Source organism: Knoellia pratensis (assembly GCF_042666395.1).
Classification (GTDB): Bacteria; Actinomycetota; Actinomycetes; order Actinomycetales; family Dermatophilaceae; genus Knoellia; species Knoellia pratensis.
Genome location: NZ_JBHTDJ010000003.1, coordinates 783,195 through 1,013,880, shown reverse-complemented (window position 1 = coordinate 1,013,880; position 230,686 = coordinate 783,195). Strand labels below are relative to the sequence as shown.

The 230,686-nt window shown below is 68.4% G+C and carries 199 protein-coding genes, 6 tRNA genes, 1 other RNA gene and 3 pseudogenes (1 of these 209 running past the window's edge); 85 read left to right on the top strand and 124 right to left on the bottom strand.

The genetic code is table 11. The features are described 5' to 3' along the window. Positions 1-44: 44 nt before the first annotated feature. The 5 genes from ACFQRE_RS14715 to ACFQRE_RS14695 form a co-directional block, all read right to left on the bottom strand. Positions 45-704, bottom strand: coding sequence for a hypothetical protein (locus tag ACFQRE_RS14715; RefSeq protein WP_380123620.1), 660 nt, complete (start codon positions 702-704; stop codon positions 45-47). A gap of 130 nt (positions 705-834) precedes the next feature. Further along, entirely contained in the window at positions 835-1,794 is a 960-nt protein-coding gene (locus tag ACFQRE_RS14710; RefSeq protein WP_380123617.1) for a hypothetical protein, read from the bottom strand. A 323-nt stretch (positions 1,795-2,117) separates the two neighbouring features. Then, complete coding sequence (locus ACFQRE_RS14705) at positions 2,118-2,777, bottom strand: ATP-dependent Clp protease proteolytic subunit (RefSeq protein WP_380123615.1); 660 nt, start codon at positions 2,775-2,777, stop codon at positions 2,118-2,120. A gap of 26 nt (positions 2,778-2,803) precedes the next feature. Further along, the gene (locus ACFQRE_RS14700) at positions 2,804-3,427 is read right to left on the bottom strand and encodes an ATP-dependent Clp protease proteolytic subunit (RefSeq protein ID WP_380123613.1); all 624 of its coding nucleotides are present in this window, start codon (positions 3,425-3,427) and stop codon (positions 2,804-2,806) included. Between the two features lie 127 nt (positions 3,428-3,554). Next, positions 3,555-4,835: an MFS transporter gene (locus tag ACFQRE_RS14695; RefSeq protein ID WP_380123611.1), complete on the bottom strand. Its 1,281-nt coding sequence runs from the start codon at positions 4,833-4,835 to the stop codon at positions 3,555-3,557. A 133-nt stretch (positions 4,836-4,968) separates the two neighbouring features. Here ACFQRE_RS14695 and ACFQRE_RS14690 point away from each other — a divergent pair, with 133 nt between their 5' ends. Further along, positions 4,969-6,030: a LacI family DNA-binding transcriptional regulator gene (locus ACFQRE_RS14690; protein ID WP_380123608.1), complete on the top strand. Its 1,062-nt coding sequence runs from the start codon at positions 4,969-4,971 to the stop codon at positions 6,028-6,030. Here the strand turns inward: ACFQRE_RS14690 and ACFQRE_RS14685 are convergent. Both ACFQRE_RS14685 and tig read right to left on the bottom strand, forming a co-directional pair. Further along, positions 6,016-6,483 carry an SRPBCC family protein gene (locus ACFQRE_RS14685; protein ID WP_380123606.1) on the bottom strand — a complete coding sequence of 156 codons (468 nt, stop codon included), beginning with the start codon at positions 6,481-6,483 and terminating at the stop codon, positions 6,016-6,018. The two genes, ACFQRE_RS14690 and ACFQRE_RS14685, sit on opposite strands and share 15 nt — an antisense overlap. Before the next feature lie 118 nt (positions 6,484-6,601). Continuing rightward, positions 6,602-7,960, bottom strand: coding sequence for a trigger factor (gene tig / locus ACFQRE_RS14680; protein WP_380124288.1), 1,359 nt, complete (start codon positions 7,958-7,960; stop codon positions 6,602-6,604). A gap of 276 nt (positions 7,961-8,236) precedes the next feature. Between tig and ACFQRE_RS14675 the strand changes: the two genes are divergently transcribed. After that, positions 8,237-9,181: a zinc metalloprotease gene (locus ACFQRE_RS14675; RefSeq protein WP_380123604.1), complete on the top strand. Its 945-nt coding sequence runs from the start codon at positions 8,237-8,239 to the stop codon at positions 9,179-9,181. Between the two features lie 105 nt (positions 9,182-9,286). On the opposite strand, the gene ACFQRE_RS14670 is transcribed toward ACFQRE_RS14675, so the two are convergent. After that, positions 9,287-9,357: transfer RNA gene (locus tag ACFQRE_RS14670), tRNA-Gly, on the bottom strand. 137 nt (positions 9,358-9,494) lie between these two features. On the opposite strand from ACFQRE_RS14670, the gene ACFQRE_RS14665 reads away from it, so the two are divergent. Beyond that, positions 9,495-9,568 (top strand) — tRNA-Pro (locus ACFQRE_RS14665). Positions 9,569-9,645: 77 nt separating this feature from the next. Here ACFQRE_RS14665 and trmB read toward each other — a convergent pair. After that, a complete protein-coding gene (trmB, locus tag ACFQRE_RS14660) occupies positions 9,646-10,329 on the bottom strand; it encodes a tRNA (guanosine(46)-N7)-methyltransferase TrmB (RefSeq protein WP_380123600.1) in 684 nt (227 codons plus the stop codon). A 221-nt stretch (positions 10,330-10,550) separates the two neighbouring features. On the opposite strand from trmB, the gene ACFQRE_RS14655 reads away from it, so the two are divergent. From ACFQRE_RS14655 to ACFQRE_RS14640, 4 genes are read left to right on the top strand one after another with little or no spacing between them, the layout of a single operon-like run. Then, the gene (locus ACFQRE_RS14655; RefSeq protein ID WP_380123598.1) at positions 10,551-13,418 is read left to right on the top strand and encodes a sensor histidine kinase; all 2,868 of its coding nucleotides are present in this window, start codon (positions 10,551-10,553) and stop codon (positions 13,416-13,418) included. Continuing rightward, a complete protein-coding gene (locus tag ACFQRE_RS14650; protein ID WP_380123595.1) occupies positions 13,415-13,831 on the top strand; it encodes a roadblock/LC7 domain-containing protein in 417 nt (138 codons plus the stop codon). The genes ACFQRE_RS14655 and ACFQRE_RS14650 overlap by 4 nt, the downstream gene beginning before the upstream one ends. Positions 13,832-13,866: 35 nt before the next feature. Further along, on the top strand, positions 13,867-14,250 hold the full coding sequence (locus ACFQRE_RS14645; protein ID WP_380123593.1) for a DUF742 domain-containing protein: 384 nt from the start codon (positions 13,867-13,869) through the stop codon (positions 14,248-14,250). Further along, a complete protein-coding gene (locus ACFQRE_RS14640; protein WP_380123591.1) occupies positions 14,231-14,836 on the top strand; it encodes a GTP-binding protein in 606 nt (201 codons plus the stop codon). The genes ACFQRE_RS14645 and ACFQRE_RS14640 overlap by 20 nt, the downstream gene beginning before the upstream one ends. A gap of 184 nt (positions 14,837-15,020) precedes the next feature. On the opposite strand, the gene ACFQRE_RS14635 is transcribed toward ACFQRE_RS14640, so the two are convergent. The 3 genes from ACFQRE_RS14635 to ACFQRE_RS14625 all read right to left on the bottom strand — a co-directional run bounded on the left by ACFQRE_RS14635 (position 15,021) and on the right by ACFQRE_RS14625 (position 17,358). Further along, positions 15,021-16,130 (bottom strand): PP2C family protein-serine/threonine phosphatase, encoded by a 1,110-nt coding sequence (locus tag ACFQRE_RS14635; protein WP_380123589.1) that lies wholly within the window; start codon positions 16,128-16,130, stop codon positions 15,021-15,023. 82 nt (positions 16,131-16,212) lie between these two features. Beyond that, positions 16,213-16,680, bottom strand: a complete 468-nt coding sequence (locus tag ACFQRE_RS14630; RefSeq protein WP_380123586.1) for a ribose-5-phosphate isomerase — start codon at positions 16,678-16,680, stop codon at positions 16,213-16,215. Positions 16,681-16,743: 63 nt separating this feature from the next. Continuing rightward, positions 16,744-17,358 carry a mycothiol-dependent nitroreductase Rv2466c family protein gene (locus tag ACFQRE_RS14625; RefSeq protein WP_380123584.1) on the bottom strand — a complete coding sequence of 205 codons (615 nt, stop codon included), beginning with the start codon at positions 17,356-17,358 and terminating at the stop codon, positions 16,744-16,746. Positions 17,359-17,473: 115 nt separating this feature from the next. Between ACFQRE_RS14625 and pepN the strand changes: the two genes are divergently transcribed. The 7 genes from pepN (at position 17,474) to ACFQRE_RS14590 (ending at position 26,213) form a co-directional block, all read left to right on the top strand. Further along, positions 17,474-20,032, top strand: a complete 2,559-nt coding sequence (gene pepN, locus ACFQRE_RS14620) for an aminopeptidase N (RefSeq protein ID WP_380123581.1) — start codon at positions 17,474-17,476, stop codon at positions 20,030-20,032. After that, the gene (locus ACFQRE_RS14615) at positions 20,029-20,955 is read left to right on the top strand and encodes a mechanosensitive ion channel family protein (protein WP_380123579.1); all 927 of its coding nucleotides are present in this window, start codon (positions 20,029-20,031) and stop codon (positions 20,953-20,955) included. Before pepN ends, ACFQRE_RS14615 begins: the two co-directional genes overlap by 4 nt. Continuing rightward, the gene (locus ACFQRE_RS14610; protein WP_380123577.1) at positions 20,952-21,389 is read left to right on the top strand and encodes a globin; all 438 of its coding nucleotides are present in this window, start codon (positions 20,952-20,954) and stop codon (positions 21,387-21,389) included. The genes ACFQRE_RS14615 and ACFQRE_RS14610 overlap by 4 nt, the downstream gene beginning before the upstream one ends. A gap of 184 nt (positions 21,390-21,573) precedes the next feature. Beyond that, the gene (locus ACFQRE_RS14605) at positions 21,574-22,077 is read left to right on the top strand and encodes a pyridoxamine 5'-phosphate oxidase family protein (RefSeq protein ID WP_380123575.1); all 504 of its coding nucleotides are present in this window, start codon (positions 21,574-21,576) and stop codon (positions 22,075-22,077) included. 100 nt (positions 22,078-22,177) lie between these two features. Further along, positions 22,178-23,953 (top strand): glycoside hydrolase family 13 protein, encoded by a 1,776-nt coding sequence (locus tag ACFQRE_RS14600; RefSeq protein ID WP_380123573.1) that lies wholly within the window; start codon positions 22,178-22,180, stop codon positions 23,951-23,953. Positions 23,954-23,957: 4 nt separating this feature from the next. Beyond that, positions 23,958-24,773 (top strand): glycerophosphodiester phosphodiesterase family protein, encoded by an 816-nt coding sequence (locus ACFQRE_RS14595; protein WP_380123571.1) that lies wholly within the window; start codon positions 23,958-23,960, stop codon positions 24,771-24,773. Between the two features lie 30 nt (positions 24,774-24,803). Beyond that, positions 24,804-26,213, top strand: a complete 1,410-nt coding sequence (locus ACFQRE_RS14590) for an MFS transporter (RefSeq protein ID WP_380123568.1) — start codon at positions 24,804-24,806, stop codon at positions 26,211-26,213. An 82-nt stretch (positions 26,214-26,295) separates the two neighbouring features. Here the strand turns inward: ACFQRE_RS14590 and ACFQRE_RS14585 are convergent, their stop codons facing one another. Further along, positions 26,296-26,952: a hypothetical protein gene (locus ACFQRE_RS14585; protein WP_380123566.1), complete on the bottom strand. Its 657-nt coding sequence runs from the start codon at positions 26,950-26,952 to the stop codon at positions 26,296-26,298. After that, complete coding sequence (locus ACFQRE_RS14580; RefSeq protein WP_380123564.1) at positions 26,949-27,419, bottom strand: acyl-CoA thioesterase; 471 nt, start codon at positions 27,417-27,419, stop codon at positions 26,949-26,951. Before ACFQRE_RS14580 ends, ACFQRE_RS14585 begins: the two co-directional genes overlap by 4 nt. A 68-nt stretch (positions 27,420-27,487) precedes the next feature. On the opposite strand from ACFQRE_RS14580, the gene ACFQRE_RS14575 reads away from it, so the two are divergent. Together ACFQRE_RS14575 and ACFQRE_RS14570 are read left to right on the top strand one after the other, a co-directional pair. Then, positions 27,488-28,879, top strand: coding sequence for a serine hydrolase domain-containing protein (locus ACFQRE_RS14575; RefSeq protein WP_380123561.1), 1,392 nt, complete (start codon positions 27,488-27,490; stop codon positions 28,877-28,879). A gap of 60 nt (positions 28,880-28,939) precedes the next feature. Beyond that, a complete protein-coding gene (locus tag ACFQRE_RS14570; protein WP_380123559.1) occupies positions 28,940-31,057 on the top strand; it encodes a RecQ family ATP-dependent DNA helicase in 2,118 nt (705 codons plus the stop codon). Positions 31,058-31,255: 198 nt separating this feature from the next. Here ACFQRE_RS14570 and ACFQRE_RS14565 read toward each other — a convergent pair whose 3' ends face one another. After that, positions 31,256-32,263, bottom strand: coding sequence for an N-acetylglucosamine kinase (locus tag ACFQRE_RS14565; protein WP_380123557.1), 1,008 nt, complete (start codon positions 32,261-32,263; stop codon positions 31,256-31,258). A 73-nt stretch (positions 32,264-32,336) separates the two neighbouring features. On the opposite strand from ACFQRE_RS14565, the gene ACFQRE_RS14560 reads away from it, so the two are divergent. Then, positions 32,337-33,104: a sugar isomerase domain-containing protein gene (locus ACFQRE_RS14560; protein WP_380123555.1), complete on the top strand. Its 768-nt coding sequence runs from the start codon at positions 32,337-32,339 to the stop codon at positions 33,102-33,104. Here the strand turns inward: ACFQRE_RS14560 and yczE are convergent. Then, complete coding sequence (gene yczE, locus ACFQRE_RS14555) at positions 33,077-33,808, bottom strand: membrane protein YczE (protein ID WP_380123552.1); 732 nt, start codon at positions 33,806-33,808, stop codon at positions 33,077-33,079. The genes ACFQRE_RS14560 and yczE overlap by 28 nt on opposite strands. Positions 33,809-33,869: 61 nt before the next feature. Here yczE and yczR point away from each other — a divergent pair, with 61 nt between their 5' ends. Together yczR and ACFQRE_RS14545 are read left to right on the top strand one after the other, a co-directional pair. Beyond that, the gene (yczR, locus tag ACFQRE_RS14550) at positions 33,870-35,327 is read left to right on the top strand and encodes a MocR-like transcription factor YczR (protein WP_380123550.1); all 1,458 of its coding nucleotides are present in this window, start codon (positions 33,870-33,872) and stop codon (positions 35,325-35,327) included. A gap of 38 nt (positions 35,328-35,365) precedes the next feature. After that, the gene (locus ACFQRE_RS14545) at positions 35,366-36,343 is read left to right on the top strand and encodes an acyl-CoA thioesterase (RefSeq protein ID WP_380123548.1); all 978 of its coding nucleotides are present in this window, start codon (positions 35,366-35,368) and stop codon (positions 36,341-36,343) included. Here the strand turns inward: ACFQRE_RS14545 and ACFQRE_RS14540 are convergent. The 7 genes from ACFQRE_RS14540 to glgX form a co-directional block, all read right to left on the bottom strand. Beyond that, positions 36,340-37,038 (bottom strand): ABC transporter ATP-binding protein, encoded by a 699-nt coding sequence (locus ACFQRE_RS14540; RefSeq protein ID WP_380123546.1) that lies wholly within the window; start codon positions 37,036-37,038, stop codon positions 36,340-36,342. The two genes, ACFQRE_RS14545 and ACFQRE_RS14540, sit on opposite strands and share 4 nt — an antisense overlap. Then, on the bottom strand, positions 37,035-37,973 hold the full coding sequence (locus ACFQRE_RS14535; protein ID WP_380123544.1) for an ABC transporter ATP-binding protein: 939 nt from the start codon (positions 37,971-37,973) through the stop codon (positions 37,035-37,037). The genes ACFQRE_RS14540 and ACFQRE_RS14535 overlap by 4 nt, the downstream gene beginning before the upstream one ends. Further along, positions 37,970-40,801 (bottom strand): FtsX-like permease family protein, encoded by a 2,832-nt coding sequence (locus ACFQRE_RS14530; protein ID WP_380123542.1) that lies wholly within the window; start codon positions 40,799-40,801, stop codon positions 37,970-37,972. The genes ACFQRE_RS14535 and ACFQRE_RS14530 overlap by 4 nt, the downstream gene beginning before the upstream one ends. After that, a complete protein-coding gene (locus ACFQRE_RS14525) occupies positions 40,798-43,980 on the bottom strand; it encodes an FtsX-like permease family protein (protein WP_380123540.1) in 3,183 nt (1,060 codons plus the stop codon). Before ACFQRE_RS14525 ends, ACFQRE_RS14530 begins: the two co-directional genes overlap by 4 nt. A 130-nt stretch (positions 43,981-44,110) precedes the next feature. Beyond that, the gene (gene treZ / locus ACFQRE_RS14520; RefSeq protein WP_380123537.1) at positions 44,111-45,829 is read right to left on the bottom strand and encodes a malto-oligosyltrehalose trehalohydrolase; all 1,719 of its coding nucleotides are present in this window, start codon (positions 45,827-45,829) and stop codon (positions 44,111-44,113) included. Next, complete coding sequence (gene treY / locus ACFQRE_RS14515; RefSeq protein WP_380123535.1) at positions 45,826-48,285, bottom strand: malto-oligosyltrehalose synthase; 2,460 nt, start codon at positions 48,283-48,285, stop codon at positions 45,826-45,828. Before treY ends, treZ begins: the two co-directional genes overlap by 4 nt. 5 nt (positions 48,286-48,290) lie before the next feature. After that, a complete protein-coding gene (gene glgX, locus ACFQRE_RS14510) occupies positions 48,291-50,441 on the bottom strand; it encodes a glycogen debranching protein GlgX (protein ID WP_380123532.1) in 2,151 nt (716 codons plus the stop codon). A 159-nt stretch (positions 50,442-50,600) separates the two neighbouring features. Between glgX and fabG the strand changes: the two are divergent. The 3 genes and pseudogenes from fabG to ACFQRE_RS14495 all read left to right on the top strand — a co-directional run bounded on the left by fabG (position 50,601) and on the right by ACFQRE_RS14495 (position 52,337). Continuing rightward, a pseudogene (fabG, locus tag ACFQRE_RS14505) lies at positions 50,601-51,355 on the top strand (3-oxoacyl-ACP reductase FabG). A gap of 89 nt (positions 51,356-51,444) precedes the next feature. Continuing rightward, positions 51,445-51,801 carry an ArsR/SmtB family transcription factor gene (locus tag ACFQRE_RS14500; protein WP_380123530.1) on the top strand — a complete coding sequence of 119 codons (357 nt, stop codon included), beginning with the start codon at positions 51,445-51,447 and terminating at the stop codon, positions 51,799-51,801. Continuing rightward, on the top strand, positions 51,798-52,337 hold the full coding sequence (locus tag ACFQRE_RS14495; protein WP_380123527.1) for an SRPBCC domain-containing protein: 540 nt from the start codon (positions 51,798-51,800) through the stop codon (positions 52,335-52,337). The genes ACFQRE_RS14500 and ACFQRE_RS14495 overlap by 4 nt, the downstream gene beginning before the upstream one ends. 131 nt (positions 52,338-52,468) lie before the next feature. Here the strand turns inward: ACFQRE_RS14495 and ACFQRE_RS14490 are convergent, their stop codons facing one another. After that, positions 52,469-53,623, bottom strand: a complete 1,155-nt coding sequence (locus tag ACFQRE_RS14490; protein ID WP_380123525.1) for an acyl-CoA dehydrogenase family protein — start codon at positions 53,621-53,623, stop codon at positions 52,469-52,471. A gap of 71 nt (positions 53,624-53,694) precedes the next feature. On the opposite strand from ACFQRE_RS14490, the gene ACFQRE_RS14485 reads away from it, so the two are divergent. Further along, positions 53,695-54,336, top strand: a complete 642-nt coding sequence (locus tag ACFQRE_RS14485) for a TetR/AcrR family transcriptional regulator (protein ID WP_380123523.1) — start codon at positions 53,695-53,697, stop codon at positions 54,334-54,336. A gap of 11 nt (positions 54,337-54,347) precedes the next feature. Further along, positions 54,348-55,085 (top strand): class I SAM-dependent methyltransferase, encoded by a 738-nt coding sequence (locus ACFQRE_RS14480; protein WP_380123520.1) that lies wholly within the window; start codon positions 54,348-54,350, stop codon positions 55,083-55,085. Between the two features lie 15 nt (positions 55,086-55,100). On the opposite strand, the gene ACFQRE_RS14475 is transcribed toward ACFQRE_RS14480, so the two are convergent. Further along, positions 55,101-56,012: an LLM class F420-dependent oxidoreductase gene (locus ACFQRE_RS14475; protein WP_380123518.1), complete on the bottom strand. Its 912-nt coding sequence runs from the start codon at positions 56,010-56,012 to the stop codon at positions 55,101-55,103. A 61-nt stretch (positions 56,013-56,073) separates the two neighbouring features. On the opposite strand from ACFQRE_RS14475, the gene thpR reads away from it, so the two are divergent. Together thpR and ACFQRE_RS14465 are read left to right on the top strand one after the other, a co-directional pair. Next, positions 56,074-56,625, top strand: a complete 552-nt coding sequence (gene thpR, locus ACFQRE_RS14470; protein WP_380124286.1) for an RNA 2',3'-cyclic phosphodiesterase — start codon at positions 56,074-56,076, stop codon at positions 56,623-56,625. Positions 56,626-57,318: 693 nt separating this feature from the next. Beyond that, positions 57,319-57,993, top strand: coding sequence for a hypothetical protein (locus ACFQRE_RS14465; protein ID WP_380123516.1), 675 nt, complete (start codon positions 57,319-57,321; stop codon positions 57,991-57,993). A 346-nt stretch (positions 57,994-58,339) separates the two neighbouring features. Here the strand turns inward: ACFQRE_RS14465 and ettA are convergent, their stop codons facing one another. The 4 genes from ettA to ACFQRE_RS14445 form a co-directional block, all read right to left on the bottom strand. Further along, complete coding sequence (gene ettA, locus ACFQRE_RS14460) at positions 58,340-60,022, bottom strand: energy-dependent translational throttle protein EttA (RefSeq protein ID WP_380123514.1); 1,683 nt, start codon at positions 60,020-60,022, stop codon at positions 58,340-58,342. A 46-nt stretch (positions 60,023-60,068) separates the two neighbouring features. Beyond that, a complete protein-coding gene (locus tag ACFQRE_RS14455) occupies positions 60,069-60,587 on the bottom strand; it encodes a single-stranded DNA-binding protein (RefSeq protein ID WP_380123511.1) in 519 nt (172 codons plus the stop codon). Positions 60,588-60,746: 159 nt separating this feature from the next. Further along, the gene (locus ACFQRE_RS14450) at positions 60,747-62,414 is read right to left on the bottom strand and encodes a YfjP family GTPase (RefSeq protein ID WP_380123509.1); all 1,668 of its coding nucleotides are present in this window, start codon (positions 62,412-62,414) and stop codon (positions 60,747-60,749) included. After that, on the bottom strand, positions 62,411-64,126 hold the full coding sequence (locus ACFQRE_RS14445; protein ID WP_380123507.1) for a dynamin family protein: 1,716 nt from the start codon (positions 64,124-64,126) through the stop codon (positions 62,411-62,413). Before ACFQRE_RS14445 ends, ACFQRE_RS14450 begins: the two co-directional genes overlap by 4 nt. A gap of 126 nt (positions 64,127-64,252) precedes the next feature. Here ACFQRE_RS14445 and ACFQRE_RS14440 point away from each other — a divergent pair. Continuing rightward, positions 64,253-64,328 (top strand) — tRNA-Arg (locus ACFQRE_RS14440). Between the two features lie 337 nt (positions 64,329-64,665). On the opposite strand, the gene ACFQRE_RS14435 is transcribed toward ACFQRE_RS14440, so the two are convergent. The 6 genes from ACFQRE_RS14435 to ACFQRE_RS14410 all read right to left on the bottom strand — a co-directional run bounded on the left by ACFQRE_RS14435 (position 64,666) and on the right by ACFQRE_RS14410 (position 69,852). Further along, the gene (locus ACFQRE_RS14435; RefSeq protein ID WP_380123505.1) at positions 64,666-65,250 is read right to left on the bottom strand and encodes a DUF3618 domain-containing protein; all 585 of its coding nucleotides are present in this window, start codon (positions 65,248-65,250) and stop codon (positions 64,666-64,668) included. After that, positions 65,247-65,666: a phage holin family protein gene (locus tag ACFQRE_RS14430; RefSeq protein WP_380123502.1), complete on the bottom strand. Its 420-nt coding sequence runs from the start codon at positions 65,664-65,666 to the stop codon at positions 65,247-65,249. The genes ACFQRE_RS14435 and ACFQRE_RS14430 overlap by 4 nt, the downstream gene beginning before the upstream one ends. Next, positions 65,663-66,535, bottom strand: a complete 873-nt coding sequence (locus tag ACFQRE_RS14425; protein WP_380123500.1) for a hypothetical protein — start codon at positions 66,533-66,535, stop codon at positions 65,663-65,665. The genes ACFQRE_RS14430 and ACFQRE_RS14425 overlap by 4 nt, the downstream gene beginning before the upstream one ends. Positions 66,536-66,820: 285 nt before the next feature. After that, on the bottom strand, positions 66,821-67,888 hold the full coding sequence (locus ACFQRE_RS14420) for a glycosyltransferase (protein ID WP_380123498.1): 1,068 nt from the start codon (positions 67,886-67,888) through the stop codon (positions 66,821-66,823). Next, positions 67,876-68,964 carry a glycosyltransferase gene (locus tag ACFQRE_RS14415; RefSeq protein WP_380123496.1) on the bottom strand — a complete coding sequence of 363 codons (1,089 nt, stop codon included), beginning with the start codon at positions 68,962-68,964 and terminating at the stop codon, positions 67,876-67,878. Before ACFQRE_RS14415 ends, ACFQRE_RS14420 begins: the two co-directional genes overlap by 13 nt. A gap of 180 nt (positions 68,965-69,144) precedes the next feature. After that, positions 69,145-69,852 carry a GAF and ANTAR domain-containing protein gene (locus tag ACFQRE_RS14410; RefSeq protein WP_380123494.1) on the bottom strand — a complete coding sequence of 236 codons (708 nt, stop codon included), beginning with the start codon at positions 69,850-69,852 and terminating at the stop codon, positions 69,145-69,147. Positions 69,853-69,968: 116 nt separating this feature from the next. Between ACFQRE_RS14410 and ACFQRE_RS14405 the strand changes: the two are divergent. From ACFQRE_RS14405 to ACFQRE_RS14395, 3 genes and pseudogenes are all read left to right on the top strand, one after another. Beyond that, a pseudogene (locus tag ACFQRE_RS14405) lies at positions 69,969-70,328 on the top strand (sigma factor); the annotation flags it as partial. Positions 70,329-70,380: 52 nt separating this feature from the next. Next, entirely contained in the window at positions 70,381-70,797 is a 417-nt protein-coding gene (locus ACFQRE_RS14400; RefSeq protein WP_380123492.1) for a sigma-70 family RNA polymerase sigma factor, read from the top strand. Between the two features lie 57 nt (positions 70,798-70,854). Next, the gene (locus ACFQRE_RS14395; protein ID WP_380123490.1) at positions 70,855-71,532 is read left to right on the top strand and encodes a 4'-phosphopantetheinyl transferase family protein; all 678 of its coding nucleotides are present in this window, start codon (positions 70,855-70,857) and stop codon (positions 71,530-71,532) included. Here the strand turns inward: ACFQRE_RS14395 and ACFQRE_RS14390 are convergent. Both ACFQRE_RS14390 and ACFQRE_RS14385 read right to left on the bottom strand, forming a co-directional pair. Next, positions 71,520-72,752 carry a M20 metallopeptidase family protein gene (locus ACFQRE_RS14390; protein WP_380123488.1) on the bottom strand — a complete coding sequence of 411 codons (1,233 nt, stop codon included), beginning with the start codon at positions 72,750-72,752 and terminating at the stop codon, positions 71,520-71,522. The two genes, ACFQRE_RS14395 and ACFQRE_RS14390, sit on opposite strands and share 13 nt — an antisense overlap. Beyond that, positions 72,752-73,933, bottom strand: a complete 1,182-nt coding sequence (locus ACFQRE_RS14385) for a PrsW family intramembrane metalloprotease (RefSeq protein WP_380123486.1) — start codon at positions 73,931-73,933, stop codon at positions 72,752-72,754. Before ACFQRE_RS14385 ends, ACFQRE_RS14390 begins: the two co-directional genes overlap by 1 nt. A gap of 37 nt (positions 73,934-73,970) precedes the next feature. Between ACFQRE_RS14385 and orn the strand changes: the two genes are divergently transcribed. From orn to ACFQRE_RS14365, 4 genes are all read left to right on the top strand, one after another. Further along, positions 73,971-74,657: an oligoribonuclease gene (gene orn / locus ACFQRE_RS14380; protein ID WP_380123484.1), complete on the top strand. Its 687-nt coding sequence runs from the start codon at positions 73,971-73,973 to the stop codon at positions 74,655-74,657. 47 nt (positions 74,658-74,704) lie between these two features. Continuing rightward, a tRNA-His gene (locus tag ACFQRE_RS14375) sits at positions 74,705-74,777 on the top strand. Positions 74,778-74,844: 67 nt separating this feature from the next. Next, a complete protein-coding gene (locus tag ACFQRE_RS14370) occupies positions 74,845-75,462 on the top strand; it encodes a copper resistance CopC family protein (RefSeq protein WP_380123482.1) in 618 nt (205 codons plus the stop codon). A 96-nt stretch (positions 75,463-75,558) separates the two neighbouring features. Beyond that, positions 75,559-75,634: transfer RNA gene (locus tag ACFQRE_RS14365), tRNA-Lys, on the top strand. A 471-nt stretch (positions 75,635-76,105) separates the two neighbouring features. On the opposite strand, the gene ACFQRE_RS14360 is transcribed toward ACFQRE_RS14365, so the two are convergent. Beyond that, positions 76,106-76,573: an Lrp/AsnC family transcriptional regulator gene (locus ACFQRE_RS14360; RefSeq protein ID WP_380123479.1), complete on the bottom strand. Its 468-nt coding sequence runs from the start codon at positions 76,571-76,573 to the stop codon at positions 76,106-76,108. Positions 76,574-76,693: 120 nt separating this feature from the next. Between ACFQRE_RS14360 and ACFQRE_RS14355 the strand changes: the two genes are divergently transcribed. The 4 genes from ACFQRE_RS14355 to ACFQRE_RS14340 all read left to right on the top strand — a co-directional run bounded on the left by ACFQRE_RS14355 (position 76,694) and on the right by ACFQRE_RS14340 (position 81,823). Further along, positions 76,694-77,860 (top strand): M20 family metallopeptidase, encoded by a 1,167-nt coding sequence (locus ACFQRE_RS14355; RefSeq protein ID WP_380123477.1) that lies wholly within the window; start codon positions 76,694-76,696, stop codon positions 77,858-77,860. After that, a complete protein-coding gene (locus ACFQRE_RS14350) occupies positions 77,857-79,041 on the top strand; it encodes a trans-sulfuration enzyme family protein (RefSeq protein ID WP_380123475.1) in 1,185 nt (394 codons plus the stop codon). Before ACFQRE_RS14355 ends, ACFQRE_RS14350 begins: the two co-directional genes overlap by 4 nt. 1,059 nt (positions 79,042-80,100) lie before the next feature. Then, on the top strand, positions 80,101-81,540 hold the full coding sequence (locus ACFQRE_RS14345) for an MFS transporter (protein ID WP_380123473.1): 1,440 nt from the start codon (positions 80,101-80,103) through the stop codon (positions 81,538-81,540). A 79-nt stretch (positions 81,541-81,619) separates the two neighbouring features. Further along, the gene (locus ACFQRE_RS14340; RefSeq protein WP_380123470.1) at positions 81,620-81,823 is read left to right on the top strand and encodes a heavy-metal-associated domain-containing protein; all 204 of its coding nucleotides are present in this window, start codon (positions 81,620-81,622) and stop codon (positions 81,821-81,823) included. A gap of 254 nt (positions 81,824-82,077) precedes the next feature. On the opposite strand, the gene ACFQRE_RS14335 is transcribed toward ACFQRE_RS14340, so the two are convergent. From ACFQRE_RS14335 to clpS, 10 genes are all read right to left on the bottom strand, one after another. After that, a complete protein-coding gene (locus tag ACFQRE_RS14335; protein WP_380123468.1) occupies positions 82,078-83,832 on the bottom strand; it encodes an aldehyde dehydrogenase family protein in 1,755 nt (584 codons plus the stop codon). Positions 83,833-83,913: 81 nt separating this feature from the next. Continuing rightward, complete coding sequence (locus ACFQRE_RS14330; protein ID WP_380123466.1) at positions 83,914-84,165, bottom strand: DUF3618 domain-containing protein; 252 nt, start codon at positions 84,163-84,165, stop codon at positions 83,914-83,916. Positions 84,166-84,169: 4 nt separating this feature from the next. Beyond that, positions 84,170-84,646 carry a thioredoxin-dependent thiol peroxidase gene (bcp, locus tag ACFQRE_RS14325; RefSeq protein WP_380123464.1) on the bottom strand — a complete coding sequence of 159 codons (477 nt, stop codon included), beginning with the start codon at positions 84,644-84,646 and terminating at the stop codon, positions 84,170-84,172. Positions 84,647-84,703: 57 nt separating this feature from the next. Further along, positions 84,704-84,785, bottom strand: a tRNA-Leu gene (locus tag ACFQRE_RS14320). A 186-nt stretch (positions 84,786-84,971) separates the two neighbouring features. After that, positions 84,972-85,604, bottom strand: a complete 633-nt coding sequence (gene rdgB, locus ACFQRE_RS14315; RefSeq protein ID WP_380123462.1) for an RdgB/HAM1 family non-canonical purine NTP pyrophosphatase — start codon at positions 85,602-85,604, stop codon at positions 84,972-84,974. After that, the gene (gene rph / locus ACFQRE_RS14310; protein WP_380123460.1) at positions 85,601-86,365 is read right to left on the bottom strand and encodes a ribonuclease PH; all 765 of its coding nucleotides are present in this window, start codon (positions 86,363-86,365) and stop codon (positions 85,601-85,603) included. Before rph ends, rdgB begins: the two co-directional genes overlap by 4 nt. 52 nt (positions 86,366-86,417) lie before the next feature. Further along, positions 86,418-87,191 carry an MBL fold metallo-hydrolase gene (locus ACFQRE_RS14305; RefSeq protein WP_380123457.1) on the bottom strand — a complete coding sequence of 258 codons (774 nt, stop codon included), beginning with the start codon at positions 87,189-87,191 and terminating at the stop codon, positions 86,418-86,420. Further along, positions 87,188-88,012: a glutamate racemase gene (gene murI / locus ACFQRE_RS14300; protein WP_380123455.1), complete on the bottom strand. Its 825-nt coding sequence runs from the start codon at positions 88,010-88,012 to the stop codon at positions 87,188-87,190. The genes ACFQRE_RS14305 and murI overlap by 4 nt, the downstream gene beginning before the upstream one ends. A gap of 9 nt (positions 88,013-88,021) precedes the next feature. Then, positions 88,022-88,711 carry a DUF2017 domain-containing protein gene (locus tag ACFQRE_RS14295; protein WP_380123453.1) on the bottom strand — a complete coding sequence of 230 codons (690 nt, stop codon included), beginning with the start codon at positions 88,709-88,711 and terminating at the stop codon, positions 88,022-88,024. Between the two features lies 1 nt (position 88,712). Then, on the bottom strand, positions 88,713-89,003 hold the full coding sequence (gene clpS, locus ACFQRE_RS14290) for an ATP-dependent Clp protease adapter ClpS (protein ID WP_380123451.1): 291 nt from the start codon (positions 89,001-89,003) through the stop codon (positions 88,713-88,715). Positions 89,004-89,104: 101 nt separating this feature from the next. Here clpS and ACFQRE_RS14285 point away from each other — a divergent pair, with 101 nt between their 5' ends. The 6 genes and pseudogenes from ACFQRE_RS14285 (at position 89,105) to ACFQRE_RS19995 (ending at position 98,589) form a co-directional block, all read left to right on the top strand. Beyond that, entirely contained in the window at positions 89,105-90,355 is a 1,251-nt protein-coding gene (locus ACFQRE_RS14285; RefSeq protein ID WP_380124284.1) for a nicotinate phosphoribosyltransferase, read from the top strand. 174 nt (positions 90,356-90,529) lie between these two features. Continuing rightward, positions 90,530-91,870, top strand: coding sequence for an MFS transporter (locus ACFQRE_RS14280; protein WP_380123448.1), 1,341 nt, complete (start codon positions 90,530-90,532; stop codon positions 91,868-91,870). A gap of 7 nt (positions 91,871-91,877) precedes the next feature. Further along, entirely contained in the window at positions 91,878-94,037 is a 2,160-nt protein-coding gene (locus ACFQRE_RS14275) for a molybdopterin oxidoreductase family protein (RefSeq protein ID WP_380123446.1), read from the top strand. Beyond that, a complete protein-coding gene (locus ACFQRE_RS14270; RefSeq protein WP_380123444.1) occupies positions 94,034-95,494 on the top strand; it encodes an FAD-dependent oxidoreductase in 1,461 nt (486 codons plus the stop codon). The genes ACFQRE_RS14275 and ACFQRE_RS14270 overlap by 4 nt, the downstream gene beginning before the upstream one ends. A gap of 127 nt (positions 95,495-95,621) precedes the next feature. Further along, on the top strand, positions 95,622-96,674 hold the full coding sequence (locus ACFQRE_RS14265) for a Fic family protein (protein WP_380123442.1): 1,053 nt from the start codon (positions 95,622-95,624) through the stop codon (positions 96,672-96,674). A gap of 708 nt (positions 96,675-97,382) precedes the next feature. Beyond that, positions 97,383-98,589 (top strand): annotated as a pseudogene (locus ACFQRE_RS19995) (IS110 family transposase). 87 nt (positions 98,590-98,676) lie between these two features. Here the strand turns inward: ACFQRE_RS19995 and ACFQRE_RS14250 are convergent. Together ACFQRE_RS14250 and ACFQRE_RS14245 are read right to left on the bottom strand one after the other, a co-directional pair. Then, the gene (locus ACFQRE_RS14250) at positions 98,677-99,348 is read right to left on the bottom strand and encodes a DUF4304 domain-containing protein (RefSeq protein ID WP_380123435.1); all 672 of its coding nucleotides are present in this window, start codon (positions 99,346-99,348) and stop codon (positions 98,677-98,679) included. Between the two features lie 133 nt (positions 99,349-99,481). Beyond that, positions 99,482-100,183: a suppressor of fused domain protein gene (locus ACFQRE_RS14245; protein WP_380123433.1), complete on the bottom strand. Its 702-nt coding sequence runs from the start codon at positions 100,181-100,183 to the stop codon at positions 99,482-99,484. Positions 100,184-100,300: 117 nt separating this feature from the next. On the opposite strand from ACFQRE_RS14245, the gene nirB reads away from it, so the two are divergent. The 5 genes from nirB to ACFQRE_RS14220 are packed head-to-tail and all read left to right on the top strand — an operon-like array spanning position 100,301 to position 105,983. Continuing rightward, positions 100,301-102,877, top strand: a complete 2,577-nt coding sequence (nirB, locus tag ACFQRE_RS14240; protein ID WP_380123430.1) for a nitrite reductase large subunit NirB — start codon at positions 100,301-100,303, stop codon at positions 102,875-102,877. After that, a complete protein-coding gene (gene nirD, locus ACFQRE_RS14235; RefSeq protein ID WP_380123428.1) occupies positions 102,874-103,269 on the top strand; it encodes a nitrite reductase small subunit NirD in 396 nt (131 codons plus the stop codon). The genes nirB and nirD overlap by 4 nt, the downstream gene beginning before the upstream one ends. After that, positions 103,266-104,489, top strand: a complete 1,224-nt coding sequence (gene cobA, locus ACFQRE_RS14230) for a uroporphyrinogen-III C-methyltransferase (RefSeq protein ID WP_380123426.1) — start codon at positions 103,266-103,268, stop codon at positions 104,487-104,489. Before nirD ends, cobA begins: the two co-directional genes overlap by 4 nt. 43 nt (positions 104,490-104,532) lie before the next feature. Beyond that, positions 104,533-105,630, top strand: coding sequence for a uroporphyrinogen-III synthase (locus ACFQRE_RS14225; RefSeq protein WP_380124282.1), 1,098 nt, complete (start codon positions 104,533-104,535; stop codon positions 105,628-105,630). A gap of 2 nt (positions 105,631-105,632) precedes the next feature. Continuing rightward, positions 105,633-105,983, top strand: a complete 351-nt coding sequence (locus ACFQRE_RS14220; RefSeq protein WP_380123424.1) for a precorrin-2 dehydrogenase/sirohydrochlorin ferrochelatase family protein — start codon at positions 105,633-105,635, stop codon at positions 105,981-105,983. On the opposite strand, the gene ACFQRE_RS14215 is transcribed toward ACFQRE_RS14220, so the two are convergent. After that, the gene (locus ACFQRE_RS14215; protein ID WP_380123422.1) at positions 105,958-107,208 is read right to left on the bottom strand and encodes a homogentisate 1,2-dioxygenase; all 1,251 of its coding nucleotides are present in this window, start codon (positions 107,206-107,208) and stop codon (positions 105,958-105,960) included. The genes ACFQRE_RS14220 and ACFQRE_RS14215 overlap by 26 nt on opposite strands. Before the next feature lie 58 nt (positions 107,209-107,266). On the opposite strand from ACFQRE_RS14215, the gene ACFQRE_RS14210 reads away from it, so the two are divergent. Then, the gene (locus ACFQRE_RS14210) at positions 107,267-108,127 is read left to right on the top strand and encodes a hypothetical protein (protein WP_380123420.1); all 861 of its coding nucleotides are present in this window, start codon (positions 107,267-107,269) and stop codon (positions 108,125-108,127) included. Further along, the gene (fahA, locus tag ACFQRE_RS14205; RefSeq protein ID WP_380123417.1) at positions 108,124-109,368 is read left to right on the top strand and encodes a fumarylacetoacetase; all 1,245 of its coding nucleotides are present in this window, start codon (positions 108,124-108,126) and stop codon (positions 109,366-109,368) included. The genes ACFQRE_RS14210 and fahA overlap by 4 nt, the downstream gene beginning before the upstream one ends. 66 nt (positions 109,369-109,434) lie before the next feature. Here the strand turns inward: fahA and ACFQRE_RS14200 are convergent, their stop codons facing one another. The 7 genes from ACFQRE_RS14200 to ACFQRE_RS14170 form a co-directional block, all read right to left on the bottom strand. Next, complete coding sequence (locus ACFQRE_RS14200; RefSeq protein ID WP_380123415.1) at positions 109,435-111,192, bottom strand: HNH endonuclease signature motif containing protein; 1,758 nt, start codon at positions 111,190-111,192, stop codon at positions 109,435-109,437. A 155-nt stretch (positions 111,193-111,347) separates the two neighbouring features. After that, on the bottom strand, positions 111,348-112,127 hold the full coding sequence (locus ACFQRE_RS14195; RefSeq protein WP_380123413.1) for an RDD family protein: 780 nt from the start codon (positions 112,125-112,127) through the stop codon (positions 111,348-111,350). Positions 112,128-112,202: 75 nt separating this feature from the next. After that, a complete protein-coding gene (locus ACFQRE_RS14190; RefSeq protein ID WP_380123411.1) occupies positions 112,203-112,406 on the bottom strand; it encodes a DUF4177 domain-containing protein in 204 nt (67 codons plus the stop codon). A gap of 63 nt (positions 112,407-112,469) precedes the next feature. Further along, positions 112,470-113,291: an ABC transporter permease gene (locus ACFQRE_RS14185; RefSeq protein WP_380123409.1), complete on the bottom strand. Its 822-nt coding sequence runs from the start codon at positions 113,289-113,291 to the stop codon at positions 112,470-112,472. 10 nt (positions 113,292-113,301) lie between these two features. Next, a complete protein-coding gene (locus ACFQRE_RS14180; RefSeq protein ID WP_380123407.1) occupies positions 113,302-114,081 on the bottom strand; it encodes an ABC transporter ATP-binding protein in 780 nt (259 codons plus the stop codon). Further along, entirely contained in the window at positions 114,078-114,911 is an 834-nt protein-coding gene (locus ACFQRE_RS14175) for a DUF4097 family beta strand repeat-containing protein (protein ID WP_380123405.1), read from the bottom strand. The genes ACFQRE_RS14180 and ACFQRE_RS14175 overlap by 4 nt, the downstream gene beginning before the upstream one ends. Before the next feature lie 7 nt (positions 114,912-114,918). Further along, positions 114,919-115,452: a histidine kinase gene (locus ACFQRE_RS14170; RefSeq protein ID WP_380123403.1), complete on the bottom strand. Its 534-nt coding sequence runs from the start codon at positions 115,450-115,452 to the stop codon at positions 114,919-114,921. Positions 115,453-115,574: 122 nt separating this feature from the next. On the opposite strand from ACFQRE_RS14170, the gene ACFQRE_RS14165 reads away from it, so the two are divergent. Next, entirely contained in the window at positions 115,575-115,967 is a 393-nt protein-coding gene (locus ACFQRE_RS14165; protein ID WP_380123401.1) for a hypothetical protein, read from the top strand. Positions 115,968-116,006: 39 nt separating this feature from the next. On the opposite strand, the gene ACFQRE_RS14160 is transcribed toward ACFQRE_RS14165, so the two are convergent. Continuing rightward, positions 116,007-116,888, bottom strand: a complete 882-nt coding sequence (locus ACFQRE_RS14160) for an arginase family protein (protein ID WP_380123399.1) — start codon at positions 116,886-116,888, stop codon at positions 116,007-116,009. A 124-nt stretch (positions 116,889-117,012) separates the two neighbouring features. On the opposite strand from ACFQRE_RS14160, the gene ACFQRE_RS14155 reads away from it, so the two are divergent. Beyond that, the gene (locus tag ACFQRE_RS14155) at positions 117,013-117,444 is read left to right on the top strand and encodes an Lrp/AsnC family transcriptional regulator (protein ID WP_380123397.1); all 432 of its coding nucleotides are present in this window, start codon (positions 117,013-117,015) and stop codon (positions 117,442-117,444) included. Between the two features lie 92 nt (positions 117,445-117,536). On the opposite strand, the gene hppD is transcribed toward ACFQRE_RS14155, so the two are convergent. Next, positions 117,537-118,799: a 4-hydroxyphenylpyruvate dioxygenase gene (gene hppD / locus ACFQRE_RS14150; protein ID WP_380123395.1), complete on the bottom strand. Its 1,263-nt coding sequence runs from the start codon at positions 118,797-118,799 to the stop codon at positions 117,537-117,539. A gap of 107 nt (positions 118,800-118,906) precedes the next feature. On the opposite strand from hppD, the gene ACFQRE_RS14145 reads away from it, so the two are divergent. Next, complete coding sequence (locus ACFQRE_RS14145) at positions 118,907-119,398, top strand: Lrp/AsnC family transcriptional regulator (protein WP_380123392.1); 492 nt, start codon at positions 118,907-118,909, stop codon at positions 119,396-119,398. A gap of 125 nt (positions 119,399-119,523) precedes the next feature. Here ACFQRE_RS14145 and ACFQRE_RS14140 read toward each other — a convergent pair whose 3' ends face one another. From ACFQRE_RS14140 to ACFQRE_RS14085, 12 genes are all read right to left on the bottom strand, one after another. Next, positions 119,524-119,841, bottom strand: a complete 318-nt coding sequence (locus tag ACFQRE_RS14140; protein WP_380123390.1) for a hypothetical protein — start codon at positions 119,839-119,841, stop codon at positions 119,524-119,526. Positions 119,842-119,892: 51 nt separating this feature from the next. Further along, positions 119,893-120,177, bottom strand: a complete 285-nt coding sequence (locus tag ACFQRE_RS14135) for a hypothetical protein (RefSeq protein WP_380123388.1) — start codon at positions 120,175-120,177, stop codon at positions 119,893-119,895. Between the two features lie 5 nt (positions 120,178-120,182). Next, positions 120,183-120,728 (bottom strand): hypothetical protein, encoded by a 546-nt coding sequence (locus ACFQRE_RS14130; protein ID WP_380123386.1) that lies wholly within the window; start codon positions 120,726-120,728, stop codon positions 120,183-120,185. Then, positions 120,725-121,453 (bottom strand): hypothetical protein, encoded by a 729-nt coding sequence (locus ACFQRE_RS14125; RefSeq protein ID WP_380123384.1) that lies wholly within the window; start codon positions 121,451-121,453, stop codon positions 120,725-120,727. The genes ACFQRE_RS14130 and ACFQRE_RS14125 overlap by 4 nt, the downstream gene beginning before the upstream one ends. Next, entirely contained in the window at positions 121,450-122,070 is a 621-nt protein-coding gene (locus tag ACFQRE_RS14120; protein WP_380123382.1) for a hypothetical protein, read from the bottom strand. Before ACFQRE_RS14120 ends, ACFQRE_RS14125 begins: the two co-directional genes overlap by 4 nt. 83 nt (positions 122,071-122,153) lie before the next feature. After that, the gene (locus ACFQRE_RS14115) at positions 122,154-123,914 is read right to left on the bottom strand and encodes a DEAD/DEAH box helicase (protein ID WP_380123380.1); all 1,761 of its coding nucleotides are present in this window, start codon (positions 123,912-123,914) and stop codon (positions 122,154-122,156) included. A 110-nt stretch (positions 123,915-124,024) separates the two neighbouring features. Beyond that, positions 124,025-124,993 carry a zinc metalloprotease gene (locus ACFQRE_RS14110; protein WP_380123378.1) on the bottom strand — a complete coding sequence of 323 codons (969 nt, stop codon included), beginning with the start codon at positions 124,991-124,993 and terminating at the stop codon, positions 124,025-124,027. A gap of 128 nt (positions 124,994-125,121) precedes the next feature. After that, the gene (locus ACFQRE_RS14105) at positions 125,122-125,412 is read right to left on the bottom strand and encodes a DUF3039 domain-containing protein (protein WP_380124280.1); all 291 of its coding nucleotides are present in this window, start codon (positions 125,410-125,412) and stop codon (positions 125,122-125,124) included. Positions 125,413-125,462: 50 nt separating this feature from the next. Beyond that, positions 125,463-126,020, bottom strand: coding sequence for a YqgE/AlgH family protein (locus ACFQRE_RS14100; protein WP_380123376.1), 558 nt, complete (start codon positions 126,018-126,020; stop codon positions 125,463-125,465). Continuing rightward, complete coding sequence (locus tag ACFQRE_RS14095) at positions 126,010-128,292, bottom strand: DEAD/DEAH box helicase (RefSeq protein ID WP_380123374.1); 2,283 nt, start codon at positions 128,290-128,292, stop codon at positions 126,010-126,012. The genes ACFQRE_RS14100 and ACFQRE_RS14095 overlap by 11 nt, the downstream gene beginning before the upstream one ends. Positions 128,293-128,410: 118 nt before the next feature. After that, complete coding sequence (locus tag ACFQRE_RS14090) at positions 128,411-128,773, bottom strand: VanZ family protein (RefSeq protein WP_380123372.1); 363 nt, start codon at positions 128,771-128,773, stop codon at positions 128,411-128,413. After that, positions 128,770-130,236 carry an NAD-dependent malic enzyme gene (locus tag ACFQRE_RS14085; protein ID WP_380123370.1) on the bottom strand — a complete coding sequence of 489 codons (1,467 nt, stop codon included), beginning with the start codon at positions 130,234-130,236 and terminating at the stop codon, positions 128,770-128,772. Before ACFQRE_RS14085 ends, ACFQRE_RS14090 begins: the two co-directional genes overlap by 4 nt. A gap of 108 nt (positions 130,237-130,344) precedes the next feature. Between ACFQRE_RS14085 and ACFQRE_RS14080 the strand changes: the two genes are divergently transcribed. Next, complete coding sequence (locus tag ACFQRE_RS14080; protein ID WP_380123368.1) at positions 130,345-130,962, top strand: SIMPL domain-containing protein; 618 nt, start codon at positions 130,345-130,347, stop codon at positions 130,960-130,962. Beyond that, positions 130,959-131,621, top strand: coding sequence for a hypothetical protein (locus ACFQRE_RS14075; RefSeq protein WP_380123365.1), 663 nt, complete (start codon positions 130,959-130,961; stop codon positions 131,619-131,621). The genes ACFQRE_RS14080 and ACFQRE_RS14075 overlap by 4 nt, the downstream gene beginning before the upstream one ends. Here the strand turns inward: ACFQRE_RS14075 and ACFQRE_RS14070 are convergent. From ACFQRE_RS14070 to ACFQRE_RS14060, 3 genes are all read right to left on the bottom strand, one after another. Further along, on the bottom strand, positions 131,578-132,414 hold the full coding sequence (locus ACFQRE_RS14070) for a phosphatase PAP2 family protein (RefSeq protein ID WP_380123363.1): 837 nt from the start codon (positions 132,412-132,414) through the stop codon (positions 131,578-131,580). The genes ACFQRE_RS14075 and ACFQRE_RS14070 overlap by 44 nt on opposite strands. Positions 132,415-132,526: 112 nt before the next feature. Beyond that, positions 132,527-132,893, bottom strand: a transfer-messenger RNA (tmRNA) gene (gene ssrA, locus ACFQRE_RS14065). 121 nt (positions 132,894-133,014) lie between these two features. Further along, complete coding sequence (locus ACFQRE_RS14060) at positions 133,015-133,875, bottom strand: SDR family oxidoreductase (RefSeq protein WP_380123361.1); 861 nt, start codon at positions 133,873-133,875, stop codon at positions 133,015-133,017. 108 nt (positions 133,876-133,983) lie between these two features. Here ACFQRE_RS14060 and ACFQRE_RS14055 point away from each other — a divergent pair, with 108 nt between their 5' ends. Next, on the top strand, positions 133,984-134,361 hold the full coding sequence (locus ACFQRE_RS14055) for a winged helix-turn-helix transcriptional regulator (protein WP_380123359.1): 378 nt from the start codon (positions 133,984-133,986) through the stop codon (positions 134,359-134,361). A 17-nt stretch (positions 134,362-134,378) separates the two neighbouring features. Here ACFQRE_RS14055 and ACFQRE_RS14050 read toward each other — a convergent pair whose 3' ends face one another. Further along, the gene (locus ACFQRE_RS14050) at positions 134,379-135,299 is read right to left on the bottom strand and encodes a phosphatidylinositol-specific phospholipase C/glycerophosphodiester phosphodiesterase family protein (RefSeq protein ID WP_380123357.1); all 921 of its coding nucleotides are present in this window, start codon (positions 135,297-135,299) and stop codon (positions 134,379-134,381) included. Between the two features lie 140 nt (positions 135,300-135,439). Between ACFQRE_RS14050 and ACFQRE_RS14045 the strand changes: the two genes are divergently transcribed. Together ACFQRE_RS14045 and ACFQRE_RS14040 are read left to right on the top strand one after the other, a co-directional pair. Next, positions 135,440-138,838 (top strand): pyruvate carboxylase, encoded by a 3,399-nt coding sequence (locus tag ACFQRE_RS14045; protein WP_380123355.1) that lies wholly within the window; start codon positions 135,440-135,442, stop codon positions 138,836-138,838. A gap of 78 nt (positions 138,839-138,916) precedes the next feature. Beyond that, positions 138,917-139,090, top strand: coding sequence for a CsbD family protein (locus ACFQRE_RS14040; RefSeq protein ID WP_380123353.1), 174 nt, complete (start codon positions 138,917-138,919; stop codon positions 139,088-139,090). Positions 139,091-139,151: 61 nt separating this feature from the next. Here ACFQRE_RS14040 and ACFQRE_RS14035 read toward each other — a convergent pair whose 3' ends face one another. The 6 genes from ACFQRE_RS14035 to ftsE form a co-directional block, all read right to left on the bottom strand. Next, positions 139,152-139,676 carry a type 1 glutamine amidotransferase domain-containing protein gene (locus ACFQRE_RS14035; RefSeq protein WP_380123351.1) on the bottom strand — a complete coding sequence of 175 codons (525 nt, stop codon included), beginning with the start codon at positions 139,674-139,676 and terminating at the stop codon, positions 139,152-139,154. Between the two features lie 191 nt (positions 139,677-139,867). Next, positions 139,868-141,844, bottom strand: coding sequence for a DUF2207 domain-containing protein (locus ACFQRE_RS14030; RefSeq protein WP_380123349.1), 1,977 nt, complete (start codon positions 141,842-141,844; stop codon positions 139,868-139,870). 3 nt (positions 141,845-141,847) lie between these two features. Beyond that, positions 141,848-142,342: an SsrA-binding protein SmpB gene (gene smpB / locus ACFQRE_RS14025; RefSeq protein ID WP_380123347.1), complete on the bottom strand. Its 495-nt coding sequence runs from the start codon at positions 142,340-142,342 to the stop codon at positions 141,848-141,850. A 140-nt stretch (positions 142,343-142,482) separates the two neighbouring features. Continuing rightward, entirely contained in the window at positions 142,483-143,757 is a 1,275-nt protein-coding gene (locus tag ACFQRE_RS14020; RefSeq protein ID WP_380123345.1) for a peptidoglycan DD-metalloendopeptidase family protein, read from the bottom strand. A gap of 242 nt (positions 143,758-143,999) precedes the next feature. Beyond that, complete coding sequence (ftsX, locus tag ACFQRE_RS14015) at positions 144,000-144,905, bottom strand: permease-like cell division protein FtsX (protein ID WP_380123343.1); 906 nt, start codon at positions 144,903-144,905, stop codon at positions 144,000-144,002. Further along, positions 144,902-145,600, bottom strand: coding sequence for a cell division ATP-binding protein FtsE (gene ftsE / locus ACFQRE_RS14010; protein ID WP_380123341.1), 699 nt, complete (start codon positions 145,598-145,600; stop codon positions 144,902-144,904). The genes ftsX and ftsE overlap by 4 nt, the downstream gene beginning before the upstream one ends. Before the next feature lie 158 nt (positions 145,601-145,758). Here ftsE and ACFQRE_RS14005 point away from each other — a divergent pair, with 158 nt between their 5' ends. Beyond that, positions 145,759-146,256 carry a MarR family winged helix-turn-helix transcriptional regulator gene (locus ACFQRE_RS14005; RefSeq protein WP_380123339.1) on the top strand — a complete coding sequence of 166 codons (498 nt, stop codon included), beginning with the start codon at positions 145,759-145,761 and terminating at the stop codon, positions 146,254-146,256. Then, complete coding sequence (locus ACFQRE_RS14000) at positions 146,249-147,820, top strand: MFS transporter (RefSeq protein ID WP_380123337.1); 1,572 nt, start codon at positions 146,249-146,251, stop codon at positions 147,818-147,820. The genes ACFQRE_RS14005 and ACFQRE_RS14000 overlap by 8 nt, the downstream gene beginning before the upstream one ends. 68 nt (positions 147,821-147,888) lie before the next feature. Here ACFQRE_RS14000 and ACFQRE_RS13995 read toward each other — a convergent pair whose 3' ends face one another. The 11 genes from ACFQRE_RS13995 to ACFQRE_RS13945 all read right to left on the bottom strand — a co-directional run bounded on the left by ACFQRE_RS13995 (position 147,889) and on the right by ACFQRE_RS13945 (position 160,237). Continuing rightward, a complete protein-coding gene (locus ACFQRE_RS13995; protein WP_380123335.1) occupies positions 147,889-149,280 on the bottom strand; it encodes a 3-hydroxybutyrate oligomer hydrolase family protein in 1,392 nt (463 codons plus the stop codon). A 102-nt stretch (positions 149,281-149,382) separates the two neighbouring features. Beyond that, positions 149,383-149,856: a TY-Chap domain-containing protein gene (locus ACFQRE_RS13990; protein ID WP_380123333.1), complete on the bottom strand. Its 474-nt coding sequence runs from the start codon at positions 149,854-149,856 to the stop codon at positions 149,383-149,385. Between the two features lie 35 nt (positions 149,857-149,891). Beyond that, the gene (prfB, locus tag ACFQRE_RS13985) at positions 149,892-151,004 is read right to left on the bottom strand and encodes a peptide chain release factor 2 (protein ID WP_380123331.1); all 1,113 of its coding nucleotides are present in this window, start codon (positions 151,002-151,004) and stop codon (positions 149,892-149,894) included. Positions 151,005-151,038: 34 nt separating this feature from the next. Further along, complete coding sequence (locus ACFQRE_RS13980) at positions 151,039-151,863, bottom strand: Pr6Pr family membrane protein (protein WP_380123329.1); 825 nt, start codon at positions 151,861-151,863, stop codon at positions 151,039-151,041. A gap of 58 nt (positions 151,864-151,921) precedes the next feature. After that, a complete protein-coding gene (locus tag ACFQRE_RS13975; protein ID WP_380123327.1) occupies positions 151,922-152,617 on the bottom strand; it encodes a hypothetical protein in 696 nt (231 codons plus the stop codon). Between the two features lie 90 nt (positions 152,618-152,707). Further along, on the bottom strand, positions 152,708-152,869 hold the full coding sequence (locus ACFQRE_RS13970) for a hypothetical protein (protein WP_380123325.1): 162 nt from the start codon (positions 152,867-152,869) through the stop codon (positions 152,708-152,710). A gap of 80 nt (positions 152,870-152,949) precedes the next feature. Then, on the bottom strand, positions 152,950-153,213 hold the full coding sequence (locus ACFQRE_RS13965; protein ID WP_380123323.1) for a hypothetical protein: 264 nt from the start codon (positions 153,211-153,213) through the stop codon (positions 152,950-152,952). Positions 153,214-153,381: 168 nt separating this feature from the next. Then, entirely contained in the window at positions 153,382-154,578 is a 1,197-nt protein-coding gene (locus ACFQRE_RS13960) for a restriction endonuclease subunit S (RefSeq protein ID WP_380123321.1), read from the bottom strand. Then, a complete protein-coding gene (locus tag ACFQRE_RS13955) occupies positions 154,571-156,433 on the bottom strand; it encodes an HsdM family class I SAM-dependent methyltransferase (protein ID WP_380123319.1) in 1,863 nt (620 codons plus the stop codon). Before ACFQRE_RS13955 ends, ACFQRE_RS13960 begins: the two co-directional genes overlap by 8 nt. Before the next feature lie 1,665 nt (positions 156,434-158,098). Continuing rightward, a complete protein-coding gene (locus ACFQRE_RS13950; RefSeq protein WP_380123317.1) occupies positions 158,099-159,607 on the bottom strand; it encodes a toll/interleukin-1 receptor domain-containing protein in 1,509 nt (502 codons plus the stop codon). 108 nt (positions 159,608-159,715) lie between these two features. Continuing rightward, on the bottom strand, positions 159,716-160,237 hold the full coding sequence (locus tag ACFQRE_RS13945; protein ID WP_380123315.1) for a MerR family transcriptional regulator: 522 nt from the start codon (positions 160,235-160,237) through the stop codon (positions 159,716-159,718). A 492-nt stretch (positions 160,238-160,729) separates the two neighbouring features. Between ACFQRE_RS13945 and ACFQRE_RS13940 the strand changes: the two genes are divergently transcribed. Then, a complete protein-coding gene (locus ACFQRE_RS13940; protein ID WP_380124278.1) occupies positions 160,730-161,554 on the top strand; it encodes a hypothetical protein in 825 nt (274 codons plus the stop codon). A 44-nt stretch (positions 161,555-161,598) separates the two neighbouring features. Here the strand turns inward: ACFQRE_RS13940 and ACFQRE_RS13935 are convergent, their stop codons facing one another. The 3 genes from ACFQRE_RS13935 to ACFQRE_RS13925 all read right to left on the bottom strand — a co-directional run bounded on the left by ACFQRE_RS13935 (position 161,599) and on the right by ACFQRE_RS13925 (position 163,718). After that, complete coding sequence (locus ACFQRE_RS13935) at positions 161,599-162,051, bottom strand: hypothetical protein (protein WP_380123313.1); 453 nt, start codon at positions 162,049-162,051, stop codon at positions 161,599-161,601. Continuing rightward, positions 162,048-163,322, bottom strand: a complete 1,275-nt coding sequence (locus ACFQRE_RS13930; RefSeq protein WP_380123311.1) for an endonuclease toxin domain-containing protein — start codon at positions 163,320-163,322, stop codon at positions 162,048-162,050. Before ACFQRE_RS13930 ends, ACFQRE_RS13935 begins: the two co-directional genes overlap by 4 nt. A gap of 99 nt (positions 163,323-163,421) precedes the next feature. Then, positions 163,422-163,718, bottom strand: a complete 297-nt coding sequence (locus tag ACFQRE_RS13925; protein WP_380123309.1) for a type VII secretion target — start codon at positions 163,716-163,718, stop codon at positions 163,422-163,424. 370 nt (positions 163,719-164,088) lie between these two features. Here ACFQRE_RS13925 and ACFQRE_RS13920 point away from each other — a divergent pair, with 370 nt between their 5' ends. The 9 genes from ACFQRE_RS13920 (at position 164,089) to ACFQRE_RS13880 (ending at position 178,002) form a co-directional block, all read left to right on the top strand. Next, on the top strand, positions 164,089-164,367 hold the full coding sequence (locus ACFQRE_RS13920; RefSeq protein WP_380123307.1) for a hypothetical protein: 279 nt from the start codon (positions 164,089-164,091) through the stop codon (positions 164,365-164,367). Then, positions 164,367-165,854, top strand: a complete 1,488-nt coding sequence (locus ACFQRE_RS13915; RefSeq protein ID WP_380123304.1) for a hypothetical protein — start codon at positions 164,367-164,369, stop codon at positions 165,852-165,854. The genes ACFQRE_RS13920 and ACFQRE_RS13915 overlap by 1 nt, the downstream gene beginning before the upstream one ends. Then, positions 165,851-166,315: a hypothetical protein gene (locus ACFQRE_RS13910; RefSeq protein ID WP_380123302.1), complete on the top strand. Its 465-nt coding sequence runs from the start codon at positions 165,851-165,853 to the stop codon at positions 166,313-166,315. The genes ACFQRE_RS13915 and ACFQRE_RS13910 overlap by 4 nt, the downstream gene beginning before the upstream one ends. Positions 166,316-166,401: 86 nt before the next feature. Beyond that, a complete protein-coding gene (locus tag ACFQRE_RS13905) occupies positions 166,402-166,671 on the top strand; it encodes a hypothetical protein (protein ID WP_380123300.1) in 270 nt (89 codons plus the stop codon). Between the two features lie 75 nt (positions 166,672-166,746). Beyond that, the gene (locus tag ACFQRE_RS13900; protein WP_380123297.1) at positions 166,747-171,180 is read left to right on the top strand and encodes an FtsK/SpoIIIE domain-containing protein; all 4,434 of its coding nucleotides are present in this window, start codon (positions 166,747-166,749) and stop codon (positions 171,178-171,180) included. Position 171,181: 1 nt separating this feature from the next. Next, positions 171,182-173,701: a hypothetical protein gene (locus ACFQRE_RS13895; protein ID WP_380123295.1), complete on the top strand. Its 2,520-nt coding sequence runs from the start codon at positions 171,182-171,184 to the stop codon at positions 173,699-173,701. After that, positions 173,698-174,687, top strand: a complete 990-nt coding sequence (locus tag ACFQRE_RS13890; protein ID WP_380123293.1) for an AAA family ATPase — start codon at positions 173,698-173,700, stop codon at positions 174,685-174,687. The genes ACFQRE_RS13895 and ACFQRE_RS13890 overlap by 4 nt, the downstream gene beginning before the upstream one ends. Before the next feature lie 37 nt (positions 174,688-174,724). Continuing rightward, entirely contained in the window at positions 174,725-175,885 is a 1,161-nt protein-coding gene (locus ACFQRE_RS13885; protein WP_380123290.1) for a DUF58 domain-containing protein, read from the top strand. Continuing rightward, positions 175,882-178,002 (top strand): transglutaminaseTgpA domain-containing protein, encoded by a 2,121-nt coding sequence (locus tag ACFQRE_RS13880; protein WP_380123288.1) that lies wholly within the window; start codon positions 175,882-175,884, stop codon positions 178,000-178,002. The genes ACFQRE_RS13885 and ACFQRE_RS13880 overlap by 4 nt, the downstream gene beginning before the upstream one ends. A gap of 14 nt (positions 178,003-178,016) precedes the next feature. Here ACFQRE_RS13880 and ACFQRE_RS13875 read toward each other — a convergent pair whose 3' ends face one another. Further along, on the bottom strand, positions 178,017-179,741 hold the full coding sequence (locus ACFQRE_RS13875; protein ID WP_380123286.1) for a serine/threonine-protein kinase: 1,725 nt from the start codon (positions 179,739-179,741) through the stop codon (positions 178,017-178,019). 64 nt (positions 179,742-179,805) lie between these two features. Further along, positions 179,806-182,406 (bottom strand): alpha-glucan family phosphorylase, encoded by a 2,601-nt coding sequence (gene glgP, locus ACFQRE_RS13870; RefSeq protein WP_380123284.1) that lies wholly within the window; start codon positions 182,404-182,406, stop codon positions 179,806-179,808. Positions 182,407-182,529: 123 nt separating this feature from the next. Here glgP and ACFQRE_RS13865 point away from each other — a divergent pair, with 123 nt between their 5' ends. From ACFQRE_RS13865 to ACFQRE_RS13835, 7 genes are read left to right on the top strand one after another with little or no spacing between them, the layout of a single operon-like run. Beyond that, on the top strand, positions 182,530-184,575 hold the full coding sequence (locus tag ACFQRE_RS13865; protein WP_380123281.1) for an alpha-1,4-glucan--maltose-1-phosphate maltosyltransferase: 2,046 nt from the start codon (positions 182,530-182,532) through the stop codon (positions 184,573-184,575). 3 nt (positions 184,576-184,578) lie between these two features. After that, on the top strand, positions 184,579-186,309 hold the full coding sequence (gene treS, locus ACFQRE_RS13860; RefSeq protein WP_380123279.1) for a maltose alpha-D-glucosyltransferase: 1,731 nt from the start codon (positions 184,579-184,581) through the stop codon (positions 186,307-186,309). Further along, positions 186,302-187,807, top strand: coding sequence for a maltokinase N-terminal cap-like domain-containing protein (locus ACFQRE_RS13855; RefSeq protein WP_380123277.1), 1,506 nt, complete (start codon positions 186,302-186,304; stop codon positions 187,805-187,807). Before treS ends, ACFQRE_RS13855 begins: the two co-directional genes overlap by 8 nt. Beyond that, positions 187,804-190,053 (top strand): 1,4-alpha-glucan branching protein GlgB, encoded by a 2,250-nt coding sequence (gene glgB, locus ACFQRE_RS13850; protein ID WP_380123275.1) that lies wholly within the window; start codon positions 187,804-187,806, stop codon positions 190,051-190,053. The genes ACFQRE_RS13855 and glgB overlap by 4 nt, the downstream gene beginning before the upstream one ends. Then, positions 190,050-191,714, top strand: coding sequence for a phosphoglucomutase (alpha-D-glucose-1,6-bisphosphate-dependent) (gene pgm / locus ACFQRE_RS13845; protein ID WP_380123273.1), 1,665 nt, complete (start codon positions 190,050-190,052; stop codon positions 191,712-191,714). The genes glgB and pgm overlap by 4 nt, the downstream gene beginning before the upstream one ends. 39 nt (positions 191,715-191,753) lie before the next feature. Further along, on the top strand, positions 191,754-191,984 hold the full coding sequence (locus ACFQRE_RS13840; RefSeq protein WP_380123271.1) for a type II toxin-antitoxin system Phd/YefM family antitoxin: 231 nt from the start codon (positions 191,754-191,756) through the stop codon (positions 191,982-191,984). After that, positions 191,981-192,352 (top strand): type II toxin-antitoxin system VapC family toxin, encoded by a 372-nt coding sequence (locus tag ACFQRE_RS13835; protein WP_380123269.1) that lies wholly within the window; start codon positions 191,981-191,983, stop codon positions 192,350-192,352. The genes ACFQRE_RS13840 and ACFQRE_RS13835 overlap by 4 nt, the downstream gene beginning before the upstream one ends. A gap of 3 nt (positions 192,353-192,355) precedes the next feature. On the opposite strand, the gene ACFQRE_RS13830 is transcribed toward ACFQRE_RS13835, so the two are convergent. The 12 genes from ACFQRE_RS13830 to ACFQRE_RS13775 all read right to left on the bottom strand — a co-directional run bounded on the left by ACFQRE_RS13830 (position 192,356) and on the right by ACFQRE_RS13775 (position 206,072). Next, a complete protein-coding gene (locus tag ACFQRE_RS13830; protein WP_380123267.1) occupies positions 192,356-193,609 on the bottom strand; it encodes an ATP-grasp domain-containing protein in 1,254 nt (417 codons plus the stop codon). Positions 193,610-193,650: 41 nt separating this feature from the next. After that, positions 193,651-194,397 carry an esterase family protein gene (locus tag ACFQRE_RS13825; RefSeq protein WP_380123265.1) on the bottom strand — a complete coding sequence of 249 codons (747 nt, stop codon included), beginning with the start codon at positions 194,395-194,397 and terminating at the stop codon, positions 193,651-193,653. 5 nt (positions 194,398-194,402) lie between these two features. Beyond that, positions 194,403-195,458, bottom strand: a complete 1,056-nt coding sequence (locus ACFQRE_RS13820; protein ID WP_380123263.1) for an alpha/beta hydrolase — start codon at positions 195,456-195,458, stop codon at positions 194,403-194,405. A 1-nt stretch (position 195,459) separates the two neighbouring features. After that, positions 195,460-196,476: a tetratricopeptide repeat protein gene (locus ACFQRE_RS13815; protein WP_380123261.1), complete on the bottom strand. Its 1,017-nt coding sequence runs from the start codon at positions 196,474-196,476 to the stop codon at positions 195,460-195,462. A gap of 74 nt (positions 196,477-196,550) precedes the next feature. Further along, complete coding sequence (locus ACFQRE_RS13810; RefSeq protein WP_380123259.1) at positions 196,551-197,546, bottom strand: hypothetical protein; 996 nt, start codon at positions 197,544-197,546, stop codon at positions 196,551-196,553. Next, positions 197,543-198,217, bottom strand: coding sequence for a hypothetical protein (locus tag ACFQRE_RS13805; RefSeq protein WP_380123257.1), 675 nt, complete (start codon positions 198,215-198,217; stop codon positions 197,543-197,545). The genes ACFQRE_RS13810 and ACFQRE_RS13805 overlap by 4 nt, the downstream gene beginning before the upstream one ends. 165 nt (positions 198,218-198,382) lie before the next feature. Then, positions 198,383-198,916, bottom strand: a complete 534-nt coding sequence (locus ACFQRE_RS13800) for a MarR family winged helix-turn-helix transcriptional regulator (protein ID WP_380123255.1) — start codon at positions 198,914-198,916, stop codon at positions 198,383-198,385. Between the two features lie 41 nt (positions 198,917-198,957). Beyond that, positions 198,958-201,687, bottom strand: coding sequence for a sugar-binding protein (locus tag ACFQRE_RS13795; protein ID WP_380123253.1), 2,730 nt, complete (start codon positions 201,685-201,687; stop codon positions 198,958-198,960). 116 nt (positions 201,688-201,803) lie between these two features. Further along, complete coding sequence (locus tag ACFQRE_RS13790; RefSeq protein WP_380123250.1) at positions 201,804-202,607, bottom strand: carbohydrate ABC transporter permease; 804 nt, start codon at positions 202,605-202,607, stop codon at positions 201,804-201,806. Next, complete coding sequence (locus ACFQRE_RS13785; RefSeq protein WP_380123248.1) at positions 202,607-203,503, bottom strand: carbohydrate ABC transporter permease; 897 nt, start codon at positions 203,501-203,503, stop codon at positions 202,607-202,609. The genes ACFQRE_RS13790 and ACFQRE_RS13785 overlap by 1 nt, the downstream gene beginning before the upstream one ends. Then, positions 203,503-204,861, bottom strand: coding sequence for an extracellular solute-binding protein (locus ACFQRE_RS13780; protein ID WP_380123245.1), 1,359 nt, complete (start codon positions 204,859-204,861; stop codon positions 203,503-203,505). Before ACFQRE_RS13780 ends, ACFQRE_RS13785 begins: the two co-directional genes overlap by 1 nt. After that, on the bottom strand, positions 204,858-206,072 hold the full coding sequence (locus ACFQRE_RS13775) for a carbohydrate kinase family protein (protein ID WP_380123243.1): 1,215 nt from the start codon (positions 206,070-206,072) through the stop codon (positions 204,858-204,860). Before ACFQRE_RS13775 ends, ACFQRE_RS13780 begins: the two co-directional genes overlap by 4 nt. A 121-nt stretch (positions 206,073-206,193) precedes the next feature. Between ACFQRE_RS13775 and ACFQRE_RS13770 the strand changes: the two genes are divergently transcribed. Further along, complete coding sequence (locus ACFQRE_RS13770; RefSeq protein WP_380123240.1) at positions 206,194-206,952, top strand: DeoR/GlpR family DNA-binding transcription regulator; 759 nt, start codon at positions 206,194-206,196, stop codon at positions 206,950-206,952. Further along, the gene (locus tag ACFQRE_RS13765) at positions 206,949-208,292 is read left to right on the top strand and encodes a 6-phospho-beta-glucosidase (RefSeq protein WP_380123238.1); all 1,344 of its coding nucleotides are present in this window, start codon (positions 206,949-206,951) and stop codon (positions 208,290-208,292) included. Before ACFQRE_RS13770 ends, ACFQRE_RS13765 begins: the two co-directional genes overlap by 4 nt. 370 nt (positions 208,293-208,662) lie before the next feature. Here the strand turns inward: ACFQRE_RS13765 and ACFQRE_RS13760 are convergent, their stop codons facing one another. From ACFQRE_RS13760 to ACFQRE_RS13730, 7 genes are all read right to left on the bottom strand, one after another. Then, positions 208,663-209,370 (bottom strand): ABC transporter ATP-binding protein, encoded by a 708-nt coding sequence (locus ACFQRE_RS13760; RefSeq protein WP_380123236.1) that lies wholly within the window; start codon positions 209,368-209,370, stop codon positions 208,663-208,665. Beyond that, positions 209,354-210,208: an ABC transporter ATP-binding protein gene (locus tag ACFQRE_RS13755; protein ID WP_380123234.1), complete on the bottom strand. Its 855-nt coding sequence runs from the start codon at positions 210,206-210,208 to the stop codon at positions 209,354-209,356. Before ACFQRE_RS13755 ends, ACFQRE_RS13760 begins: the two co-directional genes overlap by 17 nt. Beyond that, a complete protein-coding gene (locus ACFQRE_RS13750) occupies positions 210,205-213,360 on the bottom strand; it encodes an FtsX-like permease family protein (RefSeq protein ID WP_380123231.1) in 3,156 nt (1,051 codons plus the stop codon). The genes ACFQRE_RS13755 and ACFQRE_RS13750 overlap by 4 nt, the downstream gene beginning before the upstream one ends. A 150-nt stretch (positions 213,361-213,510) precedes the next feature. Further along, positions 213,511-213,810, bottom strand: coding sequence for a thiamine-binding protein (locus ACFQRE_RS13745; RefSeq protein ID WP_380123229.1), 300 nt, complete (start codon positions 213,808-213,810; stop codon positions 213,511-213,513). A gap of 23 nt (positions 213,811-213,833) precedes the next feature. Beyond that, positions 213,834-215,522 carry an FAD-dependent oxidoreductase gene (locus ACFQRE_RS13740; protein ID WP_380123227.1) on the bottom strand — a complete coding sequence of 563 codons (1,689 nt, stop codon included), beginning with the start codon at positions 215,520-215,522 and terminating at the stop codon, positions 213,834-213,836. A gap of 10 nt (positions 215,523-215,532) precedes the next feature. Beyond that, positions 215,533-216,444, bottom strand: coding sequence for a methylmalonyl Co-A mutase-associated GTPase MeaB (meaB, locus tag ACFQRE_RS13735; RefSeq protein WP_380123224.1), 912 nt, complete (start codon positions 216,442-216,444; stop codon positions 215,533-215,535). A gap of 121 nt (positions 216,445-216,565) precedes the next feature. After that, complete coding sequence (locus ACFQRE_RS13730; protein ID WP_380123222.1) at positions 216,566-217,783, bottom strand: acetyl-CoA C-acetyltransferase; 1,218 nt, start codon at positions 217,781-217,783, stop codon at positions 216,566-216,568. Positions 217,784-217,950: 167 nt separating this feature from the next. On the opposite strand from ACFQRE_RS13730, the gene mce reads away from it, so the two are divergent. Beyond that, positions 217,951-218,409: a methylmalonyl-CoA epimerase gene (gene mce, locus ACFQRE_RS13725; protein ID WP_380123220.1), complete on the top strand. Its 459-nt coding sequence runs from the start codon at positions 217,951-217,953 to the stop codon at positions 218,407-218,409. A 108-nt stretch (positions 218,410-218,517) separates the two neighbouring features. After that, positions 218,518-219,858: a crotonyl-CoA carboxylase/reductase gene (gene ccrA / locus ACFQRE_RS13720; protein WP_380123218.1), complete on the top strand. Its 1,341-nt coding sequence runs from the start codon at positions 218,518-218,520 to the stop codon at positions 219,856-219,858. A 65-nt stretch (positions 219,859-219,923) separates the two neighbouring features. Here the strand turns inward: ccrA and ACFQRE_RS13715 are convergent, their stop codons facing one another. Together ACFQRE_RS13715 and ACFQRE_RS13710 are read right to left on the bottom strand one after the other, a co-directional pair. After that, positions 219,924-221,240: an AI-2E family transporter gene (locus ACFQRE_RS13715; RefSeq protein ID WP_380123216.1), complete on the bottom strand. Its 1,317-nt coding sequence runs from the start codon at positions 221,238-221,240 to the stop codon at positions 219,924-219,926. 41 nt (positions 221,241-221,281) lie between these two features. Then, complete coding sequence (locus tag ACFQRE_RS13710; protein ID WP_380123214.1) at positions 221,282-221,581, bottom strand: hypothetical protein; 300 nt, start codon at positions 221,579-221,581, stop codon at positions 221,282-221,284. A 50-nt stretch (positions 221,582-221,631) separates the two neighbouring features. Here ACFQRE_RS13710 and ACFQRE_RS13705 point away from each other — a divergent pair, with 50 nt between their 5' ends. Continuing rightward, positions 221,632-222,246: a maleylpyruvate isomerase family mycothiol-dependent enzyme gene (locus tag ACFQRE_RS13705; protein ID WP_380123212.1), complete on the top strand. Its 615-nt coding sequence runs from the start codon at positions 221,632-221,634 to the stop codon at positions 222,244-222,246. A 3-nt stretch (positions 222,247-222,249) separates the two neighbouring features. On the opposite strand, the gene ACFQRE_RS13700 is transcribed toward ACFQRE_RS13705, so the two are convergent. From ACFQRE_RS13700 to ACFQRE_RS13690, 3 genes are all read right to left on the bottom strand, one after another. Further along, positions 222,250-224,709, bottom strand: coding sequence for a GcvT family protein (locus ACFQRE_RS13700; protein ID WP_380123210.1), 2,460 nt, complete (start codon positions 224,707-224,709; stop codon positions 222,250-222,252). A 123-nt stretch (positions 224,710-224,832) separates the two neighbouring features. After that, positions 224,833-226,611, bottom strand: a complete 1,779-nt coding sequence (locus ACFQRE_RS13695) for a 3-hydroxyacyl-CoA dehydrogenase family protein (RefSeq protein ID WP_380123208.1) — start codon at positions 226,609-226,611, stop codon at positions 224,833-224,835. 83 nt (positions 226,612-226,694) lie between these two features. Further along, positions 226,695-228,041: a multidrug effflux MFS transporter gene (locus ACFQRE_RS13690; RefSeq protein WP_380123206.1), complete on the bottom strand. Its 1,347-nt coding sequence runs from the start codon at positions 228,039-228,041 to the stop codon at positions 226,695-226,697. 168 nt (positions 228,042-228,209) lie between these two features. On the opposite strand from ACFQRE_RS13690, the gene nucS reads away from it, so the two are divergent. Further along, positions 228,210-228,905, top strand: coding sequence for an endonuclease NucS (nucS, locus tag ACFQRE_RS13685; RefSeq protein WP_380123204.1), 696 nt, complete (start codon positions 228,210-228,212; stop codon positions 228,903-228,905). A gap of 18 nt (positions 228,906-228,923) precedes the next feature. Here nucS and ACFQRE_RS13680 read toward each other — a convergent pair whose 3' ends face one another. Then, entirely contained in the window at positions 228,924-229,493 is a 570-nt protein-coding gene (locus tag ACFQRE_RS13680; protein ID WP_380123202.1) for an AAA family ATPase, read from the bottom strand. Positions 229,494-229,498: 5 nt separating this feature from the next. Beyond that, entirely contained in the window at positions 229,499-230,122 is a 624-nt protein-coding gene (locus ACFQRE_RS13675; protein WP_380123200.1) for a histidine phosphatase family protein, read from the bottom strand. Between the two features lie 97 nt (positions 230,123-230,219). On the opposite strand from ACFQRE_RS13675, the gene ACFQRE_RS13670 reads away from it, so the two are divergent. Beyond that, positions 230,220-230,686, top strand: the 5' portion of a protein-coding gene (locus ACFQRE_RS13670) for a GNAT family N-acetyltransferase (protein WP_380123198.1). It continues 802 nt past the right edge of the window; 467 of the gene's 1,269 nt are visible here — the first part of the coding sequence; its start codon is at positions 230,220-230,222; the stop codon falls past the right edge of the window.

The following is a 230,686-nucleotide window of genomic DNA, read 5'->3' as shown; positions in this document are numbered from 1 at the left end:
GGGCAGAACGGCGCCCGCTCGATGTGGCCCGGGCCGTTGAACGTTCACGCAGACGCTGAGTCCTGGGCTCGTCCGGGTCGTGACACGAGGGATCGGGCGATGGCGAACCCCACGCCTCCGACGACCACTCCGAGCCCCAGACCCAGGGCCAGGAACTGCCACTCCGGGCGACCGTCCTCAGCGTGGGGTGCGTCCTGCGCAGCCACGGTGGGCTCGGCCGTGGGACTGACGTTGCCGCCACGACCCACGGGGATCACCTCGCGACCCGGTCCCGTGACTGCCTCGACTTCGGTCACGTAGTCCGCCATGGCCTCTCGCGTCCCACTGCACAGACTGATGACCGGCAGGTCGGGTTCGGCCGGCATGAACACCGGACCGACGTCTTCCCGGACGAAGAAGACGTAGGGCAGGTCTTGCTGGGCCGTGAAACCACACGAGGCTTCACTGCTGGGCGTGCGCACTCTCTCCGTTCGGGCCGAGTCGCCCACGAGCCGCGAGTGGACGTCCACCGTGTAGATGGTCTGACCCCGGGCAACGCCCTCGCCCACCTCGACGTCCGTCACCGTTCCCCTGAAGATTCGGTCGGCGTTGCCGACGGCGCCGGTCATGTCGAGCTGCGCGCACGAACAGGCCCACGCGGGCGTGAGCGGCAGGCACACCAGACCGGTGAGCATCAGCAACGCGGCAGCCAGAAAGCGTCTCATTCCTCTCCGACGCCTCCCATGCTCACTCGGTTCCCTCACGCGGATCTGCAGGTCCCGCCTGCGCACGTCGCTCTCGCTGGCGCCTGGCGCTGGGGCGACGTGCCGCGTCGAGAACGACGTGCGCCACGGGTCACCCAGCGACGCTGCCTGACCCCAGGTCGAACCACCGCAGACGGGCCACGGGTCTGATGCCCACGGCCCCCAGACGGTGAAGCATCCGCTCGGGTCGCAGCGCGTCGACCCAGATCCACCGGGCCACGCGCGCGCGACTCCGCAGGCGGTCCTCACGCTTCTTCTCCTTCCAGACGATCTCGGCCGCCTCCTGCGGGCTGGCACCCTCGGGAACGCGGTACTTCATCTTGCCGTCGAACTCCCCCACGACGCCCTCCCACCAGAAGTCCGCCACCCCGGCCAGGCCGTCGTCATCGTGCACCTCGTGCTGCAGCTCCGGCCTTGGCAGGTTGAGCCGGAACATCTGGACGCGCGACAGGCTCTCGCCCGGCGACATGCTCAGGGGGTCGGCCAGGTCGCGCACCAGTGCCGCCCGAACTCGACCAGCGGCCCGCGGCGGAAGGGAGCTCACCTCGGCGGCCAACTCCTCGGCATCGCACAGCGCATGCCGCAAGGCGTGGTCCGCCGACGCAACGGCGGTGAACATGGACCCAGACCGAGCCAGGTCCACCACGGTGCGTGCCACTGGAGTCACCAGCAGACCCTGGCGTTCAACGGGTTCCACCTCAGCACCGAGAAAGGGACGCAAGAGGGTGGAGCCGCGCACCCGACGCTCCGTCACGTGATGCCTGACGAATCCGGGCCAGTCCTCGATGCGCGGCAGGCCCCACACAGCTGCAGCCGCCTCGACAGCGCACACCACTGGCTCCTGGAGTCGGCGCAGCAGTGCCGTGGCGTGGACGAAGGCGGCGTGCCTCTGCGTGGGATCGAGGGTCGCCCACAGTGCACCGTCAATCCAGACACCGCAGCGCACATGGTGCCAAGGACCTCGCGACGGCTCGATGCCGCTGCGACGCAGGTCTGACGCCAGACGCAGGGCACCCGGGTCGAACGGGAGGGGAGCAGCGGCACCGAGCATGCGGCCGATCCTGACAGGATTGTCCGCCCCGACCGCAGAGATTTCCACAGGCCTCGTGGCCATCCCAGACCTGCGAGGCCCGCCTTTCTCGTTCGGGCACGTCATTGTCGTCGGGACATGGCGTTGGGGCGGCATGCGCCAACGCGAGCGGCATGCCTGAGCGAGAACGACGTGCGGCGCCTCGTGGCGCCCCAGATCTGGCGCCCCAGATCTGGGCCCCCAGATCTGGCGCCTCACTGTGGGCCCCGACTCACCCCAGACGCAGGTATGCCGCCCGCTCAGTGAGCGGACGGCATACCTTGCGTTGTTGGTGACGCGGAGGATCAGACCTCGTTGGTGGCCTTGCGCGAAGCGAGGACCTCGTCGATCAGGCCGTACTCCTTGGCCTGGGCGGCGGAGAGGATCTTGTCGCGCTCGATGTCCTTGCGGACGAGTTCGACGTCGCGACCCGAGTGGGAGGCGATGGTGTCCTCGAGCCAGCCACGCATGCGCAGCACCTCGTTGGCCTGGATCTCGAGGTCGGAGGCCATACCGCCCGTCCCCTCGATCGCCGGCTGGTGGATGAGCACGCGGGCGTTGGGCAGGGCGTAGCGCTTGCCCGGAGCACCGGCGCCGAGCAGCACCGCCGCAGCCGAGGCCGCCTGACCGATGACGAACGTCTGCACGTCTGGGCGGATGTACTGCATCGTGTCGTAGATCGCGGTCATCGCCGTGAACGAGCCACCGGGGCTGTTGATGTACATGAGGATGTCGCGGTCCGGATCCTGGGACTCGAGCACGATGAGCTGGGCGATGACGTCGTCGGCGGACGCGTCGTCGACCTGCACGCCGAGGAAGATGATGCGGTCCTCGAAGAGCTTGGTGTAGGGGTCGGTCCGCTTCATGCCGTAGGAGGTGCGCTCCTCGAACTGCGGAAGGATGTAGCGGCTCGACGGGGCCGGGACGTTCAGGGCGCCGGGGCGGGTCGGGTAGTTCGCGTTCATATCTCTTGGGTCTCCTGGTCGCCGGGTCAGTCGGTGACCGGGTTGTCGGATGAGCTGCCGGCCTGGTCCGCACGCGAGAACACGTGGTCGACGAAGCCGTACTCCTTCGCCTCCTGCGCCGTGAACCAGCGGTCACGGTCGGAGTCCTCCTCGATCTGCTCCGGCGTCTGACCGGTGTGCTCGGCGATGAGCTCGGCCATCTGCTTCTTGATGTGCAGGAGCTGCTCGGCCTGGATCTTGATGTCGGACGCCGTGCCGCCGATGCCGCCCGAGGGCTGGTGCATCATGACCCGCGCGTGCGGCGTCGCGTGGCGCTTGCCCGGCGTGCCGGCCGACAGGAGGAACTGACCCATCGAGGCAGCCATACCCATGGCCACCGTGGCGACGTCGTTGGGCACCCACTGCATGGTGTCGAAGATCGCCATGCCGGCGGTCACCGAGCCACCGGGGCTGTTGATGTAGAGCCAGATGTCCTTGTCGGAGTCCTCCGCGGCGAGCAGGAGCATCTGCGCGCAGATCGCATTGGCGTTGTCATCGCGCACCTCGGAGCCGAGGAAGATGATCCGCTCCTTGAGGAGGCGGTTGTAGATGCTGTCGTCGAGCCCGAGCTTCTCGCCCGGTCCGGCTGCGACGATCTCGTTGCTGCTCACGCTGATCTGCTCCTGCCGTGATGTGGGGGGTCTTGCCTTTCGCAGACCTTAACGCGCAGGTCCTCCCCCACACTCCCGGTGCCGGCCCATGTTCGCCCTGAGCACAAAACCATGCGGCGTATGCCGCTCAGCTCGCTTCGCGTGCGGGCGCCGGTGCCGCTGTGGTCGCGTCTCGGGTGGGCTCGCGCACGCTCTCGAGGATGACCTGGACGAGCAGGGCCATGGTGCCGACGGCGAGCAGGCTGCGAAGGACGCCGACGTGGTCGCCGAGGAAGCCAAGGGCCGGCGGTCCGGCGATGAAGGCGAGGTAGCCGATGGTGGCGACGACCGACATCCGGGCTCCGGCACGGGCGGGGTCGTCGGCGCTGGCGCTCATGCCCACGGGGAAGCCGAGCGAGACGCCGACACCCCAGATGGCAGCACCGAGGAACGCCATCCACGCGTTCCCGAAGATGACGAGCACCGAACCGACGACGGCCAGGGCGAAGGTGGCCCGCAGGACCGGGACGCGCCCGTAGGTGTCGAGCCACCGGGTGCCGAGCAACCGGCCCAGGGTCATGAACGACAAGAACGTGGCGAAGGCCAGGACTCCGGCCCACGCGGGCAGTTCGTGACCCTCGACGAAGGCGACGGCGAGCCAGTCGTTCGCGGTGCCCTCGGTGAAGGCGGCGACGAGGGTGACGAGACCGATGAGCAGGGTGCGCGGCTCGAGCCAGGCCGACCGCGCCTTCGGGGCAACACCACCGCCGGCGCCACCCGAGACCTGCGCGGCTGCCGTGGAGGCCGAGTCAGACGCCGCAGCCTCCTGCTCCTCGAGGTCCCGAGGCAGGAACGAGCGCATCGCCCAGAATCCGACGACGGTCACGATCAGCGCCGAACCGAGCAGGTGCGGCAGCAGCGGGACGGACGCCCACGACATCGCGGATCCGACGAGCGCCGACGCGACCGTCCCACCGCTGAAGGCGGCGTGGAACTTGGGCATGATCGTCTGGCCCAGCAGGCGCTCGACGGACGCGCCCTCGAGGTTCATCGCGACGTCCCACACGCCGATTCCCGATCCGATGAGGAAGAGGCCGATGCCGACGACCAGCCGGGACTCGGCGAGGTCCACGCCAGCACCGACGACCGCGAAGCCGGCCACGCCGATGATCATGCCCACCCGGATCGCGGGCGCGATGCCGAAACGGTTCACGATGCGCCCTGTCGAGGGCATCGCGAGCATCGAGCCTGCGGACATCGCGAAGAGGGTCGCGCCCAGCTGACCGGCCGACAGGTCCAGCCCGGCCTTGGCGTCGGCGATGCGCGACGCCCAGCTCGCGAAGGCCACGCCCGCCAGGGCGAAGACGATGAAGACGGCGCTGCGGGCGCTGACGACGCGTTCGCGCGGCAGGGCGGCGGGGCTGGTCACGGGGCTCAAACTCTCTCTGTGTGCGGATGGCCGCTCCACTTCGTGCCCCGCACGGACACGGCGAGCGCTGTGGGGCATGTCCGTGCGGGGCACGAAGTGGAATGGATCGAATCGATTCGATAGTCTCGTCCCCATGAGCCCCTCGCGTCAAACCCGCAAGGTGACACTGCGCGATGTCGCCGAGCTGGCCGGAGTGTCGATCAGCACCGCCTCGCTCGTCTTCAGCGGCAAGGGCCCGGTGGCCGCGACCACCGCCGAGCGCGTGCAGGCTGCTGCCGTCGAACTCGCCTACGCCGGACCCGACCCCCTGGCGAGTTCGCTGCGCCAGGGTCGCGCCGGGACCGTGGCCGTCATCGTCGAGGACCGGCTGCTCCACGCTTTCCGCGACCCCTTCGCCCTGGCCGTGCTCGACGGCCTGGCGCAGGAGCTCGACGCCATGGGCACGAGCATGCTGTTGATCGCCGACCACGGTGACGCGCAGCCCCATCCCCTGGCCGCCCACGCCATCGACGCCGCGATCTTCCCCCTGTGCGGCCGGACCGACAGCCCCCTCGTCAGCCACCTGCTCGCACGTCACATCCCGATGATCGGAGCCGGGGCGCCTCTGCACGACGGCGTCACTCACGTCCTCGTCGACGAACGCGGAGCCTCTGCCGCGGCGACCCGGCACCTCGTCGACCTCGGCCACACGCGCTTGGCCCATGTCCTCATGCCGATCGGTGCCAGCCGTCCCACTCACCGCATCGCGATCGCGGAACTGGTGCAGGCGGCATACCCGGATGCACGGGAACGGGCACGAGGCTTCCTCGACGTCGCCGACCCGGTCAGCCCCCTCGTCGAGGCGGAGCAGCCCGATGTCGCCGCAGGCGAAGTGGCCGGACGACTCCTGCTCGACGTCCCCTCCGACAAACGCCCCACTGGGATCGTTGCGCAGTCAGATCTGTTGGCAGCAGGCGTGATTCGCGCGGCCGAGAGCCTGGGACTGCGCGTCCCGCAGGACGTCTCGGTCACGGGCTTCGACGGCGTCGACCTCCCTTGGCTGGACCGTCAGCTCACGACTGTGGTGCAACCGGGCGAGGCCAAGGGCCGCGTTCTCGGCGACCTCACCCGCCGCGCGCTCGCGGGTGAGTCACCGCGGAGCGAGGCCTTTGCGGTCTCGCTCCGCGTCGGTGACACGACCTCAGGACCCGGCTGAGACCTCAGCCAGCTTGGCGAGCGTGTTGTCGAGCTGGCCCTCGGAGACGAGCGGGAAGGTCACCTTCTGCAGGATCTCCTTGTCGGTGACCTTGGACCAGTCGTAGGTGTGGGTCACGAGCGTCTGGCCGGGCCCCTGCTGCTCCAGGCGCCAGACCCACTCCCAGCCGAACGGTTCCGTGCCGGCCGGAGTGGTCTGCCACGCCAGCAGGGAGTTCTCGTCGTAGCCCGTGACGTGGTTGTCGGTCTGGTAGTCGCCGCCCATGTGGTCGCCAGCCATGTTCATGGTGAACACGTCGCCGACCTTCTGGATGCGGTCGGCCTGTTCGACGGACCGGACGAAGCCCGAGCCATCGAGGGCCGGGTGTCGCTGCGGGTTGCTGAGCACGTCGAAGATCGCCTGGGCAGAGGCGTCGATCGTGCGGGAAACGGTGATGTGCGTGTCGTTGCTCATGCCTCCACCCTCATCACGAATCGCGGCGAGAAGCAACCTCTGACCTGCGAGAACGGCGTATGCCGGGTTCTCACCCTGCGGTGAGCACCCGGCATACGTGGTGGTTCTGGGTGAGGCGTCAGGCCTTGGCGGGCTCTTCGGTCTCGGTCGGGGCGGCCTCGTCGGCAAGCTCCTCGAGGTCCGCCTCGAGCTCGGGCTCGACGACGTCGGCCTGGGGCACGAGCTCGTTGAGGTCGATCGTCTTGCCGGCCGTGTCGGTGACGACAGCCTTCTCGAGGACGGCGGCCAACGCCTTGCGGCGGGAGACCTCCTGGACCATGGCGGGGACCTGGCCCTGCTGGTCGATGGCCTGGGCGAACTGGTTCGGGTCCATGCCGTACTGCTGCGCGCTCATGATGAGGTACTCGATGAGCTCGGGCTGCTCGACCTCGATCTCGAGCTTCTCGGCGAGGGCGTCGAGGAGGAACTGACCCTTGAGTGCCTTGCGGGTGCTCTCGTTGACCTCGGCGCGGTGGGTGTCGTCCTCGAGACGACCCTCGCCCTCGAGGTGGCTGGTGACCTCGGCCTCGACGATGCCGTCGGGCACGGCGACCTCGGTGACCTCGAGGAGGTGCTCGAGGACCTTGTCACGGGCCTGGACGCCCTGCTCGAACTTCTTGGCCTGCTCGGCCTGAGTCACGATGTCGGCGCGCAGCTCCTCGAGTGTGTCGAACTGCGACGCGAGCTGGGCGAAGTCGTCGTCGAGCTCGGGGAGCTCGCGGACCTTGACGGACTGGACGGTGACGGTGCAGTCGGCGTCCTGGCCCTCGTTGTCGCCACCGGCGAGCGGAGCGGTGAAGGTCTTGGTGTCGCCGGCGTTGGCACCGAGGACGGCGTCGTCGAGGCCCACGAGCATGTTGCCCGAGCCGACCTCGTAGGTGACGCCCTCGACGCTGTCGATGTCCTCACCGTCGATGACGGCCTTGAGGTCGATCGAGAGGACGTCGCCGGTCTCGACGGCGCGCTCGACGGCCGTGAGGGTGCCGAAGCGCTGACGGAGCGAGGTGAGCCGCTCCTCGATGTCCTCGTCGGTGGCCTTGACCTCGTCGACCTCAACGGCGATGCCATCGAGCTCGGGGAGCTCGATCTCGGGGCGCACGTCGGTCTCGACGGTGAACTCGAGGTCCTGGCCGTCCTCGAGGGGAACGGCGGTGACGTCGACGTCGGGAGCGCCGATGGCCTTGATGCCCTCGGCGTCGACGGCCTCGGCGAAGAAGCGTGGGAGGGCCTCGTTGACGGCCTCCTGCACGACGGCGCCACGGCCGACGCGCTGGTCGATGATGCGAGCGGGAACCTTGCCCTTGCGGAAACCGGGGATCTGGATCTGGGATCCGATCGTCTGGTACGCCGCGTCGAGGTCAGGCTTCAGCTCGTCGAACGGCACCTCGACGATGAGCTTCACCCGGGTCGGGCTGAGGGTCTCGACGGCACTCTTCACTTCAGGCACTCCACAAGGTGTTGGGATCACTGGATGATTGCGAGGCGCACCTCGCGGGTGAGATCAGGATCGGCAGTGCCGGCGGCAAGCATCTGCCCGCGGACAGCGGAGCCTTGAGCACACGGCATACCGAAAAGAAATCAAACTCGCGAACATGCTAACGGCACGCGCCACGTGGACCGAATCGTCTCCTCGTTTGCCCCCGCAATGTCGGATCGCGCAGGTAGCGTCCCGGAAGCGGTCCGAACGGGCCAGCATCCCTTGAGGAGATCATCCATGTCACGACGTCTCATCCGTCCCGCGCTCGGCGTCATCGCGCTCGCAGCGTCCACCTTCGCCGTCTCTGCTCCCGCCACCGTGAGCGCAGCCTCGGCCCCCTCTCCCGCCGTTGCCGAGTGCGACCCGGCCGCCGCCACCTCGGCCGCCCGGGTGCGCGACGATGCCCCCGCCGGCGTCAAGGAGCCCGAGCTCTACAGCAAGAACGAGGCCAACGCCTACGGCGTGATCAAGGACAGCCCCACGATGGCGGCCGGCTCCGTGACCGTCCCGACGATCTTCCACGTCGTCTCCAAGGCGAAGCTCGACGCGGCTGGCGAGGCCCGGATGACGAAGATGATCACCGACCAGGTCAAGGTCCTCAACGACGCATATTCCGGCGCCACCGCCCCGGACGCGGCCAACACCCCGTTCCGCTTCGACCTCACCAGGACGACGTGGACCGTGAACGCCGCCTGGAACGTCGTCACCCCGGGCAAGGTCGAGCGCGACATGAAGAAGGCGCTCTACGAGGGCGACTCCAGGACCCTCAACGTCTACGTCGCCGACATCGGCGACGGCCTGCTCGGCTGGGCCTACTTCCCCAAGGGCTACAACACCGGGCGCGACTTCATCGACGGCGTCGTCATGCTCGACGAGTCCATGCCCGGCGGGACCGCCGGCAAGTACTCCCTCGGCGACACCCTCACCCACGAGGTCGGTCACTGGATGATGCTCGACCACACCTTCAACAAGGGTTGCTCGGCTGCCGGCGACGGCGTGGCGGACACCCCCCGCGAGGCGCAGCCGCAGTTCAACTGCCCGATCGGTGCCGACACCTGCACGGCTCCGGGCCTCGACCCGATCCACAACTTCATGGACTACTCGCAGGACTCGTGCATGAACATGTTCACGCCCGGTCAGTCGGCGCGCATGAGCGACGCCTGGCTCGCCTTCCGCGCCTGACGTCCCGGAACAACCCAGCAGGACCAGACACAAGAAAAGGTATGCCGCCTGCTCGGCCCACGCGGAGCGTGGGACCCGGTGAGCGGGCGGCATACCTTTCGTGGGAGCGGGCGACGGGAATCGAACCCGCGTAGTCAGTTTGGAAGACTGGGGCTCTACCATTGAGCTACGCCCGCGCGCTCGTCACCGTCGACGTAGATCGACCGGTTCGGAGCAGGGGCCAGCCTAATGGGCTCCTTCGCGGGATCCGAAATCGGCCCGCATGTTCACGTGTCGCGGGCGTTCCTGGCGGGTCCGATACAGTGCGGACGAACGGGCTGTAGCGCAGCTTGGTAGCGCGCTTCGTTTGGGACGAAGATGTCGCAGGTTCAAATCCTGTCAGCCCGACATCGAGATGTCTCACGACATCGGCAAACCCCGAACCCTCACGGGTTCGGGGTTTCTTGCTGTCACGTCGGCTCGGTTCAGGCCTTGGTGAGGGTGAACTCGTGGATGCTGCGGCCGGCCCGCAGCCCCTTGGCCTCGAAGCCGTGCTGCGGTCGCCATGGTGGCCGTTCTCCCTCGGTGACCTGCCACCCACCGTGGTGCGCGACCTGCTGACGGACGTGGGCGGCATACACCTCGTGGTCCGTGGCGACGCGGAGCACGCCACCCGGCGCGAGCCGATCGGCGACGAGGGTGAGCGTGTGCTGCTGAACGAAGCGACGCTTGGCGTGCTTGCCCTTGGGCCACGGGTCAGGGAAGAAGAGGTGCACGGCAGCCAGGGAGCCGCTCGGGATGCGGTTCTTGAGGAGCTCCATGGCATCGTCGACCTCGACCCAGAGGTTCGTGAGTTCGCACGACTCGGCCTCGGAGAGCATGCGAGCGACTCCGGGCACGTGGACCTCGGCAACGATGAGGTCGTGCTCCGGGTGGGCGGAAGCGTAGGCGACCGCTGCGGCGCCGTAGCCCGAGCCGACCTCCAGCACGACCGGTGCGCTCCGGCCGAACCAGACCTGTGGGTCCAGCGGCCCCTCCTCCGGGATGTCGTGCGAGGGCAGGAGTCGCCCCATCCGCTCCTCGGTGAGCGGCGTCTTGCGCCACCGAGGGGTGTACGAGCGGACGCCCTCGCGGGGCGCGTGATCCAGGGTCGAGCGAGTGGGAGACACCCCATGAGGCTAGCTCGGGCCGATCGTGGCCTCCGCCACGAACCTGTCATTTGGCTGATTTCGTCGGCGTGGTGCTGCTACCGTCCGCGGATGGGTGTGCTATCCACCATGGCCTTTGTCACGCCCTCGTGCGCCAGGCGTGACGTGTTGCGTCGGGGTCGCCCCACGCCACGGTCGTCCGCACCGGGCGCGGAGTCCGTCAGCCTCAGAAGGGAAGCCCCGTGACCGAGCCGGTGACGGCGCAGGAGAGTCCGCCACACGACATCCCCTGGTACGCCATCGACGAGTGGTCGCTGCGGCGCAAGCTCGCGTTGGCCCTCGCGATCCCGGTCCTCCTGGCAGCGACCTTCGGCGGCCTGCGCGTGGTCAACGCCACGAGCGATGCGCAGACCTTCTCGCGACTCGAGTCGCGGGTCACCGTGCTCCAGCCCGCAGTCCGCATGGTCGACAGCGCATCGGCGGTTGCCGTCGCCGGACGAAGCACGGACGAGGAAGCCATCAACCGCGCCCGGGCCACCCTGGACACGGCGGTGAAGGAACTGCGCAACGTCATGCGCACGTCGGGACTCACCGACGAACAGGTGACCGCACTCGACCAGGCAGTGGCGTCCGCGCAGACCGTGCGCAACTCGGCGGCCACCGTGCCCGCCACCACCGTCGCCGACCAGTTCGCCCAGGCCGTGGCGCCCGTGACGGTCGTCCTCGGCGAGCTCACCTCCGAGACGTCCGACACTCGCCTGACCATGGTGCGTGACGTGCTCGCCGGCCAGGTGGCCCTGACGAAGCAGCGCCTCCTCACGTCGGCGGCCACCGCCGGGACGCCCGTCGATCCCATCTCCCTCGGCAACGCCATCGGTGAGGAAGCGACCGCCATCGAGGCGCTCAAGAGTGCCCTCGGCGCCAATGACACGTTCGTCGACGCACTGGCTGCAGGCAACGAACTGCGCCTCGACGCCGCTCCCACCGTCGCGCAGGGCACCGCCGCCCTCCCCCGCGCCCAGGACGCGGTGAGCGTCTACACGACTCTCGCCGAGCAGATCAACGGCCAGGTCGTCGACACGATGCGCGCCCGGGCCAGCGAGGGCCGTCGGGACGCGATCCGCGACGCCATCGCCACGATCGGCCTGCTCGTTGCCGCCATCGCCCTCGCGCTCGCGGTCGCACGACTGCTGCTCGACCCGATCACCCGGGTGCGTCTCGGCGCTCTCGACGTGGCGCACGAGCGCCTGCCGACGGCCCTGCGTCGGATCCGGGCCGGCGAGGAGCCGGCCGCGATCGAACCCCTGCCGGTCCACACCGGCGAGGAAGTCGGCCAGCTCGCCCGCGCAGTGGACGTCCTCCATGCCGAAGCGATCCACCTCGCCACGGAGCAGGCTCGGCTGCGTGAGCAGGTGAGCGCGATGTTCGAGACGCTCTCCCGACGCAGCACCTCGCTCATCAACCAGCAGCTCGGCCTCATCGAGAACCTCGAGCGCGACGAGGACGACCCGCGTCGCCTCGAGAACCTCTTCCGACTCGACCACCTCGCTGCCCGGATCCGACGCAACGGCGAGAGCCTGCTCGTCCTGGCCGGAGCGGCCCCCCGCAGTGGTGCGGGACAGGACCTCCCACTCGGTGACGTCGTGCGCGCAGCCGTGTCCGAGGTGCAGGACTACCAGCGGGTGCGCCTGACCGTGAGCGACCTCGTCATCCAGGCCGGTGCGGCGCCCAACCTCATCCACCTCTTCGCCGAACTCATCGACAACGCCCTGTCCTACTCACCTCCCGACAGCACCGTCACCGTCGCCAGCGTGCGCGGCGTGGACGGCGGCACGGTCGTCGAGGTCGGCGACGACGGTCTCGGCATGACGCCCGAGGCGGTCGCGAGCGCCAACGAGTCACTCGTCACGGGTGGCGAGGTCACGACCGAGACCGCCCGCCGCATGGGGCTCTACGTCGTCGGCCAGCTGGCCATCCGCCACGAGGTCACCGTCCGGATCCGCCCCAACCCGGAATCCACCGGCACCATCGTGTCCGTCTTCCTGCCGGCCGGGGTGCTGGCCTCTGGCCGAGGAGCACCCGCGGGTGTGCCGGGGTCGCTGGCGAGCGAGGCCGGTGTGCCGGGGTCGCTGGCGAGCGAGGCCGGCACGGCGGGGACGGCGGGGACGGTCGGCACCGTCGCATCGAGCGACACGGCAACCGACACGGCATACGCAGGGTCCACGACGCCGATCGGTACTGCGCGTCCACGACTCGGCAACCTGACCGCCGTTCCCAACCTGGCCGCGGCGATCGAGGAACACTCCCCGCAAGGAGGTCTGGGTAACGGAGGTCTGGGTGGCGGCGGTCTGGGTGGCGCAGCCTCCACCGCGACGCCAACGACGCTCCCGCACATGAGTGTGGTGCCTCCGGTGGCCTCGCAGGAGCTGCGCACCGGGTCCGGGTTGCCCCGACGCCAGCCCGGTTCGGCCGGCGCGCCCGGGTCCACGCCTCCGCGACCCGCCTGGGCCAACGGCGCCAGCGCCCCTGCGTCCAGCACGCCCATCGCACCCAGCACGACCAGCACGCACGCACCGAGCGCCACGTCCTTCGAACCGACGCGGGAGCCGGAAGCGGCGCCCCATGCGGTGCCCGAGAACGCAGGGGAGCAGCACGAGCCGATCGACCAACCGGTCGCGGCACGAGAGCCCCTGTACATCCGCGACCTCGCGCCGTCGCCTGTCGCGCAGACGCCGATCTTCCGACAGCTCCAGACGAGCTGGCTCTCGGACAGCGACAACGCCGACCTGCCGTGGGCCTCCGAAGAGATCGACCAGGGGTGGCAGGCAGCAGAGCGAGCCGTCGCAGGTGAGTCGGCTGGGCTGTCGAGGTCCGGTCTGCCGATGCGGCGCCCCGGCTCGACCCTGGTCCCGGGTCAGGCCGGGCAGGGCGGCAATGGCGCTGTCGCCCGTGACCCCGAGGCGATCCGAGCGCACCTCAACCGCCACCTCGCCGGCGTGCGGCGTGGGCGGGCGGGCATCGGGGCTGAGGGCGACCATGGCACGAACGAGTCCCGGTCCGCGAGCAACTCCGGATCCACACTGCTTGATGAGGAGCTGGACCGATCATGAGCGACTCCACCCCCGGAGCCCCGCGACGCAACCTCGACTGGGTCGTGTCCAGGTTCGTCGACGACGTCGCTGGCGCAACCCACGCGATCCTCGTCTCCGCGGACGGCCTGCTCGTTGCCGGCAGTGCCCGGCTCCCCGCCGATCGAGCCGAGCAGATGGCGGCTGTCTCGTCGGGACTCGCGAGCCTCGCGACGGGCGCCGCTCAGCTCTTCGACGGCGGAACGGTCCTCCAGACGGTCATCGAGATGGAGCAGGGCTACCTCCTGCTCATGAGTGTCGGCGACGGGTCGAACCTCGCTGTCCTCACCTCTGGGACCGCCGACATCGGCCAGATCGGCTATGAGATGGCCCTCTTGGTGCAACGGGTCGGGCCGATGATCCAGGCCGAGGCCCGAGGCACCCGCACCTACTGAGTGAACTTCACTGATGGAACTGATGAGGATCTGAGATGGCCCCCCACCACCGCGACGAGGAAGAGCACGTGCCGACTGCCGGCATCGTGCGTCCCTATGCGCTGACCTCGGGACGGACCCAGTCATCGGTCCACCTGCCCGTCGAGGCGATGGTCCAGCAGCTTCCCCGTGCCCGCCAGCGCGAGTGGGCCGGACACGACCAGCTCGACCGGATCGTCATGGCCTGTGACGAGCGCACATCGGTCGCCGAGATCGCTGCGAAGGTCGGCCTGCCGCTGGGTGTCGTCCGGGTCCTGCTCGGTGACCTCATCGATGACGGCTACCTCGAGACTGCCGCCGTCACCCTCACGGACTCCTCGACTCTCAGCGAGCGCAAGGACCTCATCGAAAGGACCCTCCGTGGACTTCGGGCCATCTAGTTCTTCCGCGGGTGCTGCGTCGACCAAGATCGTCGTGGCCGGTGGATTCGGGGTCGGCAAGACCACTCTCGTCGGCGCCGTGTCCGAGATCGTGCCGCTGCGCACCGAGGCGCTGGTGACCAACGCGTCGAGCGGGGTGGACGACCTCGCCTCGACGCCGCTGAAGTCGACGACCACCGTGGCCATGGACTTCGGTCGCATCACCCTGGGCGACGACCTGGTCCTCTATCTCTTCGGAACGCCCGGACAGCGTCGGTTCTGGTTCATGTGGGACGACCTGGTGCGCGGCGCGATCGGCGCCGTCGTCCTCGTCGACACCCAGAGACTCGACGAGGCGTTCGCGGCCGTGGACTACTTCGAGGCCAAGCAACTGCCCTTCATCGTCGCCGTCAACGAGTTCGACGGGGCGCAGCGCTTCCCCGTCGAGGAGGTGCGTGAGGCGTTGGCGCTGCCGCCCAGCATCCCGATCCTCGCGATCGACGCGCGCGATCGCGAGTCGGCCAAGGCGGCGTTGGTCCGCGTGACCGAGTACGCCCTCGACCAGATCCTCGGCGGGCGTGAGTCCGCAGCGGCCTCGCACTACTGACTGGATCGATGGCGCCGACCCACTTCGTGCCCCGCACGGACACCGCCAGATCCACTTCGTGCCCCGCACGGACACACCGCCTCGATGTCCGTGCGGGGCACAAAGACGCCTGACCTGAACGGGCGCCATCCATACCCAGGCCGATGTCCGTGCGGGGCACGAAAACGGTTGAGATCCGCAGGCGTCAGGCGCGAACGATGACGAAGACGGCGCGGTCGTCGGACTCGCCGGAGCGCGCGGATGAGACCACGGCGTCCGCGACGGAGTCACCGCGGCGGATCATCGCCTCGGAGGCGGCCCCGAGCATGCGGTCGGTGCCTTCGGACAGGTCGTGTCCGCGGGACTCGATGATGCCGTCGGAGTAGATCATCAGCGCATCGCCCATGGACAGCGTGCCGTGGATGCGGGGGAAGGTGACTCCCTGCATGATGCCCAACACCGGACCTCGGCCACCCTCGAGGATGTCCCAGTTCCCGGTGCCGAAGGAGTAGCGCACGGGCGCTGGGTGCCCGGCGTTGCCGACCGAGAACTCGCCGGTGTCGAGGTTGATGTCGACGTGGACGGCGGTCGCGAAGCCTTCTTCCCACCCCTGACGCACGAGGTAGCGGTTGGCCTCGCAGAGGAAGTTGACCGGAGACAAGGAGCCGAGGAGCGCGCCGAGGGCGCCGGAGAGCAGCAGCGAACGCGTCCCCGCCTCGCGACCCTTGCCGCTGACATCGACCAGGGCGACCTCGAGGTGACGGCCGCCGTGGGTGCGCTCGGCGACCATGAAGTCGCCCGAGAATCCCTCGCCGTTGGCCGACCGCACGGCCGACTCCGCGGTCCACCCGTCGGGCAGGCCGGGGAGCCGGGCGGATCGGGCGATGCGGTCGCGCAGCTCGACGAAGAGGTTCTCGCCATGGAAGCCCGTCGACCCGACCCGAACCCGGGACGACGCGACGATGACCATCATGGCCATGAGAGCGAACATCGACGAGACGATGAGGGTCTTGGCCATCGCGGTGCCGGACGACCGCGGGATGGTCGTCGCGATGCCGAGGCCGATGAGGACGTAGAGACCGACGAGGTGGCGCTGCGGCAGGTAGAGGCCACTGAGCAGGATCAGGGGCGCCAACGTCGGGATCGGAACTCTCGTGGGTTCGCCCATGATGAGCAGCACGAAGGTCAGGGCGATGAGGGCAAGAACCGCAAAGACGATGCGGTCGCGACGTGGTCCTGCCGCGACGGTGCCGCCAAGGAGACGGGTGAGCGTCGTCGGGGCCCTGCGTGCGAGAGCGCTGACGTCCGTAGCCACCAGCTTTGCTCCTGTCGTGGACTGCGTGCGGATCACATTAACCCACGAGTAGCCTCCGGCGAAAGGAGTCAGAGAAAGCGCGTCAGGGCAGATCAGGCAGGGTTTTGGTGTCCTCGTAGGCGCTCACCATGTCGATCCGACGCTGGTGGCGTTCCTCCCCGGAGAACGGCGTGGCAAGGAAGGTGCGCACCATGGAGCGCGCCTCCTCCACAGTGTTCATGCGACCACCGATGGAGATGACCTGGGCGTTGTTGTGCTCGCGCGAGAGCTGGGCCAGTTCGTCGTTGTAGCAGAGAGCTGCCCGCACGCCGGCGACCTTGTTGGCCGCCATCTGCTCGCCGTTGCCCGAGCCACCAAGGACGACACCGAGCGACCCCGGATCGGCCGCAACGGCCTGCGCCGCGCGCAGCACGAAGACGGGATAGTCATCGAGCGGGTCGAGGTCGAAGGGACCGTGGTCGGTCACGTCGTGCCCTTCACCCTCGAGGAACGCGATGAGGTCCTGCTGCAGCTCGTATGCCGCGTGGTCGCCGCCGATGTGTACGCGCATGTCTGGTCGTGCTCCTGTGTCGAACGTCAGTGGTCGAGGTGAAGGGTCAGTCGGGGGGAGCGGTCAGTCGAACTGCGGGTCGGCGGTGCGGCTGCGCTTGATCTCGAAGAAGCCGGGCGTGCCCGCGACGAGCACGGTGCCGTCCCAGAGCTTGCCTGCAGCCTCGCCCTTGGGGGCCGGGGTGACGACGGGGCCGAAGAAGGAGACGCCGTCGACGGAGATGACGGGGGTGCCGACGTCATCACCGACGAGGTCGAGGGCGCGCTGGGTGGAGGCCCGCATCTGCGGGTCGTACTCGTCCGTGGCAGCGAACTTCGCGAGGTCGGCGGGGAGGCCTGCCTTCTCGAGCCCGATGGCGATGGCCTCGTCGAAGTCCTCGACCCCACCGGGGTGGATCGCGGTGCCGATGGCGTCGTACAGCGGCTTGACGACCTCTTGGCCGTGCAGCTCACGCGCCGCGGTGACGACCCGGGCGGGACCCCACCCTCGGTCCATGAGCTCGCGGTACGACGGCGGCAGGTCGCGGCCCTCGTTGAGCACCGCGAGGCTGAAGGGGTGCCACGTCACGTCGACCGGACGGACCTGCTCGACCTCACCCATCCACCGGGACGTCATCCATGCCCACGGGCATAGGGGGTCGAACCAGAACCCGGCGGTGTGACGCTGCTCGTCGCTCATGCGCTCATCGTGCCACTCCCCCGGGGGCCTTCGAACGCCGAGTCCGCGTGCGAGGATGAGAATCCTTCGGGACCACACCCCGTCCCTTTTTCCTTGGCAGACCAGGAGATCCCCCGTGCCCGGCAAGAACCTCACCCGCGTCGAGGCCGAGGAGCGCGCCGCGCTCGTGTCGGTGCAGGCGTATGCCGTCGAGCTCGACCTCACGACGTCCGAAACGACGTTCGCGACGACGAGCACCATCACCTTCACCGCCACCGAAGGAGCCGCGACCTTCGTCGACTTCCTCGGTGAGTCGATCGACAGGGTGACGCTCAACGGGGAGGCGGTCGAGCCGGCATACGACGGGTCTCGTCTGTCCATCGACGGACTGGCCGCCGACAACGAGCTGCGCATCGAGGCCACGGGCAAGTACATGAACACGGGTGAGGGCCTGCACCGCTTCGTCGACCCGGTCGATGACGAGGTCTACCTCTACAGCCAGTTCGAGGTGCCGGACAGCCGGCGCATGTATCCCGTGTTCGAGCAGCCCGACCTCAAGGCGCGGTTCACGTTCACGGTCACGGCGCCGAGTCACTGGCAGGTGCTCTCCAACTCCCCCACGCCGGAGCCGACGGCAACTGACCGCGACGGTGTCGCGACGTGGGCGTTCACTCCGACCGGTCCGATCTCGAGCTACATCACGGCGCTCGTCGCGGGCCCCTACGACGTCGTGCGCGACAGCCTGACGAGCCGCAACGGCGAGATCCCGCTCGGCATCTTCTGCCGCAAGTCGCTCACGCAGTTCCTCGACGCCGACAACCTCTTCGATCTGACCAAGAAGGGCTTCGAGTTCTTCGAGGCCGAGTTCGACCAGGCGTACCCGTTCGAGAAGTACGACCAGATCTTCACGCCCGAATACAACATGGGCGCGATGGAGAACGCCGCGTGCGTCACCTTCAACGAGATGTACGTCTTCCGCTCCAAGGTCACCGAGGCCATCGTCGAGCGCCGCGCCCTCACCCTGCTGCACGAACTCGCGCACATGTGGTTCGGCAACCTCGTGACGATGAAGTGGTGGAACGACCTCTGGCTCAATGAGTCCTTCGCCGAGTGGGCGTCGACGACCGCGCAGGCCGAGGCCACCGAGTGGACCGAGGCGTGGACGACCTTCGGCACGCACGAGAAGGACTGGGCCTACCGCCAGGACCAGCTGTCCTCGACCCACCCGATCGTGGCGCCCATCCGCGACCTCGAGGACGTCGAGGTCAACTTCGACGGCATCACCTACGCCAAGGGCGCCTCCGTCCTCAAGCAGCTCGTCGCCTACGTGGGCCGCGAGCCGTTCCGCGATGGACTGCGCGCCTACTTCGCCAAGCACAAGTGGAGCAACACCACCTTGGACGACCTCCTCGACGAGCTCGAGGCGACGTCGGGTCGCGACCTGCGCACCTGGAGCAAGGCCTGGCTCGAGACCGCCGGCGTCAACACGCTGCGCCCGGTCATCGAGGTCGACGACCGTGGCCTCATCTCGGGTGCCGTCATCGAGCAGACCTTTGCCAAGGGCTTCGAGACGATCCGACCGCACCGCCTGGGCATCGGCCTGTATGCCGTGGAGCTGGGTGGCAAGGGCGGTGCTCGCCTCGTGCGCACCGACCGGATCGAGCTCGACCTCGTCGGCGAGCGCACCGAGGTCCCCGGGCTCATCGGTCGCAAGCAGCCCGACATGGTCCTCGTCAACGACGACGACCTCACCTACGCCAAGATCCGTCTCGACGAGCGCTCCCTCTCGACGGCCATCGAGCACGTGCGCGGTTTCGAGAGCTCGCTCCCGAAGTCGCTCGTCCTCGCGTCGGCCTGGGACATGACGCGCGACGCCGAGATGAGTGCGCGTACGTTCGCGGAACTCGTTCTCGCGGTCCTGCCCGGCGAGTCCGACTCGACCCTCATCCGCACCCTGGTCGCGCAGCTCTCGACCGCAGTCAACCTCTACGTGGCACCCGAGAACCGTGACGAGACCCGTCGCTCGACGCTCGCCCAGCTCTGGGAAGCCGCGAAGACGGCCGCACCCGGCAGCGATGCGCAGCTCCAGCTCGTCACCACGGCAGCCGGGTTCACCACGACCGGTGACGACACGGCATACCTGCGTGGGCTTCTCTCGGGTACCGAGGCCCTCGAGGGGCTCACACTCGACACGGACATGCGGTGGACCCTGCTCACCGGTCTCGCGGGCGCGAACGCTCTCGAGGATGGCGAGATCGACGCCGAACTGACGCGCGACGCCACGGCCACCGGGCGCGAGCGGGCAGCCCGCGCACGCGCTTCGGTGCCGACGCCCGAAGCCAAGGAGGCGGCGTGGAAGGCCGCCATCGAGGATGACGGCCTGTCGAACTCGATGGTTGATGCCTACGGTCTCGGCTTCGGTCGAACGGGTGATGTGAGCGCTCTGCAACCGTTCGTCAGTCGCTACCACGATGTGCTGAAGTCGTTGCAGGACAAGGGTTCCATGGCACTCGTGGAGTCGATCGTCGTGGGCTTCTATCCGCGCGGACTGGCCTCGGTCGAGTTGCGCGATGCCACGCAGTCCTGGCTTGACGCCAACACCGACTCCCCGGATGCCCTGCGACGGATCGTCGCCGAGAACCGCGACCCCATCACGCGCGCTCTCGCGGCGCAGGAGCGTGACGCCCAGGCATGACGCAAGTCGACCTCACCCAGACCCTGGTGACCGCTGACCGGATCCAGGAGTGGTTGCTCACCGACGGTCTGCGGATCCTGCTCACCCTGGTCCTCGCCGTCGTCGTTCGGTGGTTGCTGCACCGGCTCATCGCGCGCGTCGTGAAGACGATGACGTCCAAGACGACCGCACGTGACGATGAGTGGCGCGATCGCTTTCTGCCCGGTCGGCTCTTCGCCGAGGCATCGGCGACGGCACGGGCGCGACACCAGCAGCGGACCGCGACCCTCGGGTCCTTGCTTCGGAGCAGCGTGACGTTTGTCGTCGGGCTCGTCGCGATGCTGACGGTGATGGCACTCGTCGGCATCCCGCTCGGGCCGCTGCTCGCGTCGGCCGGAGTGGGTGGTGTGGCGCTCGGGTTCGGCGCGCAGAGCCTCGTCAAGGACTTCCTGTCCGGCGTGTTCATGATTCTCGAGGACCAGTACGGCGTCGGTGACGTCATCGACACCGGTGAGGCGATCGGCACCGTCGAGGAGGTCTCGCTGCGGGTGACCCGTCTGCGCGACGCCAACGGGGTGACCTGGTACATCCGCAACGGCGAGATCGTCCGGATCGGCAACCTCAGCCAGCACCGGGCGACGGCGATCATCGACGTGCCGGTCTCCTACGACGAGGACGTCGCCCACGTCACTGCGGTGATCCGTGAGGCGGTTGCGGCGATGGCTGGCGACGAGGCCTGGGACGGGCGGCTGCTCGACACCCCCACGGTCGCCGGTATCGAGTCGATCGTCGGCCAGACGATGACCCTGCGCGTGCTTGCGGAAACCTCGCCCGGCGACAAGGTCGACATCCAGCGCGAGCTGCGTCAGCGCATCAAGTCGGCGCTCGACGTGGCTGGCGTCAAGGCCCCACCGATGAACCCCTTCGGAGCACCCCGACCATGAGCTTCTACGAAGAAGTCGGCGGCGCTGCGACGTTCGAGCGGCTCGTCCACGCGTTCTACGTCGGCGTCGCGGCCGACCCCGAGCTGCGGGCGCTCTATCCCGAGCAGGACCTCGCTCCGGCCGAGCGGCGGCTGCGGATGTTCCTCGAGCAGTACTTCGGTGGACCCAACGCCTACAGCCAGGAGCGCGGCCACCCGCGGCTGCGGATGCGGCACGCGCCCTACCCGGTGACCCTCGACATGCGCGACCGGTGGATGCGACACATGATCGCCGCGATGGAGACGCTCGACCTGCCCGAGGCTCACGCCGAGGCGATGCGCGACTACTTCATGCGCGCGGCGCACATGCTCGTCAACACCGATGACCCAACGCCGTCATCAGCTGGTGGCCCACCCTCCTCGCCCGTCGGCCCCGAGGGACGCCCGACCCTCTGAATGCGGCTCGACTTCGTGCCCCAAACGGACGGCGAGCGCCAGCGAGTTGTCCGTTTGGGGCACGAAGTCGAAAGGCGGGTGCGGACGGCGGGCGCCAGCGAGTTGTCCGTTTGGGGCACGAAGTCGAGGGACGGCAGACTCCGCTCCCCGCGACAGGTCGCCGCCATGGGGTAGGACTGGTGGCATGACGGATGAGTCGCTCCATGCACCCCTCCCGGACCACGCGAGGGCCCTGCTCGAGCGCAACGCCTACCTGACCCTCGGCACGATCGGCGCCGACGGGCAGCCGTGGACCTCCCCGGTCTACATGGCAGCCAAAGGCCTCACCGACTTCTACTGGGTGTCCAACCGCGCTTCGCTCCATTCGGTCAACGTCGAGGCTCACCCCGAGGTGAGTCTCGTCGTCTTCGACTCGACCGTTCCGGCGTACCACGGACGAGCCCTGTATGCCGTCGGCTCGGCTTCCGTCGTCGACGGCCGAGAGCTTGAGGCCGGGTTGCGCGTCTACCCGGGTGCGCCGTCGCGAGGTGGCAGCACAATGACGCTCGAGGACGTCACCGGCGAGTCCCCGTATCGGCTCTATCGCGCTCGGGCCAGCCAGGTCTGGGTGCTGTGCCCACGCGAGCCCCGGCAGCCCTGCCCGCTCCACGGCCGCGCCGAGGACCACCGCGAACTCGTCCACCCCTGAACCGGCTTCGTGCCCCGCACGGACAGCGAGTTGTCCGTGCGGGGCACGAAGCCGGTCGGTGAGGGGGTGGGATTTTGGGGGGCGGGCGGCATACGGAAGCATGGGGTGGGTGACCCAGACCACAACGGACGCCGCCCTCCTGCACCCCGCCGACCCGGCCGACGCGCCGTGGTGGCGCGACGCCGTGATCTACCAGATCTATCCGCGGTCGTGGGCCGACTCCGACGGCGACGGCATCGGCGACCTGCCGGGCATCACGGCCCGTCTGCCCTACCTGCGCGACCTCGGTGTCGACGCGATCTGGCTCTCGCCGTTCTACGTCTCGCCGATGCACGACGCGGGCTACGACGTCGCCGACTACCGCAACATCGACCCGATCTTCGGCTCGCTCGACGACGCCGACGCGCTCATTGCCGGCGCACACGACCTCGGGCTCAAGGTCATCGTGGACCTCGTGCCCAACCACTCGTCCAGCGAGCACGAGTGGTTCCGGGCAGCGCTGACCGCCGAGCCGGGAAGCGCCGAGCGGGGTCGCTACATCTTCCGCGAGGGCAAGGGCGAGAACGGTGACGAGCCACCCAACAACTGGCCGTCGGTCTTCGGTGGCAACGGGTGGACCCGCGTTGTCGAGGCCGATGGCACGCCCGGCGAGTGGTACCTCCACATCTTCGACACGACGCAGCCCGACTACGACTGGACCAACCCCGAGGTCGGCGACGAGTTCGCGTCAATCCTGGAGTTCTGGTGCCAGCGCGGCGTGGATGGTTTCCGTGTCGACGTCGCCCACGGCCTCGTCAAGGAAGAGGGACTGCCCGACTGGGACGGCCCGCTCCAGATGCTCGACGCCACGGACACGAGCGCAGAGGCGGCGCTCCCGCTGACCGAGGACGAGTCAGCCCGCATCCACGAGACCGGGCACGGCCCCCGGCCCCCGATGTGGGATCAGGAGGGCGTCCACGAGATCTACCGTCGATGGAGGTCTCTTCTGAACGAGCAGCCCTCTCCCGAGCGGATTCTGTGCGCCGAGGCGTGGGTGAAGCCGGAGAGCCAACTGGCCCGCTACGTCCGCAGCGATGAGATGCACCAGGCTTTCAACTTCGACTTCCTCGACACCCACTGGGGCGCCAACAGCTTCCGCGAGGTCATCACGACGTCCTTCCGCGAGAACGACGCGGTCGGTGCCCCGACGACGTGGGTGCTGTCCAACCACGACGTGGTTCGTCACGTCTCCAGGCTCGGCCTCGACCAGTCGCTGCCTCGCCCCAACGGGATCGCGGCCGATCAGGCTCAACCCGACGCCGAGCTCGGTCTGCGCAGGGCGCGTGCCGCCACGATGTTGATGCTCGGGCTTCCCGGCAGCGCCTACCTCTATCAGGGCGAGGAACTCGGGCTCCCCGAGTCGACTGACATGCCGCACGAGTTCCGTCAGGACCCGACGTTCCACCGCACCGAGGGCAAGGCGATCGGGCGCGACGGGTGCCGGGTGCCGATTCCGTGGGTGCGCGATGCGCCCAGCCTGGGTTTCGGGCCGAGCGACAGGACCTGGCTGCCGCAGCCCGAGTCCTACGGCGCGTATGCCGTGGACCAGCAAGCAGGGGTCGCCGGGTCGACGTTGGAGCTCTATCGCTCGATGCTGGCTGCTCGCCGGGAAGCACGTCTCGGGCTGGGTTCGGCATCGTGGCACGAGTTCTCGGATGGTGACGTCATCGCGTTCGTCAACGCGTCCGCAGACGACTCGCGTCGGACACTCGTCCTCGTCAACCTCGGCGCGGAGCCGGTGACCCTGCCGGCCGGCGCCGTGGTGACGCACTACTCCGAGGACCTCACCCATGAGGGGCGCGTTCCGACCGACGTCGCCGTCTGGGCAAGGATCTGACGCCATGGCGCGGGCTTCGGAGTTCGCCTACTTCGACCACGACGGACCGATCGGGATGGCACATCGCGGCGGCGCGGCATACGGTCCGAATGTCGGTCTCGAGAACACGATGGGTGCGTTCCGACGGGCCGTGGCCATGGGTTATCGCTATCTCGAGACGGATGTGCACGCGACGTCGGACGGTGAGCTGGTCGCCTTCCACGACACGCACCTCGACCGGGTCACCGATGTGGAGGGCGCCATCATCGACCTCCCGTATGCCGCGGTGCGCGAGGCGCGGATCAACGGCACCGATGCAGTCCCCTTGCTGACGGAGCTGCTCGAGGAGCTCCCGACGACACGGCTCAACGTCGACATCAAGTCGGACTCGGCTCTCGACCCGATGATCAGCACGATCCGGCGGCACAACGCCATCGACCGTGTGTGCATCGCGTCGTTCAGCGAGCTGCGGGTGCGGGCGGCTCGGCGGGCGCTCGGGCACTCGTTGGCGACGGCCGCGGGTCAGATCGGGACGGGTGCTCTGCGGTATGCGCCCGGTCCCCTGTCCCGGTGGCTCCACACCCCCGCGCCGGTGCTGCAGATTCCTGTCGCTCACCGCATTCGCGGACGTGAGATCACGCTCGTGACACCGCAGTTGGTCTCAGTTGCGCACCGGTTGGGCAAGCAGGTGCACGTGTGGTTCCACCCGTGGAGCGACGAGTCCGCCACCGAGATGCACCGACTCCTCGACCTCGGCGTCGACGGCATCGTCACCGACCACATCGGCACGTTGCGCGACGTGTTGGCCGAGCGCGGCCACCCACTCACTTCGGCCGCCTGAGCCTGTATGGGTCTCGCGTAGCGTGACGGAGTGAGTTCACGGGGAATCGACATTGTGGCGGGCAAGCCATCGAGCCGCGGCGGGGTCTTCGGACCGGAGTATGCCGCCCTGACCCTGGCGCTCGTCTCGCTCATCCTCGTCATCGCGTTCGAGTCGATGGCTGTCTCCACGGCCATGCCCGAGGTAGCTCTCGAGCTCGATGCGGTTCGGTCGTACGGGTTGGCGTTCTCGGTCATGCTCACGACCCAGCTGCTCGGCATCGTGTTGGCGGGTGTGTGGTGCGATCGATCGGGATCGCTGCCGTCACTGCTGACGGGCCAGGGGCTCTTTGCGTTGGGCTGCGGGATCTGCGGGGCATCGACGGACTTCACGCCGTTCCTGTTGGGGCGCGCTGTCGCGGGCCTCGGTGCTGGATTGACGTTCGTCGCCGGCTTCGTCCTCATCGGTCGCACGTATCCCGAGTCGTTGCGACCCAAGGTGTTCAGTGTCATCAGTGCTGCGTGGGTCCTTCCCTCGCTGGTTGGTCCGGTGATCGCCGGGTGGGTGACGAGCACCTGGTCGTGGCGCTGGGTCTTCTGGATGGTCATCGCACCGGTTGCGGCGGCGCTCGTCGTGTTGCTGGTGCGGCGCGGCCAGATCCGCGCCTCCGACTCGAGCGTGGATGCCTCAAGCCGCGACCACGGCTCGCACGTGCGGGCAGCCTGGCTCGGGCTCGGCATTGCCGTGTCTGCCGGCGTCATGCAGTGGGGCACGCACGAACTCGAGCTGACGTGGTCGGTCCAGACGGTTGCGGCGCTCCTCGGGCTTGTGGGTGTGTTCGTCTGCGCGCCGTTGTTGCTGCCCGCGGGAACGTTCACGATGCGTCGCGGGCTGTCGTCGGTGATGATCAGCCGCTTCTTCCTGCCGTGCGCGTTCTTCGGCACGATCACCTACATCCCGCTCATGCTCACCGGGGAGCGCGGGTTGACTCTCGCGCAGGCCGGTTCGGTGTTGGCAATCGGGTCCATCGGCTGGTCGTTGGGCTCCTGGATCCAGGGGCGCGACCGCTTCTCAGGGGCGCGCGATCGGCTCGTGAGCCTCGGCGGGGCGGCGCTTGCTGCTGGGCTGCTCGGCGTCGTCGTGGTGACGTGGGCGGGGTGGTGGCCGTGGCTCATCGCGGCGCCACTGGCCGTCGCAGGCATGGGGATGGGAATGGGCACGGCGAGCCTGTCGGTCCTCGCCCTGTCGCTCACCGCTCCGTCGGACCACGGGTCGGCATCGTCGAACCTGCAGCTGTCGGACGTGCTCGGCTCGGTGATCGGCATCGCGGCCACGGGTGCAGTGTTCGCTGCTTTGCACACACGCGCCGGCAAGGACGTGCCAGCCTTCGTCGCGATGTGGCTCGGCACAGCCGCCGTCGCCACGCTCGTCATCGTCGCCGGCCGCCGCATCCGCGCCTGACGCGCAGCGATTCATAGGTGATGGGGCCAAACGCGCGGTATGTCGCGCGTTTGGCCCCATCAATCCAGAGCAACTTCCTCCGTCAGGAGCGGGTGAGGGCGTGTCCGGCGGGTGTGGTGAGACGGGTCCAGGGACCACTCGTCGCGATGCTCGCCTCGGCGCCCGGCGTGAGGAAGCCGAGAGCGTATGCCGCGAACGCCAGCGCCGCCGGAACCGGCGCCTCGTCCGTCGTGCCGGCCATCGAGCGGCGCCACACCTGCTCACGCAAGGCAGCAAGAGCAGGAGCCCCAGCGCCCTGCGGGGTGCCATCGGCGACCTCGGCAATCCCCTCAGATGCGCTGCGCTGCAACGTTTCTGAGTCGATCACACCGAGCGGCCGCCACCCCGAACGAGGCGGAGACACCGCAGCCCACGCAGCCGACACTGTCATCGGCGGGACGGGCAGCACCGCCCGTTCCCCCGGTCGCGCCACCCGGTCACTCACCGACGCGAGCGGGACCAACACGTCGAGCTGAGCTGGCTCTGCGAGCTCCGACGTGCGCAAGCCGACCGTCACTCCGGTGCTGAGCAAGCCTGACCCGGGCAACACTCCCACCCACGACGCGAGGACGAGCCCGACCGCTTGGAGTCGCACGGCACCGTCGGTGTCGAGCGCACGGGCGCGGGCGGCATACCGGCCAAGGTCCTGGAGGGACTCAGCGTCGGCGAGCACGAGCTCGGTGGCGACCACAGCGCTCACCGGCGCGACCAACGGAAGGCAACGGCGTCGCCGGCGTGCGTCGCGAGGATCGCCCGGTCGTCCTTGGTGAGACGGCGCGGACTCGCGGTCGTGAAGTCGTAGAGGACGAGCCCGGTCTCGGCGAGCGCATACACGGTCTCGCCGAGCGCCTCGGGATCGCGAACGGCATACCCGAGGTTGAACCCTGCGCCGTGGACGCTCGTGACCCACATGTCGACCTCGATCGGCTGCGGTCGGTAGGTCAGCGGCGCCAGGTATTCGATCTCGTGACGCGACACGACGACCCCGCCGTCGAGGAGCGAGCGGTCGGCGCCGAACCACTCGCGGAAGCCGATGATGCGGGCATCCTCGAGGAGGCGGAGGTACTGCACGTTGTTGACGTGGCCATAGGCGTCCATGTCGGACCACCGGAGCGGAACCTCTGTGCGATAGGGACGCTCACTGGCTTCGGGAACGGGATCGACCATGGCACCAGTCTCGCAGCACCGAGCCGCCCCGGCAGCGGCTCCCCCGCCGCCCGACCTAGGGTGGTCGGATGCCGATCTCAACGTCGACTTCTGCACGCCTCGACCACATCCTTGCCGCCGGTCAACGCAAGCACCGGATGCCCTCTGTCGCAGCGGGACTCGTGCGCGGCGGCGAGCTCGTCTGGTCCGGCGCGGTCGGCACGGTCGACGGGCGCGCGGACGGTGTCGCCGTCGACGCGGACACGCAGTTCCGGATGGGGTCGATCACGAAGACCTTCGTGGCGGTGGCGGTGATGCGGCTGCGTGACGCGGGGCGACTCGAGCTGTCGGACCGCTTCGGGGCACACGTCCCCGGCAGTGCGCTCGACGACGTCACCATCGAGCAGCTCCTCACCCACGCCGGCGGTGTGCAGGCCGAGTCGTCGAGCGACTGGTGGGAGCGCACCCCCGGCGACGACTGGGACGCACTTGTCGCGTCCGGCGTCGGAGCACGCTTCCGTTCCGGCCGCCGCTTTCACTACTCCAACACGGGGTATGCCGCCCTCGGTCGCCTTGTCGAGGTGGTCCGGGAACGCCCGTGGTTCGAGGTCGTGCGTGACGAACTGCTCGAACCGTTGGGCATGACGCGGACCACGCTGCGGCCCTCGGGCGCTGCGGCACAGGGGTTGGCGGTGCATCCCTTCGCCGACGTGCTGTTGGCCGAACCCGAGCACGACGCCGGAGCCATGGCACCCGCCGGTCAGCTCTGGACGACCGTGAACGACCTCGCCAAGTGGACGGCCCTGCTGGGTGGACGGACTGACGGCGTGCTGTCGGCAGAGACTCTGGCCGAGATGGTCGAGCCGCACCACGTCGTCGACGAGCCCGGACAGCCATGGCTCGGCGCGCACGGACTCGGCTGGCAGGTGTGGAACGAGGCGGGCGCCCGCTCGGCCGGGCACGGCGGCTCGATGCCCGGCTTCCTCGCGATCCTGCGGGTGCACCTCGACGCCGAGACCGGCGACGGGCCAGCGGGTGAGGTCGGTGATGGTGTCGTGCTCTTCAGCAACACGACGGCGAGCGCGGGGCTCAGGCCACTGCACACGGAGCTGCTGCGGACGATGCGTGAGCTCGAGGCGCCTGAGGTCACACCGTGGGTCGCCTCCGGGTCCTCGGACGGGCTCGAACTTGCGGGGTTGTGGCACTGGGGTCCGGCCGCGGAGACGGCGCGGTTCGTCGGCGAGCACCTGGTCTTCGGGACTCCCGGGACGGGCCGCGGGTCGCGCTTCCGACGCGTGGGCGAGAGCTGGGACGAGTGGGTGGGTCTCGACGGCTACTACACGGGCGAGCCGCTGCGTGTGTTGCGCCGCGAGGACGGGTCGGTGTCGCACCTCGACCTCGCCACGTTCCGGTTCACCCGCACGCCCTATGACCCCGAGGCGAATGTGCCCGGTGGGGTCGATGACGACGGATGGCACTGAGGGCAGTTGTCCACAGGGCGCTGAGTCCTTGTCGGGAGACCCGCCTACGGTGGGGTGACCATGACGAACGCATCTGAGACCACCACGCTTGCCAGCGACGCGACGACGGCCCTGCGCCGACTCGTCGGACGCGACGACGTCGACTTCCGCGACGGCCAGCTCGAGGCCATCACCGCCCTGGTGGCCGACCGGTCGCGCGTCCTCGTCGTCCAGCGGACAGGGTGGGGCAAGTCGGCGGTCTATTTCGTCGCGACGGCGCTGCGTCGGGCCCAGGGCGCCGGACCGACGGTGATCATCTCCCCCCTGCTGGCGCTCATGCGCGATCAGATCGCCGCGGCCCAGCGGGCCGGCATACGCGCCGTGACGATGAACTCGGCGAACGCCCAGGACTGGGACGACGTGCGTCAGGCACTGGCCTCCGACTCGGTCGACGTCCTGCTCGTGAGTCCCGAACGGCTCAACAACCCGCGCTTTCGCGACGAGCAGCTCCCCGACCTCGCGCGCCGTTGCGGCCTCCTCGTCGTCGACGAGGCCCACTGCGTCTCCGACTGGGGACACGACTTCCGGCCCGACTACCGGCGCATCCGCGACCTGCTCACCGAACTCCCCGCAGACGTGCCGGTGCTCGCGACGACGGCGACCGCCAACGCCCGCGTCGTGACCGATGTCGTCGAGCAGCTGGGAGTCGGTGGGCGCGAGGTTCTGACCGTGCGCGGCGGACTCGCGCGTGACTCCTTGCGGCTCGGTGTGCTGAGTTCGATGTCGCCCGAGCAGCGGCTCGGCTGGCTCCTCGCGCACCTCGACGAGTTGCCGGGCAGCGGGATCGTCTACGCGTTGACGGTGGCTGCCGCCGAGGAGGTCGCGGCCGCCCTGACGGAGGCCGGCCACCGCGTCTCGTCCTACACCGGCCGCACGGACCCCGCCGACCGTGAGCGCCTCGAAGGTCAGCTGCGCGACAACCAGGTCAAGGCTCTCGTGGCGACCTCGGCTCTCGGCATGGGCTTCGACAAGCCTGACCTCGGGTTCGTCGTGCACCTGGGGGCGCCGTCGTCACCCGTCGCCTACTACCAACAGGTCGGTCGTGCCGGACGCGCCACCGACCGGGCCGACGTCCTGCTCCTCCCAGGCCCAGAGGACAAGGACATCTGGCTCTACTTCGCGTCGGTGTCGATGCCTCGCCAGGAGCAGGCCGACGCCGTGCTCACCGCCCTCGCCGAAGCGGGACGACCCCTTTCGACGGCCGCGATCGAGACGATCGTCGACGTCCGCCGCACGCGCCTCGAGCTGCTCCTCAAGGTGCTCGACGTCGATGGTGCCGTGACCCGGGTCCAGGGTGGGTGGACCGGAACCGGCCAGCCGTGGACCTACGACGCCGAGCGCTATGCCCGGGTCGCGCAGAGTCGGAGCGACGAGCAGCAGCTCATGCTCGACTACGAGTCGACGACCGAGTGCCGCATGGCGTTCCTCCAACGAACCCTCGACGATGAAACGGCCGTGCCCTGCGGCAAGTGCGACAGCTGCGCCGGCCCGTGGTACGCCACCGACGTGCCCGACAACGTCATCGGGGCCGCCCGCAAACGCCTGGCTCGCGTGGGCGTGGACCTCGACGCGCGTGCGCAGTGGCCGACCGGCATGGACCGGCTCGGTGTGCCCGTCAAGGGCAAGATCTCGCCGGACGAGGCGATGTCAGGTGGCCGCGCGCTGGCCCGGCTGAGCGACCTCGGCTGGGGCAATCGCCTGCGGCAGGTGCTGCGTGAAGACGCCCCCGCCACACCGGAGCTGCTTCGCGCGTGCGTCGGCGTCCTCGCCGAGTGGGGCTGGTCGCAGCGTCCCGCCGGCATCGTCGCCATGCCGTCCCGCAGTCATCCTCAGCTCGTGCAGTCACTCGCCGCGGGCCTGGCCGAGATCGGGCGCCTGCCCCTGCTCGGCACCCTCGACCTCGACCACGGTGGCCCCACGGGTGAGGCGGGCGGCAACAGCGCGTTCCGCCTCGCCGGGGTCTGGGAGCGCCTCGTCGTCGGACCGGAGCTGGCGCAGACGCTCGCAGGGGTCCGTGGTCCGGTGCTCCTCGTCGACGACCTCGTCAGCTCACGTTGGACGCTCACCGTGGCAAGTCGGGCGCTGCGGCGTGCCGGTGCCGACGCGGTCCTGCCGTTCGCCTTGGCCGTGGACGGCTGACCGGTTCCCCCGGTCACCCGTCAACGGTCAACGGTCAACGGTCAACGGTCAACGGTCAACGGCGATCCAGTCCGGGTGTGGTGCGCGACGTGTCGGATTTGCCTGACGAGTCGGGGGTTGCGTGACGCGTCGGGCCCTGCGGATATGCCGACCCGTCACGGACCTCCCGACTGGTGAAGCGCGGCCGGGTGTCGGTGCTCATGCCCCGTCCGCCTGGTGCGCTGTCGCCCGAGCCAGTTGCACCTCCGTCGTCGACCTCACGGTCTCGAAGACTGCGGCATCAACTGTGACGCCAGCGTCGCGCAGGCCGAGGACTGACGCACCAACCAGACCATCTGCCGCATCGATCACCTGCAACGTCAGCCCCGCCTCCCCGAGTGCGGCCACGGTGCGCTCTCGCAGGCGCGGTTGCCCTGCCATCACGCCACCACCGAGGACGAGCGGCCCGATGACGTCATCGGCGTGGACGTCGATGACGGCCTGAGCCAGGCCGTGTGCCGCGCCCTCGACGATATTGGCGCTCACCTCGTCGCTCTCGTCGAGGAAGGCGACCGGCGCCAACGCGGCCAGGACAAACGGCGACTGTGTGTAGACCACTCTGATCAGCTCATGGTTCGCGACGGGACGTCCTGCTCGCAGGGCGAGGTCGGGCTCGATCCCGAGCACCCCAAGGGCGGGCCCGACCATCGAGGTCGCAGTCCTGCCATCGAGCGCAGTCGCCACGGCTCGCGCGACCTGGTGCCCGATCCAGAAGCCGGATCCGGTGTCTCCCAACAACCAGCCGAGTCCGTCAACGGTCTGCACCTCGGCGTTGTCCACGATCCGCACCGCCGTGGCACCGGTCCCGGCGACGAGACTGTAGCCGGAGGTCTCGTGGGTGCCGGACGAGAACAGCGCGGCCAGATCACCCTTCCTGGCCCACGGCGCCCTGATCCCGATCCCGGCGAACGCGTCCGCGAGAAAGCCGTCCTCGAAAGCCGCCCCACCCGCACTGGCCAGGGTGACTGCGTCGATCTCCCCGAGCGCGACGCCTGCCGCAGCGGCCGCTCGGCCGATGGCGGTGGCGATCTCCGCGAACGCAGCATCGGGGCCCGCCGAGACCGGGTTCCCCCGGCCTGCGAGACCTACACCTGCGCACTCGAGAGAGTTCTGCACGATGGAGGCCCGGGTGCGGGTACCTCCGGCGTCGACGGCAACAAGGATCACGGCCTCATCCTGCCGCCTCGCGCGCCCATGGCAGCATCAGTGTGCAGAGTCCCCCCGACGAGAGAGCGCATCCATGTCAGCCAGCACTCCGCACACCGCCCAGGCCGATCTCGCGACGGAGGTCAACAGTCGGCTCACCCGGCTCCAGTCGCTCGTCGCGGCTGGCGGGCTGGACGAGGCCATCGACCTGCTCACCGAGTGCGTGCGCTCCAACGGAGTGATCCAGGCGTTCGGGACCGGCCACTCCGAGGGGTTCTCGATGGAGATCGCCGGGCGAGCCGGTGGGCTCATCCCCACGCGACGGATCACCTTGCGCGAAGTGGTGCTCGTCGGCGGCCGTGATCGCGAAGACCTGTTCAAGCCCGAGCTCGAACGTGACCCCACCGTCGTCGAGGAGCTCCTCGCCCACACCGAGATCCATCCCCAGGATGTCTTCATCATCGCGAGCAACTCCGGGGTGAACTCCTCGATCGTCGGCATGGCCCTGGCCCTCAAGGAGCGCGGGCACCAGGTCATCGCCGTGACGAGCCTCGAACACACCCGGGCCGTCGAGCCGAAGCACGCGAGCGGCAAGCGCCTGTCCGAGATCGCGGATGTCGTGATCGACAACCTCGCGCCCTTCGGCGACGCCACCCTCGAACTGGCTGACGGCAGCAAGGTCGGCGCCGTCTCGTCCCTCACCGCGGCGTTCATCGGCCAGGCCCTGACCGTCGGCGTGGTGAGCAGAATGGTCGAGGCAGGCGAGGTGCCTCCGGTCTTCCTCTCGGCCAACATCCCCGGCGGTGACGAGCACAACCGCGTCCTGCAGGACCTCTACGGCTCGCGGATCAGGTCCTTCTGAGCCGGTGTCGGTGCCGGGGCCGATGCCCGTGACGGCGCCGGCAGTCGCACGGTCACCAGCGGGAGAAACGCCTGGACGGCAGGCCCGATGAGCAACGCATAGAGCACGGTCCCGAGCCCGACGACACCACCGAGCAACCATCCGACGGCCAGCACTGAGACCTCAAGAGCGGTACGCACCAACCGAATCGACAGACCGGTGCGACGGGACAACCCGGTCATGAGGCCATCCCGGGGGCCCGGGCCGTATTGGCTGCCGATGTACATCGCTCCTCCAATGCCGTTGACGACGATCCCGCCGAGCAGGAACACCCAGCGCAGCCAGAGCTCGGACGGCGCGTCCAGCACCGCGAGCATGACGTCGGTGGCGATGCCGATGACGAAGACGTTGGCCACCGTGCCCAGACCCGGCCACTGCTTGAGCGGGATCCACAGCAGGAGGACGAGCGCACCGACGATGACGACGATCGTCCCGAAGCTCAGACCGATGTGCTGCTGCACGCCGTAGTGGAAGACGTCCCACGGGTCCAGCCCCAGCTCCGCCCGGATGAACATCGCCATGGCCGTGCCATAGAGCCACAGCCCGACGAGGAGCTGGCTGACGCGGCGAAGGGTCCGACCCGCGCGCAGCTGCTCCATCGGGGTCATGGGGATCAGCTCAACGCGTCGTGAGGCGCCTGCGCGCAGGGTCTGGATTGGGCTCATGCAGCAAGCGTGCTGCACAAGTGGCCTCTTCTTCTATAGCCACTTGTGGGACAGTGGCCTCATGGTTGCTCCCGTGCTCTCCGCCGTCCGCACCGCGGAACTCATCGGTCCCACGTCAGGTGACGGTCCGGCATACCAACTGGTTGCCGACTCCCTGAGGCTCCTCATCGCCGACGGCCGCATCGCGGTCGGAACGCGGCTTCCGAGCGAGCGCGACCTCACGAGCGCGCTGGCCCTGAGTCGCACGACCGTGAGCAGCGCGTATGCCGTGTTGCGCGATCGCGGCTATCTCACCTCTCGTCGTGGCTCCGGCAGCGTGGCGAGCCTTCCGGCGGGCGCGATGCGACGCGACACGGGTCTGCACATGTCGGCCCAGGTCCCCGCGGGCACGATCGACCTCACCTGCGCGGCACAGCGCGCGCCGGCCGGGATGACCCAGGCGGCGGAAGCGGCGATCGCGGCGTCGCCCGGCTACCTCAGCGGCAGCGGCTATCTGCTCAACGGCGTGCCCGAGCTGAGGGAAGCGATCGCGGCGCGCTACACCGAACGCGGCCTGCCCACGAGCGCCGACGAGGTCATCGTGACGACCGGCGCCGTCGTGGGCACGGCGATCGCGGCTCGGGCCCTCCTCTCCCCCGGCGACGCCGTCGTCATGGAGACGCCGACCTATCCCAACATCTTCCCCACGCTGACCCAGCTGCGCTCGAGGATCGCCGCCGTCCCGGTCGAACCGACCGGGTGGGACGTCGCGACGATGGCCTCGACGATCCGGGCCTCAGGTGCGCGGGCAGCAATCCTCCTCCCCGACTTCCACAACCCGACCGGCAACCTCATGTCCGACGAGCAGCGCGCTGTCGTGGCAAAAGCGTTGGCACGAGAGCGAATCACGGCCATCGTCGACGAGACCGTCGTCGAGATCTCCCTCGATCACCAGGGCCCGATGCCCCAGCCGTTCGGCGCGCACCATGCCGACACCATCTCGATCGGCAGTGCCTCGAAGTCGCACTGGGGTGGGCTGCGCATCGGGTGGATCCGCGCGTCGGGGTCGATGCTCGAACGCCTGACGGCCGCTCGGGTGCCGTTCGACATCGGTGCTCCCGTCATCGACCAGCTCGTCCTCCTGCAACTCATGCAGGTGACGGCCGGCATCACCGCAGACCGTCGCCAGGATCTCGTGTCCAGTCGCGATGCTCTGGCTGGCGCGCTGCGGGAGCGACTGCCGCACCTCAGGTTCGTGCTGCCGAGCGGCGGGTTGTCGCTCTGGATCGAGCTGCCCGACCCGATCGCGGCCGAGGTCACCCTCGCCGCCGAGGACGAGGGCCTGCTCATCGCCAGCGGTCCGCGCTTCGCCGCAGCCGGTGGCCTCGACCGGTGGATCCGGATGCCCTACGTGCTCTCCCCCCAGGAACTTGTCGAGGCCGTGGCCCGGCTCGAACGGGCGCTGGGTCGCGTTGCCGCGGGCACGACGATGGGCCGCCGCGGGCGGGCCGAACATCCCCATGGCCCGTTGGTGGCCTGAGCGCGGACGGAGCACCCCACGTCGTTAGGGTGACGCCTGTGAGTGATGCCGTGGAAGACCAGACCCCGCCCGCGCTGGCCGAGTTGCTGAAGGTCCTCGACCTCGAGGAGATCGGGACCGCCGCCGTCACGGTCACGAGCAGCCAGACGAGTGGCGGGGGGACCGTCCCCGTGCCCACGGTGTTCGCCGAGGAGACCACGCTCTTCCTGGGTCAGAGCCAGAAGATGCCCCACGGACGGGTCTTCGGTGGCCAGGTCCTCGCGCAGGGGCTGGTGGCCTGTGGTCGCACGGTCACGCCCGCCGAGGGTGATCCGCCTCGTCCCATCCACTCCCTGCACGCCTACTTCATGCGGCCCGGTGACGACACCCAGCCGATCCACTTCTCCGTCGAGAAGATGCGCGACGGCAGATCGTTCTCGACGCGCCGCGCGCACGCCATCCAGAACAGCAAGCCGATCCTGTCCATGAGCTGCTCGTTCCAGGAGCCGTCCGGTGGGCTCGACCATCAGGACGTGATGCCCGACGTGCCGGGACCCGACGGCATCGCGTCCCTCGCCGACACCTTCGGCGGCATCGACCACCCCGGCGCGAAGCACATGGTCGATGGTCGGCCGATCGAACAGCGCCACGTCGAGGGCAACCTCTTCCTGGCCCCGGGCGAGGAGCAGGTCGCGCACCAGAACGTGTGGATCAAGGCGATCGGACAGCTGCCTGATGGCCCGCTGCTGCACGCGGCCGTCCTCGCCTACGCGTCGGACTACGCCCTGCTCGAGCCAGTCCTGCGACGACACGGCCGCCAGTGGGTCGGCGGGGGGCTCAACGTCGCCAGCCTCGACCACGCGATGTGGTTCCACCGCCCGGTGCGCGCCGACGAGTGGGTGCTCTATTCGCAGCAGTCACCCTCGGCGCAGGGTGGGCGAGGTATGGGCATGGGCCGGATGTTCGCCTCTGACGGGACGCTCGTCGCCTCGGTTGCCCAAGAGGGCATGCTCCGAGTCCGCGACGACCTCGGCTAGGCCTTCGGCGCGACCCTCGCCTCGGCGAGAGCTCCGTCGGCGATCTCCAGGACCCGATCAGCCAAGGAGAGCAGGACGGGGTCGTGCGTCGTCACGATCGTCGTCATCTGCGCCTCCTTGGCGAGCCGGACGACGAGCTCCATGATCTCGCGTGAGGTCTCGGAGTCGAGCTGCCCGGTGGGCTCGTCGGCCAGCAACAGACCCGGCCGCGACGCCAGGGCCCGCGCCAACGCCACGCGCTGCTGCTGACCGCCGGACAGCTGCCCCGGTCGCTGCCGAGCGTGCTTGGTCAACCCGACATGCTCGAGCGCCTCCGCCACGCGTGCTTCCCGCTCCACCGCGTCAACTGCCCTGAGCCGCAACGGAATCTCGACATTCTCGTGAGCAGTCAGAATGGGCACGAGTCCGAACGACTGGAAGACGTAGGCCACTGACGTCCGCCGCAGCGCCAGGACCTGCTCGTCGTCCAGGGCAGTCACCTCGGTGCCATCGATGTGCACCGTGCCGGAGTCCGGCCGGTCGAGCCCGCCGATGATGTTGAGCAGGCTGGTCTTGCCCGAGCCGGAGCGACCGCGAACGGCCACGACCTCCCCCGGCTCCGCCGTGAGCGACACCCCACGCAGGGCGTGCACGGTCGTCGCTCCCGACCCGAACGTCCGCTTGACGTCGGCAACTTCCAGGTATGCCGTCGTCATGACTTCTCCCCCGACGTCCCCTTGCTCGAGGTCTCGGGCCAGATGCTGATGTGGTCACCTTCGAGCTCGAGCCTGACCCTTTCGCGCATCCCCAGCGCAGCAACGAACGCCTTCGGCAGCTGAAGTCGCCCGGCCCGGTCGAGCACGGCGTACTCCTGACTCACGACGAGCTCGCCACCGTCGGCGCCGCGCGTCACGTGGCGACGCACCTCGGAAGCCGTGCGCCCGTCCCGGATGGCGACGGTGCGCGTGACCTGGTCACTGACCTGGGTGTCGTGGGTGACGACGATGACGGTGGTAGCGAGCTCTTCATTGGCACTGCGGATCGCCGCAAAGACCTCGTCGCTGCTGCGCGAATCCAGTTCTCCCGTGGGCTCATCCGCCAGCAGCACTGTCGGTCGGTTGGCCAACGCCACCCCGAGTGCCACCCGCTGCTGCTGGCCGCCCGAGAGCTCTCCGAGCTGGCGATCGGCGCACTCCCCGATGCCGAGGACGTCGAGGATCTCCTGAGCGCGGGTGACCCGCTCACCCTTGTCGCTCGACGCGAACACCATCGGCAGCTGGATGTTCTCGATGGCCGACAAGTAGGGCAAGAGATTTGCCGTGGCCTGCTGATAGAGGAAGCCCACGGTCGCGCGTCGATAGCGCAGTCGTTCGGCCCGGCCCATGGTGAGCAGGTCGTGCCCGGCCACCGAGGCCGAACCGGCGCTGGGCACGTCGAGCCCACTGAGGATGTTGAGGAGGGTCGACTTGCCCGACCCAGACGCCCCGACCACGGCGATGAGTTCCCCGCGACGCACCTCGAGGTCGAGGCCCTGAAGCGCGACGACCTCGACTCCTTCTGACGCGAAGATGCGCACGAGCCCATCGCAGACGACGTCGAGCTCCACCGGATCTCCTGCGTCGGCATCTGGTGTGGGTCGGGTCAGGATCATGCGTTCTCTCCTTCACGGAGGTGCTCGGCGAGCGAGGCACGGCGGGTTCGGATCTCTTCGATGACGAGGGCCAGGACGGCGAGCAGGAACGCACCCAGCGCGGCCAGTCCACCCACAGTCCAGTTCGGCGTGAGGTCGGGACGAGGACCGGTCGTGTAGCCACCGAGGTCGATCGCCCGGGACACGAGCAGCGGCGCCGCGATGCCCACCCCGGCACCGACGAGCACGGCAGTGAGCAGGAGAGGCAGGACCTCGACGGCGAGCAGGCGCGCTTCGGCTCGACGCGGCATACCCATCGTCCGCAACCGCAGGAGTAGCTGGCGACGTTCCGGGCGGCCCGCGACGAGAAGCAGCACAACGGCCAGGAAGGTGAGCAGCGCCGTCAGCGCAGCAGCGACGGCGTAGCTGCGGGCGACGAAGGATGGCAGCGAACGACTCGCTGAGGAGACGGTGAGGGCCCGCGCTGACGTCACTCCGGTGACGAGTTCGCCGATCGCGGCGCGGTCGTTCGTGCCGTCGGCCACGAGCGCGGCCGCCGCCTTCGCGGACGCCTTGGCGTATGCCGTGTTCTTCTGTGCCAGGGGCACTGCGGCTTCCAGCGCGTCCAGAGGCACGAGAGCCGTGGCCGTGAGCTGACCAGAGCTGACTCGAGCCAGCGTCGGATCGACGACAGTGACAGTCGCAGGCACACGAGTTCCTCGAACCACCAGCTGGATCTCATCCCCCACGGACGCACCTGCACTGAGCCACACCGGAATTCGCCCATCGGCACCTCGGACGCCACTCCCTGCCATGGCGAGAGGAGTCCGGGCAAGGACGGACGAATACTGCGCGGGGTCGACGCCGATGATCCTCACGTCCTGGGCCCCACCGGTGGAGTCGTCGCTGGGCGCGATCAGCGAGCCGCGGTCGACATAGGCACCGGCGACGGCGGCCACCCCCGGGCGCTGTCGCAGCTCGGCAAGGTCCGCATCGTCGATGCGACCCCCATCAATGCGTACGTCGGCACCCACCGTGCGATAGGCGGCTACCGCGCGCTCCTCGCCGATGGTCGCCGAGATCGTGGCGACGACCGTGAGGACACTCGCTCCGACCACGAGCGCCAACAGCGGAAGCCCCGCCGTGCCGCTCGCCCTGGACGAGCGCGCCAGACCCAGGAAGTTCACGTAGCCCCGACCGCGCCCCGCCAACCGCGAGAGCGCCCGAATCGGCCCCGGGAGGACCCGGAACACGACCACGGCGGCACTGGCAGCGAGGAGCACCGGCGACAGGGCGGCATACCAGTCGGTCTGTCCACCGGAGATGACGTCGCCGCGAGCACGCACCGTCGAGATCGCCAGGACTGAGAGGACGACGAGTCCGAGTTCGGCGACGATGCGCCGTGACGAGCGGATCAGGCTCGTCGTCGCCGCCACCCGTGTGTTCACGGCGGCCCGAACGCAGGCCAACACCAACGTCGCGATGGCCGCTGCTGGCGCCGCGATGACCACCGCCACCTGCAGCCACGACACCCATGGCGGGACTCCGTCGACGAGGAGCATGGTGAGGGCGGCTGCGGTACCGGCCGCGAGAACGCCCCACGCCATCGGGCCGGCCAGCGCCATCGCCAGGACATGGAGTGTCGACGCGCCGCGTGCGGCCAGAAGAGTGAACTCGCGCAGCCGGCTCGCGGTCGCGACGAGCGCCGTGAGCATGAGCACGATGGCCGAGAGGGCCGTGATGCCCGCCGTGGCGAACGACGTCACGACACTCGTGCTCGCGAGGGCGCGTTCATAGCGCTCGACCAAAGAGGGGATGTCCGTGGTGAGGCGGGGACGTTCCGGCAGCAGCGTCATGTCCCGCGCCGTGTCCAGCCGCGACGCCATCCGCGAAAGGCGCACCGCATCGGACTGCCGCAGGTCCTCACGGACCTTGTATCGCCACGAGTGGGTGAGGAACGAGCTGCCCATCACCGACATGTCAGGAATCTCACCGCCGCGCAGGCTGTCCGTCAGCGCCGAATAGCTCTCCACCGGCAGGACCAGCGCCCCCTGACGCACCGCACCGCCCTGGGGAGACGGGATCGACGCCACCGCGAGCATCCGCCCCTCCGGCTCCCAGAACGCATCCTGGCGATCGCGTGGGCTGAACGTGCCCGCGACGACGACGAAGATCGGTTCGCGGCCGACCACCTTCTTCGGCTCGCCGGCGGGGAAGAGCTCGTAGGTCGCCCCGACCGTGATTCCGAGCCCGGCGGCGACGTCCTGCGACACCCCAACGGGCAGGAGGTGCACGACCCGAGTCAGCTTCCCCACGGTGAGCGCGCGCGTCTGGGTCGGCTTGCCGGGAGCCCTGCCCGACGTCCACGTCACGTGTTCCTCCAGCCCGCCCTGCACACGCACAACGGTCTGCGGCGGGTCCTGGAGCTTCGTGCCGGTCTCGGGCGAGATCGAGAAGGGCTCGGTCTGGGCCGAGACCACCGGTGTGCCGACCAGGGTCGAGTCCGCAGCCATCGCCCCCTGGGCCGCGGACTCGACCGCGGAGAACGGGGCAGTCAACCCGTCGCCGGGACCTTCGGGCGTTCCCTCGCCGAGGAAGTTCCCGCGGTCGAAGGGGACGAGGGTCAACGTGATGTCGCGCTGGAGCTGGCTCGCGGAGCGCAGCTCGTCACCCAGTGCTTCGTCGTATGCCGTGTCCTGCAGTCGCGGTGCCGCCACCAGGTAGGCCGTGGCGATCGCGGTGAGCAGTGCGAAGAGCACGGTGGCGAGTGCCGTCGTCCTCGCGCCACGCCACAGGAGGGAGAAGGCCTGGAGGGTCCGCCGTCGAACTGCCTCGTGCCGCCCGGTCATCGCGACTCTCCCATCCGGAGCTCGGTGGCCAGGTCTGACCCGGTGCGACGGAGCACGAGCACGCCGATCGCCGAGAGGACGGCAGTGATCGCGCCGGCCAGCAGGGCCAACCTCCCCCACGGGATGACGACGAGGACTTCGGGGACCTGGGCGTGACCGTCGCCGCCCACGAGATAGGGCACGACGACGTATGCAGCCGCCGCACCCATGGCGACCCCGACGAGAACGGTGAGCACGACGACGCTGATGCGCTCAAGGGTGAGGACCCGACGAATCCGTGCGGGCGGCATACCCAACGCCAGGAGGATCGCATTCTCGTGGTGACGGGCCCGTGCGAGCGAGGCTGTCGTCGCGGCGAATCCGACCGCGGCGAGCACGAGGGCGGCACCGGTCACGAGGAGCATCGCGCCCTGCATGCCGGCGTTCACCGGGTTGGTGCGTCGGGCAGCCTCGACCTCGGCACGGACCACCACCGCGTCGGAACGGACCCCGTCGCCACGGAGCACCTTGGCCGCCGCCACAGGGTCCGAGGGCGCGAGCCACCATTCCCTCGGACGAGGCACGATCGTCGGCCAGCCCTCGTCGATCCCGGGGCGGTCGGTCGTGGCATAGAGCGTGGGCAGGTCGAAGAGGACAGCACTCGTGGGATCCGCCGCCGTCGGGACCGAGTCCATGAGGGCCGTGACCCGCGCAGGCACGGACCGGCCGCGGATCGGCAGGGTCAGCGTCCCGCCGACACGGACATCAAGGGCCGCAGCCAGCCCCTTGGTCATGACGACCGGCAGGTGCGTGGCGCTCGACGCAGCGGTGGTGAGCCGCAGCTCGGAGGTCTGCGACTGGTCCGTGAGCTGGCTGGCCCCCGCCACGGGTCGCCCATCGGCACGCAGGTCGGTGACTTCGAGTCCCAGGACGATGTTGGTGGGCCCCAGGTCCCCGAGGAGGTAGGGCGCGGTGGAGAACCCGAGGATCGAGACGGGTTCGGCCAGCGCGAGGTCGCCCTGGGGCAGGGCGACCTCGGCCGACGTCGCCGTCGCCGTCGCCGTGACAACCCCTGTCGGCAGGGCCGTGACGATGCCTCGACCGTCGCGCAGGAGAACCTGACCCGTGCCAGTGAGGCCCTCGAGGTAGTCCAGGGAGCCGGACCTGGCGACGATCCTGGTGCTGAACGTCAGTTTCGTCGTCCCCGCGGGGACGGCCACGGCTGCTGGCGTGGGGCGCTCACGAGCCAGGCCCGCCATGATGTCGCGCCACGTGCCCCCGCCCAACGTGTCGGGCCGGGGGTCGGCGATCCGACCCGCTCTGGAGGCATCCAGCCCGAGAACCGTGAATCCCTTGACCGTCCGCAGGTCCTCGCTCTCGCGCAGCACGGCCATCGCTCGCGCGTCGCCGCCGGCAGCCTGCTCGGCCACGACGCGCCCCACCAACAGGTCGATCCGGATCGGTGCGCCGGTCTCGAAGGCCGACTGGTCGGCGAGCGCTCGGTTGGCCGTGGCGACGTGCGAGAGCGCCAGCCCACCCATCGCCACACACAACAGGATGAGCAGGATCGTGCCGCCCTGCGCAGCGAGCCGTCGGGACAGCTGCCACGCCCCCCAGGCACGGTCGAGTCCGACATGGCTCACCGAGACCCGCTCGACCTGACGAGTGGCGCCGGGCAGCAGCCGCAGACACAGGACGGACAGCCCGGCGATGACGCACGCGGGTGCCGCAATCGTCAGGGGGTCCACGGTCGCCGAGCCGGCGACGTCGTAGCGACGAAGCTGCAGGACGGCGAGGACACCGATGCCGATGAGTGCGAGGTCGAGGCCGGATCCGGAGGCGAACTGCAACGCGGCGGGAGCGCGGGCACCCCCGCCGGAGGGTCCACGACCGGGGTCGTCACTGTTGCCCGACCGCGCGTTGGTCACGACCACGACCAAGGTGGCCAGGAGCGCCATCGTCACGAGGGCGACCCAGAGCTGACTGCTGTGCAGTGCGTCGCCGTACGTCCCGGCGTTGAGATCGACCCCCGCCGCCCGGCCGATGGCGCGCGTCAACAGCGGCGCAAGGCCGAGCGCGCCGAACGCCCCGACGCCGACGATGAGCCCGGAGTCCGCGAATGCCAGCAGCGCGACCTGACTGGTCGACATGCCGCGCGTGCGCATGAGCCGGGTCTCGTCCGCCCGCAACGACGCGAGCAGCCGAGCCGCCATCACGAGCGACGCAGCGCCCAGAAGGATGAGCAGCACCGTAGGGGTGAGGAGGGAGGCCCGGATGCGGGCCGCGACGAGTGATGCTGAGTCGAGGCGCTCGGTCAGACCCGTCTCGACCCGGCCCCCGCTGATGAGGGGTGACGACGGAGCACTCGTGCCCGGCGCCGCGTCGCGGTTGTCCCCGACCTCCACCCGAAGCCGATCAAGGGTCTGCGTGACGTTGGCTCGCACGTCGGCGATCGTGGCGGCCGTCGCCTCCCGGAAGCGGGTCGCACCACGCCACGTGATCTGGGTCCTCCCCACGAGCCCGGTCTCGAACACCCCCGGCGCGAGCACGAGTGGGCCGTAGGTCGTGTACTCGGTCGTGCGCACACCGACAGGGCTGAGCGGGTCGTCGAGCCAGATCGCCGCCGCGTTGTCGCGCACGCGATAGACCCCGACGATCGTGACCGTGAGGTCGGGGTCGGTCTCGTTGGTGAGACTGGTGAGCACGAGGGTCTTGCCCGGCGAGAGCTCGAGAGCCGTGGCCGCCTGCTCGGGCAGCGCCACCTCGATGACGGAGTCCGACGCCGTGCGCTTCGCCCATCGACCCGCGACGAGGTCGACCTGCTCCTGCAAACCGGTGATGTCGGCGAGCTGGACGCGAGCCCGAGCGTCGCCGCCGCGGATGCCTCGCGCCGTCGGATAGGCCACACGACTCACCGCCACGTCCTCGGCGAGTCCCTCGAGCCGGGGACGGACCATGGCATCGGCGGCAGGCAGGGACGCGGGCGCGACGGACGCGTCGACACTGACCGTGCTGTCGGCGAGGAAGGTGCCCGACGGATCCGCACCGAGACTCGACCGCGCACCGGCATCCGAGATCGCTCCGGACAGCAGTTGCAGCGTGGAAACGACGACCATGGACATCAGGGCCGCAACGACGACCGCGATCAGGGCGAGCGGGTGGGTCCGCAGGCGGCGGCGCAACAGCGTCAGCACGCCCATCCCCCGACCTCCATCGCCGCCTTGGCCGCCCTACCGGCCCTCGTCCCGTCAACCTACTGATCCGGAACGGCCATGGACGCCGGCGGCAGCGATCGACTCCCGTTCGTGACTTTGTGCCGCTGGAGGTGCGTCAGGGGAAGACGAGATCGGGTATGCCGGGTGCAGACACGGTGACCGCGTCCCGTTCCAGGTCGGCCGAGACCGTGATCGCCCGGTGTCGCATCGCGAAGGTGGCGCCGCCGTCGGCGATCGCGCACGAGACGTCGGCGAAGCGGGTCTCGCCCGTGCCGAGGACCTCGCGGCGCACGCGGATGAGTTGGCGGTACCACGCGAGCAACGACGCGTGGGGCTGCGATGCGAGCTCGTCCCAGCGCAGCACGCTCGCGTCCCGCGTGGCGCGTGACTGCGGGTCAGGCACGTCGACGGCGGCCCAGCCGTGGCCGCCGAACTCGGCCCGCCTCCCGGCGCGCACCGCCTCGGCCATGCCTTCGTCGGTGAAGTCGGTGAAGAACTGCCACGGCGACGAGGCCGCGAACTCCTCACCCATGAAGATCATCGGCGTGCCCGGGCCGAGCAGATAGAGCGCGGCACCGATGGCGGCCCGACCGGGTGTGATGCTGGCTCCGATCCGGTCACCGGTGGCGCGGTTGCCCACTTGGTCATGGGTTTGCAGGTAGGTCACGAGCCGTCGCCCGTCGAGTTCGTCGACGTCGACCGGCTTGCCCCAGGCGCGGTCACGGAAGGTCGACCAGCTGCCATCGTGCAGGAAGCCGCGCGTGAGGACGTGTGCGAGCACGTCGAGCGGGCCGCCGTCGGGGAGCGTGCGGGTGCCGCCGCCGAAGTCCTCGTAGTAGCCCTGCGTCTCGCCGGTGAGCGCGACATGCAGCCCGTGGTGGACGTCATCGGCCCACTGTGCCGTCATCCCGAGTCCACCGTCCGCGGTGGAGGTGACCATCGTCGTGTCGTTGAGGTCGCTCTCGGCGATGAGGTCGAGCGGTCGGTTGAGTTCGCGACCCAGGTCAGCTACAGCGTCGGAAAGCTCTCGTAGCAGGTGCCGCTCGCTGTCGTCGACGAGGGCGTGGACAGCGTCGAGCCGTAGTGCGTCGACGTGGAAGTCGCGCAGCCAGCGCAGGGCGTTCTCGATGATGAAGGCGCGAACCTCCTGCGACCCGGGGGCGTCGAGGTTGACCGCAGGTCCCCACGGGGTCAGGTGTGTCTGGGTGAAGTAGGGGCCGAACCGCCCGAGATAGTTGCCACTCGGACCGAGGTGGTTGTAGACGACGTCGAGGCAGACACCCAGGCCGCGCCCGTGGCACGCATCGACGAACCGCTGGAAGGCGACCGGACCACCGAGAGCGTCGTGGACGGCATACAGGTCCACTCCGTCGTAGCCCCAACCCCATCGCCCCGGGATCGCCGCGACGGGCAGCACCTCGACGACGTCGACCCCGAGGTCGACGAGGTGGTCGAGTCGTTCGATGGCCGCATCGAACGTGCCCTCGCTGGTGAACGTGCCGATGTGCAGCTCGTAGATGACGCCGCCGAGGGTGCCTGCGCCATTGCGCGGCCCGCGCCACGTGGTGTCGGCCCAATCGTGGACGGCGACGTCGAAGAGGCGGCTCGGTCCATCGACACCGTATGGCTGCCAAGAGCTGCGCGGGTCCGGGAGAGCCGGCTCCTCGCCATCGAGGACGAACGCATAGTCAAACGCGGCGTATGCCGTGTGGTCGCCTTCCCAGCGCCACCAGCCTCCGTCGCGGCGCACCATGGGGGCCCGTGTGAGGGCTTCGCCGGGTGCGCTGAAGTCGATGTCGACGCTGGTGGCATCGGGTGCCCAGACCTCGATCATGACGCCCTCACCAACAGGGCGACGGGCAGGTCGACGAGGACCTCCGCCAGACGAGCATCGCCGGAGAAGGTCACAGTTCCACTGTCGGACAACAGGTTTCGCCATTCACCATCTGGCAGAGCGACGGTGGCACGGCTCCAGCCACCTGACGCTGCGAGCCGGTCGGCCTCACGGGTGACGACCGCGACGACGTGCGCACCGGTGGAGTCGCCGCGAGCGAGGGCCAGGGCGTGGTCCGTGGAGACGGCGGGTCCCGAGTAGGTCGCACCTGAGCCGATGAACGAGTCGAAGTGCTCACGTCGGAGCCGAAGCGCCGTCGACGTCACAAGAAGCTTCTCGTCGTCGAGATCACGGGGCCCCTCCCCTGCGTCGAGTCGCGCCAACCGAGCCACTCTCTCGGAGTAGTCGACAAGCCCACGGTTGTCCGGGTCCACCAACGTGAGTGCCTGCAGCTCGGCCCCCTGATAGACGTCCGGCACACCGACGGTGACCAATTGGAGGAGTTTCTGGGCCAGGACATTGGCGCGCACGGACGCTGCATGAAGCGACAACCACGTCTCGACGTGGGCCGCGACAGCTGCGTCCGAGACCACGGAGCGAGCGAAGCCGACGATGGCGGCCTCGTAGTCGGCGTCGCCGTCGACCCAGGCCGTGTGGTCCTTGGCCTCGCGGATCGCCTTGAGCACGTAGCCCTCGATGCGGTCCGGTGTGATCGGCCAGGTGCCGAGGACGGTCTGCCAGATGAGGTACTCCGTCGCCGGATCGACGCGCGAATCACGCTGTGTGGCAGCGAGCTTCGATGCCTCGTGCACCCACGTCGACCAGTCATCGGCGCTCTCGGCGATGGTCATGAGTCGGGCGCGGACATCCTCGGAGCGCTTGGTGTCGTGCGTCGTGAGAGTGGTCATCGTCGTCGGCCACGTGGCCAGTTGGCGGGCGCCGAAGTCGTGGAACTCGTCCGCACTGATGGACAGGTGCGAGGGGTGGCCGCCGACCTCGTTGGCCCCCGTCATCCGCGACCAGCGATAGAACGCCGTGTCCTCGATGCCCTTGGCCATGACCGGCCCACAGGTCTGCTGGAAGCGCACCATGAAGTCCGCCACGACCGCGGGATCTGCTCCGGGGGGCACTTCCCCGCGTGCCAGGGCCAGGATCTGGTCCAGGTTGCCGCGCACACCTTCTTCGAGCAGGCCACGCCCTCGCTCCCCCGCCGCCGTCAACACCGCGAGCTGGTCCGGGTCGTGCGACTCACCCGGGACGAGGTAGGCGCGGTAGCGGTCCATCGACACGAGCAGCGCCTCGAGGGCTCGACGCAGAGCCGCTGAATCGCCCTCTGGGACTACCAGGTCCACCGACCTCATGAGCCGGTTGACCTCGGCGGCCTGGACGGTCTGCACGACCAGCTGCTTGGAATCGAGCACGACGTCGTCGAGCGACGCACGGCCCGCCGGCGCATGCGACGACCACAAACCGTCGAGTGCCATCTCCCCCGCCCCAGAGGTCAGGACCTGTTGCACGCGCAGCATCGTGTCGTAGCCCGTCGTCCCGGCGCACCGCCACGACTGCGGCAGCTGCTCCTCACCCTCGAGGATCTTCTCGGCGACGACCCACGCACTTTCGGTGGCTTCGGCCAGACGCGCGAGATAGCCCCCTGGGTCAGCCAGACCATCGGGGTGGTCGATCCGGAAACCGTCGATCGACCCATCACTGAACAGCTCGAGGAGCAGCTCGTGAGTCGCATCGAACACGGCGGGATCCTCGACTCGCACCGCCTTGAGCGAGGTGACGTCGAAGAACCGGCGATAGTTCAGCTCTTTCGCACCAGCACGCCAGTCCGCCAGCTGATAGTGCTGTGCTGCAACCAGATCGGCGAGATCCAAGCCTTCGGTGCCGGGTGCAACGGGGTACTCGTGGTCGTAGTAGCGCAGCACCGGTTCGTCGTGCTTCGCACCGCCGTCCAGCGCCAGCGACAGCTCCCCTGCCGCCAGAACGCGGTCCAGCGGCGCACCGAGCACCGGCATGAGGATCCGACCGTCGTGCACGTCCCAGTCGACGTCGAACCAGCTCGCCGCCGCCGACTCCCGGCCCTCCCTCAGGAAACCCCACAGGGCGGCGTTGAGGTACGTCGCATCCGGAACCGTCATGTGGTTGGGGACGACGTCGACGATGATGCCGAGCCCGGCGGCGTGGGCGGCCGTCACGAGCCGGTCGAACGCCTCACGACCACCCGCCTCGGAGTTCAAGGCTGTGTGGTCGACGACGTCGTAGCCGTGCGTCGAGCCCGGCGCTGGCTGCAGGATCGGCGACAGATAGAGGTGCGAGACGCCCAACGACGCGATGTATGCCGTCTGCTCGGCTGCCGCGTCGAACCCGAACCCACCGTGGATCTGGAGTCGGTACGTGGAGGTCGGCACAGCGCGACGGAAGTCGCGCACGACAACCGGAGCGGATGGCATACGCATCAGACCTGGCGCTCGGAGGAGGCAGCCCCGACCGTGTGGACGGCCTTCTCGCGCGGGGCGCGGAGCACGACGACGGCGCGGCCTCCCACGATGACCTGCGAGCCCGCCTCGTGCCAGCCCGGGTCGACCACATCAGCACACGTGTCGATCTCGGTGACCCAGCGCTCCCCCCACTCGGTCGCGGGGATGGTGAACGACGTCTGCTCGTCGTCGGCGTTGAAGAAGACGAGGAAGTCGTCGTCGGTGATCATCTGGCCGCGCGAGTCGGGCTCGTGGATGGCACCACCGTTGAGCCACATCGCGACCTGCAGAGTGTCGCCGTCCCAACCGAACTCGTCCATGGGGCTGCCCGAGGGCTGCAACCAGTAGATGTCACCCATCGTCGACTGCCCGCCGTGGTCCGCCGATCCGGCGAAGAAGCGGCGGCGGCGGAAGACCGGGTGGGTGCGCCGCAGCTTGACGACGGCCTTGGTGAACTCCAGCAGCTGGAGCTGGTCCTCGTCGAGCTCCCAGTCGACCCACGCCAGCTCGTTGTCCTGGCAGTAGACGTTGTTGTTGCCGTCCTGGGTGCGGCCGATCTCGTCACCGTGGCTGATCATCGGCACGCCCTGGGACAGCAGCAGCGTGGTGGTGAAGTTGCGTAGCTGACGCAGTCGGACCGCCCGGATCTCTGGATCGTCCGTGGGGCCCTCGACGCCGTGGTTCCACGAGCGGTTGTGGCCCTCGCCGTCGTTGCCGTCCTCCCCGTTGGCCTCATTGTGCTTCTCGTTGTAGGACACGACGTCGCGCAGCGTGAACCCGTCGTGGGCGGTGATGAAGTTGATCGACGCGATCGGCTTGCGGCCGCTGTGCTCGTAGAGGTCGCTCGACCCCGTGATGCGAGAGGCGAACTCTCCCAACGTTGCTGGCACGCCGCGCCAGAAGTCGCGGACCGTGTCGCGGTACTTGCCGTTCCACTCGGTCCACAGCGGCGGGAAGTTGCCGACCTGGTAGCCGCCGTCGCCGACGTCCCACGGCTCGGCGATGAGCTTGACCTGGGAGATCACCGGGTCCTGCTGGATGATGTCGAAGAAGGCCGAGAGCTTGTCGACCTCGTGGAACTGGCGGGCCAGGGTCGCTGCAAGGTCGAAGCGGAAGCCGTCGACGTGCATCTCGGTGACCCAGTAGCGCAGCGAGTCCATGATGAGCTGCAGGACGTGCGGGCTGCGCATGAGCAGGCTGTTGCCGGTGCCGGTGGTGTCGTAGTAGTGCTGCTTGTCGGAGTCGACGAGCCGGTAGTAGCTCGCGTTGTCGATCCCGCGGAAACAGATCGTCGGGCCGAACTCGTTGCCCTCGGCGGTGTGGTTGTAGACGACGTCGAGGATGACCTCGATGTCGACCTCGTGCAGGGCCTTGACCATTGCCTTGAACTCGGTGACCTGCTGGCCCTGCTGACCCTGCGCATAGGAGTTGTGCGGCGCGAGGAACCCGATCGTGTTGTAGCCCCAGTAGTTCGTCAGACCCTTGGCCTGGAGCGAGGTGTCCTGGACGAACTGGTGCACGGGCATGAGCTCGATGGCGTTGATGCCGAGCTCCTTGAGGTGGTCGGTGATGACCGGGTGACCGATCGCGGCATACGTCCCGCGGATCTCCTCGGGCAGGTCCGGGTGCGTCATCGTGAGGCCCTTCACGTGCGCCTCGTAGATGACGGTGTCGTGGTACTCGTGGCGCGGCGGCCGGTCGTGGCCCCAGTCGAAGTAGGGGTTGATGACGACGCTGAGCATCGTCTTGCCGAGGGAGTCCTCGGTGTTGCGCTGCGCGGGCTCCATGAAGTCGTACGAGAAGATCGCCTGGTCGTCCGAGACCTGCCCCTCGATCGCCTTGGCATAGGGGTCGAGCAGCAGCTTGGTCGGGTCGCACCGGTGCCCGGCCTCGGGCTCGTAGGGCCCGTGCACCCGGTAGCCGTAGCGCTGCCCCGGCTGAAGGCTCGGGAGGTAGCAGTGCCAGACGAAGTGGTCGACCTCCGGCACCTCGATGCGCGTCTCCACCCCCTCGTCGTCGATCAAGCACAGTTCGACGCGCTCGGCGATCTCGCTGAAGAGGGCGAAGTTCACCCCACTGCCGTCGTACGTTGCACCCAAGGGGTATGCCGTTCCGGGCCAGATCTCCATGGCCACCTTCCGCGTCGTGTCGTGTAGCAAGCTGGGTTTTCGTCCTCACCCGGGACGACGACGGCCCACGTGGCGCGGGCAGCCGTCAGGAAGCCGGCTGGGTATGGTTCGCGCAGTAGGCCAACCTACCCACTGACCCCTGAACCAGAGGAATCCGTCGTGACACCTGCCCGCACCGCCGTCGTCACCGGAGCCGCCCGCGGGATCGGCGCCGCGACCGCGCGCCGCCTCTCCAAGGACGGGTATGCCGTCGCGGTCGTCGACCTCGACGAGTCGGCGTGCGAGGTGGTTGCCGCGTCCATCCGCGAGGCCGGGGGTTCGGCGCTCGGAGTGGGCATCGACGTCACCGACGGCGAACAGGTGGCAGCGGGAGTGGCCCGGTCGCGGACGAATTGGGTGCACCGGTCGTGCTCGTCAACAACGCCGGCATCATTCGCGACAACCTGCTCTTCAAGATGAGCGAGTCCGACTGGGACTCGGTCATCAACGTCCACCTGCGTGGCGCGTTCCTCATGGCGAAGGCCTGCCAGGCCCACATGACGGCCGAGAAGTTCGGACGCATCGTCAACCTCTCGTCGTCCTCGGCGCAGGGCAACAGGGGCCAGGCGAACTACTCCGCCGCCAAGGCCGGACTGCAGGGCTTCACCAAGACCCTCGCCATCGAGCTGGGCAAGTTCGGCGTCACCGCCAACGCCGTCGCGCCCGGCTTCATCCAGACGGACATGACCGCAGCCACGGCCGAGCGCATGGGCGTCTCGTTCGAGGACTTCCTGGCCCACGCAGCGTCTCAGACGCCGGTTCAGCGGGTCGGGCAGCCCGAGGACATCGCTGCGACGATCTCGTTCCTGTGCTCCGAGGAGGCCGGGTTCGTGTCAGGTCAGGTCATCTACGTGGCCGGCGGACCCCTCGACTGAACCTGCAGCCGCCCCCTCGGCTGACCTGTGCCACAACAACTTCGCCGAGACACTTGCCTAAGTGGTTAATTATCCGTTAGGTTAACAATGTGACCGACGCACTCAGCACCACGTTCGCCGCCCTGGCCGACCCGACGAGACGGGCCATCCTGGCTCGCCTCTCCTCGGGTGACGCCACGGTCGGTGAGCTCGCTGAACCGTTTGCCATGTCCTTGCCGGCGATCTCGAAGCACCTCACGGTCCTCGAGCGAGCCGGTCTCATCACGAAGAGCCGAGATGGGCAGCGGCGCCACTGCCGCATCTCGGTCGCCCCCCTCAAGGACGCGACATCGTGGCTCGAGCTCTACCGCCAGCACTGGGAGCAGCAGTTCGACAACCTCGGCGACTACCTCGCGTCCATCCACCAGCCCTCCGACGAGGGCGACACCGACAGGAGAAGGCCATGAGCACAGAGTCCCTTCCGCAACCAACCGCAGCACAGCTCACGGGCGCCCACGAGCGCGCCACCATCACCACCGAGGGATCGGAGATGGTCATCACCCGGACCTTCCCCGGCACCGCAGAACTCGTCTTCGAGGCGATGACCAACCCCGAGCACATCCGCAAGTGGTGGGGCGCCGGCCACGGCACCGTGACCACCTGTGAGGTCGACCTCCGCGTCGGCGGCGCCTGGCACTTCGCCATGGGCGCTGCCTCCTCGGGCGACGAGGTGTCCTTCTCGGGCCACTACAAGGAGATCGACCGACCGGGTCGCCTGGTGCACACCGAGCGCTTCGACAACATCGACAGCCCCTACTCGGTCATCGACACGACCTACGTCGAAAACACGGGGACGATGACGACAACTTTGACGGCCACCATCACCTACGACTCCCCCGAGACCGTCCAGGCCGTCATCGACTCCGGCATGGAGCACGGCCTCCAGAGCTCCTACGACGCCATCGACGACATCCTGGCGGAACTCACCGCCGCCCAAGCCTGACCCGACGCCACCCGCCCACCCCTTGCGTCTGCGGATCTGGCGGTTCTAACCGCCAACGACGCAGACGCAAGAAGAGCCGGCATGCCGCACACACGGCATACCGGCTCTTCTCGGCTTTTCGACCCGTGGGTCTACAACCCCAGGTCGCGGCCGATGAGTTCCTTCATGATCTCGTTCGTGCCGGCCCAGATCTTGTTGATCCGAGCGTCCCGCCAGGCGCGGGCGACGCGGTACTCGTTCATGTAGCCGTAGCCACCGTGCAGCTGGACGCACTCGTCGAGAACCTTGCTCTGGGTCTCGGCGGCCCACCACTTGGCCTTGGCCGCGTCCACGGCGGTGAGCTTGCCCTCGGCGTGCGCTGCCACGCAGTCGTCGATGTAGGCCTGGGCGACCTCGATCATCGTCACGAGCTCGGCGATCTTGAACTTGTTGTGCTGGAAGGAGCCGATCGGCTGACCGAAGGCCTTGCGCTCCTTGGTGTACTCGATCGTCTCCTCGAGGATCTGGCCCGCGTGCGCCACACAACCGATGGCGTTGCCGAGCCGCTCCTGAGGGAGCTTCTGCATCATCGTGATGAAGCCCATGCCCTCCGGGCCCAGGAGGCGGTCGGCGGGCAGGCGGACGTTCTCGAAGAACAGCTCGGACGTGTCCGACTCAGGCTGGCCCACCTTGTCGAGCGGCTTGCCCTTGGAGAAGCCCTCGTCGGTGGCCTCGAGGACGAAGAGCGAGATGCCCTTGGCGCCCTTGGTGGGGTCGGTGCGGGCCGCGACGACGGCGAGGTCGCACTGGTAGCCGTTCGTGATGAAGGTCTTGGAGCCGTTGAGGATCCAGTCGCCGCTGCCGTCGTCAGCCTTGACGGCCGTGGACTTCAGGGCGGCGAGGTCCGAGCCACCCGAGGGCTCGGTCATGCCGATGGACATGATCGTCTCGCCGGTGGCGACCTGCGGAAGCCAGCGAGCCTTCTGCTCCTGCGTGCCCATCGCGACGAGGTAGGGCGCGGTGATGTCCGCGTGGATGCCGAAGCAGGACGAGACGGCGACGTTGAACTTCGCCAGCTCCTCGGCCAGGACGGCGTTGAAGCGGTAGTCGTCGATTCCGGCTCCGCCGAACTCCTCGGGGATGGTCAGGCCGAAGAAGCCCTGCTTTCCGGCTTCGATCCAGATGTCACGCGCGATGGTGTGGTCGCGAATCATCTCCTCGGCTCGGGGCTTGAGGGTCCGCTCGACGAACTCACGAGCGGAGCTCCGGAAGGCCTCGTGGTCGTCGTCGTAGATGTTGCGGGGCATGACACTCCTCGAAAGAAATACAGTTGACTAAGCGCTTGCTTAGTCAACCGGGCCTCAGGCATGCTGTCAACATGTCGGCCACCACAGGAGCTCCGCTGTCGGAACAGAGCATCCTCGCAACCCTCGAGGACTCGGGCGACACGGCAGGTGCCACGGTCCTGCGCTTGATGATGGCCGCCGCTGACGCGTTCTCGCAGAAGGGTTTCCACGCGACGACGACCCGAGACATCGCCTCTCGGGCTGGCCTCTCCCCCGCAGGCGTCTACGTCCACTTCTCGTCCAAGGAGGACCTGCTCTTCCAGCTGAGCCGCCGGGGCCACCAGACGGCTCGCGACCAGCTCGTGGCCGCAGCCGAGGTTGCCGCATCCCCCAGCGACGCCCTGCGTTCGATCATCGCGGGCTTCTCGACGTGGCACGCGGAGCACCACCAGCTGGGGCGGATCGTGCAGTACGAGTTCCGCCACCTCACCCCCGAGCACCGCGACACGGTCCTCACCCTGCGCAAGGAGATCGACGAGGTCGTCCGCGGAGTGCTCCGCGACGGCGTGGCCCAGGGCAACTTCGAGGTTGAGGACGTCTCGGCGACCGCACTGGCCCTGCTCTCCCTGGCCGTGGACGTCGCGCGCTGGTACTCCCCAGAGATCCGTCGCACCCCCGAAGACATCGGCCGCACCAACGGGGACCTTGCTGTCCGGCTCGTCACCCGCCGATAGGCTCTCCCACCATGACCGACGCCGGAGGACACGGGGGCTCCCCGTCGATCGAACAACCCGACTACTGGTGGTACCTCGCGCGCACGGAGTTGCTCCATGCCGCGCTGAGTGAATTCGCCGACGGTCGCACGACGGTGCTCGACATCGGCAGCGCCGACGGCCCCAGCGCCAGCTGGCTCCACGACGGCACCCGACACCTCGCCTCGCTCGACATCGACCCGCGCGGGCTGGGCTCCAACGGCGTGTGTGGCTCGGCCCTGGCGCTCCCCTTCGCGGATGCGAGCTTCGACATGGTGTCGGCGTTCGACGTCATCGAGCACTGCGACCCCGAGGCCGAGGCCCTGGCCGAGGTCAACCGGGTGCTCCAGCCGGGCGGCGCCTTCCTCATGGCCGTTCCGGCCTACCAGTGGGCCTGGACCGACTTCGACGTGGCGAACGGGCACTTCCGCCGCTACACCAAACGTCGCGCCGTCTGCGCCGTCGAGGCCGCAGGGTTCCGGGTCGAACGCGCGACCTACGCCTTCACGTCCGTCTTCCCCGGGTTCCTCGCGGAGCGTGTGGCCCGCAAACTGCGCGATCGCAAGCACACCCGGCCAGCCGACGTCGTCGACGTCCCTCAAGTCCCACGAGCGCTCCACCACGCCCTCATGGGACTCACGAAGATCGACCACGCCGTGCTCCAGCGGGCCAACCTGCCCTTCGGCAGCTCGGTCTTCCTCGCCGGGACGAAGGTCAGCGACCCGCGCTGACCGTCAGTCGGTTCGTCACCACTTCCCTGCCGTCACCGGCTCGAGCTGTCGCACGAGCTCACCGACGAGTTCGTATGCCGTGTCGTCCGTGTCGTTCGACATCGACACGATGACGTGGTCTAGTCCGACCTCGGCGAGGGTGCCGTAGTAGTCCACTGCCTCGTCGACGGACTTGACCTGCTCACCACGCGGTGAGGTGCCACCAGCAGACCCCAGAGTCAGTCGCGACAGGGCAGTCACCTCGATCTCTCGCGGGTCGCGTCCCACGTCGTCACAGTGGCCGCGCAGGATCGCGAGCCGGGCCGCCATCGCCTCGGGACCGGCGTCGAAGAGGTTGCAGGCATCGGCGTACTTCGCGACGAGGCGCAGCGTCTTCTTCGGCCCACTGCCACCGATGAGGATCGGGGTGCGACGCAACGGTGCGGGCACGTTGAGGGGACGTTCGAGGGAATAGTGCTGGCCGGCATACGCCGTCTCGTCACCGTCAAACATCTGCCGCGCGATCTGCAACGTCTCCTCGAGCCGCTCAAACCGCTCTGAGACACCGGGATACGGCACTCCGAGGCCACGGTGCTCCTCCTCGTTCCACGCCGCGCCGATGCCGAGCCAGGCGCGACCACCGGAGAGGACGTCGAGCGTCGTGACGGTCTTGGCGAGCAGTCCGGGATGGCGGTAGGTCACCCCGGTCACGAGCGTGCCGAGCTCGATCCGCTCGGTGGCGGCAGCGGCATACGCAAGGGCCGTGTAGCCCTCGAGCATCTCGAGCTCAGGCGGTCCGATCATGTCGATCTGGAAGAAGTGGTCCATGACCCAGAGAGAGGCCATGCCGGCGCCCTCTGCGTTCTGGGCGATTCGCCTGAAGGTGGGGCCGATGGACGCCGGGGCGTTCGGCCAGGAGAAGTAGGAGACCTGCAGTCCACACCGCATGAGGTGATCCTGCGCCGAATGTCGTTGCCGTCGCAACACGTCGCACAATGGCTCGGTGCGAATGTTTGCCGCCGTCGTCCCGCCACCGAGCGCCCACGCCGATCTCGAGTCCTTTGTCGAGGCGCGGCGCGAGGTGCAGTCCGAGCTGCGCTGGACGCCTCCCCACCTGTGGCACGTGACGCTCGCGTTCATGGCCGAGGTGCCCGAGCACTTGGTCGACGCCACCATCGAGGCGATCGCCGATGTCTCCGGGGGACGGTCACCCATCCCGTTGCAGCTCCACGGCGCTGGCGTCTTCCCCTCGCCGGACCAGGCACGGGTCGTGTGGATGGACGTCCTCTCAGGCGCGGACGAGGGCCTCGCCGAGCTCGAGGCACTGGCCCTGGGCGTGCGCCGAGCCGTCGGGCGCGTGGGTGCCTCACCGGCGGCTGGCGACTATCGGCCTCACCTCACGCTGGCGCGGTCACGCCGCCCGTTCGAGGCGACGCACTGGCTACGCGTGATGGACGCGTATGCCGGCCCGTCATGGATTGCGGACCAGGTGACGGTCTTCGTGTCCCACAGGGGTGAAGGAAGGGGCAGACCGCACTACGAACCGATAGCGTTCCGATGACCCCGAACTCGTCAACGCACGCCGCGACATGCGGGCCGAACGTCTCGCAGACCACATCAAGGACAGCCCGAGCGTGACCGCGTGGCCGACCGAACTTCAGTGCAACGACGGGCCGACAAGTTCGGGGCACCGCGGTTCGGCGGCCGCGAGTGAGGCGGGCGATGGCGGTCTATGAGTTCCCTCCCGAGGGCGTGCATGTTCTCGTGCGCGGCAACGTCCCGTGTGGGGTGCGGCATGAGCGCGCGCGTGTGGCGCTAGTCCTCACGACCGGGGGTCGTCCCCCACCCCCGAGGCTGGCGACCCCCACAGGGTTAGGTGGAACTCCTCCCCTTGCTTATTCCACGCGACGCCGCACCCCGGGCTCTGTGCGCCAGCCGATTACAGGACTATGATGCAAAGTCCCCCCGCGAGAGGAGCCCCTCCATGTCGCGTGCCACCTGTCGCAGTATCCGGTTGGCCTTCGCTGGGTGCGTAAGCGTGATGATGGCGGCCGTCGCGGTCCCGTCCGCGGCCTACGCGGCGTCACCCGGCACGAACGGTCGGATAGCGTTCGAGATGCGCGGTGTCATCTACTCGATTCAGCCGAGCGGAGCGGGTCTTCAGACGTTGACCGCCGGTCCGGACGACCATGCACCTCGCTGGTCCCCGGATGGACAGACGATTGTGTTCGAACGCGCTGGGGACCTTTGGCTGATGCAGGCCACCGGATCCCGAGCCCGGCGGTTCACCAACGGCCCGGGGGACGACATCTCGCCCGGCTGGTCGGCGGACGGCACCAAGATCGTCTTCGTTCGTTCCGACGACGGGAGCGTCGCCCGCCGGTCGATGTTCGTCAAACCGGTCGCCGGAGGCATGCCAACCCGCCTCACCAGCGCCGACGACGGATGCGCCGACGCCCCGACGTGGGCCGCAGACAACCGCTACGTCGTCTTCGCCGACGACTGCCAGCTGGGATCGCGGTCCGTCCGCAAGGTGAATCTCCAGAGCGGCGCGATCTCCGATGTCGTGGGCGCCGGCGGCCTGGCCGGACCCGGAGGGCAGTGGCACTTCGACGGCAGCGCGCCGGACGTCACGCCGGACGGCAAGAACGTCGTGTTCACCGTGGCCAGCCCCACTGACATCTGCGGCGTCGGCATCACCGATCTGTCCGGCGGCGGCTTCCGTCAGATCGCTCAGGGCGGCGACTGCGGCGTCTTCCTCGCAGACGATCCAGCGGTGTCACCTGACGGGAGAAAGCTCGCCTACACCGCGGGCAACGAGAACCCACAGCTCGACGTCGCGCTGATGAGCAAGAACGACCAGTGCTGCAACGTCATCTTCGCCGGTGCCGACTTCCCATTCAACCCCGATTGGCAACCCAAGACCTGACGTCTCGATGGTGAGGGTTTGGCGGACCTGGCACCCCTCCAGGTTGATCACGCAGTGCCCACGCGACAAGAGATCCAGGAGATGACTGACGATCTTGGCTGAATGCCCGTGGAGCGGCTGTCCGAGACGCCGCCTACCCCCTGCATAGCGCGCCGGGGCGGCCCTACTGAGTAGGTCTACACGGCCACACGGAGTCGCCGGCCGCCTTCGGGGCCACCGCCAGTAGGAGGTCTTCACGGCCAGATGCCCATCCTGCTAGGAACGCGCCCGTGGTGTCGGCATCCGGTGTGAATCCGGCGAGGCCGTCGAACTTGAACCCGTAGCGGTCTGCCCCTCCGAGCGACGATCAGTCGCGGGTGAGCTTGCGGTAGGTGACGCGGTGCGGTCGGGCCGCGTCCTCGCCCAGGCGCTCGATCTTGTTGGCCTCATAGGCCTCGAAGTTGCCCTCGAACCAGTACCAGTTGCCCGGGTTCTCCTCCGTGCCCTCGTAGGCGAGGATGTGCGACGCCACGCGGTCGAGGAACCACCGGTCGTGGCTGATGACCACGGCGCAGCCCGGGAACTCGAGCAGGGCGTTCTCGAGTGAACCGAGGGTCTCGACGTCGAGGTCGTTGGTCGGCTCGTCGAGGAGCAGCAGGTTGCCACCCTCCTTGAGGGTCAGCGCGAGGTTGAGGCGGTTGCGCTCCCCACCGGAGAGGACCCCGGCCTTCTTCTGCTGATCGGGACCCTTGAAGCCGAACTGCGAGACATAGGCGCGCGAGGGGATCTCGACGTGGCCGACCTGGATGTAGTCGTGTCCACCGGACACGGTCTCCCAGAGGTTCTTGTTGGGGTCGAGGCCGCCGCGGCTCTGGTCGACGTAGGAGATCTTGACCGTCTCACCGACGTCGACGAGCCCGCCATCGGCCGACTCGAGGCCGACGATCGTCTTGAAGAGCGTGGTCTTGCCGACACCGTTGGCGCCGATGACACCGACGATTCCGTTGCGCGGCAACGAGAATGTCAGTCCGTCGATGAGGACGCGGTCGCCGAAGCCCTTCTTGAGGTCCTTGACCTCGATGACCTTGCTGCCCAGGCGCGGGCCCGGCGGGATCTGGATCTCATCGAAGTCCAGCTTGCGGGTGCGGTCTGCCTCGGCCGCCATCTCCTCGTAGCGGGCGAGACGGGCCTTGGACTTCGTCTGGCGTGCCTTGGCGTTGGAGCGCACCCACTCGAGCTCGTCGGCGAGCCGCTTGGAGAGCTTCTGGTCCTTCTTGCCCTGGACCTGCAGACGAGCCTGCTTCTTCTCGAGGTAGGTCGAGTAGTTGCCCTCGTAGGGGTAGGCGCGACCACGGTCGAGCTCAAGGATCCACTCCGCGACGTTGTCCATGAAGTAGCGATCGTGGGTCACGGCGACGACGGCGCCGTGGTAGGCGGCGAGGTGCTGCTCGAGCCAGAGGACCGACTCGGCGTCGAGGTGGTTGGTGGGCTCGTCGAGGAGCAGGAGGTCCGGCTTCTGCAGGAGCAACTTGCACAGGGCGACACGGCGGCGCTCACCACCGGAGAGGACGGTGACGTCGGCGTCCGGGGGCGGGCAGCGCAGGGCATCCATCGCCTGCTCCAGCTGGGAGTCGAGGTCCCACGCGTCGGCGGCGTCGATGTCTTCCTGGAGCTTGCCCATCTCGACCATGAGGGCGTCGAAGTCGGCGTCGGGCTCGCCCATCTCCTCGGAGATGGCGTTGTAGCGGTCGAGCTTGGCCTTGATCTCGCCTGCGCCCTCCTCCACGTTGCCGAGGACGGTCTTCTCCTCGTTGAGCTCGGGCTCCTGCATGAGGATCCCGACGCTGTAGCCCGGGGTCAGTCGCGCCTCACCGTTGGAGGGCTGGTCGAGGCCGGCCATGATCTTGAGGACGGACGACTTGCCGGCACCGTTGGGACCGACGACACCGATCTTGGCGCCGGGCAGGAACGACAGCGTGACGTCATCGAGGATGACCTTCTCGGCGTGCGCCTTGCGGGCGCGCGACATGACATAAATGAACTCGGGCATGGGGCAAGGCTATCGACTGCCTGCCCCATCCCCGAATCCGTTGCACTCAGGCCGCCGGCTGCTCGACCAATGGGCCGCTCGAGGCCACGTCCGGACGCTCGGCCAGCAGGTAGTCGTCGTGCTCCGGGTCCCCGTAGCTCCCCGACTCCTCCTGCGCCCCGAACGCGTCATCCATGCGGTCGCCTGACCCGTAGGACGGTTTGGCGACCTTCTCGTAGACCGCCTGACCCCAGCTCAGGTCGTGCCCGGCGACGTTGGCGTCGATGTTGACCGACGTGCCATAGGACTTGTCCTCACGCTGGAACTCGCGCACCCGCAGGCGCCCGTGCACGACGACCGGCTCACCCTTGCCGAAGGACTTCACGACGTTGGCACCGAGGTTGCGGAAGGCATAGACGGTGTAGAAAGCCGTGTCGCCATCCTCGAAGGCACCCGGCTGACCGGAGACCGGTCGACGTGGGGTCGAGGCGACCCGGAACTTCGCGTACGGCTGACCGCTACGCCCCACGCAGACCTCGGGGTCGGCGACGAGGCGTCCGTGGACGGTCACGATGGTGTCCTGCATGGCTGCTCCTCTGCTGATCAGGCACCGCTCGTGCGATGCGCTGCGACCAGCCTCAGGAGGTTCGGACACGGGGACAACGGCGATCCAGCAATCTGTGGACAGCACGACGCCGACCGCTCCCCTGTGGACAGCGGCTCGTGCTCAGATCGTCAGATCCGCTCAGACCTTGGCTGCGGCTTCGAGGTGCTGCCGCGTCTCGCGGTGCCGCTCGAGGATGGCCGTCACGGGCGCGAGGATGCGCTCGTCGGCCACGACCGAGATGGAGTCGCGCAGCCGGCCGTTGATGACCGCTCCCCGACGTCGGGCTCCGATGCCGGCGAGGAACCGTGACACCAGCGCCAGGAGCAGACCCGCCACAACTCCGCCGAAGAGCAAGACGAAGGGCCACGGCAGCGGCCCCCACATCGGCGTCTCGATGCTCGGGAACTGGAGCCAGCCGAGCACCCAGAGGACGACGAACCACAGCGCCCCGGACAGCACCGCGAGGGCGAGCAGGATCTGGATGACGCCGACGACGCGCCACCACACCGGGGTGCGCGAGCGCAGCGAGGTGTGGATCACGGCCTGGTCGAGGGCGTCCGCCATCGAGTGGCCCGAGGGTGAAGCCGCATCGTCGACCGCATCGCCCCACGGTGTCGGCAGCGCCGAGCCGGCCTTGTCGGCGAGGCGTCGGGTGGCGAGGTCGACTGCTGCCCGTGCTGCAGGAGTTGGCGGCGGCAGGGACGAGCGACCGAGCACGGAGCGGACATCGGCCTGGGTCACGCTGATGTCGCCGCGACCGGCGTCGAGACGCAGGCGGCGCAACGGCTTGGGCCGGAGCTTCTGCACCCAACGTGTCATCGGCCACCCGGTGTGCGTGACGGCTTGCATCGAGTAGTCACGCTCGACGGCGCGCACGACCGTGGGGACACCCGCGGCGCGAGCGAGCGCGTCGACGAGCTCATTCTCACCCTTGGCCTTGATGGTGGGCTCGGTGTCGGCGACGGCCGGTCGCAGGGCGGCAGCTGACTGACGCACGTCTGCGGCGAGGCGGGCTCGGGCGGCGTTGGAGCCGGACACCGCGTTGCTGAGTCGCTGGCCGAGGACGTCCATGCCGCGACCGGTGCGAGCGGAGGTCGGGATGACCGTGGCCTTGGGGATGCCGTCGCGGGCCATGAGCCGGGTGAGGTCGGCGACGCACTCCTTGATCTCTGAGTCACTGAGGCGGTCGACCTGGTTGAGGACGACGATGGTGACGGCGTCGTGCGTTGCGAGCGCCGAGACATAGTCATCGTGGAGTCGGGCGTCGGCATACTTCTGCGGGTCCGTGACCCAGACGAAGACGTCGACGAGCTCGAGGACGCGCTCGGCCTCGACCCGGTTCGACGTCTCACGGCTGTCGAAGTCGGGCAGGTCGAGCAGCACGAGACCATCGAGCGAGCCGACCGCGCCGGCGCCGCCCTTGTCGCTCTCGACGTGGTGGCGAGTCGCGACTCCGAGCCAGTCGAGCAGGGGCCCGGCAGGCTCATCGCCCCACACACCCGCGGTGGGCTTGGAGGTCGTGGGCCGGCGCGCACCCACGGTGGCAACGTCCGTGCCGACGAGCTGGTTGAAGAGTGAGGACTTGCCGCTACCGGTGGCACCAGCAAGCGCGACGACGGTGTGGCCACCAACGAGGGCGGTCCGCTCCCCCACCTTGGTCACGACGGCAGTCGCCTTGGAGACAGGTGCCGGCGGGAGCTCGGAACCGCCGGTGTCGATGGCGGCCTCGAGGGAGGACGAGGCAGCGGTGAGGGACTCGGCAGACACACCCTTGATCGTGGCGCTGCCCATACGCAGTGGGCTCATGCGGAGACCTCGCGCACGCGCTTCGCAGCGGCGTGGAGTGCGGCCGACTGCTGCGCCGTGTCACCCACGGAGGCGACGACAGCGGCATACCTCTCGCGCTCCGTGTCATAGAGCTCGGTGACGTGCGTCAGCAGCCCGGCACGCGCCTTGGCCGCCATCTCACGCACGGCCTGATCTCCGAAGATGGCTTCGAGGACGCGCTGGGCCAAGACGGACGTGCCACCGGCAATGCCGAACTCGGCCCCGGTGAGGCCACCGGTTGCCGCGAACGACACGAGCATGAGGAAGAGTCCAATGCCATTGACCCCGTATGCCGCGATGCGGGCGTTCGTGCGTCGGTTGCCGCCTTCGCTGCGGACGATGTCGAAGACCTCGCCCTGCCACTGGCGCACCATGGCCTCGACGCGCGGGTTGAAGTCTGCCGAGGGCTTCGCCAGCTGGGGGTGATCGGCGAGCAGTGCGCCACCACCGGGCAGGCGGCGCCACTCGCGGGCGGTGTCGGCGGAGGCGGCGGAGGCGTGGGCGACGAGGAGGTTGGCGACACCCGACTGGAGCGCCTCGCCGAGGTCCTCGGTGGGAGCGGGCTGACCCTTGAGGGCCGCCGTGACCTTGTCGCGCCATTTGGACAGGGTCGACTCGATCTGACGGAAGAACTCGCCGGTGCCGACGAACTCCTGCCAACGGGCCAGGACCTCGCCGCGCAACAGCGTTCCGTCGGTCATGCCGTCCTTGACGCCATCGGTTGCGTGCTCGTAGTTGCTGTTCGCCGCAGCGATGAGCCCGTCTGCTGCAGCTGACTGCTCATCGGAGGCCTCGGCCAGTGAGGCGGTGCGGCCATCCAGCGAACCCATGGCGCCCTTGAGGGTCTGGCTGACGACGACGGAGCGGGCGCGGGCGTCTCCGGCGAGGGCGTCGAGCCAGGCCTTGAGGCGACCCATCGCCTCGGCGGGCAGGAACCCCTCGGTGGTGAGCGCCGACTCGGGAACGGTGAAGATCGGAGCCGTCGGAAGCCCCTGCTCGCGCAGCATCCCGGCGAGGTGGGGGCGGATCTCATCGACTGCTTCGGGTGCAATGCGGTCAAGGACGATGGCGACGGCGGTACCGCGCTCGGCGGCGGTGCGCAGCAGGTCCCACGGCACGGCGTCGGCGTAGCGGGCCGCCGTAGTGACGAACAGCCACAGGTCAGCTGCGGACAACAGCTGGCCCGCGAGCTCACGGTTGGCAGCGACGACGGAGTCGATGTCAGGTGCGTCGAGCAGGGCCATGCCGGATGGCAGCGTCGCTGACGGGACGAGGCGCACGGTCCCTGGCGTGGACTCCTCACCGGGACCACCAGTGACCCGGGCCAGGCTGGGGAGGATGCGCTGGTCCGAGAACCACTTGCGGTCCTCGGGGTGGTGCACGAGCACGGGGCTCGTCGTCGTGGGGCGGAGCACGCCGGAGCGGCTGACCTGGGCTCCGACGATCGAGTTCACGAGCGTGGACTTGCCTGCGCCGGTCGATCCGCCGACGACCGCGAGCAGCGGAGCGTCGATGGAGCGGAGTCGCGGCAGGACGTAGTCGTCGAGCTGTTGGATGAGCTCGCGGCGCACGGCGATGCCCTGTGTCTGGCCCGGTGTGCTCAGCGGAAGCACGGAGGACTCGACGGCGTCGCGCAGTCCGGTCACGGCCTCGACAAGGACACTCGCCTCGGTCGTTTCGGATGTGGTCACGTGCTCAGCCTAACGAAATGGCGAGATGCCGCGCGCCGACGTGCCGACGCCCCCACCTGCGTTGTTGTCCTTTGTTGGTCCTCGACGGTCATGCGCAGCCGGGACATTAGACTTCCTTCTCGATCAGCCCTCGTGGCGCAACGGATAGCGCAGCGGCCTTCTAATCCGCAGGTTGCAGGTTCGAGTCCTGCCGGGGGCACCAACTGTGCCGAGCTTGCGAGGCACAGCTGAGCCCACGGCAGAAGCAACAGGCGCTCGAACGGAGTGAGAGCGCCGACGGGGGCACCAACTGTGCCGAGCTTGCGAGGCACAGCTGAGCCCACGGCAGAAGCAACAGGCGCTCGAACGGAGTGAGAGCGCCGACGGGGGCACCAACTGTGCCGAGCTTGCGAGGCACAGCTGAGCCCCCGGCAGAAGCAACAGGCGCCTCGAAAGAAGTGAGAGCCGCCGACGGGGCACAAACCGTCGACGTGCAAGCAACAACCCTCGGACGCGGCGAGTGGCGAGAGCACCAGCTCCCGCCACTCGCCGCCCTGTCCTCAGTGCTCCTGCGAGGAGCGCACGTTGTCAGCCGAGCTCTGCGCCTGCGAGGCGACATCCCCGGCCGTGCTACGACCTTCCTGGGTGACGTTGTCCTTGGCGTCGACCGCCGTCTCCTTGACGCTCTGGGCTGCCTGCGTAGCCGGTTCCTTGAGCTCCTGGGCGGTGTCCTGGGCGACGCTCTTGACCTCGTCCACCAGCGGCTGCGCCTTGTCCTTGAGGGTGACAGCCGCCTGCTTCTCCTTCTCGGAGGCGGGCAGCATCGAGCCGACCAGCCAGCCCGCGCCCAGCGCGACCAAGCCGGCAGCGAGCGGGTTGCCCTGGGTCTTGCGCCGGGTCTTCTCCGCTGCGGCGCCGGGCACCTGCCCCACGCTGGAGGCCGCGTCGGATCCGCTGCTGCGGAAGTCGTCGGCCGTGCCCATCACGCGGTCCTTGGCGGACGTGGCGACGCCAGCCACCTTGTCGACCTGACGACGCGCGACGTTCGACGGCCTCACCGTCTCGGAAAGGGCGTTCACGTCACTGCTGAGCCGACCGCGGGTGTCCTCGATCTCGCGACGGATCTCGTCCGGGTTGTTCGTCATCGCTTGTCCTCATTCCCTTTGAGCGCGTCCGGAATCTTCTGCGCCGTGTGTGTCGTCTGTGGAATTCCCTTGACCTGTTTGAGCGCGCGTCGCCCAATCGATGCCAGCACCGCTGCGACGACCGCCCAGACGACCGCCACCACGAGAGCCGACCAGCCGCGTCCGATCTCGTTTCCGAGTCCCCACCAGCAGGCGGTCGAGAGGAAGAGCAACGCGAGGTGGGCCGCAACGCCAGCTCCACCGAGCATTCCGGCGCCCTTGCCCGCCTTGGTCGCCGAATCACGCATCTCGGCCTTGGCCAACTCGGTCTCCTGACGGATCAGGGTCGACAGGTCGCGGCTGATGTCGGCGAACAGCTCGCCCACGTTGCTCAGTGACCGTGCCTGCGGGTCCTCGAACCGGGGGTCCTGGCTCATCGGGGGTACTCGCCTGCGCCGGTCCCGGTCGCCGTCCCTGCCCCGCCAGCGGGCATGGTGCCGCCCTGGGCGCCTCCCACCTCGGTGTCGGTCACGGAGTAGGGACCAGCGGATGTGGAGGTGCCGACTGCAGAAGCGGTGGAGGCGGGTGGGGAGGAGGCAGGCGTGCCGGTGTGCACCGGGACGGGCGCGCCGGTCGCGCCACCCGTCTGGTCCGGTGAGTCAGCCTGTTCCTGGTGGTCCGCGACGAGGCCGCGACTGATGCGTCCGCCGACGAGACCGATGACGGCCGCTGCGGCAAGGAACGTGCCGGGACGTTGCCGCGCGAACTGCTTCACCTCGGAGACGAGGGACCCGGGGTCCCGCTGGTCGAGCCAGCCGGCCACGTCACCCATCCGCTGCGAGGCCTGCTGAGCCAGGTCACTGGCCACGCCCTGCTCGCTCGAGCCCTGCGCCATGCTCGACAGCTCCTGGCTCAGGGAGCGCAGACCGTCGGCGACCCGCGTCTGCTGCTGAGCGCTCTGGTCCATGAGCTGGCTACGAGTCTGCTGCCAGAGCTCCTTGGCCTGCTTGGTGCCCTCCTGACCGACGTTCTTCGCCTCTTCCATGCCGACCTCGGCGACGTGGCGCGCACCTTCCTTGGCCTGAGCGCCGGTGGCACGTGCCTCCTCCTTGGCGACGTCCTTGCTGTCGCCGGTGCCCGAGGTCGCGGGACCACTCGACGAGGCGGTCGGGTCGCTGGCGCTGCGGCCCGCGCCGCCCTGCGCGCTGCCTGCGGCACTGTCTCCGCTGTCGCCGGTGAAGTCGACCGCACCCAGTTCACGGGTCGTGTCGTGCTGCGTTCCAGTGGATCCGGATGTTTCGCTCATGTCCATTCCTGTTCCGTCGACGAGTGCTGGACGGACGGTCTCGAGGACCGCCTTGTCTGTGTTCTACCCACCTCGGTCCGGGTCAAACGTGGTGAGCGAGAACCTCAAGCGCTGCGCGGGCCGGGCTCTTCGTGGCCCCCGGGGTGGCTACGCGACCGTCTGGTGCCCGCCGCCCGTCCCGCGCTGTTGGAGACGGACGACGTGCCCTTTGTGCCTACCCCCGCTGGCGGCGGCAAAACACGACGGCCACCATCCGAGGAGGGTGAGGGAAGGTCGCACTTCCTGTCAGGCGGCCCGACCCAGCCGTGTCGCCAGCTCTGTGTAGCGCGCGAGGTAGCCGTCGGTCATGACATCGAGTGAGCAGCTCGCCACCGCGTGCTCCCGGCATCGCCGGCGATCCATGGCGCACACCCGCTCGACCTCGGCCACGGCGGCAGCGACGTCACCAGCGGCGACGAGCGCACCGCAGTCGTCGGCCACGAACTCCGGCAGCCCTCCCCTGCGGAACCCAAGGACCGGGGTGCCACAGGCCAGGGACTCCGCAGCCACCAGACCGTAGGGCTCGTCCCACTCGGGGGTGACGACCAGGGCTGCGCTCGATCCGACCAGGTCCCGCAGTGCCGGAGCGTCCAGGTGTCCGAGGTACTCCGCCCGTGGCCCGAGCAGAGGTTGCACGCACGAAGCGAAATACTTGGTGTCCCCCACCGGCCCGGCCAGTCGGATCCGGCGCCCGCTCTTGGCGGCGATACGGATCGCCAGATGTGGCGCCTTCTCCGGAACCACCCGACCGACCCAGACCAGGTCGTCCCCGCCAGGTCCTGCCGTCCAGGTGGAGGAGTCGACACCGTTGTGCACGACGTCCGCGCTCGTCACGTGTCGCCACTGCCGAGCCGTGTGTCCGCTGACCGCGACGAACGTGCTCCGGGTCTGGTCCATCAATGCGATGGTCGGCTCCAGCCAGGGCGTGGGCGGTGTGTGCAGGGTCGTGAGCATCGGCGCAGCACAGGCCTGTCCGAGGGCCAGCGGCAGGAAGTGGAGGCTGTTGTTGTGGATGACGTCGACGTCCCGTCGGTCCTTCAGCTCGAGCATCACCTGAAGGTAGGCGTGGTGCTCACGCAGCCATGGCTCGGGCGGCATGGAGACATCGCTCCGAGCCAGGTCGCTGAGCTCCAGCGGCGCCACGTCCAGCTCGCGGGCGTCCAGCTCCGGGTCGCTTCCGGGCCCGGCGAACAAGGTGACGTCGACCCCGCGACGCCGTAGTCCCTTGACGAGGGCCCAGCTGAGCGACTCGAGGCCGCCGGCGAACGGCTGGGCCAGCGGGTGACGGGCCGCAGCGAGGATCACGACGTGCATCGCAGCCTCCGTGTCCGGAGCTCGGAGTAGAGCACCTCATGGGATCGGGCGAGACCCTCGCGCTCGGCTTGCCTCTCGGGGCCGGTCGCGCGTGGCGCACTCTCACCGGACAGCCACCGATCGTGAGCGGTGCGGACGGCTTCGACGAGGGACGTGAGCCGGTCCGGTCCGGTGGCGGAGTACGACAGGCAGGGACGCTGTTCCGCGTAGAACCCGCAGTCCGGTGCGACGACCCACGTCCCGAGGTCGTGGCAGGCCTCGAGCCAACCGGAGTGGGTCCCGAACTGATACGGCAGGACCGACACGTCGAGGCCGTGCAGGTACTGCCAGAGCTCGTCGTCGGAGAAGTAGTCGTGCACCCGCAGCTCGATCAAACCCTGCTGGTCAAGAGAGATGACGCTGTCCGAGAACAGGGCGTCGTGACGGAGAAAGCCCGGGGTCATGACCTCGGTGTGCGCGTCCACGCGCAGCCGGGCGCCCGGCATACCGGGAAGTGCTGCCACGAGCGAGTCGATGAGCGGAGAGGGGTCCATGTTGGCGCGCAGGCTCTTGGCGTGGACTCCCACCACGAACTCATCGCGCTCGGGACGGACCTGGTCCAGCCACTCGTCGGGCACGACCTGGGGGTGGGGCAGCACGGTGGCCTCGCGTCCCCATCGTGCCCGGACCTCCGCAGCGGCTCCCGGAGTGAGGGTGATGAGCGCGTCGGCGGCGTGGACGAGGACACCGAGTTGCGCATCGTGCAACCGCGGCGCCTCGTGGTGTGGGTTGCGCAGGTCGTGGACGGTGACGACCAGCGGCCTGTCGTGCTCCCGCAGGGCGGCCACCACGTCCTGCAGGTCCTCGGGTGAGAGGGCGTCGAACCCGAAATGGACGTGCATGACGTCGAACTCGGCAGCGTGCTCGGAGATCCAGGCCCGGCTGAGCATGCGTGGGGGCCACCACGTGGAACCTGCGGACCGACCGGACGGCGGGTCGACCAAGCGAACCACCGGGTCCGCGCCGGGGGACGAGGGAGACGCCAGATGTCTGACGTAGACGTGGCCAGAGGGGATGGACGCGACGAGGATGCTCAAGGCTGACCTCCGTGACGAGGCGCACTGTGGTGGTGGCGCCACGGTTGGACGAGACGGCGCCTTGTTTGACCGCCTCGGACTCTGGCGCCAACGTAGCGCACTGCCGCGCACCTGACGATCCCCCAGACGAGCCAGGAGCAGTGGGGAACGTCCCGGTCAGGGCGGCTGAGTCACGTCGAGTCAGGCCAAGTTGTCGCGGTGGCTGGAGGTGATCCTGTCTGCGAGAACGGCGAGCTTGACGTTGGTGCGGCTCGAGGCGCTGCGAAGGATCTGGAAGGCCTCGTCGTCGCTGACCTTGTGAGCGGCCATGAGCAGTCCCATCGCCTTGCCGATCTCACGGTTGCTCTCCAGACCCCGGCGGAGATTCTCGGCATCGAGCTGGCGCTCCGCCGCCGCCAGAGCGACAGAGGTGAACGCGGCAAGAACCACCCCGACGTCGACCGACTCGTTCGTCAGCGCGCCGGGGGTGTCGGAGAAGACGTTCAACGCCGCCCGGCCGCTCAGGCCGTCGAGCAGCTGATAGCCCACCATCCCTCTCACCGCGGTGCGGCTCAGCGTCAGCTCGGCCAGGCGGGGCCATTTGCTGTTGCCGCGGATGTCCGGGTCGTGCTGGACCGAGTCCTCGACGATGCTGTCCAGGCACGGTCCCTCGTGCGCGGCGGACTCGAGCTGGTCCATCTGCCTGGCGACGTCGTCCGTGGCGGCTCGGGTCACCAGCTGTTGGTTCCCATGGAGTGTGGAGATGCACGCGTGATCGGCGCCGGGCATGATCTCGACCGCAGCACGACAGATCGCACCGAGCACGTCGTCCGGACCATTGCCGGCGTAGACCAGCTGCGCCAAGGACGCGAACGCTGCTGTGGTCTCGCGGGAGCTCGGTGTCGCCATGGGGCCAGTATCACGCCTCTCGGCCCCGCCCGGGGCCGAGTGGGGGTTGCGGCCGATGCAGAACGGTGGCTGGTTGGACGCGCAAAGCCACACGTGGTCCAACAGCGGTGCCACCGATGTCCACGAGAGACGGGAGCACCATGGGTGCGCCACAGGTGTTGACGGTTCCGCCGGTCACTCCGCCAGCGCGACACGGAGAGCAGCACGCTCGCGCCGAGCTGCTGTTGACCAAAGCGCTTGGGTGCAGTGATCCGGCCATGAGCGAGTCCCTGCGCCACGAGGCCGTCCTCCTCACGCTCGACCTCCCGGAGCTCGTGGCACGTCGCTACTCCGGGCGGGGAGTCGACCACGACGACCTGGTCCAGGTGGGACGCATGGCCCTTGTCAAGGCAGCGCAGCGCTACCGCACGGCACTCGGCACGGGGTTCGTCGCCCACGCCATGCCCACCATCTCGGGAGAGGTGAAGCGGCACTTCCGCGACTGCGCCTGGGCAGTTCGCCCGCCGACGCCTGCAGGAAATCCAGGCGATGCTCGCCGAGACCGAGGAAAGGCTGACACAGAGCCTGCACCGTGCGCCGTCGACCGACGAGATGGCAGACGCGCTCGACCTGGATCGCGCCGAGGTCGAGCTTGCGCGCCAGTGCGGGTCTGCCTACCGGGCCCTGTCGCTGGACCACTCGGACGAGGGCGGCGTCTCACCGGCCGTCCTGGCCACCGGGAGCCTTGACCTCGAGCGGCTACTTCGGCTCAGGTCGGTGACCAAAGTCCTCGAGGAGCTGAGTGAGCGCGAGCTGCTCATCGTCCACCTCCGCTTCGTCGACGACCTGCCCCAGACGCAGATCGGTGCCGTGCTCGGCGTGAGCCAGATGCAGGTGTCTCGCCTCCTCTCCGGCATCCTGACGCAGCTCCGGGAGCGCCTCAAGGACACGTCGTTCGCGGCCTGAGACTGGAAGGCGCAGCGATCCCACCGGGCCCCCGTGGCGAGGTGCGATGATCGGGCCATGTCCGTCGTGATCCGCGCCACGCAGGTGATCGACGACCCGCGACTCCTCGACCTGCTCGACGCGGGTGAGCGCGAGCGCGCCGACCGCCGCTCCGACCCACACCCCTTCATCACCGCCCACGCGTTGCTGCGTCGTCTCGTCGCTGACGAGACGGGCGTGGATCCTCGGGCCATCGTCTTCGAGAAGCGCTGCGCGACGTGCGGGACCGACCGGCACGGCAAGCCCCATGTCGTCGGCATGCGCGACGTCCACGTGTCGGTGTCCTACGGCGAACGCATGGCTGTGGCAGCCGTGACCACCATGGGCGAGGTCGGTGTCGACGTCGAAGACCTCGCGTCCGCAGACTTCGACGGCTTCGGCTCGGTGACCCTCCACCCCACCGAATGCGCCCAGCTCGCTGACCTGGGGGGCAGAGAACTTCTCGGCGCCCGCGCCCAGCTCTGGTCCCGCAAGGAAGCCATCCTCAAGGCCACCGGTCACGGCCTCGTCGTCGACCCCAGCCAGGTCGTGGTGTCCGCACATGACGCCCCGGCCGAGCTCGTCGAGTGGAAGGCCGCACAGCACCTGCCCGGGCCGATGCGGGTGAGCGACCTCGACGTCGGTCACAGCGATCACCGGGCAGCCGTGGCGGTCCTCACCAGCAGCCCTCTGGCAGTCCGGACTCAGCGCGGCTGAGTGCCAGCGGCGGTGCGTCGCAGGGCCAGCTCGGCGAGCAGCGCCGCCATGTCGGGAATGACCGAGTCGTCGTATGCCGCCCGCGGAGAATGGTTGTCGTCGGCCGTCGTGTGGTCGTCGCTCACGCAGGCTCCGATGTTGAGGTAGGCACCGGGCACCTCCTCGAGGACGAAGGACATGTCCTCTGCACCTGCCTCGGGCGTGATCATGTCGGCCCAACGGTCCGGGCCGAAGAGGTCCACGACCGTGGCCTGCGCGAAGCGGAACTCCTCCGGGTCGTTGACCGTGACCGGATACCCACCACCGATGTCGACGGTCACGGAGAGGCGGTGCGCGGCAGCCACGTGTTCGGCAACGTTGCGGATCTCCTCGTGCGCCTTCGCGCGATGCTCGGGCGAGAACGTCCGCAGGGTTGCCTCAATCACGGCGGTGTCGGGGATGACGTTGTTGACGGTCCCCGAGCTGATCCGTCCGACCGTCACGACCACCGGGTCAAAGACGTCGAAGCGTCGCGTCACCATCGTCTGCAACGCCAGCACGATCTCGCAGGCGACAGGCACGGGGTCAAGCGCGTGCTGCGGTTGAGAACCGTGACCACCCTTGCCCTGCACCGTGATCACGACTTCGTCGGCCGCCGCCATCTGCGGCCCGGGCCGACCGAACCACACGCCGCGCGGATGCTCCGCGGCATACACATGAATGGCGTATGCCGCGTCGACTCGTCGGCCGGCTGCGTCCAGAAGACCTTCGCGCAGCATCGGTTCGGCCCCTCCGGGGCCTTCTTCTCCCGGCTGGAACATGAAGACGACGTCCCCGGCGAGCTCGTCGCGGAGCTCATGGAGGATGCGGGCCGCGCCGACGAGTCCGGCGACGTGCAGGTCGTGCCCGCAGGCGTGCATCAGCCCGTCACGCTCGGACTCGAACTCGACGCCCGTGGCCTCGGTGACGGGCAGGCCGTCCATGTCGCCACGGAGCAACACCACGGGGCGCTCCGCCCCGTCGCCCGCTCCACCACGACCACGCAACACGGCCACGACGCTGCTCAGGCTCTGACCCAGCGTGATTTCGAGGTCAAGCCCGTCGAGTGCGTCGACAACCGCCTGCTGGGTGCGGGGGAGGTCGTTGCCCAGCTCCGGGTTCCGGTGCAGGTCGTGGCGCAGCGCAATGAGGTCCGGCGCGAGAGTCTGCGAGAGCTCGAGGACTGCGGGGCGCTGCCCCATCACATGACCTGCCCGGCGAACTCGCGCCGACGGCTGACCAGGTCGGCGAGGAGATCGCGCTCGTCCTGCAGGGCTTGGGCGTCCGCAGCCGAGTGGTACATGCGTCGACGCAGGAGCGCCAGCTCACTCGCCGTGTCCTGGAAGTCCTCCATCGATCGCAGGGCGGGGCGGCCACCGTTGGCGCGGGCCCACTGCCGGGCCTCGCGACGGCGCGGCATCGACGCGAGCATCGAGACCTCCGCGGGCGAGAGCCACCCGGCGTCGGAGTAGGTGTGGAGGAACTGACCGATGAGGCGCCCCTCGCGGCGACGGACCCAGACGACGAAGCCGAGGAAGGCCAGGAAGAGCGGGAGCTCGACGACGAGGTAGACGGCAATGAGGCCCTCACCACCGCTGACGGCAGCAAGGTTCCAGATGGCGTGGGCGATGACGGCGATGGCGAAACCAGCGAGCGGCGCGAGCCAGCGCACCCAGCCCTTGCGTGACGTCGCCGCGACCCCGATGCCGATTCCGGTGCAGATCGTGAACATGGGATGCGCGAACGGCGAGAGCAGGCAGCGTCCGATGAACGTGGCCGTGAGCCCGTCCTGGCCGTGCTCGGCCCAGGCGAGCGCGAGGTACTGAATGTTCTCGGTGAAGGCGAAACCGGCAGCCGTGACACCGGCATACACCATGCCGTCCGTGACCCCGTCGAACTCTCGCCGCGCAAAGCGCCAGACCAGGAGGATGAGCAGGCCCTTCGCGGCCTCCTCGACGAAGGGAGCGACGAAAACTGCTGTGAGAGCGAGGGACTCGTCATCGGGGATCGATCCCCACAGGACGAGCTGGCCGGCGGTGTTGAGGGTCATCGCGATGAGGACGGCGATGAGGGCTCCCCAGAGGAACGCCATGACGAGGTAGCGCGTGGGCTCGGCCTCGAAGCGGTCGAGCCACATGAAGGTCGGGACGACGATGCCGAGCGGGATCGTCGCGGCGACGAGACCGAGCAGCGTGGCGCTCACTCCGGCGGCGGCGCCGATGGCGACCGCGACAGCCAGGGCGGCGAGTCCGAAGCCGAGGATCGCGATCCCGAGGAGAACCCACCGACGCAGCAGCGACCGGCCGCGGTGCGCGCCCGCGCGCTGGCCTCCCGGCTGTGGTGGCTCGGGTGATTGGACGGCGACGGCCTGCTCCCCACTCATGCAGGCGACCCTAGTGCAGCGCAATAGGGTGGAGGCCATGTCCACTTCGCCCGACCGAGCCCTCACCGACCGCATCGTCTGGATCGACTGCGAGATGACAGGGCTCTCACTCGAGAGCGACGCCCTTGTCGAGGTGGCCGCTCTCGTGACCGACTTCGAGCTCAACATCCTTGGCGACGGGGTCGACGTCGTCATCAAGCCCACCGACGAGGCGCTCGAGCAGATGGGTGACTTCGTTCGTGAGATGCACACGTCGTCGGGGCTCATCAACGAGTTCGCCGACGGAGTGACGATCGAGGAGGCCCAGCAGCGGGTCCTCGACTACGTGCGCGAGTGGGTCCCCGAGCCCCGCAAGGCTCCTCTGGGGGGCAACACGGTGGCGACCGACCGCGGCTTCCTGGCACGCGACATGCCCGACCTCGAGGAGCACCTGCACTACCGCATCATCGACGTCTCCTCGATCAAGGAACTCTCCCGCCGCTGGTACCCCCGCGCCTATTTCGCAGCGCCCGACAAGAACGGTGGGCACCGCGCGCTCGCCGACATCCGTGAGTCCATCGCGGAGCTGCGCTACTACCGCGCAGCCGTCTTCGTGGACCCTCCCGGCCGACCGACCGACGAGCTGCGGACCATCGCCGCGACGCACGTCGTCGACCACTCGGCACCGGTGTCAGGCGCCCCTTCGGGTCTGGTCAAAACCACTCCTGAGGAACAGGTACGATAGTTCGCGCTGCCACGGCACCACTTGTTTTGTATGCCGTGCAGTCCTTGGTGGGTATAGCTCAGCTGGTAGAGCGCCGCCTTGTGGTGGCGGATGTCGCGGGTTCAAGTCCCGTTACTCACCCCGTTCGAAAGCCCCTGCAATGCAGGGGCTTTCGTCATGTTCAGGGTCGGTGTGCAAGATGGGTGTCATGCGAACGACGACGCGTGGACTGACCCTGCTGCTCCTCACCGGCTTCCTGGCCATGTGCGCAGGGGCGCTGCCGGCGAGCGCGCATTCACGGTTGCTCTCGATCTCGCCGGCCGATGGGGCGGCGCTCCCCGCCTCCCCCACGGAGGTCGTCCTCACGTTCAACGAGCCCATCGACCCGCAGTTCGTCACCGTACGCATCACGGACAGCGAGGGTGGCAACGTCGTCGGGCAGGACGCCACGGCCGAGGGCGCCAAGGTCACCCTTCCGATCAGCGATCCCATAGCGGCAGGGAACTACAGCGTGCTCTATCGCGTCGTGAGTGCGGACTCCCACCCCATCTCGGGCTCGACGAAGTTCACGATCGCAGGCAACCCCCAGGCCCCGCCTGCCACAACGGGAACGGCCTCTGGTGCGGCGACTCCCACCCCTTCCGCCAGCTCGTCGGTCGCCAGCCCTCCTGTGGCTTCGGCTGCCACCGGTGACACCACCGCAGCGCCCGAGGGCGAGGACCCCGGCAGCACGCCCATGTGGGTCTGGTTCATCGTCTTCGCTGCACTGGTCGCAGCCATCGGAGCCACCTTCTACGCCGTCAGGCGCGACGAGTCCCAGCACTGAGCACCGGTGGAACGAGGCGCTGCCCACCTCGTTGCTCACCTTTGCGCCACCTCGATTTCGCGACTGGGCCAGCGTCCTGCTAATGTCTTCCCTCGCGCGCCATTAGCTCAATTGGCAGAGCAGCTGACTCTTAATCAGCGGGTTCGGGGTTCAAGTCCCTGATGGCGCACCAGCATGACGGAGAGCGGCAGGCCGACAGGTCTGCCGCTCTTTCTCGTCTCCTGCCGGCACCGACTGCGCGCGGGCGAACGCGGCATGGACCGCGTTCTCATGCACGCCCCAACTACTGGCTCACAGCCCCTCGTCTCCGGCGTACCACTCCCCATCGACGACAATCCCCCCTTCGCGGCGGATGCTCGTCACACCCCCGCATCCGCGCTCATGGGACCACGCACGGTGGCGTGCCGCCACCTCGCTTCGAAATACCCGGTCAGGCCACAGGTTGGGCAGGTCACTGCCCAGGCCAGTGACGTTCTCATGTCGTCCACGCCCAACACAGAGTCCCTGGTGGCCGGTCAGGCGCGGAACGCGGAAACGAAGCTGGGCACCCGGCCGGCCGGACGGCATACGCCCTCATTGAGCGGACGACGCGCTCCGGGGACAGAGAGTGGTCTTTGGACGGATCCGACTTGTATGGGCTCGGTCACGCAAACGGAACGTCGAGGGTGACCTTGGCGCGGTCCATCGCGACCAGGGTCTTGAAGCGCTTGACGTTGGGCTCGCCGTAGAAGAGCTGCCGGGTCAGGTCGAGGTACTGGTGCATGTCACGAACGACGAACACGAGGATGAAGTCGTAGTCGCCCGTGACGTTGTAGCACTGCTGCACCTGGGGGCACGCAATGAACGCTGACCGGACGTGGTCCAGTGGTACGGCCTGTTCGCTCTCCACTTCGACCTGGGCGATCACGGTGAGGGGATGGCCGAGCAGGTCAGGCGCCAGAACCGCGGTGGTTCGGGTGATGTAGCCGTCGTCCGTCAGGCGGCGGAGTCGGCGGTTGACGGTCGCCGCCGACAACCCGACGCGCGCACCCAGCGCCGACTGTGGCAGCCGGGCGTCGGACTGGAGAGCCGCGAGGAGCCGGTGGTCGGTGTCATCCAAGGGTGTCGGCACGTGGACATCATCGATGGAGACGCCACCGCTTTGCAACGACGTTGCACGTAGGGACCCTCTGCGTACGGTCTTCGTGCACCCTGCTGGTGCAATCGTGCAAGGCGCCGGATGATCGGGCGCATGGCGTACGACCACGAGGTGACGGCGTTGCTGGCCGATTTGGTGTCGATCGACAGCGTGAACCCGGGACTGGTGCCCGGCGCCGCCGGGGAGTCGCGCATCGTGGACGCGCTCTCAGCGCGGTTGTCGGCTTCGGGCTTCGCGCTCACGATCGTGCGCCCACCAGGAGGCGAGGGCCGCCCGAGTCTGATCGCGGCCCCGCCCCTGGTCGACGGCGCCCCGACGATCATCCTCAACGGACACCTGGACACGGTCGGCGTGGCCGGGATGTCGAAGCCCTTCGTCCCGCACGTCGAGGGAGACCGGCTCCACGGACGGGGCGCCGCGGACATGAAGGGGGGCGTCGCGGCTCTCGTGGTCGCTGCGGAGCGAGCTGTCGCGTCAGGCGCTCCGGTTCGTCCGGTGCTGGCCCTCGTCGCGGACGAAGAGGATGCCAACCTCGGCAGCGAGGCGGTCATCGCGGCGCTGCCGGGACTCGGCATCCACCCCGACGTCTGCCTTGTCGCGGAACCGACCGACCTCGCGCTGACTCGCTCCCTTCGCGGTTTCGGGGTGATCCGGGTGCGGTTCTCCGGGCGGGCCGCGCACAGCTCTCAGGCCGAGCTCGGCGTCAACGCGCTCACCCATCTCGGGCGCCTGCTGCACGCCGTCGACGAGCACGCGCCGTCCGTACGACGTGGCGGCGGGGACCTCATGGTGACCTTGGCCTCGGGGGGCGCCTCGGCCTTCGTCGTACCAGACCAGGCCGAATGTCTCGTCGAGATGCGCACCGCGCCAGACCAGGACATCGCCGACGTGCTCGCAAAGGTGGAGTCCCTGTTGGACCCGAGCTGGGAGACCGAGGTGGCACTCCTTGCCGGGCGCGCCGGCTGGCGCATGGACGGCGACGGCCCGGCGCCAGAGCTGGCTGCCGTACTGTCCGCGCGACTCGGCACCGGCCCCACCTTCGACGCGCCGTACTGGATGGAGGCGCCCCTCTGGCAGGCGGTGTGTCCGACGGTGGTCTGCGGACCATCCGGTGGCGGCCTCCATGCCGTGGACGAATGGGTGTCACTCAGCCAGGTCGCGAACTTCACCGACGCACTGACGCATGCGCTCCACATCTGGACGCTCGGCGACCGACAACCACGAATGACCGCACTGAATGACCAGAGGAGCAACCGATGACATCAGGGAACCCGTATCGGCCCGGCCGGAACCACACCTCCCGGACCTACCCCGTCATTCCGCCGATCTACCAGACAACGACCTTCGAGCTCGATGACACGTCATACGCCGACATCCAAGGGACCGGGGGCCTGCGCGAGACGTGGTACTCGCGGTTCAGCAACCCCACTGTCGATGCGGCTGCGTCCGAGGTCGCGCGGCTGCACGGTGCTTCACGCTCGCTGATGACGGCCAGCGGCATGGCAGCCATCGCGACGACGCTCGTGACCCTGCTGCGCAGCGGCGACACGGTCGTCGCGTCGAAGCAGGTGTACGGCGACACCGATGACCTGTTCCAACGAGACCTGCCGCGGCTCGGGATCACGGTCGTTCGCGTCGACGCCTTCGACCTGGCGGCGTGGGAGCGCGCAGTGGCCGAGCACCACCCGACCGTCGTCTACGGCGAGACATTGTCGAACCCGCAGCTGCGAGTGATGGACGTCCCGGCCGTCGCCGCCATCGCTCACGATGCGGGTGCGCGTCTGGTCGTCGACAACACCTTCGCGACGCCGTTCTGCACCACACCCCTCGCGCTCGGCGCCGACGTCGTCGTCGAGTCGGCGACGAAGTTCCTGTCGGGCCACTCCGACGTGGTGGCGGGTGCGGTCACCACGAACGACGCGAACCTCGCAGTGGAGGTGCAGCGACGGCTCATCACCTTTGGTGGGTGCCTGGACCCGCACGCGGCCTTTCTCGTCTGGCGTGGCATGCGGACCTTCGGCGTCCGACTGGCCGAGGCGTGCCGGGCGGCCGACGTGATCGCGACGAAGCTGGCCGACGAGCCCGGCGTCGAGCACGTCCGCTATCCAGGTCGACTGGACCACCCGGACGCCGGTCCAGTCATCGACACCGTCATGCCGAACTCCAAGGGAGCGATGGTGTGCCTCGTTGTCGAAGGTGGCGATGAGCGAGTCCTCCAGGTGCTGCGTCGGCTGGAGGTGGGGACCGAGGCGACGAGTCTCGGTGGTGTCGAGACGCTGGCCAGCGTCCCGTTCAACTCATCCCACTTCAACATGACTCCGCAAGAGCGACTCGACGCTGGGATCCCACCAGGGCTGCTGCGACTCTCGGTGGGTCTCGAGGGCGCCGACATTCTCGTCGACGACCTCAGGCAGGCCATCGCCGCAACCGCGACGCGCTGACCCATATCAAGAGCCCTCGTGAGACATGCGGCAGCGGTTTGCCGAACACCACTCCAGGGCTTCGGACAGCCAGACGGTCACCAGCACGAGGAGACGAGGAATTCGCGGCGCGCTGCATCCGGTCGCCCTGAGGTGGAGGTGATCGAGAGACAGTCCCGGGGAGTTGGCCAGACTCGTTTGGTGGCAGCACAACCTGCAGCCCCATCTTCAGATCAACGTCGCGAGCACCGAGCACTGCAGGTCAGAGCCCGGCGCCATCGCGCCGCGCTCTACGTGTATCCGGGATTCCGTCCGACTTTGGTCAGGAGTACCCCCACTTGCCCGTCGTGGTCATGGAGAACGGCGCCGCATTCGACACTGAGCCCCACTGGTTCGCGGAACTCCGCGCCACCCACGTGGTACCGGCCGTGCACGTTCCCCGCGGCCAGTCCACTGGCCTGACCGCGAGTTCGACAGCGTCACCACCCATCGGATCGTGACGGCGGGTCAGATGCCCTGAGCGCCCCGTACTGGTGGTGTCCTCCTCAGCGCGCGACAACGAGTCGTGCGGAAGGCCGGATCGATGGGCAGCAGCAGGAAACGGAGGGCACCGCCGAAGACGCGGCGAGGCACACGCGCTGGACCGCATCGGGTATCGGCCCACTGACCTGCGGTGCACCCGGTCTATCGCCCGACTTCGGACAAGAAACGGCACGCGACGAAGCGTCACAACAAGACGCAAGCGGACGGCATACATGCTGATCACCGCGCCTGTTGGGGCAGCGACGGGCGACACCGCCCAACGCGCGTTGAGACTCAGCAGGTTCGTGGTTCAAGTCGCTGATGGCGCACTCGATTCTTTCCTGGCCACAGCGTTGTCGTGGTCCGACTGCCCATCACAGCCAGGCCCAGCACGAAGTCGGACCCTCGCGTGCTCCGTCAAAAACTTGCCGCTTCCGGGGTACCCCCCGTGGGTATCTTGTGATACGTTCTCATCCGTTGGAATACGATACCCCCCTAGGGTATTGGATCCATGAGGCGTCGGACCCGCCGGCCCCGAACAACCGAAGGATGAGAACGATGTCTGAGCACCTAGCGCCAGCGGCCAATCGCCGCTGGCTCGGCCTGGCGGTCATCGCCGCCGCACAGTTCATGGTCATCATGGACACCTCGATCATCGGCGTCGCCCTGCCGAAGATGCAGGCCGACCTCGGCTTCTCCCCGGAGAACCTCTCGTGGGTCTTCAACGCCTACGTCGTCGCCCTCGCAGGCCTGCTCCTGCTCGGCGGCAAGCTCTCCGACGTCCTCGGCGCCCGACGGGTGTTCAGCTTCGGCTGGGTCATCCTCGCCGCAGGCTCCCTGCTCGCCGGCCTCGCCGGCACCCCCGCCGTGGAACTTGCCGGACGCGCCATCCAAGGCGCCGGCTCTGCACTCATCGCACCCTCCGCACTCACCCTGCTCTTCATGCTCTTCGGGTCCACCCCCAAGGACCTCACCAAGGCCCTGGCGTTCTACGGCGCCGCGGCACCCGCCGGTGGAACCGCCGGCGTCTTCCTCGGAGGCGTGATCACCGAGTACATCAGCTGGCCATGGGTGTTCTACATCAACGTCCCGGTCGCCCTTGCCGTCTTGGCGCTCACTCGCTCCGTCCTGCCCGCCGGCGGCCCCTTGACCAAGTCACGCGTTGACCTGCTCGGTGCAGCGACCGTCACGGCCGGGCTGGCTGCCGCGGTCTACGCCGTGGTCAAGGCCCCCGAGGTCGGATGGGGCACGGGCAGCACGTGGCTGCTTCTCGGCATCGCCGCGGTCCTGCTGTCTGCGTTCGTCGGCATCCAGGCCAAGGGCCGCGACCCACTGGTGCGCCTCGGCATCTTCAGGGCGCCGAACCTGGCCGGAGCGAACCTCGCCCAGGTCCTGCTCGGGGCCGCGTGGATCCCGATGTGGTTCTTCCTCAACCTCTACCTGCAGCAGGTCCTCGGCTTCTCCGCGTTCCCCTCCGGTGCGGCTCTCCTGCCGATGACGGGCCTCATCATGCTCAGCATGATCGTGCTCGCGCCGCGGGTGATCGGCGCCTTTGGACCCAAGAGGACGGCAGTGCTGGGACTGTTGCTCCTGGCGGTCGGGATGTTGTGGCTGTCGCTGATCGACCCTGCCGGCTCGTTCGCGGTCGACGTCCTGCCCGCCTCCCTGGTTGCGGCCCTCGGCATGTCACTCGCCTTCATCCCCACCTTGGGCACCGCCATCTCCTCGGCGCGTCCCGAGGAGGGCGGGCTGGCCTCCGGCATCGTCAACACGAGCTACCAGATCGGCTCCGCCCTTGGCCTCGCTGTCATGACCGCCGTGGCAGCCGCCAACGGCGCGGACCAGCTGGGCACCGCGGAGGCCCTCACCGAGGGCTACTCCGCAGCCTTCATCGGCGCCGCTGCCATCGCCCTGCTCGGTGCAGCAGCAGCCTCTGCCCTTCTCCGATCGCCGGCCCCCACCACCGCCGAGGTGGCGCCCGAAAACCAGCACGTCTGACTCGACCAGCCGCCCCAGAGGGGACGGACACCAGTGCGGGCGTCAACCGGGCACCGCGACCACCGAAGGAATCATCACCATGAGCAACACGAGCAGCTACACCGTCCAGGGCATGACCTGCAACAGCTGTGCCACCAAGGTCACCAACGCCGTCAACCACGTCGTCGGTGTCACCGACACCGACGTCGACCTGACCACCGGCACCCTGACCGTGGCCGGCCCTGACGTCAGCGACGCTGCCGTCCGCGACGCCATCACCGGCGCCGGCTACCGCGTCAGCTGACCATCTGGGGTGTCGCTGTCGACCGAGCACCTCCGGTCGACGGCGACGCCCCACCCCGCAACGCCCAGGCCGTCCCGAACCTCGACTGCTCCTGACGGTTGATGGCACCCTGACCACGGTTCCTTGACGGGAAGCCCCGAGAGGACCCCCCATGAACTCACGCAACGGCACTTCCGTCGTCCTCCCTACTGGCCTGGGCCCTCCACAGAACAGCGAAGATCCCGGGGGGCACTCCGGGTCTTCGCCGTCCCCGGTCAGGCCCGGAACGCGGAGACGAAGATGCCCGGGAGCCTGCCCCAGGACGGCTTGGCAGCGAAGCGCGTCATCAGCTGCCCCGTCCGGCGCGCGCTCCGGGCCGAGACGAACCACGGCGGCTTCGGCGAGAGCGAGAACTCTCCACCGACGAACGACCTCGGGAACGGCCGGAACGGGCCGCGCACGATGGTGCGTTCGGTGTCCTGCAGGAGGAACGCGTTGTGCACGATCCCGATCCCGCTCTGGACGTCGTCGATGGTGTGGCCCGGGAAGGCACCCCAAGGCGCGCCGGCCGTGAGGAACCCGACGGCGGTCCAGGCGTTGACGGCGATCGTGCCGTACTCGAGCCGGGCCAGCGCCTCGTCGAAGCCGGAGCCGAGCTCCTTGAGCGACGCCGGGGAGGCGAGGACGTTGGCGCCGAGAGTGCCGACGAGGGCGGAGTTCGCGTGGTCGACGGCGGCGTCGACGAAGGCCTGGCCCGTGCCGGGTACGTCGACGATCCCGAGGACCGGCGAGAAATACTCCGTGGTCTCGATCGCGGCCGCGTCCACCCCGTTTCGGGCGTCGATGAGGAGGCGACCGCCATCCTTGCCGAGGTGGTCGGCCCTCGCGTATGCCGTCCCGGCTGCGGCGACGCGGTCGGCGCTGCCCGGGTACCAGGGGACGCGCTCGGGGGCTGCCTCGATGGCCTTGCGCAGCTCCTCGACGAACGCCTCGCGTTGCGGCCACTCGCTGCTGAGGATGACGACCTGCCCGGCGACACAGTTGTAGCCACCGTTGTGAAGGCGCTGCGTCGCAACGTGTTGGGCCTGGAAGCGCAGGTCGGCCGCGGACCAAACGCCTGGCACGACGATGATCGGCGAGATGCCGCCGAGCTCGCTCGTGATCGGCTTGTCGAGTACGGGCGTGCCGGCCGCACGTCGGGCAGCAACGTCCGGCCCCGCACCCCACACGATGGCGTCGTGGGTCACGGCGCTGCCGGTGATGTGGACGTGGGCGATGCCGCGGTGGTGAGCGAGGTAGCTGCCCACGTCACCGGCTCCTGTGACGATGGCCAGGGCGCCGAGCTCGATGAGCGGCGCGAAGGCGGCGGTGTAGACGGGCAGGAGCTCGTTCATCGTCGGGTTGAGCTTGAGGATGACGACGCGGTTGTGGGCGACGAGCTCGTAGAGCACGTCGAGAGGTGCGATGGAGCTGATGTTTCCCGCTCCCAGGACGAGACCCACCCCGGTCGTCTCGGCCGGTGTGAGGGCACCGAGACCGGCGCGGGCACGCACCTCGGTCGCGGTGACGCCGGGCTTCATCCACACGTCGGCCGAGAAGCCGTGAAGGAGGAGGTACTCGTAGGGACTTGTCGGCAGGACGGGCACGACAACGCGACCGCCGGGACCAGTGCCGAACTTCGTGCCACCGACGGGGCTCTTGCCTGCCGCGACCGCGGTCAGCGAGTGCTGGAGCGCCAGCAGCCCCGACAAGGTGGCGTAGGGCCCGGAGAGCCACTCCTCGCCCACGAGGGGCGAGTCGGGGTCGAGGTGCTTGGCGCGAACCGCCGCCGCCACCCACTGCTCCGCCTGCGAGCCGACGGCTGCGTGCACCCGACCCAAGAGCGCGACTCGCTCGGCGACCCCCAGCCCGGCCCAACGCTGCTCGCCCGCCCGGACCGTGGCGATGGCCGCGTCCAGTGCCGCGCGCACGTCCGGCTCGGGCAGGGATGGTGCGCTGCCTGCGGGCGTGGCCTGCTCAGTCGTCGTCATTGACACTCCAAGGGGGATCTCACCAGTCGACGGCTCGTGCCTCGACGAGGTGCGGCAACGTTGCCGTGCCCCCAGTATCGATCAGTGTCGGCGGCGGCGCAGGATCTTGATCGCGACGATCACGGCGACGACGGCCACTGCTGCTGCAACGCGCTCGACGCGCAGGTCACCCTGGGGCGTCGTCGTGGCGTCGGCGAAGCGGGCCTTGGCCTTGTCGACCTCGCGCTTGGCGATGGCGGACGGCGTCGCCTTGGCGGTGAGCTCGTTCAGGGTGCGTGCGAGGCGCGTGCGGCGCGCGGCGATGTCGGCCTCGAGGGCGGAGATGTTGCTCATCGAATCAGTCCTCACTGAGTCCGAGGTCGCGCCGGAGCTTGGCGACGTGACCTGTGGCTTTGACGTTGTAGAAGGCGTGCTCGACCTTGCCTGCCTCGTCGATGACGAGGGTGGAGCGGATCACGCCTTGGACGATCTTGCCGTAGAGCTTCTTCTCACCGAACGCGCCCCACGACGTCATGACCGCCTTGTCGGGGTCCGAGAGCAGCGTGAGCGAGAGGTGCTCCTTGTCGCGGAACTTCGCGAGCTTCTCGGGCTTGTCCGGCGAGAGGCCGAGCACGGTGTAGCCGTCGGTCTTGAGCGTCTCGAGCGACTCGCTGAAGTCGCAGGCCTGCTTGGTGCACCCGGGCGTCATGGCCGCCGGGTAGAAGTAGACGATGACCTTGCCCCCACGCAGGTCTGAGAGCGTGACGCTCTCACCGGTGTCAGTGGTCAGGGTGAAGTCCGGTGCAACATCGCCCGGACTGAGTCGCTCAGTCACGCAGATCTCCTCGATGGTCGGCTCTCGCCAAACTATCAGCGAGGCACCGACAGCCAGTGCGCGAGGCGGGACTCGAACCCGCACACCCGAAGGCACTGGTACCTAAAACCAGCGCGTCTACCTGTTCCGCCACTCGCGCGCGAAGACAGAGTATGCCGTCCGCTCCCCTACCGCTGCCCCCCTTGCGGCCTGCATACTCGCAGCGTCTGCGCAGGTGGTCGTTCTAGCCGCCACATCCGCAGACGCAACGAGAGGGCTCTGCGTTGCGTCTGCGCAGGTGGTGGTTCTAGCTGCCACATCCGCAGACGCAACGGGAGGGGCAGCGTCAGGAGAGCCGTTCGCGGAGGACGGGGATCATGGCGCGGAAGGCGCGACCCCGGTGGGAGATCTCGTTCTTCTCGACGTCGGTGTACTCCGCCATCGCCCGGGTGTCGCCCTCAGGGACGAAGATCGGGTCGTAGCCGAAACCGTTCTCCCCCACTGGTTCTCGTGAGATCGAACCCAGGACACGGCCCTCGACCGACTCGATGGAACCGTCGGGCATCGCGAGCACGGCGGCGCACACGAACGACGCGCTGCGGTGCTCGTCGGGTACGTCACCGATCTGCTCGAGCAGGAGCGAGACGTTGGCGCCGTCGCGAGCGGCACGCGGGGCGTCAGGACCCGCGTGTGTGCCGGACCAGCGCGCCGAGAAGACCCCTGGCGAGCCGCCAAGAACGTCAACGGCCAATCCGGAGTCGTCGGCGACGCTCGGCAGACCCGTGGCCTGCGCGACGGCGACCGCCTTGAGTCGAGCGTTGCCGACGAAGGTCACCTCGCTCTCGACGACATCGGGTGCGTCCGGGAAGTCCGAGGCCCCGACGATCTCGAGGCCGAGCTCGTCGACGAGCTCGGCGAGGATCTGGCGCAGCTCGTGGACCTTGTGCTCGTTCTGGGTCGCGAGGACCAGCTTGGTCATCGCGAGCGCTCCCGCGGGGCCTCGTCCAGGGCCTGCTTCTGAGCGATGGTGAGGGTGGCGCAGCCAGCGGCAGCGAGGTCGAGCAGCTCGTTGAGGCGGTCACGGTCGAAGGCCGCGTCGGCACCCTCTGCCGTGCCCTGCACTTCGACGTAGCGGCCCGAGCCGGTCATGACGACGTTCATGTCGGTGTCGGCCGTCGAGTCCTCGGGGTAGTCGAGGTCGAGGACCGGCAGCCCGCCAACGACGCCGACGCTCACTGCGGCGATCGAGTCGGAGAGGGGCTGGGCATTCTTGGCGATGAGGCCCTTGGCACGAGCGTCCTCGATGGCGTCGACCAGCGCCACGTAGGCGCCGGTGATCGACGCCGTCCGCGTGCCACCGTCGGCCTGGAGGACGTCGCAGTCGACGACGATCGTGTTCTCGCCCAACGCCTTCGTGTCGATGACGGCCCGCAGCGCCCGACCGATGAGGCGGGAGATCTCGTGGGTGCGGCCGCCGACCTTGCCCTTGCGGGACTCACGGTCCGAGCGGGTGTTGGTCGAGCGCGGGAGCATCTCGTACTCGGAGGTGACCCATCCGGTGCCCTTGCCCTTGAGCCAGCGCGGCACACCCTCGGTGAAGGACGCGGCGCAGAGCACGCGGGTGCGGCCGAACTCGATGAGGACGCTGCCCTCGGCGTGGTCGAGCCAGTTGCGGGTGATCCGAATCTCTCGGAGGTCCTCGGGTGCGCGGCCGTCATGTCTGGTCTGCTGTGAAGTCACACGAGCAGGCTAGACGGCATCAACGACTCGCAGAACACCGACTCAGCTGCGGTCAGGGTGAGTGCAGCTCGTAGACGTCGTCGGGCCGAGCCACCTCGACACCGGGCCAGAACGGCTCGGCCTGCGCACGGCATACCTCTGCGTCGTTCCAGGCCGGCAGGTGCGTCAGCACCAGCCGCTTCACTCCCCCGGCCGCCGCGGCGGCCTGCGCTGCCCGGCTGCCGGTGAGGTGGACGCCACGGACGTCGTCGCGTCCGTCGACGAACGCCGAGTCGGCGAGCACGAGGTCGGCGTCGGCCATGAGCGGCGTGAGGTTGTCGCAGGAGTCGGTGTCCCCCGTGTAGCTGAGCACCGCACCATCGGCCTGGACCCGGAAGCCGAACGCCTCGACCGGGTGGTTCACGGCATACGGAGTGATCGTCACGGGGCCGACAGGGACCGCGACCCGGTCCGACAGCCGGCCGAAGTCGAAGACCTTGTCCATGCCTCCGTCCTCGAGGCCGTGATACATGAGCGCGACCCGCGACGCAGTCTCGTTCGGCCCCCACACGGGGAGTCGATCCACAGGGGCACCCTCCGGTGCGTAGTGGTGCGCCACGTAGAGCCCGCAGATGTCCGCACAGTGGTCCGGGTGCAGGTGGCTGACGAAGACGGCGTCGAGGTCGCGCAGGTCGACGTGTCGCTGCAACGGGCCCAGTGAGCCGGATCCGAGGTCGAACAGGACGTTCCACGTGCGGTCCCCGGCGTCCACGGACACGAGGTAGCTCGACGCGGCCGAGTTGGGGCCGGCAAACGACCCGCTGCACCCGATGACGGTGACTCTCATGCGATCACCGCCGGGACGCCGACGGTCGACGTGAAGATGTGGCCGAAGTTCGGTCCGAGGCCGAGGAACCGCAGCGCCAGCCGGCGGAACTCCTCGGGGTCGCCCGTGGTCGTGAAGCCGTGCTCCGGGGCGGGCAGGTGATCGGGCCGAAGGAGATCGGCGTCGGCGAGCACGCGATAGAGCTCCTTGGCCGTCTCCTCCGCCGAGGACACGAGCGTGACGTCGGGCCCCATGACGTAGGAGATCACGCCCGCGAGCAACGGGTAGTGGGTGCAGCCAAGGATGAGCGTGTCGACGTCCTGATCCTGCAGTGGCGCGAGGTATTCGCGGGCCACGGTCCGAAGCTCCTCGCCACCGGTCACCCCCGACTCGACGAAGTCGACGAACCGAGGGCACGCCTCGCTCGTCACTGTGAGGTGCGGTGCGGCGGCGAACGCGTCGAGATAGGCGCGGGACTGGTGGGTGCCGAGCGTGGAGATGACGCCGATCCGACCGGTGCGCGTGGCCCCGACGGCGCGACGGACTGCCGGCCGGATGACCTCGACCACCGGCACGTCGTAGCGTTCCCGGGCGTCATGGAGGACCGCAGCACTGGCGGTGTTGCACGCGATGACGAGGGCCTTGACGCCGTGGTTGACGAGGCGGTCGAGGCACTCCAGCGCGAAGGCACGGGTCTGCGCGATGGGCCGCGGACCGTAGGGCGTGCGGGCCGTGTCACCGAGATAGGCCACCGACTCGTGGGGAAGCTGGTCGAGGACGGCTCGCGCCACCGTCAGGCCGCCATAGCCGGAATCGAAGATTCCGATCGGAGAGTCAGGCACCGCCCAAGGTTAAGCGCTCGGGTGGGCGTCAGGCAGCATCGCCGTGGCGAGCGTCTCCTGCAGCCACGTGAGGAAGTCATAGACCGACATGGCGTGCCCCCGGGGGTCGTCGTCGCCAACGTCGGCGAGCTCCTCCTCGAGACGGTCGACGTCGGCATCCTCACGCAGTCCGAGGCGCTCGCCGAGGACGAGGCGCACGTCGGTGAGGGCGATGACCATGTCGATGGCGGCGCGCTCGTCGAGCTCGACTCCAGAACCGGGCGCCCGCAGAGAGCGGATGGCGGACTCGAGGTGGCCGGCCTTGCGCTGACGCAGGCCGTGCTCGGTGAGGCGACGGAACTCGGCGGAGGCCTGGTCGTCGGCGCGGTTGCCTGCAGGCAGCAGTCTTTCGAGGGCGGGGTCGCGGTCGCCGAAGGAGCGGGCGTCCGCCGGAACGGGCCGGTCGTCGGGCGTCTGGTCCTCGGCCGAGATCGACACACCCATGCCGAGCCCACCCAGGCCTGACACGATTGCGGCGAAATCGTCGTCGTGGTACGACTCTCCCTTGGGGCCGGTCTGGACGGCCTCCATCGGCTCGGGCGCCACGAGGTCGTGCACCTGCTCCATGAGCCCAGCGACGACCGCACGTTCGACGGCATCGAGCTTCGCGGCATACCTCAGGTTCTTTCCCTTGCCCTTGCGGGAGAACGCGCGCGCCATCTCAGTCGTCCTTCTGGAAGGTCGCCCAGAGCCCGTAACCCTGCAGGGCCTCGGTGTCGATCTCCATCTTCTCGCGCGGCCCGTGGGAGACGACGGCACGACCCTTGGTGTGCACGTCCATCATCAGCTTCTCGGCCTTGGCCCGGTCGTAGCCGAAGTAGCTCTGGAAGACATAGGTCACGTAGGACATGAGGTTGACCGGGTCGTTCCAGACCAGCGTGATCCACGGGAGGTCGGGCGCGACATCGGTCGAGGAGGAGGTGATCTCCTCCTGCACGGGCGCGATGGACACGGCACCACCATAGGGTGCTTCGGGTGAGCCTCCCCTCCCCCGCTCCTGCGCCGTCACCCGCACCCTCGACGGCCTTACTGACCGATCACTACGAGCTGACGATGGTGCAGGCGGCCCTGCGTTCGGGTGCGGCGTCGAGGCGCTGCGTCTTCGAGACGTTCGCCCGTCGGCTGCCCGAGGGTCGGCGTTACGGAGTGGTGGCGGGGACGGGCCGACTCCTCGACGCGATCGAACGCTTCCGCTTCGGCGACGCCGAGATCGCCGCCCTGAGGGCCGGCAAGGTCGTCGATGACGAGACTCTCGACTTCCTGGCGGGCTACCGCTTCGAAGGGGACATCTGGGGGTATGCCGAGGGCGACGCCTACTTCCCCGGCTCACCTGTCCTGGTGGTCGAGTCCGACTTCGCTCACGGAGTCGTTCTCGAGACCCTTGTGCTGTCAATCCTCAACCACGACAGCGCAATTGCGTCGGCCGCGTCGCGCATGACGGGCGCCGCCGGTGCGCGCCCCTGCATCGAGATGGGGTCTCGCCGCACCCACGAGGAAGCCGCCGTGGCCGCTGCGCGGGCGGCATACATCGCCGGTTTTGCCACGACCTCGAACCTCGAGGCGGGACGCCGCTGGGGGGTGCCCACAGCGGGAACGGCTGCGCACTCCTTCACCCTCCTGCACGACGACGAGCGCGAGGCCTTCACGGCACAGGTCGAGGTTCTCGGTGTCGGGACGACCCTGCTGGTCGACACCTATGACGTGGAGAAGGCGGTCGAGATCGCCATCGAGGTCGCCGGGCCCGAGCTGGGCGCCGTGCGGCTCGACAGCGGCGACCTCCTCGTCCAGGCGCGGGAGGTCCGCGAGCAGCTGGACTCCCTTGGCGCCACGAAGACCCGCATCGTCGTCACGTCCGACCTCGATGAGTTCGCCATCGCCGGACTGGCGGCCGGACCGGTCGACGCCTACGGGGTGGGCACGCAGCTCGTCACCGGATCCGGCGCACCGACCGCTGGCATGGTCTACAAGCTCGTGGCCCGCTCCGACGACTCGGGCGAGATGGTCGGCGTGGCCAAGGCAAGCAAGGACAAGACGTCGGTGGGTGGACGCAAGTACGCACTGCGACGGCGCAACGCCCAGGGCATTGCCGAGGCCGAGATCATCGGGATCGGCGAGCCGCCCGTCGACGACGGGGACGACCGGGCGCTGCTCGTGGAGTACGTCCGGCGTGGGGCCGTGGTGGGCGGAGAGCACGTGGAGTTGGCAGCAGCGCGCGACTGGCACGAGTCGTCGGTGGCAGAGCTCCCCCGGTCAGCGCACCAGCTGAGCCGCGGCGAACCCGCGATCCCCACGACCTACCTCTGAGCCCCTTCCCCCGGCTTCGTGCCCCGCACGGACGCGCGAGCCCCGGCGAGCGTGTCCGTGCGGGGCACGAAGTCGGTTCTCACAGTGATCGGCAGAGGGCTGTGCGGTGGGTGTTACGGATGATTTACGTGGGCCGCAGGGTTCGGAAACACGGCTTGGGCAGTGTCTGGCCCCATGGAGACCACCCTCACCGCGGCCCCTGCCGCCACAACCACTGAGACGCGTCCCGGTCGCTGGATCGAGCACTGGGACCCCGAGGACGCCAGCTTCTGGCAGTCCACCGGCCGCAGCGTCGCGCGCCGCAACCTGGCCTTCTCCGTCTTCGCCGAGTTCCTCGGCTTCTGCGTCTGGGCCCTCTGGTCCGTCGTCGTGCCAATGCTCCCGGCAGCCGGATTCCCACTGACGCTCAACCAGCAGTTCTGGCTCATTGCCGTCCCCAGCCTTGTCGGCGCGACCATCCGCATCCCCTACACGTTCGCCGTACCAGCCTTCGGCGGACGCAACTGGACGATCATCTCGTCGCTGTTGTTGTTGCTCCCGGCGTCGGCTCTCGCGTTCATCGTGACGCGACCAGAGACGCCGTTCGGCGTCCTGTTGGCCTGTGCCGCGCTCGCCGGATTCGGTGGCGGCAACTTCGCCTCCTCGATGACCAACATCTCGTTCTTCTTCCCTGAAGCCGAGAAGGGGAAAGCGTTGGGGCTCAACGCTGCTGGCGGAAACCTCGGCACCGGCATCGTCCAGATGGTCGTCCCGGCAGTCATCGCCATCGGGGCCGGCGTCCACCTCGAACGCGCCGGACTGATCTTCATCCCGCTGGCGCTCCTCTCGGCCGTCGCCGCCTGGCGCTGGATGGACAACCTCACGGGGATCAAGGCCGACTACAAGTCCTTCGCCCTCGCGACGAAGAACCCGCACACCTGGGTCATCTCGTTCCTCTACATCGGAACCTTCGGTTCCTTCATCGGGTATGCCGGTGCGTTCCCGACCCTGCTGAAGACCCAGTTCCCCACGGCTCCCCTCGGGCTCGCGTTCATCGGAGCACTCATCGGAGCCCTGACCCGGCCTCTCGGTGGCATGGTCGCGGACCGCTTCGGTGGGGCTCGAGTGACGATCGCGTCGTTCGTCGTCCTCACCGTGGGGGCACTGGCCGCGATCGAAGGACTGCACGCCAAGAGCTTCCCGCTCTTCTTCGGCGCGTTCCTCGTCCTCTTCTGCGGTGCGGGCATCGGCAACGGCGCGACCTATCGCATGATCCCGGCGGTCTTTCGGGCCGGGGTGTCGGCGGAAGGACTGCCCGCAGCACGCAAGGCGGCGGCAGGGTGCATCGGCATAGCGGGGGCGGTCGGCGCCTACGGCGGCTTCTTCATCCCGCGTGGTTTCGCGATGGCGAAGGAAAGCTACGGCTCGCTCGTCCCAGCGTTGTACGTCTTCGTCGCGGCCTACGTCCTCATGGCACTGACCGTGTATGCCGTGTACCAGCGCCGCGGTTCCGCGCTCGCCTCGGAGACGATCTGACCCTCTGATGACCACCCCTGTCGCCACGCACTGCCCGTACTGCGCCCTGCAGTGCGCCCAGACGCTCACGCCGGACACCACCGGCGTGAGCGTCGCCGGGCGTGACTTCCCGACCAACCGCGGAGGTCTGTGCCAGAAGGGATGGACCAGCGCATCGGTGCTGCGCGCGCCGGATCGGCTCACCACTCCCCTCGTACGTGGCAAGTCAGGCGAGCTGGAGTCGACGACGTGGGAGGAAGCTCTCGACCTGATTGCCCTGCAGTTCAAGGCAATTCGCGCTGAGCACAGCGCCGATGCGGTGGCTGTGTTCGGCGGCGGAGGGCTGACGAACGAGAAGGCCTATCAGCTGGGCAAGTTCGCCCGGATCGCGCTGGGCACTGCGAACATCGACTACAACGGCCGGTTCTGCATGAGCAGTGCCGCGGCAGCTGCCAATCGTTCACTGGGGATCGATCGCGGCCTCCCGTTCCCGCTCACCGATCTCGGCGGCGCCCAGGTCGTCCTGCTCCTCGGGAGCAACCTCGCCGAGACGATGCCGCCGGCCGTGGCCCACCTCGCAGGTGCCCGCGCCCAGGGCGGGCTCGTGGTCGTCGACCCGCGAACCAGCGCGACGGCGACCCTGGCCGAGAACGGACAGGGGCTCCACCTCCAGCCGGTGCCGGGCACGGACCTCGTCGTGCTCCTCGGGCTGCTCCACGTGACGTTCGCCGAAGGACTGGCCGACACGGCATACATCGCTTCTCGGACGACGGGCGTCGAGGACGTCCGTAGGCTCGCCGCCGCGTGGTGGCCCGAGCGCGTCGAGCAGGTGGCAGGTGTACCAGCGACCCTGCTGCGGGAGACGGCACGCCTCCTCGCTGCGGCCAGCCCGTCGCGCGGTGGGTCCGGGGCCTACATCCTCACCGGGCGTGGCGTCGAGCAGTCATCCCAGGGAACCGCGACCGTCAATGCCGCGATCAACCTCGCGCTGGCGCTGGGTCTGCCCGGACGGGTCGGGTCGGGCTATGGCGCCATCACCGGCCAGGGCAACGGTCAGGGCGGGCGCGAGCACGGGCAGAAGTCCGACCAGCTCCCGGGCTACCGGATGATCGACGACCCAGTGGCTCGTGCACACGTTGCCTCTGTGTGGGGTGTCGATCCCGCGATCATCCCCGGCAAGGGGAAGCCTGCCGTCGAGCTGCTCGACTCACTCGGGCGTGAGGACGGCCCACGCGCACTGCTCGTCCATGGAGCCAACGTCCGTGTGTCTGCGCCCAACGCGAACCACGTCGGCGACCGACTCGACGCGCTCGAACTTCTCGTCGTCTGCGACGTCGTCCCGTCAGAGACGGCGCAGCGCGCCGATGTCGTCCTCCCCGTCCTCCAGTGGGCCGAGGAGGAGGGCACGATGACGTCGCTCGAGGGACGAGTCCTGCGTCGCCGCAAGGCCCTTGCCGCTCCCGGTGGCGCACGCTCCGAGCTGTGGCTGTGGCGTGAACTGGCCGCCCGCCTCGACGCCCCCGGCACCTGGGACACGGAGCCGTCGCTCGTCTTCGACGAGCTCGCCCGAGCCAGTGCCGGTGGTCGGGCCGACTACAGCGGTCTGAGCCACGAGCGCCTCGATGCCGAGCCCGACCTCTACTGGCCCTGCCCTGCCACCGACGGCGACCCTCACCCGGGCACGCCCCGACTGTTCCTCGACGACTTCCCGACTGCGGACGGGCGCGCGCGCTTCATCGCCGTCGATGACCACGGTCCCGCGGAGGACGTGCGCTCCGATGCGCCGATCCACCTGGTGACGGGTCGTGTCCTCCAGCACTACCAGTCGGGGGCGCAGACCCGACGCGTCGATGCTCTGGTCAGCGCCTCGCCCACGGCCTTCGTCGAGATCCACCCGATCCTCGCCGACCTGCACGGCATCGCCGCCGACGACCTCGTCAGCCTGACGAGCTCGCGTGGCGTCGTCACGGCACCGGCCCGCATCACCGACTCGGTACGCCCTGACACGGTGTTCATGCCGTTCCACTGGGCGGGCGTCGAGAGCGTCAACCGCGTCACCAACGACGCCACCGATCCCATCTCCGGGATGCCCGAGTTCAAGGTCTGCGCGGTCACCGTGGCTCGCGCCGACATCGCCACCACCCCGGAGCCCACCCGGCTTCGCACCCCCACGGAGGTCCTGACGTGAGACTCGTCGTCATTGGCAACGGCATGGTCGGCTCGCGGTTCGTCGAGGACCTGCTGAGACGCGACACCAACGGGAAGTACGACGTCACCGTCCTCGGCGCCGAAGGCTGCGAGCCCTACAACCGCGTCCTCCTCAGTGAGGTCGTGGCTGGGCGCTACGACCTCACGTCCCTCACGTTGCCGACCCCCGACCACCCCCGACTCACGGTGCTTCGCGGCACGGCGGCTGCCGCCATCGACCGCCAGGACCGCGTCGTCACGACAACCGATGGCAGCCGGCACCGCTACGACCAGCTCGTCCTCGCCACCGGCGCCGCCGCGCGCATCCCCCCACTCGCCGGCCTCGACAACGGCACGAGCATTCTCCCGCTCGGCGTGCACGCGTTGCGCAGCATCGACGATGCCCGGGAAATCATTGCGGCGACCCTCAACTCGCGCCGGGCCGTCGTGCTGGGCGCTGGAGTCCTTGGCATCGAGACCGCCAGTGGGCTCGCGCAGCGCGGCTGCGCTGTGACGATCGTCCACCCGGCCGACGCCCTCATGGAGCGCCAGCTCGACACCTCCGCGAGCAGCGTGCTTGCGAGCGCGATGCCCGAACTGGGGATCCACCCGCGTATCGGTGTGGGAGCGGAAGCCGCAGTGGTCGCGAACGGGCGACTCACCGGCATACGCCTCACTGACGGTGACGTCGTCGAGTCGGACCTCCTCCTTGTCGCCACCGGAACGATCGCCAACACGGCGATCGCCGCCGAAGCCGGGATCCCCTGTGAACGGGGCGTGCTCGTCGACGACTCCTCGACCACGGCGGACGCCCGGATCTTCGCCATCGGTGACTGTGCCCAGCCTCCGAGCGGGGCCATGGGACTGGTGGCCCAGGGATGGGACCAGGCCCGCGCCCTCGCCGACCGACTCACCGGCACGACGGTTCGCGGACGCGGTGCGGACACGACGAGCAGCGACGTCGTGCGGGTCAAGGCCCACGGGCTCGACGTCGTCACCATGGGTGTCTGCGGCGGCTCGCGGGTCGACGACCCGGCCCAACGGACGCTCAGCCTGTCCGACCCGGACGCCGGTCGGCACGTCGAGGTGGTCGTCTCGGGCGACCGGCTCGTCGGCGCCACGTGCATCGGCGCCGGCCAGGTGGCGGCCGACCTCGTCGCGGCCTACACGCGTCGCACCCCAGTCCCCAGCGACCCGGCGCGCCTGCTCCTCACCGCTTTGTCTGCCGCGCCGGTTGCGGCGACGACGCCCGACGCCCTGCCCGACGACGCCGCAGTATGCCGCTGCAACAGCGTCACGAAGGCAGACATTGCCGAGGCCCATGCCTGCGGCGCGCGGTCGGTCGACGAGATCGCCAAGGAAACTCGGGCAACCACGGGCTGCGGCGGCTGCAAGGACGAGGTCTGTGGGCTCCTCGGGTGGCTCAACGAGCACGCCCCCGCCGCTGCCGTCCGGTGAGACTTCAAGGCGGACTCCGTCCGGGCCGAAGGACGTGGCCATGTCGGCCATTTACCCTCATGCATGGTCTAAACTACACAATCAACTGCCGAATTATTTAGTTTAGACCGTCCGTGAGGGGCTTCTGATGCACTCCTTTGTCGACTTGGATCGAGCCCTCGGCGCTGTGCCAGCACCCATCGTGATGACCTTGCGCGACATCGACCGTGGTCAAGGCAGCGAGGGCCTGTACCTCAACCAGGTACCTGACCTGATCACCGAGCTAGCCAACCGCGCCCGGGTCGCAAGCATTACCGCTTCGTCTGCCCTCGAGGGCGTCGTCGTCAAGAACCGCAGCCGTGCGGACGCCATCATCGCCAACAAGCCCATCGAGCTGCGCACCCGAAGCGAACAAGAGTTCGCCGGCTACCGCGCTGCCCTCGACTACCTGTTCGCCGGAGACTGGCGCCCCTTGAACGTCGGCCTGCTTCTGCACCTGCACCGGCTGCTCTTTGCAGAGACAAAGTCCACCGGTGGGAGTTTCAAGGCGAGCGACAACCTTGTCGTCGACCGGTCCCCCGACGGAGTCCAGACCGTCCGTTTCAAGCCCGTCCCTGCCGCTCGCACCGAGTACTACGCCGCCGACCTCATCGACCGCTATGCCGATGCCGCCAGGGCAAACCAACACCACCCAGTGCTCCTCGTCGGCCTTTTCGTCCTGGATCTGCTCATCATCCACCCGTTCGAAGACGGCAACGGTCGCGTGGCACGCGCACTGACGAACGCCCTCCTCGCCGACGCCGGCTATGGGGTCGGCCGTTATGTGTCGCTCGAACAGCTCATCGCCGAATCTGCGGACGACTACTACCAGGCGTTGCTCGACTCAACCCATGACTGGAACGATCACGCCAACGACCCGTGGCCCTGGCTGATGTACTTCAGTCAGCTCCTCGCCAGGGGCTACGCCCGTTTCGCGGAGGGTGTTGCCGCCGATAGGTCTGGGGGCACGAAAGCGGAACGCGTCCGCGAGCAAGTCATGAGCCACGGCGCGCCCGTCTTTGCAATCTCCGATGTCAGAGCCGCCCTACCCGGAATCAGCGATCCGACCATCCGACTCGTGCTCAATGAACTGAAGGACGAAGGGCTCATCAAGTCGCAGGGCACTGGACGCTCCGCCGTCTGGTTGCGCGTGATCACTTGATCCAGTCCGTGCACGCTTTGCGGCACGACCACACGTCTACTGCGAGTCGCGCGCTGGCCGGATTCCCCACCTCTCCGTCGTGAAGCGCCAGAAGAGGGGCAGCAGGTCCGACACGGGTCGCTCGATCAAGTCGGCCGGGCCAGTGTCTGTCTCGAGAGCGATGCGGGCTCGGCCGTCAGACAAGAGCGAGACACGAAGCCAGTTGGGGGCCATCCGAGACCGGGGCGGTCGTTACCACCAGGTCGTGCATGGAGGTGTGCGCCGCGAATTTCTGGGCCGCCCCCTCCGCGATCACGCTCCGCGTTAGCCCCAGCATCGGGTCCACCAACGCCATCCCATGGTTGGAGATCAGGTCCTCGTAGAAGGCCTCAATCTCCTTCCACGAAGTCACCCTGAAGCCCGCCACGCAGTCAGCAGGCCGCACCAAGACCTACCTCGGCGTAAAAGGCCGCTCACAGGTACCACGTTCCGGATCGCGGCTACTACGAGACTTCCCACAGGATCGGTGTCTGGCCAGACTCGGTCCAGGTGTTCGGCGGGACGCTCTCAATTGCGGCTGCCCACCCCGATGCGGGTGTGGCTCTCATCTGGACTGCGACCCGCCGGTCACCGTGACGAGGCGTGGCTCCAGAGGGGTCTGCCCAGCTCGTAGTAGCAATGCCCACCTCGTCGACCTATTGGTTCCCAGGCGAAGACGAGGTGAGCAAGATGAACAACACGAAGGGCGTGATCATCGGGGTCGATCCCCACAAGATGTCGGTCACGATCGAGGTCGTCGACACCCACGAGCGGTTGCTCGGCAGCGGACGGTTCGACACCAACAACGCCGGCTATGCCGCGATGCAGCGCTATGTGAGGCAGTGGCCCGATCGCACGTGGGCCGTTGAGGGAGCCAACGGCACCGGTCGCCCGCTGGCTCAGCGACTCGTCGCAGCAGGTGAGCAAGTTGTCGATGTGCCGGCCAAACTCGCGGCCCGAGTGCGTCTCTTCGACACGGGCCATAACCGTAAGACCGATGCCCTGGATGCTCACTCCATCGCCGCCGTTGCCGTCCGTACATCGGGGTTGCGGGTGGTCGCGCAGGACGCTGAACTCGAGGCGCTGCGGATGCTCACCGATCGCCGCGACGAGCTCGCGCACCAGCGGGTACAGACGGTCAATAGGTTGCAGCGACTGCTGAGCGAACTGCTGCCTGGCCAGCGCAAACGCGACCTGTCGGCCGCGCAGGCCAAGACGATGCTAGCGACCGTGCGCCCCCGCGACATCGCCGGCAAGACCCGCCGGCGGGATGGCGGCCCAGGAGATCGCTGACCTCGTCGCTGTCGACGCCAAGCTGAAGAAGATCAAGGCCGAGCTGAAGGCCGCGGTCCTCGAGCGCAGCTCGTCGCTGATGGACATTTTCGGCGTCGGACCAGCGGGTGCGGCCCGGACCCTGGCCGATGTCGGCGACGTGGCACGGTTCGCTGACCGCAACCGATTCGCGTCCTGGACCGGGACTGCGCCCCTCGACGCCTCATCGGGGGAGCAGAACCGCCACCGGCTGTCGCGGGCCTGCAACCGGCGGATGAACCACGTCCTGCACGTCGTCGCGATCGTGCAGATCCGTCACGACACCGAGGGCCGCGCCTACTACCGGCGCAAGCTCGCCGCAGGCAAGACTCCGATGGAGGCGCTGCGCTGTCTGAAGCGACGCCTGTCCGACGTCGTCTACCGTCAACTCGTCGCCGACGCCGCACGCACTCAGCAGCAGGGTGACGCGGGTCCGGGAGGGCACTGCGGGGCGACTCAAGAATCCAGCGCGGCCGACTCACACCCGCTTATCGACACTTCGGATCAGCCACTTCCCGGACCCGCACAGCCAACGCTACGCCCCAAGATGCCGGCTGCGAAGACCCTCGCGAAAAGCACTGCTTGACACAGAGGGGTGCCAGATGCGGACGTTCTCCAGCGCGGAAGTTGGCACCCTGACAGTCCTTGACAGGGCTGGGCCCCGATCAGGCATTCATGTCTTGATCGATGCGGCCCGACGGCGCGCCCAAGACGCCGTGGCCAAGGGCAGTTCTGAGTAGTCGCGACCGGCCCGTTGATCCAAGCGTTGGCAGACTTCGTCCAGTTCGGGGCCACCTACGTCCGTGAGCAGCACCGCCAGCACTATGTCCCTCATGCCGGGCCGGTCGAGGACCGGGCTCGTCGCATCAATCGCGCCGGACCGCAGCGCACTGAGCATCCGACCCGGGCCCATGAGCTCCAGCATCTCTGCCATGCCCACGTCATTCAGGGCGGCGGCCATCTCAGCCGAGGCGGCCCTCGCCTGCTCGGGTGAATTCACCGTCCATTCGGACGAATCGTCGTTGTGTTGACCCGGTCGCATCAACCGACCTCGGTACAGGCCGTCCCAATCGTGGGCCCGGCCGGGTTGGCTCGAACTTCCCCAAGGTGAGTCCGGTGCGCACTCGTGCGTCCACGCCCACCAAGAAGGTGGAACGACGGACAGGTTGACGTAGAAGGTCCCGTGCGTGCCCTCGTTGTATTGACCGGACTGGATGTTGACCACGGCAGTGTCGCCGTCACGCTCAAGCCGCCACGTGGGGTACGTCCCCTTGAAGCCGGCCGCCCGGAGCGTCGGCACGACGTTTCCCTTGACGGCTGACTTCAGTGCATCCTTGGCCAACACCAGAGGATTGTGACACTTCCTCGCCGACACATCGTGTGATCGATCGAGGTGAGGAGCAGCCTTCCCAGGTCAGCTGACATGCCGCTCCTCAGGCGATCGGATCGCGGCATGAGCGTGCTCTGTCAGGGACGAGTTAGACCGCTGGGGGACGAGCAACGTCGTAGGGGTCCCAGTCGAGATTCCAGAAGGCTCCCAGACCGTTCTCCGAGATGAACTCCCGCTCGATCGCGTAGGTCGGGTACATGCCCACGATCACGATCGGGAGGTCGTCGCCCACGTCCACTGTTGCGTCGTTGGTGTCAAATGCAAGAGGACCAAACACGACGAAGCCGTCAAGTGACGAGCCTGAAGCCACGGGCTCCCCAAAGTTGATCGTGTCGCCGTGGTTGAACGGACAGTTGTGCCGCAGTTGCTCGGCGAGGTAGGCGATTGCGAGCACCCAGGCTGGATCGTCCGACCTCACGCTGATTGACAGCTCCGGACGGCCCAAACGCCACGACTCCTGACGGGTCAGAGACAGCCCGTAAGTGACCCCGATGAGCAGCCCATCCTCGACCATGTCCCGGTAGCCGATTGCCGTCAGGCCCTCGTGCCCGGGTGCCGTCGACTCGATCGGCCAGAACTGCGGCTCAACACCCCCGCTCAGTCCGTCAAGGTGTGCGAGGAACCTCTCTACCCGCGTACTCACCCCTTCATCCTGCCGTCCCAAAAGGGGCATCACGCTCAAAGGGTGAAAAGCACTCACATCGGCAGATCCGGTAAAGCCCGAAAAAGCCCAGCCGCAAATCGCCATGAGACTCGTTTTCGGCGCGGTGTTGCTGCCGGCCCCAGTCACGGACCCTGCTCGGTTCGGCCACCTCACCGCAGCGATGTCCTACGTGTGAGGACCGTTTTACGCAGGGGAAACAGTTGAACCACCGTCCCGAAACGGCGAGTCCCTAGCGTCAGCGGCATGCTTGAGGAACCGGACATCAAACAGCTCGTCATCGTCGGCGGCGGCATGGTCGCGCGTCGACTCATCGACGCCCTTCGCTCCCGTGACGAGACCGGGCAGTGGGCGGTGACCCTGCTCTGTGAGGAGCCGCGTGCCCCTTACGACCGCGTCGCCCTGACGTCGTACTTCACCGGACGCCACCCTGAGGAGCTCGCCCTCGGCGGGCAGGAGATCTGGGACGACCCGCTCGTCACGCTCAAGCGGGGCGTCAAGGCCGACAGCATCGACCGCGAGTCCCGGACAGTCACCACCAACGGTGGTGCGGTCCTCCCCTACGACGCGCTCGTCCTGGCCACGGGTTCGTATGCCGCGGTGCCGCCCGTGCCGGGCAAGGACCTTCGCGGTGCGTTCGTCTACCGCACCATCGACGACGTCGCCGACCTGCGTGCCTATGTCGAGAAGCGCCGCGAGGAGCTCGACCGACCAGTACGTGGCGCTGTCGTCGGTGGCGGCCTCCTCGGACTCGAGGCGGCTGGCGCGCTCCAGGCACTCCAAGTCGAGTCAACGGTCGTCGAGTTCGCGCCGCGCCTCATGCCGTTGCAGGTGGACGAGGGTGGCGGCGAAGGCCTCAAGCGACTCATCCAGGGTCTCGGCGTCAGCGTGCGCACCTCGACCGCAACCTCCAAGATCGTCGGCGACCGCGGGACGGTCTCGCGGATGGAGTTCGCCGAGGGTCCTGCACTCGACGTCGACGTCGTCATCTTTGCAGTGGGTGTCCGTCCCCGTGACGAGCTCGCCCGCGAGTCCGGTCTCGAGGTCGGTGAGCGCGGCGGTGTCATCGTCGACGACGCCTGTGCCACAGCCGATCCCGCGATCTGGGCGATCGGCGAGGTCGCCAACATCGGCGGTCGTTGCCTTGGGCTCGTCGCCCCCGGCTACACGATGGCCGAGATCGTCGCCGACCGCCTTCTCGGTGGCGAGGGCACCTTCCCGGGCGCCGACCTCTCGACCAAGCTCAAGCTGCTCGGCGTCGACGTGGCGAGCTTCGGTGATGCCTTCGCGCAGGAGCCGGGCAGCCTCGAGGTCGTCATCTCCGACCCTGTCGGCGGTGTCTACAAGAAGCTCGTCATGTCCGACGACGCCCGCACCCTGCGCGGCGGCATCCTCGTCGGCGACGCCAGTGCGTATGCCGCTCTGCGCCCGATGGTGGGCCGTGAGCTGGGAGGGGACCCCGCGGCATACCTGCTCCCCGAGGGCAGCTCAGCGGCGCCAATGGGAGAACTGCCCGAGGACGCGACCGTCTGTTCGTGCAACAACGTCACCGCGGGCGCGATCCGGTGCTCGGTGACCGAGGGCGGCTACACCGACCTCGCCGGCGTCAAGGCCTGCACCCTCGCGGGAACGAGCTGCGGTTCCTGTCTCCCCCTCGTCAAGAAGATCGTCACCACCGAGCTCGAGAAGTCCGGCGTCGAGGTGAGCAAGGCACTGTGTGAGCACTTCGACCTCTCCCGCGCCCAGCTCTTCGACGTCGTGCGGGTCCAGGAGCTCAGGACCTTCAGCGACATCATCGCCACTCACGGACGCGGCCGTGGCTGTGACATCTGCAAGCCCGTCGTCGGTTCGATCCTTGCCTCGCTCGGCACCGGCCACATCCTCGAGGGCGAGCGAGCAACGTTGCAGGACACCAACGATCACGTCATGGCCAACCTCCAGAAGGACGGCTCATACTCGGTCGTGCCGCGCATCCCCGGTGGCGAGATCACTCCCGAGGGACTCATCGTCATCGGTGAGGTGGCCAAGGATTTCGGGCTCTACACCAAGATCACCGGCGGACAGCGCATCGACCTCTTCGGTGCGCGGATCGACCAGCTCCCCAAGATCTGGACTCGTCTCGTCGACGCCGGGTTCGAGTCGGGCCACGCCTACGGCAAGTCCCTGCGCACCGTGAAGTCCTGCGTCGGCTCGACGTGGTGCCGCTACGGCGTGCAGGACTCCGTCGGCCTCGCGATCGCTCTGGAACTGCGCTACCGCGGGCTCCGTTCGCCGCACAAGATCAAGCTTGGCGTCTCGGGGTGCGCGCGGGAGTGCGCCGAGGCCCGGGGCAAGGACGTGGGGATCATCGCGACCGACAACGGCTGGAACCTCTACGTCGGCGGCAACGGCGGCTTCACGCCCAAGCACGCTCAGCTCCTGGCCGAGGACCTGGACACCGAAACCCTCGTCCAGGCGATCGACCGCTTCCTCATGTTTTATGTCCGCACCGCGGATCGACTCCAGCGCACGGCTGCCTGGGTCGACGACTACGAGGGTGGCCTCGAGGCCATCCGGGCCGTCGTCCTCGACGACTCCTTGGGCATCGCCGCTGACCTCGACGCGGCGATGGTGACCCACGTCGACGGCTACGAGGACGAGTGGGCCGCCGCGCTCGCCGACCCAGAGAAGCTGCGCCGCTTCGGATCCTTCGTCAACGCCCCCGACCACGCCGACGACTCGCTCGCCTATGTCGCCGAGCGTGGCCAGGCCCGACCCGCCACCCCGGATGAGCGCACCAGCGGCGTACTCATCGCCGGGACGACCCTGGAGGTCCGACGATGACCGACGTCGCAACGCAGGAGCTCACTCTCGCGATCCCTGAGTGGATTGCCGTGTGCCACCTCGACGACCTGGCGCCGGAGCGTGGCTCCGCCGCCCTCGTCGGCGGCGAGCAGGTTGCGCTCTTCCGCACCCATTCGGACGACGTGTATGCCGTGCAGCAGCTCGATCCGTTCTCCGGCGCCTTCGTGATGTCTCGCGGGATCGTGGGGACGCGAGGTGACGCGCCGACGGTCGCGTCACCGATGTACAAGCAGGTCTTCGACTTGCGTACCGGGGAGTGCCTCGATGCCGTGGGCAAGGAGCCGCAATCGCTGCAGTCCTGGCCGGTGGAGGTGCGCGACGGTGTGGTCCACGTCGCCCGGCCCGAGCCTCACGGCGAGATGGCGACATGACCACCTTGTTGGGCGTCGACCTCGTGGGGCGCCTCGTCCTCGTGGCTGGCGGAGGGCCGGTGGCGGCCACGAAGGCTGCCGCCCTCGTGGCTGACGGAGCCATCGTGCACGTCGTCACACCGATCATCTGTGAGGCCATGCTCGACGTCGTCGAGGAGAGCTCAGTGACGTGGAGCCAGCGCGAGGTCGCCCTCGACGACGTGGACGACACGTGGTTCGTCGTCGCGGCCACTGGTGACACCTCCACGGACCGCGGGCTGTGCGAGCGAGCCACGGCTGCACGGGTCTTCAGCGTCTGCGCGGGCGCGTCCGAGCACGGCACGGCCCGCAATCCCGCGGTCACCGACCATGCAGGAGTGCGCGTGGGTGTCGTCTCGATCGGCCGCCCGGACCCGGCTCGGGTCGTCTCCGTCCGCAACGCCCTTGCCGTGCACCTCGAGACCGCCTCCCTCGACCTGCGCCCCCGTCGTCGGCAGTCCGCGACGAAGGGGCGGGTCGTCCTCGTCGGTGGCGGTCCCGGCGCCATGGATCTCATCACCATCCGTGGGCGGCGAGCTCTCGCCGAGGCGGACGTCGTCATCACCGACCGGCTGGGCCCGGTCGAGCTGTTGCGGAACCTGCCAGTCAGTGTGGAGATCATCGACGTCGGCAAGACCGCAGGACACCACCCCGTCACCCAGTCCGAGATCAACCGCCTCCTCGTGGAGAAGGCCCAGCTCGGACGTACCGTCGTGCGGCTCAAGGGAGGGGACCCGTTCCTCTATGGCCGCGGCGGAGAGGAAGTCCTGGCCTGTCGCGAGGCCGGGGTGGCCGTCGAAGTCGTCCCCGGCGTGAGTTCAGCGTTGAGCGCTCCGGGTGCGGCCGGCATACCCCTCACGCACCGTGGAACGGTCGGCGCCGTGCACATCGTGCACGGCCACGAACGGATCGACACCCATGCGCTGTCGTCGTCAGCCATGGAAGCCGCAACCCTCGTCGTTCTCATGGGAGTCCGGCGGCTCGCCGACCACGTGCGTGACCTCGTCGCCCACGGCGCACCTGGCGACCTCCCCGTCGCGATCATCGAGGACGCCACCAGCGACCGCCAGCGCGTGACGACGGCTGGCCTGAGCCAGATCGTCAGGGTCGCCGCCGACGCCGAGGTTCGGGCCCCTGCCGTCATCGTCGTCGGGCGGGTCGCGGACCCGACGCTGCTGACGCCCGAACGTCAGGCAGGCTGACCGCGTGACCGCTGCCCGCACTCCCCCGACCCTGAGCCAGGTCATGACCGGTTGCGTCGTCCTCGTGACGGCGGATCGGCGCTCCGGCGAGCTCGCCTCGGCGCTGGTCCGTCGAGGTGCCACTGTCCGCCATGCACCGGCCATCACGATCGTCCCGCACGAGCACGACGAGGAGCTGCTCGTCGCCACCAAGGAACTCATCGCGACACCACCGGACGTCGTCGTCGTCACCACCGGCATCGGTCTGCGCGGCTGGATCGAGGCGGCCGACGCAGCAGGGCATGCCGATGACTTGCTCGCGATCCTCTCGGGCGCGCGGATCATCGCCCGCGGACCCAAGGCGCGCGGCGCCATCCAAGCCGCCGGACTCACCGCCGACTGGGTCGCCGAGTCCGAGACATCTGCCGAGATCCTCGAGCTGCTGCTCGACGAGGGCGTCACCGACCTGCGGATCGCGGTCCAGCACCACGGGGCCGGCGCGGATGGTCTCGACACAGAGCTCGCCGCGGCTGGTGCCGACGTCGCGAGCCTCGTCGTCTATCGGTGGGGTCCCACGCCAGACCATGCGGCCCTGGCGCAGTCAGTGCGAGACGCCGCTGCGGGCGAGATCGACGCGGTCGTGTTCACGTCCGCGCCAGGGGCGCACGCCTGGCTCGCGGCAGCCGACGCCGAAGGTGTCACGGACGGCATCGTCGCGCGGTGCACCTCCGGGTGCCTCGTCGCTGCGGCCGTTGGCCCGATCACGGCGCTCCCGTTGCAGGACAGAGGAATTGAGCCGATCGTTCCCGACCGCGGACGCCTGGGCGCGTTGGTGCGTCGACTCGTCCACCACTACGAGGTGGCCCAGTCCTCGGCCGTCCTCACGACGGCCGGCCACCTGCAGGTGCGACGCACCGTGGCTCTGCTCGACGGGCATGTCCTGCCGTTGTCGCCGAGTGGCTTGGAGGTTCTGCGACTTCTCGTCGACGCCAAGGGTGATGTCGTCTCGCGCTCGGATGTGCTGGGCGTCCTCCCGGGAGACTCGACCGATCCGCACGCCGCCGAGGTCGCCATCGGCCGACTGCGCGACGCCGGTGGCCGCACCCTCGTCCAGACCGTCGTCAAGCGCGGCTACCGCCTCGGCCTGAGGGACACGAGGTGACCATGGCCGCAGACAGGCACCGCGACACCGTGAGGGTTCTCGACTTCCCCACGCCCGATCGACATGTCCTCGTGGTGGGCGGTGGACGCGTGGCGGCGGCCAGGGTCGACGCCCTCGCCCAGAGCGCGCACGCCGTCACGGTCATCGCGGCAACCCTGTGCGACGACATGTTCGACCTGCTGGCCGAGCGGCGGATCACGTGGGAGAACCGGTCACCACGGGCCAGCGACCTCGACCGGGTCTGGCTGGTGCACGCCGCAACCGGCGACGCCGCGCTCGACGCCCAGGTGTGCGGTTGGGTCGAGGCGCGGCGTCAGTGGCGGTTGCTCAGCGGCGGGCGCCGCTCCAGCTGAGGTGGTACTTGCCGTCATCGCAGGCCAGGCCACCTTCGCCGAGGTCGAGCGGACGGAAGGTGTCGACCATGACGGCGAGCTCGTCGAAGTACTCCGCACCGATCGACGCCTCCGCCGCACCCGGCTGGGGGCCGTGGGCGTGACCACCCGGGTGCAGCGAGATCGATCCCTGGCCGATGCCCGAGCCCTTGCGCGCCTCGTAGTCGCCCTCGACGTAGAACATGACCTCGTCCGAGTCCACGTTGGAGTGGTAGTACGGCACCGGGATCGACAACGGGTGGTAGTCGACCTTGCGCGGCACGAAGTTGCAGACGACGAAGTTCCAGCCCTCGAAGACCTGGTGCACCGGCGGCGGCTGGTGCACGCGCCCGGTGATGGGCTCGTAGTCGCTCACGTTGAAGACGTAGGGGTAGAGGCAGCCGTCCCAGCCGACGACGTCGAGCGGGTGGAACGGGAGCGTGTGGATCGTCCCGACGATGCCGCCGCTGCTGGCCGGTCCCGAGCCGCGGTGCTTGATGTAGACCTCGGTCTCGGCACCTTCCTTCTCGCCGATGTCCTCGGCGAGCAGCGGGCCGTCGGGCGTCCTCAGGTCGCGCTCGCAGTACGGGCTGTGCTCGAGGAGCTGGCCGTACTTGCTGAGGTAGCGCTTCGGCGGCGCGATGTGGCTGTTGCCCTCGATCGCGTAGGCGCGCAGCGGCTCCTTGCGCGATCCCTTGGGGATCCAGCGGTGGGTCGTCGCCCTCGGGATGATGATGTAGTCGCCCTGCGTGAGCTCAAAGGCCCCGAAGACGGTCTCGACCCGGGCCGCGCCGCGCTCGATGTAGACGCACTCGTCGCCGATGCCGTTGCGGTACCACGGGCTGGTCGCGCCAGCCACGGCATACGAGATGCGCACGTCGCCATTGCCGAGCAGAAGACGGCGTCCCGTCACGACGTCCGTCTTGTTGATCGTCTTGGTATCGGGAAAGAGCGCGTGCGGCTGCAGGTGCAGCGGCTTGAGCGGGTGGTTCGGGGTCGTGGACAGGTCACCCATCTCCCACACCCGTGCATCGACGATCGTCGACGGGATGCCCCGGTGATAGAGCAGGGACGAGTCGGACGAGAAGCCCTCCTCGCCCATGAGCTCCTCGTAGTAGAGCTCGCCGGTCCTGCCACGCCCCGCTGGTCGCCGGTGCTGCGTGTGCCGCTTGGGCGGGATGTTGCCCATCGACTGGTAGTGCGCCACTGCTCTCCACCTCACTGTGTAGAAACTTCGGTGACACCAGCCTAGTAGCGTGTCCGGCATGTCAACGGCGCCCACCGCCCTGCTCGCAGGGCTCATCGACGATGCCGCCGTCTTCCCTCCCGGAAACGCACCGCTCGACATCGCTGTCGCCCGCCATCGTGGTCACCGAACTTCGGCGTATGCCGCCCTCATCGGTCCGCTTCTCGTCCCGGCTTCCGACGTGGAGCTTCTTGTGGAAGAGGCCCGTTCGCGTGACTCTGGGGCACTCGAGGTGTCGCTGATCGCGCGGCCCGGCGTGGACCCTTCGGTGGTCGTGAGTGCGATCGAGCGGCTGTCCTCCGAGAGCTCCCTGACGGCAGCAGGCGCAGAACTGGCGTGGTTTCCCGGGTGGCGCAACCTCCCCGTGGACCGCCTGCCACTCACCCTCGAGGTGCCACGTGGCGCACACCGGGACCGCGCGCTGGAGGACATTCGGGCGGGTGTCGACGAGGGCGGGCACGTGGTTCAGGCGAAGTTCCGCACGGGCGCGACCCCGACGTGGGCGTGGCCGGACGAGGCCGAGCTCGCCGCCTTCATCCACGACTGCGCACGGCTCGGCGTCCCGTTCAAGCTCACCGGCGGCCTGCACCATGCCGTCCGCGCAGAGCACGATGGCGAACCCCAACACGGCCTGCTCAACGTCCTGCTCGCCGTGCACTCGGCGGCCCATGACGGAGCTCTGGTGGCAGTCGAAGCCCTTCTGGCACAGCGCGATCCACACCTGCTCGCCGACGCCGTTGAATCCCTAGACGACGCGGACGTCACCCGTCTGCGCAGTCTCTTCACGGCATACGGATGCTGTGAAGTCACCGACCCGATCGGTGAGCTCGAGACTTTCGGCCTTCTTGATCTGGACCCCAATGAGGAGAACCCTTCATGACCTGGCTCGACGTTCCTGCCGACCACCCCTTCGGCATCACGAACCTCCCCTACGGTGTCTTCTCGACGGCGGACTCGGCACCGCGTGTCGGCGTGCGTATTGGAGACTTCGTCCTCGACGCCTCCGCAGTCGCCGCCTTGGGCGGAGATCCTGGCGACGGCCCCGCCCTCGCGCCGGCCTGGGCCGAACCCACCCTCAACGCCTTCCTCGCCATGGGTCATGAGGTCTGGACGGTGGCCCGCACGTGGCTCACCGATGTCGTGACCAACGAGGTCCACGCCGAGGCCGTGCGTCCGCATCTCATCCCCATCGAGCACGTGACGATGCACCTGCCCATCGCCGTGGCCGACTACGTCGACTTCTATGCCAGTGAGCACCACGCCACGAACGTCGGGCGACTGTTTCGGCCGGACTCGGAGCCACTGACACCAAACTGGAAGCACCTGCCGATCGGCTATCACGGGCGCTCCGGAACCGTCGTGGTTTCCGGCGCCGACGTGATTCGACCCAGCGGTCAGCGCAAGCCTCCTACCGAGCCCGCGCCGGTGTTCGGACCGAGCGTCCGGCTCGACATCGAGGCCGAGCTCGGCTTCATCGTCGGTGGCGCCACCGAACTGGGTTCGCCTGTCTCCGTTGCTGATGCGGACGAACACCTCTTCGGCGTCGTCCTGCTCAACGACTGGAGCGCCCGCGACCTGCAGGCGTGGGAGTACGTCCCCCTCGGCCCGTTCCTTGGCAAGTCCTTTGCCACGACCATCGCACCGTGGGTCATCACGACCGAGGCCCTACGTGCCGCGCGGGTTCCGCTGCCGGGCCAGACCGACCCCACTCCCCTGCCCTATTTGCAGGGTGAGTCGACCGACGATGGCGCGGGCACGGCCTACGGGCTCGACATCACCTATGAGGTCGAGTGGAACGGCACGGTCGTCACGCGCCCGCCGTACCGCTCCATGTACTGGTCACCCGCGCAGATGGTCGCCCACATGACCGTCAACGGCGCGACCCTGCGCGACGGCGACCTCTTCGGTTCCGGGACGATCTCGGGGCCGAACGAGGACGAGCGCGGTTCGTTCCTCGAGCTCTCTTGGGGTGGGCAGAATCCCGTGACTCTGGATGACGGGTCGACGCGCACGTTCCTCGAAGACGGCGACACGGTCGTCCTGCGGGCGACCGCACCCGGCCCGGACGGTACGACGATCTCGCTGGGCGAGTGCGTCGGGACGATTCGCCCCGCCCGCTGACGAACTCCAGCCGCTGCCAGGTCAGAACAGGGCGGCCCTGACCACACCGGCTCAGAACATGCCGGCTCAGAACGGAATGGGTTGCGGCGGCCTCGGTGGCCGCGGTGGGAAGTCGATCCGGTAGCGGTTCCAGCTGGGGTTGAAGTCGAGGTCGATGCGTGGTGGTGGGCCGCCGAAGGTGTTGCCGTTGAGGTCGAACGCGAACGGGTACGCGCGGGGTTGGGCGTTGTCGGGTCCGCCGAGGAGTTCGATGAGCTCCTCCTCGAAGGTGGTCGGGATCTCGCCGCCGTCGGCTCGCGCCGAGGACGTGGTGGACGCGGACGGGTCGCGGTGGGTGTGTCCGGCGGTGACGAGGTGGAGGTGGTCCACGGGCCACGTGGTGCGTTGCAGCCTGGTGGGGTCGGTCCAGGTGACTGTGCCGTCGGGGTGGAGTGTCACGGTCCAGCCGTCGCGTTGCTTGATGCGGTGGTGGCGCCGGCACAGGCACATGAGGTCGATCGGGCTTGTGGGTCCGGTCGGCCAGGGGCGGACGTGGTCCAGGTCGCACTGGTGCGCGGGCACAGTGCACCCGGCGAAGCGGCAGGATCCGTCGCGCAACCGGATGAGGCGCGCCATGGGGTCGGGCACCCGGTAGGACTCGCTGAAGTCGACGGCCTCGTCAACGATCTCGTGGACAGGTTGTGAAGCTGCGGTCGGCGAAGCTGCGGTCGGCGAATCCGGGCTGCGGGACCCGCTTCGTCGCCTGGTGTCCTTCGCGGCGTGCTCTTTGGCGCGTTCCCGTGCGCGGTGAGCACGTCGGGCCTGTGCTTGGCCGCGTGCCAATGCTGCGGGTACGTCACCGTGCACGAGCGCACCGGTGGTGGTGTCGCAGGTCAGTTCACGGTCGGGGTCGGAGACGCCAGCATTGTCGAGCCATTCACGGCGCACGAACGTCGTGCCACCTTGCCCGAGGCCACCCACCTCAACCAGATCCTCCGCTGCACCGCTCGCCGCGGCGGTGTTGGTGTCGGCGGTGGTGGCGGTGGTGTCGCTGTCGTGGGCGGCGCGGGTGGTGTGGACGATGACTTTGACATCACTGTGTTCGAGGATGAGTTCCATCATCGCGTCAGCCCGGGCGAGTTCGAGGCTGTCGGCCTTGTTCTCCCGCACCAGCTGGCGGGCGCGTTCGGTGACAGCAGCCCACGCCCCACGCGCGTCCTCGACACGGAAGTCACCGCGCCAGTGATCAGTACCGTTCGTCCCCGTCCGGCGCGTCAACCCGCGCCGGGCGCGCTCGTCCTCCACATGCGCGGTCACCGCATCCGGGTCCACCAGCGCCGCGGTCCGGGCCAGGAGTTGACGCAACGGGCCCACGGTCAGCTGCCCCCACACGTCCTTGACCCGGTCCACCACCTCCGCCGCGGACTGCGCCGACAAGAACTCCGTCTCCTCCGTCACAACCCGGGCACGGTACTCATCCAGGTCACCACTGGCCATGGCATCGACCACGGCCGGGGTGCGGGTCATCTGCCGGATCGCGTCCAGGATCCGGTTCGTCGCCACGAACACCGAACACCCCAACCTGGGTGCCGCCAACTCCGGACCGTCCAGACGTTGGTAGCCCAACCCGTGGTGCACCTCCGCAGGCATGCCGTCCTCCTGCCGGTGCGCATCGCGCGCGGACAGGTGCGCCAACGCGACCGCCTGACGGGCCGACGCCGCGTCCTTCTCGCGCTCCGCAAGCTCGATGACGTCCAGGAGTTCCTCGGAACTCAACTGGTCAGCGCAAGCACGCAACGCGGCATACCGGCCCTCAAGGGCGGCGGTCGCGGCGGTGCTTTCCATGACCCCAGAATACTCGAACGTGAGTTCTAGAGTCAAGCATTTCGGGCTACGCTCTGGGCTGAATTGCGAACTGGCACAACCCAATTCACCAAACAGGCACGACGAGTCACGTCCCTCAAGACCACGCTAGCAAGCCGCACCGACAGCCAGCAGATTCAGCGCTGGACCTTGCCCTTGATCACGATCGTCTTGGCAACCTTGTCGTGCAACGCCTGTCGTTGGCTGTCGGCGATCGGCCAGACGAGGTCCATCACGACAAGGACCGTGCCGAGCAGTGACGCGTAGGGCAGGTTGCCCAGCGCCTGCACCACGGCCTGGAAGCCGGCGCGCCTGATCGCCGTGTCGGTGTCGAGCGGACCGGGTCGATCGAGGCGGCGCACACTGATGCCGACGGCGAGCTTTCCCGGCGTCGCGCTCCAGCGTTTGAGGAAGAACACCTGGTAGGCGAGCAGCACGACGAGCTGCAACCCGAGGAACGCCGCGAGATAGCCCAGCCGCGCCTCCGAGATCGCGGCGCTCATGGCCTCGATGTCTCCAGCGGCCAAGGCCGTGTCGAAGCGGTCATAGACCGGTTCGATGGACTTCCACAGGAACCATCCGCCGAGGAGCAGGGACACGGCACCGACGATGAGGGTGTCGATGAGGTAGGCCACGACGCGCAGCCCGTAGGGGGCGAGCACCGGCTGCCCGGACAGCCCCGTCTGGACCGCCGACGAGGACCTCGGCTCGGGGCGGCTGGTCTGTTGGTGCGGCTGCGGTCCCCAACCCGCGGGGCGCTGCTGAGGGCCAGAGGACGGCGGCACGACGGGCGGGCCCTGGTGCGGCCGCTTGCGCAGCGGCGTCGTGTTCTTGGTCCAGAGGATGCCGTCGAAATAGCGCAGCTCTTCGGGGTTGTCAGGGTTCTCGTACCACCCGGCACTGCTCGGCGTGCTCATGCTTCGCAGGATGTCACACGGACCTGCCCGTCCCGTCATCGCCGGCGCGGGAGCGACCGGCGTTCTGGGCCGGGCTCAGCCGAGGGCGCGTTCGAAGGTGACGAGGACACCCTCGGTGCCACCGGGGCCAATGCGCCCCTTGACCTCGACTGCGGTGATGGCCTTGCACTGCCAACCTTTGGAGGCCCATTCATTGAGGGTCGACTCGAGTTTGCCGGCCGACATCTTGCCGCCGATGAGTCCTTCGCGGACCTGGACGACCTTGTACTCATATCCCATGAAGACGAGCGTATGCCGCACAGCTCGGCTGTGCGGCATACGTTGCGTTGATCCGTGGTCGGATCAGGCGGCGACGCTCACGCGGTAGGTGCGGACCGCGAAGGTGTAGGCGACGACGAGGATGCCGACGCACCAGGCGATGGCGACCCAGATGTCGTTCCCGACGGGCTGCTCGGCGAACAGGCGGCGGAGGACATCGACGATCGTCGTGATCGGCTGGTTCTCTGCAAAGGCGCGCACCGGCCCGGGCATGGAGGCGGTGGGCACGAAGGCCGAGCTGATGAACGGCAGGAAGAGCAACGGGTAGGCGAACGCGCTCGCCCCATCGATCGTCTTCGCCTTGAGTCCCGGAATGACCGCCACCCACGTGAGGGCCAGGGTCAGCAGGGTGAGGATGCCCAGGACGGCCAGCCACGCGAGCGGGCCTGCGCCAGAGCGGAATCCCATCGCCAGTCCGACGAGCAGGACGACGACCAACGAGATGAGGTTGGCGACGAGCGAGGTCAGGACGTGGGCCCACAGGACCGAAGATCGGGCGATGGGCATCGAGCGGAACCGCTCGACGATGCCGCCCTGCATGTCGGTGAAGAGACGGAAGGCCGTGTAGGAGATCCCCGAGGCGATGGTGATGACGAGGATGCCCGGCAGGAGGTAGCTGACGTAGGACTTCGTCCCTGTGTCGATCGCTCCGCCGAGGACGTAGACGAAGAGCAGCATCATCATGATCGGCATGATCAGCGTCGTGATGATCGTGTCGGGGCTACGGGCGATGTGCCGAAGGGACCGGCGCAGCAGGACGGTGGTGTCACCGAAGAAGTGACTCGCGGCTGACGATGTGGCGACCGGAACGGGGGCGGGCGTGGCGGTGGCGGTTGAAGTGGTCATCGGTGGCTCCTCAGTTCTTCTTCGCGCCGACGACCGCGAGGAAGACTTCCTCGAGGCTCGGCTGCTTCTCGACGTACTCGACCTCTGCTGGTGGCAGCAGGGCCTTGAGCTCGGCCAACGTCCCGTCGACGATGATCCGACCCTCGTGAAGGATGGCGATGCGGTCGGCGAGGTGTTCGGCCTCATCGAGGTACTGCGTCGTGAGCAGCACGGTCGCGCCTTGGGACGCCACCTGCTTGATGGTCTCCCACACCTCGAGGCGGCCCTCGGGGTCGAGGCCCGTGGTGGGCTCGTCGAGGAAGATCACGCTCGGGTTGCCGATGAGACTCATGGCGATGTCCAGTCGACGCCGCATCCCGCCGGAGTAGGTCCCCACTCGTCGCCCACCGGCGTCGGTGAGCGAGAAGCGCGCGAGGACGTCGTCGGCGATCTGGGCGGGGCCGTCCAGGTGGCGCAACTGGGCGATCATGATGAGGTTCTCGCGACCGGTGAGCACTTCATCGACAGCGGCGAACTGCCCGGTGAGGCTGATCGCCGCCCGCACTGCCGCGCCATCGGTAACGACGTCGAGGCCCTGGACCCTCGCGTCGCCCGTGTCGGCGGTCAGCAGCGTGGACAGGATCCGCACGAGAGTGGTCTTCCCCGCGCCGTTGCTGCCGAGCAGGGCGACGATGCTGCCCTGCGCGATGTCGAGGTCGACCCCCTTGAGCACGTCGACGTCACCGTAGGACTTGCGCAGCCCGGCGACAGAGATGGCCGGAGTGACTGGCCTGGCAGTGGCGGTGGTCATGAGAGTGCCTTCCTGATCGTGATGTTGCCGTACTTGGTGACGGCCGCGATGGTGGCCGTGCGTGCCGCGTCCTGCGGCGGACCGGTGGTCGGAGAGAGCTCGCTCCGCACGTGCCCGTGGTCGGAGGCGACCTCGAGTCGAGCAGCAGTGCCGTCGAGGACACCGACGTCGATGGAGCCGTAGCCGGTGGCGAGGGTGAGCTCGCCCTCGGTGATCGAGTCGACCCGCATCTGCCCGTAGGACGTGCGCGCGTCGAGGCGACCCGCACTGCGACCCACGGAGATGTCGCCGGTGCTCGCTCGAAGGGTGGCGCGACCGCCGCTGTCCCCCAGGGTGACGTTGCCGGCACTGGTGCTGAGGTCGGCTTCGACGGTGGCCCGGCGGACGTCGACGTTGCCCGCCGACGTGCGCAGCCGGGCCCGGGTGGTCTCGTCGGCGCGCACGTTGCCGGCCGAGGTCTTGAGGGCGCACTCGCCGAGTCGGCCGGTGGTCTCGATGTCCCCAGCAGCGGTCTCGGCGTCGACGTGGGAGTCGCTCGGCAGCTCGACGAGCACCTCGACGGAGGCCGGTCGCCAGACGAGGCTGATGCCCCGGTCGCGCGGAGCGGTGACGTCGAGGACTCCGTCAACGAGAGTGACGCTCGTGCGCTCGGCGGCATCGATGTCGCCGGCCCGATCGGGGCGCGAGGGCAGCACGGTGACGACGGTGTGGTCGGTGTCGGACGCGATGACGCGCAGTCCGCCGGCGTGCAGGCGGACCCGGGCGCGGATGGGTGCGGGCGTGTCGAAGGTGGTCACGAGGGTCTCCTGAAGGTGGTCGAGGAAGGTCATGGGGAGGTCACTGGGCCCACCCGGACAGCCGCTGGCCGCCCTTGGGGGTGGTGACCGTGCCGCCGGTACCGCCCATGGCGGCTGACGGGGGCGGGGTCGCACTGCCCTGGCGGACGGCGAGGGTGAGGGTGCGGACGAGGAAGGCGTTGACCGAGAGGCCCTGGGCCTCGGCAGCGGATTCGATGTCGCCCTTGAGTCGGTCGGAGGGCCGGAAGGTGATGCGCGACGTCCCGCCCTCGTCGCCCTCCTCGGACGCGGGGCTTGACGCCACTGGTGACGTCACCTCAGGCGTGGGCTCGGACGCCGCCGGCGTGACGACGAATGCCAGCCCTCGCCCGGCGAGGCGGACGTCCACCGAGCCTGGAGCGAGGGCCAGCGTGATCTCGGCTGCGGCATCAACAACCGCTTCCTGCAACGTCAGTCGCACGGCGGAGTCGAGAGCAGCGAGTCGCTCGGCGACCGCCTCAGCCTCAGGACCGCCGGCGGCGGCTGCAACGGCCAGCTGCTGCTGCAGCGAGTCGACATATCGGGTGAGTTCCATGACGTCATGATGACACCACTATGACGTCACTGTCAACATCCGTGACACCATCCATCCCCGTGCGGGCGGTGCCAGGCCAGTGTCATCGCGCCCTGAGCCCCCCGGACACGAGGTTGACGACCATGGCAACCACGCTGGACCACGCTTGGGCTGAGTCCGTGTGTGCGGTCTGCGATCCCCTTTGCGAGGCGGCGAACGTGGGGTTTGTTCGTCAGGTGATGACGAATCCAAGCGGGGGCATCGCGGCCCTTCTTTGGGAGGCAGAGCCGCTGCTCTTTGCCGATCGCTATCCCGATAGCGGCATCGTCGACTCATACGGGCAGGATCAATGGCCGCCGTCTTGTGTCGACTACTGGATCTACCTCGACGCCGAGAATCGTGAGGCGCGTTTCAGTGTGGAAGGTCTGGAGCCTGACAACGTCCTTGTACACCTCACCGGCGACGACCTTGAGGATGGGCAGGCTCTGCGTCGAGTGCTCGCGGGGATCCTGAGGGTTGCGGCTCCAGACGCGTGAGCCCCGGCCGCGTCAAGTCACATGAGCCCCCCGGCTTCGTCAGTGCCCTTCGACTGCCCGCAGAAGGGGCTCGAGAGCGTCGAGCAGGCGGGTGACATAGCCGGGTGGTGTGGAGGGGTCGGCAGCGCTCTCGAGTTCACCAATCTCGATGCCGACGATCTCGGACTCAGCGAGGACGCTCGAAGTGGCCCACAGGTCCGCGAGGGTCATGCCGTTGGGGACGAGGTAGTCCGTGGGGACCGTGCCCGCATCGAGGACATCACAGTCAATGTGCACGTACACCGGGCGCCCGGCGACCGCGCGGCGCAGCTCGTCGGCCATGGCCCTCCCCATCGGCACAAGCGTGACGGCTCCGTCGTCGATGACCAGCTGCTCGGCCGGGTCGATGTCGCGCGTCCCCACGAGCAACGCATTGTGGTGCGCGAGGCCGCTACCCAAGCCGGAATCCCACAGGCCGAGTGGCCCGCTGAAGGCGAGTCCGCCGAGGTATCCCGTGGTGCTGTTCTCGGGGGTGTTGAGGTCGGCATGCGCGTCGAACCACACCACGACAGCGTCCGGCCGGTGAGTGGCGACGACCGGCAGAGTCGCCAGCGCCACAGCGCACCGACCGGAGGCAGTCACTGGCGTGAGGCCAGCGCACAACACCTGGTCAAGGCGCTCTGCCATCCCCCGCAGGGTCGGCATGGCGGCGGCCAATTCTTCCTCCCAGCCCGCCGAGAGTGACTTCTCCGGGGTACCAACAACCGTTGCCCCTCCCCCGAATCGGGTGGCAAGAGCCCCGGCCAGCTCGCGCGACCCGATCATGGCCAGGTCGTTGTGGTCACCAGCGCGGCCGGCGAAGTGACTCAGCCCGACGCAGCCGCCGCCGGGTGCGTTGACGGTCGAGGGTTCGGTGGATGACATGGCGGGTGGTGTGGGCATGGGTGGCTCCTTCGTCGGCGACGATGGAGACGCTACGACCGGGCAAAGTGGTGCCGCAATCGCCTGACTGTGGCCGAAGTGCCCGGTCGGAGGTCACTTTGCCGGGCACGCATAGGCTGATTGCGTGACTGACGAACTCGACCATCGACTCATCGGCATCCTTCGCAGCAACAGCCGCACTCCGGTCGCCGTTCTCGCCCGGGAGCTCGGCATCAACCGGTCGACGGTCACAGCGCGCATCGATCGGCTCGTGGACTCCGGCGTCATCGACGGCTTCACGATCCGACTCAGCAACGACGTCGACCGCGACGCGATTCGCGGCGTCACCACAGTGGCGAGTGAGCCCCATCGCGGCCAGGACGTCATCCGTGAAATCCGCGGCTATCCCGAGGTCGAACTGCTTCACTCCACCACCGGCGCCTGGGACCTCGTCGTGCAGCTGCGCTGCAGCAACCTGTCCGAGTTCGACCTCGCCCTCGAACGCATTCGAGCAATCCCTGGGGTCCGCGACACCCAGACCAGCCTGCTCTTCAACTCCCTGACGACCGGGACATAGGCGGAGCCACTGCGGACAACGCAAACGGCGAGGGTATGCGCAGGTGGCGAGCACCCGGCATACCCTCGCCGTTTGTTTGTGGAGCGGTTGCCTCAGAGGTTGCCGCGGGCGTCCTGCTCGCGCTCGATGGACTCGAAGAGCGCCTTGAAGTTGCCCTTGCCGAAGCCGAGCGAGCCGTGGCGCTCGATGATCTCGAAGAAGACGGTCGGTCGGTCACCGAGCGGCTTGGTGAAGATCTGCAGGAGGTAGCCGTCCTCGTCACGGTCGACGAGGATCTTGCGCGACTTGAGCTCCTCGATCGGCACGCGGACCACACCGATGCGGGCGCGCATCTCGGGGTCGTCGTAGTAGGCGTCGGGGGTGTCGAGGAACTCCACGCCCTCCTGACGGAGCCAGTCGACGGTGCCCAAGATGTCGTTGGTCGCAACGGCGAGGTGCTGCGCGCCAGGGCCCTGGTAGAAGTCGAGGTACTCGTCGATCTGGCTGCGCTTCTTGGCGATGGCCGGCTCGTTGAGCGGGAACTTCACGCGGTGGTTGCCGTTGGCGACGACCTTGGACATCAGCGCGGAGTAGTCGGTGGCGATGTCGTCGCCGACGAACTCGGCCATGTTCACGAAGCCCATGACGCGGTTGTAGAACGTCACCCACTCGTCCATCTTGCCGAGCTCGACGTTGCCGACGATGTGGTCGAGCGCCTGGAAGAGACGCTTCGGCGCACCCTCACGCTTGGTGAAGCCGGACGTGCGAGCGACATAGCCGGGGAGGTAGGGGCCGGAGTAGGTCTGACCGTCGACGGTCCGCTGCACCAGCGTGTGGCGCGTCTCGCCGTAGGTCGCGATCGCGGCGATGCGCACGGAGCCGAACTCGTCGGACACCGTCTCGGGCTCCTGCACGACGCGGGCACCGGCGGCCTTGGCCTGCGCGATGCACTTGTCGACGTCGGGCACCTCGAGCGAGATGTCGACGACGCCGTCACCGTGCTTGGTGTGGTGCGCGATGAGCGGGCTGTCGGGGCTGACCGCACCCTTGAGGACGAAGCGGATCGAGCCGGACTTGAGGACGAAGGCCTTGTGGTCGCGGTTGCCGTGCTCCGGACCGGAGTAGCCGACGAGCTCCATGCCCCACGTGGACTGGTAGTACTGCGCAGCCTGCGTGGCGTTGCCGACGACGAACACGATCGCATCCCAACCGGTGACGGGGAACGGGTCCTTGCTCTCGTCGTACTCGACGAGGCCGACGAGCTGCTTGAGCTGGTCGAGATCGAGGTTGGCCTCGCGCTCCTGCGGGGTGAGGTCGAGCGGGGTGGGCTGCGACGCTGCGTCCGGGGTCGGGTTCGTGATCGTGGTGTCGGTCATGGTTGCAGGGTGTCGGACCCGCGCAGGATGTGCAACGGTATGCCGCCGCGCTGCACAGTCTGCGCATGATGTTGCCTTGGCATGGGCATGGGGTTGACACTGTGTCCATGATCCGACCCGACGGCATCGACGCCTTGGACGCGCGTCTCATCGCGCTCTTCACCGACAACCCGACGGTGGGGGTGCTCGGCGCCTCCCGTCAGCTGGGCGTCGCGCGAGGCACGGTCCAGGCTCGCCTCGACCGCCTCCAGGGGAACGGCATCATCTCGGCCATGGGTCCGCAGGTCGACCCCAAGGCCCTCGGCTATCCGGTGACGGCGTTCTGCACGCTCGAGATCCGCCAGCGCCAGGGCCATGCGCCCGTCGTCGCCCACCTGGCGGCCATCCCCGAGGTGCTCGAGATCCACTCGACGACGGGAGTGGGCGACCTCATCGTGCGGGTCGTCGCGCGCGACAACGCGGACCTCGGTCGGGTCATCGACGAGATCATCGACGACGTCCACGTGCTGCGGGCCAACACGTCCATGTGCCTCGTGACCCACCTCGACCATCGCACCGGTCCCCTCGTCGAGGCATCGGCCCAGCGCAGCTCCGACTGACCAACCGACTCACTCGCTGCCGCCACGGCCGACTGATCTCTCGGGAGCGTGTCTTGCCACACCAGACCCACCCCGATGAGAACGACAGGGACCGCGACATCCGGGGCTTCTGGGCTGGAGTTCTGTCAGAAGGACAGGAGGCAGCCGACGACCCCGCCGACCATCAATGCGGCCGGAAGGAGCATCCCCTTCCTTGGGGTGAGATCGGCAATCTTCCCCGGCTCGGAGCGGAAGTGTCGGGTCAGCATGACGAACCAGGCGCCTACCCAGCCCAATCCCGCAACAGCGGCCCACAGGATCATTGACCAACTCCTGGGCCGCACCATGAGGCCCATGGCTGCGAACATCAGAGGGCCGAACCAGAACACGCACATGCCGAAGACGAAGCGGAAGCCGAAGATGTTGTCGGCCAAGGCGCTGCGCCAGAAATCGCGAACTCTCATCCAGATTCCCTGTCGTACACGGTGGCCGGCAACGAGGGACACGGCCTCGACTCAAGACTGGAGGGCATTGCCCAACATGAATGCCGCCCAGATCGAGCCAACAATGAAGAGGCCCCCGAGCACTGAGATCGCCATGCCGCGCGAGCCTCCGGTCGCCCTGCGTCGAAGTCCACCGACGACCACCAAGAGTGCCCCAATGACGTTCAGAGGGATGGCGACGAGCCATACCCACGTGCCCGTCTTGAATGCACCCACGGTGAAGGCTGCGGCGATGATGGCGGCGATGACCACCAGGGCAACCTGGTTGACAGCGATCTTTGCTTCGAGAATGTTCACAGGGTTCACCACGTTCCGAAGGAGTTGGGCGGCTGGGGCGGGTCATGGCGTGGCGGCTCCGGCTCCGGAAGACGCCGGCCATCACCCGACGTCTCGGTTGTGGGCCAGTCAGGAACCTTCACCTCTGGGTCTCCCGGCTGGGAGTGCTGCGCCATGCGTTCCAAGCCGTCGCGCAGCTCCGGGTCCTTGGCGCTCTCTTCTACGACGACCTTTTGCAGACCGTCACCGATCTGACCGCGGTACGCCACGGCACTCGGGTGGTCGTCCCTGCCGGTCATCACGTCTGCCCACGTGGTCTCGTCTCGATCCAACCGACGCTGAAGTTCGCGGCGTTCGGAGCCGAACTCGCCCGCACGCGCCTCCTTCTCCTCCTGCTCTCGATCAGCACGGGAGTCGTCTGCTTCGGCATCGAGTTCGGCCCGCGCACGGGCCATGAGGTCGTTCGCCTCTCCGACCTTGGCCAGGATCTCGTCGATGTCGGCCTCCTGCCGACGCAGGGCCGCCTCTGCCTCAAAGACTGCGCCCTCCTCGTCCCACCGCGCGTCCGTCACTTGAAGCCTGCGTCCGAGGTCTCGTCGATGTGGTTGCCTGCTGACGAGCTGTCGACAGCGGCCGCGAAGCTGAGGATGCTGTTCAGCGCGGTCAGGGCCGTTGCCACGGCGGCAGCAGCCGCGGACAGAGCGGGAAGCAACTTCGCCAGTTCCTTGATGAGGTCAATGGCCTGGTTGATGAGCCGAATGGCGCGGCGGACCCCTGCGCCCCCCGTGAAGATCTCTTTGGCGAGCTTGGCCATGCTCATCGTGACCACCCATTCCTCGACGAGGCCCAGAAGTCCGCACGCCGCGTTGACCACCTGTTCCGTGGCCTTGAGCATGTTGCCCAGCTGTCGACTCATGAGCCCACAGGCGGTGCCCTGTCGACGGTGTGCGGCGGCATGCTTGCGCATCCTCGACTCGGCGGACTCCGCTGCGGGCGCCACCCAGGCATCGTTGGTCGCGCCAGCGATGGTGTCGTAGTTGTTCCCAGCAGCTGTCAGGGCCAACCCGGCGTTGTGCCAGTTCGTCTTGAGCCTGTCGACGCCGTTGAAGTCCCCCGCGATCGGCGACATGATCGCTTCGATGGGAGAGAAGTGCAGGAGCTTCTCCGCGGCCCAGTCAATGGCCTGAAGGATGACGCCGCAGTTTCCCTTGGCCGTGTCGATCATGTCCCCGTAGGCGTCGCCTCCCGTCGTGGCCACGAGTAGGTCCTTGGGGTCCTCCAGGGTGATGGCGGTCATCGCTGCCCCTCGTTCTCGAAGTTCTCGTAGTCGCCCTCGTCCTTCACAGTGCCCTGGCCGTCCTTGAGCGTCCCAACCAGCGACTCGCCCTCACCGATGACCGAGACGATGGGGAGCGGGTTGCCGGGGCCCGGGCCTCGGTGACGGGGCCCGATGCCGTTCTCCTTCTCGAGTTCACTCACGCCCTCATCGAGGTCTTCGACGAGGCCGGACCCGCTGGAGACGTTCTTGTCGGTCTTGGAGACGAGAGGATCGGAGTCGGGGGTCATCCCCGGGACCTTCGGGAACTTCACGTCGACGGAGACGCCCTTGAGACGGGTGGATGCCTCGATGTCGCGCTTGCGGTAACGCTTGCGGTTGTTGTCGATGTTGGTCGCGATCGCCGTGGCACTCGACACACCTTTCGACAAGCTCGACTCCGCCGTGGTGTACGCCTCTTTGTACTGGCCCTTGAACAGCCCGAGGAACCCCGTGAACGCCTCAGCGTTGTCGCAGTTGCTCGTCACGAACGTATGGACTGCTTCGAGGTACCCCGCGTTGAGATCCGCGGCAGATTTCAGTCCCCGCATGCCTGCATAGTTGACCTCGATGGCCACGTCATCCCCTCCGTCATCCACGTGTCATGGTCGCCCAACACGCTACGAGAAAAGGTCAGACTCCGCGATGGGGAGGACTCCCCGTCACCGTGATGAGACCTGCTTCACCTGCGACCGACGAACCAGAGCCTCAGCTTGTCGATGCGGCCGGCGACCTGCTCGGACGTCGCGGCCGCGAGTTCCGGTCCGCCACATGCCCGTCGGAGCTCCATGTGCACGTTGGCGTGGGGAGCTCCGCTCTTCTTGGCGTATGCCGCGACGAGCTGGTTGAGTTCCTTGCGTTGCGCTGCGAGCGCACGGTGCGCCGAGATCGGCGCCTCCGAGGCGCGCGGCTTGCGACCGGTCGCGTTGGACTGCTTGGCCTGTCGTTCGTGCAACAGGGCCGACACCTGGTCAGGTTCGAGCAACCCCGGAAGACCCAAGTAGTCCTGCTCCTCATCTGACCCGACATCGGCGTGCAGCCCGAACTGCTGCGCGTCGAAGAGCACGTGGTCGAAGTGCGCATCGGACTCGAGCGCCTCGAAGCTCTCCTCCTCCAGACCCATCGTCTTGTCGGTGCGGTTGGCAGCCGCGATGAGCCCCTCCTCCTCGGCCCACATCGACGCCTCGGCCTCGGGGTCGCTCTTGCGGTTGAGGGCATGGTCGCGCTCGAGCTCCATCGACGCGGCGTGCTCAAGGATCGTGGGCACCGACGGCAGGAAGACTGAGGCGGTCTCGCCCCGCTTGCGGGCGCGCACGAAGCGGCCGACCGCCTGCGCGAAGAAGAGCGGGGTGGACGTCGACGTGGCATAGACCCCGACGCAGAGCCGGGGCACGTCGACACCTTCGGACACCATGCGAACGGCGACCATCCAGCGCGAGTCGCTCGCGGCATACTCCTCGATCCGCTGGCTCGACCCGGTGTCGTCGGAGAGGACGACCGTGGTCTTCTCCCCGGTGATCGAGTGGAGGATCTTGGCGTAGGCGCGGGCCGTCGTCTGGTTCGTCGCAATGACGAGGCCACCGGCGTCGGGCACGTGGCGACGGACCTCGGTGAGGCGCTTGTCGGCCGCGGCGAGCACTGACGGCACCCACTCCCCCTTGGGGTCCAGCGCCGTGCGCCAGGCGTGGGCCGTCTGGTCCTTGGTGAGTGGCTCGCCGAGGCGGGCGGCGATCTCGTCACCGGCCTTGGTCCGCCAGCGCATCGCGCCGCCGTAGGCGAGGAAGAGCACGGGTCGGACGACAGCGTCACGCAGGGCGGCGGCATACCCGTAGGTGTAGTCGGCCGCGGAGCGGACGATCCCGGCCTCGTCCATCTCGTAGCGCACGAACGGGATCGGGTTGGAGTCCGAGCGGAACGGCGTCCCCGTGAGCGAGAGCCGCCGCGTCGCCGGCGTGAAGGCCACGCGGATCGCGTCACCCCAGCTGCGGGCGTCACCGCCGTGGTGGATCTCGTCGAGGATGACGAAGGTCGGGGTCGCCTCGGTCCGGCGCTGGTGGAGGTCCGGGCGTGCCGCGACCTGGGCGTAGGTCAGGGCGACACCGTCGTACTCGTGAGAGTGAACTGCGGTGGAGTTGGAGAACTTCGGGTCGAGCTGGATGCCCACGCGGGCCGCAGCCTCGGACCACTGCGTCTTGAGGTGCTCGGTCGGCGCAATGACCGTGATGGCCTTGACCTCGCCGCTCTCGAGCAGCTCCGCGGCGATCCGCAGGGCGTAGGTCGTCTTGCCTGCTCCTGGCGTCGCGACCGCGAGGAAGTCCTTGGCGTCCGCCTCGAGGTATGCCGTGAGGGCGTCCTGCTGCCAGGCGCGCAACTTTGCGGCGGTACCCCACGCGGCCCGCTCGGGGAAGGCGGGACTGAGGTGGCTGGCAGCAGAGGTACTCATCGGCTCCGCAAGGGTAACGAGGTTTGCGGGACGACATGCCGAGGGCCCGCCTCACGGACGGGCCCTCAGTGATGTGCTTGTCCCGTAACGGAACTCGCGGGAGCGTTGGATCAGCCGCGGAAGGCCACCCACGCGCTCTGCATGCGCGTCACCTGGCCCGTGGAGAAGTGGTCCATGCAGACGTCGGTGGTGTAGTCCATGAAGTTCTTGATCGGGTCGAGACCGGGCAGGGTGCACGTGTCACGACCGGTGGGGCAACCCGACGCAGGGCTGGCCTCGGCGGGGGTGTCGGTGACGTAGTCACCCGCGGTGTCCGAGCAGCCGCCCTGGAACGTGTGGTAGAGGTTCAGCCAGTGGCCGATCTCGTGGGTGGCCGTGTCGCCCAGGTTGTAGGGCGAGGCCGTGCCGCCGGGCAGGCTCTCGTCGAGGATGACGACGCCGTCCATGTAGGTCGTCCGCTTCGTCGGGAAGGTCGCCCAGCCGAGAAGGTTGCTGGCGAGGTTGGCCGTGTAGATGTTGAGATCCGACTTGTCACCCGTGTAGAGCGCGGACTTCATGTTGCGCTCAGCCGTGCTGCCGTGGTCGAGCCCGTTGTACCAGGTCGCGTTGTTCGTCGTCGTCGTCCCCTTGAGGGCGAAGGAGAAACCCGAGCCGGAGTATGCCGCGTTGAGGACGCTGATCTGTCCGTTGATCTCGCTCGCGCTCAGCACACCCTTGGAGCCGTCGGTGATCGTGTGCCAGTAGACGTCGATGACCGCCGGGGCGAAGGCGCCGCCGCCGCCGGGCCTCCTGGCCTCACCGGAGGCGTTGCGCTCGAGTCCCTTGGCGGCCAGCGCCTTGGCGAGCTGGGACTCCATGGCCTTGGCCTGCGCGGGCGTGACGTCGTGCGGGTCGCGGGCGCGCCCGGCGCTGCGACCGGCGACCTGGTCGGCGTGAACGTCGGTGGCGCACTCGGCCTTGACGCTGCTCTCACCGGCCGTCTGGATGGCGGACGCGCTGGAGACCCCGAGCCCCAGGCTTGCCGCGGACAGGATCGAGGCCGCGAGGATCGCGACGGAGCGCATTGGACGAACAGACATGTGGTGTCCCTTTCGGTTTGCACAAACCCCTGTGAGGTCTGGATCTCCCGAACCTAGCGACGCCGCCGGACCCACGGATACCACAGAAGTTCCATGACTCGGTCAAGGTTTGGCAAAGTCGATCTGGGTCACTCGCCGCCGTCCTGGGGCTTGCGCAGGCCTTCGTAGATCTCCTTGCACTCCGGGCACACCGGGAACTTCTTGGGGTCGCGACCGGGAACCCAGACCTTGCCGCACAGGGCCGTCACCGGTTCGCCGGACATGGCGGACTCGAGGATCTTCTCCTTGCGCACGTAGTGCGAGAAGCGCTCGTGGTCGCCGGGCTCCTGGACCTGCGGGATGGTCTCCTCGCGCTCGAGCAGGGCCGTCCTCGTCGAGGGTCCGGACGGCTGCTGTTGGGGGGCGTTGGGGTCGCTCATGGGCGTCAGTGGGTCACTCACCCGTCCAGAGTACGTCGGGTCACTGGGCTTCAGTTGAGCTCGGGGTCCGACGGGAAGTAGGCGACGAAGGCCAGTTCGCCGCGTTGGCGACGGAGCACCTGCTCCCACAGGTGGCCGGGGTCCCCGGTGAGCAGGTCATCGGACTGGGAGTCGACGACCATCCACGAGCCACGACGCAACTCGCCCTCGAGCTGCCCACTGGACCACCCGGCATACCCGGCAAAGATCCGCAGGCCGCCCACCTCCGGCATGACGAGCGTGGGCGGGGTGTCGAGGTCGACGATCGCGAACGAGCCGAAGAGCCACTTGCTCCCAGGTGGCTCCGCCTCGCCGCGGAAGGTGGCCAGTGCCAGAGCCGAGTCCAGCTGGACCGGGCCACCCTGGAAGAGCGTCTGCGGCGAGGCGATGTGCTCACCCCACCCGGGCAGCACGGAATCGACATCGGCGCCCAGGGGCTTGTTGAGCACAACCCCTTGGGCGCCGTTGTCGTCGTGTTGGAGCACGAGGATCACGCTGCGGTGAAACACCCCGTCATCGAGCTGCGGGGTGGAGACGAGAAGTCGTCCCGTCGTGCTGTCAGCGTCCACGGTTCCATTCTGCACGGCCACCCGCGCGGCTGCCGGCACCCCGGCGTTCGCCACCGCGAGGAGCGCCGGAGCCGCCACCCGACCCGCCCTGGTAGCCACGCGAGGCACCCTGGAAACGACGCGGCGGGCCACCGGGACGACGGCCACGCTGCTCCTTGGCCTCGAGGAGCGGCATCCAGACGTGGTCGGCCACGGGGACACCGGACGGCATACGTCCGCCGGCGGCCTCGACGTTGTGGTCACCGGGGATGACGCGGATGGGCTCGACGTCCAGGCCAGCAGCCTCGGCGAGACGGGCCATCGTCCGCTTCTGGTGCGGGAGGGCGAAGGTCACGACGGTGCCCTTCTCCCCCGCACGAGCGGTGCGGCCAGCGCGGTGCAGGTAGTCCTTGTGGTCCGCGGGCGGGTCGGCCTGCAGGACGAGACCGATGTCATCGACGTGGATGCCGCGGGCGGCGACGTCGGTGGCGACGAGCACGGGCAGCGATCCGTCACGGAAGGCGCCGAGCGCGCGGTTGCGCAGGTTCTGCGACAGACCACCGTGGATGGCCGCCGCGAGGACGCCCTTCTCCCGCAGCTCGCGGGCAATGCGGTCGGCGCCGAGCTGGGTGCGCACGAAGACCACGGTGCGACCAGCGCGTGAGGCGAGCTCGGCCGTGAGCTGCTTCTTGTTGTTGGGGTCGATGAGCATGATGTGGTGGCTCATCGTCGTGACGCTGGCCTGCGCGTCCTCGGTCGAGTGCGTGACCGGGTCGCTGAGGTAGCGGTCGACGAGCTTGTCGATGCCCTTGTCGAGCGTCGCCGAGAAGAGCAGTCGCTGACCGCCGGCGGGAATCTTGTCGAGGATCGCGGTGACCTCGGGCATGAAGCCCATGTCGGCCATGTGGTCGGCCTCGTCGAGGATCACGACCTGGACGTCGTCCAGCTCGCAGGAACCACGCTCGATGAGGTCGTTGAGGCGACCGGGCGTGGCAACGAGGATGTCGATGCCGCTCTTGAGGGCCCGGACCTGCGGCTCGTAGGACAGGCCCCCGGCGACGAGCTTGTGACGCAGCCCGGTGACGTGGACGAGCGGCTCGAGGGCGTCACTCACCTGCATGGCGAGCTCACGCGTCGGCACCATGATGAGGGCACGCGGTCGCTTGGGCGCGGGGCGAGTTCCGTCGACGAGACGGGTGATCGTCGGCAGGCCGAACGCGAGCGTCTTGCCCGAGCCGGTCTGGCCGCGACCGAGGACGTCGCGACCCGCGAGCGCGTCGGGGATCGTGGCTTCCTGGATCGGGAACGGCGAGGTGATGCCGTCGCGGGCGAGGCGCTCCACGAGACGGGCGTCGACACCGAGCCTGGCGAAGCCGTTCTCCTGCGTGACCTCGGCCGGGCCGGTGCCCTTCTTGGACTCGTACTTCACCCAGGTGTCGGCCTGGGCGCGCTCGGCCTCGGCCTCTTCGAAGGTGCGCTGCTCGGGCAGGTCGTGGCGACGCTCGTCGAAATGACGGCCCTCGTGGCGGTCACGACGCACCGGGTCGGCAACGCGACGCGCAGGGGTGTCGCTGTCACGACGGAACGGCGGTCGGCCGTCGCGGCGTTCGCCGTAGTTGGAGGTGGGGCGGCTGCCGCGGTCGTCGCGACGGGGGCCTGCGTATCCGGGGCGCGCGTTGCGCTCGCCGCGGTCGGGGCTGCCGTATGCCGGGCGGTCACCGCGGTCGGGCCGGTCGCCACGGTCGTCACGACGGGGTGCCGAGGCGCCACGGTCGTCACGACCCTGGTAGCCGCCACGAGAGTCGGGGCGACTGTCGGTGCGGCTGTCGGTGCGGCTGTCGCGACCCTGGTAGCCACCGCGCGAGTCCGGACGGGAATCGGAGCGGTTGCCCTGGTAGCCACCACGGGAGTCGGAACGGTCGTCACGACGAGGAGCCGAGGAACTGCGGTCGTCACGACGCTGGCCGTAGGCGGGACGCTCGCCGCGGCTGTCGCCACGAGAGTCGGAACGCGTGTCCCGACCCTGGTAGCCACTGCGGCTGTCGCCACGCGAGTCGGAACGGTCGTCGCGACGCTCGGGGCGGGCTGCACTGTCGGGGCGGGCACCACGCTCGGGGCGGGCGCCTCGGTCCTCGCGGTCCCAGCGGGGGCTGCGCTCGGCGCGGGGCGCCTTGGTGCGGGGGCCTTCGGGCTGACCGCGGTGGGTCTTCTTGGGACCCTTGGACTGCGCCGCAGACTTCTGCGACGAGGTCCAACGCGGCTTCTTGCCGCCTGAGGAAATCTTCTTGGGCATGCTGAATCACTCGATCCGAGTCGATGGTGGGGGCGTATACGGCCCTCCACGCGACGTCTGTGTCAACGAGATTCAACGGGCTGGAACGCGGGCGCCGGAAGTGGCGCAAGGGTCCATCCTACCAGCGTTCGGTCTGCTCCCTGTTCAGGGCGAGGTGGGCCGCGGCGGCTCCGAGCGCCATCCCGACGAGGTCGGCGACGACGTCCCACGGGTCACCCGAACGGTGCGGCAGCAGGGCCCACTGGAGGAGCTCGCTCACCGGAGCGTGCAACGCCAGCACGGCGATGACGGGCACCCACGGCAAGCGGGCCAGCAACGCGAAGAACACGGGCAACGCGAAGATCGAGCAGTGGACCAGCTTGTCGAAGTTCGGGAACGGCGAGGCGCCCCCACCGGACGGCGAATAGAGCAGGACGAACTGGAGCACCACGGCCACGAGGACCGGCGCGTAGGACCAGCGGCGAGACCGATCGACCGTCACGCCAACGCGGTGGTGGATGCCGACAGTGACGCGTCTGGCTCCTGGGGAACCGCAACAGCACCGGCAGCGGCCAGCGCGGCCTTGGAGACGGCAGCGGCCACGACGCCAGCCACGTCCGGGTGGAAGACGCTCGGGATGATGTAGGTCGCGTTGCGCTCCTCGTCCTTGACCACGGCAGCGAGCGCGTCGGCAGCCGCGAGGAGCACCTCGGGCGTGAGCACCTTGGAACCCGAGTCGAGCAGCCCGCGGAACACACCGGGGAAGACGAGGACGTTGTTGATCTGGTTCGAGAAGTCCGAGCGACCGGTCGCGACGACAGCTGCGTACTTGGACGCCTCGATCGGGTCGACCTCGGGCGTCGGGTTGGCCATCGCGAACACGACGGCGTCGTGGGCCATCGTCGCGATGTCCTCGCCGGTGAGGATGTTGGGCGCCGAGACGCCGAGGAAGACGTCGGCGCCGGCAAGGGCCTCGACGAGCGTGCCGGAGAGTCCCTGCGGGTTGGTGTTCTCGGCGATCCACGCCTGGTTGGGGTGCTCCCCCGACACGACGTCGTCACGGTCCTTGTGGATGACGCCGTGGTAGTCGGCCACCACGACGTTGCGCAGACCGGCATACAGAAGCAGCTTGAGGATCGCAGTGCCGGCAGCGCCGGCGCCACTCATGACGAGCGTGACCTCCTCGAGCTTCTTGCCGACGACGGCGAGCGCGTTGCGCATGGCCGCGAGGCAGACGATCGCGGTGCCGTGCTGGTCGTCGTGGAAGACGGGGATGTCGAGTTCCTCGCGCAGCCGGGCCTCGATCTCGAAGCAGCGCGGCGCCGAGATGTCCTCGAGGTTGATGCCGGCGAAGACGGGAGAGATGGCCTTGACCGCGGTGATGATCTCCTCGGTGTCGGTCGTGTCGAGGCAGATCGGGAAGGCGTCGATGTCGGCAAAACGCTTGAACAGTGCGGCCTTGCCCTCCATGACCGGCAGGGCAGCGAGCGGGCCGATGTCGCCCAGGCCCAGGACGGCGGTGCCATCGGTGACGACGGCGACCGTGTTGCGCTTGATCGTCAGGCGACGCGCGTCCTCGGGGTTCGCGGCGATCGCGAGGCAGACGCGGGCGACACCCGGGGTGTAGATGAGGGACAGGTCGTCACGGTTGCGGATCGGGACCTTGGACTCGATGCTCAGCTTGCCGCCCAGGTGCATGAGGAAGGTGCGGTCCGAGACCTTGCCGATCTCGACACCCTCGACCGTGCGCATGCGTTCGACGATCTCGTCGGCGTGGCCCGGGTCGCGCGTCATGAGGGTCACGTCGACCCGGATGCGTTCGTGACCGGACGCCGTGACGTCGAGGCCGGTCACCACTCCCCCTGCCTGCTCCACGACGCTGGTGAGCTCGCTGACGGCGGTGGCTCGCGCGGGGGCGATCAGTCGGACGGTGACGGAGTTCGCGGCAGACGGCAGTGCGGGCATGGACACGATTCAACCCGCTACTGACGAGTTCGGTCGCATTGTGTTCATAGAGCACAGGCGTGGTGAACGCGCCCACCCCACCACGTCAGCGGACCTACAGTTGCCCCCATGACCGATCACGTCGAAGTCACCGGCCGCGGAGCGAGCCACGTCGTCCCCGACCTCGTCATCGTGAGGGCCCGCGTGCAGTCCGATGCCAAGGATGTCGCCTCCGCCCTGACGGAGTCGTCCAGCCGCACCGCCGCGGCACTGCAGGCGGCCTCCGACCACGGCATCGAGGCGCGTGACCGCCGCACCGACGACGTCGGGATCCACCCTCGCCACGACAACAACGGCCGCAAGGTCATCGGCTACACGGCATACCAGGCGTTCCGACTCACGGTCCGCGATCGTGACCGCGTCGGCGACCTCCTCCAGGCCCTGGCCGGAGCCGCAGGCGACGCCCTGGCCGTCGACGGGATCGAGATGGCCGCCGACCAGACCGACGAGGCAGTCGCCGCAGCACGCGATGCGGCCTTCGAGGATGCGCGCACCCGCGCCGCCCAGTTCGCCCGCCTCGCTGGCACTGAGCTCGGCAAGGTCATCCACATCCACGAAGGCGGAGTCGCCGACCAGATTCCGCGACCGATGTACGCCCGCTCGGCCGACATGGCCGGCTCCATGCCGATCGAGGGGGGCACCCAGGCGATCTCCACGACCGTGACCGTCCGTTGGGAACTGGCTTGAGCTGGGTCGACGCCCTCGGCTGGTTCGGGTCGGCGCTGCTCGTCTTCTCGCTCCTGCAGGCGCGCATCCTGCGCCTGCGCCTCCTCAACACCGTGGCCTGCGTCATCCTCATCGTCTTCAACGCCGTCCTCGGCATCTGGCCGATGGTCGCGATGAACATCGTCCTCTCCGCGATCAACCTCTGGTTCATCGCCAGGATGCTGCGCGAGAAGAACGACGCGAGCGCGTTCGCGGTCATCGAGGTCAAGGAGGACGACGCCTACGTGCAGCACTTCCTCGAGGTCCAGCACGGCGACATCGCGAAGTTCAACCCCGGCTTCAGCGGGGTCACCGAATCAGCCGGGCGTTTCGCCTACCTCGTCCTCCACGGGCACGAGACCGTCGGCGTCGTCGTCGTCCGCGATGCTGGTGACGGTGTGGGACAGGTCGAGCTCGACTACGTGACCGAGCGCTACCGCGACTTCACTCCCGGCGAGTTCGTCTGGCGCCACAGCGGCCTCTTCGCCGGCCACGGCTGGCGCACCATTCGCACCCCTGACGCCATGGTGGGCGCCTACTACGAGAAGCTCGGCTTCCGTCGCGATGGCGAGGCGTGGGCGCTCGACATCGCCGGAGTCACGCGGCCGTCGACCGAGAGCGACGCCGTCGATCCAGCGTGATCATCACCCGGTGACCGGTGATGACGCTCGCCAGCCAGCCGAGCCCGATGGCCCAGCCGGCGACGACGTCGGTGAGCCAGTGATGACCGAGGAAGACGCGTGACAGCCCCATCGCCACGATGAGGATGCCGAGTGTCACGACGGCCAGCACCCGCCACCGCTTTCGTCGCGCCCAGACAACGAGCAGGTATGCCGTGAGACCCAGGACCACGGTCGCGTTCAGTGTGTGCCCCGAAGGAAAGCTCGCCGAGGTCTCATAGGGCGGCACCGCGAGCGCCTGCGGTGGCCGCGCGCGTCCCGTGAGCTCCTTGCCCGACACGGTGATGAGGAGCGAACCCACGCTGGCGATCGCCATGAGGATCAGCGGAGTCCAGCGACGCCACGCCAGCGCGATGGCGACGGCCACGACAACGGCGATGACCGGCATACCCACCTTGCCGCCGAGGTCGGTGAAGTCGGTGGCCAGCTGCGCGGTCAGAGGTGTGCGGGCTCGCACCGCGGCATCCAGGACCGGCTGGTCGATCATCGCGATGCCGTCCTTGTCGACGACGTCCTCATAGACCTCGGCCGAGAGCCCGGTGAACCCCCACGCGAGGGCGAGGCCGATCCCGACAGTGAGGACCAGGGCAACGTTGGCAGCCGACCAGCGCGCGGCCCGGCCGATGACCTCCGCGATGTGCACCAGCCACCCGGCGACGAGTCGGCCTGCGGCAGAACGCCATTGGGCCAGGTCACGGGTGCCGACCTGCTCGTCCTCGCGTGGTGGGGTGCGCTGGGAGTGTGCGGACGGCATACGCGATCGTCACACATGGGCGGGTGCGGACACGAACCCCCGGACACACGAACACCCGGTGCGATCAGCGTTGCTGACCGACCGGGTGTCGATGATGGTGGGATGACCACGGTGGTGGAGGTGGCGGGAATCGAACCCGCGTCCACTGACGGGAAACCAAGACTTCTCCGGGTGCAGTGCGCTAAGGAATTTCTCGGCCCCAGGGCTCGCGCGCACACGTTCCCTGACAGGCCCAGTCGGATTAAGTCCCACGCCACCCCCCGACAAGAGTGACGCAGCCAGTTCTCTAGATGGCGCCAGGCACTGAGTCGAGATCTAGCTCAGGCTGACGGACTTCGGAGCTCGCTCAGGCGGCGAGGGCGAAGTCGGTGCGCTTGGAGTTGGCACCTATTGGTTTGCACGGATCGTTAACGAGATAACCGTGCATCCTCGACCCGCTTCCCTTGACCTGCCGATCAATGTCGAAACCGATCACCCCCGTGAGGGGGCTCATCCCACGCTGTTCAGTTGTGTCTTCGAACTGTACCTTCCAACGCGCGGCGGCCTCGAATCATTTCGTGGCCGCCGCGCGACGGCTCGGACCAGAACTCGGACAAGAAGTCAGACGAGGGCGGCCTTGAGCGCCTCGTGGAGGGACGTCGTCGGGCGGCCGATGAGCCGCGACAGGTCCCCGGACTCGACGAGGAGCCCACCCTGCTTGAGTCCGTCGTCGCTCGAGGCGAGCAGGTCGGCGTAGCCCTGCGGCAGGCCGGCCCCGACCAGGGCGGCGCTGTAGTCGGCCACGGACAGATCGCGATAGGTCACAGGGGTGCTCGTCGCGACGGACAGCGCGGCGGCATACTCCCCCATCGTGAACGCGTCGTCGGAGCCCAGCTCGTAGACCTGCCCGGCCTGGTCGTTTGCCGTGATGACAGCGGCTGCGGCCTCGGCGTAGTCGGCGCGAGTGGCCGCGCTGACACGTCCCTCGCCCGCTGCACCGAGGACGACACCGTGCTCGAGCTGCACAGGGATCTGGGCGGTGTAGTTCTCGACGTACCAGGAGTTGCGCAGGAGCGCCGTCGGCAGACCTGACGCCGCGAGTGCCTTCTCGGTGGCCTTGTGCTCGGCGGCGAGAGCGAGTGGAGAGGTGTCGGCACGCACGATGCTCGTGTAGGCGACGAGCTCGACGTTCGCGCGGGCGGCGGCGTCGATGACGTTCTGGTGCTGGGCCACGCGCTGCCCGACCTCGCTGCCCGAGATGAAGAGGACGCGGTTGACGCCGGCGAAGGCAGCGTCGAGGGAGGCCGGGTCCTCGAAGGTGCCGACGCGAATCTCGACGCCTCGGTCGGCGATGTCGGCGGCCTGGGCGGGGTCACGCACGAGGGCCACGACGTCGGAGGGCGCGACTGCGCGCGCGAGGAGCGAGTCGATGGCGAGGCGGCCGAGCTGTCCGGTGGCGCCGGTGACGAGAATCGTGGTCATGGGGTGAGGCCTTTCGAGGTGATGGCAATGACGCTGACACCCGAAGAACGACTTGCACCACGGCATACTTCCCAAGAGTTAGTACCCACTTTGAAGTAAGGTACGCACATGAAGGTGAGCCCCAGGCTGCGCGAGTTCTTTCCGGACGCCGTCTTCGCCGCGGGCTGCCCGAGCCGCACCGTCCTCGACCACGTCATGAGCAAGTGGGGCCTGCTGATCCTGCTCTCGCTCGGCGACGGCGAGCCGCTGCGCTGGAGCGAGTTGCGGCGCCGCGCCGAAGGGGTCAGCGAGAAGATGCTCGCCCAGACCCTGCGCACCCTCGTCGCCGACGGGTTCGTCCTGCGCGACGCGCGTCCGGTCGTGCCGCCGCACGTCGAGTACTCGCTGACGCCGCGCGGAATCGAGCTCGCGGCTCTGCTCAACCCGCTCATGGTGTGGGTCGTCCAGAACGCCCCCGAGATCCTCGAAGACGCCGCCGCCTCCTGATCCCCGAACTCCCTCGATCAGGCGGCGCGAGCGGCGTGCTGCTCGGCCGGGTCCTCGGCGAGCAGGAAGCGCTGCAGCGCCGCCAGGTCATCGGTGTTGAGGACGTCGACGTCGGCGGCGACGAGCTCACGCCAGACCGCCTCGCGGTTGGGCAGCGCGAGGTCGGGCGTCGCCCAGAAGCGCACCTGCTGGCCGTGGGCGTGGGCGGTGGCGACGATGTCGTGGAGCTTGGCGCGCTCCGCCGCAGGCATCTCACCGACGCCCTGCCACGTGAAGAACTTCGTCCAGTTGTCGCTGATGAGCGGCACGAGCCTTGCAGGGAGAGGCCCGCCGAGGTCGCTCATCCGACCGTCGTAGAACGAGAACCGGGTCGTCGCCGCCTGCATCGCCGGGAGGTCGCGGTTGCCGGAGATGACCGCCGTCACCGCGCGCTCGTGGACACGTCCCTGACGGGACGCGGAGAACAGCTGCGGGTATGCCGCGAGCTGCTTCTCGATGACCGGCCAGGCCGCCGGGCCGTTGCTCTTGACGTCGACGAGGAGGCGGAAGTCGGCCCGCCACTGCGGGTGGATCGCGCCGCCGTTCTCGCGGAAACGCTGGGCGAGCGGCTCGAGGTACTCGGCGCGCAACGTGCGGTCGAGATCGGGGCCGTCGTGACCGAGGTAGAGCTCGCCGTCGACGAGCCAGACGTCCGCCTCGGCCGAGGTGAACCCGTGGTCGAGCGCGTCGAGGAGCGGCCGGTCGTGCTCGTAGTCGTTGTGGGCGTGCGCCCGCTCCAGGGGCTGCACGCTCGAGCGTGGGGCCTGGGCGATGGCGGAAATCGACAGCGCACCAGCAGCAGGCAAGGCCGCCGCAGAAGCCGCCGGTGAGGCGACGAGACCGGTGCCGAGCAGGGCGGCGAGAAGGACGGCAGGGCGAGGGAACGGCATACGTGGCATGTCCGACACCCTGCCCCCGTCCGGTGAATCGCACGCGTCGAGGAGACGAACAGGTCCGCAATCTGAGCAGACCGTCTCACCCCGTGAGAGCGATCACTAGGATTTCGGGCAACCGTCCGCCACCCCCACGGAGGTATGCCGTGTTCCGCAAGGTCCTTGTCGCCAACCGAGGCGAAATCGCCGTCCGGGCGTTTCGCGCCGCCACCGAGCTCGGCGCGAAGACGGTCGCCGTCTTCCCCCATGAGGACCGCAACTCCGAGCACCGGCTGAAGGCGGACGAGTCGTATCAGATCGGCGAGGTAGGGCACCCGGTGCGGGCCTACCTCGACCACGAGAACATCGTGCGGGTCGCGGTCGAATGCGGGGCCGACGCGATCTACCCGGGCTACGGCTTCCTCTCCGAGAACCCGCTGCTCGCCGAAGAAGCCGCCGCTCACGGCATCACCTTCATCGGCCCGCCGCCCAAGGTCCTTCACCTCACCGGCAACAAGGCCAAGGCCATCGCCGCCGCGCGCGAAGCGGGCCTGCCGACGCTGCGCGGATCCGAGGCCGGGACCGACCTCGACGCGCTCGAGGCGGCAGCCGCAGACTTCAGCTTTCCCTTGTTCGTCAAGGCGGTCTCCGGAGGCGGCGGCCGAGGCATGCGTCGCGTCGACGACGCCGCCCACCTGCGCGACGCCCTCGAGGCCGCCCAGCGCGAGGCCGACGCGGCCTTCGGCGACCCGACGCTCTACATCGAGGAAGCGGTGATCGACCCGCGGCACATCGAGGTCCAGATCCTCAGCGATGGCACCGGCACGATCGACGGCGAAACCGGCATCCTCCACCTCTTCGAGCGCGACTGCTCCGTGCAGCGCCGCCACCAGAAGGTCGTCGAGATCGCGCCGGCGCCCAACCTCGACCCCGACACCCGAGTGCAGATGTGCGCCGATGCGGTGCGCTTCGCACGAGAGATCGGCTACGTCAACGCCGGCACCGTCGAGTTCCTTCTCGGCAAGGACGGCCGCTACGTCTTCATCGAGATGAACCCGCGCATCCAGGTCGAGCACACCGTCACCGAAGAGGTCACTGACATCGACCTCGTGGTCTCGCAGATGCGCATCGCTTCGGGCGAGACCTTCGAGGACCTCGACCTGCGCCAGGAGGACATCGTCGTGCGGGGGTTTGCCCTGCAGTGCCGGATCACGACCGAGGACCCGTCCAACGGGTTCCGACCCGATGCAGGCACCATCACCGTCTATCGCTCGGCCGGCGGTGGCGGGGTGCGCCTCGACGGTGGCACGGTCTTCGTGGGCGCCAAGGTCTCGGCCCACTTCGACTCGATGCTCGTCAAGCTCACCTGTCGCGGGCGGTCGTTCCCCATGGCCGTCCGGCGGGCGCGAAGGGCGTTGGCAGAGTTCCGAATTCGCGGCGTTTCCACCAACATCCGCTTCCTCGAGGGCGTCCTTGCCGACCCCGTGTTCCAGGCCGGCGAAGCCACGACGTCGTTCATCGATGAGCGGCCCGAGTTGCTCACGGCTCGCACTCCGGCCGACCGCGGCACCAAGCTGCTCACCTATCTCGCCGACCTCACGGTCAACCAGCCGAATGGGCCGGCCCGCACGACCCTGAGGCCGCGCACCAAGCTGCCTGTCCTCGACGTGGACGCACCAGTGCCACCCGGCTCGCGGGACCTGCTCCAGCGGGTCGGGCCCGGCCAGTTCGCCCGCCAGCTGCGCGAGCGCACCGACGTCGCCGTCACGGACACGACCTTCCGCGACGCCCACCAGTCCCTGCTCGCGACGCGCATGCGCACCCGCGACCTGCTCCACGTCGCCGGACACGTCTCGCGGCTCACCCCCGAGCTGCTGTCGATGGAGGCCTGGGGCGGAGCGACCTATGACGTGGGACTGCGCTTCCTCAGTGAGGACCCGTGGGAGCGACTCGCCCTCCTGCGTGAGGCGATGCCCAACATCCCGTTGCAGATGCTGCTGCGCGGTCGCAACACCGTGGGCTACACGCCCTACCCGACCAAGGTCACCGATGTCTTCGTGCAGGAGGCGGCCCGCACCGGACTCGACATCTTCAGGATCTTCGACTCGCTCAACGACGTGAGCCAGATGCGTCCCGCGGTCGAAGCCGTCCTCGCCACCGACACCGCCGTTGCCGAGGTCGCGCTCTGCTACACCGGCAACCTCAGTGACCCAGGCGAGAAGCTCTACACGCTCGACTACTACTTGCGGCTCGCCGAGCAGATCGTCGACACCGGCGCCCACGTCCTCGCGATCAAGGACATGGCGGGACTCCTGCGCGCCCCGGCTGCTCGCACGCTCGTCACCGCGCTCCGCGAGCGTTTCGACCTGCCCGTCCACCTTCACACCCACGACACCGCCGGCGGCCAGATCGGCACCCTCCTCGCGGCCATCGATGCCGGCGTGGACGCGGTCGACGCCGCCTGTGCCGCCATGGCCGGGACGACGAGCCAGCCGTCCCTCTCGGCCCTTGTCGCCGCGACCGACGGCACCGACCGTCCAACCGGGCTCGACATCGACAACGTCTTCGCCCTCGAGCCCTACTGGGAGGCCGTGCGTCAGCTCTACGCCCCCTTCGAGTCCGGACTGCCCTCCCCCACCGGCCGCGTCTACTTCCACGAGATCCCCGGCGGTCAGCTCTCGAACCTGCGCCAGCAGGCCATCGCTCTGGGGCTCGGCGACCGCTTCGAGGACATCGAGGACATGTATGCCGCGGCCAACCGGATCCTCGGCAACCTCGTCAAGGTCACCCCGAGCAGCAAGGTCGTCGGCGACCTCGCTCTCGCTCTCGTCGGGGCGAGCGCCGACCCGGACGACTTCGAGCAGAACCCCACGAAGTACGACATCCCGGACTCCGTCATCGGCTTCCTCGAGGGTGAGCTCGGTGACCCACCCGGTGGCTGGCCCGAGCCCTTCCGGACCAAGGCACTCCAGGGTCGCAAGGGCAAGCCGCGCGTCACCGAGCTGACGCCGGAGCAGGAGCAGGCGCTCGACGACAGCCCGCGCGCCACGCTCAACGAACTGCTCTTCCCTGGGCCGACGAAGGACTACCTGCTGTCGCGCGAGCGCTATGGCGACCTGTCCGTGCTCGGCACGGTCGAGTTCCTCCACGGGCTCGACCAGGACCGCGAGTACGAAGTCGAGATCGAGGCCGGCAAGCGGCTGCTTCTCGGCGTGTCCTCGATCGGTGACGCCGACGCCAAGGGCATGCGCACCGTCATGTGCACCCTCAACGGTCAGTTCCGTCCGATCACGGTGCGCGACAAGGCCATCAAGGTCGATGTCAAGACCGCTGAGAAGGCCGAAGCCGGCAATGCCGCGCACATCCCCGCACCCTTCGCAGGGGTTGTCACACCGGTCGTCGCCGAGGGCGACACCGTCGAGGTGGGCGCCGTCGTCGCGACGATCGAGGCGATGAAGATGGAGGCCAACATCACCGCCCCCATCGCCGGGACGGTGGAGCGGCTCGCCATCGGTGGCCACCAACAGGTGGAAGGTGGGGACCTACTTCTCGTCCTGAAGGGTTAACCTGAGGGGGCATCGAATCGTCAAGAAGCGGCGCTTGCTCGATGCAGATCACCATCCGCACAACCAAGGAGATTCACCATGGGTATCGGAGACAAGATCGAGAACATGAAGGACAAGGTCGTCGGCGAGGGCAAGGAGCAGGTCGGTGACGTCACCGACAACGAGCGCCTCGAAGCCGAGGGCAAGGGCCAGCAGACCGAGGGCAACCTCAAGCAGGCCGGCGAAAACGTCAAGGACGCATTCAAGAACTGACGCGTCACGCCAGCGAAGGCCGGTCACCCCACGGGTGGCCGGCCTTCGCCGTGTGCAGGGCTCAGCGAAGCGAGTCCAACAACGCCTTCGTGAAGGCGGGGAGGTCATCGGGGTTGCGGCTCGTGATGAGGTTGGCGTCGACGACGACCTCTTCGTCCTTCCACACGCCACCCGCGTTGCGGATGTCGGTCTGCAGACTGGGCCACGAGGCGAGGACTCGGCCCTGGACGACTCCTGCCTCGATCAGGGTCCACGGCGCATGGCAGATGGCCGCCACGGGCTTGCCCGACTCGACGAAAGCCTTGAGGAAGGCCACCGCGTCCGCGTCGCCGCGCAGGGCGTCCGGGTTGGCCACGCCTCCGGGCAGGACCAGGGCGTCGTAGTCGTCGACCGAGGCGTCCTTCACGAGGCCGTCCACCGGACGGGTCTCGGCCTTGTCGAGGTGGTCGTAGGTCTGCACGGTGCCGGACTCGGTGCTCAGGAGGGTGGCCGAGTGGCCGGCGTCGGTCACCGAGTCCCAAGGGTCGGTGAGCTCGACTCGCTCGATGCCCTCGGGTGCGGTCAGGAATGCGATCTTCTTGGTCATGCCCTCCAGACCATCACAGAGAGGGAGCGCCGACCACCTCCCTGCGGGTGGAATCTCGAGTATGGCGATGTGCGCGTTTGCGACGAAGGAAGACTTGAAGGTGGAAGTCGCGTATTTCGCGATGCGCGCGTTTGCGACGAAGGAGCAACTGAGCGTGCATCGCGAAATACGCGACATCCGCTGACGAGCGGCTACCAGGAGCCTCCGCCACCGCCGCCGCCGCCACCACCGGAGAACCCGCCTCCGCCAGAGAAGCCTCCGCCGCCGAGTCCTGACCCACCGGACGAGCCGGGCGTCGAGACGAAGGTGCCCGCCGCCTGCGTCGAGAACGAGTCCATGCTCGTGGCGACGTGCCCGAAGTTCCAACCGGTCATCGAGCCGACGTACCAGGTGGGCGCCCCGATGACGTGGCCGGCAGCAGCGGCTGCTGAGGCGACCTCTTCGAAGACCGTGGCCCACCGGTCGGCGAGGCCGAAGACGATGGCGTAGGGCAAGAATTTCGAGAAGACGTCCTGCGCTTCCTCCCACTTGATCTGGTTGGCCTCGGCCGTGGCGATGTATTGCTCGAAGCCCTTGGACTGGGCGAGGACGGCGCTGCCCTCGGCCGTGCGCGAGGCCATCCGACGGCCCAGCGCCTGGACGATGAGGCCGGCGACGATGAGGCCGATCCCGAAGACCCAGCCCATGCCGACGAGGCTGCCGCCGCCGAGCCCGCCGAGGGCGGACGTCAGGAAGAAGAGGGAGAGCCCTCCGAGGGCGAAGAGGATGAACCCAAGACCGCTCCACGCCGAGCGCTGGGCGTCGGGCGAGCGGCGGAACCAGTGTCGCTGGACGGCTTCGGTGTACATCGTTGCCTGGACCTGCTTGAGAGTGCCCGCGAAGGTGTTCTTGAGGGCCGACAGCCTGGTCTCGTTGCTCGAGGCGAACACACCGTCGAGGAGCTGCTGCTCATAGGGCGCCAGCGCAGCCGCACCCGCGGGCGGGGTGGCTCGGGTCAGCAGCCAGTCGTCGCTGCGGAAGCGGCCTCGCTCCTCGTTGGTCAGCGTGAGGTGGCCCCGAACCGCGAGGTCGATGAGGGTCGCGGTGACGTCGACGACGTCGGCCTTCTCGTCCATGATCGTGCCGACCATGCCGGGCTGGACTCCTGCGGGTGGCGTGAACTGCACCGCGATCGTCGGCGCACTCCCCCGCACGACCGGCGCGCTCTCGCCGGCGCCGGGCGTCAACCCGGGCGTCAACCCGGCGTAGATCTCGTCACGCCCGCGGGTCCACACGAGCAAACCCATCAGACCACCGGCGAGCAGGGGGATGAGCACACCGCCACCGGCGAGGGCCGCTCCGAGGTACTTGGACTGGTCCGCGCTCAGGGAGGGACCGGGGTCGCCGTAGCCGCCGCCGAACCCGCCATCGGACTCGGTCTCGCGCAGGTCGGGGGTGAGGTCGCCAAAGGCCGTGCGCGGCCACGAGACGACGATGGTCGCTCCCTGGCCGGGCTGGATGTCCGGGACCGTGAACTTCGACGTCGCACCCGCAGTCCCGGTGCACGTGGTGTCCTCGTGCAGCGCTCCGTAGTAGCAGGCCACCTTGGTCGAGGGCACAGGGCCGGTGACGTCGGCGCTGACGTTGCGGTAGACGTACTCGTTGGAGGGGTCGATGTGGTTGTAGTAGAGCTCGGCCGTGCCGTCACCGATGTCGTTGATGACGTTGCCGAGGGTATAGGTGAGGACGTAGTCCTGCACCCCCTCGACCGTCTCGTCGGCGCTGCCGATGCGCACCTGCTCGTAGGCGCCGAAGTCCGAGATGTCGGTGTCGGTCGGTGCCCCCGTCGGTGAGGTGACCTCGACGTCGGACAGCTCGTAGTGCCGGTACTGGGTCGTGGACTCCTGGTAGCCAGCACGCGTCTGGATCGTGCGATAGATGCCGTGGCGCTCCTCCCCATCGGGGAAGTCCCAACGAATGCGCTGGGTGACCTTCATCGAACCGTCGGCCTGCACGGCATACGCAACGTTGAAACTGGCGGCGTCGTCGTCCATCGGGACGAAGCCGGCCAGCGACGAAGGTGCGTCAGCAGCGGGCGACGCGACGGCCACCCCACCAGCAAAACCACCCAGGGCAAGGGCCGCCAACGCCCCGACACCTGCCAGCCAGATCCGAAGCCGACCCGTCACGGACTACCCCCTGTTTGCGCCGAGCTCGCGCTCGGTCTCACGACGATCCTGACGCTCACGCAACGCGTGGCGCTTGTCGTACTCCTTCTTACCCTTGGCGATCGCGATCTCGACCTTGGCGCGCCCGTCCTTGAAGTACAGCTGCAACGGGACGATCGTGTGTCCGCTCTCGCGGGTCTTGTGCATGATGCGGTCGAGCTCCTTGCGGTTGAGCAGGAGCTTGCGGCGGCGGCGCGGCGTGTGGTTGGTCCACGACCCGGACAGGTATTCGGGGATGTGGACGCCCTCGAGGAACAGCTCGTCACCGGTGAAGCTGGCCCAGCCGTCGACGAGGGTCGCGCGCCCCATGCGCAACGCCTTGACCTCGGTCCCCATGAGCACGAGTCCGGCCTCGAAGGTGTCCTCGATGAGGTAGTCGTGGCGCGCCTTCTTGTTGCTGGCGATGAGCTTGCGCCCATCATCTTCCTTCTTCTTTGCGGCCTTGGCCACGGCAGTCACCTCCTCGTCGGCATGAGTTCCACAGGCTACTTCAGCGTATGCCGTGTGCGCGCCTGCCTTTGCCTGGCTCAGCTTTCGACTTCGTGCCCCGTACGGACAACTCGCTGGCGCTCGCCGTCCGTACGGGGCACGAAGTCGAATCAGAGGTAGTTGCGCGGGTCGACGAAGGAGCCGTCCTCGTAGACCTCGAAGTGGATGTGGCAGCCGTTGGAGTTGCCGGTCGAGCCTTCGTAGCCCAGGACCTTGCCTCGCTGGACCCGTCCGCCGCGCACCGCAAGGCGCTCCATGTGGTTGTAGGTCGTGGTCAGGTGCACACCGTTGAGGACGCCATGGTCGACGACGACCCGGTTGCCGTAGCCCGGGTTGTAGCCGGCCTCGATGACGACGCCGGCGGCGGCCGCGTGGACAGGGGTGCCACAGGGCGCGGCGTAGTCGCGCCCACTGTGCAGGCGCCACACGTGCTGGATCGGGTGGAAGCGCATGCCGTACTCGGAGCTGATCCAGCCCTCGGTCGTGGGCGGGCTGAGCGGTCCACCGTTGGACGGTGGGTTCTTGACCGATCCTGGACGCGAGGGCTTGTTGTTCTTGGCGGCCCTGGCCGCGGCCGCTGCTTTGGCACGGGCGTTGGCAGCGGCTTGGATCTTGGCGGCCTTGAGCGCGGCGGCGGCTCGAGCCTTGATGACGCCACCGAGGCGTTTGGACTCGACCTGCATCTGGTTGATCCGGCCCTGCTCGGCGACCGACTGCGCCTGGACGGTGGCGGCCTGGCTGGCCTGCTGTCGGGCCAGGGCGTCGAGAGCGTTCTTGGCCGCAGTGGCCTTGTCGCGAGCGGCGTTGGCCGCAGCGAGTGACGCCTCGGCCTTGCGCTTGGCGGCCTCGGAGTCGGCTCGCAGGGCCGAAAGGTGGTCCTCCTGCGCGGTCTGGCTGGCCTTCGCGGTCGCGAGCGCCACCATGGACTGGCCCTGCAGGTCCATGACCGTGCCGATGAGGGCGATCCGGTCGGCGAACTGTTGCGGGGTCGTCGACGTCATCGCCATGTCGAACTCGCCGAAGCCCTGCTCCTGGTAGATCTGCGCGGCGAACTGGGCGACTTCGCCCCGGCTCTCGCGGATGTGCTTGGTCGTGGCGGCGAGCTCGTCCTGCGCCTTGGTCTCGTTGGCCTGGGCGACCTCGAGCTCCTGGGCGGCCATGGCGTTGGCGGTCTGCGCGCGCGCCGCCGCTCCTTGCGCCTGAGCCAGTGCAGCCTGGGCGCCGGGCAGCTTGGCCTGAGTCCCCTTGAGCGCTGTGAACGCTGCCGCCAGGCTCGAATTGGTCTCGCTGAGGTCCTCACGGAGCTTGTCGATCTGGGAGTCGACCTTGCGCTTCTGCTGGTGCGGATCCGGGTCAGCCCCCTGAAGGGCCGAGACGGGTGCCATCAACGCTAGTGAGCACGCGAGCGCTGCCGAGACGCCGGCATACCGGCGTAGGGAAGCGGATCGAGGCGCAGGGGTTCGCCACATAGTCACCATTGGTAACACGAGTCACTCCCAAATGAAACCTCCCGTGCCGGAAAGTTCTCGATTGTCAGTCACTCCCTTGCGGCAGCAAGGACCTAGCAGGGCCCTCATTGTCGCGGAAGCGCGAGCGTCCCGCAGGCGAATGGTGGTCGTGGACCGCGTCAGACGCGCAGGTAGCGGCGCAGGGTCACAACGCTGGTGAGCACGGCGATGACGATGACGCCACCGAAGAGCCAGGGCGTGAAGTACCAGACGTCACTCGCCCCGATGAGGGCCTTGTTGAGGACGACCTGGTTGAAACCGAGGTTGAAGATGAGGCGCAACCCCAGCCACAACATGCCCACGGCGAGACCCACGCCAATCGTGGCGACGACGAGCATCTCGATGATGAAGGGCATGCGGATGGTCCAGTTCGAGGCACCCACGAGCCGCATGATCCCGATCTCGCGCCTTCGGATGAACGCCGCCTGGCGGATCGTCGTCGCCATGAGCAGCGTGGCGCAGATGACCATCAGGCCCGCAAGGAAGACGGAGAAGATCGTGATCCAGTTGATGATCTGGAAGAACCGCTTGAGGACCTTCTCCTGGTCCTGGACGCTCGCCACCCCTGGGGCACGTTCGAACTGACTCGTGACGACGGCGAACTTCGTCGGGTCCTTGAGCTGGACGCGGAAGCTCTGCGGGATGTCTCCGAGCTGGACGTTGCCAGTGATCGGGCTGTTGCGGAACTGCTCCTTGAAGCGCTCGAAGGCGTCGGCCTCCGACTCGTGGAAGACCTGCTTGACCTCGGGCATGGCCTTGAGCTGGTTCTCGATGCTCACCTGCTGCGCCTCGGTGGCGGCCTGGCCCTGGCAGTTGGGCTGGGTGGAGTTCTCGGCACACAGGTAGATCGAGACCTGGATCCGGTCGTACCAGTAGCCCTTCATGGTGTCGGCCTGGCGCTGCGCGAGCAGTCCCATGCCGAGCAGGAACATCGACACCATCGTCACGAGAATGACGGACAGGGCCATGGAGAGGTTGCGGCGCAGGCCCGACCAGACCTCGCCTGCAATGAAGCCGGCCTTCACTTGTCCCCCTCCGGTGCGAGATAGGTGGCATTCTCGGCGTCGCGCACGACCACTCCGTCTTCGAGCTGGACGACCCGACGACGCATCTGGTTGACCGTGTCGGCGTCGTGCGTGGCGATGACCACGGTCGTGCCCGAGCGGTTGATGCGGTCGAGCAGGTGGACGATGTCGAGGCTGATCTTGGGGTCGAGGTTTCCCGTGGGCTCGTCGCACAGGAGAATCTGCGGCTTGTTGACGACCGCGCGGGCAATGGCGACACGCTGCTGCTCACCGCCGGAGAGCTGGTGTGGCAGCCGCTTGCCCTTGCCCTCGAGCCCGACCATCTCGAGCGTCTCGGGGACGAGCTGGCGGATCGCGGAGGTCGGTTTGCCGATGACCTGCAGCGCGAAGGCGACGTTCTGGTCGACCGTCTTGCCCGGGAGAAGGCGGAAGTCCTGGAAGACCGCGCCGATCCCCCGGCGGAAGCGCGGCACCTTGCGGGCCGACAGGGTGCCGAGGTCCAGACCCGCGACGAGGACCGAGCCGGAGGTCGCCTTCTCCTCGCGCAGGGCAAGGCGGAGCATCGTGGACTTGCCGGACCCGGAGGGTCCGACGACGAAGACGAACTCGCCGCGCTCGACGTTGACGTTCACGTCGGTGAGTGCAGGGCGGGTCGACCTCGGATAGACCTTGGAGACGTTGTCGAAGCGAATCATGCGCTGGGGTCAGGCCTCACGGCTCGGGGAAGGATGCCTGTCGAGCATAGGTTCCGCGGCTGTGGGCCGAGCGCAACCCCCCCGTTGGACGGCGTGCCCGGGCCGTGGCCGGCCAATCAAGTTGCTTGATGCAACCAACAGGGTGTTCAATAGTTGACATGGTCAAGCAACTGAACGACGACGCCTTCGAGGTGTTCAGCGCGAGCCTGTTCCGTCTCACCCGTTCACTGCGCTCGACCTCCCACCTCTTCGTGCAGCTGCCGGGCAACCTCAAGCGGACGGACGTCACGATCCTCACGGTGCTCTCCGACCACGGGGACTGCCGTCCCGGCTTCATCGCCGACCAGCTCAACGTCGGTGCGTCGGTGGTGAGCCGCCAGCTCGTCTCCCTGGCCGCCGACGGCCTCGTCATCCGACGCAAGGATCCCGACGACGGCCGCGCCGAGCGGATCTCGCTCTCTGCGCAAGGCAAGGAGCGACTCGTCGCCCTGCGCACGGCATACGTGCGGTCTCTGCGGGAGCAGTTCACCGACTGGGACGACGCCAGAGCCAACGAAGCCGCAGCCCTGCTCCACGAGATCTCCAACCACATCGTTCCGGCGCCCAGCGGCCCGGATGCCAGCCACGACAAGGACACCAAGGACACCCATGTCTGACAGCACCACCACGTTCAAGGAACCCGACCTCAGCCACAAGGAGATCCTGGAAGTCCTCGTTGGGCTGCTCTCGATGCTCTTCGTGGCGATGGTCAGCTCCACCATCGTCAGCACCGCCCTGCCGACGATCATCGGCGACCTCAAGGGCAGCCAGACCTCCTACACCTGGGTCGTCACGACGACCCTGCTGGCCATGACGGTGACCAGCCCCATCTGGTCCAAGCTCTCCGACCTATTCGACAAGAAGCTGCTCGTCCAGATCTCGGGCGTGATCTTCCTGCTCGGGGCTCTCGCTGCGGGATTCGCGCAGAACGTGCCGCAGCTCCTGGCCGCTCGTGGCCTTCAGGGCCTCGGCGTCGGCGGCCTGCTGGCCCTGTCGCAGGCCATCATGGGCTCGATCATCCCGCCGCGCGATCGTGGCCGCTACACCGGCTACATGGCCGCGGTCATGGCCGTTGCCACCGTCTCCGGTCCGCTCCTCGGCGGGCTGCTGGTCGACAGCGTCGGCTGGCGCTGGTGCTTCTGGGCCGCGGTGCCCATCTCCCTCGCGGGCCTCGGCATGCTCCAGAGGTTCCTCCACCTGGAGCACGTCCGCCGCGAGGTCCGGATCGACTGGTGGGGCGCCATCCTCATCTCGGTCGCGGCCAGCCTGCCGCTCATCTGGGTGTCGTTCGCGGGCAGTCGCTACGACTGGATCTCGCTCGAGACGGCGTACTTCCTCGTCCCCACGGCCCTCGCCGTCATTGCCCTGATCCTGGTCGAGCGCAGCCACCCCGACCCGCTCATCCCCGGCCGGATCCTCCTCGAGAGAACCACCAGTCTGGCCATCATCGGCAGCATCGGGGTCGGCATCGCCCAGTTCGGCACCTCGGTCTTCCTCAGCCAGTTCTTCCAGGTGGCGCAGGGCTTCTCGCCCACCGAGGCCGGCCTGCTCATGCTGCCGCTCATCCTCGGGAGCATGGTCGGTGCCACGGTGTCCGGCCAGCTCATCAGCCGCACCGGAGTGTGGAAGCCCTACATGCTCGGCGGGACGGTCCTGCTCATCCTCGGCCTCGGCCTCATGGGCTTCACCGACCACACGACGGCCATCTGGCACCTGTCGATCTACATGGTCCTCATGGGCATCGGCCAGGGCACGCTCATGCAGAACCTCGTCCTCGTCGTCCAGAACACGGTCGACATCAACGAGATCGGCACCGCCAGCGGTGTCGTGAGCTTCTTCCGCTCCCTCGGTGGCACCGTCGGCATCGCCGTGCTCGGCGCCATCCTCGCCACCCGCGTCGGCAACCACATCACGACCGGGATGCAGGAGCAGGGCATGCCCGTGCCCGGGGGCAGCAGCAGTGGCGGTGGCACTCTCGACCTCGACAAGCTCCGTGAGCCCGTCCTGTCGATCGTGCGCCACGCGTATGGCGACAGCACCGGCTACATCTTCGTGATCGCCGCCGTCGTCACCGTGGCGACCCTGATCGCGGTCGCGCTCATGCCCCAGACGGAGCTGCGCACGACCGTCGCCAAGCACGACGAGAAGGACCCGCTCGGCCTCGAGCAGCCCATCGACTGACCTTGAACGCGAGCTACCGCACCGTAAGTGGGGCGATCACGCCACTTACGGTGCAGTAGCTCGCAGCGTCAGAGGGTGCAGGTGTTGAGCAGGGCACCCGTTGTCGGGCGCGGCACGGTCGCGTCGGCCGGTGGCGTCGTCCCGTCCTGCACCCAGGCCGTCAGTGCGTCGAAGCCGGCTCGTGCGCAGGGCAGCAGCGGGCGGAGCCTGTCCGGGAACGCCGGGACCAGCGCGTCGGTGTGAGTGCCGTCCTCGATGCGGTAGTAGCGGTGGCCCTCCCCCGCTCCGGCGTCGTCGATGAGCTGGTCGTAGACATCTGAGTCCGTGGCGATCGGCAGCAGCGTGTCCATGTCTCCGTGCACCGTGATGAGCGGCTTCCCGATCTTGCCCGTGAGCTCCACCGACCGCATGGCGTCCTTGACCGCGGCGGGGCGACTCGCGTAGTCGTAGTCGGCGTCGCACTGCGGAGTTCCGCTCGCGCAGTAGGGCGTTCCCGCCTGGGTCGCGCCATCGAAGGTCGGGTCGAACTCCTCGCGATAGATGCGCTGCGTGAGGTCCCAGTAGACGGTGTTGTGGAACGGCCAGAGGAACTCACTGCGGGGTGCGAAGCCCGCCCCGATCATCGCGGCATGCGCCTCGGGACTGCCGGTGGCGGCATACGCCGGGTAGTTCTTCAGCGCGGTCGGCAGATAGGTGAGCAGGTTCGGGCCGTCGGCGCGCAGTAGGGTGCCCTCCCAGTCGAGACCGCCGTCATAGAGGTCTGGGCGGTTCTCGAGCTGCCACCTCACGAGGTAGCCGCCGTTGGACAGGCCCGCCATCCAGGTGTGCTGCGGCTCCTTGGCGCGGACCTGCTTGACGACGCGCTTTGCGGCGAGGGTGAGCTGCGTGACGCGTGAGTTCCATTCGCGCACACTGCCGCCCGGCTCCGAGCCGTCGTCGTAGAAGCGCAGGCCCATGTTGCCCTTGTCGGTGCTGGCGAACGCATAGCCCTGTGCGAGAACCCAATCGGACCACACGAAGTCGTTGGCGTACTGGGTGCGGTTGCCCGGCGCGCCGGTGATGACGAGCCCGCCGTTCCAGTTGTCGGGGATGCGCAGGACGAACTGGCTGTCGTGGTTCCACCCGTTGTTGACGTTCGTCGTCGACGTGTCGGGGAAATAGCCATCGACCTGTATGCCGGGCACTCCCGTCGGGTTGACCGTGCCGGGTGCGTGGAGACCCGCGAAGTCCGCGGCCTTGCTGTGGCCGGAGGGAACCGTGCCTGCGGTGGTGAGGTCGCCGAGGCAGGACACCTTCTGCTTCTCGGCGCCCGGCGCGGCGATCTTGGACTGGCGGGCGCAGTGCCCGCCACCGGGTTTGTCGGCAATGGCGGCGGGTGCGGCCGCGACGAGGGCGGCGGATGCGGCGAGGGCGATCAGGGTCGCGAGGACCACGCGAGGAGACGTCATTGTCGGGCGCATGGCGTTGAGCATCCTCGCGGGCGGCGCCGCGTCCCATGTGCCGCGGCCCCACTCCCTGACGCCGCGTGTGTGCGCTTGCCGGTCAGGTCACACGGCGGTGGCTCAGGGAGTGAGGACGAAGACGTCGCGCAGGGTGCGGGTCACGAGGTCGGCAACGGCCCTGGCGTCCGAGAGCGACAGGTAGGGCGCGTCGGCGACGTCGTCGGGGAACCATCGGCTCCAGATGCGGGCCTCGATCGGGTCGTTGCCCGGGCGGCGCCAACCGAAGGCGTCGATGCGGTCCTCGTCCTCCGTGGACAGGAGGTAGTCACCGCCGAAGTTCTCGCTGCCGATGAGCTCGGCGACGGCGTGGTCCTCGTCGCGACGAATCCTCGCCCAGGGCGACGTGTCCTCCATGGAAGCGGGGATCAGCCCGAAGATCCGGCTCTGGCGGAGCATGTGGGGGCGGGTCACCTCCGGGATCGAGACGAGGACCTCCTCCTCCGGGCCGAGGGCACGGATCCGGGCCGCCAGACTTGCTGACCACGCAGCCCAGTCCTGCGGTCCGTGGGAGGGGAGCTCCACGGCATACGTCATCGCTTGTCTCGAATCGCCCTGTCCCGCAACGAAACTCACTCAGCGGCCTTGCGCTCGGCGATCTGCCAGCGGATGCCGGCCTCGATGAAGCCGTCGATGTCGCCGTCGAAGACAGCGGTCGGGTTGCCGGTCTCGAACTCGGTGCGGAGGTCCTTGACCATCTGGTACGGGTTGAGGACGTAGGACCGCATCTGATCGCCCCAGCTCGCCTTGACGTCGCCGGCCATCTCCTTCTTGACGGCGGCCTCCTCGGCGCGCTTGAGGAGGAGCAGTCGCGACTGCATGACGCGCAGGGCCGCGGCGCGGTTCTGGATCTGCGACTTCTCGTTCTGCATCGACACCACGGTCCCGGTGGGGAGGTGCGTCATGCGCACGGCGGAGTCGGTGGTGTTGACCGACTGACCACCCGGGCCCGAGGAGCGGAAGACGTCGATCTTGAGGTCGTTCTCGGGGATCTCGATGCTGTCGGTGCCCTCGATGAGCGGGATGACCTCGACGGCGACGAAGCTGGTCTGGCGGCGGCCCTGGTTGTCGAACGGGCTGATCCGGACGAGGCGGTGGGTGCCGCCCTCGACCGAGAGGTTGCCGAAGGCGTAGGGCACGTTGACCTCGAAGGTCGCGGACTTGATGCCGGCCTCCTCGGCGTAGGACGTGTCCATGACCTTGGTCGGGTAGCCGTGGCGCTCGGCCCAGCGCAGGTACATGCGCATGAGCATCTCGGCGAAGTCCGCAGCATCGACGCCACCGGCGCCGGCGCGGATCGTGACGACGGCGGAGCGCTCGTCCCACTCGCCGCTGAGCAGGGTGCGGACCTCGAGCTCGCCGACGGCCTTCCGGACCGCCTTGAGCTCCTTCTCGGCCTCGAGGAGGGTCTCGGCGTCGTTCTCCTCCTGGCCCATCTCGACGAGGGCTTCGAGGTCGTCGACCTTGGTGTCCATGCCGGTGACGCGCTCGTACTCCGCCTTGGCGCGAGAGAGCAGCGAGGTCACGGCCTGCGCCTTCTCCTGGTCGTCCCAGAGGTCAGGCGCGGCCACCTGCTCCTCGAGATCGGCGATCGTCGCCTCGAGCGCGGTCAGGTCGGTGACGTCACGCACGGACGTCATCGTCGTGCGCAGGTCCTTGATCTCTTGCTGAAAGTCGGTGGCCACGAGAAGAAAGACTACGTGCCCGTATGCCGTCCGCTCACCGTGCGCTGACTGCTCGCCGCTCGCTCGCGTCGTCGTGGGTGCCCGGGAGGCGCGGATCGAGCTTGATCGCTGCCCAGGTCAGTGCGAGAAGGAGGACGGCGACGGCGGCGCAGGCGAGCAGTGCCCGCGGGTAGCCGTGGAGGTTCACGTCGAGGAACGGGTAGGGGTACCAGTCGACGATCGCGCCACGCACGAGGGTGTAGACGAGCCAGCCGATCGGATAGATGAGCGAGGGCCAGAGCACGCTGCGGTCGGCGCGCCCGCGAGGTCCGAAGACGGCCCACCCGATGACCGCGAGGAGTGGTGCGACGACGTGGAGCAGCTTGTCCGCGACGTAGTCACCGCCGCTGAGGTTCATCAGCGGGCGGAGGAAGAACCAGTGGACGAGGCCGGTGACGGCGATGCCGATGATCGCGTTGAGGCGGAGCACCCTCCACCAGTGGCCCGTGGTGTCGTGACCCAGGGCCAACGTCGTGGCGGTTGCGGCGACGAGGATGTTGGTGAGCACGGTGAAGTAGGAGATGAAGCGGACGAGGCGCGTCGCGAGCGGGACGGGTGCCGTCTCGTCAAGGACCACTCCTCCACGAACGATGAGGATGAACTGGAAGATCAGGGCGGCCCAGACCACGACCGCAGTGAGGATGTGCCAGGGGCGGGCCAGTCGCTGGATGTCCACCGGATCATCATGGCCCCATGCGGGGTCGGGCCGCGCCCTCGACACGACCTGGACGGGCACGCGCTGCGAGTCGTGCTGGCGCTGCACGACGTGGGCAGCAGTGTGGTGAACCGTGGGGTGGCACCTGACGAGGCGATGACCCACCGTGGTGAGGGTGGGCCATCGCCTCGTGACGAGTGTCAGGCTGTGCAGGGGCCCGGGGTCACTTGACCACGTCGAGCACGCCACAGGCGGCCGGGTCGGTCGCCTCTGCGGGGAGGTTGGAGTCGAGCTCACTGGCGCCTGCGCTGTCGAAGTCGTAGGAGCCGTTGTGGTTGTAGTCGATACCGTGGATGACGACGACACCTCGACCCTCGCGGACGGCGTCGGCGATCTGCTTGGCCGTGCCGCCGCCCGCGACCCGGGTGAACTTGATGTTGTCGCGGCTGTAGCTGTAGGAGCCGTTGTCGGAGACCGGGAACCGGGTCACGTCCAGGAAGCTGGCGGGCGTGGTGCCGCCGGTGGTGTTGAGCGAGACGACGACCGGTCCGTAGGCCGGGATGCCTTCGACGGTGGTCAGGCGTCCGTCCTTGTTGGAGTCCTGGGCCAGCGTCGGGCACTCGTTGAGGGCCTGTTGGCCGAAGTGGATGTGCTGGGCGTGCGGGGCGTCCGGCGTGAGGCCGTTGGCGTGCACCTGGATGTTCTGGATCCTCTGGTTGCGGATCCTGGCGGTGGCCGTGCCGGATGCGCCCGAGTTGTTGAGCTCGTCCAGCTGCGCGCTGAGGTGCACCGTCCTGGCTGCACCGTTGCCTTGCGGTGAGGGAGTGGGGTGTGCCGAGGCCGAGCCGACGCCGAGGGACGCTGCTGCGAGCATGGCGAAAAGGGAGGTGCCGAGGAATGCTGTCGTGCTTCTTTGCATGATGTGCTCCAGGGAGTGAGCGACCAGGGAGGCGGTCTCGACGGTCCTCTACTGTTCGAAGCCGACCACCCGACCGGATTGGACGGCGCCCTACGGCTCGAGGTCTGCGCGTGCGCGCGACACGACGTTGACGCGGACTCCGTCGCCGAGCATCCAGCCGATGAAGGGCACCTCCGCGACGCAGGACATGTGGACGACCGCGAGTTCGCCGTCCGGCGTGCCTGTCTCGCCGCCCAACCCCCACTCGGTCAACGCAAAGGTCTCACCACAGCGGCCGGCGATCCGTGGTCGTCCAACTCAGTCGGCAAGGTGCAGTCGCGCTTGCTTGCGGCCTAGTCGTCGTTCTCTAGGTACCAGCCATGCTCGCGATGCCTGGGCTCTGGTGGGTTCGGGTTTTCGCGCGCATATGCCTCGTTGGCACGGCGGGTCATTTCTGCGTCGTAGCGGTGAAGGTCGTTGTATAGCTTCGAAGCCTCGCCGACGTCCCCGCTGGACACGTAGCGCAGTCGCAGCGCCTCGCGCTGATCTTCGAGCTCCCCAGCAGACAGCGAGCCGAGGCCGCCCAGTGCTCGTGAGATAGAATCAATGATGCCCATGCATGAATGGTGTCACGCAGTGGGTTGGCGGACAATGTGGTCCGACTTCAAGGACCGTCAGTCGCGTAGTTCGAAGTGGCATACGGCAGAGTTACCCGGCCACCTCTCCGACTGAAACCGGTCTCGTCCAATGGCCCGATGACGGGTACCTCGAGGGCCATCGGGCTACTAAACGTCGTCATCGGAGTCGGACGACATGACCTCGATCTTGTGGGTGAGCAGTGCGTCCAGCAACGCCGCGCGCGCGGTCTGGGCTCGCGCTATCTCGTCGGAAGTCGACTGCACCTGTCGATCGATGGTGTCCATCGTGTTGGCAATCTCGGCCTGGATCTCGGGCATTGGCACCGGGACCGTCATCCGTTCGAGCGCGTCCTTTGAGACTCGAACGACCTTCGTGTTCGAAATAACGGCTGGGAGCTGCGCCCGGAACTCCGAGGACGCAAACACGTAGGACGCGAACCGTGGCTCCAACTCGTGGTCGAAGATGTAGGCGTCGTCGTGCACCGCCACGTCCCCATCGCCGAGCCAAGCGACGGCCTTCGACACCCCATCAAAGTTCTCGCTGGTGCCGGCGATCACAAGGTTGCCCGTCTTCGCAAACCGCAGCTTGGATCGCATTTCCTTAGGCAGGCAGGAATGCACAGTGTCGGTGTGCGCTCCAAAGTCCGTGTGAATCTGCGAGTAGTGGATGCAGCCGATGCCGCTGTCGACATAGTCGGACTTGATGAACCGCTTGCCGCGGGTCACAGTGCCCAACTTGCCGAGCGGCGACTGCTTCCACGACTCATCCCGTCGCTGTAGGAGCTCGTCAAGCAAAGCCCTTCGTGCCGCCTCTGCAGCCTTGAACTCCGCAAGCAGTCCGTCGATAACGGCGTCGACGGCGCTGATGACCGCCTGGATGCGCTCCTGCACTGGGAGTGGTGGACGCGCGACCTTCAGACGAAGGAAATCGTCCTCCTTGAGCCGGTTCCGGCTGACCGCAGCCGACCCAGACGACGAGCCCAGTGCCCTGGATGCGAAGACGGGCGATGAGCAATAGAGCGCCAGGAACTCTGGCGTCGCCAGCTTGGCGTCCACCTCGAACTGGGGGAACTCGTTCGAGACCACGACTCCCTCGAACTCGTCGGCAACTACCGCGAATGACTGCTTCCAGGCGAAGAGTCGGTTGTAGACGAGCAATCCTGGCCTCAGTGCGTAGCACTTCGCCTTGACATCGGAGCCCCTGCGTTCCTCGCGCACGAACAGGCCTTCGCCGTACCAGCGCACGCCGGCGAAGCGCACGGTGTCATCGTCGGCGGGTATGACCCGCTCCGGGGCGTGCTGGGCCACGAGCGTCGCCAGAGGGACTGAGGGCCATTCAGTCATCGAAGCCGCCGATGCCAGCCGCAGTCAACACTGCCGCCATCGCCGCCTGGGCCTCCTCGCGGACCGCCCGTGCTTCCTGCCAGTCGGCGATCGCCGCGTCCAGATCATGCGAGTGAGTCTGTGGCCACGGGCTCTGGCGAACTCCGCGCGGAAGGAACCGACCCGAAGCGTCGAAGACCGGAGTACGCCAAGAGCGGGCATCCCGATCCTCCAGGCCGTCGCGGATGGCACGCTGGACGTTCGCGTCGATCCCGCCCCAGCGGCCGGTGTCGCGTCGGCCGTGCGCGAGCTGCACTTCGTGTCCGTCATCTTCCATGTCTACGAAGGTCACCAGCGCGTCGTGGTCGTGGCCGTTGCTGGTTTTGGTGAAGCCGAAGATCGACGTCTTCACTCCACGCTTCTGCTCGAAGAAGAGCTGCTGCGGCATGTCGACAACAAACTCAAGTCGCGCACGATCGAGGATCGCGAGCGCAGCATTCTGATTTGCGTTCTTCGACAGCGTGTTGTTCGGGACGATGATCACCAGTCGACCGCCCTCTTCGAGATACTCGATCGCTGACATCGTGAAGTTGATGGGGTTGTCATTCTCGTACGGCGGGTTGATCACGCACTTGGTCGGCTTGCGTCCCTTGATGTAGTTGCGAAACTTCTCGTCTCGCTTGGCCACCGCGAACGACTTGCCCCGGGTAACGAGCGAGTCGCGGTACAGCAGATTCGAGCGACCATCGCCATGCAGGAACATGTTCGAGCAGGCCAGGGCGAACAGGATCGCGTCGTTTTCCAGCCCGATCAGCTGATGCTCGTGGATGTGCTCGATCGCTTTTTCGTCGCCATGCGCCTTATCGACGAGCTGCTCCATCGCGTCCATGAGGAACCCGCCCGAACCCATGCACGTGTCCAGGACGACATCATCACGCCCCAGCCTCGACAGGTCGACCATGAGGGTTTTGATGTGGTCCGGCGTCAGGATGATGTTCTTGTTGTCCATCTTGCCTGCCCGTGACAAGAAGACCTTGTACGCACGGCCCAAGATGTCCCTTTTCACAGAGCGCTTCGACGGTTGATGCACACGCTGGTCGATCTCGCCGATGATCTCCTTGTACTCGTCGAGCGGGATGTCGACGGTCTTCACGAACGCGAAGCGGTCGCGCCAGTCGATCTGCTTCGATTCGGAGTTGATCTTCTTTTCCAGTTGGCGAGCGACAGCCTCGACGATTTGGTCGTTGAGGTACCTCGCCCCGACCAGTCGGTCGTCCTCAGGCTTGCTGACCGACTTATAGACGTTGCGGAACGGATCGTCGTCGAGAGCAATCATCAGCGCCGAGAAGAACAGCGAACGCTCGGTGTCTCGCACCCGCGAATCCTTGTGGAAGCGTTCGTTTAGCCGTCGCAGAAAGCGCTGCAACTCAGCGTCTGAGAGCGGATCGCCAATGGCCGCAGCCGCGTAGTGGTTGCTCAGGGCTTCGATGCCCACCAGACTCTGCACGCCTTCGAGTTCCTCAATATCGGCGCCGTCGCCCTTGCGGAGCAAATGCGTGACGCGCAAACTCTCAAGCGTCTGACCAGACACGGCGATTCCGACGATGTCAGTGTGGGGGACCGCGTTGTTGATCATGTAACTGCGCACGTCGGCTAAAGCAGCGGCGTGGTCCGACCTCGGACCGGCCTCGCCTGACTTCGCCTCTACGACAATGAGCCACGAGCCCATGTCCTTGAAGAAGTCAGGAAAGCCATCGTCCGTCGATCCCTTGCGCTTCGACTGGAAGCCGAACTTCTTCGGGATATCGCGCTTCTCGATGAACGTCGAGGCTCCGTAGAACTCCCGGAACAGGTTCTCAGTGGTGCTCTCCGCCATCGCTCCTACTTCTTCGCAGCAGAGGTTGTGTTCGGACGGAACTTCAGCGGGGCGCGAGCATCAGAGCGAGTGGCGGGCATGCTCTGATGGTTCCACAAGAAGTTCGTTGAGTCGCAGTCCCCCTTCCGAGACGAAGAGGTCTGGCCTAAAGGGACCTCCCACTCCACGTCCGTCGCATCAGGCGCCGACTACACCACGTCAGGTGGCCCGCCCAGCGCCCCGATGTGTGCCTGGCATGCACCGCTTGCCCAGGTCGTACGCGCCCACCGCACTGAGTTCGGCGCCCCGGTCAACTGGGTGACCGCCGACCACGCAGCAGAGCGAGGAATCGACCTCACCCAGCCCTACTGTTCCTCGGCGTCACCAGACCTTCGGAAAGTCGGGGCCTCAGCGCATCGCCCTACCTGTGAGCGGCAGCGGTGTGCCGCAGGCGATCCCGCGTCTTCGCGTCGCAGTCGGGGGCAGGTTTGTAGGTCGGCCACAGTGAGCCACTCCGCCACGACGTCGCCCGGCCACAGCCGCCGCCCGGCTCGTCGCTCGGGTGCCAGGAGGAAGCCGGAGTCGGACCAGCGGCACACGGCTGGCGAGGGGACCCTCCACTGATCGGCCAACTCGCTCAGCGTTAGGTAGCCGTCGACGTGTGGGCGATTTGCGAACCGTCCGGCCCCCCGCGTCGCTGCCCGCACGCTCTTGGCCGTCACACCGTGGTCACGCGCCACTCGCGTGGCGGAGTGCCCGGACTGTCGCTCCGCTGTCCACGTTTCATCGTCCTCTGGGTCGGCGTCCCCGCTCGGTGGAACGGCCCGTAAAGCTTGGTCTGGCAAGACACCCACTGGTGGCACACGCCCTCGCGCCGCGCGATCTCCAGATCCCGGCACCGCAACTAGGCCACCACTGGCGCGGGGTGCAGTCCGCCTCCTCCTCCCCCGCGCCAGTAGTTCCTCACTCATCGATCTGCCAGTAGTGAACGATCTCTTCACCGACCGGGTGTCCGTGCCCGGTCGCTGAACCCGCGTCCGGTTGCAACGACGCGCACCAGCTCCGTGTGGATCGTCCCTCTGTCGAGGAACCCCGCCAACTGCTCCGAGGTGGCGAATGGGCGGACCCTCTCCTTCACGCCGGGGTGCCCAGCGAACCACTGCCAGTCACCCTTCTCGGTGGCCCTGACCGCATCCCGAGTCGCACAACCGTTTTGCCCAGTGGGAACCCTCGCCCTGAGGGAACGCAGCTGGGGCAGTTGTGCGATCCGATGCGCTTCCAGGCAGGATCGCGTCGGTCTCCGCCGGGGTCAGCCGTTTTCATCGGACACGTCGCGGTCATCGTCAGTCTCGACGCAAATCCGGCAGTCCTCCCGAGTCCTGCGCTGGCCCGCCTCGCCGGGCTGGTCCGAGATAATCCATCGAAGCTCGCGCCCACATTCGGGGCACGTCGGTCCGGTCTCAACGATCCTGTCGTTCATGCGGACCCCACGGCGGTGCGACGGGTCGTGTGAACGCCCGGTCCGGACATGTCGTTTTCCTTCATCTCTGCCCCCCATTGGGGGTCGCTAAGTCGACTTTGCACCGATTCGAGCGGCGCCCGCCGACGACTGCGCACGTGGCCAGTACCCGTGGGCGAACTGGCGACCTGTGGTATGTCAGGTGCAACGTCAGCCCAGCGGAGTTGTCAGTGCTGATTGCGCGATATTTCAGCGAAGTAGTTTCCGTAATCCTCAAGTGCTGATTTCGCTCGCTCCATATCGCCGGCGAAGAGTCCAGCTCTCAATGGCGCCCACTGCTGGCCCTCAGTCGCTAGTTCTTGCTTAAGATCCTCGACTGAGTTTGCGCCGTAACGTGCGACTCGCCACGTGCTTCGTCCAAACCATCGGGACCGGCTCCAGCCTCGCATTTCGGGAGTAGCGGCGGTGCTGACATTAACGGCGTCCTGTGCGAGCACCCCAACCAAGACCTCAGCCCGCTCATATTCGGTGGTGTACGAGTCATCGTCCGGCCACTGGTCCAAGAACACCGGGCGCAGAATGGCGTGCATCCATTCCGAAACCGGAGTGTAAGAGTTTCCGACTCGACGCTCCGTGTAGTCCTTGAGCGCCTCGTCGAAAGGCTTGGATGCGATGACACCGCGCGCCAACGTGTTGGCCGTCATTTCCTGCGAATCGAACGGTGCCCACGGATCCGTCGCTTCCAGCATGGACTGTGGCTTCGGCAGGTGCCCGTCCCGCACCGACGGATCCACCACCAGCGCCTTCAGATTGTCGTAGCGACGGCTGGATCCCGCGGCGATGGCCGCCGTCATGATGGAAAGTAGGCCGCACACTTTCCTCATCTCCAGCAGGCCCTGATTGCCCCCTTGGATCTTCAATGGGGCTTGGACCTGCGCACGTAGGCCATTGGCCCACGGACTAAGAGTGTCGGGGGAACCCCAACGCGCGGCCACCGCAAGGGATGCACAGAAAGGCTCCGTCAGCTCCCAAAGCTCGGTAGCTGCTTCAACGACTCGAATAACCTGCTCGTCACGCGTGCCGCCGAATTGGCCAGCGACCCGGTCAGGGTCGTTTAGAACCTTGAGGACCCGTTGCACTTCCTGTGAAATCAAGTCGTCGAGCTCGATCCTCCGCGTCGGGTCCACGAGCATTTCCTTGGTGAACCGCTTCAGGATGTCGCCGCGATCTGCTGAGGTGGCTTGCTCCACTGCCTCCAGCGCGGCAGCAGGGCCGAGCTGCTTATCCCCCATGACCCCATGGATCGACGTGACGAGCGAGGCTGCCTGAGCCGCGTATTGATCGCCGAACAGGTCCGCGTAGTTGAGGTCACTCAACGTTTGCCCTGCCCCAAGGTCCCATTCGGGCACATCCCCGTGATCGAAGCGGACGGGAATCAGCCAAGTACGCCCGGGTGCCCGCTGTCGATACTCCTCCACAGCCAAGGTGAGCTCCTCATTCATGTGAGACCTCTCCTTGGCGCGGGAGTTGTCCGAGAAGCACCCCAGAAACACCAATGAGCCTCGACGGATTGCATCACGAATCTGGGCCTTCCAAGTCTCTCCGGGCCCGAGCGATGTGCGATCGCGCCAGTACGGGATCTTGGCAGCTTCCAGCACCTGGCAAAGCTTGTCGACCTCTTCGTTGTCCTCCCGCACATAGGACACGAAGACATGCTTCCCCTCAATCTGGCTCATGGTTCAAGACCCTACGTCCGACCCCCGACAGCAGCCCTTCGAACCAATTCAAGCGGGGTGCTTGGGTAGCCTCATGTAATCGACACTTTGTGGCCGAGGAGGTAGCACTCAGCGGTGTGCATGGCCCGCATGCCTTGACTGGTCCCGCGTCCTCGCTCCGCATGCAGGGCAGGTCTCCAACTCCGCCGTGGCGAGCCACTCGTTGAAGTACTCGACGGGCCACAGCCGACGCCCACCCCGGCGCTCAGGTGCTGGCAGGAAACCGGTGTCCGACCAATGGCAAATGGTGGGCGACGGCACTCCCAACTCATCCGCCAGCTCGCTCAGGGTGAAGAACCCGTCGACGTGCAGCCGAGCCGGAAACGGGCCAGCGTGCCGCGTCGCCTCTCTCACCCGCTTGGTCGTCACGCCATTCTCACGGGCCACCCGCTCCGCGGAACGTCCAGCCTTGCGTTCGGCCACCCACTTCTCAATTGTCGCGGCGGATGGAGTGCCTGAACGCGGGAACGGTCCGTACGGTTTGGTTTGGCGCGATATCCACTGGTGGCAGTAGCCCTCGCGGCGAGCGATCTCGGCAGGGCCTACGCCAGCTCGCCTCTCACTTGCCCAGCGTTCGACCTGCGACTCCATGACCGCACGGTACCCAACGTTCCCAGGCAGCCGAGTGGCTGAGAACCACCTGTTTGGTACGGGTTGCGTTCCGCCTGCGACAGGGAGGTTAGACCCCCAGGACGCGTCGCATCGAGGAAGGTCGTGGCATGCCGTGTCACCGTCCCCGGTCGGACGAGGTCGTCGTGACTGTCGGCCATGACGACGGGCGCAACGGCATATTAGAACCACGTGCTTCCCCCAATGTTTTGGTTCTTGGACCTGCCCCACAGGGGTTGCAAGGGGGATCGGCCACCAGCGGATGAGGGCGAGCACTACTCGGCTTCAGGGTTCACACGGGGGAAGGCCCGCCCACGCGAGAGCAGCGCAACGTCCTTCCGTGTCGCCTTGCGTTGCCGGCGTTGGAGGACGGCCTGCTGCAGCAGATCTGAGGCGTACGCCACGCCTGGGACTCAATCGCCCCGTTGCTCTGCCGTTGCCGCAATGCTCTGACAGGATCAGCGCGTGCTCAGAATGATGGTGCGGGGTGGGGGCGTTCAACCGACGGTGCTCGGTTCGGGCGAGACTCTTTTGGTCGGGCGCGCGCCGAGCGCCGAGCTCGCCAACGCCGATGCGGAGGCCCAACTTCGCACCACGGCCCTGGACCTGCCCGACGTCGCACCACACGTATCGCGCGTCGTGGCCGAGGTCGTTGTCGGTGAAGAAGTCGTCCGCCTGCGCTGGCACGGCTCAACCGAGGCGCAGCTGTCCAGCCTCTTCGATGCTCCCGGAGGGGCCCGACGAGTGGCCCTGGGCACAGGGATGTCCGCCCTGCTCGACGAAGGCGAGAACCAGCTGCTCGTGCTGCGCGGACTCGCGGACCCCGCGGGTGGCTTCAGCGACTTGACCCTCGAGATCGACATCGCGCAGGTGGGTGACGAGGAGCAGCCTCCTCCCCCGGCGCGAGTGCACGATCCGGACTCGACAGCGACGGCACCGGCACCGCGGCTCGAACGGTGGACCAAGGAGTGGTTCGTCGCCCTCGCCCTCACGGAGCCGTGGCTCACCGGACTCGATGACTACCCCCGGCCACCGTCCAACCGCGAGATCTACGAACGGGTCCGCGAGTGGCACGGCTACGCGTGGAACCTCGAACGCCCCCAGCGCGTCGACGAGTCCATTCGCTCGGTTGCCGCGCTCGCCTTCGGCGCCGGAGACAACCCGTTCACCATCTCCGCCGGACGGGTTCAGAACGTCCGGTATGCCGTCGGCTTGCGTGCCGCTGAGACCCGTCTCGTCACTGCCGCGGACCTTGCCGAGGTCCACGCCAAGGCTTCAGCACGGTCCATCAAGAAATAGCGAATTGTCCAGTGCAGCAGCACTTTTCGGTGGAGACCACTAACTTAGGCCTCCGTCCGGCAGTAGCCTCTCGCCTCGAGCACTGCCTCACCAATGGTCACGGCATCACTTGAGGCATCGAGGAGAGTCTTCCAGTTGTCCTTCGTGGCGCCGAAAGAGAAACGTTCGGTCGTGGCTGCCTGAATCTTCAGGCGGTCACCGCGCCGCAGCACGCTCACCGCGTGCGCACCAGCTTGGAGCATTTCGTCGAAGCCGCCAAGGCCAAGGGCCGACGCAACAGGGGACCCAACACCTTCCCTTACCGATTCCGGTGCGGCGTAATCCTGGTCGGAGCTAGCAAGCCCATCGAGCACTGCTTGCCCGACGGTCTCGGCGTCCGCGGTCTCCTCCAAAGTGACCACCCATCCATTGGCCACGCCCAGGGCACCGTCATATGAATACGACTCGACCCCGATCTGGCCGCCAACGAACACAACATCCACTCCCTGAACGATCACAGCTCGGTCACCTTTACGCTCACGGGGGCTTCATCCGGGTGGAGACGTGAGTACTCACGCGCTCGTTCGATCGTCGCATCAATGACAGCCTGATGCTCCGGGGTGGCAGAACCCTTGGGGATGATGACCTCCAAGTTTCGGGCCTCGAGCAAGTCTGCGTTGACCATGACGCCTTGCCTCCTTGCAGTCGCGAACTCGGTGACCGAGTCCAGATACCGATTCAACGTGCGCTCTACCGCCGCTGGCGAGTTTGCATACGTCGGAGCCGAGAGATCCATGGACTTCACGGACGTGGCCACCGCACCGTCAACTCGATCAAACGTCCGAAAGGCGTAGGGCAGGTTCCCCGCACGGAGGGCCTCGACAATGTATCCGCGATCAAAGGGGCGGATCCGCCACATCTCATCGACGCTGTTCACGGAATGCTTGGCAATCAACTGTTCGGCTCGCAAGACTCCCGCCTCTGCCGCTCGCTTCATCGTCAAGCCAGCCTTGCCCTGGGGTCCCGCAGCGTTCGCCAGGATCTCCCGACCCAGGAGCGCACCAGCCCCCACCGAAACTGAAGACGGATCCATGCCGTTCTGCCAGGCCCACGTGTTGGTGGCGGACTTCCACGCCTCGTGCGTCACTGGACTGTTCGGCGGCCCCGACATCAACACGTCACTTGCGCCGATGAGCAGTCCGGCGCCGAACTCACGCTGAAGGGAAGGGTCCCTGTTCAACATCGCCAACGTGAACCAGGTGTTCGAGTCACTCAGAGTGTCCCAGTTCGCCCCAACCACGGCCGCGAAGGGCGAGGACCATGAAGCCATACGGAGCCCCGCCTTCCAAGCCGACTCACTCGGCGGGGAGGCCTCGTTCAACGCCCGCGAAGCAGCCTCTCCTGCGGACTTCACCTCTGCTCTGGCCGTCTCAAGGACCATCGCGGCCCGCTCCATCTCAGATCCCCCGGCGCCTGTGTCCGGCTCGACGTAGACACGGACTCCCTCTGCCCGCATCTTTGCGCGTTGCCGTTGGACGGTTTCGATTGCGGCGGCGCGCTTCTCCAGCCCCGTGTCATAAAGGGTCCGGGCGTACTCGGCGGACTCCCGTGCTCCGACCAAGGCCGTGCGATAGCTGTCCAGAGCAACCGCGGCCGCACTGAAGGCTTCGTCTGCGGCTTGCCATCTCCCTGCTTGCTTGAGTCGCGCGCTGCCATGCGTCGAACGCTGAGCCTGTCCACAACGGCTCGACCTTGGCGAGCCCGTGGTCAATGACCCGGCAGGCGGCACCCCACGTGTCCATCACCTCGGCCGCGGAAAAAAGCGTGCCCACATCACCTGGAATCAACTGCGATGGGGACATGCCAGCGGCGAGATCTGAATGTGCACTCATCGACGTACCCCGTCGAGACTTTGGGATGCGTCATCATCTGTGTCGGCGTAGGTGCGGGCGCAAAGTCGGAGGCCGTCGGCCATCTCGGCGTTCTCCTCGGCCAACCCCTCCATCTCTGCGCTCCACGTCTCCCCGAAGGCTCCGAGAGCCCGGTCCAGACTCGAGGACCCTGTGGTTTGAAGTTCCCCCAGTTCCGAGAGTGTTTCCGCCTTCGCGGCGGCTTCCAGCGCATCGATGGCTGCTGCGGACTGCTGAATCGTCTCCACGTCGACAGTGAAATCGAGCTGTCCCATGATTCCCCCTTAACTCGGCTCACGACCATACGACGATCTGCCGACAGTGCAGCCAACGGGAGGTAAGAGGTTGGTCAGGATCGGTTTACGTAGCCTTTACCCTCTGCTGGACAGCGGCCCCCCAGCCCAAGGCTCCCGGGGTCGCCAAGAGCCGCTTGGTCACTGCTGCGGACCTTGCCGAGGTCCACGCCAAGGCAACCACACGGCATACGCAGAAGTAGCGAATTGGGCTGTGCCGCAAGGCAATTGAGCGATTCTGCGAGATTTCTTGTTGAACTAGGTGGAAGTTTCCACCCCTTCGGCCGCAGACACCGACACCTTTCGCTGCCTACCTTCTCCATCAACACCACTTGGGGTGAAGGAGAGGGCAATGAACTACGACCGCAGCAGGTTCTACGGGATGGACCCGGACGAGGCCGAGCAGGGTTCGCGTCGGATGAACGAGGGCGCCGAGCAGGTGCGCGGCATCGTCGGCCAGGTGTCGGCACTGCTCGACTCCGTCGTCTGGGAGGGCGCTGACTCCCACCGCTTCATGGGCGACTGGAACGGCAGCCTGCGACCCGAGCTCAACCGGGCCATGGACAACCTCCAGGGCAACGCCGACGAGCTCGGCCGCCGCGCCCAGATGCAGCGCCAGGCGAGTTCCTGATGTCCGGCTTCCAGGGCGCGGACGTCGACGGGCTCGACTCCACCGCCAGCCGGATGCTCCAGGCCGCGCAGGCCTGCACCACCATCGCCACGGCACTCGCGGCTCTCGCGACCGCGCTCGAGGCAATGTCCTGGACCGGCTTCGCCGCAGCGTTCGCGGCCTACCTTCGCGGGGTCGTCATCCCCTGGGTGAAGGCGACCGGACAGGCGCTCCAGGCCTTCGGCAAATTGCTCGAGCTCACAAGCAGCGACCAGAAGACCGCGAGCGGCGACACCCCCGTCATCACCACCGGCAACGGCGGCTACACCTCCCCGCAGATGCCCCGCGTCTCGTGCGGCGACGGCCCCGAGGTCGCGAGCATCGTCATCAACATCAACGGCGGTCAGATGGGTCAGGGCTCCGGCGTTCAGGTCGACCGGCCGGCACTCCCGGGCTCAATCCCGGGTTCGACCGTGAACCCCGGTGGCGGCTCGTCGGGCGGCGGGGCGGGTGCACCTTTGCCCAGCGCCCCCTCGCCCACCCCGATCCCGACCGGCTCCGGCTCATCAGGGAGCGGGTCTGGGTCGGTCGTGGGGCCGGGCACCATCGGTGGCTCCGCCATCCCGAGCGGTGGCGTCGGCGCCACCACCGCAGGGGCAGGCCCAGTGTCCGGCGGCGTCGGCGGCGTCGGCGGCGGAGGTTCGACCGAAGGCGGCGGTGCCAGCGGAGGCTGGAGCGGCAACCTCGGGGTCTCGAGCCGACCAGATGGCGGTATCGACGTCGCGGGCAGCTTCCGCGGAACCATCGGCGGCGACCCCACATCGACCAGCACGCCTGTCGTCCCTGGTCAGGGGCACAGCTCGATCGACAGCGGCGTCACCACGGGCAAGGCCCCCGGCGGCGCGCCGGGCGGGCTCAACGCTGGCCTGCTCGCGGCACCGCTCGGCCTGGCCGGTCTCGGCGCTGCCCTCCTCGGTGCCAAGGGTGCGGGGGCGAGCGGAGCCACGGACTCGACCGGTGGCACCACGACCCCGGGCACGGGTGGCTCCACGACACCTCCGGGGACGACGCCCGGGTCCGGTGCCACCCCTGGCCCCGCAACCGGAAGCGGCAGTCTCGACGACGAGTCAGGATGGCGCGTTCTCGCCACGACCGGTGCCGACGGACAGCTCGGCCTCTCGCTCATCGCGGACACCGACCAGGTGCCGTCAGCGCTCGACCTCGCAGGCTCTGCCAGTCAGGGTCCCAGGATCATCGGCTGGCTCGACGGGGACGGCGACTACGGCTTCGTGGCCGATGACCTCGTCTTCACGACGCCCGCAGGTGAAGTCACCATCGACCACCTCACCCTCGAGGGGAGCCTGGCTGATGACCCGGCCACGGCAACTGCGGTCCGTGGTTGGTGGGCCACCGCTCTCGCAGAGGGCAGCGCCAGCACGACACCCGCGCCGACACCCGCCCCTGCACTCGCCCCCGTTCTTGCCACCACTGCCAAGGAGTCACGATGACCGTCACCGCCACCTACCCGAGCATGCTCCTGCCGGCTCCCCCGCCCTTCACCATCGACGTCCCCGAGGGCTTCATCGCCCACGCGGCACCCCAGGCGCTGGCCATGCTGCGCCGGGCCGATGCCCAGGACGCGTCCACGCACCACGTCACGGTGAGCTCGGACCTCGTCCAGGCGGGTTCCGCTCCCCGCGACCTGCTCGACACGTTGCTCGGTCGCCACGATGACGCCACCACGGTCGAGGAACCGCACGTTGCGGACGGCATCGCCAGCGGTGTCATCGCGAGAACCGTTGCAGGACAGCCGGTTCAGCAGAGCGTGAGCGTTCACGTCATGCCCACCCGGTATGCCGGTGACGTCACCACCGCGCTCACCGTCGTGGCCACGTGGCCGCAGGACGACACCGAAGCGGGCGTCGGCGTCCGCGCCATCCAGGACTCGTTCAGCGTCACCGGCGTCTGAACGCGCACCACCCAGCAGCACCACCCAGCACCACCGGTTTCGGCAACACCAACTCATCGCACCACCCACACGAAAGAGAGAACACCATGTCCGCAAACATCCAGGGAATGGACACCGAGGCCGCTTTCAACCTCGTGCGCCTCATGACGAACGACGCCGAGCAGATCGACACGCTCTCGCGCGGCCTCACCAGCACCCTGCACTCGACCACCTGGTACGGCAACGACGCCAACACCTTCCGCGGCGACTGGGACGGCCAGTACGTGCCGACCCTGCAGCAGATCACCAACGCCCTGCGTGAGAACGCCACGACTCTCCAGCGTCAGGCCGAGGACCAGGTCGCAGCCTCCAGCTGACCCACCCAACCGAGCCTTGTGTGCCTGAGCGGGCCCGTACCGGGACCGCTCAGGCACACAAGGCGAGGACCAAAGATGAGAACGGAGTTCCTCATGTGGCGACTGAGCATCGTGCCCGCACCGGAGAGCGGCTACGCCCCGTGCGACGTGGTCATCCACGCCGGCCCCGAGGCCACGGTTGCCGACCTGGCCCGCGCCCTAGGCCGCCACCTCGGCCACGACCGGCTCAGCACACCACTTCTCGCGCCGACCACCGACGACCGCCCCTGGCCCGCGAGTGCCGCTCTCACGTCGTGCGGTCTGCGCCACGGGGCCGTCGTCCCTGTCGCCACGGTCGGCAGGGACTGGCTCGACCGACCGTCCCTCCGCCGGACCCCCACCGCCACCGCCCGGGTCGTTGCCGGGCCCGACGCCGGGCTCGAGGTCGCCGTCGAGGGACAGTCCTTCACCATCGGCCGGGCCGCATCGAGCACCGTCCGGCTGACCGACCCCCTCGTCTCGCGCGAGCACGCGCGAATCGTCCTCGACCCCATGCCCGTCGTCACCGACGAAGGGTCGGCCCACGGGACCTCCGTCGGTGAGCGGCCAGTGCGGCGCGCCGAGACCGCCCAGTGGGGCGAGGCGATCACGGTGGGGGACACCACGATCGTCCTCGACCGCGGCGAAGGAACACGCGCCGCCGAGGTCTCGGTCGTCCGCCCGCCCCGACTCGGTGAGCACGTCGAGGAGGCGGAGGTCGACCTTCCTGCGCCGCCGCAGACTCCCCGCCCCCGGCAGATGCCCTGGACCATGATCCTCATGCCGGTGGTTCTCGGCGCCGCGATGTTCGCGGCCACCAGGAGCCGCTTCGCCCTGATGTACATCGCGGTGTGGCCGGTGATGATGCTCTCCACCCACTTCATGCAGAGCCGCCAGCAGAAGAAGGAGCACGCAGCCGAGGTCGCTGCCTGGCGCGAGGAAGTCGCGGACGTCATGACCGGCATCGACGAGTCCGCCGCCAGCCAGCGCCAGCAGCTCTCCCTCGACGAGCCCCGCCCCGACGAGCTGCGTGGCCTGGTCGTGGCCGGCGACCCGCGCCTGTGGCAGCGCCAACGCCGCCACGACGACCACCTGTCCATCGCCACCGGCCTCGGCCCGGTTCCGGCCCTGCGTCGGGCCAAGCCCACCACCACCGGAGACCGCGTCCTTCGCCAGGAGGTCAACACCGCCGCCGCAGAGCGTGGCCTCCTCCTCGACCTCCCCGTCCGCATTCCGCTGGCCGAGCATGCGTGCGTCGCCGTCGTCGCCGCCGATCCCCAGGTGCGTCACGCCGCCCTGCGTGCCCTGCTCACTCGCCTCGCGGTCACGCACTCCCCCGCCGACGTCGCCATCGCGGCCGTCCTCGCCCCTGCCAACCGCCACGTGGAGACCTGGCTGCGGTGGCTGCCCCACACGGGTCGGCGCGTCGACGGCCTTCCCCCTGTCGCCATCGGCGCCGGCGAAGGCGTCACCCTGCTCCAGCAGGCCGTGGTGGACACGTCGTTCGCCGGCGACCTGGTGATCGTCATCGACGAGGAGTCCGGCGTCCCCGTGCGCACCGTGGAGTCCCTCGTCGCCCAAGTGCAGGCGAGCGCCGACGACGGAACGGGCGCAACGGCATACGGGAAATCTCCCCGACCACGCATCCACGTCCTCTGGATCGGAAGCAGCGCACGCCAGGCGCCCCCGTCGAGCGGGATCGTCGTGACTCTCGACGACGACGCGTCAGTCTCCGTGAGCGACCGGGGAGGCATCACGCCCCTCACCGCCATCGACGGACTCGACCTCGCCACGACGTGGCACATCGCCCGCAGCCTCAACGCCTGCAGGGACGACGCCGCCCTCGTGCCACCGGAATTCGCCATCCCCGAGCTCGTGCGACTCACCGACCTCGGGGGCGACCTGCGCGATCCCGGCGACGTCGAGGGTGTCCTCGCACGCTGGGTCGCCGGCCGCGGCCTGCGTGCGCAGCTGGGCGCCGGCGCCGACGGTGTCGTGACGATCGACCTGCGCGAGGACGGGCCGCACGGGCTCGTGGCCGGCACCACGGGCTCGGGCAAGAGTGAGCTGCTCCAGAGCCTCATCTGCTCGCTCGCGATCAACAACCCACCGAGCCGAATCACCTTCCTGCTCGTGGACTACAAGGGCGGCGCGGCCTTTCGCGAATGCGCCGACCTGCCGCACAGCGTCGGCTACATCACCGACCTCACGCCGGCCCTCGTCCAGCGCGCCCTCGTGTCGCTGCACGCCGAACTCACCACTCGCGAGCACCTGCTCGAGCAATACGGCGCCAAGGACCTCGTCGCCCTCGAGCGCAGCCACCCCGAGGTCGCGCCACCGGCCATGCTGATCTGCATCGACGAGTTCGCCGCCCTCACCACCGAGGTGCCGGAGTTCGTCGACGGCATGGTGAGCATCGCCCAACGCGGCCGCTCGCTCGGGATGCACATGATCCTCGCGACCCAGCGCCCCGCCGGCGTCGTCACTCCCCAGATCAAGGCCAACACCGACCTGCGCATCGCCCTGCGCATCGCGTCCGACGATGACTCGCACGACGTCATCGACGCCCCGGACGCCGCACGCCTGTCCCGGCGCACCCCCGGACGCGCGTGGGTGAAGCGCACCGGTCACGGCACGACCGAGCTGGTGCAGGTGGCCTTCGCCGGCGCCCGCGAACGTCTGCGCGCGGCCGAGGACCCCGTGCAGGTCGAGGCCTTCACCGCCACCGCGAGCGCCACCGAGGCGCCCCTCAGCACCGTGAGCGAGCCGACCGACCTCCACCCCCGCTCGGACCTGGACCGTCTCGTCACGACGATCGGCGACGCGTTCGCCCGCAGCGGCGTGCCCGCGCCCCGCAAGCCGTGGCTGCCGGCGCTCACCGCAGATGTGCAGCTCGATGCGACCGCCGGCGTGAGCCTCACGACCGTCGACGGCATCGTCGGGGTCGAGCCCCATGACGGATCCGTCGTCGTCGGTCTGGTCGACCGGCCCTCGGACCAGACCCAGCTCCCGCTCGTCGTCGACTACGCGAAGGACGGCCACCTGCTGATCTTCGGATCGTCGGGATCGGGCAAGACGGAGGCCCTGCGCACCATCGCCGTGAGCGCCACCGCCGGCACACCGACGGACTCGGCACCGCCCTACGTCTATGCGCTCGACTCCGGCGGCGGTGGGCTCTCCGTCCTCACGGGCCTACCGAGCGTCGGTTCGGTCGTCCAGGAGCAGAACCTCGACCGGTGCCTGCGGATGATCCGGATGGTCCACCGCACCGTGGCTGATCGCAACGCCACTCTCGCAGCGCACGGGGCCGCCGACATCGCGGGTCTCGCCGCGATGGGCGTCACCCTCCCCCGAGTGCACCTGCTCATCGACAACCTGCCCGCCCTCGTCGACGCCATCGAACGTGGCGGGGCCGCGCGGCGCGGTCACGTGGACCAGCTCGTGCAGGTGCTGCAGGAAGGACGTCGTTGTGGCGTGCACGTGTCCGCGACGACACCTCAGCGAGTCGGACTGCCGGCGGCGATGATGGCCTGCTTCGCGCAGCGACTGGTGCTGCGGATGACGGTCGACGACGACTACACGATGCTGGGCGCACCGGTCGGTGTCGTGGACCGCGACAGCGATCCCGGCCGCGGACTGCACGGCGGGCACGAGGTCCAGCTCGCCAGCCTGGGCGGCGCGGGCACGCCCGTTCAGGGCGAACGTCTCGCCCTCGTCGCTGCCGCGATCCAGAGCCGGTATGCCGCCCGCCCGGCTGTCGAGGTGGCCGCCATGCCGACTCGGTTGCCCGTGGACGTGCTCCCGCAGGCGCAGGGCTCGCGCGTCTGCCTGGCCGTGGACGCGGACGTCGTGGGTGGTGTGTGGCTCGACCTGCGAGACGGGCCGCTCACGGTCTTCGGGCGCAGTCGGAGCGGGAGGACGAGCTTCCTGCACGCGGTGGCGGCACTGGCCAGGGCATCGGACCAGCCTCCCGCACGGGTGGTGCTCATCGGCCCGCGCGCCGGCGAATGGGCTGGTGACGAGGCCTTTGACCACGTGGCCAGCGAGCCGGACGACGTCGCACAAGCCCTCGAAGAGCTCGCCATCGAGACGAACGGACCCGGCGAGTGGACGCTCCTCCTGGTCGACGACGCCCACGAGTGGGAGCGTGGCGCCGAGCATGGAGGAAATTTCCGGGACCTCTGCGAGCGGATCACCACTAGCATCGCCAGTGCACAGGATCGCTCCATCGCCGTGGTCCTCGCCGGTGATCCCGACGAGGCGCGACAGCGTCAGCACCTTGCGGGACCGGTCAAGGCCGCCCGCATGGGCCGACGGGTGATGTTGCTGGCCCCCGACCTCTCGGACGGGACGCTGGCGGGCGCGATGGTGCCGGGGACCTCGCTCGAACCAACCTCCGGTATCGGGCGCGGCGTCCTGTGCACAGCAGGAACGGTTCAGGTGGTCCAGGTGGCCACCGCGCCCGAGTCAGATGCATTGATGGGGAGCTGAAATGGCACGCACACGCTGGCAGGGTCTGACCAGGGCCTGGAGTGGCACTCTCGGACGCGCCTGGGAGAAGGGCGCGGTTGAGGTCGGTGCGGTCGCCGTTGCGGCGTCCCTGCTCGTCGGTGCCGTGGCCGGTCAGGGTCTGGCGACCGTGGCCCTCGACGTCGCCGACGGGGTCACCTGGCTCCCGGACGACTCCAGCGGCCAGATCGTGGAGATCAACCCGAGCACCGGGCAACCCCAGACACGACTTCAGCTGGCCGGGACCGGCAGCTCCCTGCAGATCAGCCAGCGCGATGGTCGCCTGCTCGTGATGGACGGCAAGACGGGGCAGATCAGCTCGGTCAACCTCGCGACGCTGCTCGCCAGCGGACGCCGGGCAGGCGCCCCCGGTGGCAACTCGAAGCTGCTCGTCGGCTCCGGTCGCGTCTACCTCGTCGACCTCAGGACCGGATCCCTGCGCCGCGTCGACCCGATCACCCTCACCGACCTGGGCAACGAGCTCAAGCTCGGCCCCCTCGCCGACGCCGTCGTCGACGGCCGCGGCACCGTGTGGTTGGCCCAGGCCGACGGCGAGGTCGTCTCCGTTCGTTGGTCCGATGACGCCGACCGGTTCGTGGGCGAGGAGCACCAAGCCGTCGCCGGAAGCGGGCCGAACGCACGACTCGTGGCACACCCCGCAGGTGTGACCGTCTTCGGCTCCGACGGTGGGGTCGTGGTGCAGGTCGGGACGGACAAGGACGTCGCCGTGCCCCTGCCCGCCCTTCAGGGTGAGGTCCAGGCTGCGGCCGAGTCTCCTCGGGACCTCGTGGCGGCGGCCCTTCCCGACACCGGCGGCGTCGTCCTGCTCAGCCAGGGCAAGCTGCTCGACCTCGCCGTGGGCGCCCTCGGCTGCTCGGCGCCCCAGCGCCCCATCGTCTTCGGCGGCCGGGTCTATGTGCCCTGCGCCAACGCCGGTCGGGTCCTCGTGCTCGGCCCCGACGGCCGGAGAGCGGCACCCGACATCCTGACCGAGGACCGCCGCACACCGACCTTGGTGCTCGATGACGGACGGCTCGTCGTCTCCTCTCCGGGAGCGGCCACGGGCGTCGTCGTCGACAACCAGGGCAACACCCGGACAGTGAAGCTCAAGGACGAGAGCGTTCCGGTCCGTCGCGTCGACACACCCCCGCCGCCGCCGGTCGTTCCCGCTGTGCCCCCGGTCCTGCGACCGGATCCGCCGGCTCCCACCCGGACCGAACAGCCTCGACCGCCCACCGGTCCGGGCAACACCCCCTCAACCTCACCCTCCGGCAGAACTCCGAATGGTTCCCCACCCGGCAACGGCAACGGGAATGGACAGGGCAACGGCAACGGGCCCGGCAGTTCGTCGCCGCCCGGCAACGGCAGCGCGCCCACCCCCGTCACCTCGGTCGTGGCCTCGGCCCGCGCCGACGGAGTCGTCGTCGTGTCGTGGTCGCCGACGACGGGCTCGGACCGCGTCGACAGCTACACGATCCAGCCCGCAGGCGGCGGACTCGGTACGGCTGCCCCCGCCGGAGCCACAAGCGTGCAGGTGTCCGGTCTCACCGCAGGCACGACCGTGTCCTTCGTCGTCGTCTCCACCGCCAAGGGCCGTTCCGCCACGTCCCGGGTGAGCAACAGCGTCACCGTGGCAGGTGGGGGTCCCACGACACCCACCCCGACGACAGCCACACCACCGCCCACGACCCCGCCACCGCCGCCCCCCACGCCGACACCGACCACCCCTCGGCCGACCACGACGACACCACCGCCCACGACCCCGCCACCGCCGCCACCCACGACCCCGCCACCGCCGCCACCCACGACCCCGCCGCCGCCACCTCCGCCGGACACGAGCGAGGTTCCGGCCTCTGGCGGGGCGGTGATCACCTCGATCTACCAGGACGGATACGCGCTCGGTGACAACGTCTACGCCACCCTCGGCGGTGCGTGGGCCTCGCACAAGGGATCGTGTGTCGTCATCAAGCAGCTCAACTCCCTCGCCCCCACGACGGCGACCCTTCCCGGTTGTGGCTCCCAGACGGTGACCGTCGGTCGCGTGGCTCGCGTGGGCAAGACCCTCAAGGTGACCATCCGGGCCACGAGCGAGGACGGCAGCCGCACGTCGGACTCGGCGCAGGAGGCCTACTACATCGAGCCCGACAGCACGAACTGCCTGTCGGCCCCAGCGGCCTTCTCGGGCACCTCCAATGACGAGTACCTCCAGGTGTTCGCCCCCGCCCTGCCTCCGTGTGGCTGCCCCCCCGAGCCCGGGACCCAGTGCCCCGTGAGCCCCGTGTCCACGGTCCCCGAAGACCCGGCCAACGCACCCGCCGACGGTCGCTACACCTGGGCCGGGCTCCTCTTCGGCGGAGCCGCCCTGCTGCGGACGTTGCGCCTTCGCGGACGCAAGAACGACGGTGACAACGAAGGCGACACGGACCCGGCAACGGGCCACGCGGCATACCCCTCATCCACGTCGGACCCAGCCCGACGGCCAGGCGAAGGAACGCACCGATGACCACCACCACCGGCAGCTCGCCGATGACCGAGGCGCAGGTCGCCGCCTTCCGCCAGCTCCACTCCCAGGTCGTGGATGCGGTCGAGTCCGCGGTGCACGGCAAGCGCGGCGTGGTCGAGCTCGTCGTGATGACGATGTTCGCAGGCGGCCACGTGCTGCTCGAGGACGTCCCGGGGACGGGCAAGACGACACTGGCCCGCGCCGTCGCCGGCGCCCTCGGTGGCAAGTCCAGTCGGGTGCAGTTCACCCCCGACCTGCTCCCGAGCGATGTCACCGGCACGACCATCTATGACCCGCGCACGGGTGAGGTGAGCTTCCGCGAGGGACCCGTCTTCAGCCACGTCGTGCTGGCGGACGAGATCAACCGCGCGGCGGCAAAGACCCAGTCGGCGCTCCTCGAGGTCATGGAGGAGCAGACGGTCACCGTCGACGGAGTGCCCCACCCCGTGCCGAACCCGTTCCTCGTCGTCGCCACCCAGAACCCGGTCGACCTCGACGGCACCTATCGCCTGCCCGAGGCCCAGCTCGACCGCTTCATGATCCGCACGAGCATCGGCTACCCGGACAGCGAGTTCGAGATCGGCGTCCTGCGGCCGGGCACGACGGCGGGCAATGTCGGCGCCGTGCAGACGGTGACCGATCCCGAGACGGTCGCCGAACACACCGCCGCGCTGGCCCGGCTGCACGTGGCCGACGAGATCCTGCACTACGTGCGGGCGCTCGGTGCGGCCACTCGCAGCGACACCCGGCTGCGCATGGGGGCAAGCACCCGAGGGCTGCGTTCGCTCGTGCGCGCGGCGCAGGTGCATGCCGCCGCGCAGGGTCGCCACTTCGTCGTCCCGAGTGACGTCCAGCGCCTCGCCGGCCCGGTGCTGTCCCACCGCGTCATCGTCCAACGCGATGTCGCCGTGGGTGGAGTCAACGGCGCACGGGTGATCGCCGAAATCGTCGACGCCACTGCCGTCCCCCGCCCGAGTGCTGGGTGACCTGACCGTGCCCGCCTCTGCGCGCGAGGCGACCCTCGTGCGCCCGACCAGCCGCGGCGTCGTCGCTGCGGTCACGGGTGTCGTGCTGCTGGCGGCGGGCCTCTGGGCCGGCTACCCGACCGTGCGCGGACTTGGTGCCGGCTTCCTCGTGCTGGTGCTCGTCAGCCTGGCCTCTGTCCTGCTCCCCCTCCCCCTGTCCGTCGACCGTGTCGTGTCACCCTCTCGCGTGGCCCGGGGTGACGCCTGTGAGGGCGAGCTCACCGTGCACAACGGCTCGGCCCGCTTCGGCACCAGCCTCGACGCCACGGACTGGGTCACCGGTGGCGACACCTCGGTCGAGGTGCCGGTCGACGTCCCCTGGCTCCCTGCCGGCGAGTCGCGCACCGTGACCTTCCCCCTCCCCACTGCTCGCGTGGGAAGACTCACCATCGGCCCAATGTCCCTGCGGCGCAATGGATTTGGCGGGCTGTGGCTGCGCGCTGGGCAGGTCGGCGACACCCGCGACCTCCTCGTCACCCCGCGCCTCCTGCCGTGTCACGGCGTGCCCACCGGTGTGACGCGCGGACATGTCGGCGCCGACGAGCGGGTCGAGCGTGGCGGCACCGACCTGACCGGTCTGCGCGAATACGTCCCCGGTGACGACCTGCGCCGACTCCATTGGGCGACCACGGCTCGCACCGGCACGCTGATGATCCGCGAGGACAGCGACCCGTCACGCGCCCACCTCACCGTGCTCGTCGACGACACCCCCGCGGCCCTGGCCACCGACGGTGATCTCGACGAGATGGCGGACGTCGCGGCCAGCATCCTGCGTGCAGCCGTCGCCGCAGGGCACCCCTGTCGCCTCACTTCTGCCCGCGGCAGCATCGACATCGAGCTGGCCGCCGGTATCGGCGTGGCCGTCAACCCCTCCGCCGTCCTCGAGCCAGCACTCGTCGCCCTGTGCGACCTCGCGTCACCTTCCCCGTCGGCACCGGGGTCGCCGCCTGCCCTGCACGACACCGACGTGCTGGCCGTGGTCGGCAGCCGACACAGCGACCGGTCCCGTCTCGCCACCCTCGCCGGGGCGCTGCGTCCCACGCTGCTGCTCGTGGATCCGACTGCGGCACAGGGCATTTCGTGGTCTGCGGGTGCCCCGACCCTCAGCGGTGCGCGCGCGATCGACGTGCTCGCTGCGTGGGACGCGGTGACGTCATGACCCGGGCCATCGTCGTGCGCGTGGTCTGGGCCGGTGCCCTCGTCACTCTTGCCGCCACTGCCTTTTCTCCTGCGTATGCCGGTCGCACCCTTGCGCTCCCAGCCATCGTCCCGCTGTCCTTGGGTGCCGTCCTGCTCGCGGTGATCCTGGCACTGGTGACGGCTCGGCTGAGTCTCCCCCGGTGGACCGTCGCCCTTGCCGTGACGGTCCTGACCTCGGTCGCGCTCTCGCTCGTCATCCCCAACGTTCTCGACGCGATCCCGCGCCTGCTGACCGCCCCGCGACCGGCTCCGACGAGCCCCGATAACGTGGCACCCGTTGTGGCAGTGGTCTTCGTCGCCGCCGTCGTGGCCTGCCTCGCCGAAGTGCGACCCCGTGCGACAGCGGCGGCCGTGGCTCCTGCCGCGGCCGGCCTGATCTATCTGCTGGGGGCCCTACTCGCAGCTGGGAAGACCGACTCCCGGGGCCTCGTGGCCCTCACCCTCGTCCTGCTGACCGCAGTGGGGTGGATCCTCCTGCCGCGCGATGCCCCCGCGCCCACGACCGCCAGCGACTCCCCCTCCTCGCGCCGTCCGCTGCGCGCGACCGTCACGGCCCTGATCGCCTCCGCCGCGACTGCGCTGCTCGTGGCACCTCTTGCCGGGCTGGGATCCGTGCGGCCGGACGCCTTCGACCCTCGTTCCCTCGTCACCACGCCCCGTCAGGACACGCAGGTGCTCAGCCCGCTGCCGATGCTCGGAGTGTGGGCCGACCAGACCGACCTTCCCCTCATCGAGGTGACCGGACGGCCCCCGGCCCGCCTCACGCTTGCCGTCCTGCCCGACTTCGAGGGAGCCTCCTGGTCCAACAACGGGCGCTTCACCGTGCCCGGTGCGGCACCTGTGGCCGACCTCCCGACGGGCGCGACCACGCTGTCCTATGACCTGCGGGTCCGCGTCCTCGGCCTGGGCGGTGGATGGGTGCCCTCGGCGGGCATCCCCACCGCGATCGACCTCGACGAGGTGCGGGTCGACGCCGACTCCGGTGCCGTCGTCGCGCTCGAAGGTCTGCGCGAGGACCGGCGCTACCGCCTCACGGGGCAGGTCGCCGCTGCCGATGACGCCGTGCTCGCCGGCGCGGCCGTGCCCGCTGCCGACGTGGCGAGTCGCTATCTGCGCACCCCACAGATCCCTGCTGCGTTCGCCACCTATGCACGCAGCGGCGTGGCCAGGGCCACGACCCGGCTCGAACAGGCCGTCGCCCTCGAAGAGCTGGTGCGGTCCGGCCGCCGGTTCAGTCCCAAGGCTCCCAGTGGGTCGTCCTACGCCCACCTCGAGCAGTTCCTCTTCCCTGCCTCCGGATCATCGGTGGGTACCAGCGAGCAGTTCGCCGCCTCCTACGTCCTGCTGGCGCGGTCGGTCGGTCTCCCCTCCCGCCTCGTGGTCGGTCTCCAGCTGCCCGAAGGTGCGACGACGCCCGTGACTCTCACCGGAGGCACCGTCCAGGCCTGGCCAGAGATCTACTTCTCCGACGTCGGCTGGGTGCCCTTCGACCCGACCCCGACACAGGAGGGCAGCGCACGAAGCGCCCCCCGCCAGCAGCTGCTCGACCGCCTCGGCGAGACGGCCGATGCCGATGACAACGGCGATGACACGGCCACCCCCAACCCGCAGCGAGGACCAGAGAGTCGTCTGAGCAGCCTGTCCGCGCAGGACCGAACCCTCTTGCTCGGCGCTGCCGTGGTCCTGATCGCGCTCCTGCTCGTCCTCGCCCTCGCGGTCGCCCGGCAGCGTCGGCGGCTGCGGCTGCGTCGTCTCGGCGCCCTCGGTGCCTGGCAGCAACAGATCGACGCCCTGGTCCTGGCAGGCACTCCGCCCACTCCGCCCGAGTCCGCGACGGTGATCGCTGGGCGCGTGGCCGGGGAACATCCCAGCGTGGCCGAATCGGCAGGCGCACTGCTCGTGCGAGCCGAGCACGCGGCATACGCGCCGCAGGATTCGACGGCCTGGACGGGTGACGACTCATGGGAGCAGGCCGTGGCGATCACCACCGCGATCCGGCGAGCCGCTCCGTGGTGGCGCCGAGCCATCTGGTGGTGCGATCCGCGGGTCTTCCGTCGCGGACGTCCACGCGGCTGACGGGCACGCAACGGTCAGTCGCGCTGGCGGCACACCTTGCGGCTGGCCCCGGAGTCCTGCACGCCCGACTGCACCACGATCGCCGCGACCTGGAAGCAGACTTCGCGAGCCGTCGGATCGATGCCCTCCACCGTGGTGCTCGTGGTGCCCGCAGTGACCTGCTGGACAGCCTTGTTTGCATCCGTCGTGGCGTCGACGATGACGAACGTCGCGGCGCCCTTGGTCGGGTCGGTCCAGCGCAGCAGCACCGAGGACCCTCGATCCTCGAGCTGCACATCGCCGGGCGCCAGCTTGGGGTTGCCGATGTCGTAGGGCTTGGTCGTGACGCTTGCGCCGGTGGGCGTGCCGGATGCCGTCGGAACCGGCGCTGCCTTCGTGGGTGTCGCCGCGTTGCCGACGGGATCCTTGGAGGAGGAGGACCCGGCCACCTTGACGAGGACACCGACGGTCAGGCCGACGAGCACGGCCACCGCGATGACCGCCACGAGTCGGCGCAGCGTCCGCGCGCGCGGCTCGTCCTGGTCGGCGCTCGTCCGGTCGTCACCGGCGTCGGCCCGGGGGGCGAGCCCCGTGGGTTCGGCGTCGGCCTGGCTCGCCAGAGGTGACGGGGCTGGCTCGAAGTGCGCGACCGCGGAGGTGGAAGGAGCCGCTGCGGCGACAACGGTCTCTGGGATCTGCGCAGGAGTCGGGGGCGTGGCCTCGGGCACGGAAGGCACCGAGGACTCGGGCACACTCGGCTGCCCGATCGGCTTCGCGGAAGCGGGCTTCGTGGGTGTCGGCGCGGCCGGCGGGGTGGCCGGCGGGGCGGCGGCGGGCACCGATGAGGACACAGGGGCGCCGCCGGGCTGCCACACCCATTGCTCGCCGGCCAGCGCCGCCACCTCATGGCGCAGGTGTGCCATGGAGGGACGTTGCGCCGGTTCTGGTGCAAGACAGGCGTCCACGAGGGCGGACAGTCGAGCCGGCACGTCGTCGCGGCGCAGGGGTCGGCGTTCCCCACGACGCACCCGCCCCAAGTAGGCGAGCGCGGTGTCGTCGGCAGGGTCCTGCGCGGCGAAGGGAGCCCGCCCGTCGAGCAGCGTGAACAGGGTCGACCCGAGCGACCAGATGTCATCGGCCTGCGTGGGTGGCACACCGTCGAGCACCTGCGGCGAGGCGTGACGGTACGAGAACCGCTCGAGCGACGCGGTGTGCCCCGCGTCGGCCATGCGGGCGATGCCGAAGTCGGCGAGGACGTAGGACGTGGGCAGGACCAGGACGTTCTGGGGCTTGACGTCGCGGTGGAGGATCCCCTGGCTGTGCGCGAAGTCCAGGGCGTCGGCCACGGCAGCGGCGGCCTTGATGACATCGGTGACGGGCAGCGGGCCGGTCGCTGCGAGTCGATCGTGCAGCGACCCGAGCTCGTGGTACTCCATGACGATGGCGGCGCGTCCGTCAGACGTCGTGCCGGTGTCGATCACCGTGACGATGTGCGGGTGCTGACGGCCCAGGCCAAGGGTGATCTCCAGCTCGCGGGTGAAACGTGCACCGCCGGACGTCTCGGCGATGTCGACCGTCTTGACCGCGACGAGCCGGTCGAGGGCGTTCTGGCGGGCCCGGTAGACGACGCTGTCGCCACCTCGGGCAATCTCCGCGAAGTCGCTGTAGCCGGGCAGCCCCATCCCCGGGTCACCCACCGACGGCGTGGGTGGTGCCCACGCGCTGTCTGGCACGTTCGCGCCAGCAACCCCCTCAGTCATGACGACATCATGCACCGGAACGTGGCCACGACAGCCCACCCACGGCATACCGCCGTGGTTGGGATCAGGCGGTGGCGACGAGGCCGAGGCTGGCGGGGGCCGCCAAACCTTGATGCTTTGGCAGGACGCGCACGGTGTACCCGAACGCGCCACTCGTCTTGAGGGCGAGGTCGCCGGAGAACTGGTGCCGCCCGTGCTCGTAGCTCTCGGTGTGCAGCAACGGCAGAGTCGTGACGTCGTGCAGGTCGTCGCCGCGGCGGTTGGTGCGACCGTGCGCGACCTGCACCTCGACGTCCTCGGGTGCGAGGCCGTCAAGTGAGACGTAGGCGTTGACGTGGAGCGTCTCGCCGATCTCGGGACTGTCGCCGACACCCGAGGACTCGACGTGGTCCACGCTCACCTTGGGCCACGACGCCTTGACCCGCGATGTGTATGCCGCGAGGTCGCGTGCACCGGCGTAGTCCTCGTGCTTGAGTGCCCAACCAGAACGGGCCGCGGGGACGTAGAGGCGCTCGGTGTATTCGCGGACCATGCGGCTCGCCCGGACCTTGGGGCCCAGGGTCGAGACCGTGTGCATGACCATGGCAAGCCAGTTCTGCGGGAGCTGGTCCTCGTCCACGTCGTAGAAGCGCGGCGCGACCTGGTTCTCGAGGAGGTCGTAGAGCGCATTGGCCTCGATGTCGTCGCGACGCTCGGGGTCCTCGACACCGTCCGCGGTCGGGATGGCCCAACCGTTGTTGCCGTCGAACCACTCGTCCCACCAGCCGTCGAGGATCGAGAGGTTGAGGGCGCCGTTGAGGGCAGCCTTCATGCCCGACGTGCCGGACGCCTCGAACGGACGCAGGGGGTTGTTCAGCCAGACGTCGCAGCCCGGGTAGAGGTGCTGGGCCATCGCGATGTCGTAGTTGGGCAGGAACGCGATGCGGTGACGCACCTCGGGGTTGTCGGTGAACTTGATCATCTGCTGGATGAGCTGCTTGCCGGTCTCGTCGGCGGGGTGGGACTTGCCCGCGATGACGATCTGGATCGGGCGCACGGGGTCGAGCAGCAGCTTCTTGAGGCGGGCGGGGTCACGCAGCATGAGCGTGAGGCGCTTGTAGGTCGGGACGCGCCGGGCGAAGCCGATGGTGAGGATGTCGGGGTCGAGGATCTCGTCGGTCCAGCCGAGCTCGGCCGAGGACGCGCCACGCCTGATCCAGGAGGCGCGCATGCGGGCCCGTGCCTCGGTGACGAGCTGCTCACGCAGCTGGCGCTTCGTGGCCCAGACCTCGTCCCGGGGAAGGTCGGCCATCGCGTTCCACGAGGCTTCGCTGTCGAGGACCGTGGTGTCGATGGTGACGTCGTCGGAGTGACGCGCGGCGAGCTCGTAGACCTTGCGGTCCACCCACGTCGGACCGTGAACACCGTTGGTAATGCTCGTGATCGGGACCTCGTCGGCGTCGAAGCCGGGGAAGAGTCCGTCGAACATGTCGCGGCTCACGACACCGTGCAGCTTGGAGACGCCGTTGGCGCGCTGGGCGATGCGCAGGCCGAGAACGGCCATGTTGAACATCGACGCGTCGCCGCCCTCATAGGTCTCCGCGCCGAGCGTGAGGAGTCGGTCGAGCGGGACCCCCGCAGGCGCGAGGTCACCACCGAAGTAGATCTCGATGAGGCGACGTTCGAAGCGGTCGATGCCGGCCGGGACGGGGGTGTGAGTCGTGAAGACGGTCGCACCGCGCACGGCCTCGAGGGCCTCGTCGAAGGTGAGGCCGGAGCCGGTCACGAGCTCGCTGATGCGCTCGATCGCCAGGAACCCGGCGTGGCCCTCGTTGGAGTGGTAGACGTCGGGCGTGGGTGCGCCCGAGAGGCGTGACCACAGACGCAGGGCCCGGACGCCACCGACGCCGAGGAGCATCTCCTGCTGCAGCCGCTGCTCGCCGCCACCGCCGTAGAGGCGCTCGGTGACCGCGCGGGCGGCGTCGTCGTTGCCGGGGATGTCGGAGTCGAGGAGGAGGAGCGGGACGCGTCCGACCTGGGCGCGCCACACCTGGGCGCGCAGCTCGCGGCCGCCGGGAAGCTTGACGATGATGACGCTCGGCGTGCCGTCCTCCTCGCGCAGGAGCGCCAGGGGCAGACCGTCGGGGTCGAGGACGGGGTAGTCCTCCTGCTGCCAGCCGTCGCGGTTGAAGCTCTGGCGGAAGTAGCCGGTCTTGTAGAACAGGCCGACGCCCACGATGGGCAACCCGATGTCGGACGCTGCCTTGAGGTGGTCACCCGCCAGGATGCCGAGGCCGCCGGAGTACTGCGGCAGCGCGGCGGCGATGCCGAACTCGGGGCTGAAGTAGGCGATGGCCGAGGGGGCGCCCGCCTCGCCCTGCTCAGCGGCCCACTGCTGGTACCAGCGGTCCTGGCCCAGGTAGTCATCGAGGCCACGCTTGGCGTCCTCGACCCGCGCGACGAAGGTGTCGTCGGCAGCGAGCCGGTCGAGCTCCTCGACCGTCGTCGCCGAGAGCATGGCGACCGGGTCGGCGCCGACGCTGGCCCACCGCTCGGGGTCGATGCTCTCGAAGAGATCGCGCAGCGGCGGGTGCCAGCTCCAACGCAGATTCATCGCGAGATCGCCGAGCGCGGCGATGCGGGTGGGGAGAACAGGGCGGACGCTGAAGCGACGGATGGCCTTCACGAGGCGTCATCCTAGGGTCACATCTGGCCGAAGCGGAAACGTTTACTCACTTGGGCCTCTGACGTGCGGTGATGAGTCGTGGACGACTCGTGATGAAGGGGTCCGGGGCGATAGCGTCGCCCTGTGACCGCGACGCCTCTCAGCACCCCGCCCCAGACTCCACTCGGACGAATCCCCGTCATCGACGTCTCCCCCATCGTTGATGGGGGCGCCCGCCCCACGAAGTCCGTGGTGGGCGAGACCTTCCTCGTCGGGGCGACTGTCGTGCGCGAGGGGCACGACGCCGTCAGTGCCTCGGTCGTCCTCACCGATCCCGCCGGCGTGGACCACGTCACCCAGATGGTCTGCACCAACCCCGGTCTCAACACGTGGGAAGCCGTGGTCCAGGCCGACAGCCCCGGATGGTGGACGTTCCGGGTCGAGGGATGGTCTGACCCGTTCGGCACGTGGGAGCACGACGCCACCATCAAGATCCAGGCCGACGTCGACACTGCCCTGATGCTCGCCGAGGGCGCGCAGCTCCTCGATCGTGCCGCGGAGACCGACGCCCGCACACCCGCAGGTGTAGCCGCTCTCGAGGCCGGAGCCGCCGCCCTGCGCGACGAGACCCGCCCGCCGCAGGTGCGCCTGTCCTCCGTGACGCACGGGCCCGTGCACGACGAGCTGACCACCACGCCGGTGAGGGACCACGTCAGTCCGGGCACGGCATACCCCCTGCTTGTCGAGCGTCAGCTCGCCCTGAGTGGCGCCTGGTACGAGTTCTTCCCGCGCAGCGAGGGCGCGCTCTATGACGAGGAGACGCACACCTGGCGCAGCGGCACCCTGCGCACCGCCGCCAAACGCCTCGCCGCCGTCGCCGGTATGGGTTTCGACGTCATCTACCTGACGCCGATCCACCCCATCGGTCAGGCCGCCAAGAAGGGGCCCAACAACACCCTCGACGCCGGCCCCGAAGACCCCGGCAGCCCCTATGCGATCGGCTCCCCCGACGGCGGGCACGACGCGATCCATCCCGACCTGGGCACCTTCGAGGACTTCGACTTCTTCGTCGCCGAGGCAAGGCGGCTCGGGCTCGAGGTTGCGATGGACATCGCGCTGCAGTGCTCCCCCGACCACCCGTGGGTCGCCGAGCACCCGGAGTGGTTCACGACGCGCGCCGACGGCACGATCGCGTTCGCGGAGAACCCGCCGAAGAAGTACCAGGACATCTACCCGCTGAACTTCGACAACGACCCGGCCGGGGCCTACGCAGAGATGCGCCGGATGATCCAGGTGTGGATCGACCACGGCGTCACGCTCTTCCGCGTCGACAACCCGCACACGAAGCCAGTTGAGTTCTGGCAGTGGCTGATTCAGGACGTGGCGGTCGACCACCCGGACATCATCTGGCTGTCCGAGGCGTTCACGAAGCCGGCGATGATGCGCACCCTCGCCAAGTCGGGATTCCAGCAGAGCTACACCTACTACGCGTGGCGCAACACCAAGCCCGACCTGCAGGAGTACGTCACCGAGCTCGCGACCGAGACCGCGCACTACATGCGCCCGAGCTTCTGGCCGACGACGCACGACATCCTCACGCCCTACATGCAGTTCGGCGGACCGGCCGCGTGGAAGTTGCGCGCGGCCCTCGCCGGCACGCTCGTCCCGACCTACGGCATCTACACCGGCTACGAGCTCATGGAGCACGTGGCCCGCCCCGGCGCCGAGGAGCAGATCGACAACGAGAAGTACCAGTACCGCAACCGGCACTGGGAGGACTACGAGCCCGGCGGCGCCAAGGAGGGTCAGTCCCTCGCCTGGTATCTCAGGCGGCTCAACGAGATCCGCCGCGAGCACCCCTCGCTGCACTGGCTGCGCAACATCACGTTCCACCATGCCGACGACGAGAACATCATCGCGTTCAGCAAGCGCCGCGCCGTGCCGGCCGACACGACGAAGGGCACGCCAGCCCACGAGGACGTCGTCATCGTCATCGCCAACCTCGACCCGCACAGCACCCGCTGGAGCCGCGTCGTCTTCGACATGTCGGCCCTCGGGCTGCATCCCGACGAGGGATTCCGCGCCCACGACCTCATCACCGACACGTGGTGGGACTTCCTGCGCGAGACCACCGTCCAACTCGGCCCCGATCACGAGCCGGTCCACATCATCGAGCTGAAGAGGTACTGACGAGTGACGACCACGCAAGGACTTGGCCTGCACCAGCCCGGACTCAAGCACGACCCCGAGTGGTTCAAGACGGCTGTCTTCTACGAGGTGCTCGTGCGGGCCTTCGGTGACTCCAACGGCTCTGGTGCCGGCGACTTCCAAGGGGTGATCAACCGCCTCGACTACCTCCAGTGGCTCGGCGTCGACTGCCTGTGGTTGCCGCCGTTCTATGCCAGTCCGCTGCGCGACGGCGGCTACGACATCGCCGACTACACCCAGGTCCTGCCCGAGTTCGGGACGCTGCCCGAGTTCCAGCAGCTCGTCACCGAGGCGCACGCGCGCGGCATCCGGATCATCACCGACTTCGTCATGAACCACACGAGCGACCAGCACCCGTGGTTCCAGGCCTCACGCAGCGACCCAGACGGCCCCTACGGCGACTTCTACGTCTGGTCCGACACCGACGACAAGTACACCGACGCCCGCATCATCTTCATCGACACGGAGACGTCGAACTGGACCTTCGACCCGATCCGGCGGCAGTTCTTCTGGCACCGCTTCTTCGGTCACCAGCCGGACCTCAACTTCGAGAACCCCGCCGTCCACGAGGCGATGTTCGAGGTCGTCCGGTTCTGGATGGACATGGGCATCGACGGGTTCCGCCTCGACGCCGTCCCCTACCTCTACGAGGAGGAGGGACACAACGGCGAGAACCATCCCAAGACCCACGCCTTCCTCGCCAAGCTCCGCAAGATGGTCGACGAGGAGTACCCCGGCCGCATCCTGCTCGCCGAGGCCAACCAGCCACCGGCCGACGTCGTGGACTACTTCGGTTCGACCGACGAGCCCGAGTGCCAGATGTGCTTCCACTTCCCGGTCATGCCGATGCTCTACTACGCGATGCGCGACCAGAAGGCGCAGCCGATCATCGACGTCCTCGCGTCAACGCCCGACATTCCGCCGGGCACCCAGTGGGGCACGTTCTTGCGCAACCACGACGAGCTCACCCTCGAGATGGTGACGCCGGAGCAGCGCGCCACGATGTACGGCTGGTACGCCCCCGACCCGCGCATGAGGGCCAACGTCGGCATCCGGCGGCGCCTGTCTCCCCTGCTCGACAACTCGCGTCCCGAGATCGAGCTCATCCACGCGTTGTTGCTCTCGCTGCCCGGCTCCCCCTGCCTCTACTACGGCGACGAGATCGGCATGGGCGACAACATCTGGCTCACCGACCGCGACGCCGTGCGCACCCCGATGCAGTGGACGCCCGATCGCAACGCGGGCTTCTCCAGTGCCGACCCGGGCAAGCTCTACCTGCCGGTGATCTCCTCGCTCGTCTACAACTACAACGGCGTCAACGTCGAAGCGCAGATGGCGACCGGCCACTCGCTGCTGCACTGGGTGCGCGGCATGCTCGGCGTGCGTCGCCTGCACCCGGCGTTCGGGCTGGGAGACTTCGCGATCGCGCCCACCGACAACGACTCGATCCTGGCCTACACCCGCTCCTGGGCCGGAAGCCGCGACAGCCGAGGCGAGACCGTGCTCTGCGTCAACAACCTCTCCGACAAGCCACAGGCCGCAACGATCCAGCTGCCGGAGTCGCTCGGCGAGAACGAGCTGTTCGACCTCTTCGGTGGCGCGAACTTCCCGTGGATCGCCGCCGACGGCCGGGTCACCTTCACGATGGGCAGCCGCGACTTCTTCTGGCTGCGCGTCGGGGACGAGAGTGCCCGGGAGGCGCACGGCCGTGGCTGAGATCCACAAGGGCGCGAGCATCACGCCGACGAAGCTCGAGCTCATCGACGCGTGGATGGGAGGACAGCGTTGGTATGCCGCCAAGGGCACCGCTTCCTCGGTGCGTCGCCTTGCGTCGTGGAGACTTGGCGACCCTGCGGGCGAGGTCGGTGTCGAGGTGCTGATCGTCGCTGACGTGTCGGGTGCGGCGCCGATCACCTATCAGGTGCCGCTCACCTATCGCGCCGCCCCCGTCGCTGGTCTCGAAGGCGCTCTCGTCGGTGTCATGGAGCACTCGGTCCTCGGAACGCGTTGGGTCTACGACGCACCACACGACCCCGTGTATGCCGCCCAGCTGCTCGAGCTCATCCAGGGCCGGGTGCCCGCCGAGTCCAGTGCCGCGAGTGACGCTCTGGACGAGTCCGTCGTCGCGACACCTGGGGGTGCGTGGTCGCGTTCGGTCACCGTGCGCGGTTCGAAGGTCCTCTCGGGCGAGCAGTCCAACACCTCGGTCATCCTCGACTGCGTCGACGATGCGGGTGCGTCAGTCCCCGTCATCGTCAAGGTCTTCCGGATGCTCTCGGCCGGTGAGAACCCTGACGTGGTCCTGCAGTCGGCGCTGCGCGATGCCGGCTCCGAGCGAGTTCCGGCCGTCGTCGGATCGGTGGCCGGTCAGTGGCCCGAGCCAGCTGTCGAAGGCGCGGCCGACGACGAAGGTGGGCGAACGGCATACGGGCACTTCGCCTTTGCGCAGGAATTCCTTCCGGGTGTCGAGGACGCCTGGCGCGTGGCCCTCGAAGCGGTGCGCACGGGAGAGGACTTCAGCGGTCCGGCACGCGCGCTCGGTGAAGCCACGGCCGAGGTGCACGCCATGCTGGCCGAGGCTCTGGGCACGACCGAGACGACTCCTGCCGTCGCTCACGAGATCGTCTCGGGGATGCGCGATCGCTTTGCCACTGCGGCCGCCGAGGTGAGCGCACTGCACGACCATGACGACGCGGTCTCCGCGATCTTCGACGCCGCCGAACGTGTGAATTGGCCTGCGCTGCAACGGATTCACGGCGACTACCACCTCGGTCAGGTGCTGCACACGTCCGACGGCGGATGGGTGCTGCTCGACTTCGAGGGAGAGCCACTGCGTCCTCTCGTGGAGCGCAACCAGCCCGACCAGTGGATCCGCGACATCGCGGGGATGCTGCGCAGCTTCGACTACGCCGGGGGTGCCGTCGAACACTCCGGTGATGCGTCGGCGCGCGCCTGGGTGGCCGACACGCAGCAGGCCTTCCTCGACGGCTACGCCGCCACGGCCGGAACGGATCCGCGCGAACGACCTTCTCTCCTGGCCGCATTCGAGCTCGACAAGGCGATGTACGAAGTCGTCTACGAAGTCCGCAACCGACCTTCGTGGGTCGACATCCCGCTCGCCGCCATCGAACGGCTGGCAGTGCGCTTCGGCACGAGCACGACGACCACGACGACCACGTCCAGCCCGTCCGCACCACAGGAGGACACCCCGTGACCCCGACCCCTGCTCACGAAGTCAGCGGTGCGATCAGTGCCCTCATCCAGGGGCGGCACCAGCAGCCGCACGACCTCCTCGGTCAGCACCTCGAGGACGGTGGCCTGCGCATCCGCGCCCTGCGACCGATGGCGACGTCGGTGCGTGTCCGGTTCGAGGACGGTGAGGAACTGACCCTGGACCACGAGGCGGAGGGCGTGTGGACGGCGGTGCGTCCGTCCACGACGAAGACCGTGGACTACCGGCTGCTCGTCGCGTGGGCCGATGGCATCGAGCACCTCCAGGACGACCCCTACCGCTTTGCGCCGACGCTCGGCGAGATCGACCTCCACCTCGTCGGCGAGGGCCGGCACGAGGAGCTGTGGACCGTCCTCGGGGCACGCGTCCACGAGTACCCCGGGCCGCTCGGCACCGTGCGCGGGACCTCGTTCGCGGTGTGGGCACCGCGGGCCAAGGCCGTGCGGGTCGTCGGTGACTTCAACGGCTGGGACGGGCGGATCCACCCGATGCGTCTCATCGGCGCCAGCGGCGTCTGGGAGCTGTTCATCCCCGACATCGGCGCCGGCTCGATCTACAAGTACGAGATTCGCGGCGCCGACGACATCGTGCGCGCCAAGGCCGACCCGATGGCTCGCCGCACCGAGGTCCCGCCGCTCACCGGATCCGTCGTCGACGAGGCCCATCACGAGTGGGCCGACACGTCGTGGATGACTGCCCGCGCGGCCGGCAACCCGCACACCGGACCGATGAGTGTCTACGAAGTCCACCTGGGGTCGTGGCGTCAGGGCCTGTCCTACCGTGAGCTCGCCGAACACCTCGTCAACTACGTCGTCGACCTGGGGTTCACGCACGTCGAGTTCATGCCGGTGATGGAGCACCCCTACGGTCCGTCGTGGGGCTATCAGGTGACGGGCTACTACGCCCCGACGTCGCGCTTCGGGACCCCGGACGACTTCAAGTTCCTCGTGGACACGCTGCACCAGGCCGGAATCGGCGTCATCCTCGACTGGGTTCCTGGGCACTTCCCGCGCGACGAGTGGGCACTGGCGCGCTTCGACGGGTTGCCGCTCTATGAGCACCCGGACCCCCGGCGCGGCGACCAGCCCGACTGGGGCACCCACATCTTCAACTTCGGCCGGCTCGAGGTCCGCAACTTCCTCGTGGCCAACGCGCTCTACTGGCTCGAGGAGTTCCACATCGACGGGCTGCGCGTCGATGCCGTCGCCTCGATGCTCTATCTCGACTACTCCCGCAACGACGGTGAGTGGCTGCCCAACATTCACGGCGGACGCGAGCACCTCGAAGCGATCGGGCTGCTCCAGGAGACCAACGCCACGGCATACAAAAGGGTCCCCGGCATCGTCACGATCGCCGAGGAATCCACGTCCTGGCCCGGCGTCACCAAGGAGACGAGCGGCGGCGGTCTCGGGTTCGGCCTGAAGTGGAACATGGGCTGGATGAACGACACGCTGCGCTATCTCGCTGAGCAGCCGATCGACCGGCAGCACCACCACCACAAGCTGACGTTCGCGCTCATGTACGCGTTCAGCGAGAACTACCTGCTCCCCATCAGCCACGACGAGGTCGTCCATGGCAAGGGGTCGCTCGTCAACAAGGCGCCGGGCAACCGGACCGAGCAGCTCGCGACCGTGCGGGCGTTCCTCGCCTACATGTGGGCGCACCCAGGCAAGCAGCTGATCTTCATGGGGTGTGAGTTCGCGCAGCCCAGCGAGTGGGCGGACGGCAAGTCCCTCGACTGGTGGCTCCTCGACCAGCCCGGTCACTACCGCGTCCACAACCTCGTCAAGGAGCTCAACCGGGTCTATCGCGCCCACCCGGCGCTGTGGACGCTGGACGCCCAGCCCGCCGGGTTCGAGTGGCTCGACGCCGACGACAACCTCGGCAACACCTACTCGTTCGTGCGGTTCGAGGACTCGGCTCGCGAGACCGGCGACGTCGTCGCCGCGGTCGTGAACTTCGGCGGCGACTCCAAGGAGTGGCTGCGGGTCGGTGTGCCTCGCGGTGGCCGGTGGCAGGTGCTGCTCGACACGAGTGGCTACGACCAGCACGGCACGCCCAGCCAGGCCGGGCTCGAGCTCGACGCCGTCGAGGAGCCCTGGAACAACCAGCCGTTCCACGTCACCGTCCGGCTCGCGGGCCTCACGACGATCTACCTCGCCCCCGTCCTCGAGGAGCCAGCACCCACAGTCGAGCCGAGGCTCGTGACCCAGGAGGAAGCCAAGTGACCGAGTCTCGTGCAGGACAGCTCGCCCAGCCCTCTGACCTTGTTGACCTTCCTCATCTGGTCACGGCCTACTACGAGTTGAAGCCCGACCCGGACAACATCGACCAGCAGGTCGCGTTCGGCACCTCAGGACACCGCGGCTCGTCGCTCAACACCGCGTTCAACGAGGACCACATCCTCGCGACCACGCAGGCGATCGTGGACTACCGGAAGTCCCAGGGGTTCGACGGTCCTCTCTTCCTCGGCCGTGACACTCACGGGCTGTCCGAGCCTGCGTGGGCCTCGGCCCTCGAGGTGCTCGTCGCCAACGACGTCACCGTGCTCGTCGACTCGGCCGATCGCTACACGCCGACCCCTGCGGTGTCGCATGCCATCCTGGTCGCCAATCGCGGCAAGGTCACCGGCGTCGACGGTATGCCGGCCGGCGCCGGTCTCGCGGACGGCATCGTCGTCACGCCGTCGCACAACCCGCCGTACGACGGCGGCTTCAAGTACAACCCGCCGCACGGTGGTCCCGCCGACTCCGACGCCACCAAGGTCATCGCCGCCCGCGCCAACGAGCTCATCCGCGCCGGGCTCGAGGGTGTCAAGCGAATCCCGTTCTCCCGGGCCCGTGCTGGCGCGCAGTCGTATGACTTCATGGGGACCTACGTCGCGGACCTCCCCTCTGTGGTCGATCTCGTCCTCATCAAGGAGGCGGGTATCCGCATCGGCGCCGACCCGTTGGGTGGAGCAGCCGTCGATTACTGGGGCGCGATCGCCGACCACCACGGCATCGACCTCACCGTCGTCAACCCGCTCGTCGATGCGACGTGGCGCTTCATGACGCTCGACTGGGACGAGAAGATCCGGATGGACTGCTCGTCGCCCTCCGCGATGGCCTCACTCATCCAGCGCAAGGACGACTACGACATCGCCACCGGCAACGACGCCGACTCCGATCGCCACGGCATCGTCACGCCCGACGCCGGGCTCATGAACCCCAACCACTACCTGGCAGTCGCCATCCAGTACCTCTACGGCGGCGCGCGTCCGCAGTGGCGGGACGACGGATTCGTGGGCAAGACCCTGGTGTCGAGCTCGATGATCGACCGCGTCGCCGCCGACCTCGGCCGCAGGCTCGTCGAGGTGCCCGTGGGCTTCAAGTGGTTCGTGCCCGGGTTGCTCGACGGCTCGGGACCCTTTGGTGGCGAGGAGTCTGCGGGTGCGTCCTTCCTCCGCATGGACGGATCGGTGTGGACCACCGACAAGGACGGGATCATCCTCGCGCTGCTCGCCTCCGAGATCCTCGCCGCGACGGGCAAGTCCCCGAGCCAGCACTACGGCGAGTTGACCGCAAAACACGGCACACCGGCATACGCACGCATTGATGCACCCGCCAACCGGGACCAGAAGGCCAAGCTGGCCGCCCTCTCCCCCGACGCCGTGACCGCTGAATCCCTTGCGGGAGAACCGATCACGGCCAAGCTCACCGAGGCGCCCGGCAACGGCGCAGCCATCGGCGGACTCAAGGTCGTCACCGAGTCGGCGTGGTTCGCTGCCCGGCCGAGCGGCACCGAGGACGTCTACAAGATCTACGCCGAGTCCTTCAAGGGCGCTAGCCACCTCGCCCAGGTACAGGCCGAGGCCAAGGACGTCGTCTCCGCAGCCCTTGGCAGTTAGATCTGGCCAGACCTGACCAATTCGGCCTATCATGGGCGTATGACGACCATGAACATCTACGAGGCCAAAACCTCGTTCAGCAAACTGATCGCGGCGGCCGAGGCCGGCGAGACGGTCGTCATTGCCCGCAACGGCAAGCCCGTGGCGCAACTCGGGCCGGTCGCCCCGCATCGCCCCGTCGTCTTCGGCGACCTCAAAGGCAAGATCACCATCCCCGACGACTTCGACCAGTGGACCGATGAGGACGAGTCGGACTGGTTCGGCGGATGAGGCTGCTCCTCGACACGCACGTCGCGCTCTGGGTGCGCACCGACGCACGAGAGTTGCCGCGCACCTTCAGGGACGCCCTCAGCAGTCCGAGCACCCATGCGCTCATCTCGACGATTTCGCTCGCCGAGATTGCCGTGAAGCGGTCCATCGGCAAACTCGACGTTGACGGCGACTTCCGTGCCGGCCTTCACGACATCGGGCTGGACGAGCTGCCCTTCACGGGCGAGCACGCCACCGCCTTGGAGGGCCTCCCTCTCCTCCACCGTGACCCGTTCGACCGAATGCTGGTCGCCCAGGCCATCGCCGAAGATCTGGTGTTCCTGACGGTGGATGCCCAGTGCCTTCGCTATGACGTCAGAACCTTGTAAACCTCAGGTCGACAAGCGGTGCTGTTCGTCGGTGAGCCACATGCCGAGCAGTCCGCCGAAGTGCCCTTCGAACTTCTCCCACTCGTGCGTCGGATAGGTCTGGTGAATCGTGCTCTGGAGCAGCTTGCGGAACTCGTCCGATCCGATCCACTCGTGCACCATCTCGTCGACGTGCGGCAGTGACGTGGCGCAGAACTCCTGGTAGCGCTCGGTGTCGAAGTAGTCATCGGCCAGCCCTTGGTAGGCCTCGAGCTTGGCCTTGTAGTCCAGGGCCTCGTCGTCGGCGATCTCGAACCACGGGCCGGTGTCGACCTGGGTGCGGGCCTTGCGACCCGTGACGACGCAGAAGACCGACCACTTCAACAGCGCCTTCATGGCCCACGGGAAGTAGTAGTGCAACGACGTCACCGCCACGTCGGGGCAGGCGTTGGCGTAGTCGATCGGATAGACGACACCATCCTTCACGAGCATCTCGCAGGAGTTGAACTCCCACCGGAAGAACGCATTGACGGTCTGGGCGATGGTGACCGCCTCGCGACCCACGTCCTCGGCGAGGAAGCCGTGCTCCACGGCATAGCGGTTGTGCATGGGCTCGTCGGGCTGGAACTTCATCGTCATGGTCTCGGGACCGATGGTGAGCGCACGCGCGAACACCTCGAAGCCGGCCACGGACTTCTGCAGGTGCATGAGCATCTCGCCGGAGTCGTCGTAGGCGTGGTGCAGCGCCTCGCAGTCCTTGATCATCGACACCCCGCGCCAGCCGCCACCGTCGAAGGGCTTCATGAACATCGGGTAGCCGAGCTCGTCGGCAATGGCATCGAGGTCGAAACCCTTGTTGTAGCGGCTCGACGTGTAGGCCCAGCGGGCGTTGTCCACCGGGTTCTTGTAGGGCACGAGCACGGTGTCGGGCACGTGCATCCCGAGCCGCATCAGCGCGCAGTAGGCCGAGTGCTTCTCCATGGACTGGAACGTGAACGGGCTGTTGAGCAGGTAGACGTCGTCCATGAGCGAGACCTTCTTGAGCCACTCTCGCGGGTGGTAGTACCAGTACGCGAGCCGGTCGATCACCAGGTCCTGCCGCGGACGGTCGCGCAGGTTGAACGGCTCGATCGTCAGTCGCTCGGAGCTGACTCGGTGGTCGGCACCATCGGCCGTGCGGACCACCCCGAGGCGGCGCGCCAGAGCCTCGAACGCGGCTGGCCAGTCATCTTCCGCGCCGAGGAGGAGCCCGATGAGGTGGTCGGTCTTCGGTGCCATGTGTGTGCGGTCCCTTCGTTGGGTGCTGCGACGGTCCAGAGTCAGACGAAACGCGGGAGGTGGTGCGCGAGCTGCCTCTGCCACCACGGCCAGTCGTGAGCAGAGTCATGCCCCCACACGTCCAGCTCGTGCCGAATCCCCTTGTCCCACAACAGTTCCGCAAAGGCACGGGTCGACGACAGCGCTCCGGTCGGCGACTCCTCGAACGGCCCCTCCCCCACGACCAACAGGATTGACAACCGCTCCCTGAGCCAGTCGAGGTGGTCACCCTGCAAACCCGGCACGTATGCCGTGGGGTTGGCGAAGTACGTCGCGTCACCGAGGTCTCCCCACGAGTTCCACGTCGTCGGGTCGTAGTTGCCGGAGAGCCCGATGGCCAACGGGGCCAAGTCCGCACGCTGCAGAGCGAACTGGACCGCGTGGTAGGCGCCGAGGGACACGCCGAAGGTGATGAGCTCGGGCTCCTCACTGGTCTGTTCGACGATCCACGGGACGACGGCGAGCTCGATCCACGAGTGGTAGGCAGCGTGCCTGGCGGCGCGCTCATCGGTCGGGATCTCGTTGGCCGACCACGTCCAGCCGTCCAACGAGTCGACCGCGAAGACGCTCACCCGACCGGCATCGACGAGGTCGCGGATGGCATCGAGCATGCCGTTGCCCTCGAAGTCCGCGGCGCTGCCACCCTCGCTGGGGAAGGCCAACAGCGGGCGACCGTAGTGGCCGTGACGCACCACGGTGAGCTCGGCGTCATGGCCGGGCACACGGAGGCGGGCTTCGGCGCGGTGCATGCGTCCTATCCTTGCGCTTCCCCCCACAGGTCCCGCAACACCTGGGTGAGATGAGGGTCGAGCGCGTCGCGCCACGCGGTGTAGGTGTGCAGGTCAGGGACCTCGGTGAGGGTGACGTTGTGCCCTGCCCGCTGCAGCGCCGCGGCCATCACGCGGTTGTTGCCAGCGTTCTCCTCGAGCCCGCCACAGGTCAGACCGATGCGCAGTGGCCGCGCCGCAGACGGCATGTCGAGGATCTCCTGGACCCGGCGTGAGATCCGCCCGAAGTACTTGTAGGAGCTCTCCTGCTCATCGAGACGGGCGTGGAAGAACGACCCCGACTGCGAGAAGACTCCCCCGATCTCCTCGACGTCGAGCAACCCGACGAGCAGGGCCGTGAGACCACCCAGGCTGGCGCCCATGACGACAACCGGACCGGCAATTGGCGCCTCCTCCGCGAGGCGCGAAAAGCCTTGTCCCGCAATGGTTCTCAGATACAGCGGCGATCCTGAATACCACGCATCTCGAAACACGGGCTGGGCCAGCGCCACCCGGAACGGCGGCAGCTCCCCCGCGGCGATCTGGGCGCCGGCGAACTGGGTGATCGAGGCCAGCTGGTCGTACTCCGGACCGTCGTGAACGAGCAGGAGGGGCAACGCCTGCCCCTGCGTCCCCTCGGGCGCCCACACCGCCACCGGCACGTCGTCCGCGGTCTCACCCTCGAGGGACATACGAGTGAACCCACCGACGACGGAAGGGGCAGACAGCCAGGACGGAACGGCATACCCCGGCATCTGCATCACGGAACGTGAGCCGAAGGCGGTCTCGACGGTCAGCGGGTTGTCGGGGTCCACGATGGTCTCGGCTGCGACGCCGTCCTCGACGGTTCGGGTCACGACGAAGCGGTACTCGATGCGTTGCAGATCCGGGCGCGGCAGGGCCAGCTCCCACACGTCGTCAACGAGGGCGAAATCACGACCACCCGGGATGACCGAGTCGCAGTCGAGGACGACCGAGACGACCTGCTCGGCTCCCGGCGCGAACCGGAAGCGGACGTGGTCGTCGAGCAGTTTGGGCGGCACCTCAGAAGAGGGCGTTCATCAGCGCGGTGCGACCCTTGCGCACGCGCTCGTCGTGGTTGCCGACGACGTTGAACAGCTCCAGCAGGTGCTTGCGCGCCTTGTCGCGATCCTCGCCCTCGGTCGCCTTGACCGTGTCGATGAGCCGGGTGAAGGCGTCGGCCACGTGCCCGCCGAGGACATCGAGATCTGCGACCGCGATCTGCGCGTCGACGTCCTCGGGCGCTGCCGCAGCCGCCGCGCGGGCCGCCTGGAGGTCGACGCCGTCAGTGCGCATCATCAACTTCACCTGGGCCAGGCCGAGCTCGGCCTCGTGGTCCTTCGGGTTCTGAGCAAGAGCCTTTTCGTATGCCGTGACCGCACCTTCGAGATCGCCTGCGTCGATCGCGTCGTAGGCCTCCTGGATGAGCGGGGGCAGGGCGGGCATCTCGTCCTCGCCTGCAGCATCGCCGGGGACCGGGCCGAGCTCGATCCTCCCGGTGATGCCGTTCTGGACGGCCGCCTGCACGAGTTGGTCAAGGATGGTGCGGATCTCGTCGTCCTTGGGCACGCCCGGGAAGAGGGGCACGGGCTGGCCCTGGAGGAGGCCGAAGGTCACCGGCACGCTGAGCTGGCCGAAGGCCTGCACGATGACCGGCTGGAACGCCTGGAGGATCGACGGGGACGTCTGGACGTCGGCGGAGACGACGAAGAGTCGACCCTCGAGCTGGGCCGCGACTGCTGCGACGCGCTCGGCGAGACCAATGGTCTGCTCGTGGGCAGAGGACCAGAGCACGAGGACGGCAGGGACCTGCAGGGTCCGGTTCATCACCTCTGTGAAGGTGGCGTCCGTGACCTCGACGAGGATGCCGTCGGGCAGGCCGGCCGTCACCGCACCCGGAGCCGGAGCCGGAGCTGCACCTGCCCCAACCGGTGTGGCCGCACCCGCAGCAGAGGCACCGGGCGCACCGGCAGCGGGGGCGAGGGCGGACAGGTCGAAGGCGCCGCGAGCGCCGGAGGGAGGTGTGGGGGTGGTGCTCATGTCGATGATCCTCTCAAAGAGCGAACCGGCCCCGCGCCCGAGGGCGTGGAGCCGGTCCTGATGCAGTGGTCAGCTCACTTGGCCGTGGCGGAGACGAGTTGCTCGTCGGCTCCCACGGCGGCGGCCGCACCCTTGGCGGGAATGACCATGATGATGTTCTCGAGGCTGGTGATGTTGATGCTCGTGGTGGCCTTCGACTTGCCCACGAGCTTGCTGTAGCTGGCCGGGATCACCAGTTCCTTGGCGGCCTTGCTCGTCGAGATGAGATCACGTCTGGTCAGCTGACCGAACGTCACGGTGCCACCGTCAGCGAGACGGAAGGAAATGATGTTCTTGGGCACGGACGTGTGCCGCTGGCTGAAGTAGGCGAGCTTGCCCAGGGACTTGACCTGGCCCGCTGCCGAGGTACGCAGTGCGGTGGCATAGGCATCGGCGGTCGTGACCTGCTTGGAGGCCGTCGGCTTCGGGTAGTTGAGCCCGCCGGCGTAGGTGGCGAGTGCCGCCTCTGGGGCGATAGGGGCGCCGGACTTGTCGGTGGCCTTGACGAGCGGTGCGCCACTGGCGAGGTCGCCCATGGCCGGCACGCTGGTGCCCGGCAGCATCGGCACCGAGGCATAGACCTTGAAGGGGTCGGCCGGAGCCTTCGACATGAGCACGTGCAGCGTCTGGGTCTTGCTCGCCTGGTCGAGTGTGCCGACGAGGATGGCGCGCGGCCACGCCTTGCCGCGCGAGATCGCCACAACCTTGGGGTTGCTCGACTTCTGGAGGGGGTCGGACGCGGTCACCGTGCCGAGCCTGGTGGCGGCCTGCGCCTGGGCCAGCGCGGCATCGGCGAGAACGGTCGGCTGCAGCTTGGTTGCCTCGGCGCCCTTCGCCGCGCGAGCCGCAGCCGCAGCATCGAGGACACGAGCGGCGACGTTCCCTGCGCCATCCACGTTGATGGGCGCCGTGCCGGTGCGCTCGGCGGGGGCGTCGTGGAGGCCCACGATGCTTGCGCCCAGCCCGCACCCGGTGAGGCTTGCAGCAAGGGTCAGGCCGACGCATGAGGTGGTGAAGGTGCGGCGGTTCATGCGGTCTCCTCCTCGTGGGTGGAAGCAAGGGGGCGCGGAACCTCGGGAACGGCGAGGTCCTCGACCGGCTTGGTGCCCCCATGGCGCGAGCTCCACAGGAGGCTGAGTCCACTCAGCAGCAGGAACAGGCCGACGAGTGCGACGATGACGGCCTGGACGAACCAGGACTTGCGCTCCCAGGTGAGGTCCACGCGCTCGATCTGGCCCTTGGTCGCCTGCGCGATCACGGCCTCAGGGGCGTTGGTCTGCTCGATGGTCATCGTGACCGCACCTTCATGGGTGGCGGTGTTGCGCCACACGTCCGTGGCGGCGAGCGAGGGCGTGGTGCCGGTGCCGCTCTTCGTGGCCTTGAGCTCCCACGGCTTCGTGCTCACACCGGTGACGGTCGTGTGGCCCGTCTCGGCGAGCACGGCCCTGGCGTCGGAGGGGGTGGCTGCAGCGAGCCAGACGGTGCTTCCCTTGCGAGGAACCGCCGTGACCTTGACGTCGCCGTCGACGCGGTTGAGGACGGTCGGCGGCACGAGCACGGGGTTGGCGCCGGAGGCCGTCGTGGAGAAGGTCGCGGTACCGCTGCCACCGAGGTGGAGGGCGTACCAGAGGCCGAAGACGGTGAGCACCAGGCCGATGAGGGCGAGGAGGCCACCGACGACCCGCTTGGCGAGCGTGGGCATGCAAGGTCCTTTGTTTTGGAACAGGGGGTGACCGAAATGTCTCATTTCGGTCACGGACTGCTCTCCACCATGACAAAGGAGTGACTCCGGAGCCAAATCGCCTTCGGCCGCGTATGCCGTGTGGTCGCCGCCGCCGGCACCTCACCTCAGCGGGTGAAACACCCGTCAGTCGTGCTGCTCGGGCTCCTCGACGAAGTCACCGGCGGCCACGCGCACGCCCCTGAGCAGGGAGAACAGGGCCTTCTGCTCCTCGCCACCGAGCATCCCGAGCCCGAACTGCGCCGCCTCGAGATCCGCCGTCGTGGCCTCCATCGCGGCCCGACCGGTGTCGGTGATCACAGCGAAGGCTCCGCGTCGGTCAGCCGGGTTGGCGACGCGTTCGACGAAGCCCTGGGCGGCGAGCCGCTGCACGATGTTGGTCGCGCTCGTGGGGTGGACCATGAGCCGCTCGCCGATGCGCCCCATCGACAGCTGGCCGCCGCGGCTGAACGCGAGGAGCACGAGCGCCTCGTAGCGGGCGAACGTCAGCCCGTGTCGGCCCGCGATGGCGTCGAACTCGGTGATGAGCAGTTGCTGGACCCGCATGATCGACGTGGCCGTGACCATGGGCGCCGCCTGGCTCCGCTCGCCCCATCGCGCACGCCACAGCTCCCCGGCACGCGCGATGGGGTCGAATGGCAGCTTGAGGTCCTTGGGCACAGGAGCACGCTAGCCGCCCACGGCCCGCAGGGACCCGCCTGCTACTTCACCGACACCACGGACGAGAACGTCCCGCCCGCTCCGTCGTCCCAGCCGACGAGGGCGCGCGCCTGACCCGCGAGGGGGCGGGTCAGTGGCACGGCGACGACCACGAGTCCGGAGGTGCTCTCAGCGACGGGCGCCACGACGTCACCGGCAATGCCGTCAGCATCGGCGATGGTGATGTGCGCCGTTCCGGAGTCGTTGACCCGCAACCTCAGCTCGACCCTGTCACCGCGCAGCTTCGCCTTCTCGACCCAGCCCGCCTCCGACGTCGTCGACGACGGGCGCCCGGCGAGAGCGACGTTGGTGCGCACCGCCTGCACGATGGACTGCGGTGAGTCGACGGACTGCAGGGCCTCGGTCGGGATCACCGGGGCCGCAGGTGTGGTCGGACGTCCGGCCGGCGGCACATAGCCGTCGAGCGAGACGTCGCCCCAGCGATACGGGTCACCCTGCACGCCGCCCCAGACGGACCAGCCGATGCGGGTCTGTCCGGTCTTGTCCTGGGTGTCGGAGTCGTACGGCAGGACGTTGAGCCCCATGTGCGCCGGGTCGATGGCGCTCGGGAGGAGCGACATCGGGATCGCGGTCTCGACGACATAGCCCGTGTAGGGCTCGGTGACCTTCGACGCGATCCTCATGCCCGGTGCGGTGGCCGGACCGTCGCCCTGGTGGGCGTCGGCGTCCCGTAGGTAGCACGGTCCGCCCTCGGCCGTCCACGGCAGGATCGCTGCCTTGAAGGTCGTGGACGTGTTCTCCGAGGTGCCGCGCGGGTCGATGGCGATCTCGACGGAATCGGTGCGCCAGTGCCGCTTGCAGTCACTCGCCGCGAGCGGGGTGCCGCGCACGTCGTCCTTGACCGTGACGGCGAGGAACAGCGTGTCGTCGCGCCAGGTCACCTGGGCGGTCGCCGAGCAGTCGGCGGCCGTCGTGCAGTTCTCACCCTCCCAGCGACGGGAAATGTCGAGGACGGGGCCGGCATACTCCCCCGCACTCACGACACCATCCACGGTCGGTGACGTGGACGCCTGCGGGACCACGCTCGTAGGGACGAGCTCCAATGCCTGCTGCGTCGTGCCCGTGACCGTCCTGCTCGTCGCCGCGATCGAGTAGAGGTGGTCACCGCCCACGCCACCCTCCACGGACGTCTTGAGGGACGTGTCGGTGTTGACCGCGGTGAACCGCACCGTGGTCTGTGCTCCCGGAGCAAGACCGGCGTATGCCGCCGTGCCCGGGCTCATCGTGAACCCTGCGGGAGGCGTGGGGGTCACCGTTCCGGACTGGGTCGTCGCGCTGTGGTTCGTCACGACGACGTCGACCGGACGGCTGCCGCCGGACGCGAGGGTGAGGACGGGGCGCACGATCTCGGCGAACTCCTGCGCGTGTGCGACCTTGGCCCACTCCTGGTACTGAGTGACCTGGGGCAGGAGCTGTTGGGTAGCGGTCACGGGCGGGCTCACCAGCACGGGCTCGTCCTGGTGGCCGACGCCAGCAGCAGTCTCGACGAAGGCCTTCACGCGAGCCCTGGTGCCGACGGTCGTGCCGGCCGGAGGGGTCACGGTGAAGGTGGCCGCCGACTTGCCTGCCGCTGCGATCGTGCCGAGGGCGCCGTCGCCGCTGACGGTCCAGCCGGCCGGGACCTCGAGGCGTGCGGTGCTCGCGCCCAGGCTCTTCGTGGCGGGAGCCGAGGCACCAACCGTGACGCTGAACGCTGCGCCGGGCAGCACGCGGTACTGGTCGGTCTCGACCGTCATGCCGCTACCGAGCGGAAGTCCGCCCGGGACTGCGACGAGCGAGCCGTCCAGTGGCGCATGGTTGGTGTATGCCGCGTCAGTTCCCCACTGCGGCAACGGGGTTCGCGAGTCGACGAGGGTCAGGTAGTCGCAACCGAGCTGTGCCGGGTTCGTCGAGACGTCCGGGAAGCCCGCCCAACCCTGGGAGGCGTACTGGCGCTGGGCGTCACGCTCGACGGCCGCCCAACTGCGGCCATCGGGAGAGGGCGTTCCCGACCACACGCCGTAAATGGTCTGGCTGGCATCCGTGGGGACGAACGCCTTCGCGCAACCGGGTCCGTTGGCGCTCGTGCCGTTGGCGGCCCGCATGAGGATCCGGTCGGGTGAGAAGGGCGTGAGGCCCTCCTTGGTGATCTGCTCCGGGAAGCGCGTGGGGTCCCCCGCAGCCCAGTAGGCCTCGACGGCGATCCGCGCAGCCTCCTGGTGGTTGCCGTGCTGGCCGGGCGACGGCGCCGGGTTCATCGTCACGAGGACCCCGGGACGGGTCTGGCGCAGGATGCGGACCGTCTTGGCCAGGGTCTCCTCGTGGTCCCAGACCTGGGCCGTGAGTGGCTCGGAGACGGTGTAGTAGAAGTCGACCTCGTCGAGGTTGTAGACGTCGGTGATGCCGGCCTTGACCACGGCCGCGCGCTCCTCACGCTCGCGGATGAGGCCGAGCGCCGGCCCCTCCTGCGGGCCGACGGCGTTGCCGCCACCCTCACCGCGGGTGATGGTGATGACTCCGGTGGTGACGTCGTGGTCGTGGTTCCACTGCCCGAAGGTGGACAGCGTGCCCGCCTCGTCGTCGGGGTGCGCCCCGATGAACATCGCGTCGAGGTCGGCCGGGGGCCCGGAGGACGTCGTGGCGTCCGGTGGCTGGGGACCCTTGTCCGCGGGCGCCCCGGGTGTGGCGAGGGCGGCGCCCGGGAGGGCGAGTGCAGCCACCAACGTGGCCACGGCTGCGAGAGTGGTTCTGCCTGGGATTCCTGACATGTGATCTCCCCATCGAGGTGCGCCCGCTGGTCGAGCTCTGAGCCGTCGTCCTCGCGAGCACGGAGGGGGCAGCGGCAGGATCAGTCCTTGACCGCCCCCTCGAGCATCCCGGCGATGAAGTGCCGCTGGAGGAAGAGGTAGACGATGACGACGGGCAGCGCGACGATCGTCGCTCCCGCCGCCAAGAGGGCGTAGCCCTGGGTGTACTGCCCCGAGAAGAAGCCGAGCCCGAGTGGGGCCGTGCGCAGTGCCTCGTTGGTCGGGATCATGACGAGCGGGATGAGGAACTCGTTCCAGGTCCACATGAACGTCAGCACGATCAGGGTCACGATTGCGGGACGGGCGAGCGGCACGAGCACCTGCCAGAGGATGCGGTTCGTCGAGGCCCCGTCGAGGCGGGCCGCCTCGATGAGGGAGCGCGAGCTCGACCGGAAGGCGGCGCGCAGCCAGAAGGTCCCGAACGCCACCGACTGGGCGACCTGCGGCAACGCGATGGCCCAGAAGGTGTCGGTGAGGCCGAGTGCCCGCAGGTCGAAGAACAGCGGCACGACAATGGCCTCGGCGGGCATCATGATGCCGATGAGCATGAGGTAGAAGAGCGCGTCCGCTCCCCTGAATCGCATTGTCCCGAAAGCGAATCCGGCCAGAACGGAGAGTGCAGTGCTCACCACGACGACGAACGCCGACACGAAGAGACTGGTGCGCAGATAATCGCCGAAGCGGCCGATCTCCCACGCCGCCGTGAGGTTCCCGAGACCGCCGGGCGCCTCGGCATCGGGCTGCAGACCGGCGATGACGATGCTGAGGATCGGATAGATCGCGAAGATCGCGAACGCCGTCAGGATGACGTAGTTCATCGTGCGCTCGGATGTCGAGACCTTCATCAGTCGGCCACCCTGTCGCCGACGCGCGTGATGACGAAACTGATCGCGAAGATGATGACCGTGAGGACGACACCGATGGTGCACGCGAGCCCGACCTGCCCGAGTTCGAACGCCTGCCGATAGACCTCATAGCTCGGCACCGTCGTGGTGTGCCCCGGCCCGCCGGAGGTGGTCATGTAGATGAGGTCGAACGTCTTGAGGGCAGCGATGACGGTCAACGTCAGGGCCACCGCGATCTCGCCGCGAACCGACGGCAGGGTCACCGCAAAGAACTCCTTGATCGCTCCGGCACCGTCGAGGCGGGCGGCTTCGTAGAGGTCCTTGGGGATGCGCCCCATGCCTGCGAGCAGCAGCACGGTCACCAGTCCGCTCTCGAACCACGTGCCGATGAGACCGACCGCCGGGAGGGCAAAGGCGTACTCCCCCAACCATCCTCGCGTCCACGACTCGAGCCCGACCGACGTGAGGACCGAGTTGATCGTCCCGTCCGGGGCATAGATCCGGCGCCAGGCCACCGCGATGACGACCATCGCGACGACCTGCGGCAGGAACACGACTGTGCGGAAGAAGCCCAGTCCGCGCACGCTCGCCCGATGCAGGACCGAGGCCAGCACGAGCCCGACGAGCAGCGGCACGACGGCGAAGAAGAACATGAGCACGAGGGCGTGGCCGAAGGACGCCCGGAGCCGCTCGTCGGTGAGCACCTCCTGGTAGTTCGACAGTCCGGCCCACGTGCCGACCGTCAGCCCGTCCCACTCGAAGAGGGACAGGTAGGCGGCCTTGAGCAGCGGATAAAGGGCGAATGCGGCATACACGAGGAAAGCCGGAAGGACGTAGAGGTAGCCGATGCGCCGGGGTTCTCCCGGCGGGCCGAGGGCCTTGGTTCGACCCGCCATCACTTGGCGGTGAAGTCGCCGTAGTCCTTCTGCAGCGCCTCGAGGGCCTTCTCGGGAGTGACCTTCTTCGCAAGGAGATCCTGCAGGGTCGCGCCCAAGGTGTCGCCCATCGTCGGTGTCGCCCAGTCGAGGTAGGGCACGAGCCCGTCGTCCGACGAGACCGCGCCGAACGCCGTGAAGACGTCGGTCGCGAGTGCGTCGGGCGCCTTCTGCTCGGCCGTCTCGACGACGGGAAGGTTTCCGTTGTCCGCGAGCACCTTCATCGCTTCGGGAGTAGTGAGGAAGTTGATGTAGGCCGCGGCGGCGTCCTTGTTCTTCGCCTTGTTGGTGATGGCGAAGGGAAGGCCGGTGCCACCAGTGGTGACGGCCGTGCCGCCCGACTCGGGTGCCGGCGGGAGCGAGAACTTCACGCCGCTCTTCATCGCCGCCGACAGGTCCGCCTGCAGCCACGAACCGGCGATGAGGAAGACGCCCTTGCCCTTGGTGAAGCCCTGCCACGCGGGGTCGTAGTCCTGACCGTTGAAGCCGGAGCTGAAGTAGCCCTTGTCCACCCAGTCGACGAGGGTCTGGGCGGCCTTGGTGTTCTCGGGAGTCACCCAGCTGCCGCCGGTCTGGCCGAAGCCGAGCTTGCGGATGTCGTCGGCCTTGGTGAAGCGGCCCTGGACGACGCCGAAGACGTGTCCTGCTGGCCACTTCTCGAGGTTGCCGAGGACGAGCGGGACCTCGCCCTTGGACTTCGCGGTCGCGAGGGCGGCGTCGAACTCGGCCCATGTCTTGGGCGGGTTGATGCCGAGGGTCTTGAGCTTGGCGTCGTTGGAGAAGATCCCGACGACCTCGCCGACCTGCGGCATACCGAAGAGCGAGCCGGAGCCGAACGTCTTGCCGTCGGGTGAGTACGACGCGACGTTGCGGACGGACTGCGGATAGCGCTTGTCCCAGCCGTAGGCCGCGGCATACGGATCGAGGTTGACGAGTTGACCGGCCTTGACGAACTCCCCCATCTGCGAGCGAGTGTTGTTGGCCTGCACCACATCTGGGGCGTCGGCACCGGTGAGCGCGAGCCGCAACGTCTTGACGAGGTCGTCGAAGGAGCGGGAGACGCGCTTGATCTTGATGTTGGGGTACTTCTTCTGGAACTCGGTGTTGAGCGTCTCGATCTGCTTCGCCTGACCGCCACGCACCTCCTGGTCCCAGACCGTGAGGGTCACGTCGCCGAGGGATGCGGCATCGGTCTTCACAGCACCCGACGGGGTGGCCGACGCGTTGGTGTCCGAGCCGGACCCGCCGGGGGCGCAGGCGCCGAGAGCGAGCCCGGCCCCGACCGTGAGGGCGACCAGCGAGGTGCGGGTGAGTTTCATGGTGTCTCCTCGGTGAGCGGTGCGGAGGGCTGGGCGGGTGCAGCTGGTGTCTCAGTTGTCTGGGTGGTGGCAGGAGCCTGCGCGTCGGACAACTTGGCGATGGTCGCGGCTGCCCGGCGCACGGCGCCCGGTGGGACCTCGGCGACGAGATCGTCGAGGAAGGCGAAGCGGCGTTGCACCGAACGCGCAGCGGCGTTGGAGGTGGGCTGGCGCCGCACGCGGTGCCACCAGTCGGCGAGGTCACCCCAGCCGGGGGCCGCGAGGGAGCCGCCGAACTCCTGCACGGCGAGGCTGGAGCAGAGCGTGGCGAAGTTCATCCGGTCCAGCAGCGGCCATTGCGCGAGGCTGCCGACGAGCATTCCCGCGTCGAAGACGTCCCCGGCGCCGGTCGGGTCGATCGCGTTGACCCGCAGGGCCGGGACCGAGGTTTCCTCACCGGTCGCCGAGTCGATGGCCAACGCGCCGTCCCGACCGTTGGTCACCACGGCGAGGGGCACGAGGTCGGCGAGGGCATAGAGCGCGTCGTGCGCGGAGTCGGTGCGGGTGTAGGCCATGGCCTCGACGGCGTTGGGCATGAACGCGTGGCAGTGCTTGAGCTGGTCGAGGACGGCCGGCGACCACTGACCGCTGGGGTCCCAACCGACATCGGCGAAGAGCAGGGCACCGTCAGCCGCCGCCTGCTCGACCCACTGACGCTCGGGATGGCCCTCGCCCAACGGCCGGTCGGCATCGAGATCCAGCAGAACGGACCGTGCCCGGGGCGCCGTCCCGATCATCTCTGTCGCCGCCTGGGGAGCGTCGTGCCCGTGCGTGATCATGCGGCGGTCGCCACCGACCGACACCGAGACGGTGACCGGGGTGTGCCAGTGCGGGTAGCGCTGGGAGCGAGACAGGTCGATGCGCTCCTGCTCCAGGGAGCGCCAGCAGAACTCGCCGTAGTCGTCGTCACCGAACGCAGCACCCAGCGAGGTCTGGAGCCCGAGGCGCGATGCCGCGACGGCCAGGTTGGCAATGCCGCCCGGGCATGAACCCATCCCCTCGGCCCAGACCTCGGTGCCGTTCTTGGGCATCGCCGCGAGGCCGGTGAAGATGATGTCGAGGAAGACCGTGCCCTGCACGAAGACGTCGGCAACGGGGTCGCCGTCGCGACGCAGCGACGCGAGCGGGTCAAAGACGTGGTCCACCGGCACCTCGTCATCGTGTCCCGACATCGCCGCCACCGCAAGGGCAGATTGCGTGTTTTTGCGCGTTTGCCGGGATTTCTCGTGCTCACAGAGTTCAAAAACCGTCCACCCATGGCTGAAACTGCGCGCTCTTGGTACGTTGCGTCACGTGAAGGTGCAGCGGCACAGCGAGATCGTGGCCAGAGTGCGTGAGGGCGGGACCGTCTCGGTCAGCGAGCTCTCGAACGCGCTCGAGGTGAGCGCGTCGACGATCCGTCGCGACCTCTTCCAGCTGGACCGCGCGGGCGTGCTGACCCGCGTCCACGGCGGCGCGGCAGTCACGGTGACCGACCCCGACACGACGCGCCCCTTTGACGCGGTCGCCCGTGCCGACACCCACGAGAAGTCGCTCGTCGCAGCGGCTGCCGCGGCTCGCGTGCGTGACGGCGAGGTGGTCGCCCTCGACATCGGGACGACGACCGCGCTCTTGGCCCGCGAGCTGCGAGGTCGCAACATCACCGTGGTCACCAACAGCCTCGCGGTCCTCGACGTCCTGCGCCACGACGAGTCGGTCGAGCTCATCCTGCTGGGCGGGATGGTGCGTCGCTCCTATCACTCACTCGTGGGCGTGCTCACCGAGGACGCGGTCCACCAGATCGGCGTGGACCGGGCGTTCATCGGCACGAGCGGCATCTCCAGCGGCGGCCAGGTCATGGACTCGACCTTCGTCGAGGTTCCGGTCAAGCGTGCCTTCATCGCTGCAGCGCGCGAAGTGGTCCTCGTGGCCGACGGTCACAAGATCCCGGGTTCCGGAACCCTGCGCGTATGCCGCGTGGACCAGGTCGGCGTGCTCGTCACCACCGCGAATGCCGACCCGCTGATTCTCGACGAGTGCCGTGAACGCGGCGTGGAGGTGGTGGTCGCGTGAAGCTGACGATCCTCGGCGGTGGAGGCTTCCGGGTCCCCCTCGTCCATGGGGCCCTGTTGCGCGACGACTCCGACGGCCGCGTGACCGAGGTCGTCCTGCACGACCTCGACGAGCAGCGTCTGGGCGCTGTGGCGCAGGTGCTGACCCAGAACGGCGCGGGCCACCGCCACGCTCCCGTCGTCACCGCCACCACCGATCTCGACGAGGCGCTGCGCGGCGCCGACTTCGTCTTCTCTGCCATCCGCGTCGGCGGCCTTGCGGGTCGCACCCTCGACGAGCGGGTGGCGCTCGACCTCGGCGTCCTCGGACAGGAGACCACCGGCCCCGGCGGCCTTGCCTATGCCCTGCGCACCGTTCCGGTCGCGGTCGACATCGCTCGCCGCGCCCGCGCACTGGCGCCTGACGCGTGGTTCATCAACTTCACCAATCCTGCAGGCATCGTGACCGAGGCGATGCAGGGAGTGTTGGGCGATCGCGTCATCGGGATCTGTGACTCGCCCATTGCGTTGGCACGCAGGGCAATTGGCGCACTGGACCTCGATCCGGCAGCGACCACGATCGACTACGTCGGCCTCAACCACCTCGGTTGGTTGCGTGGCCTGCGCGTGGACGGCACAGATCACCTGCCACGTCTCCTCGCCGATCCGGCAGCACTTCAGACTCTCGAGGAGGGTCGACTCTTCGGTGCCGAATGGATCCAGGCACTGGGTGCGATTCCCAACGAGTACCTCTACTACTACTACTTCGGCCGCGAGGCCCGGGCCTCGATCCTGTCCGCACCCCAGACCCGGGGTGAGTTCCTTCGCGACCAGCAGGACGCCTTCTACGCCACTGTCGCGAACCACCCCGAGAACGCCGCGGCCGAATGGCGCCGGGTGCGCGAGGAGCGTGACGCGACCTACATGCGCGAGGCCCGCGCCGAGGACGAGCAACGCGATGAGGCCGACGTGGCCGGCGGCGGCTACGAGGGCGTTGCCCTCGCCATCATGGCCGCGATCAGCCGTGGGGAGACGTCGTCGATGATCCTCAACATCCGCGGCGGCGGAGCCGTTCCGGGTATGCCGGACAGCGCCGTTGTCGAGATCCCGTGCGTCGTCGATCGTGACGGTCCACACGCGGACCCCCTGGCGCCGGTGGAGGGCCACATGCTCGGCCTCATGCAGCAGGTCAAGGCCGTCGAGAGACTCGTCATCGAGGCGGCGACCACGGGCTCGCAGCAGGCAGCCATCAAGGCCTTCGCACTGCACCCCCTTGTCGACTCCGTGTCGACGGCCCGCGCGCTCTTCGAGGGCTATCGCCGGGCACATCCGGAGCTTGCAGCCCTCTTCAGCCCCTCCTGAGCACCTACTCACTTCGTGCCCCGCACGGACACGCGTACAACCCACTTCGTGCCCCGCACGGACACGCGAGCGCCAGCGAGCCTGTCCGTAACGGGCACGAAGTCGCAACGAGACCAGCGCTCCCCCTCTTCGTGCCCCGCACGGACACGCGAGCGCCAGCGAGCCTGTCCGTAACGGGCACGAAGCCGCAACCGGGCCAGCGCTCCCCCTCTTCGTGCCCCGCACGGACACGCGAGCGCCAGCGCGCCTGTCCGTAACGGGCACGAAGTCGCAACCGGGCCAGCGCTCCCCCTCTTCGTGCCCCGCACGGACACGCGAGCGCCAGCGAGCCTGTCCGTGCGGGGCACGAAGCCGCGGGGCGAGCAGCGGGTCAGTGCTGGACGACCTCACCGTCGTCGAGCTCGATGACGCGGTCGGCGCGCTCGGCCGCCTCGGGGTCGTGCGTCGTCATGATGACGATCGCCCCGGCGTCGGCCTGCGCCCGCATGAGGTCGAGCACCCGCTCGCGGTTGTCGTGGTCGAGTTCGCTCGTGGGCTCGTCCGCCAGGAGCAGCCGAGCGCCTACGGCGAGGCCCCGAGCGACAGCCGCGCGTTGCTGCTGACCGCCGCTGAGCTCCTCGACGAGGTGCGTCCCCGACTCCCCCAGCCCCACGGAGGCGAGAGCCTCGGTCGCGCGCGCCGCAGCCTCGCGCGGGTCATGCCCGCGTGCCCGCAGCGGTGCCAGAACATTTTCGTATGCCGTGAGCACGCTCGCGAGTCCGTTGCCCTGCGGGATGATCGCCACCGCACTGGGATCGCGCGCGACGCGGCTTCCCCGCCCGAGGTCGATCTGTCCGCCGGCCAGCGTCACGATCCCGCCGATGGCGTTGATGAGGGTGGTCTTCCCGGCACCCGAGTGGCCGGTGATCGCCACGAACTCCCCGGGGCCGGCGACGAGTGACACCCCTCGCAGGGCATGGACGTCGCCATAGGTCACGCTGATCGCGCTGACGTCGACGTGAGCGGACTCCTCGTCCCGAAGCGGGCCGTGTTCGCCAGCCATTGACTGACGACGCCCGTGCTCAGAGTGCTTCCCCATCAGGCACCTCCTCGAGCTCGTCCCGGACCAGCGTCCAGCCCTGCTCCGACTCCACGAGACGGACGAGAGTCCCGGGGGTCAGTGTCGCCAGAACGTGTGGTGGCAAGGGCACGGAGCCGTCGGCCGACACCACGGCGAACTCTTCACCCTCGCGGCCTTCGGCGCCGACCCGGCCATCGCGGATCGTGACGGTGCGCGGCATACGCGCTGCGACGTCAGGATCGTGGGTGACGACGATGATCGTCGTCCCCCACGTCGAGTTGATGTCGCTGAGCGTCTGGAGAACCTGGTCTCTCGCGTCGTGATCGAGCTGACTGGTCGGCTCGTCGCCGAGCAGCAGGCCGGGCCGCGTCGACACCGCAACCGCGAGCGCACCGCGCTGCAACTCTCCCGGAGTGAGCGAAGCCAGCGGGGCGTCGGCCCGATCCCGCAACCGGACGAGGTCGAGGATCTCGTCGACGGGAGCCATGTCGTCGCCCCGACCACGACGCGATCCCTGCGCGAAGGCGACGTTCTCACGGATGGTCTTGTGCGGGATGAGGTTGCGGGACGCGCCCTGGAGCACGATGCCGACGTCGCGTCCGCGCAACGCGTCGAGGTCCTGCTCCGACATGCGCGACAGCTCGTGGTCGCCAATCCGGATGCGACCCGCACTCGGACGCAGGAGACCACCAAAGAGCGTGAGCAGGGTCGACTTGCCGGCACCTGATGGCCCGAGCAGGGCAACCATCTCGCCGGACGCCACCGAGAGGTCGACCCCCGCCAGCGCGGCCACGTCGTGGTGCTCGGCTCGATAGATGTGCACGAGTCCGGCCGTCATCACGGGGAGCCCGGTCACCACGCCTCCCTCAGTCGGTCGGAGTCCCCGCGTCGGGCCGCCCTCAGAGCAAGGACCGCAGCGACGAGGACAAGGATCAGGACCGCGACGAGCCACGCCAGACCCATGACGAGCCACGCTGGCGAGAAGTCGAGCGCCGGCACCGGGGCGGGGGTGTCGAACAACGGGATGAGTGGCATCGCCAGCACCGCGCCCACGACCCCACACAGGGCACCGACGACAGCGGCGACGAGCACGGGCGCCAGGGCCTCACGCACTGCCGCGCGACGCAGGTCTCTCCCGGAGACACCTGCCACCCGCAGGGCAGCGATGTCTCGGGTGACGATCCGGCCAGTCGTCATCGACACGACGACGAGCATGACAGCGGCCAGGAGCAACGAGAGCACAGCGGTGAAGAGCCCGAGAAGCAGTCCCCAGCCAGTGGCGGACTCGTCGAGGAGTCGCTTGTCCTGGGCAAACGAGCGAGTCCCCAGAACCTCCAGACCACCAGCACGCAGCGCCTTCTCGGCGCCGGCCACGCCGCCGGGGAACTGAGAGTCGATCCACACCTCCATCGACCCGCTCGGTGGGAGACGTCCACCGATCCGGAGCATGAGATCGAGGTTGACGAGGGCACCCCGGTTGCCGACGAAGGGCAGTGCGGGCACGCGTTGCTCGGCCATCGCCGGTGTGGTCCGACCCGCAAGGCTCTGGACGTCGAACTTTTCGGCGTCCCCGCCGATCGGGATGCGGCCCGACAGCAGGGCCGGGATGAGGGCCGGGGCATCAGCACGGTTGATGGCCGCGACCCGCCCGGTGTTGGTGAAGGAGAGACGCAGCCCACCACCAGGGGCAGCAGCGAGAGCGACCGAGTCAACCGGCGCCGCTTCGTCCGTCCCCTCTGCGGACCGTCCGGGCTCGAGCTGCGCGCCAGTGTTGGACTGGTCCCCGACGGCGCCACGTGGTTGCTGCCACCCATCCCGGGCATCGACTCCCAGGTTCTTGGCGTCCAGGGCGATGCCAGAGATGTCAACGGATCCCTTGACGGCCTCCAGGCCCAGGTTGACACCGGGGTCGAGCCGCAGCCACAGGGACTGGAGACGGCAGCCCTGCGGACAGAGCAGGGGCGCGTCAACCGCCACGGTGCCCTTGCCCTGGCCGGGCAGCGTCCCGAGGTCACGGGTCAGGACCTCACCCTCCGGTGTGGTCACGCTGATCCCGAGCCGAAGGGGTTGCCCCGTCACTTTCCCCGGCATCCAGTCCTCCGGCGGGACGTCGGCCGGTCGCTCACCGAACCCATAACCCAGCGGCGCGACGTCGTAGGTCACGCTCCCCGTCAGTCGGCTCCCCCTGAGCCGCACCGGCAGCTGGTCCGGCAGAGCGAGCTTGTCGAGGGCCAGGGCCGCCTGGGCACTGGGCGCGTAGGCGATGCGTCGCAACTGCTCCGGGCGCGCGGCCAGCGTCGTCGTCGAGTCCGGGTCCCGCTGGCTCACGATCCCCACGGGCATGGCGTGCTCGCGCTGCCCGGCGGGCAGGCCGTCGACGACACGAGCGACGGCAGTCGGGTCCTTGGACCCCGTGCGCAACGCCCCGAACGCGCCGACCGTGAGCTCGGCGCGATTCTCTCGGTTGCGGTCGGCGACGGCCACGGCGTTGGCAGCAAAGACGACGAGCGCCGACACGGCTGTCACGACGAGCAGCACGTGACGTGTCGTCGGGCGCCGGGCGATGGCCAGGCCGGCCAGCGCCGACCCGAGGCTGCCCGAATCCAGGGCGCGTCGCCCCAGCCGGGTCGCGACGACCACGACGACCGCACCCAGCAGGGCCCCCGCCGCGAGCGCCAGCAGCGTCGGCGTGAGGATGGCCAAGGGGCCGGAGATCTGATCGGTGACGATGCCGACGACACCCACGGCAGCCAGCACGATGAGGATGACGTCGCCCACGCGCAACGTGCGCGCAGCGGTGACCGGCGGAACGCGCCGCAGCAACGAGGCGATGGGTTCACGCAGAACCGGCCGCGCGGCGGCATACACGACTGCGAGGGAGGCGACGCCGGCAACGGCGGCCGCGAGCGGCACCTGCCACCCCAGTTCGAAGGGGACTCCCGGCGGCAGGATGAACCTGCGCACCGCCTCACTCAGCCCCACTGCGAGCAGCAGCCCCAGCGGAAGCCCGAGCAGCACCGTGAAGCCGAGTTCGGCCATGACCAACCGCCGACTGGCTTCGCGACTGCGCCCGCGCAAGCGAGACACGGCGATCTCTGGGCGGCGTTGTGCGACAGCCGCACCGGCGACGAGAACGAGGACCGCGAGAGCCACGGCGACGAGCTGGGCGATGAGCAGGGGCACGAGCTGCCGGACGAGCGTCTGACCGTCATCGACCTGGCTGGCGATCTCGGGCAGCGGGCTGTCGACGTTCGCCTGGTTCGGAGGGCGCAAGGCAGCCACCGCCGCGCCGGCCCGGGCCAGTGAGTCGAGGGTGATCGCGGACGTCCTGAGCCGGTAGTCGACGGACAGCTGGGCGTTCTGCCACCTGTTCTCGACCCCCTCGGGGGTGACGATGAAGTCGTCGATCCCGGGCACGAGGTCACCGAAGTCGATGAGGTTGCCCGACTTGCCCTGCAGCTCGGTGCGCAGCCAGTAGTCGGGGTCGTCCTTGACCGTGTAGGTCCCAGAGATCGTGTAGGCCACCTGCTGGGTGACGTCGTTCTGCAGGGTGAGCGTGGTGCCCACCTTCCAGCCCCAGACCTTGGCGTCCGCGGCCGAGACGAGGAGGTCAGGCGCCTTCGTCGGGCAGGCACCCTCGCTGAGCGTCACGTGGTCGCAGATCTCGTCACGGGCGACGATGCGCACCGGCGACGGCTTCTTGCCCGCTATGGGTACGACCTGCGTGTCGTCCGTGGTCATGGACAGCCCCGGTGCGTACCACTGCGACAGCGTCCCCGGCATCCCGGCCTCGACCGCGCTGGCGGCGAGAGTGCTGTCCTCGGTGCGGCTGGCGAGGACGCTCAGCTTGAGGTCAGCGGCCTCCAAGCGGCCCAGGGTCGCGCGCAACAGCGCCTGGTCGATCGAGCGCGAGAACAACGGCGCGAAGGCGGCGCACGTGGCGACCAGTGCCGAGATGAACACGAGGACGAGGGACTGACCGCCGCGGTAGCGAATGGCCTTCCACATGCGGCGGTTCCCCCAGCATCTCGGTTGTCATGCGTTGTGCATCCCGGCTCACGCTATCCACGCATCGTGCGTCGGACCTCGCGTGCCGGGACGACCGTGATGCTTTTGAAACAAACTTCCGCGTCGACGCTGCATCGCGTCAACGAGCGGTCACTCGGCCAGTGCGGCTTCGAGGCGCTCGAGCTTGCCCTCGAGCTCACCCGCGCGCCCGGGCCGGATGTCGGCCTTGAGCACGAGCCCGACCCGCGGGCCGTGGGCGGCGACGGCATCGACGCAGGCCTTGACGACGGCCATGCACTCGTCCCACTCCCCCTCGATGGTCGTGAACATCGAGTCGGTGCGATGGGGCAGGCCACTCTCGCGCACGATGCGCACCGCATCGGCGACAGCACCGGTGACTCCTCCCTGGTCGTCGGCGACGGACGGGGAGACGGAGAAGGCGATCAGCATGACGACACCGTATGCCGTCCGGCTCAGCGCGCTTCCGGCGCCAGGAACGCGTGAACGAGGGGCACGACCCCGGCGCCCTCACCGCTCGCCGAGGCAACCCGCTTCATCGAGCCGCACCGGATGTCACCGGCGACATAGATCCCGGGCACCGTCGACGCGTAGGGCTCCGGCGGGCGACCGCCCTGCCACGACTGCCACGGGGTGTCGGCACCGGAGAGGACGAACCCTTTGTCGTCCCTCGCCACGTCCGGGGGAAGCCAGTGGCACGTCGGCTGCGCACCGAGCAGGAGGTAGAGCCCCGCGGCGTCGACCCGCTCATCGGCGCCGGACTCCACATCGCGCAGGGTGAGCCACTCGAGGTGACCCTCGCCGCCTCCTTCGGTGACGATCGTTCGCGGTCGGATGGTGATGCGCGGGTTCCCCTCCAGCTCACGGATGAGGTACTGCGACATCGTCGCGGCCAGCCCCTCACGACGCACGAGGATCGTGACGTGCTTGGCGAAGCGCGACAGGTGCACCGCCGCCTGCCCGGCGCTGTTGCCGCCACCCACGACGTAGACCTCCTTGTGCTTGACCTCCCGGGACGTGCTCGCAGCAGCGCCGTAGTTCACGCCACGACCGACGAGGTCCTCCAGCGGCTCGACGCCGAGCCGTCGGTAGTCGACACCCGTGGCGACGAGCACGGCGCGACCACGCACGGTGTCGGCACCGAGCTCGACGACGTGGCAGCCGTCGGGGCCTCCCGCGATCCGCAGCCCGGTCACCTCCTGGCCGGCGAGGAACCGCGCCCCGAAGCGGACGGCCTGCGACCGCGCACGCTGCGCCAGCCGCATACCGGAGATCCCCCGGGGGAAGCCGAGGTAGTTGCGGATCATCGAGCTCGTCCCCGCCTGCCCGCCGATCGGCCCCTGGTCGATGACCAGGGTGTCGAGGCCCTCGGACGCCGCATAGACGGCCGCACCGAGTCCGGCGGGTCCGGCACCGACGATGACGAGGTCGCAGATCGCGTCCTCACCGATGTCCGTGGGGCGTCCGTAGAGCGCTGCCCCGAGGTCGGCGTTCGTGGGCCGGGACAGGGTGAGCTCGCCGTTCGGTCCTTGGAGCAGGGGCAGCTGCGCGCCCGGGCCGGCCGCCGCCAGCACCTCGACACCTGCGGGACTGTCCGTTGCGTGCACCGTGTTGGGCATGCCCATGCGGTCGAGGAAGTCGCGGATCCGACTCAGGTCGGGAGAGGGCCCGTCGGCGATGATCCTGGTCCCGTCGATCTCGGACAGGTTGACCGACTGCGCCCAGTCCGACAGCGTCTCGGAGATCGCGGTGTGGAACTCCTCGTCGCGTGGTCCCTGCGGCAGCATCAGGTAGAGGTCGAGCTGGCCCTCGGCGAGGCTCTCGCGCATCACCGCCACCGACCCCCGGAAGCGTTCTGCCGGGATGTAGACGAGGCGTCGCGCACTCGGCATGAACTTCTGGAACTTCGCGAGGAGGTGGGTGGCCTTCTCGCCCTCCCCGAAGAACTCGCACGCGGCCAGCGCGACGGGTCGGCGCCCGGTCTTGAGGTCGGTGAGGACCTCAATCGCCTCCTCCATCGTGGACGGAGCGATGATCTCGTAGTCGACCGAGTAGCGCTGCGTGAGGACCTCGACCATCGCCTCGCGATACTCGGCGCCGAGGACGACGATGACGGGGGTCGGTCGCGCGTCTGGGGGTGTCACCCGGGCCACGCTACTGGCCTCCGGGCTCCCCGGTGAGTCGGTCGACGACCTCGAGCGCTGCGGCATACACGTCCGTTTCGCCGGAGGCGACCGCAGCGGCGAGTGCGTCGGTCACCAGGCCTCCCCTGTCACCGATTCTCCGGCGCAGGGTCGCAAGGGCGATGGCCTCGATCTCGGCCTGGGCGCGAAGTCGCCTACGCTCGTTGAGCGCACCGGATGACGTGAGCCAATCCCGGTGTGCCGCAAGGGAATCCACAAGATCAGGTATGCCGTCGCCTCGGCTTGCGACGGTCCTCACCACCGGGGTCCGCCAGTTGACGGACCGCTCGCGGTTGCCGAGCTGGATCATGTGCCGAAGGTCGCGGACCGTGTCGTCGGCGCCATCACGGTCGGCCTTGTTGACGACGAAGACATCACCGATCTCGAGGATGCCCGCCTTGGCCGCCTGGATGCCGTCACCCATGCCGGGGGCGACGATGACGACGGTCGTGTCGGCACGGGCAGCCACCTCGACCTCGGACTGCCCCACCCCCACCGTCTCGAGGAGGATCACGTCGAACCCGGCGGCGTCGAGGACGCGCAGAGCCTGGGGAGTGGCGAAGGACAGACCGCCGAGGTGACCACGCGAGGCGACCGAGCGGATGAAGACACCCGGGTCCGTGCCGTGGTGCTCCATCCGGATCCGGTCACCGAGCAGGGCGCCACCGGAGAAGGGTGACGACGGGTCGACCGCGAGGACGGCCACCCGCTTGTCCTGCGCGCGGTAGGCCGCGATGAGCGCTGCGGTTGTCGTGGACTTGCCGACGCCGGGTGATCCGGTGAGTCCGATGATGTGGGCGCCGCCCGTGTGCTGCGCGAGTGCCGCCATGACCTCGGGCAGCGCGGGGTGGCCGTCCTCGACGAGGGAGATGAGCCGGGCCACCGCACGCGAACGCCCCTCTCTCGCTTCAGCAACGAGAGAGGGGACGTCGACGGACCGGGGTGTCTGCGCGATGGCGTAGGACCCGTGGTTCTTCAGGCGCTCAGCTGGGTGTTCTGTGTGGTCAGCTGCCGGACGGGACGGTGATGAGCAGGGCGTCGCCCTGACCGCCGCCACCACAGAGGGCTGCCGCACCGGTGCCGCCGCCACGACGCTTGAGCTCGTGGGCGAGGGTGAGGACGACGCGGGCGCCGGACATGCCGAGCGGGTGACCCGTGGCGATGGCTCCACCGTTGGGGTTGACGATCTCGGGGTCGACGCCGAGCTCCTTGGTCGAGGCCAGGCCGACGGCGGCGAACGCCTCGTTGATCTCGATGGCGACGAGGTCGGCCGGCGTGATGCCCGCGCGCTCGCATGCCTTCTTGATGGCGTTGGCCGGCTGGCTCTGCAGGCTCGAGTCGGGGCCGGCCACGACGCCGTGGGCGCCTATCTCGGCGAGCCAGTCAAGGCCGAGTTCCTGAGCCTTGGACTTCTTCATGATGACGACGGCGCAGGCACCATCGGAGATCTGCGAGGCCGAGCCGGCGGTGATGGTGCCGTCCTTGGCGAAGGCCGGGCGGAGCCTGGAGAGCGACTCGGTGGTCGTGTCCGCGCGCACGCCCTCGTCCTCCTTGAACTCGATCGGGTCGCCCTTGCGCTGCGGGATGGACACGGCGATGACCTCGTCATCGAAGAGCCCGTCCTTCCAGGCGCGGGCGGCCTGCTGGTGGCTGCGTGCAGCGAAAGCGTCCTGCTCCTCGCGGGTGAAGGCGCTCGCGTCGACGTTGCGCGACTCGGTGAGCGAGCCCATCGCCTGGTTGGTGAGGACGTCGTAGAGGCCGTCGAAGGCCATCGAGTCCTGCAGCGTCACGTCGCCGTACTTGTAGCCATCGCGGCTCTTGGGGAGCAGGTGGGGAGCGTTGGTCATCGACTCCTGTCCACCGGCAACGACGACCTCGAACTCACCGGCGCGGATGAGCTGGTCCGCGAGCGCGATGGCGTCGATGCCGGAGAGGCAGACCTTGTTGATCGTCAGGGCCGGGACGCTCATGGGGATGCCGGCCTTGACGGCGGCCTGACGGGCGGGGATCTGGCCCTCGCCGGCGGTGAGGACCTGCCCCATGATCACGTAGTCGACGTCCTGCGCCTTGACGCCCGACTTCTCCAGGGCGCCCTTGATGGCGAACCCACCGAGGTCAGAGCCACTGAAGCCCTTGAGGCTGCCGCTCATGCGGCCCATCGGGGTCCTCGCCCCCGCGACGATGACTGTGGGGTCGGTGTTCTGGGTCGGGGCGGTGCTCACTGCGGTCCTCCAACGTCGGTGTCGGGCTGAGTGCCCAAGGGGCTCCCATGATGCTAGCCACTTCTGCGTCCGGGGCCGACCGGCCCTGTGACGGACGTCCCGTAGGTGTCCATTGCCACACCCTCAACACCTGTTTGCGGTGCGCTCACCTCCCTAGGCTCTGGGTCATGTCTGAGTCATCTCCCCTGTCCTCGCTGTTCACGGCGATCGACCACGTCGGCGTGGCCGTCACCGACCTCGACGAGGCGATTGCGTTCTACCGCGACACCTACGGGATGACGCTGGCGCACGAGGAGGTCAACGAGGAACAGGGCGTGCGTGAGGCGATGATGGCGGTCGGCGACTCCGGCTCGCACATCCAGCTGCTCGCGCCCCTGTCCCCCGCGTCGACCATCGCGAAGTTCATTGACCGCAGCGGCCCCGGCGTCCAGCAGGTCGCCTACCGCGTCGCCGACATCGACGGTGTCAGTGCGACCCTGCGAGAGCGCGGGCTGCGCCTCCTCTACGACGAGCCCAAGCGCGGCACCTCGAACTCGCGGGTGAACTTCATCCACCCCAAGGACGCCGGCGGCATCCTCGTCGAGCTCGTCGAACCGTCCTCCGACGGGCCCGCTCCCACCCACTGACCCCCGACTTGTTGCGCAAAACGTCGGTTCGCCCCACTGATTGCGCATTTCGTTCAGCCCAACGCATCACCTGACCTGACCCACCCAGATCAAGGAGCACCATCTCTCATGGACCAGATCCGCGACGCCATCCTCAGCGGTGACCGCACCGAGGAGACCTACGCGAACCTCGCCATCCCCGCGACCTACCGGGCCGCGACCGTCCACAAGGACGAGGTGGACATGTTCGAGGGCCTCACTGCCAAGGAGAAGGACCCCCGCAAGTCCCTGCACATCGACGACGTGCCGGTCCCGGATCTCGCTCCCGGTGAGGCGCTGGTCGCCGTCATGGCCAGTGCCATCAACTACAACACCGTGTGGACCTCGATCTTCGAGCCGGTCTCGACCTTCGGCTTCCTCGAGCGCTACGCCCGCACGTCGGAGTTCGCCAAGCGCCACGACCTGCCGTACCACATCGTGGGTTCCGACCTCGCTGGCGTCGTGCTCCGCACGGGCCCCGGCGTCGGCAAGTGGAAGGTCGGCACGGAAGTCGTCGCCCACTGCCTCTCCGTCGAGCTCGAGGACGCCGATGGCCACAACGACACGATGCTCGACCCACAGCAGCGGATCTGGGGCTTCGAGACGAACTTCGGTGGACTCGCCGAGCTCGCGATCGTCAAGACCAACCAGCTCATGCCCAAGCCGACCCACCTCAGCTGGGAAGAGGCGGCGTCGCCCGGTCTGGTGAACAGCACGGCATACCGTCAGTTGATCTCCAAGAACGGTGCGGCCCTCAAGCTCGGTGACCGCGTCCTCATCTGGGGCGCCTCGGGCGGCCTCGGCTCCTACGCGACGCAGATGGCGCTGGCCGCCGGTGCGACCCCGATCTGTGTCGTCTCCTCACCCGAGAAGGCGCAGATCTGCCGCGCGATGGGCGCCGAGCTGATCATCGACCGCAACGCAGAGGGCTACAAGTTCTGGAACGACGAGGACACCCAGCAGGACCCCAAGGAGTGGCAGCGTCTCGGCAAGAAGATCCGCGAGCTCACGGGTGGCCACGACGTCGACATCGTCTTCGAGCACCCGGGCCGTGAGACCTTCGGCGCCAGCGTCTATGTGGCACGCAAGGGCGGCACGATCGTCACCTGTGCGTCGACGTCGGGCTTCATGCACGAGTACGACAACCGCTACCTGTGGATGAACCTCAAGCGCATCCTCTCGTCGCACTTCGCGAACTACCGGGAGGCGTGGGAGGCCAACGAGCTCATCAACCGCGGCCTCATCCACCCGACGCTGAGCAAGACCTACACGCTCGACGAGGTCGGTCAGGCAGCGCTCGACGTCCACCTGAACGCGCACCAGGGCAAGGTCGGCGTCCTCACCCTCGCCCCCGAGCCGGGCCTGGGCATCAGCGACCCCGAGAAGCGCGCGCGCTTCGAGAGTGAGATCAACCGCTTCCGCGACGCCTGACGCTTTCGCGTCAGAGCCAGCCCATCGGTGTATGCCGGTGGGCTGGCTTCGTCTTGCGCCGCGCCTTATTGGTGGCGTTGGCGCGGGACGAGGACCTCGTCGACAAGGAGCAGGAGCGCCGCCGCCACCGGGATGGCGAGCAGGGCGCCGAGGACTCCGAGCAACGTTCCGCCCGCCAGCGCCGCGACGACCGTGAGGGCCCCCGGCACGGACACGGTCCGCTGCATGATCTTGGGGGCGATGACGTAGTTCTCGATCTGCTGGTAGACGAGATAGTAGATCGCTGCGATGAGCGCGACCCGGGGCTCGTCGAAGAACGCCACGAGGCACACCAGGGCCGCACCGAGCGTCGCGCCGACCATCGGGATGAGCCCGAGGAAGCCGACGAGCACGGCGAGCACGGCGGCATACGGGATTCCGAGGAGCGTCATCATCAGGTAGCTCAGGACCGCGTTGATCGTGGCGATGGACACCTGCCCGATGGCGTAGGAGCCCGTGCGACGCATGATCTCCTCGCTCAGCTGCGCGAAGCGGTTGCGGCGGCTCGCCGGCACCATGGAGTTCGCCGTCCGCTTCATCTTGGGCAGGGACGCGAGGAAGTAGAGCGTGAGGATGAGGATCGTGAAGGTCTGGAAGACCCCGTTGAGGACCGCTCGGCCGGCTCCGAGGACTCCCCCGAGCACCGAGCTGATGAAGGTCTCGTCGGTGAGGCGCTTGTTGAACTCCTCGTTGATCTTGTCGACCACGTCGTAGTTCTTGTCGAGCTCCTGGACCCAGCTCGTGTCGAGGATCCGATCCATATAGGTGGGGGCCTGCTGAACGAGATCACTGCCCTGGGAGACAACCGGCGGGAAGACGAGCAGACCGAGAAGGATGAAGACGGCGACCATGCCGAGGAAGACGATGCCCACCGAGAGCGAGCGCTTGAGGCCGCGGCGGCCCAGCCACTCGACCAAGGGGTTGAGCGCGAGGGCGAGGAACAGCGCGACGACGAGGATGGTGAGGGTCGTCGCGAGGCGACCGAGCGAATGCCACAGACCGATCGCGATGAGGGCACCGAGGGCGCCGACGAAGCCGAGGTAGAACGGCGAGTGCCGGTTCATGGGGCGGCCCATCTCACCGAACTGGGTCGTCCCGGCCGCGTCGGGCGCGCGGCGTCCAGAGGGCGTGTCTGGAGCTTCCGTCCCGGGGACCCCGTCCCCGCCGGACGCCTGGGCCTCCTCCGGGGTCTCCGCCTCGGCGCCGAGGACGTCGTTCATGAGGCTTCGCTCAAGGTGCTCGTCCTCGTAGCGGATGCGGTTGCTCTCCCGCAGAGCGGCGCGCTGGCGCTGGCGATAGTCCTGCCAGTTGCGCACCGAGTTCTTGCCCCAGCTCAGGTTCACGTGGCCTCCTCGATCGCTAACCTATCGGGGATCAGCGCAGGTCAGCGGATTGCGCCCCGTGGGTGTCGACGCTCGCGCGCGGCCCAGCACGGAGTGTGCCAGTGCCGGCGGTCCCCGACTCCACCGACCCCTTCCTCCGGCCACGCGACAACGTGCGGCGTCCCGGGGACGATGTCCTGCTCACAACCCGGGCAGAAGTAGGTGCGCTCCGAGGATGCGCCCGTGAGGCGACGCACGGACCACCGCTGACCGGCATACATCTCGGTCGTCGTCCCGCCACCGGTGAGGCGCCCCATCGCGAGGGGCACGTCCTGCGGACGGCGGCGGTTGGCGCGGGGCATGGCTCCATCGTCCCAGAGTCGGTGTCACCGGCGGCTGAGAGGGTGAAGGCATGGCAGACACGTGGGATGCAGTGCGCGCTGAGCGAGAAGACCTCATCGAGGACCTGGCCGGTCTTGACGAGAGCCAGTGGGACCAACGGTCGTTGTGCGGTGACTGGACCGTGCGTGAGGTGGCGGCTCATCTCGTCGACAACGCGCTCACGACCAGGCTTGGCATCGTCGTCGCCATGGCCCGGGCGCGATTCGACTTCGACAGGCAGAACGCGATGGGCGTGGCCCGCACCCTGGGTGACTCCCCTGCCGAGACCTTGGCGAACCTGCGGGCCGTTGTCGATCGCCGCACTGGTCCACCCGCACCGGTCGACAGCCGCCTCGTCGAGGAGGTCGTCCACGGCGAGGACATTCGCCGCCCGCTGGGGATCAACCACGCGTACGCCGCGGAGGCCGTCGAGCGTTCACTCCTCTACCAGGCCAAGACGTCCGTGAGCATGGGTGGCGGCAAGCAACGGATCGCGGGTGTGAGCCTCCGGGCCACCGATGCCGACATCGTCATCGGCGACGGGCCCGAGGTGCGCGGCCCCGCCCTCTCCCTCCTGCTCGTCACCTCCGGTCGCAGCGCCGCGCACGTGGACCTCGACGGACCCGGCGTGTCCCGTCTGGGCTGAACGTCACGTCCTGACGCGAGCGCTCGTCGGGTCGTAGAGCGGCCGCAGTGACACCGTGGTCGGGATCCGCACGCCAGCGACGTCGACCTCCCAGTCTCCTTCGTCGAGCCACGCCTTGGTCACCGGACCGTCGGCCGTCACCGAGGCGATGCCCACCGCGCCGCCAAGGGTCCAGGCGTAGGACGCCGATCGCACGTCGCCGACGGGTTGTCCGTCGCGCAGCAGCACCTCGGCGCCGAACAGCAACGGCTCGGGGTCGGTGAGTAGGACCTGGACGAGCTTGTCGCGACGCGGTGTCTCTCGCTCGGCGATGACGGCGCCCCGCCCGATGAAGTCGTGTTCGAGGTCGACGGCGAACCCGAGCCCGGCCATCTGGACCGTGTCCGTGTTGTCGATGTCGTGCCCGTAGTCCCGATAGGCCTTTTCGAGTCGGAGCGAGCCGAGCGCGTGGAGACCGACAGGCAGGAGCCCGTATGCCGTGCCCTCCTTGCGCAGTGCCCTCCAGACCTCTGCGGTCCGGTCGCGTGGGATGTAGAGCTCGTAGCCCAACTCACCGACGTACGTGATGCGGACGCAGAGAACCTCGACGTCAGCGACCGTGATGGTGCGAGCCGTGCGGAACGGGAAGCCCCCAGTCGACAGGTCGGCGTCGGTGAGCGTGGCGAGCAGGTCGCGCGACAACGGCCCCTGGACGTTGAGCTGACCGGTCGCCTCGGTGACGTCCTCGATGGAGACGTCGCCGTCACCGATCTGGCGACGAAGCCAGGCGAGGGTGTGGCCGTGGGCGGTGTCCGAGGCGACGACGAGGAAGTCGTTCTCGTCCCTCTTGGTGACCGTGAGGTCGGCCTCGATGCCACCGTCGGGTCCGAGCCACTGGGTGTAGGTGATGCGGTCGATGTCTCCGTCGACGTGCCCCGCGCTCACTCGCTCGAGGACGGCGCCGGCATCACGGCCCGTCACCACGAAGGTCGCCATGAAGGACATGTCGATGAGGCCCACGCCCTCCCGGACTGCCCGGTGCTCGGCCTCCCACTTGTCGAACCACGGCTGGCGACTCCAGGACGGGGTGACGTGCGCGCTCTGTCCGTCACCGGCATACCAATCGGCACTCTCCCAGCCCGAGACGTCCTTGAGCTTCGCGCCCGCAGCCACCATCTCGTCGTGCACCGGTGAGACGAAGGTGCCGCGGCCGGTGTGCAGTTCGACGCCGGGGGTGTGCGCGGCATACGTCTTGCCTAGAACCTCAGTGACACGGTCGCGCCGATAGTCACGGCGGAGCTGGTGCGGCCTGAAGCGAGCGACGTCAATCGCGGTGACGTCCACGTCAGGACGCCCGTTGGCGATCCAGTGGGCCATGACCCGACCGAGCCCACCGCTGCTGAGGATGCCAACCGAATTCAGGCCCGCCGCAACGAAATAGCCCTGCAACTCGGGCGCCTCACCGACGGCCGGCAACCGGTCAGGAGTGAACGACTCGGGCCCGCAGAAGAACGTGCGCACCCCTGCCTCCAGGGTGATCGGCACGCGTGACATCGCCGTCTCGAGCGCGGGTGCCATGCGCTCCCAGTCCGGCGGGAGCGTGCCGAACGAGAAGTCCTCGGGGATGCCGTCGAGCTTCCACGCAGCTGCCTGCGGTTCGAAGGGGCCGACCATCATGCCGCCGCCCTCCTCGCGGTAGTAGCCGTAGCGCGCGGGATCCTCGAACACCGGCCCGTTGGGGTCGAGCCCCGGAATCGTGTCGGTGATGAGGTAGTAGTGCTCGGCGGCCTGGTTGGGGATGACGACGCCGTGCCGCTCCCCCAGCTGGCGCGCCCACATGCCGGTGCAGTTGACGACGGTCTCGCACTCGATGTCGCCTGCGCTCGTGCGTAGGCCCGTGATCCGTGGCAGTGCTCCGTCGGTCCGCGTGATGACGTCGCCCGCCGTCACACCCTCGACGATGCGCGCCCCGAGATTCCTGGCGCCGCGGGCCAGCGACATCGTGAGGTCGACCGGGTTGACGCGGCCGTCCCCGGGGACGTGGAACCCGGAGAGGAGCCCGTCCATCTCGGCGTGGGGGAAGAGGTCAGCCATCTCGCCCGGGCTGACCTCGTTGACCTCGAGTCCGAGACGGCGCTGGAAGGCGGCAACCCGGCGGTACTCCTCGAGCCGATCCGTGTCGCCCACAGCCTCGATGAGCCCCACGGGACGGAAGCCGGTCGACAGACCGGTCTCGGCCTCGAGCCGTCCGAAGAGGTCACGTGAGTACAGGCGTATGCCGGTGAGGGTCTCGCTCGTCGACCCGAAGCACGTCATCAGCCCGGCCGCGTGCCACGTCGTGCCGCTCGTCAGTCGGTCCCGCTCGATGAGGACGACGTCAGTGACGCCCTCGTGCGCGAGGTGGTAGGCGATCGAGGCACCGATGACCCCGCCGCCGATGATGACGACCTGGGCGCGGGCGGGCAGTTGCTGCGCTGAACTCACCTGCGCAGGCTAACCGCGCCACGAGACCGTTTCCCGCCGCCCCCGGAAAAGGGGTCCCGAACAATGGAACTGTTCCCTTGCTCCGGAACCGTTTCCCGCCGCCCCCGGAAAAGGGTCCTCGGGTCAGGCGTAGGTACGGAAGCCGCGCCCCGTCTTGCGACCGAGATAGCCGGCCGTCACGAGGTGCTCGAGCAGCGGCGCCGGCGCATACCCCGGCTCCCGGAACTCGATGTAGAGCTCGCGCTCGATCGCCAGCGACACGTCGAGCCCGACGACGTCGAGCAGCTCGAACGGACCCATGGGCAGACCACAGCCGGTCTTCATCGCGGTGTCGATGTCGTCGGCGGTGGCGTAGTTGGCGTCGAGCATCTTGATCGCGTCGTTGAGATAGGGGAAGAGCAGGGCGTTGACGATGAAGCCCGAGCGGTCGCCACACGTCACCGGGTGCTTGCCGATCTCGCGGCACAGCTCCTGGACGGTCGCGATCACGTCGTCGCCGGTCGACACGGTGTGCACGACCTCGACGAGCTTCATGATCTGCGCCGGGTTGAAGAAGTGCATGCCGACGACGTCCTGCGGTCGCGACGTCACGCGAGCGCAGTCGATGATCGGCAGCGACGAAGTGGTCGTCGCGAGGATCGCACCGGGCTTGCAGATCTTGTCGAGCTCGCTGAAGAGCTCCTGCTTGATCTCAAGGTCCTCGGCGATGGCCTCGACGACGAGGTCCACCTCGGCGAGGTCGGCGCGATCGGTCGTCGCATGCAGCCGACCCAACAGCGCGTCGGCCTCCTCCTGGGTTGCGCGACCCTTCTCGACCGCGCGAGCCTGCGACTTCTCGATCGCGGCGCGCACTCCGTCGAGCTTGTCCTGGCTGCGCGCGACGAAGGTGACGCTCTTGCCCGCCTTGGCAAAGACCTCGATGATGCCGGTGGCCATGGTGCCGGAGCCGACGACCCCGACCGACGAGATCTCTCGCAGCGCGACACCTTGGGCGATGCCCTCGGCCGGGGTCTGCGCATCGGCGACGACCTCGGGCGAGCCGGCCGCGGCATACGTGTAGAAACCGCGACCGGTCTTGCGACCCTTGAGGCCGGCGGACACCATCTGCTTGATGATCGGGCTGGGTGCGTGGAGCCGGTCGCGTCCCTGCTTGTACATCGTGTCGAGAATCTCGTATGCCGTGTCGAGACCGATGAGGTCGAGCAGGGCGAGCGGACCCATCGGGTAGCCGCAGCCGAGCTTCATCGACGCGTCGATGTCCTCACGTGTGGCGTAGCGGCTCTCGAACATCGAGACCGCGTGGTTCAGGTAGCCGAAGAGCAGCGCGTTGGCGATGAAGCCGGCCTTGTCGCCGACGATGACCGGCTTCTTGTCGATGCGCTCGGCGAGGGCCTTGACATCCTCGAAGACGTCGTCGGCGGTGATGACGGTGCGGATGACCTCGACGAACTGCTGGACCGGAGCCGGGTTGAAGAAGTGCATGCCGACGATGCGCTTGGGGCTCGTCGTCGACGCGGCGATCTCGGTGACCGGCAGCGACGACGTGTTGGTCGCGAGGATGGCGTCGGGTCCGACGATCGCGTCGAGCTTGGCGAAGATCTCCTTCTTGAGATCCAGGTGCTCGGGCACGGCTTCGACGACGAGCTGACAGTCGGCGAGCGACTCGAAGTCGGTCGCGTAGGTCACGTGCCCGTGCAGGGTGTCGTGTTCGGACTGGTCGATCTTGCCCCTGTCGAGGGCACGCCCGGTCGACTTCGCGAGGAAGGAGCGCCCACGCTCGACGGCCTCGTCGGTGATGTCCACGGCGACGACGTCGATCCCGTTGCGCGCGAACACCTCCACGATGCCCGCACCCATGGTGCCCAGTCCGATGACGCCTACTCTGGTGAACTCACGTGACATGGTCGGAGTCTCCCAGAGTGGGACTGCACTGTGGTCACCGAACGGACGTGAGCCTGCCCACCCCGGACGGTCTGCGCCGCAGACTAGGCCGGCACGAGAGCGACGTCCACGACCTCGTCCTGCTCGGCGACGATCCGGGACGGCTGCACGAGAACGATCAGGACGACGGCCCCCAGCCAGACGGCCCCGGTCATCACCACGGCCATGCCGACGGCGTTGCCGGTGCTGACCAGGCCGGTCAACGGAGTGATGACGCTCGCCATGCCGAACTGGATGGCACCGAGCAGAGCTGCCGCCGAGCCCGCCGCCTCGCCGTGGCGAGACAGCGCGAGCGCCGGGGTGTTGGGGAACGACAGGCCCACTGCGAACATGACGAACCACAACGGCACGAGCACCATGACCAGCGGTGCGTCGGCCAGTGCGGCCGCGAGGAGGCCCGCAGTCGCGGCCATGGCCACACCGACGCCCGCCGTCAGGATGTGCTGGGGCTCCCACTTGCGCAGCAGGAACGGGTTGACCTGGGTCGCCACGATGAGCCCTGCCGCATTGACGCCGAACAGGATGCCGAACTGCTGCTCGTCCAGGCCGTAGTACTCCTGCAGGACGAACGACGAGCCCGCAACATAGGCGAAGAGGGCGCTGAACATCAGGCCAGCAAGCAGCACCAGCCCGACGAACGGACGATCGCGCAACAGGCCGGCATACGTCCGGAGGGTGGCCCCAACCCGTGCGGGTCGGCGTCGCTCGACGGGCAGCGTCTCGTCCAGGCCGCGCAGCGCGACCACGAAGAGCACGACCGCGATCCCGGCCAGCGCTCCGAAGATCCCGCGCCACCCGGTGAGCTGGAGCAGGAGACCACCGAGCGAGGGCGCGAGGATGGGGGCGACGCCGATGACCAGCGTCAGGTGGCTGAGCAACCCGGCCGCTCGCCGACCGGTGAACAGGTCGCGCACGACAGCCATCGCGGTGACCGCGACCGCCGCACCCGAGACGCCCTGCCCGATGCGCACCGCGGTGAGGACCTCGATCGTCGGCGCGAGCCCGGCAAGCACGGACATCACTGCGTGCGCAGCGATGCCGCCCAGCATGACCCGGCGGCGGCCGACGGCATCCGAGATCGGGCCCAGCACCAACTGCCCGAGACCGAGGCCGAGCATGATGCCGGTGAGGGTGAACTGCACCTGGGGCTCACTCGCATTGAGCTCGTCCGCGAGCGTGGGCAGCGCGGGCAGGTAGGTGTCGATCGTCAGGGGGCCCAGCGCGACCAGGGCGCCAAGGACGAGGACCATCTTGAGGTAGGCACGCCCGGCGAGGCCCGCTGGCCGCGGTTGCGGTTGCGGCACTGCCGGTCGCTGCTCGGTCGCGACACCTCCGCCGCTGAGCGGCTCGTTGAGGATCTCGGATGATGAGGGGACGGGGCGGGCGCGCACGCTACTAGCTCCTGAAAGGGGTGGTCGGATCGGGTCGCGGCGCGCACCGGTGAGCCCGCATCACCCAGTGTCCAAGGCACGGGCGCATCGGCGCATTCCCGTTTCGCGCGCCGGGCGAGCGGCACAGCGGGGCGGTCACCCGCAGCGGAAGGCGACTATGGTGTGCCGGTGCGAGTGGTGATTGCGAAGTGCAGCGTCGACTACGACGGTCGGCTGACGGCCCATCTCCCTCTTGCGACCCGGTTGCTCATGGTCAAGGCCGACGGCTCGGTCCTCATCCACTCCGACGGCGGCTCGTACAAGCCCCTCAACTGGATGTCCCCGCCGTGCGCCATGGCCGAGGTCGAACCCGAGGAGTCCGAGGTTGCCGAGGGCATCACGGCGGTCTGGGTGGTCCAGCACGCGAAGTCCGAGGATCGCCTGCGGGTCAAGTTCCACGAGATCCACAGCGACACCAGCCACGACCTCGGTGTCGACCCGGGCCTGGTCAAGGACGGGGTCGAGGCCCACCTGCAGAAGCTCCTCGCCGAGCACATCACGACACTCGGTGACGGCTATACCCTGACGCGGCGCGAATACATGACGCCCATCGGGCCCGTCGACATCCTGTGCAAGGACGCTGCCGGCGCGACGGTGGCCGTGGAGATCAAGCGTCGCGGAGACATCGATGGTGTCGAGCAGCTCACCCGCTACCTCGAACTGATGAACCGCGACTCCCACCTCGCCCCCGTCACCGGTGTCTTTGCCGCGCAACAGATCAAGCCGCAGGCCCGCACGCTCGCCGAGGACCGCGGCATACGCTGTGTCGTTCTTGACTACGACGACCTCAAAGGCATCGACAACAGCGAGCACCGCCTCTTCTGAACCCGCTGGGGAACGGGTTCACGAACCGGTGTCCCGCCTGAGCCTGAAGGCGCCGCTCGCGATCGCGTCCTGAACGGAAGCCAGCGTCTCTGCGGGTTGTTGGTCGGTGGTGTCGATCACGTGTGACTCCATCGCCCCCAGGTCTGAGAACTGCTCCCAGAGTGATCCCACAGGGCCTTCATCCACGAGGGCGTCCGGTGCCTTGCGTCCCAACGCGCGGCGCAGGGTCTCGTCCAGAGCAGGGCGCAGCACCACGTAGTGCGGGCGAGCCGCCGGGGTGTCGTCGGCGGCCGCGAAGTGGTGGAGCATCCACGGACCGATGACCCCGTCGATCACGGTGACGAACCCGCCCGCCGCGTACGTCGCAGCGGCCCCTTGGATCACCCGCAGCACCACTTGGTTCTGCGTGTCCGCCTCGGGCAGGTAGGGCGGGATCACCCCTGACGCGATGGCGCGCCAGAAGTCGTCGGTGTGCAGGTGCACCGCACGGGGATGACCAGACACCAGCGCCCGCGCCGTCGTCGACTTTCCCGCTCCCGGCGGGCCCGTGAGGATGATGACGTCCGAGCTCGGGTGGTCCTTGCTCACCGTTGTCACACGACGGACCGATCGGCGCTTCCCGGCCACGACACGACGGTGACGTCGTCAGCATCGATGCTGATCTCGGCCACGGCACAGTTGGGCAGGAACAGCTGGGCCGCAAGGTCATTGCGCGCATTGCGTCCCATCCGCGGCAGGCAGAACGACATCACTCCCCCATGCGTGAACACGAGCACCGTCTCACCGCGGTGCTGGTCCGAGATCTCCTCGAGCGCGCTGCGATAGCGATCGAGCGCCTGCTCCCCGCTCTCACCTCCGGGGATGAACGTGCCGAGGTGGCCGGACTTCCACGCCTCGAAGACGCCCATGAGCTCGGGGTCGTCATGGTCGCGACCGGCGAGCGCACCGACGGAGAACTCCTCCAGGCCGTCCACCGCACGGGACTCGACACCAAGGACCTCCGCAGCGATGGCCCCGGACTCGACAGCTCGCTGCAGCCGACTCGTCCAGACGCCTGCGACGTTGCGAGAGCGGAGCGACTCGGCGAGGGCACGCACCTGGCTCCTGCCCTTCTCGGTCAGCCACCCGCCGTCGTCGGAGAGCACCTTGGCATGGGGATAGTCCGCGTCGCCGTGGCGCGCGATGAGAAGGGTTGCGGGACAGTGCAGATCGCTCACGACTCCACCTTCCCACGGCCTTCCGACAACCCGTGCGTATGCCGTGTGCTCACGAATCCGGTCGACACCGCACCTCGTGGGCTGGTCCACTGAAGGTGTGACCGACGACTACTCCTTTGCCACCCTGGATCTCGATGACGAGAGCGAGGAGAACACGGCGCGACTCACCGGGTGGCTCGACGCGATCATGCGTGGCTTCCACCAGAGTCAGCCCAACGACGAGTTCCGTGAGAAGTGGCTCGCAGCCGTTCGTCGGGACGGTGCGGTCAACCGCGGAGCGTGGGCAGCGCCCGTCGCCGGCCTCTCCAACGACGTGCCGGTCGCCACGTTGGGGCACCTCGTCAAGACCCTCAACGCCGGGGATGCGATCCTCCCCGCCTGGATGATCACCGACGTCACGGTGGCTCCGACACATCGGCGCCGTGGTCTCATGCGTCAGCTCATGACGGAGAACCTCTGCGCCGCCGTCTCTGCTGGCGCTCCCGTCGCCGTGCTCACCGCGTCCGAGGGTGCGATCTATCAGCGGTTCGGTTTCGGCCCGGCAACGCGGGAGGCACGCGTCCG

What these genes read in the sequence shown, in the direction of transcription:
- ACFQRE_RS14330 (WP_380123466.1), bottom strand. Translation starts at nt 84,165, where the DNA reads ATGAGCAACATCTCCGCCCTCGAGGCCGACATCGCCGCGCGCCGCACG.
- ACFQRE_RS13910 (WP_380123302.1), top strand. Translation starts at nt 165,851, where the DNA reads ATGACCGTCACCGCCACCTACCCGAGCATGCTCCTGCCGGCTCCCCCG.
- ACFQRE_RS14525 (WP_380123540.1), bottom strand. Translation starts at nt 43,980, where the DNA reads ATGGGCGTGCTGACGCTGTTGCGCCGCCGCCTGCGGACCCACCCGCTC.
- ACFQRE_RS14020 (WP_380123345.1), bottom strand. Translation starts at nt 143,757, where the DNA reads ATGGCACCCGTCTCGGCCCTTCAGGGGGCTGACCCGGATCCGCACCAG.
- ACFQRE_RS13705 (WP_380123212.1), top strand. Translation starts at nt 221,632, where the DNA reads ATGGCAGACACGTGGGATGCAGTGCGCGCTGAGCGAGAAGACCTCATC.
- orn (WP_380123484.1), top strand. Translation starts at nt 73,971, where the DNA reads ATGTCCACTTCGCCCGACCGAGCCCTCACCGACCGCATCGTCTGGATC.
- ACFQRE_RS14355 (WP_380123477.1), top strand. Translation starts at nt 76,694, where the DNA reads ATGGCGTACGACCACGAGGTGACGGCGTTGCTGGCCGATTTGGTGTCG.
- ACFQRE_RS14105 (WP_380124280.1), bottom strand. Translation starts at nt 125,412, where the DNA reads ATGAGCGACCCCAACGCCCCCCAACAGCAGCCGTCCGGACCCTCGACG.
- ACFQRE_RS14085 (WP_380123370.1), bottom strand. Translation starts at nt 130,236, where the DNA reads ATGCCCGCACTGCCGTCTGCCGCGAACTCCGTCACCGTCCGACTGATC.
- ACFQRE_RS14610 (WP_380123577.1), top strand. Translation starts at nt 20,952, where the DNA reads ATGAGCTTCTACGAAGAAGTCGGCGGCGCTGCGACGTTCGAGCGGCTC.
- ccrA (WP_380123218.1), top strand. Translation starts at nt 218,518, where the DNA reads ATGGACCAGATCCGCGACGCCATCCTCAGCGGTGACCGCACCGAGGAG.
- ACFQRE_RS14265 (WP_380123442.1), top strand. Translation starts at nt 95,622, where the DNA reads ATGCACTCCTTTGTCGACTTGGATCGAGCCCTCGGCGCTGTGCCAGCA.
- ACFQRE_RS14575 (WP_380123561.1), top strand. Translation starts at nt 27,488, where the DNA reads ATGCCGATCTCAACGTCGACTTCTGCACGCCTCGACCACATCCTTGCC.
- ACFQRE_RS14340 (WP_380123470.1), top strand. Translation starts at nt 81,620, where the DNA reads ATGAGCAACACGAGCAGCTACACCGTCCAGGGCATGACCTGCAACAGC.
- ACFQRE_RS13760 (WP_380123236.1), bottom strand. Translation starts at nt 209,370, where the DNA reads ATGGGGAAGCACTCTGAGCACGGGCGTCGTCAGTCAATGGCTGGCGAA.
- ftsE (WP_380123341.1), bottom strand. Translation starts at nt 145,600, where the DNA reads ATGATTCGCTTCGACAACGTCTCCAAGGTCTATCCGAGGTCGACCCGC.
- ACFQRE_RS13940 (WP_380124278.1), top strand. Translation starts at nt 160,730, where the DNA reads ATGATGGTGCGGGGTGGGGGCGTTCAACCGACGGTGCTCGGTTCGGGC.
- ACFQRE_RS14465 (WP_380123516.1), top strand. Translation starts at nt 57,319, where the DNA reads ATGCAGGCCACCGGATCCCGAGCCCGGCGGTTCACCAACGGCCCGGGG.
- ACFQRE_RS14675 (WP_380123604.1), top strand. Translation starts at nt 8,237, where the DNA reads ATGTCACGACGTCTCATCCGTCCCGCGCTCGGCGTCATCGCGCTCGCA.
- ACFQRE_RS14435 (WP_380123505.1), bottom strand. Translation starts at nt 65,250, where the DNA reads ATGACGAACAACCCGGACGAGATCCGTCGCGAGATCGAGGACACCCGC.
- ACFQRE_RS13835 (WP_380123269.1), top strand. Translation starts at nt 191,981, where the DNA reads ATGAGGCTGCTCCTCGACACGCACGTCGCGCTCTGGGTGCGCACCGAC.
- ACFQRE_RS14455 (WP_380123511.1), bottom strand. Translation starts at nt 60,587, where the DNA reads ATGCAGGACACCATCGTGACCGTCCACGGACGCCTCGTCGCCGACCCC.
- yczE (WP_380123552.1), bottom strand. Translation starts at nt 33,808, where the DNA reads ATGAGCCCAATCCAGACCCTGCGCGCAGGCGCCTCACGACGCGTTGAG.
- ACFQRE_RS14595 (WP_380123571.1), top strand. Translation starts at nt 23,958, where the DNA reads ATGGCGCGGGCTTCGGAGTTCGCCTACTTCGACCACGACGGACCGATC.
- ACFQRE_RS14605 (WP_380123575.1), top strand. Translation starts at nt 21,574, where the DNA reads ATGACGGATGAGTCGCTCCATGCACCCCTCCCGGACCACGCGAGGGCC.
- ACFQRE_RS14385 (WP_380123486.1), bottom strand. Translation starts at nt 73,933, where the DNA reads ATGAGTGGGGAGCAGGCCGTCGCCGTCCAATCACCCGAGCCACCACAG.
- ACFQRE_RS13990 (WP_380123333.1), bottom strand. Translation starts at nt 149,856, where the DNA reads ATGACGTATGCCGTGGAGCTCCCCTCCCACGGACCGCAGGACTGGGCT.
- ACFQRE_RS14180 (WP_380123407.1), bottom strand. Translation starts at nt 114,081, where the DNA reads ATGACCACCGCCACTGCCAGGCCAGTCACTCCGGCCATCTCTGTCGCC.
- ACFQRE_RS13815 (WP_380123261.1), bottom strand. Translation starts at nt 196,476, where the DNA reads ATGAGCACCACCCCCACACCTCCCTCCGGCGCTCGCGGCGCCTTCGAC.
- ACFQRE_RS13900 (WP_380123297.1), top strand. Translation starts at nt 166,747, where the DNA reads ATGAGAACGGAGTTCCTCATGTGGCGACTGAGCATCGTGCCCGCACCG.
- ACFQRE_RS14055 (WP_380123359.1), top strand. Translation starts at nt 133,984, where the DNA reads ATGAAGGTGAGCCCCAGGCTGCGCGAGTTCTTTCCGGACGCCGTCTTC.
- nirB (WP_380123430.1), top strand. Translation starts at nt 100,301, where the DNA reads ATGCTTGAGGAACCGGACATCAAACAGCTCGTCATCGTCGGCGGCGGC.
- ACFQRE_RS14070 (WP_380123363.1), bottom strand. Translation starts at nt 132,414, where the DNA reads ATGCCGTCCGCACACTCCCAGCGCACCCCACCACGCGAGGACGAGCAG.
- ACFQRE_RS14485 (WP_380123523.1), top strand. Translation starts at nt 53,695, where the DNA reads ATGTCGGCCACCACAGGAGCTCCGCTGTCGGAACAGAGCATCCTCGCA.
- ACFQRE_RS14305 (WP_380123457.1), bottom strand. Translation starts at nt 87,191, where the DNA reads ATGAGAGTCACCGTCATCGGGTGCAGCGGGTCGTTTGCCGGCCCCAAC.
- ACFQRE_RS13825 (WP_380123265.1), bottom strand. Translation starts at nt 194,397, where the DNA reads ATGCACCGCGCCGAAGCCCGCCTCCGTGTGCCCGGCCATGACGCCGAG.
- ACFQRE_RS13960 (WP_380123321.1), bottom strand. Translation starts at nt 154,578, where the DNA reads ATGACTGAATGGCCCTCAGTCCCTCTGGCGACGCTCGTGGCCCAGCAC.
- ACFQRE_RS13875 (WP_380123286.1), bottom strand. Translation starts at nt 179,741, where the DNA reads ATGACTGAGGGGGTTGCTGGCGCGAACGTGCCAGACAGCGCGTGGGCA.
- ACFQRE_RS14490 (WP_380123525.1), bottom strand. Translation starts at nt 53,623, where the DNA reads ATGCCCCGCAACATCTACGACGACGACCACGAGGCCTTCCGGAGCTCC.
- ACFQRE_RS14350 (WP_380123475.1), top strand. Translation starts at nt 77,857, where the DNA reads ATGACATCAGGGAACCCGTATCGGCCCGGCCGGAACCACACCTCCCGG.
- ACFQRE_RS13905 (WP_380123300.1), top strand. Translation starts at nt 166,402, where the DNA reads ATGTCCGCAAACATCCAGGGAATGGACACCGAGGCCGCTTTCAACCTC.
- ACFQRE_RS14185 (WP_380123409.1), bottom strand. Translation starts at nt 113,291, where the DNA reads ATGACCACTTCAACCGCCACCGCCACGCCCGCCCCCGTTCCGGTCGCC.
- ACFQRE_RS14650 (WP_380123595.1), top strand. Translation starts at nt 13,415, where the DNA reads ATGAGCGACTCCACCCCCGGAGCCCCGCGACGCAACCTCGACTGGGTC.
- ACFQRE_RS14420 (WP_380123498.1), bottom strand. Translation starts at nt 67,888, where the DNA reads ATGCACGTCGTGATCCTCGCTGCGGCCCGTCACCCGCTGGCCCAGCCG.
- ACFQRE_RS13695 (WP_380123208.1), bottom strand. Translation starts at nt 226,611, where the DNA reads ATGTCACGTGAGTTCACCAGAGTAGGCGTCATCGGACTGGGCACCATG.
- ACFQRE_RS14005 (WP_380123339.1), top strand. Translation starts at nt 145,759, where the DNA reads ATGGTCAAGCAACTGAACGACGACGCCTTCGAGGTGTTCAGCGCGAGC.
- ACFQRE_RS14710 (WP_380123617.1), bottom strand. Translation starts at nt 1,794, where the DNA reads ATGCTCGGTGCCGCTGCTCCCCTCCCGTTCGACCCGGGTGCCCTGCGT.
- ACFQRE_RS14190 (WP_380123411.1), bottom strand. Translation starts at nt 112,406, where the DNA reads ATGGGATATGAGTACAAGGTCGTCCAGGTCCGCGAAGGACTCATCGGC.
- ACFQRE_RS14395 (WP_380123490.1), top strand. Translation starts at nt 70,855, where the DNA reads ATGTCCGTCGTGATCCGCGCCACGCAGGTGATCGACGACCCGCGACTC.
- ACFQRE_RS14410 (WP_380123494.1), bottom strand. Translation starts at nt 69,852, where the DNA reads ATGGCGACACCGAGCTCCCGCGAGACCACAGCAGCGTTCGCGTCCTTG.
- ACFQRE_RS14475 (WP_380123518.1), bottom strand. Translation starts at nt 56,012, where the DNA reads ATGCGGTGTGGACTGCAGGTCTCCTACTTCTCCTGGCCGAACGCCCCG.
- ACFQRE_RS13780 (WP_380123245.1), bottom strand. Translation starts at nt 204,861, where the DNA reads ATGAAACTCACCCGCACCTCGCTGGTCGCCCTCACGGTCGGGGCCGGG.
- ACFQRE_RS14050 (WP_380123357.1), bottom strand. Translation starts at nt 135,299, where the DNA reads ATGCCACGTATGCCGTTCCCTCGCCCTGCCGTCCTTCTCGCCGCCCTG.
- ACFQRE_RS13710 (WP_380123214.1), bottom strand. Translation starts at nt 221,581, where the DNA reads ATGCCCCGCGCCAACCGCCGCCGTCCGCAGGACGTGCCCCTCGCGATG.
- hppD (WP_380123395.1), bottom strand. Translation starts at nt 118,799, where the DNA reads ATGACCGACACCACGATCACGAACCCGACCCCGGACGCAGCGTCGCAG.
- ACFQRE_RS13840 (WP_380123271.1), top strand. Translation starts at nt 191,754, where the DNA reads ATGACGACCATGAACATCTACGAGGCCAAAACCTCGTTCAGCAAACTG.
- ACFQRE_RS14685 (WP_380123606.1), bottom strand. Translation starts at nt 6,483, where the DNA reads ATGAGCAACGACACGCACATCACCGTTTCCCGCACGATCGACGCCTCT.
- ACFQRE_RS14690 (WP_380123608.1), top strand. Translation starts at nt 4,969, where the DNA reads ATGAGCCCCTCGCGTCAAACCCGCAAGGTGACACTGCGCGATGTCGCC.
- ACFQRE_RS13880 (WP_380123288.1), top strand. Translation starts at nt 175,882, where the DNA reads ATGACCCGGGCCATCGTCGTGCGCGTGGTCTGGGCCGGTGCCCTCGTC.
- ACFQRE_RS14580 (WP_380123564.1), bottom strand. Translation starts at nt 27,419, where the DNA reads ATGGTCGATCCCGTTCCCGAAGCCAGTGAGCGTCCCTATCGCACAGAG.
- ACFQRE_RS14060 (WP_380123361.1), bottom strand. Translation starts at nt 133,875, where the DNA reads ATGACCACGATTCTCGTCACCGGCGCCACCGGACAGCTCGGCCGCCTC.
- ACFQRE_RS14535 (WP_380123544.1), bottom strand. Translation starts at nt 37,973, where the DNA reads ATGATCCTGACCCGACCCACACCAGATGCCGACGCAGGAGATCCGGTG.
- ACFQRE_RS14570 (WP_380123559.1), top strand. Translation starts at nt 28,940, where the DNA reads ATGACGAACGCATCTGAGACCACCACGCTTGCCAGCGACGCGACGACG.
- thpR (WP_380124286.1), top strand. Translation starts at nt 56,074, where the DNA reads ATGTTTGCCGCCGTCGTCCCGCCACCGAGCGCCCACGCCGATCTCGAG.
- ettA (WP_380123514.1), bottom strand. Translation starts at nt 60,022, where the DNA reads ATGCCCGAGTTCATTTATGTCATGTCGCGCGCCCGCAAGGCGCACGCC.
- ACFQRE_RS13925 (WP_380123309.1), bottom strand. Translation starts at nt 163,718, where the DNA reads ATGGGACAGCTCGATTTCACTGTCGACGTGGAGACGATTCAGCAGTCC.
- ACFQRE_RS14600 (WP_380123573.1), top strand. Translation starts at nt 22,178, where the DNA reads ATGGGGTGGGTGACCCAGACCACAACGGACGCCGCCCTCCTGCACCCC.
- ACFQRE_RS13895 (WP_380123295.1), top strand. Translation starts at nt 171,182, where the DNA reads ATGGCACGCACACGCTGGCAGGGTCTGACCAGGGCCTGGAGTGGCACT.
- ACFQRE_RS13965 (WP_380123323.1), bottom strand. Translation starts at nt 153,213, where the DNA reads ATGGGCATCATTGATTCTATCTCACGAGCACTGGGCGGCCTCGGCTCG.
- ACFQRE_RS14195 (WP_380123413.1), bottom strand. Translation starts at nt 112,127, where the DNA reads ATGAGCACGCCGAGCAGTGCCGGGTGGTACGAGAACCCTGACAACCCC.
- ACFQRE_RS14200 (WP_380123415.1), bottom strand. Translation starts at nt 111,192, where the DNA reads ATGGAAAGCACCGCCGCGACCGCCGCCCTTGAGGGCCGGTATGCCGCG.
- glgX (WP_380123532.1), bottom strand. Translation starts at nt 50,441, where the DNA reads ATGGAGATCTGGCCCGGAACGGCATACCCCTTGGGTGCAACGTACGAC.
- rdgB (WP_380123462.1), bottom strand. Translation starts at nt 85,604, where the DNA reads ATGACCAAGCTGGTCCTCGCGACCCAGAACGAGCACAAGGTCCACGAG.
- ACFQRE_RS14335 (WP_380123468.1), bottom strand. Translation starts at nt 83,832, where the DNA reads ATGACGACGACTGAGCAGGCCACGCCCGCAGGCAGCGCACCATCCCTG.
- ACFQRE_RS13920 (WP_380123307.1), top strand. Translation starts at nt 164,089, where the DNA reads ATGAACTACGACCGCAGCAGGTTCTACGGGATGGACCCGGACGAGGCC.
- ACFQRE_RS14345 (WP_380123473.1), top strand. Translation starts at nt 80,101, where the DNA reads ATGTCTGAGCACCTAGCGCCAGCGGCCAATCGCCGCTGGCTCGGCCTG.
- ACFQRE_RS13975 (WP_380123327.1), bottom strand. Translation starts at nt 152,617, where the DNA reads ATGCAAAGAAGCACGACAGCATTCCTCGGCACCTCCCTTTTCGCCATG.
- ACFQRE_RS14080 (WP_380123368.1), top strand. Translation starts at nt 130,345, where the DNA reads ATGACCGATCACGTCGAAGTCACCGGCCGCGGAGCGAGCCACGTCGTC.
- ACFQRE_RS13915 (WP_380123304.1), top strand. Translation starts at nt 164,367, where the DNA reads ATGTCCGGCTTCCAGGGCGCGGACGTCGACGGGCTCGACTCCACCGCC.
- ACFQRE_RS14705 (WP_380123615.1), bottom strand. Translation starts at nt 2,777, where the DNA reads ATGAACGCGAACTACCCGACCCGCCCCGGCGCCCTGAACGTCCCGGCC.
- ACFQRE_RS14530 (WP_380123542.1), bottom strand. Translation starts at nt 40,801, where the DNA reads ATGACCGGGCGGCACGAGGCAGTTCGACGGCGGACCCTCCAGGCCTTC.
- ACFQRE_RS14115 (WP_380123380.1), bottom strand. Translation starts at nt 123,914, where the DNA reads ATGAGTACCTCTGCTGCCAGCCACCTCAGTCCCGCCTTCCCCGAGCGG.
- ACFQRE_RS14645 (WP_380123593.1), top strand. Translation starts at nt 13,867, where the DNA reads ATGGCCCCCCACCACCGCGACGAGGAAGAGCACGTGCCGACTGCCGGC.
- ACFQRE_RS13890 (WP_380123293.1), top strand. Translation starts at nt 173,698, where the DNA reads ATGACCACCACCACCGGCAGCTCGCCGATGACCGAGGCGCAGGTCGCC.
- nirD (WP_380123428.1), top strand. Translation starts at nt 102,874, where the DNA reads ATGACCGACGTCGCAACGCAGGAGCTCACTCTCGCGATCCCTGAGTGG.
- ACFQRE_RS14425 (WP_380123500.1), bottom strand. Translation starts at nt 66,535, where the DNA reads ATGAGCGAAACATCCGGATCCACTGGAACGCAGCACGACACGACCCGT.
- yczR (WP_380123550.1), top strand. Translation starts at nt 33,870, where the DNA reads ATGGTTGCTCCCGTGCTCTCCGCCGTCCGCACCGCGGAACTCATCGGT.
- ACFQRE_RS14175 (WP_380123405.1), bottom strand. Translation starts at nt 114,911, where the DNA reads ATGACCTTCCTCGACCACCTTCAGGAGACCCTCGTGACCACCTTCGAC.
- ACFQRE_RS14220 (WP_380123424.1), top strand. Translation starts at nt 105,633, where the DNA reads ATGGCCGCAGACAGGCACCGCGACACCGTGAGGGTTCTCGACTTCCCC.
- ACFQRE_RS14000 (WP_380123337.1), top strand. Translation starts at nt 146,249, where the DNA reads ATGTCTGACAGCACCACCACGTTCAAGGAACCCGACCTCAGCCACAAG.
- ACFQRE_RS14295 (WP_380123453.1), bottom strand. Translation starts at nt 88,711, where the DNA reads ATGGCGCGCGCGTTCTCCCGCAAGGGCAAGGGAAAGAACCTGAGGTAT.
- ACFQRE_RS14540 (WP_380123546.1), bottom strand. Translation starts at nt 37,038, where the DNA reads ATGACGACGGCATACCTGGAAGTTGCCGACGTCAAGCGGACGTTCGGG.
- ACFQRE_RS13775 (WP_380123243.1), bottom strand. Translation starts at nt 206,072, where the DNA reads ATGTCGGGACACGATGACGAGGTGCCGGTGGACCACGTCTTTGACCCG.
- ACFQRE_RS14450 (WP_380123509.1), bottom strand. Translation starts at nt 62,414, where the DNA reads ATGAGCCCACTGCGTATGGGCAGCGCCACGATCAAGGGTGTGTCTGCC.
- ACFQRE_RS14430 (WP_380123502.1), bottom strand. Translation starts at nt 65,666, where the DNA reads ATGAGCCAGGACCCCCGGTTCGAGGACCCGCAGGCACGGTCACTGAGC.
- ACFQRE_RS13950 (WP_380123317.1), bottom strand. Translation starts at nt 159,607, where the DNA reads ATGAGCCAGATTGAGGGGAAGCATGTCTTCGTGTCCTATGTGCGGGAG.
- ACFQRE_RS14370 (WP_380123482.1), top strand. Translation starts at nt 74,845, where the DNA reads ATGCGAACGACGACGCGTGGACTGACCCTGCTGCTCCTCACCGGCTTC.
- ACFQRE_RS13955 (WP_380123319.1), bottom strand. Translation starts at nt 156,433, where the DNA reads ATGGCGGAGAGCACCACTGAGAACCTGTTCCGGGAGTTCTACGGAGCC.
- ACFQRE_RS14625 (WP_380123584.1), bottom strand. Translation starts at nt 17,358, where the DNA reads ATGAGCGACGAGCAGCGTCACACCGCCGGGTTCTGGTTCGACCCCCTA.
- ACFQRE_RS14160 (WP_380123399.1), bottom strand. Translation starts at nt 116,888, where the DNA reads ATGCCCACACCACCCGCCATGTCATCCACCGAACCCTCGACCGTCAAC.
- ACFQRE_RS14560 (WP_380123555.1), top strand. Translation starts at nt 32,337, where the DNA reads ATGTCAGCCAGCACTCCGCACACCGCCCAGGCCGATCTCGCGACGGAG.
- ACFQRE_RS14110 (WP_380123378.1), bottom strand. Translation starts at nt 124,993, where the DNA reads ATGTCTGTTCGTCCAATGCGCTCCGTCGCGATCCTCGCGGCCTCGATC.
- ACFQRE_RS14145 (WP_380123392.1), top strand. Translation starts at nt 118,907, where the DNA reads ATGATCCGACCCGACGGCATCGACGCCTTGGACGCGCGTCTCATCGCG.
- ACFQRE_RS14125 (WP_380123384.1), bottom strand. Translation starts at nt 121,453, where the DNA reads ATGACCGCCATCACCCTGGAGGACCCCAAGGACCTACTCGTGGCCACG.
- ACFQRE_RS14630 (WP_380123586.1), bottom strand. Translation starts at nt 16,680, where the DNA reads ATGCGCGTACACATCGGCGGCGACCACGCGGCATACGAGCTGCAGCAG.
- ACFQRE_RS14480 (WP_380123520.1), top strand. Translation starts at nt 54,348, where the DNA reads ATGACCGACGCCGGAGGACACGGGGGCTCCCCGTCGATCGAACAACCC.
- ACFQRE_RS14275 (WP_380123446.1), top strand. Translation starts at nt 91,878, where the DNA reads ATGACCACCCCTGTCGCCACGCACTGCCCGTACTGCGCCCTGCAGTGC.
- ACFQRE_RS14095 (WP_380123374.1), bottom strand. Translation starts at nt 128,292, where the DNA reads ATGCCCAAGAAGATTTCCTCAGGCGGCAAGAAGCCGCGTTGGACCTCG.
- ACFQRE_RS13785 (WP_380123248.1), bottom strand. Translation starts at nt 203,503, where the DNA reads ATGGCGGGTCGAACCAAGGCCCTCGGCCCGCCGGGAGAACCCCGGCGC.
- treY (WP_380123535.1), bottom strand. Translation starts at nt 48,285, where the DNA reads ATGCCATCCGCTCCGGTTGTCGTGCGCGACTTCCGTCGCGCTGTGCCG.
- ACFQRE_RS14615 (WP_380123579.1), top strand. Translation starts at nt 20,029, where the DNA reads ATGACGCAAGTCGACCTCACCCAGACCCTGGTGACCGCTGACCGGATC.
- ACFQRE_RS13745 (WP_380123229.1), bottom strand. Translation starts at nt 213,810, where the DNA reads ATGCTGATCGCCTTCTCCGTCTCCCCGTCCGTCGCCGACGACCAGGGA.
- ACFQRE_RS14225 (WP_380124282.1), top strand. Translation starts at nt 104,533, where the DNA reads ATGACCGGTTGCGTCGTCCTCGTGACGGCGGATCGGCGCTCCGGCGAG.
- ACFQRE_RS14140 (WP_380123390.1), bottom strand. Translation starts at nt 119,841, where the DNA reads ATGAGAGTTCGCGATTTCTGGCGCAGCGCCTTGGCCGACAACATCTTC.
- ACFQRE_RS13805 (WP_380123257.1), bottom strand. Translation starts at nt 198,217, where the DNA reads ATGCCCACGCTCGCCAAGCGGGTCGTCGGTGGCCTCCTCGCCCTCATC.
- ACFQRE_RS14715 (WP_380123620.1), bottom strand. Translation starts at nt 704, where the DNA reads ATGAGACGCTTTCTGGCTGCCGCGTTGCTGATGCTCACCGGTCTGGTG.
- ACFQRE_RS14285 (WP_380124284.1), top strand. Translation starts at nt 89,105, where the DNA reads ATGGTGCAGGCGGCCCTGCGTTCGGGTGCGGCGTCGAGGCGCTGCGTC.
- ACFQRE_RS13945 (WP_380123315.1), bottom strand. Translation starts at nt 160,237, where the DNA reads ATGGAGTCGCAGGTCGAACGCTGGGCAAGTGAGAGGCGAGCTGGCGTA.
- ACFQRE_RS14165 (WP_380123401.1), top strand. Translation starts at nt 115,575, where the DNA reads ATGGCAACCACGCTGGACCACGCTTGGGCTGAGTCCGTGTGTGCGGTC.
- cobA (WP_380123426.1), top strand. Translation starts at nt 103,266, where the DNA reads ATGACCACCTTGTTGGGCGTCGACCTCGTGGGGCGCCTCGTCCTCGTG.
- ACFQRE_RS13830 (WP_380123267.1), bottom strand. Translation starts at nt 193,609, where the DNA reads ATGGCACCGAAGACCGACCACCTCATCGGGCTCCTCCTCGGCGCGGAA.
- ACFQRE_RS14400 (WP_380123492.1), top strand. Translation starts at nt 70,381, where the DNA reads ATGCTCGCCGAGACCGAGGAAAGGCTGACACAGAGCCTGCACCGTGCG.
- treZ (WP_380123537.1), bottom strand. Translation starts at nt 45,829, where the DNA reads ATGATCGAGGTCTGGGCACCCGATGCCACCAGCGTCGACATCGACTTC.
- ACFQRE_RS13995 (WP_380123335.1), bottom strand. Translation starts at nt 149,280, where the DNA reads ATGCGCCCGACAATGACGTCTCCTCGCGTGGTCCTCGCGACCCTGATC.
- ACFQRE_RS13790 (WP_380123250.1), bottom strand. Translation starts at nt 202,607, where the DNA reads ATGAAGGTCTCGACATCCGAGCGCACGATGAACTACGTCATCCTGACG.
- ACFQRE_RS14280 (WP_380123448.1), top strand. Translation starts at nt 90,530, where the DNA reads ATGGAGACCACCCTCACCGCGGCCCCTGCCGCCACAACCACTGAGACG.
- ACFQRE_RS14040 (WP_380123353.1), top strand. Translation starts at nt 138,917, where the DNA reads ATGGGTATCGGAGACAAGATCGAGAACATGAAGGACAAGGTCGTCGGC.
- ACFQRE_RS14210 (WP_380123420.1), top strand. Translation starts at nt 107,267, where the DNA reads ATGTCAACGGCGCCCACCGCCCTGCTCGCAGGGCTCATCGACGATGCC.
- ACFQRE_RS14035 (WP_380123351.1), bottom strand. Translation starts at nt 139,676, where the DNA reads ATGACCAAGAAGATCGCATTCCTGACCGCACCCGAGGGCATCGAGCGA.
- ACFQRE_RS14495 (WP_380123527.1), top strand. Translation starts at nt 51,798, where the DNA reads ATGAGCACAGAGTCCCTTCCGCAACCAACCGCAGCACAGCTCACGGGC.
- ACFQRE_RS14170 (WP_380123403.1), bottom strand. Translation starts at nt 115,452, where the DNA reads ATGGAACTCACCCGATATGTCGACTCGCTGCAGCAGCAGCTGGCCGTT.
- ACFQRE_RS14390 (WP_380123488.1), bottom strand. Translation starts at nt 72,752, where the DNA reads ATGGGGCAGCGCCCCGCAGTCCTCGAGCTCTCGCAGACTCTCGCGCCG.
- fahA (WP_380123417.1), top strand. Translation starts at nt 108,124, where the DNA reads ATGACCTGGCTCGACGTTCCTGCCGACCACCCCTTCGGCATCACGAAC.
- ACFQRE_RS13810 (WP_380123259.1), bottom strand. Translation starts at nt 197,546, where the DNA reads ATGAACCGCCGCACCTTCACCACCTCATGCGTCGGCCTGACCCTTGCT.
- mce (WP_380123220.1), top strand. Translation starts at nt 217,951, where the DNA reads ATGTCTGAGTCATCTCCCCTGTCCTCGCTGTTCACGGCGATCGACCAC.
- ACFQRE_RS13750 (WP_380123231.1), bottom strand. Translation starts at nt 213,360, where the DNA reads ATGTGGAAGGCCATTCGCTACCGCGGCGGTCAGTCCCTCGTCCTCGTG.